Raw genomic sequence first — 230,686 nt, 5'->3', positions numbered from 1 at the left:
TAATTGTTGCAGCTGAAAATAGTCAGTTTTCATATTTAGAAAATCGTTCTACCTTAGGAAATAAGGCAGCAACTGCGAATATTATTGTTGAAGTGATTGCTGAAGCGAATAGCCAAGTTAAATTTGCTGGCGTTGATCAATTAGGTGAACAGACCACTGCCTATATTAATCGTCGTGGCTATTTACTCGATAACGCAAAAATTGACTGGTCAATCGGGTTACTTAATGATGGCAATATTATTGGTGATTTCGATTCTGATTTAATTGGTGCGGGGTCGCATGCTGACGTTAAAGTGGTTGCGATTTCGACGGGTAACCAGATTCAAGGAATCGATACGCGTGTGACGAATTATGGCAAACATTCAATTGGGCAAATTCTGCAACATGGGGTTATTTTATCGCGTTCAACGTTAACGTTTAATGGAATCGGCCATATTATTAAAGGTGCAAAGGGTGCAAATGCGCAACAAGAAAGTCGCGTGCTCATGTTATCCACAAAAGCTCGGGGTGACGCCAATCCTATTTTATTAATTGATGAAAATGACGTTCAAGCGGGGCATGCTGCGAGTGTCGGACGTGTCAATCAGGAACAACTCTATTATCTGATGAGTCGTGGGCTACACAAAGAAGAGGCAGAACGACTTGTTATTCGGGGATTCTTAGGCCCTGTGTTAACGGCAATTCCAGCAGTTGATGTTCGAGCAAGACTCATTGAAACAATAGAAGGGAAACTCATTAATGGCCAAAAATTTGAAAAAGTATCGCAATGATTTTCCTATTTTAAAACAACTTGTAAATGACGAACCGCTGATTTACTTTGATAATGCAGCGACTGTTCAGAAACCACAGATGGTTATTGATGCTATCTCAAAGTATTATGAAAATGATAATGCAAATGTCCATCGTGGTGTGAATACGTTAGCTGAGCGTGCGACTGAACAATTTGAAGCTACACGACAATTAGTGGCTGATTTTATTCAGGCAACAAGTGCATCTGAAATTTTATTTACAAAAGGGACAACTGAAAGCTTGAACTGGGTGGCACGAGGTTTTGCACAAAATCGATTAGAGGCTGGGGATGAAATTCTGATTTCCATTATGGAACATCATAGTAATCTCGTCCCTTGGCAACAAGTGGCTCAAGCAACTGGTGCTAAACTAGTTTATGTTGGCATAACCGATGACGGTCAGATAGACGTTGACGATGCAAAATTAAAAATGACAGCCAAAACGAAAATTGTATCGTTAACGCAGATTTCAAATGTGTTAGGGAGTATTACGCCAATTAAAGAATTAACCGCGATGGCACATGCAGTTGGTGCAATCGTCATTTGTGATGGCGCACAGTCAGTTCCTAATATGCCAATTAATGTACAAGATTTGGATGTTGATTTTTTTGCTTTTTCAGGTCATAAAATGGGCGCCGCAACTGGAATTGGTGTTTTGTATGGAAAAAGAACGTATTTAAATGACATGCAACCCCTTGAATTTGGTGGTGAGATGATTGAACTTGTTGAAGAACAACAGTCAACTTTTAAAGAAATTCCATGGAAATTTGAAGCAGGGACACCTAATATTGAAGGGGTTATCTCTTTGGGTGCAACCATTCATTATTTAAACGAAGTGGGAATGGCGAATATTCATGCACATGAACAGATGCTAGTTAAGGACTTAATGCCTAAATTAAAAGCGATTCCAGGTGTGACGGTTTATGGACCAGCTGATAGTGACAAACGTTCAGGCGTTATTTCCTTTAATTTGGCAGGATTGCATCCACATGATGTTGCGACGGCGCTAGATATGCAAGGAATTGCGGTCCGCGCAGGACATCATTGTGCGCAACCACTTATGAAACGAATGGGTGTTTCATCAACCGTTCGGATCAGTTTTTACCTTTATAATACATTGGCAGAAAATCAGAAATTTATTGAAGCGTTAATCGCCACAAAGGAGTTCTTTAAAAATGGGACTATCTAAATTAGATCATTTATACCGACAAGTTATTTTGGAACATGCAACGCATCCGCATCATCATGGGGCGTTAGTTAATGGGCAGAAAGCGATTGAACTTAGAAATCCAACTTGCGGGGATGTCTTGAAAGTTGAACTCGTGATGGCAGATGATAAAGTTCAAGAAGTGGCTTTTTCGGGGACTGGTTGCACAATTAGTCAGGCGTCCGCAAGTATCATGACAGATGAAATAATTGGTAAATCAAAAGAAGAAATAGAAGAAATGGTAACGACATTTTCAAAAATGGTCACAGGTGAAGCAATTGACGATGCTCTTTTAGGTGAAGCAGCTATTTTAGAAGGTGTTGCACAATTTCCTGCACGGATTAAATGTGCGACATTAGCTTGGAAAGCAGCTTATCAAGCTGTTAATTTAGAAAATTAGAAAGGAGGAATCAGTATGAAAGAATTAGATGTTGGTGGCGAATACGAATACGGATTTAAAGATGATTTTGAACCGATTTATTCAACTGGACGTGGCTTAACGGAAGCAATTGTTCGAGAAATTTCGGCAGTCAAGAATGAACCAGCGTGGATGTTGGATTACCGGCTTCGCGCATTTGCCTTGTATCAAAAGATGCCAATGCCAAGTTTTGGTCCTGATTTATCAAAATTAGATTTGGCTAACATGCGTTATTTTCAACGTGCCAGCGATAATGTCGCTAGAGATTGGGATGATGTCCCAGATAAGATTAAAGAGACATTTGATCGACTTGGTGTACCAGAAGCTGAACGTCAATATTTGGCTGGTTCTTCGGCGCAATATGAGTCAGAAGTAGTTTATCATCATATGCGTGAAGATTTTGAAAAATTGGGTATTATTTTTATGGATACTGATTCTGCCGTTCAAGAATATCCCGAATTAGTGAAACAGTATTTTGGCAAATTAGTGCCTGCTTCTAATAATAAATTTTCGGCTTTAAACTCAGCAATTTGGTCTGGTGGTACTTTTATTTATGTACCTAAAGGTGTGAAGACGGAAGTGCCTATTCAAAGTTATTTTAGAATTAATGCTGAGAATACAGGGCAGTTTGAACGGACCTTGATTATTGTTGATGAAGGCGCAAGTGTGAACTATGTTGAGGGATGTACAGCACCTAATTATTCTGCAGATAGTTTGCATGCTGCTGTGGTTGAAGTCAATGTCATGAAAGATGCATACTGTCGATATACAACGATTCAAAACTGGTCGGATAATGTGTACAGTTTAGAGACGAAACGTGCGAGAGCTTTGGAAAATGCGACAATGGAGTGGGTCGATGGAAACCTTGGCTCAAAAGTCACAATGAAATATCCAAGTATTTATTTGGATGGTCAAGGGGCTCATGGCACAATGTTATCAATTGCGTTTGCTGGCGGGAATATCATTCAAGATACTGGTGCAAAAATGATTCACAATGCGAAAAATACAACTTCTTCGATTGTCTCTAAATCATTATGTAAAGATGGTGGTCGGGTTGATTATCGTGGTTATTTAAAATTTGGCCGACATAGCGATGGCTCATTTGCGCATGTTGAATGTGACACGATTATCATGGATGATCAATCTGCGAGTGATACGATTCCTTTTAATGAAATTTTGAATGGGAATGTTTCAATGGAACATGAAGCAAAAGTGTCTAAAATTTCTGAAGAACAATTATATTATTTGATGAGTCGTGGCATTTCTGAAGCTAAGGCAACAGAAATGATTGTGATGGGATTTGTTGAACCTTTTACGAAGGAATTACCAATGGAATACGCTGTTGAGTTGAACCGTTTGATTGAATATCAGATGGAAGGTAGTGTCGGGTAATCCAATTTTTAGCACCAGAACCGTTTATTTATCAATGTTTCTGGTGCTTTTTTTGGCTCTTTGTCAACTGTTGTTAGATAATATTATGGGCTCTATGTCAAATAGTGTTGATGAAGCAAAAAATGATAAAACTAAAGCTGAAGAATCTTGGTTCTATACTTTTGAGTGTTGATGAGAAATCATCAGCACTATTTTTTCGCAAAAAAAAGAACATAAAGTTCTCACATGATAAAATTAAAAGCGACTAAACTACAATCTTAGGAGTGTGAACTTCATGTCCACTAATAATGATATACGAAATTTACTTGATATCCAAGACAAAAATATTTTATTTTGTGAGAATGCCGTCACGACAGTGACTTACCATCAAAGAAAAATCAAAAAGGTTGATGCTACTTTCACTTATATGCCGAAATGCTGCGAAAGATGTGGCGTTATCAATACTAATTTCACAGTTGTCAAAAATGGAATGAAAACATCTATGATTCTCTTACCACGAATAAGCCATTTTGACACCTATCTTAAATTAAAAAAACAACGTTTCTTCTGTAAGGCTTGTCAGGAAACATTTACCGCAAGGACAACTATCATTGAAACTGGATGTCATCTTCCAACCGCTATTAAACGTTTAGCGCTTCTTTACTTATCAGATATTTCTTCCATCAAGACCATTTCAAAGCGTGTTGGTATTTCTATTTTTAAATACACTTGAAAATCAGTATCAGACAAGACTGGATGCACTTGCCTGAAGTACTCTGTTTTGATGAAGTCCGTCTCACTAGTAACGTTTTAGGTGGTTTAAGTTTCATATATTTAGATGGAAAAAATGGGAAAATCCTTGATATCTTACCAGATCGTAGGCAAACGACCTTAAAATCACATTTTTTCCATTATCCTAAAGAAGTCAGAGATAAAGTGAAGTATATTGTGATTGATATGAACGCCTCTTACGAGACGGTTATTAAAACGGTCTTCCCAAATGCCGCCATCATCTTAGATCGATTTCATATTGTCCAGCTTTTCCAAAAATCCTTATTTAGTACACGTGTGAACGTCTCTAAACAGTTATCTCGTAAAAAAGATGCGCTAGTATTAAAGCGTTATTGGAAAAAATTTAACAAGTATTCCGATAAACTCGATTATAAAAATTACCAACATTTTTGTTTATTTAAAGGACTTTTTACTGAACAAGACTTAATGGAACGATTGTTAGCCTATTCACCTGAACTTTCGGATGCCTATCATATTTATCAAGCTATTATTCGTATCATTAAATACAAAAAGACAGAAGAATTTCTTCCCTTTCTTGAAGAACTAGAAGAAAAAGGAACGCCGAATGATCTTTTTAAAACTTCAGTTCAATCAATAATCAAACACAAGGAACATATACTAAATGCCATTTCTCAGCCATATTCCAACGCAACATCAGAAGGCATAAACAATAAAATCAAAGTTATTAAACGCATATCCTTCGGTTACAGAACCTTCAATTCATTCAGAAACAGAATCTTCATAACGGCATAAAAAAAACCAAAGAATCGTAAGATTCTTCAGCTTTAGTTTTATCATTTTTTTGCTTCATCAACACTATTTGACATAGAGCCTTTAGAGAAATAAAAAAAGTAATCGAAACAGTTAAGGGTGCGATTACTAAATAAAAGGATACTAAATTTTTATTGTTTATTCTATATTTCAACAGATATCGTAGTGTATTTTTTAGGGAGTTCTTTTTCGGCAATAATTATGAGATCTAATATTCTTTGAAGTTCTTCTATTAAATCTTGGCGTTCCGTATTATGAAGAACTAAGTTGATCATTTTTTTAAAGCCACTTACATTTTCAAACGAACGATTATTATCATATCTCATTGTGCCTGTGTGCTTTTCAGAAAAATACATTCTATTGGTTTTGAGAAAATTAGATAAATCAAGGTCTTTTGAAAGTTGATTAAGGAAATTGGGATAAAATTTTTCAATTTCTGAAAATAATAGGAATGATTCGTCCCAATTTATCGGTTCAATTAATAAGAATATTTCAGATAGCTTTTCTTTGTTCTGGTTTAATATACGCATTCCGAGTTCTTTTTGCTTTTTTCCACAAAATTTAATAGTTGCAGCACCGTCATCCCAAAACGAACAATCATTTTCAAAAAGTCTTACTTCTTTATCGTTTTTAAGAAATTCTTCAGTCAAATTCACATTGAGACAAACGTATGGAGGTCTTAAAAATGCTATTTCATCTTTGTGCTTAAATAGCATTGCAGCAATCTCCTTTGGTCTAGCATATGCTAGCAAACTAACTATATAAAAATCGTCAGGTTGTGTATTCCAAAGTCCTTTAAGTTGATTTTCAATATAATCAAGATTAATTTCTAAAATAATTTTTTTAACAAGTTTTTTATCGATTCTACCTAGAGCAGACAGTAGCTCATGTAAGTTTCGCCAATCTCTAGGTTTACTCTCATTAAAAGACGTAACAATATCTTTGTAATCGATTTTTTGAGTTAGTTCTAATAAATTTTTCCGAGTTCGTCTGTTTAATCTCCTCTCTACAAAGAATTCTCTTCCGAAGAATATGTGAAATAAATCAAAAGAATCAATACTTGATAGAGTTTTTGATACAGAATATTTAAAAGATTTAAGCAATTTATCGAGTAACAGAGAAAATAGGTCATCAACTAATATAGGATTAATCCTAGCAATGGAAGAACAGAGAGATTCCACTATCCAAAATTGCTCCACATTAGAAGAATCAATTATATCCATTAATTTTTGTTTTGGTAATGAATGACTAAAATTTTTCAGCCATTTTTTATTCATTCCAATTCCAAGTCTGTTTATAAAGTAACCCAATCCACGAATACTTTCGATATCTAGTGAATTCACTAACTTAAAAAAATGAGCCATATTTAATTCTAATCCGAATTTTTCTTTTTCATAACTACTGAAATTGTACATATTATTTAATAAATTTCCAGCTGCATAAAATGAATCTGAGTCTATATTCTCAATTAAAGGTTTCAAGTTATTTCTTTCAACATTTAATAAATAGCTATAACCGTAATCTTTGTTATATCCATCAATTTTATCTAAAAGGAACAATGAATTTTTCTTACTGTCTAGAGAGGGTTCGTTAAAACAACGCTGAATCAAGTCTACACATAATTTGTCAGAGTATAGGAGATTGCTTATTTCGCAATGACCTCTAGAAGTGAAATTAGACAACCAAACTAATCCGAGTAAGTTAGGCTTCAATTTCAAAATATCATTTTGGACAAACTCAACTAGTTGTTTCACCTCCGCTCCATTAACCGTCTTGCAATATAAAAGGACGATTTCAGATGCCAATTGTAAATGAAGAACTCTTATGCCTTCTTCGTTTTGGATAATACATTCTTCTAATTTTAAGAAATCAAGAGCATCATCTAAAGAAGTTGTTATATCTGGAAATGAAGAAATAGAATTTCTTAACCAGCTATATTCTATGGCTTTATCCAATTGAAGAATTTGCTTAATCGCTATTAAGACAAGAATAAGGTCACTTCGATTGTGTTCTTGAATTAACGAAAAATTTTCTTGTAGTCTTTTCCATCCTTCAGATAGATTGTAGTTGAAAAGCCAAGGGGTTTCTTCTTTTGACGCAAATTCAATTAATCTCTCAAGAGGAGTATCCATATACAAATTGCCAATTGTAATAGAGTAGTAATTGTTTAAAATTGGAATTAGAGTTTCTGAATTTTTTAGGTAGTGTTCTTTAATTGCATCGATAGAGTCTTTTTTTACAATAGTAACAGTTTCCCTAGAGAAACTATCTTGAATTTTTGTGCGAGTAATGATCACTTTACGATGACTATTTACCGAATTGATACATTTTTCGATAAATGATAATGAAAATTGTTGGGCATCATCTATTATGAATAGAGATTGATAGCGATTGGGTTTAAATATTTGAAGAGGAATTTCTTCCTCCTTAAGAGAATTATCTAGTTTGAAAATCTCCCAATTTTTATATTTATAATCATAACCGATTTGATAAGCTGTAATTGATTTACCACATCCTGGTTCTGCTTCGATTAGTACATAATTGGTCTGTTTCAATTTTGAATGAGCAGAGCCAATTTGGGGTAGTCTGGCGCTTGATCCAACATCTGAGGGAAGAAGTCGATAACCAAGTAAGGCTCTCTCCATCCCGTTCTGATTTGAATAATCTATTTGTTGCCAGATATCTTTAGTATTATCAACCAAGTTTTCTACCAGGATGCGAGTGGAATCCATTGCATCCAAGTCTATCTGATTACCAGGAGAAATTCTGAAAAATAAATTTTGATTTTCTTTTGGATCAATTAATTCTTCAACAATTGTTTCATCATTTTCAGAATATCCCAAAATTAAAAAAGTGTAGATATTATCATGCAATAGTTCACTAATAATCTTCTTGTGTTCAACACTCAAATAGCCTGGTTCGTTCGGAAATGTCCATTTTCCATCTAAATTTCTTACGTCACCATGAGGTTTTATTAATTGTAGCTTTTCTCCATTAATTTCAGTTCCATAAAGATTTGTCCAAGAAACTTCAAGAAGATCATCCCAGTTTAAAGAAATAACTAATTTGATAAAGCCTTCATGAATCAATTTGCAGATATTGTTGTGGACATCTGAAGAAGTCTGATTGTGCTTATCTGTAGTAGCTTTAAAATATTTTTTAAAGCTATCAATTGCAGATGGATATTTAATAACATATCGGAATGCTTCTATAAGTTTATCAGTTTTATTACCAATAATATCTCGAGCCCTGATACCTTTGTTTTCTCCAAATTCTTCTTTAATTACTGGATTTTCATCTATAACTCTCCACATTATCATAGGAAATTGTGCATATAGAGGCATTCCAGCTTTTAGCGATGCTCCGGCACCCATAATCAGAACACCATTATGAACTCTTAATGATCCGATTAAATCGTTCATTTCTGGGGTTAGCATGTTACCACTCCTTTAAAAACTAGTAATAATTAAATTATATCAGCCTGTAGAGTTATATACAATGAACGTTACTATTAGAAAGAGATAGATGGAAAACAGAAAGTGGCCACTGTTTATAACGCATCATTGAGCTTCCTGAAAATATTCGAAATATCAGATAATACTTATTGAATATGCTGATTTGTTTGAATCGTATTGAACAGAATATATAAGTATTCATAACGCATGAATTCTTAACTAATTGGTTATTACATAAACATATATGTTAACATGAACTATATAAAAAATAATTGATGAAAGGATAAATGTATGAAGTCAATAATCAACATTAATAACATTCAAGACTATATTTTTAATATAGAAGTTTTAGATAGTAATTATTATAGAGGAGCACATCTAAAGAAATATATTCTCCTGATGAAATAGAAAATTTATTAAATAATGTTGATCGCATATTAAAAAAATTATTTGAAATAATATAGAGTGTTTGTGTGAGTCTGAATTCAGAACTATTTTTCTATAAATAAAGAAGTACAACTAGTAGATATAAATAATATAGAAGATAAGAATTAGTCCTAAAATATAGTTAATACAAGAAACAAACTTTCTCGTTCAAAATCAAATTATCAAAATGAAGGCGAAGTTTCAGCAACAGATGAGCAAATCTATCCATAGTGTGTTTTCCTTTGCCGAATAAGTTTGACATACTGAAGTATCTGAGATACTTTGATATTGTTTTTGAGAAGTAACAGATTGATAGGTTTCAATCCTTTGGACGGACGTTGAAATTCATAATTAAGTTAAAAGGTTTTGAATATAATTAACAAAAGAAGGTTTTTCACTTGAAAGAAATAATTTTAATATTGGTTCCAATATTAGTTGGGTATTTAATAAATAGCAAGTTAGAAAGAGACAAAAGTATGAATGATAAAAAAAGAGAAATTTACGAAGATTTTTTGAACTCAATAACTTTAATTCTTTTTGAAGGTGGTTTAACTTATGTTGAAAGTGTAGATAAAGTTAAGTTAGATATGATTTCTGGTTACGAAAGAATTAAATTATGGGGTTCTGAAGAGGTTATTGTTGCAGTAAATGATTTGTTTGCGAATCAAATTGAAGCTCAAAAAACCCCAGGATCATTAACTCAAGAACAAATGAAAGAACCCTATTATCAAATGATTATGGAAATGAGAAGAGATTTAGGAAAAAAAGATAAATTTAATTTAGATGAAAAAAATATTCAAATAGTAAAGCTTTAGACCCTTCGTGGTCTTTTTATTTTGGCTCTATGTCAAATAGTGTTGATGAAGCAAAAAATGATAAATGAAGTGCAACAAAAAAGTTAGACATTTAATATTATTTAAAAGGCTAAGGTATGACTCCAATAGAATTTGGAAGCATGCCTTTTAATTTACAAGAAATTTGGGTTATATTAAACTAATCTACGTATTATTTGCTAATTGAATTAATTCTTTTAAATCTGGATAAAATTAAATTTTGACCAAGTGATTTGGACAAAATATGGCTTAATTGTTTCACGATTATTTGAGATAATAATTATGAGGTGAGATATATGGATATTAATACACAAATAAAATATGAACGTGAAAAATTAAATTTATCTAGAGAGAAATTTGTAAAGTGTCTATTTGAGAAAACTGGCCTTAAGGTTTCTCAAAAAACTGTGCAGCGATGGGAAAAAGGCGAATCACTCAGTACTATTGAGGTACAATGTTTATCAGAATTATTTGATGTTAAGGCTTCAGATTTAATCGATGTAGATAAAGAACCTATAGCTATTTCTAAAGAGTCCTTATATAATTTTGGGAAAAAGATTTTAGATTATTCAAGTATAGATAATTTCAAAGATTTGATGGAGCTTTTTTATATTACGAATAATGCTAGAGTTCAATTTGTGCCGAGATATGATATTGAGTTGCAAGGGGTAAATAATTTACTTTCTTCCGAAAGTGATGATTTTCAAGCAATAAGGTTTATTAATCATTTTTTTTATTGGTTGGAGGGTTGTAATGAGACTGATACGACTAATAATCTTCATGAATCAATTATGATTCATGAAGATACAGTAGGATCAAGGAGCCGTTATGATCCTAGAACAATACTAGATGCTGAAGAAATGACATTGATTAAAGAAGGAATTATTTCTGAACTTTATTGGTTTACTCATGAAGTATCTGACCATTTGTATGAAAAAGATGAAAATAGAATAATCAATAGTAATTATTTTGTTAAAAATAATATATTTTCTTAGGAGTGATTAAATGAACAGAGGATTAATATTAGGGAATAAAATAAAAGAAGCAAGAAAAAATAAGGGTGTAACTCAGCAAGAGTTAGCTGAAAAGTTAAATATAAATCCACAATATATCAGCAAGTGGGAAAATGGAAAGATGGATTTTGAGATACCAATTACGAAGGAGAGCTGTAATTATCTAGAGATAGATTTTGATAATTTGTTGGATAATCGCCGAATGCATATTGAAAAAAGTGAAAAACTAATATATTTTGGTGAAAATGTATTAGAATTAGTGAATGAAAAGTTACCAAAAGAATTTTACAAAAAATATCGGTTAATAAATAAAGAGCAATATTTATTGTTTCCAACAGTATCTTGTCAATATCTACTAGATGAAATAGATGTAATACTCAAGAAAGAATTGTCTAACTTTGATTTCGAAAAAAATCAAACTTTTGTTAAAAGTATGCTTGGTAGAACCAGAACTAAAATAAACTCTAAAGCAGTAAAAAATATTCGCGAAATATTACGGGAATATATTGAGGAAAATAAAATAAATGATGAGTTAGCAAAATCCGATATTTTGTATAATACAGTTAAAAGTTTTATTACTTTTTGGATATGGGTAAATCAAATGGTGACATACTTATCCAATGATTTAACTGAAAATGGATTAAAGTTGATTACAGAGCCAATTTCTGATGAAGAATTTTTTGCTAATAAGGATTACTTCCCCAAAGAACCAGGAACCTTTTTGTATCGTATATTAATATCTAGAGGATATAAAAGTCTTATTGACTACAACGTAATAGAGACAGATGAGATTAAAAAATTATATGAATATCATCTTAATGATCAGAGAATCAATGAGTATTATCAGATTGCCAAGGAAAAATTTAATTATATTAATAAGGTAAAATTTTATTGAAAGTAATATTTTGGTGGGATGTTAAAATAAGCTTCCGATTCAGAGCTTTTAGCTTTCTTAATTATTTCTATACTTTTCAAAAAATCATTTAAAAAAGATGAAAACTAAGATAGTATGAGAACTTAAATAAATTCAAGTATGTACTATACTATAGGAAAGTAGGCGGTGATTTTATGAGTACTATCGTGACAAATAATAATTTGAAAATTGCACTCGCACAAATGGCTTCAAATGATGGGGATATTGAATTGAATGTCCAAAAAGCCGTTGAGGTTATCATTGCTGCCGCTAAAGAAAAAGCAGCCATCGTTATTTTTCCCGAAGAGTATTTAACTGGATATGCGCCTGAATTGATTAAATCTGATGTCACTCGTTACACGCTTACTGCTAATGATGAACGCTTGAATCCGTTATTAGCAGTTTGCAAACAACAACAGATTGCAGCAGTGATTGGGGCTCCTACCAGAGTGAATGACAAAATTTTTATTTCATCAATTGTCATTGACCAATTTGGGACAGAAAAAATCAGATACAATAAAATAAATCTTGATGAAAATGAAAGAAAAATCTACACTGCTGGATCTAGTCTTGTGATGTTGACATTAGCTGGATGGCAATTAGGGTTAGCAATCTGTTATGATTCCGCTTTTGGAGAACATGCACGATTATTGGCACAGGCTGGATGCCACGCCTATTTGGTTAGTGCGCTATTTACTAAAGGAAATGGCTACGATGAATCTGCAATCCGCTTCGCAGCAAGAGCGCATGATAATACCATGTATACGACAATGACTAATTATTGTGGTTATACTGAATCAAGAGAATCATGTGGGTTAAGTCGCGTGTGGGATCCGAAAGGTAACGTAATTAAAATGGCATCAGTTGAAAAGCAAGAATTATTGTATACAGAGTTTGATGCGGAACGTTTGGCTGAAATAAGGCAAGAAAATCCTGTATTAATTGATTCAAAGAAGTATCAGATAAATGAAATGAAACTAACGACTGTAAAGCTATAATAGCTGACCGACTGTACCTAGAAATTATTTTCCTAGGTACAGTTTTTTTAATTTGGCAGAAACAGCTAATCAATTTCTGAGTAAATGATTATTAAATCTCCACCATAACGTTTATACTAGATTACATATTAAACTAAAAAGGAGATAAAATAATGACTGTAAACAAGCAATTAATTAAAGATGATTTATATGAAGCCGTGAATGGCGAATGGTTGAAAACTGCTAAAATTCCAGATGACAAACCAGCAACGGGTGGTTTTAATGATTTAGCTGATGAGATTGATAAAACATTGATGAGTGATTTTGAAAAAATGGCAGCTGACTCAAGTGAAAAGTCAGCCTTAATGCAAGAATTCTTAAACTACTATGCGTTAGCATCAGATTTTGATCGACGTGCAAAAGAAGGTACGGCACCATTGAAGAAAGTTTTAGAACCTTTGGAAAATTTAGCTACATTAGCTGATTTTGATACTAAATGGGCTGATTTTGTTCGTGCCGGTTATCCTACGCCAATTGGTTTTGATGTTGATGCCGATATGAAAAATGCTCAAATCAATGCGTTATTTGCGGCAGCTCCAGGGTTGATTTTGCCAGATAAAACGTATTATGAAGCAGATAATCAGCAAGCTGCAGGGTTACTTCAAGTTTTCAGTACAATGATGACTAAGTTATTGGTTGCGCTAGATTATAGTGAAGAAGATGCTAAACAGGTTATTGCACAAGCGTTAACTTTTGATCGAAATTTAGTGCCACATGTGAAAAGTGCTGAAGAATCAGCTGATTATAGCAAAGTATATAACCCTCAAACTTTTGAAGAATTTGGCTCACAAAGTAAAAATTTAAATTTAAAAGCTATTGTGAAAAATCTTTTAAATGGCAATGAACCAGAAAAAATAATTGTAGCTGAACCTAAGTATTTAGCGGCGATTGATGAGATTTTAAATGCAGACCACTTTAATGACTTTAAAAGCTGGTTAATTGTTAAAACAGTAGGAAGTCTTAGTTCATTCTTATCAGATGATTTACGTGTTATTTCTGGTGAATATGGACGTGCGTTATCCGGAAGTAAAGCAGCAAAGAAACAACAGAAATTTGCTTATTATTTAGCTATGGGAACTTATAGTGGCATTGTTGGCGAATATTATGGGCATAAATATTTTGGTGAAGACGCTAAAGCAGACGTCCACCAAATGGTTGAAAAAATGATAGGTGTCTACCAAAATAGGTTGGCTAATAATACGTGGTTAACAAGTGCGACACGAGATAAAGCCATTTTAAAACTAAGTAAATTAGGTATTCAAGTTGGTTATCCAGATAAAATTAACCCATTGTATCAAAAAATGCATGTTGATGCTGATAAAACATTATTAGAAAACGCGATGGCTTTTGACGAATTAGCGACTGAAGATATGTTTAGTAAATGGAACCAACCAGTTGATCGTGATCTCTGGGAGATGAGTGCTGCAACAGTTAACGCTTATTATCATCCATTTAAAAATATTATTGTCTTTCCAGCAGCAATTTTACAAGCACCATTTTATAGTTTAGAACAGAGTAGTAGTGCTAACTATGGTGGAATTGGGGCTGTGATTGCTCATGAAATTTCGCATGCTTTTGATAATAATGGGGCGCTATTCGATGAATATGGTAATTTGAATAATTGGTGGAGTGAAGCTGATTTAGCTCATTTTAAAGGATTATCACAACAAATGATTGCTGAATTTGATGGAACTGAGTACGCTGGTCAAAAAGTTAATGGGACTTTAACGGTTTCTGAAAATATTGCTGATGCAGGTGGACTGAGTTGTGCACTTGAAGCAGCAAAAGCAGAAGATGATGCTGATATTGAAGCATTTTTCATTAATTGGGCGCAAGTCTGGCGCATGAAGGCAGCAATGCAGTACATGCAATTGTTATTATCAATTGATGTCCATGCACCTGCCAAGTTACGGGCTAATATTCAGGTTCAAAATTTAGCTGATTTTTATGACGTCTTTGGTGTTGTTCCAGGCGATGATATGTATAAAGCGCCTGATGAACGCGTTAATATTTGGTAATAAATAGATAAGGCAGTAAAAAGACTCTATCTCAAATAGCGTTGATGAAGCAAAAAATGATAAAATTAAAGCTGAAGAATCATACGATTTAGGTTCTTCACTTGAACACATAAATTTTGCTATTTTCTGCAGAAAAAAATCCAGAATAATAGTAAGAAATAAAGGTTCTATACTTTTGAGTGTTGATGAGAAATCATCGACACTATTTTTTTGCTTTATCAACGCTATTTGACATAGAGCCATTGTTTCTGGACTTTATCTATGATTTTTATTTATGTGCCTTTGATTAAATAATATTCAGATTACTATACCTACTAAAATCCAAAGAAACTTTCCTACTGGATGGTTAGGATTAATTGTTATTCCAAGACCATATACTTTTGGTATAAATAATGGTTGTGGGACATTCTCTGCCTTTGGGTAGAAGGATTTGTACAATATATAGTTAGAAATGGTAAGCGGAATACATATAAGTATGACGCATAGAGCAATAAAATTTTCATTTACTCTGTTCTTTAAAAATAAGCCAGTGAAACAAATTAGAGCAATTAAAACAAAAGAAATAGCGGTAACAATACTTGCAATTCGTTCTTGTTTTCTTCTTTTGATAAGCTTGTAATTATCATCTACTTCTTTCATAAATTGCGTAGCTCCTTTCAATAACTACGATAGACTCCCCCAAAAACGTCTAGCAAGCTTTAGGTGACAATTCATCATTGATTTATAAGACGTCATTCTCAGTAATTTTTTCTTCCAAAACATCAAAATTGTATTCAGAAAGTTCTTTTAAGCCATTCTTATTTTCATCAAAGAAGGCCGTTAAACTTTCAGATAACATTAAGTTAATCACGCGACCAGCTTCAAATTGGACTAAAATAACGGGAATATGAGCTTCAACAGCCATGCCAACTTCAAACATAGTTCCGGAGTCGGGCTCATTACCTTCGTCATCTTTGTAATCAAGGATAGCGACAACAACGTCGGCACGATGAACTTGTCGTGTATCAGCTAGGTAAACAGCACGTTGCCATGGTTTACTGAATTGTTCGTATTGCTCACTTTGATTGTCTTGAGGTAAGTAGATATTATCACTATCAATTGTTTTGTTCTCTTTTAAGGCTGCGACAACCTGAGCAACGCGGTTACGCTGTTTGTCGTCGAAAAAGGGACCTGCTAAATAAACTTTATTCATTAATTTCGTCTCCTGAAAGATGTATTTGTTTTTTTAAGTATAACATGATAGTTAAAAATCGGGCACAAAAAAAGAAGACAACATGTCTTCTTTTGAATGCTTAAACGCCATAAACGAATTGACCCGAATTAAAGTGGTCAGCCGAGATAACGTAGACATCGCCACTATTACGTAACGTAAAGTTAGCTAAATCATTTAATAGGTTATTGGTTGTTTTGCCAGGTTCGGTGTCAACGATTTGACCATCAACAATTAAACCGGGGAAAGTTGCATCTTTATTAATCAACAAAGTTTTAACACGATGTTGTGTTAATAAAGCGAACAAATCAACTGGGCTTGATTCACTTGGATTAAACTCATCGAGTGAACGAGCATGATCTAATAATTTTTCAACGGTTTGATCAATTAAGAGTTGATTTTGGTCTAATAATTCTTTTTCAATTTCTGCAGTTGTCAAAGCGCTAGGTGATTTTTTAATCGTAATTTCTGAGTTAATTGTTTTTAATTTCGTTAATTCACGGAATAGGCTTTGGTTTTTAGGTAAACCAATAAGGAAAAGACGTTTGTAAATTAATTCTGGATGAGCCATTAAAAATTGCTCAATTGCTAAATAGTAATTTTTGTTATCAATCGCTTTTTCTTCATCTTTAGTGTTTAAACCGTGAAGGGCACCTGTAGGACCATGAGTCGTTGTTGTATCTGTTCTTTCAGGACCAAGTGCTGAGATCATATCAATAGGAGCGTCTTTTGGTAAGGCTTGTTTTAACAAGACACCTTCTTTAAATTGGTGTAGCTCGAATGAATCACGATGTAAACTCAAGATTGTTCCTGATAATTTTGTGGCTTGTTGAGCAAGTAATGGTAACGTGTACGCTTCAGGACCAACAATAACTTGGTCAGATTCAATTGCGTGATTCAAATTGAATTTAAAGTAATCAGTTGGTGTTAAATAAAGTGCAATGCTAGGGAATTGACCAATTCTATCAGCAATATCATTGATGAACTGAGTTAATTGCGCTTCAATTGTAACCCAAACTTTTTTATCAATTTCTGCGTGTTCTTCTTTTGCAGTTTTCAAACTAGTTTTGAGTTTCAATTGATTCTTTGCGGCAAAATTAATTCCTGGGTATGTCTTGATAAAGATTGATACAACTGGTCCTTCTTTGATTGTTAGTAATTGTTTCAAATTGTTATGCATTGACATAATGATTCCCCCTTTATATGATTAACCTTAGTATAACATCATAAAATCCTTTATCCAACTGATATGGTTGCGGTTACAATGAAAGGAGCAAAAATGATTAATTTTGAGAGGAATTATGAAAATGTTGAAAAAATGGAAGCCTATATGAAAAATCAGTTTACTTTTTTAGGAATTCGGGCACCAGATCGGCGTGACTTAACAAAAGATATAATGAAAGAATCAAAGGGGTGGTCACTAGATGAGCTTTTAGCACAAATTGTGGCTTACTACGATCGAGAGGAAAGGGAATATCAATATGTTGCAATAGATTTAGCACAAAAAAATGTGAAACGACTCACAATAGATGATATTCAAGTACTTATTGATTTAGTTTCTGTTAAGGCTTGGTGGGATTCAGTTGATAGTTTACGTAAAGTTATTAGTGATTTTGTGCGATTACATTCAGAAACTTTTGATTCTATTAGTCAACAATTTGAAAATCATGACAATTTTTGGATGCGACGGGTTGGCATTACGCTCCAGTTGGGTTATCGGAAAGAAACGCATTTGGATTATTTAACAAAAATGATTTTAAATGATAGGACAACAAATGAATTTTTTGTTCAAAAAGCAATTGGCTGGTCGTTGCGTGAATACGCTAAAACCGATATGAATTGGGTTAAAGATTTTGTTGAAAATCACGAGTTAGCTCCGTTAGCTGTTCGAGAAGGACTTAAACATGTGAAGACAAAATAAAAAGACTGAAGAAATTCAGTCTTTTTATTTGTTAGTTGTCATTGTTAAAAAAGTATCGCCTGCTAAGTCTCTATAGAATGCGACATAGGTTGTTGATTGGTAAGGTAAAACCCAGATTGTACTAATTCCAAAAGTAACGGTAGAAAGTAAGTTCCAACCTAAAAAGCTAAGTTCTAGAACAAATAGGTCGAATTTATGACCTTTCATTAATTTGGCACTTAATTTTAACTTTTGACGTGCGGTTAGTTCTGGATGATTTGGATTTTCTGCCAAGTCCTTATTTATTAAGTACACTTGTGAATAACTATATTTTTTTATAATACCAGGAACCCATAATAGTAATGCCCAAAGGGTTGTGAAAAAATATTTAACGATAGCAGTCCAGATTGTTGATAAGAAAAATTCATTAGAAAAGATTTGGAAACTATCTCTAACGGGTGTTTTTGAAAGTTCTTTTGAATCAAACCAATTTAGAAATGAGTAATTAACGCCAATTAAGATGAATGATGCGGCGAACGTTAGAATTAAATAGATACTAAATGAGGTTGTATAAATGGCCGTTTTTGAGCCTGCTTTTATTGATCCTAGATAAGCATGAAGATAGAAACTATTCGCGATAATTGTTAACACAGATACAATTAAACTAGTTAAAATTGCTGTCTTCCAATGTTCCTTAAATAGTGCTTTTACGCTATTTTTTAATTCACGACGTGTTTTTAATGGTTTATCCATCATGTCATCTCCTGATATTTTTAGATTATGTTCCAATAAAGCGTACAAAAGTTGGACGTAAAAGTCAATTAAATCTGAGTATAGCTATTATTTTACTAAACTGTAGTAAGATAACTATTAGACGCTATATTAAATGAAAGAAGAGATAAGTAATGGCAAATAAAATGAAGGCAATTGCAGCATTTGGTCAGTTTAAGACGGAAGATATAAGAGCTTTACGGAATATCAGAATTGATAAACCGGTGCCTGAAAAACACGATATTCTAGTGGAAATAGCAGGCGTTTCAGTTAATCCGATAGATTATAAATCAAGAATGAGCATTGGTTCTGAAGATAAATCACTTATTTTAGGTTTTGATGCCATTGGGACAGTCTCAGAAATTGGGTCAGAGGTTACTAATTTTGCTGTTGGTGATCAGGTTTTTTACCTTGGTGTGAATAATCGTCCAGGAAGTAATGCGGAATATCAATTAGTTGATGAACGACTTGTTGGGCATGCACCCAATAAAATTTCAAATGCTGAGGCAGTTGCGATGCCGTTAACGGGTGTTACAGCATGGGAAGCTTTATTTGAAAAATTAGACTTTATTCCAGAAAAAAATGCTAATCAAGGACAATCTGTCTTAATTATTAATGGAGCGGGTGGCGTTGGTTCAATTGCCATCCAATTGGCTAAATGGGCAGGCTTAACAGTGATTACGACTGCTTCAAGATCAGAAACGAGTGATTGGGTCAAAAAAATGGGCGCTGACATCATTATTAATCATCGAAAGGATTTAAAAGAACAACTAGCAAAATTAGATATTAACGAAGTTGATGCTATTTTAATTTTACACTCAACGGAACACTATTTTAGTGTAGCAGCGGATTTAATTAAACCACAAGGTATTATTACTTCTATTGTAGGGACAGCAACAGAACTGCCAATTAGTCTTTTAAAGAATAAAAGTAATGATTTTAAATGGTTAACGGTTTTTACAAAAGGGGCTTATTATACGGCAGATATGGGTTCACAAGGGACGATACTCAATCGATTAGCAACACTATTGGATGCGGGAGAGTTAAAATCAACGATGACCAAAACAGTCACAGGACTTAACGCTGACACATTACGAGCAGCTCATAAAACAGTTGAAGCTGACGGTATGATTGGCAAACTTGTCATAACTGGCAAATTTGATGCAGAGGTGTGAGCGATTGGATAAACAAGCAATAAGACAAGTAATTATTCAGAAAATGACTGATTTATCTAAAAATAAGGTATTAGAAAAAGAGGCACAAGAAGCCATTATTATTGATAAAGTCTTGCAGTCAGCTGATTGGCAGTCAGCACATTCAATTGGTGTAACACTGAGTCAACCGATTGAATTTAAGACAACTCAATTATTGGCAGCTGCGCTATCTCAAGGAAAAAAAGTATATGTGCCAAAAACAATGCCTGAAAAGCAATTAGCATTTTTACCATATCTATCTAGTGAACAAGTATTGATAAAAAGTGATTATGGTATTTTGGAACCTGAGTATAATGCTGCGCTTGAAAATAATGAGTTGGATTTAGTGATTGTACCAGGAGTGGGTTTCAATTTGAAAAATCATCAAAGAATTGGATTTGGTGGTGGCTATTACGATCGATTTATTGCCAAATATCAGCCTAAAACAGTGGCACTTTGTCTTGATGTCCAAAATATAACTTCTGAAGAATGGGACATTGATCCATTTGATATCAAAATTGATAAAATTATCACAGTATAAGAAATACTTAACAAAATTTCGTATATTAATGTCATTTACATTAATATACGAATATAGTACAATAGTAATTGCTCGTTAGAGAGATAAACACGAACAAATGCATTTATAAAAAGGAGATTTAAAATGATTAATCGCATTAAATCATATTTTGAAATTGATCAGTTGCATACAACCGTAAAACGTGAGGTTTTGGCTGGGTTTACAACTTTCATTTCAATGGCCTACATATTATTCGTCAATCCTACAGTTTTAAGTGCCTCAGGGATGGACAAGGGAGCAGTCTTTACGGCAACTGCCTTAGCAAGTGCCTTAGGTTGTATCTTAATGGGTGTTTTAGCTAAATATCCAATCGCAACTGCACCAGCATTGGGAATTAATGCTTTCTTTTCATATTCAGTTGTTATCGGTATGGGTATTCCATGGCAAACAGCTTTAGCTGGTGTATTTGTAGCTTCGTTAATTTTCATTTTAATCACAATTTTTAAATTGCGTGAAATGATTATTAATGCGATTCCAAGTAATTTAAAATATGCAATTTCAAGTGGTATTGGTTTGTTTATTGCCTTTATTGGGTTACAAGATGGTGGGTTAATTGTCGCAAATAAATCAACAGTGGTTGGGTTAGGATCATTAACAGTTGGAACAACGTGGCTAACTATTTTTGGCTTAGTCGTTACTGCAATTTTAATGGTGAGACGTGTTCCAGGTGGTATTTTCATCGGGATGTTCGCAACCGTTATTCTTGGATTTGTTACTGATTTAATTAAAGCACCAACAGGAATTGTTTCTGGTGCACCAAGTTTGGCACCTACATTTATGCAAGGTGTTAAGCATATTGGTGACATCAATACCATTCAATTATGGGTGGTTGTTTTAACTTTCTTATTGGTTACTTTCTTTGATACTGCGGGGACTTTAGTTGGTCTAGCACAACAAGCAGGATTCATGAAAGATAACAAAATGCCACGAGTTGGTAAAGCTTTAGTTGCTGATTCAACAGCAATGCTTGCTGGTTCAGTTCTAGGAACATCACCAGTTGGGGCTTACGTTGAATCTTCAGCAGGTATCGCAGTTGGTGGACGTTCAGGGTTAACTTCTGTTACAACAGGTCTCTTATTCATTGTTGGGATATTCTTTTCACCATTATTATCAGTTGTGACGACACAAGTTACTGCACCAGCATTAATTATTGTTGGTGTGTTGATGGCACAATCGTTAACAAAAATTGAATGGTCAAAAATGGAAATTGCAATTCCAGCATTCTTAATCGTCATTGGGATGCCATTAACGTACAGCATCTCTGATGGGATTGCATTGGGCATGATTTTCTATCCAATCACAATGATTGCTGCTGGTCGTCGCAAAGAAGTTCATCCTATTATGTATGGGTTATTCTTCGTATTCTTACTCTTCATGTGGATATTAAATGTTTAAATTAAAATAAATGATTTAGGTTAGACCACTAATCTCCGATAATGAATTGGAGATTAGTGGTCTATTTTTTTTTAAAGTAAGATTATATGAGTTGACTTGGAGTGAACTCAAAGGACTATACTGAGACTAATAAATGTTAAGGGGGTAATAAAATGATGACAGAACATGAAAAATTATTAGCGGGTCAAGAGTATGATTATCGTGATCCAGAGATTCAACAAATGCTTGCTCGAGGAAAAAGTTTAATCAACACGATTAATACAACGATAGATCAAGAACAACGGACAGTGGCTATTAAAGAGTTACTTGGAAAATCAGGTGAGCGTTTAGCGATTAATGGACAGTTTACCGCAAATTATGGGTCACATATTCAAGTTGGTGATGATGTTTTTATTAATGGAAACTGTACATTTCAAGATTCAAATTTGATTACATTGGGTGATCGTGTTGTAATTGCACCTGATACGAAATTATATTGTGGAGCACATTCACTAGATGCAAATAAACGATTTGGTACCCGAGAAGATGGGAGTCATTATTTAATATCCTTTACTAAGCCAATCACAATTGGTAGTGATGTGTGGATTGGTGGCAATGCCACTATTATCGGTGGGGTGCATATTGGTAATAATGTCATCGTTGGTGCAGGTGCGGTAGTGACTAAGGATGTTCCTGATAATACGGTTGTTGGTGGTGTACCAGCAAAAATGATTAAAATGTTAGCACCATTGGGTTAGAAAATAGTTAAATAATCAAAATTAAGTACTATAAAGTGGTTTTCATAGTGCTTAATGTACAATGTAAAGTAGAAAAGGGGCTTTAATAATGGAATATGTTACGTTAAATGATGGAAATAAAATGCCTGTTATGGGTTTTGGTGTTTATCAGATTACTGATTTAAAAGTAGCTGAACAATCTGTAGTAGATGCGATTCAAGCGGGTTATCAATTAATTGATACTGCACAGGCTTATGGTAATGAAGAAGCTGTTGGTGCAGGGATTAAGCGTTCTGGGGCTAAACGAGAAGATCTTTTTATTACAACTAAATTATGGATTAGCAATTTTGGTTATGAAAAAGCTAAAGCATCGTTAGATGAAAGTTTACGTAAACTTAAGTTAGACTACGTTGATTTAGTTTTATTACATCAACCATATGCGGATACTTACGGTGCTTGGCGAGCACTAGAAGAGGCTCAAAAAGAGGGCAAAGTTAAATCGATTGGTGTTTCTAATTTTTATAATGATCAATTAACTGACTTAGCTGTGTTTAATAATGTTAAACCAGCAGTTAATCAAATTGAATTAAATCCTTTCTTTCAGGAAAAAGAATCAGTAGATTATATGCGCAGCTATAATGTACAGGCAGAAGCATGGGCGCCATTTGCTGAAGGCCGTAATGGCTTATTCACCAATCAAATTTTGCAAGAAATTGCGAATAAGTATCAGAAAAATGTGGGTCAAGTTGTACTACGTTGGTTAACGCAACAAAAAATAGTTGCATTGGCAAAATCAGTTCATAAGGAAAGAATTGTTGATAATTTGGCTATTTTTGACTTTAAATTGACTGATGCTGAAATGAAAATGATTAACGATATGGATACTAATACAAGTCAATTTTTTGATCATCGAGATCCCGAAACAATTAAAAGTTTAAGTGGACATATCGCTTAAGATAATAATTAAAGAAAAGCTAATTAGAAACCAAATTTGGTTTTTAACTAGCTTTTTATTTTACGTTTAAATTTTAAACTAAATTATTTATCCAAGCAGATTTATAGCATATGAATTGATTAAGGGTGTCATAACCTTACTTTTTAGGGGGTTATTAAGATTTTTTTGACTTTTAACTAGCTTAAAGAACTGATAAATAACGGTCTTTATTTATTAGTTAAGCTTATTTTAAGGTTAATCATTAAATTATGTATAAAATAGTAAAAGTAAATGACAAAATTGGTACGAACATGGTATTATTAAGATTAAGGATTTAGACGAGTAAAAAATATAACACAAAGAGGAATGGATATATGATGACAAACAAGAAGATACACATCGGATTACTTTTTGGTGGTAATTCATCAGAACATGACGTGTCAAAACGTTCAGCACATAATATTTATGATGCAATGGATAAAAATAAATATGAAGTTAGTTTATTCATGTTTACAAAGACAGGTGTATTACTTGGCGATGCTGCTTCACGTCGTATCTTTGACGGCGAACCAGAAGCACAAGTGGTTGCTGACGTTTTACCAACGATTGATTTCACAAACCCATTAGCTAACATTATGAGTTTAACTGAAGTGAAAGATATTGATTTATTCTACCCAGTTATCCATGGTAACATGGGTGAAGATGGCACAATCCAAGGGCTATTCAAACTTTTAGATAAGCCTTACATTGGTAGTGATGTTCGATCATCAGCAATTTCATTTGATAAAGATTTAACGAAAAAAATGTTAACGTTAAACAATATCAGAAATACAAAGTACTTAGTTGTTAAAGCAAATAACCGTGCCGAAATGACTTATGCACATATTAGTAAAGAACTTGGGGATGTTGTGTTTATTAAACCAGCTAACCAAGGTTCATCAGTGGGTATTCATAAAGCGCATAATGAAAAAGAATTTATTGAAGGCTTAGAAGATGCCTTTTTATATGACACAAAGATTTTAGTTGAAGAATCAATTGAAAATCCCGACGAAATTGAATGCTCAATTCTTGGGAATACTGATTTAAAGGCTTCAAAATTAGGTGCCGTTATTGTACCTAAATCTGATGTATTTTACGATTATAATAATAAGTTCGTTGATGCTTCAGGTGTCGAATTTGAAATGCCAGTAGAATTACCAGACGAATTAACAAAAGAAATCCAGGACATGTCATTACGTGCTTTCGAAGCATTGGGTTGTCGTGGTTTAGCACGAATTGATTTCTTAGTTAAAGATGGTATTCCATATCTTGGTGAACTAAACACATTACCAGGCTTCACAAATATTTCACTTTATCCACAATTGTGGGAAGTATCAGGTATTGGTTATTCAGAATTGATTGATCAATTAATTCAATTAGCATTTGATGAACATGCTGCTGTTAAAGAATTGCATTATGATTTTACTGAACTACCTGAAATCTAAATCTAAAATGAAGAAGATTACTAGTCTGGGAACAGCGCTAGTAATCTTTTTTAGTTAAATGAAACAGGAGGAGAGCGTATGGAAAGATGTCCATGGGCACAATCTGGCAATCAACTGATGCAAGATTATCATGATAAAGAGTGGGGGAAACCACTCTTTGGTGATCAACAATTATTTGGATTATTAAGTTTGGAATTAATGCAGGCAGGTTTGAGTTGGCAAACCGTGTTAAATAAGCGTGATGCTTTTAACGCTGCCTTTGAAAACTTTTCAATTCAGAAGGTGAGTCAGTTTGATGACAGTAAAGTTGCTGAGCTAATGGTAAATTCAAGTATTATTCGTAACCAACGTAAAATTTTAGCAATTATTACGAATGCACAAGTCATTGTTAAAATGAATCAAGCTGGGCAATCATTTGATGCATTTTTATGGCAATTTGTGGCTAATAAACCAATCAATAATCTTTGGGGACATGCAGAAGAAGTTCCGGCAGAAACAGATTTATCAAAGCAGTTATCTAAGGCATTAAAAAAGTTGGGATTTAAGTTTGTTGGTCCAAAAATTGTTTATTCCTTGATGCAAAGTATGGGGATGGTAGATGACCACATCATTTCATGTGAATTTAAGACAAAATAAAAAGAAATTAACCTGAGTTGGTTAATTTCTTTTTTTGTTATTTAAGATTACTTTTAAGTGCAGGTACATTATTTAAATCAGTTCTAACAACTAAGACATCACATTCTGCTACTCGAGTGACATATTCTGTAACGGAACCAATTAATAAACGTTCAACGGCATTTAAGCCAGTAGCGCCGATTACGATTAAGTCAATATCTAAATTAATGGGCACGTTTTTTGCAATAATTACTTTTGGAGAACCATATTCAATGGCATAATCAACATTTTTAAGACCAGCTTTTTTGGCTTGTTCAATATATTTATTCAATGTTTCTTTTGCTGTATCACTAACTTGTTCAACCATTGACGTATCAAAACTTGAGATATTTTGGAATGCTCGAGTATCGATGACGTGTAAAAGATGAAGTGTAGAATCTTCGCCATTTCTTAAAGCTACTTGTACAGCCTTTTCAAAGGCTAATTTTGCTTCATCCGAACCATCTACAGGGACTAAAATATTTTTATATTGTTGTAACATGGTCATCCACCTCTTTCTTTTGTATACTTCTATTTTACGACAAATTTAGTGAAAATAGAAGTAAAAACGGTTACAAATCTAGCTTAATGCATAAAAAAAGATAAAATAATGGTTAAAGCGCCAACGGTAAGACAAGCTAGAGCGACTAGTAGACCACAGAATATTGGAATGAAAATTAAGACTGAAACTAACCCGATTAAACTTTCAATGCTGATAATTAAACCAAAAATGAGTAATATAGATCTTAAAATACTATTTGTTTCGGGTTTAAATATCATAAAATTTTTGTTGCGATGTGAGAATAGGTAATAGCCAATGGTTAAAAGTAAGACTGAAAGAATGGCTAAAAGTATCCGAATTAACATAAAAAAACTCCCTTATTATTAGCATAAAAAAAAGCCTGAACAAACAGAGTTTGCTCAGACCATCAAAGCCAAAAGCTTTGGAAAATCCGCGTAGTGCCGTTAATCATCTTCGTGAGTTGAGCCCGCAATGAAGCAGGTGGCATCGACTGTACTAACTTCTAACTACCAAGTGAAATGGCTTGAAATCAGCTAGCCTATTAAGTTAACGCCTAGATATAATTATTTGTTCGGTCAACATTCTAATAAGATAACGCGTACACTTCAGAACTTCATCCTTAATATAGCACAGACTTTTAGAACGTGCAACATTTTTGATGTAAGCGTCAACAGATTATTTTTTTACTGGATGTAATTTGCGATATTGTTCTTTAAGCGCTTGTTCATAGCGACCATTTGATTTTGGTTCATAGTAATTAGCCTCTTTTAATTTATCTGGCAGATACTGTTGTTTAACCCAGTCATTAGGGTAGTCATGAGGAAATTTATAACCAATACCATGGCCTAAATCTTCGGCACCTTTATAGTGGGCATCTTTTAAATGAGCAGGAATATCGCCAAAACCACCTTTTTCAATATCAGCGATTGCATTGTTGATAGCAACATTAGCTGAGTTTGATTTGGGTGAAAGGCAAAGGTCAATGACCGCATTTGATAACGGAATTTTAGCTTCCGGAAAGCCGATTTTTTCAGCAGCTTGTACGGCAGTTACGGTTCTTGCGCAGGCAGCAGGGCTGCTTAACCCAATATCTTCGTAAGCCATCGTAATTAAACGTCTAGCAATTGTAGGTAAATCACCAGCGAGAATTAAGCGACCTAAGTAGTGGAGAGCGGCATTAACATCTGAACCTCTGACTGACTTTTGAAAAGCGGAAATAACATCATAATGTGCGTTACCATCTTTATCATGTGTTAGCGCTTTTTTCTGCAGACATTCTTCTATGATTGTTAACGTTAGAGTAATGAGACCTGAAGCATCAGGTGGTGTGGATTTGGCAGCTAACTCCAGTGCATTTAGGGAACTGCGTAAATCCCCATTAGTTGCCCGAGCTAAATGTAATCGGGCATTGCCTTCTAGGTTAATGTTAAGGTTGCCAAGTCCAATTTCTTTATTGGCTAAGGCACGATCCAATGCAATTTCAATTTCTTTTTCATCTAAAGGTTTCACTTCAAAAATCTGTGTTCGACTTCTAATAGCCGGACTGATAGTAATATATGGATTTTCAGTGGTTGCACCAATTAAAATAATTCGACCGTTTTCTAAATGTGGCAATAGGAAATCTTGCTTTGGTTTTGTTAATCGATGAATTTCATCTAAAAGTAAAATGACAGTCCCACTCATTTTTGCTTCTTCAGCAACAATTTCAAGATCTTTTTTAGAATCGGTTGCCGCATTTAATTTGCGAAATGCATATTGCGTTGATCCGGCAATAGCACTAGCAATACTCGTTTTTCCAGTGCCAGGTGGGCCGTATAAAATCATAGAAGAAAGTAGTTTTGCGTCGACCATTCGTTTAATGATTTTACCTGGTCCGACGAGGTGTTGTTGACCAACAACTTCTTCAATTTTTGTTGGTCGCATTCTAAAGGCAAGTGGTTGTAACATAAATGGCTCCTTTCGCGTTGTTTACTAAAGAATAGTATAGCATATTGCTCTTAATTAATTGTGGGAAGGCAACCGTAAATATGAGAGGTTAACTGGAATATTTGGTATACTATAATAGAAAAGTGAGAACTGTTAAGCATTGAGTCGAGTTAGTAGAAAGTGTAGTAAGAAAGGGTGTTTCAAAGTTACTTGGCTATACCAATAGTGGTGTTTAGAACGGGAAATTATTGGCATTTTATGAATCTCGTTAGTTCAAATAATAAAAAACTTGAATCAGCACTTTTATGATAGGTGCTGATTCAAGTTATATTAGTCAAATAAATTTTCAAAAAATGATTTTTTCTTTGCTGGAGCGTCACTTTTAATAATGGGATATTTGTCATTAATAGCAACAACTGATTCGTTGATTGCCGTTTTTTCAGTTGCGATAACTAATCCCATAATTTCAGCGCCAACAGGATTTTCACTATTCGATGTCAATGTGAAATTAACATTATGCTTATGGAGTAACGTAATGTAAGGTGCTAATGCTTTTTGATCAATCATGCCATTAATTAGGGCATGATAATCAGGATGTGCAACGAGTTCTTGTTCAAAACCAGCCATATTGTTGGCCGCAGTTACTTCATCAATTGTCATTGTTAAGCTAACCCGTTCTCTAAAGGTACCTAAGTATTTTCTTTGTTCATCGGGGTGAAGTTGCGGCGTTCCGTAAAGTCCGGATTGAAGATGTGGATCTAAATCATTTTCAGCCATTTTAAAGTACCACCTTTCAGTAAGTTATGTTTTTAGCATACCATGTTTGGATCAAAAGGAGAGAGTGAAATGTTTATTAAAGATGATTTTTTAGTTTTTAACGATCAAACGTTGGATGGTCGGTTAGAAAAAATTCGAACAATTATTGATCCTAAGTTTGAAATAGTGGGATCTGAGTTGTTACCATTTTTAGAAGAGCAATTGGGTGTGGAACTTTATTTGCATATTGCAAAACATGCCCGAAGGTCGAAAAATCCGCCACCTGATACTTGGATGGCATTTAGTGAAAATAAACGTGGGTATAAAATGATGCCACATTTTGAGATAGGTTTCTGGAATGATCGATTATTTATTTGGCTGTCTGCATTAGCGGATATTAAGGATAAGAGTTTGTACGAAAAGGGAATCAACGAATCAATTCCGGCAATCCAAAAACTAGAAGAGACATTTTTGTGGTCAGTAGACCATACGAATAAAGAAACAATCACCTTAGCGAGAAGGATAACGCAAGAAGATAGTCAAAAATGGGGCAAGGTAAAAACTAAAGAATTATTGATTGGTCAAAATTTAACCACTGAAAATAAGTTTTTCACTTTAGATGAATGTAAACAACTTGATTATTTGAAAGAGACTTTGATACCGTTAATTGAAATTTATAAAATTTGGACAAAAAAAACATCTCATTAAAAATGAGATGTTTTTTAGTTTGAAATTATAATTTGTTGTAGTATTCAACGATAAGTGATTCATCGATGTCTGCTTCAAGTTCTTCACGTTCTGGTAAACGAGTTAATGAACCCTCTAATTTATCAGCATCAAATTGTACAAATTGGGGACGACCAACTAATGCGTCCATTGCGTCTTTAACAATTTGTAAACTCTTTGATTTTTCACGTAATGAAATTACTTGACCAATTTCAACAGCGTATGAAGGAATATCAACGCGGTTGCCATCAACAGTAATATGACCATGGTTTACCAATTGACGAGCTTGACGACGAGTAGAAGCCAAACCTAAACGATAAACAACATTGTCTAAACGACCTTCAAGTAAGATCATGAAGTTAACACCATGTTTACCTTCGCGAATTGTACCAGCTTTAATGAACAAGTTAGCAAATTGACGTTCTGATAAACCGTACATCATACGGAGCTTTTGTTTTTCTCGTAATTGTAAACCATATTCTGATAATTTACGGCGATTGTTTTGACCATGATCACCGGGTGCATAAGGACGACGAGCTAATTCTTTACCAGTACCTGTTAAAGAAAGACCTAATCGACGTGAAACTTTCCAACTTGGGCCAGTATAACGTGACATATATAAATTCCTCCAATATTTGTTTTGGAGTAAAATAATCCTTTGTGAACTTAGTATTCGTGCAGTTTGTTTTGCAATGTTCACCTTTGCAGCTGAAAGGGTACTAATTGAACCAAGAAACTTGGGCAACAAACTGTTGACGAGCTTACCGTTCACCGCTGCATTATTTTACACAAGACTTATCATACTGTCTTTGAAGGTCAATGTCAATCAGTTTTCATGTTTGTTTGCAGACTAAGTTAATGTGTATTAATTAAGATTTATTTCAATATATTATACAAAAGCTAGTGAAGGCTTTAAAAGTCTATGATATAATGATTAGAAGCATAAAATTTGAATGTTGGTATTGAATATAAATTTTAGTAAGCTAAAGGCGGGATTAGGGTATGACACAGATTTTTGTTGGAATAATAGTAGTAGCCATTATTATCTATGCAACGGCGTTTTTTCTTCAGAAACGCAATGAAAAAAAATTCGAAATATTTCGTGGCCAAGTAGAAGCCGATTCTCATTCTGAAGTTGAAAAACAACTTCAATTGACGGAAAATTTGGGTCTAACAGGCGAGAGCCTTAAAACCTTTTCAGCGTTACAATCAGATTTTAAAGAAGTTCAAGAGTCAAAATTACCTAAAATTACAATGCAAATTGATGAAGCTTATGAAGCAAATTCTAAATATCAATTTCTTTCTAACCGTCAATTAACGGCAGAGATTGATGTTAAGTTGATGTCCATTGATAAAACGTATGACGGTATCAATAAGGCATTAACCTCTTTGAAACAAAGCGATGAAAGTAACCATCAAGCCGTTGATACACTCGAAAAAAAATATCAAGATTTACGTAAAACCTTGTTGTCAAAAAACTTTTCTTATGGACCTAGTATTGATAAGTTAGAAGATAAATTGACAGGTCTTGAAGATGATTTTGATCGTTTTTCAACATTAACTAGTGCTGGAGACCATGATACAGCAGAAAAAGTTTTAAGTAAGTTAAGAGAAGATACGACATCTTTGGAAAAAATTCTTGATGAGATTCCACCTTTATATAAGAGTTTAAAAAATGAGTTTCCTGGGCAGCTTGCTGAATTACAATCAGGCTACATGAAATTAACGGATGAAAATTACAACTTTCCAGTTGGAGATGATATTCCCAAACAAATTGCCGAAATTCAAACACGCGTTGATAAAGCATTAGGTGAATTGGAAGTTTTGGAAGTTGCGTCAACAACGGTTGAAGTTAATAATATGGCAAATCAAATTGATTATTTATATGATGTTATGGAAAAAGAATTGAAGGCAAAAGATAAAGTTGAACAGCAAGAAAAAGGGTATCGTAAATTTATCGATCATGCTGAAAAACAAAGCCAAATGCTTTTAGTTGAGCTTGATAGACTAGGTCAAAATTATGAATTAAGTCATAATGAATTGGAAGATGCACAAAAATTAAATCAACAGATTAAAGATATTAATGTACAATATGAGACTGACCAAACTGCTATTGCTTCAGATGAGGCAGTTTATAGTGAGATTGCTGATCGTCTTGAACAAAATTCTAAAGCATTAGAAAAAATTGAATTGACACAACGAGAAATTAATAGCAGTATCCAAGATTTACGTAGTGACGAAAAGAAAGCCAGTGCAACCATTCAAAGATTTGATATTGAGTTACATCAACTCAAACGACAAGTTGAACAGGTTAATCTACCGGGATTACCAAACAGTTATTTAGACTTTTTCTATGTTGTTAGTGATGAGATTGAAGAAGTAGAATCAGCAATCGGTAAGTTGAAAATTAATATGGGTGAAATTGCCAAACAAATTATCGATATCGAAGCGGATCTTGAAAGTTTGCAAGATAAGACACATGATTTAATTGATAGTGCGTCATTATCTGAGAATTTAATGCAATATGCGAATCGATTCAAAAATTCAAATGAAGAAATAGTCATCGCATTTGAAAAGTCAAAAAGTTTGTTTAACACTGATTTTAATTATGCAGCTAGTTTAGAAACAATTGCTACTGCATTAGACAAAGTTGAACCTGGATCATATAAGAAAATAGAAAAACAATATTATGACAGTATGGAAGATAGCTTTGAAACTGAATAACAGCCATTAAGTGGGGACTAAGACAAAAATATTTGTTCAGTCCTCATTTTTATATTTCAGAAAGAAACACCAGGGATGAATAAATAGTGTCAATCTGATACGAAGTATATTATAATGAGAAAAGTATTTTTCAGAAAAGAAGGTAGCTAATGATTTATTTTGATAATAGTGCGACAACAAAAATCGCACCAGAAGTTTTAGACACATACAATAAAGTGAGTGAAAAAGTATGGGGTAACCCATCTAGTTTGAATAATTTAGGTGAAGTTGCCTATAATTTATTGGAACAATCACGACAACAAATTGCGAGTCTGTTAAATGTATTTGAAGATGAAATCTTATTCACTGGTAGTGGAACTGAAGGCGACAATTGGGTAATTAAAGGAACTGCTATGGCTAAAATGGCTCATGGTAAGCATTTGATTACGACGACTGTTGAACATCCAGCTGTAATGAATACAATGGCTCAATTGGAACAACTTGGTTTTGAAGTTACTTACTTGCCAGTTGATGATGAAGGTCGCATTAATGTTGATGATTTAAAAGCAGCTTTGAGATCTGATACTATTTTGGTTTCAGTTATGGCAGTTAATAATGAAATTGGAACAGTCCAGCCTTTAGTTGAAATTGGAGATGCATTAAAAGATTATCCAACGGTTCATTTTCACGTTGATGCGGTTCAGGCTATCGGTAAGGGTGTTCAAGCGGCTTTTATGAGCGATAGAGTTGATTTTGTGACATTTTCAGGGCATAAATTCCATGCACCACGTGGTGTTGGATTTATTTATAGTAAGCGAGGCCGCCATATTGAACCACTGCTTACAGGTGGCGGACAGGAACATAACTTGCGTAGTGGGACTGAAAATGTTCCTGCAATTGCCGGGATGGCAAGAGCTTTACGCTTGTTATTAAAAGATGAAACTGAAATGGTTGCAAAACAAAAAGCTGTTAAAAAGCTGGTTTTTGATCATATTAGTGACTTTAGAAAGATTACAACTTTTTCTAAAATTCAGTCAGATTTTGCGCCGCATATATTATGTTTCGCAATTGAAGGCGTTCGTGGCGAGTCAATTGTTCATGCATTTGAGAGTGAAGGTATTTATATCTCGACGACGAGTGCTTGCTCATCAAAGAAAAATCAAGCATCTGGGACTTTGTTGGCAATGCATGTTCCAGAAGCACTTGCTAAATCAGCTGTTCGAATTAGTTTTGATGAAAATAATACATTAGAAGAAGCAGAAGAATTTAATCGCGTTTTTGATATTTTATATCACAAATTTGAAAAAATTAATTCTTAATAACGAAAGGATGTCGACATGCAATATACAGAAATAATGGTCCGTTACGGTGAATTATCAACAAAAGGAAAAAACAAGAGGAATTTTATTGATCGTTTAGGCACTAACGTAAACAATAGTTTACATGATTTTGATAAATTAGTTGTTAAAGCCAACCGCGATCGTATGCATATCAATTTAAATGGTGATGATAGCGAGTTAGTGATGCAACGCTTATCACAAGTTTTTGGTATTCAAAATTTCTCACCTGCAATTCGGGTTGAACAAGATTTAGATTTAGTTAAAGAAACTGCGGTAGCAATGGTAAGTGAACAATTTGTTGAAGGCACAACATTTAAAGTTAATACACGCCGTTCAGATCATGACTTTGAATTAGATACTAATGAAATGAATGATGAATTAGGTGGTTGGATTTTGGATCACGTACCTGGTATTACGGTTAAAATGAAACAACCAGATATTATTTTGCGTGTTGAAGTTCGGGCAAATGGGATTTTCTTATCATCTGAAACACGTCTCGGTGCTGGTGGTTTGCCTGTTGGGACTGCTGGTAAAGGGATGCTGATGTTGTCAGGTGGGATTGATTCACCAGTTGCTGGCTATCTTGGTATGAAACGTGGCGTTTCAATGGAAATGGTCCATTTCTTCAGTCCACCATATACAAGTGAACAAGCTTTAGCTAAGGCTAAAGAATTAACGGTTAAATTGACACCTTATGTTGGCACAATTCAGTTCATTGAAGTACCATTTACTGAAATTCAAGAACAAATTAAGCATGACGTGCCAGCACCATACTTGATGACAATTACCCGTCGTTTCATGTTACGTTTGACAGAAAAAATTGCTGAGATGCGTAATGGATTAGCCATCTTTAATGGTGAATCATTAGGTCAAGTGGCTTCTCAAACACTTGAAAGTATGGTCGCAATTAACGATGTCACAACAATGCCAATTATTCGTCCAGTAGTTTCAATGGATAAAAATGAAATTATTGATGTTGCTAAGAAAATTGATACGTTTAACCTTTCAATTAAACCATTTGAAGATTGTTGTACTATTTTTGCCCCACCAGCACCTAAAACAAAACCTCGTTTAGATCGTTCAAGAGAATTTGAAGCACGTTTGGACATTGATGGTTTGATGGAACGTGCACTAGCAGGCATTAAAGTTAGCAAGATTCATATTGGTGACGAATACTTGAATGAAAATAGTGATTTATTTGCAGAATTGTTATAGACCCTTTAAAGATTAGAAATTTTTCTAATCTTTTTTTGTCCAATCAAATAAGTCGCTTCTTGATTGATAATTGCGTAGAATAAGGATAAATAAAGAAAGGGTGGTCAATTATGAAAGTAACTCGTCATGGTAATGAAATGGATACAGTTGGTGAAGCACCTAAAGTAGGCGCTATTTTTCCTACGGTTGTTGCATATGATGAAAATGATCAAGCAGTAACGTTGCCTAAGAAAAATGGTAAGAAATTGTTATTAAGTGTTGTTCCAAGTATTAATACACGTGTTTGTAGTATAGAAACAAAACGATTTAATATGGAAGCGGATCATTTTAAAGATATTGAATTTATCACAGTTTCTGATGATTCAAAAGAAGATCAAAAGAATTGGTGTGCAGCTGAGGGTATCACTAATTTACAATTACTGCATGCTGACAAAGGTGATTTTGCCAAAGTTACGGGATTAGATGTGCCTGAATTTGGCCACATGGCACGAATGGTTTTTATTTTGGATGAAACTGGACAGGTAATTTATGAAGAACTCGTCACAGAAATTTCAGATGAACCAGATTATGCGACTTTACTTAAAGAATTAAAAAAATAAGATATTGACGATTTTCAGAATAAACGCTAGAATATGACTACAGACGAAGAACGGGAACACCAGTCATTTCAGAGATAAAATGCTAGGCTGAAACATTTTAATCAGACACTATGGTGGTAGCTCGGGAGTTGTTATTCTGAAACAAAGTAGGAATAACCGGACATTATTGGTTCGTTAAAAAAGTAATTAAGAGGGGTTAAAACCCAATTTAGGTGGTACCACGGCACTGTCGTCCTAAAACAGAAATGTTTTTTGCTGACGGTGTTTTTTTATGCCTAAAAATAAAATTAATGAATGAAAAGGAGAACTCATGACAAAAGAAGTTGAATTATCAACAAAATATGATCCAAGTCAGGTTGAACCTGGTCGTTATGAAGAATGGTTGAAAAAAGATTTATTTAAACCTAATGCTAACCCAGAAGCCAAGCCTTACTCTATCGTTATCCCACCGCCTAATGTTACTGGTAAATTGCATTTAGGTCATGCATGGGATACAACATTACAAGATATTTTAATCAGACAAAAAAGAATGCAAGGTTTTGATACCCTCTGGTTACCAGGGATGGATCATGCAGGAATTGCCACACAAGCCAAAGTTGAAGCGAAGTTAGCCGAACAAGGTGTGACGCGTTATGATTTAGGCCGTGAAAAATTTGTCCAACAGGTTTGGGATTGGAAAGATGAATATGCTGATGTTATCCACAAACAGTGGGCAAAAATGGGCTTATCTCTCGATTATAGTCGTGAACGTTTTACGTTAGATGATGGGTTGTCAGATGCTGTTAAAAAAGTCTTTGTTAAGTTATACAACAAAGGATTAATTTACCGTGGCGAATACATTATCAACTGGGATCCTAAGGCAAGAACAGCTTTATCAGATATTGAAGTTATTCATCAAGATGATGAGGGCGCCTTTTATCATGTTAAATACCCCTTTGCTGATGGTTCTGGCTTTATTGAAATTGCAACAACACGTCCGGAAACAATGATGGGTGATGTTGCGGTTGCGGTTCATCCTGATGATGAGCGTTACAAAGATATCGTTGGTAAAAAAGTTATTTTACCGCTTGTTAACAAGGAAATTCCGATTATCACAGATCATTATGTTGATATGGGATTTGGAACAGGGATGGTTAAAATTACACCAGCCCATGATCCTAATGATTTTGAGGTAGGTAATCGTCATAACTTGCCTCGTATCAACACAATGAACGAAGATGCAACGATGAACGAAAATGCTGGCAAATATGTGGGTATGGATCGTTTTGAAGCACGTAAAGCAATCGTTAAAGATCTTGAAGCTGAAGACTTAATGATTAAGATTGATCCAATTACACATAGTGTTGGACATTCTGAAAGAACTGGGGTTCAAGTTGAAGCCCGATTATCAACACAATGGTTCGTTAAAATGAAACCACTTGCTGAAGAAGCTTTAAAATTCCAACAAGGGGAAGATAAAGTTGGATTCGTACCAGAACGATTTGAAAATACCTTTACACAATGGATGGAAAATGTTCATGATTGGGTTATTTCACGTCAATTATGGTGGGGTCATCAAATCCCAGCTTGGTACCATAAAGAAACTGGTGAGATGTACGTTGGTGAAGTTGCACCAACGGATATAGAAAACTGGGAACAAGATAATGATGTGCTAGATACCTGGTTCTCAAGTGCGCTATGGCCATTTTCAACGATGGGTTGGCCAAATACGGATGCACCAGATTTCAAACGTTATTTCCCAACAAATACACTTGTTACAGGCTATGATATTATTTTCTTCTGGGTATCACGTATGATTTTCCAAAGCTTAGAATTTACCGATGAACGTCCATTTGAACATGTGCTTATTCATGGGTTAATCCGTGATGAAAATGGTCGTAAAATGAGTAAATCACTTGGTAACGGAATTGATCCCATGGATGTGATTGAAAAATATGGTGCTGATGCGCTTCGTTGGTTCTTATCTAATGGATCTGCACCAGGCCAAGATGTTCGTTTTAGTTATACTAAAATGGACGCCTCTTGGAACTTTATCAATAAAATTTGGAATGCCAGCCGTTTTGTTATTATGAATTTAGATGGTGTTGATAAGATTGAATTACCAGCTAAATCAGAATGGCAACTAGTGGATAAGTGGATATTAAGTCGCTTGAACACAACGGTTTCTGAAGTCACACGTTTATTTGATACATTTGAATTCGGTGAAGCCGGTCGTGCTTTATACAACTTTATTTGGAATGATTTCTGTGATTGGTATATTGAAATGAGTAAAGAAAATCTTAATGGTGAAGATCAAGCTATTAAGCAAAATACACAACAAATTTTGGCTTATGTGTTAGACCAAACATTGAAATTACTTCACCCAATTGTGCCATTCGTGACTGAAGAACTTTGGTTAACAATGCCGCATGAAGGGGAATCAATTGTTGTGGCAGATTACCCAGTTGTGCATCCAGAGTTTGAAGATGAACAATCAGTGACTGATATGAATAATTTAATTGAATTAATTCGTGCCGTTAGAAATAATCGTGCAGAAGTAAATGCACCTATGTCTAGTGCGGTTGATTTATTGATTAAAACAACGGATGCTAAAACGAAAGTTATTTTTGAGGATAATCAAGAATTTATTCAACGATTCTGTCATCCTAAAGAACTTCAAATCAGCCCAGATGTTGTTGCACCTAAATTAGCAATGACGTCTGTTATCACAGGGGCAGAAGTTTACATGCCACTTGCTGAGTTGATTGATTTGAATGATGAAATTGCCCGTCTTGAAAAAGAAGTTAAAAAACTCGATGGTGAAGTTATGCGCGGAACTAAAAAATTAGGCAATGAAAAATTTGTTGCCAGCGCACCTGAAGCTGTTGTAACAAAAGAAAAAGAAAAATTAGCTGACTACCAAATTAAGTTAGCAGCAACTAAGGAAAGAATTTCTGATTTAAAAGCAGAAGCCTAACCTAACAAAATAGAAGTATTTCGGGTACAATAGACCTGAGATACTTCTATTTTTGTAGAAAGCGGGATGGGGAATTGATTACAACTTATGAGGAAACAATCGCATTTATTCACGGTCGAACACAGTTTAAAAAAAGTCCATCTTTGAGTCGGATGCGATCATTTATGCAACGCTTGGGTAATCCACAAAATCAGATTGACATGATTCATGTTGCTGGAACGAATGGTAAGGGATCGACAGTTGCCTTCTTACGTGAGCTACTAATAGCGCAAGGATTGACGGTTGGAACATATACTTCGCCTTTTATTGTGAAATTTAATGAACGGATTTCATTAAATGGACAAATGATAGATGATGATGCGCTGTTGAGTTTAGTAAACATTGTAAAACCAATCGTTGATGAGATGGACGTTGAGCTAGCTGAGCATGAGGGTGGGCCAACTGAGTTTGAAATTATTACTGCAATGATGTTTGTTTACTTTGGTGGCGTAAATCCAGTAGATATTGTAGTTGTTGAAACTGGGCTAGGTGGCAAGTACGATTCAACCAATATTATTGACCCACTGGTTTCTGTAATTACAACAATTGGCTTAGATCATATGAAAATTTTGGGTGACACGATTGAAAAAATAGCACAACAAAAAGCAGGTATTATTAAGACTAAGCGTCCCATTATTGTCGGTAAAGTAACGGATGAGGTTTTTAAGGTTATTGCTACCGAAGCCGAATTGAAAAATAGTCCTATCATTCGTTTAGGGACAGATTTTGAAGTTAAATCTGAAGGACCCAAATCGTCGTGGGAAGAAATTTTAACGTATACATCCAATGAAATGCACATTAAACAGTTATCCATACCATTATTAGGAGAATTCCAAGATGAAAATGCAGCAACTGCTATTGCTGCTTTTGAGCAAGTTGCTAATATTCAGGGCTGGTCAATTAGTGTGAAATCAATTAGGCAAGGAATTAGTGCGACAACGTGGCCAGGTCGTTTTGAAAAAGTGAATGATGAGCCATTAGTTGTTTTAGATGGCGCACATAATAGTGCAGCAATAGATAGGATTTCGCAGTTACTCCGAACACATTTTCAAGATAAAGAAATAACGATTATTTTTGCGGTACTTGCTGATAAACAAGGTGAACAGATGCTTGAAAAGTTAGCAGCGTTACCGAATGTACACATTATAGTGACACAGTTTGCTGGCCCACGACAAGTGACAAGAATGGCTGATTTTAAAATAAATCAATTTAAAAATGTCTCCTTTCAAGATAGTTGGAAGGAAGCATTAGTTCAGAGCGTTGGCACAATGTCAGTTGATGATTTGTTGCTTGTGACAGGTTCACTTTATTTTATTTCAGAAGTCCGCGGCTATTTTGTGTCAGAATAATTTAAATGAGTGAATTTCTCGTATTTAGTTAAAAATAGGAGGAATTGTGATGTCACTTATTTCTAATTGTCCAAGCGAGTATTTATTAGAACAAATTCAAAAGTATCAATGTGATCATTTAACAGATAAAGAATTGTTGACAGTTATTTTTGGCTTATTGTTAACCAAATCTGCAGATATTGAAAAACGAATTGACTATTTTACATCAAGGTATCAATCTTTGAGTCAACTAAAAAAATGTTGTTTAACAGATTACCAGTTATTAATGGGTGAAAAAAATCAGACCTCAGCTTTACAGTTACAAGCCATTGTGGCATTTGGTAAGCGAATTAATCGTGAATCACATTTTATTTGTGGTCAAATTTGTTCTAGTCAGGATGCTGGCGAAAAAATGGTTGCTGAACTAGGTGGATTGAACCAAGAGTTTTTAATTGGCCTGTTTCTGGATACTAAGAATCAAATAGTAAAACAGGAAACGTTATTTATCGGCACTTTAAATTCGGCAACAGTGCATCCAAGAGATATTTTTGCAGTTGCTTTAAAGTATGGTGCGGCCAAAATTATATTGGTTCACAATCATCCGAGTGGACATGTGACGCCATCTAAGAATGATATTGTATTCTCTAAAAGGGTTGAAAAATGTGGTATTTTGATGGGTATTGAACTTTTGGATCATATTATTTCGGGTAACACTAACTATCTCAGTATGAAAGAAGAGGGCGTCCTTTAGGGGTGCTCTCTTGTTCTATGAAAATAGATATGATAAACTTAATAACGTTGCGGGTTTAGGAGTAGGCAACACGCAATGATGCAATTAATTTAAGATAATCTTAATGAAATTTAGTAAGTATTGAATGAAATGTAACTTTTAATTATGATATAATATGGAAACTATGAATAAAAGCGCCTAAAAGGCTGACGATGAAGGGAAGAAAGACTGTGTTTGGATTTGGAACAAAGAATATAGGAATTGATTTAGGAACAGCTAATACAATCGTGTACGTTGAAGGAAAAGGAATTGTTTTACGTGAGCCTTCAGTCGTCGCTAAAAATGTTAAAACGGATGAAATTGTTTCTGTTGGAGAAGATGCTCGTGCAATGATCGGCCGTACACCAAGTAGCATTGTGGCTATTCGCCCAATGAAAGACGGTGTAATTGCTGATTATGACACAACAGTCGCTATGATGAAATATTACATTCAAAAAGCTTTAGGTAAATCATCAGGTAAACCTTACGTAATGGTTTGTGTCCCTAGTGGTGTGACAGAAGTTGAAAAACGTGCTGTTATTGATGCAACTCGAGTTGCAGGTGCACGTGATGCTTATGTTATTGAAGAACCATTTGCTGCTGCAGTTGGTGCTGGGTTACCAGTTATGGATCCAACGGGTAACATGGTTGTCGATATCGGTGGTGGTACAACAGATGTTGCAACAATTTCATTAGGTGGGATTGTTTCAAGTCGCTCTATTAGAATGGCCGGCGATAAATTAGATGAGTCAATTGTGTCATACATTCGTCAAAACTTTAATTTATTGATTGGTGAAAGAACAGCTGAACAATTAAAAATAGACGTGGCATCTGCCTCAGTTAAAGAAGCAGATAAGATTGAAGATACAACGATTAGGGGTCGTGATTTAATTACGGGTCTTCCTAAAACGGTAACAGTTAAGGCAACAGATATTGCAGTTGCGATTCAAGAATCAATCGTTGAAATTATCACAGCAATCAAGGAAACATTAGAAGAAACGTCTCCAGAAATCGCTGCTGATGTGATTGATCACGGTATCGTATTAACGGGTGGTGGTGCCTTATTGAAGAACTTATCAGAAGTTATCGCTGAAGTGACAAAAGTGCCCGTATTTATCGCTAATGATCCACTTGACTGTGTTGCAATTGGAACCGGTGAATCATTAAAAAGTATTGATGTCATGAAGAAGAAATAGTTCTAAAAATCACATAGATTAAAAATAAAGAGGTTGGAGTTAATTCATCCAGCCTCTTAATTTTTTAGTTAATTATAAGGCAAATGGAGGATAGCGAACATGCAGAAATTTTTTTCAAATAGAAGACTAATCATCATTTTAATTGCCATTATTGTGAGTCTTAGTTTAATTTCATTTTCAATTTCCGTTAGAAATAAAAAATCAACACCACCGCTAATTCAAGAATTTGGCAATGATGTTGTTGGTCTATTTGATAGAGCAGTTAGTTACCCTGCAAAAGGCTTAAAAGGGTCAGTTGTTGGCATATCTGATCTTTTGAATACATACCAAGAAAATCAAAAATTAAAAAAACAAGTTGATGAATTGACACAGGTTAAGGTGCAATCAGATACGGTTAGAAATGAAAATGCACAATTAAAAAAAGAGTTGAAGTTGACTAGTACGTTGACTGATTACACATCAATTAACGCCTCTGTCTTAACCCGATTACCTTCTGGTTGGTTGAACCAACTTGTTATCAGCAAAGGTAGTGCATCAGGCGTTAAGAAGAATGCGCCAGTAATGGCTGGTTCTGGCTTGATAGGTCGTGTTACTGAAGTCAATAAAACGAATAGTAAGGTTGAGTTGATATCAACCACGAATGATTCTGTGGATAGATTCGCGGTACAAGTAACCAACTCAAGTGGTGCGATTGTTAATGGGTTAATTACTGGCTATGATAAAACAGATAGTCTTTTAACTATGGGGCAAATTACGTCTAAAAAAGCCTTGAAAAAGGGTGATGCAGTTGTCACATCTGGTCTTGGCGGGACAACACCAAAGGGGTTAAATATTGGTGTTGTTTCTAAAATTGAAAAAGGCGATTATGGGCTTGCATCAAAAATTTATATCAAGCCAGCAGCTGATTTGAGTGATTTAACTGTTGTGACAGTTGCTCAGACGTTAGATTAAAGGTGATGGATAGATGATAAATAAAAATAAACAGTACATTTTCCCTGTAGGACTTATTATTTCCTTTTTCTTGGATGGGACGATACAGTTTGCTTTTTCAGCACAATTGGAATCGCAAACAACAATTATGGTTAGTCATTTACTCTTGTTGTGGTTAATAATGGGGGTATTTTACTCAGATAATAAGCATCTAGAGTTATGGGCATTTGGTATTGGATGGGCATTTGACAGTTATTACGCGGGTATTCTAGGAATCTATATGATTCTTTTACCCTTAATTGTTTATTTAACTAAAATTGCATATCAATATTTTGAACCCTCATTCATTGTTTTATTACTCATTTATTTTATTGATTTAACGGTTTTAGAAGTCTCATATTATAGTATCAATGAAATGATTGGATTTGCGAATGAGTCGGTAACAACGTTTATTAGTACTTCGTTTGGACCAACTTTAGCATTCAATCTGGTACTATTTGTTATTTTGTACTATCCAATATCGAAATTAATGAACTCAGGTAATCGATACAATTAAGATTCAGGGGTGAACATAGATGCAGAGTGTTATTTTAAAAGGATATAAAGATGGTTATGAAATCATTCTTAAACAGGATTTTGGTTTCGATAAGATTTTGGGTGAACTTAGAGAATTATTTGATAATTTGAATGCTGAAAAGAAAAATACTGACGATACGATTATTTCGTTTGATATTAAAACTGAAAATCGATTGTTTACGGCAGAAGAAAAGCAAAGAATTGAAAAAATTATTTCTGAGTATCATAACTTTAAAGTACACAAAATCGAATCTAAAGTAATGACTATAGAAGATGCTAACATTTTGAAAGAAAATGAGAACGTTCATCTTTGTTATCGAACTATTCGGAGTGGTCAAATTGTTGATTTAAAAGGTGATGTGCTCTTTTTAGGTAAATTACATCAAGGTGGTCAATTGCGAGCTGCTGGTAATATTTTTGTTATGGGCGAAGTTCAAGGTATCATTCATGCTGGATTTGAAAATAATACAGACAGTATTATTGTGGGTGATGTTTCAGCTGCTTCCCAAGTTAGAATTGGTGAATTAGTGGATATTATAGATGATGAAAAGGTGACAAATAGTCAGGATACGGTAATCTATGTGAATGATTTACATATTATTGATTACGGTACTCGGAATGAATTAAAGTCACTTCGACCAAAATTATTTAATCATGCGGGAGGATATTAGAGATGGGAAAAGCGATTGTTGTAACATCTGGTAAGGGTGGCGTTGGTAAAACAACGTCATCTGCGAATATTGGAACTGCATTAGCACTTCTTGAAAAAAAAGTTGTTTTAATGGATTTGGATATTGGATTACGGAATTTAGACGTTGTCTTAGGCCTTGATAACCGTATCTTATTTGATATTGTAGATGTGGCTGAAGGCCGGGCCCGATTACATCAGGCTTTAATTAAGGATAAGAGATTCAATGAATATTTATACTTATTACCTGCAGCACAAAATACTGATAAGTCAGCTTTAGTTCCTGAACAGGTAAAAGCAATTGTTGACGAATTAAAAAAAGAATTTGACTATGTGATTATTGATTGTCCTGCTGGGATTGAACAAGGCTTTATGAATGCTGTTGCTGGAGCAGATATGGCTATTATTGTAACAACGCCTGAAATTTCTGCGGTTCGGGATGCAGATCGTGTTGTTGGTCTGTTAGAACAAAATCCATTACTTGAACAACCCAAATTAATTATTAATCGTATTCGTCGTCAGATGATGCAAGATGGTCAAGCAATGGATGTTGATGAAATTACGCGTCATTTGTCAATTGATTTATTAGGAATTATTGTGGATGATGATGCGGTTATTAGTACGTCTAACCATGGTGAACCAATTGTCTTAGATTCTAAAAATCCAGCTGGATTAGGCTATCGCAATATCGCACGTCGCCTACTCGGTGAAACAGTCCCATTAATGACGATAAAACAGCCACAAAAAGGTTTCTGGAAAAAAGTAGGATCATGGTTTAAAAAAGACTAGCCTCTTGACACGGTTAATGTTTGTGTGCTAAGTTGTTATCAATTAAGAAAAACGTTGAACAGAAGATTAAGACTTGAGTAAACTTTTAAAGAGAGTATCGTTTGCTGGGAAGATACAGTTTTCAAGTCTGAAACACATCTGCGAGTTGATTTCCTCAACTAGTTAACTAGGGAAGTTCGGGATAAGCCCGTTATAGCTGTAGTTTAATAAACTCGTTGAGATTAGATTCGTGAGAATTTAGTGAAGCTTGAGGTGGTACCGCGACTTGTCGCCCTCTATAGTCAATTTTGACTATAGAGTTTTTTTAGTTACTTTTATTAATCTACATAAGTTATTTTTCGTGAGAAAAATATAAATTTGAGGTGGCACCACGGTTATCGTCCTCTTGAGTCAATTTGACTTGAGAGGATTTTTTTATTTAATTAAAAGGAGATTATTCAATGACTTATATATTAGAAATTTTACCTTCATTATTAGATGGTGCTAAATTAACGTTGGAAATATTTTTTTGGACGATTATTGGTTCAATTCCGCTTGGTTTAATTGTTGGGTTAGGTTTGATTTCAAAAATAAAACCAATTAAATATTTTTTGAATTTTTATGTTTGGTTAATGCGAGGAACGCCATTATTACTACAATTAATTTTTGTCTTTTACGGGTTGCCTACGTTACAACAATTTCATATTCATATCGTATTTGGTCGATATGACGCTGCATTATTCGCATTTATTTTAAATTATGGTGCTTACTTCGCTGAAATTTTCAGAGGGGGATTGCAATCAATTCCTAAGGGACAATATGAGAGTGCAAAAGTTCTACGTCTCTCATATTGGCAAACAATTCGCACAATTGTGGTTCCACAAGTCTTTAAAATTGTTTTACCATCAATTGGGAATGAAATTATTAATTTAGTGAAAGATTCGAGTTTGGTTTATGTTATTGGACTAGGTGATTTATTGAGAGCGGGGAATGTTGCGACAAGTCGAGATGTGACACTTGTACCGTTACTTATGGTTGGAGCAATCTATCTGTTATTAACAGCTATCTTCACACTTATCTTAAAGAAAATTGAAAAACATTATAGTTATTACAAATAAGGAGTGATTCTATGCTAGAACTAAAAAATCTGACAAAGTATTATGGAAAACGATTGATTTTAGATGATATTAATTTAACAGTTAACGATGGCGAAATTGTGAGTATCGTTGGGCCATCTGGTGGTGGTAAAACGACATTATTACGATGTATTAGTGGGTTAGAATCAATCGATTCTGGAGAAATTTTGATTGATGCGTCACCATTTGATCCGTACCGTAATAATACTAATGAAAGTGTTATAGGGGTTGTTTTCCAAGAATTTCAACTGTTTCCGCATCTTTCAGTGCTAGATAATATAACATTAGCACCGAAAATGGTTTTAAAGACTCATAAGGTGCAAGCTGAAGAAGAGGCACAAAAATTATTGGATCGTTTGTCACTAGGAAACAAGGGACAACTGTATCCTTATCAACTTTCAGGTGGACAGAAACAACGAGTTGCCATTGCACGCGCATTAGCAATGAAACCCAAAATTCTATGTTATGATGAGCCAACTTCGGCACTAGATCCAGCGCTACGCCAAGAAGTAGAAGATATGATATTATCATTGAAAGCTGATGGGATGACTCAGATTGTGGTTACACATGATGTGCCATTTGCTGAAAATATTGCGGATAAATTGTTAAAAGTAAAACCGCTTGAAGATTAGAGGATAACAAATGACTCAATTAATGAAAAAAATTATTTTTCTTATGCTATTCATGTTACTCTTTGTGGGATTAGCAGGATGTAGTAAAGCTGGAACAAAAAATAATAACCAAACAATGAATACAACTGATAGTTGGAAAGCAATTCAAAAAAAAGGGACTGTCGTTATTGGAATTGATGACAGCTTTGTGCCGATGACCTTTAGACAAAAAGATGGCAAATTAGTGGGATATGATGTTGATTTAGCTAAAAAAGTCTTTAAAAAATATGGACTCAAAGTTGATTTTCAAACGATTGATTGGTCTATGAAAGAAACTGAACTAAAAAATGGCACAATTGATTTAATCTGGAATGGGTACACAAAAACGACGGCACGTGCTAAAACGGTTGCGTTTAGTCGAACTTATTTAACTAATAAACAAGTATTAGTGACAAAAAAAGCCAGCAAAATTACGTCATTTGCTAAAATGCAGCATAAAATATTGGGTGTTCAAAGTGGATCTGCTGGATTTGATAGTTTAAATTTGCATCCGCGTATTTTAAAAGATACAATTCAAAATAAGGAACCTGTTCAATATGATTCATTTGATAATGCATTTATTGATTTGAACGCTGACCGTATTCAAGGCCTTTTAATTGATGATGTTTACGCGAGCTATTTTATTAAACATCAAGCAGACTCAGATGCATATAACGTGATTGATGGCAAATTCAAAACTGAAGATTTTGCTGTTGGTATGAGAAAATCGGATAAAACAATGCGATTAAAGATTAATGCAGCAATCACTGACCTACAAAAAAGGGGTCAACTAGAAAAAATAAATCAAAAATGGTTTGGTAAGAACACAACTGTTCAGAATAATTAATTTCGGAGGAACCAGATGACATATGTAAATATTGCCGTATTACTTGTTTTTGTATTGAACTCACTAGCTGCAATCGTGACCGTTTTTAGAGAAAAACGGGATATTGCTGCAACCTGGGCATGGCTACTGGTATTGACAATTATTCCTATCTTCGGCTTTTTAATTTATCTTTTTGTGGGAAAGAAAATTTCTAAAGAAAAGATATTTGATATTAAAACCCAAGGTCATATGGGTGTTGATCAGTTAGTCGATAGGCAAAAGCAAGAATGGGCTAGAGGAGAACTAACCACGAGTGGTAAATTTACCGATGATGTGAATGAAATTATGCACATGTTTTTAGAAATAGATAAATCGATTTTAACAAAAAAGAATGATGTTCGATTATTGACTAATGGTCATGATAAATTTGAAGCATTATTTAAAGATATTCGTGAAGCTAAACATCATATTCATGTTGAATATTACACCATTGAAGATGGTCGCATCGGGAATGAATTGTTAACATTACTTGAGGCTAAAGTTAGTGAAGGCCTTGAGGTTAGAGTTATTTATGATGCACTAGGGTCAAAAGGGACAACGAAAAAGTTTTTCAAACATTTTGAAGAACTAGGTGGGAAAGCAGAAGCCTTTTTTGGGTCGCGTTTTTCATTTTCAGATTTTCGATTGAACTTCAGAGATCATAGGAAAATTGTTGTCATCGACGGTAAGATTGGGTATATCGGTGGTTTTAATGTTGGTGATCAGTACTTAGGCGAGAGTGAAAAGTTTGGCAATTGGCGTGATACACATATGCGTATTTTTGGAAGCTCAGTTAACTCAATGCAAAGTCGATTCATTATGGATTGGAATGCAACTGCAAGAAACGACCAAATTAATTATCGCTCAATTTATTTTCCTAAAACGGAATCTAAGGGTAAAGTGAATATACAAATTGTATCCAGTGGACCTGATTCGGAAATTGAACAAATTAAAAAAGGTTATATTAAGTTAATTAATTCAGCTAAAAAATATATTTATATTCAAACACCATATTTAATTCCGGATGATTCCGTTATGGAAGCATTGGACATTGCCGTATCGTCTGGTGTTCAGGTTAGAATTATGGTGCCTTCGATGCCAGATCATGCATTTGTTTATCGTGCGACACAATATTATGCGAAAGATTTAACAAATATAGGCGCGGAAATATACCAATATAATAATGGGTTTTTGCATGCAAAAACAGTTGTAATTGATGATATGGTTGCTTCTGTAGGCTCGGCCAATTTTGATTTTAGAAGTTTTAAATTAAATTTTGAAGCTAATGCATTTATTTACGATGCAGATGTCGCTATTTTACTTAAAAATATTTTTGAAATTGATATGGAACAAAGTGATCTCTTGACGAAGAAGTATTTCAATGATCAATCTTATTGGTTGAAGTTTAAACAACAGTTTTCAAGACTACTTTCACCTATTTTATAATAATGAAAACGTTTGACATTTGTGGAGTTGTATGTGATATTATTAATTGGAGACCAACACAAAGGGGAGCCAGATATTTGGCTGAGAGTGAAGAAATTCAGACCCTTGGAACCTGTTTGTTAATGCAAACGTAGGAATTGTGTGTAGAAGATTAACACCTTCTTTGTGCTTGGTTTACTAAGTCAAAGGAGGTTTTTTTGTTGGAAAGAAAAAGATTATTAATTTTGCTAGAAGGGGTCATTATGGCCGCTTTAGCAATGGCACTGTCGTTTGTACCTAATCCACCGAACATTGATATTGCACTGGGTATTTTACCTATTGTGGTGTACAGTTTAAGGCGTGGTTTGAAAATGGGGTTAATCATTGGATTATTATATGGGACTTTACCTATTTTAATCGGAACAGCTTATGTTTTAACACCCGTTCAGGCTATTTTAGAATATCCTGTTGCTAATTTTGTGTTAGGATTTGCTGGATTGTTCTCAACTCGCTTTTTGGGTCAATTACGGGCAAAAAATATGCGAGGTGCGTTACAAGCACTAACTTGTGCCATTTTACTGGCTGTCTTTTTAAAATATTTTGCTCATTTCGTGGCGGGCATTATTTTTTGGTCAAAATATGTACAGTGGGGATTGTCACCAGTTGTGTATTCAGTCGTTATTAATGGTGGAAGTATGATCGTTAACATGATTATTGCGATGTTAATTCTTAGTGTTATGCTTAAAAAAAGTCCAGGAATTTTTCTTGATAAATAATGATTAAAGTGAAAGACGGATACTATTATCCGTCTTTTTTTATACAATAAATGACTTGTTAACCGTAAATTTTAGACAAAAAAATTCACGACATATTTCAGCCGTGAATTTTCAATCATTTTCATCTTATTAAGCAATTGACATAACTGCGGTTAAAACAACGCCACCGACTGTTACGAGAATCATTAACCACACGACAACCATCGTGATTTTTTGGAACGTAGATTTCTGTTTTTTCATGATTTACACAACCTCTCAAATCTAATAGTGTAACTATAACTTTTTTGATAGTCATATGTCAACTTAAAAATAGTCGTTTTTCTTTAAATAATAAGCGGTTAATAGGCAGATAATAAGGGTTATTAACTGTAACCACCAGAATGAAAATGAAATGTTTGCACCAGGAAGTTTAACGTTCATACCATACATCCCACCCATAATGGTTGGAATCGTTAATATAATTGTCATAGATGTTAAAACCTTCATAACAATATTCAGATTATTTGAGATAACAGATGACACCATTTCACCATAATTATCTAAAATTTTAGTTTGAATACTTGTCATGGTTTCAGCTTGTTGATTTTCAATTAGGACATCTGTAAGTAAATCATCCGTGGCTTTTTGTTTGAAATGTTCGTTTGAATCAGCCATTGATTTTAGGACGGGATTATTTTTTGTAAGTGCTGCGTCAAAATAAACTAAACTTTTTTGCATGGACATCATTTGATAATATTGTTCATTTTTGGTTGCTTTAGCAAGTGTTTTTTCGAGATTTTCAGTTTCTTGAATGATGTTATTCAGTGCAAATACAAAGTTTTGTGATAAATACCAAAGTAACTTTAAAGTGAATTGATCAGATGTCGTTGTTTTAATTTTGTGAATGGGACTATCTGAAATAAACTCATTGATAAAGTCGGGAACACTATTTGATATCGTAATGATAGCATCATCTGCTAAAACGATTGAAAAGGGAAATGTTTGATATTCTAAGTAGCCTAATGAATTTCGAACACGATGGGGATATTGCATTAGGACTAAGTCGGGAACGACGTTTTGAGATAATCCTTCAGTTCTTGAATTTTCTTGATCATCTAAAACCGCAGTGACATAATCTCTGGGCATGGCATGTTCGCTAACAAGTTCATCGATTTCGGCGTCAGAAGGGTTAGTGACATTAATCCAGCAAAGTTTGCTATATTCTTTTATTTTTTCAATTTTTCCTGATTCAGTTGATTTGTAATATTCTATCAATTATAAAGACTCCTTTATTCGTGATTCCAGTACTCAGTATATCAAATTTTTAAAGCTTTCGTTAATTCAGACATCTAGTTGTTAAGATTACCCCAAATACGCTATAATGAAAAGCATAACGATAACCTAAATTGAAATATATTGTAGAAACATCTATAATATAAGACATTGATTTTATGAAAATGAGGGATGAATATATGTGTGGATTTGCAGGCGTATTAAGTGACAGACATAAAAATACAGACAAAGATTATGACAAAATTGTTCATAATATGACAAAAATGATTGTCCATCGTGGACCTGATGATTCAGGCTATTTTAGTGACGATGATATTACAATGGGCTTTAGACGATTAAGTATTATTGATATAGAAGGTGGACACCAACCCCTTTCATATGAAAATGAACGTTATTGGTTAACATTCAATGGTGAAATCTATAATTATATTGAATTACGTGAAGCCTTAATTGCTGATGGCTATGAATTTAAAACAGATTCTGATTCAGAAGTTATTCTTGGTATGTATGCTAAATATGGGGCAGAAGCGGTTAAACAATTCCGTGGAATGTTTGGATTTGTTATTTGGGATACACAAGAAAAAACGCTTTTTGCAGCGCGTGATCAATTTGGAATTAAACCATTTTATTATGCGACAGCTGATGATAGCTTCTATTATGGTTCTGAAAGTAAAGCTATTTACAAAGTATTAAAAAATAAGACATTTGATAAAGATGCGCTTCAAGATTATATGACCTTTCAATTTGTACCAGAACCAGAAACGTTAACTAAAGAAATTGATATGTTACAACCAGGCCACTATTTAACTAAAAAAATGGGCGAAAAACCAGTTGTAACACAATACTTTTCTGCTGAATTTCATCCAGTAGTTCGGCCAGAAGAAACGTATATTAAACGGATTAAAGACGTTTTAATTGATTCTGTTGAAAAACATATGCGTGCTGATGTGCCAGTTGGGTCATTTTTATCAGGTGGGATTGATTCATCTATTATTGTTGCCATTGCTAAAGAATTGAATCCAAATTTGGAAACTATTTCAGTTGGATTTGAACGTGAAGGTTATAGTGAATTGGATGTTGCACAAGAAACTGCCGAGAAATTAGACGTTGCTAACTTTAGTTCTGTTATTACGCCTGAAGCGTTTATGAAGGCCTTTCCACATTTCATCTGGAATATGGATGATCCCTTGGCTGATCCGGCTGCTGTGCCTCAATATTTCCTTGCCAAAGAAGCTAGAACACGTGTGAAGGTTGCTTTGACAGGTGAAGGTGCCGATGAATTATTTGGTGGGTATACAATTTATCATGAACCAGAATCATTAAAAGGGTTTAAATATACAAAACCAATTAATGGTGCGTTGAACAAAATTGCCCAAATGATGCCCAAAGGAATGCGTGGACAAAGTTTCCTTCTTCGTGGGACAACACCAATGGAAGATCGCTATGTGGGTAATGCGTTTATCTTTAATGAAAAAGAAAAACAAGCCTTCTTTAAAGATTACAATAAAAGCCATCCTTTCCAAAGTATTACTGGCCAATATTATGATGCATCAAAAGATTACAATAAAATTGATCAAATGCAATTTATTGATATGCATACTTGGTTAAATGGTGATTTATTGCATAATGCTGATCGAACAACGATGGCACATAGTATTGAATTAAGAACGCCATTTTTGGATAAAGAAGTTTTTGCAGTTGCTTCAGAAGTACCTGCAGATTTAAGAATTGCACATGGTACAACGAAATATATTTTGCGTAAAGCGGCTGAAGGAATTGTTCCTGATCACGTTTTAAATCGTAAAAAATTGGGCTTCCCTGTGCCAATTCGTTTCTGGTTAAAAGAAGAAATGTATGATTGGGCTAAACAAATCATCAATGATTCTCAAACAGATGAATTTTTTAATAAACAATATTTCTTAGATTTATTGGATGAACATCGTGATGGCGTTCGAGATAACTCTAGAAAAATATGGACTGTTTTAACGTTTATGGTCTGGCATCGAATTTACGTTGAAAGTGATATGTTAGTAGATAGCGAAACAATGACAGAGAAAGCTAAATAATAAATAGTGGGAGTTCAAAATAATGACAATTATGGTTCAGAAATTTGGTGGCACCTCGGTTCAAGATGACGAGTCAAGGCGTGCTGCCTTGAAACACGTAAAGTATGCAGTCGATAAAGGGTACCAAGTAATTGTCGTTGTTTCTGCAATTGGGCGTCAAGGGGCTCCTTATGCAACCGATTCATTATTAGGACTTGTCGATGGCGAACAATCGTTACTTTCAAATAGAGAGCTTGATATGATTGTTTCTGTTGGTGAAACTATTTCTGCTGCAGTTTTTTCTGAATTGTTGAATAAAGAAGGTATTAAAGCAGCTGCTTTGACTGGACAAGATGCTGGTGTTGAGACAAATGATGACTTCCAGAATGCTAAAGTGATTAATATCAATACTGATTTAATTGATGCTGCATTCAACGATGCTGATGTTTTAGTTGTAACCGGATTTCAAGGGGCTACGAGCCAAGGTCAAACGACGACAATCGGACGTGGTGGAAGTGATACAACGGCAGCCTTACTTGGAGCAGCGTTAAATGCTGAACGTGTTGATATCTTTACTGACGTTTCAGGGATGATGACGGCTGATCCTAGATTAGTTTCAAAAGCTAAATTTCTTAAAACCGTTAGTTATGAAGAAGTGGCCAATATGGCTCATGAAGGCGCAAAGGTTATCCATCCGCGTGCCGTAGAAATTGCCCAACAAGCTCACGTGCCTGTTCGAATTCGGTCAACTTGGCAAGGGCCTGAAGAAATGGGAACGCTTGTTACGGATCGTAATTTAGGCGTTAAACATTACCGAAGTGTAACCGGAATTGCTCATGTAACGGGGTTAACACAATTTACGATTGAAACAGCTAACCATACTGCTAAAGATGTTTTCAATTTAATGGCAGATAATAATTTGAGTGTTGATTTCATTAATATCTCACCTGGTAAAGTTGTTTTTAATTTATTTAGTGATGATGAAACAAAAGCAAAACAATTATTAGCAGATGCTAAAATGTCTGTTTCAATCCTTAATAATTGTGCAAAAGTGTCAATCGTAGGTGCTGGTATGACAGGGACTCCTGGTGTCACATCAAAAATTGTGACAGTATTAGATGAACATCATATTAATATTCTTCAAACGACTGATAGTTATACGACAATTTGGATTTTGGTTCAACAAGACGATTTGAAAACTGCCGTTAATGCGTTACATGACGTCTTTTTAAACACGATCTAAAGGAGTACTTTATGAAACTCTTAACTTTTTTTGGAACTTGGTATGGGTCAATTATTTTAGTCGTTAGTTACCTTTTAATTTTATTGTTACTTAAACGTATCTTACGAAAGTATTGGCCTAAAAGGCTAAAAATTGTTGACTTCTTACCACCACTACTTCTCTTGTTAACACATCTGTTATCAGTACAAGAATATAATTTATCACTTGTACCATTTGTCATACTGGCTTGGTGTCTAATTGGTATTGCTAGTGCATTGATGTTTGCGTATCGAGATGGGGAATTGATTTATGCCAAATTTTTCACAGTTATCTGGAAAATCACTGACATTTATATGATTCTTTGGTATCTTATTGTGTTAACAATGATTTTAATTTAATATTACTTGCCCCACCTTAATTATTTTAAATAAGATGTTTAAATCACTTAACCTAAAAGGGTTGAGTGATTTTTTTTATCTATAATACTTTGAAAATATAATGTTTTGAAATTAGGTGGTGGAATGTGGGGCATTGTGGTAAAATTTAAATAGTTACTACGAAGGGGGGCGTGCACAATGTTTATGGGTGAATTTAAACACACATTGGATGCCAAAGGCAGATTAATTATTCCAGCTAAGTTCCGTGAGGAATTAGGTGAAAAGTTTGTTGTTACGCGTGGTATGGATGGTTGTTTGTTTGGATACACACAAGCTGAGTGGACGCTCCTAGAAGAAAAAATAAAAGCACTTCCTTTAACAAAAAAAGATGCCCGTGCTTTTGTGAGATTTTTGTATTCAGCAGCAACAGAATGCGAGTTCGATAAACAAGGTCGGATTAATATTCCCGTTCCTTTGAGGACCCATGCTAATTTAGAAAAGAAATGTGTCTTAGTTGGGGTTTCAAATCGCTTTGAAATATGGAGTGAGGAACGTTGGGCTAGTTTCTCAGAAAATGCAGCAGAAAACTTGGATGAAATTGCAGAAAATATGATTGATTTTGGTTTTTAAATAATGGTATGAAAGGAGACAAAAACTATGACGGCATTTGAACATGAAACGGTTCTCTTAAATGAAGCAGTTGATGGATTGGCAATCAATCCTGATGGTGTGTATGTTGATTGTACTTTGGGCGGTGGCGGACATAGTGCTTTAATATTGTCTCAACTAAGTCTGAACGGGCACTTATACGCCTTTGATCAGGATCAAACAGCTATTACATATAATGAAGAACATTTAAAAAAATACATAGAAAATGGGCAAGTTACGTTTATTAAACGTAACTTTAAAGACTTAAAGGTTGCCTTGTTAGAGCTTGGTGTGACAGAAGTTGATGGGGTGCTCTATGATTTGGGCGTATCATCACCACAGTTTGATGTGGCAGAACGAGGGTTTAGTTACCAACATGATGCACCGTTAGACATGCGCATGGATTTGAGTGCAGAATTAACTGCCAAAGAAATTGTAAATAATTGGACTTATCAAGAATTAATTAGAATATTTTTTAGATATGGTGAAGAAAAATTTGCCAAATCAATTGCTCGTCAGATTGAAAGTGCTAGAGAAACTGAAGAAATTGTGACGACTAGTCAATTAGTTGAATTAATCAAACGAGGAATTCCAGCTCGCGCAAGAAGAACAGGTGGGCATCCAGCAAAAAAAGTTTTCCAAGCTATTCGAATTGCAGTTAACGATGAATTAGGGGTTTTAGAAGATTCATTAGAACAAGCCATTGATTTGATTGATGTCACGGGGCAAGTTAGTGTCATTACATTTCAATCGTTAGAAGATAGATTGGTTAAAACCATGTTCAAAGAACGAACGAGCCTTCCAGAGTTACCACCAGGTTTACCGGTAATTCCAGATAATATTCAACCAGATTATGCATTAGTTAATAGAAAACCAATTTTACCATCAGAACTAGAGTTGCAGAACAACAGACGTGCACACTCGGCAAAATTAAGAATTATAAAACGACTGAAATAATGATTAATAAAGGGGTTACATCGCATGGCACAAAATAGTACAGCAAGACCAATACCAACAACGCCGTCAAAAAAGTATAGAGAAAGCCCAAGACAGCAACCAATACATAAAACACAAGCTGGAACACAGCGTGTGGCACTTTCTAAAATTGAAAAATCATTATTTGGTTTGATTGGTGTTATTTCTTTGATACTGATGATTACGCTAGTTTCAGCACAGGTAAAATTATCGAATAGTAGTCAGTTTTTACAAAATATCAATAGTGAAATAACAGCTATTCAAACTAAAAGTTCTGATTTAACACAAGAAGTGAACGAACTTGCTAGTAACAATCGACTAAATGGTATCGCAGATAAGAATGGTCTTAACTTAAGCGAGAGTAGAATAAGGAATGTAACGAAATGAATAATCAAAAACAACGAATGATAAATAACATGAAAAAGAAACGTAGAAACAGGCAAAGGTTTGGTGTGTTACTGATCCTGACTATTTTAGCGATTCTTTTGATGTTTATCATTCGTTTTTCTTATATTGTGATTGGTGGGAAAGTTTCAAATGTTAATTTAAGCAGTCAGACGCAACTACTTTATGAAAATAGTCGGATTGATAAGGCAAGTAGAGGGACCATTTATGATGATTCTAATCAGCCCATTGCCGAAGATACAACAAATTATTCTGTCTATGCGGTTCTTTCAAAAAAATATGTTGGTGCGAACAATAAAGCTTTGTATGTTACTGATAAGAATGAAGCTGCAAAAGTTATTAGTGATGCTATTGGGATGAAAGAAACTAAAGTTTACGATATTTTGAATGCGAAAAAGGGGATTTATCAAGTTGAATTTGGGAACGCTGGTAAAAACTTATCATTAGAAACAAAAAATAAAATAGAAGCAGCTGGATTAAGTGGTATTTATTTCACTAAAACGCAGGCAAGATTATATCCTAACGGTGTATTTGCCTCTCATTTAATTGGTGTGACAAAAAGTACATCAAAAAAAGGTAACGCAACATTATCTGGTGTGATGGGCTTAGAATCAGCATTTAACAAGCAGTTGAGTGGAACAGATGGCTTGAAAAAGGTTCAAAAAGATAGTTATGGCTATCAATTACCGAATGCAAAGACAAAAACTAAACAAGTTAAAAATGGAAATAATATTTATACAACAATTGATACTAAGCTACAAACCTATCTTGAAACAACTTTGACACAGGTTCAAAAAAGTTATCAACCAAAATCAATGAACGTTGTGATTATGAATGCTAAAAATGGGAAAATATTAGCAGCCTCTCAACGACCTACATTTAATGCGGATACCAAAAGTGGTATTTCAAAAATGTGGCGTGATTCATTAATTGAAGATAGCTATGAACCTGGGTCAACAATGAAAGTCTTTACGATGGCCGCTGCGATTGAGAATGGCGCATATAATGAAAATGCACTGTATAAATCTGGTGTTTTAAAAGTAGGGACTAAAACAGTTCCTGATTGGAACACATCAGGTTGGGGCTTGATCACATATCGAGAAGGTTTCGCTCGTTCAAGTAATGTTGGTATGGCTAAGTTAGAACAAGCAATGGGTCCTACAGCATGGCTTAAATATATTAAAAAATTTGGTTTTCTCAAAAGTACTAACTTTGGGTTACCAAATGAAGCAAGAGGAAGCATTGAATTCCAATATCCAATTGAACAAGCTGATACAGCGTTTGGACAAGGGATTAATGTAACAACGATGCAGATGATGCAAGGTTTTACGGCTTTTGCAAACAATGGTAAAATGGTGAAACCAACACTTGTGAATAAGATTGTTGATCCTAATACAGGGAAAACAACTTATAAATCTAAAAAAACGGATTTGGGACAAGTGATAAAAAAATCGACGTCTAAAGAAGTTTTAAGCATGATGCAAGATGTCGTCTATAAAGATTATGGAACGGGTAATGCCTTCAAACTGGATGGCTATAGAATTGCTGCCAAAACAGGGACAGCGCAAGTTGCCAATTCTGATGCCACAGGTTACCTAACTGGTGATGCAAATTATGTCTTTTCAGTTGTAGGGATGGCGCCGGCTAAGAATCCTAAATATATCATGTATGTGACAATGAAACAGCCACAGAATATGCAAGGGACAACGGGCAATGCAATTTTGGCACAAATTTTCAATCCATTGATGAAACGAACATTGGAAGAGGATAGTTCGACAGCTAAAGCATCATCTAAAACAAATGTAACAGTTTCAGACGTCAAGGGTAATAAGACGTCTTCAGCCAAATCAACATTGAATGAACAAAATTTAGATGTGGCAGTTATTGGAAATGGTAGAACAGTAGCCAAACAATATCCAGCTGCTGGTTCCACGGTATTATCAGGACGTAAAGTACTACTATTAACCGACGGTGAGAGAGTGATGCCTGAATTAACGGGTTGGTCGAAGAGTGATGCCGTTAATGCCGCAGAATTAATGGGCTTAAAATTAAAAACAACGGGTAGTGGCTATGTATCATCTCAAAGTATTAAAGCTAATACAGTTGTGAAAAAATCAGCAACAGTTAAACTAACGTTAAAATAAAAAGGTGAATGGTAGATATGAAAGCAGATAAATTAATTCAAAGTTTAAAATTTAAGCAAGTATCGATGGCGATTGATCCAAAATTAGAGATTAAATTACTCACTCAGGATACAAGAGAAGTTGTTGAAGATAGTATCTTCGTTGCTGTAGAGGGCTATACGGTTGATGGTCATAATTTTGTCAGTCAAGCAGTTGAAAAGGGCGCGAAAATCATTATTGCCCGTAAACCAATTGATGTATCGGTTCCCGTGGTTTATGTGCAGGATACAAACCGTGCAATGGCAATTCTTGCTGATGTTTTTTATGGTGTTCCAAGTCAACAGATGAGAATGATTGGTGTTACCGGCACAAACGGTAAGACAACGGTCACTCATTTGATTGAACAAATTTATCGTGATTTAAACCAAAAAACGGGATTAATTGGGACAATGTATCGCAAAATAAATGACACAATTTATCCTTCGAATAATACAACACCTGATGTGATTACACTGCAACGGACTTTGGCAAAAATGAAACAAGAAGAAGTTGAGACGGTTGCAATGGAAGTTTCGTCACATGCATTGGTATTGGGACGTGTATGGGGCATTGATTTTGATATTGCTGTTTTTACTAATTTAACGCAGGATCATTTGGATTTTCATAAAACTATGGATAACTATGCGCATGCCAAAAGTATGTTATTCGCTCAGTTAGGTAACCATTACACAGCTTCTGGTGATGCAAAAGTAGCTGTTTTAAACTTTGATGACCCAGTTGCGCGAACATTTACGCAATTTACGTCTGCTCAGATTTTGTCATATGGGATTGAAAATGATGAAGCGATGATTCAAGCAAAAAATATTGAAATTAAAAGTCATGGAACTGAATTTGATTTGGTTCTTTTTGGCAAAGTGACTCATGTGACCATGCAATTAATCGGTTTGTTTAATGTGTATAATATGCTTGCTGCATTTAGTGCTGCCTATGCTGCAGGATTAAATGAAACACAAATTATTAAATCACTTGAAAAAGTGACAGGCGTTAAAGGCCGTTTCCAATTAGTTCCTTCTAAAACGGGTGTTAGTGTTATTGTTGATTATGCACATACACCAGATGGTTTATTAAATGTTTTAGAAACCATTCAAGACTTTGCTCAAAACAAAATTTATTGTATTGTTGGTTGCGGTGGTGATCGTGACAAGAACAAACGACCTAAAATGGCAAAAATTGCTGCAGATCATAGTGATTATCCCGTATTTACAATGGATAATCCCAGAACTGAAGATCCTAAACAGATTATGGCTGATATGTTGACGGGGATTCCAGAAAATCGTGCGACTGTTATAATGGACCGACATGAGGCAATTGCTGAAACAATCAAGAAAGCACAACCAGGTGATGTTGTTTTAATTGCCGGTAAAGGTCATGAAGATTATCAAATTCTTGGTCGAGAAAAAGTTCATTTTGACGATGTTGAAGAAGCAACGAAAGCACTAAATAAAAAATAACAATTAAGTGAGGATAAGACAATGACAAAACCAGAAATGATCATTCCATTGGTGAGTGGCTTTGCATTAACATTTATGTTTATGCCATTATTTATTGGCTACTTTAGAATGCGCAAACAAGGCCAAATGATTAGAGAAGAAGGACCAAAATGGCATGAAAAAAAGTCGGGGACACCGACTATGGGTGGCTTTGTCTTTAATATTGCCATTATTATTACAGCCATATGGACATCATTATGGGCTCATGCCATGACGCCATCAACAATGATTATGGTTTTCATCTTGTTTTTATATGCTGTACTAGGATTTTGGGATGATAGTATTAAATTATTCAAACGACAAAATGAAGGCTTAAAAGCTTGGCAAAAATTGTTAGGGCAAATCATTGGTGGCATCATTTTAACAGCTGTTTATATGCATGAAAAGTTACCTCTTTCAATTAATATTTGGGGATTCGGTGAAGTCTCAATTGGGATTCTCTATGCCATTTTTATTATTATTTGGTTAGTTGGTTTTTCTAATGCTGTTAATTTAACTGATGGCATTGATGGCTTAGTTTCCGGACAAGCAATTATTGCTTTCGGTGCATACGCTGTTATTGCACAAGCCCAGCATCAAGAAGATGTCCTTATTTTTTGTTTATCAGTCATTGGTGCTTTAATTGCGTTTATTTGGTTTAATCATAAACCGGCTAAAGTATTCATGGGAGACATGGGCTCGTTAGCATTAGGTGGCGCATTAGCGACTGTCTCAATTTTATTACATCAAGAATTATCGCTGATTTTTATTGGTATTATTTTCGTTTGCGAAACGGCAAGTGTTATTTTACAAGTGGCTTCGTTCAAATTAACCGGTAAACGTATCTTTAAAATGAGTCCAATTCATCATCACTTTGAAATGAGTGGTTGGAATGAATGGAAGATTGATATTGTCTTTTGGACGATTGGTTTAATTGCTGCAATTTTGACGTTAATAGTTATTTTATAAAGGGAGATTTAATTGGAATGAAGAAAATTACGAATTATCAAAATAAAAAAGTTCTAGTTGTCGGTTTAGCAAAGAGTGGGTTGAATGCTGCAAAATTATTAAAAGATTTAGGCGCATTCGTGACTGTGAACGATCATAAGAAGATTGATGACAATCCTGAAGCAAAGGAACTTTTAGCTGAAGGTATCAAAGTGATTACTGGTGGTCATCCACTCTCTTTACTAGATGAGGATTTTGAGTTAGTCGTAAAAAACCCTGGCATTCCATATACAAATCCATTGATTGCTAAAGCAATGGAAAAAGGATTACCCATCATTACGGAGCCAGAACTTGCTTACGAAATTTCAGAGGCACCAATGATTGGTGTTACGGGAACAAACGGTAAAACAACGACTACGACTTTAATCTCATTGATGTTGAATCAAGAGAGAAAACAAGGGCAGGCGTTCATGGCTGGTAATATTGGTATTCCATCTGTTTCTGTGGCAAGAAAAGCAACTAAAAATGATATTATTGTGACAGAATTATCGAGCTTTCAATTATGTGGTATTGATCAGTTAAAGCCTGAGATTGCAGTTATTACTAATATTTATGAAGCACATACTGATTATCATCAAACGCGTGAAAACTATGTGAAAGCAAAAATGAGAATAACAGAAAATCAAGATTCAGATGATTTTCTTGTTGTTAACTGGGATTTGGAAGAACTTCATGAACTTGTTAAAGCAAGCCGTGCCCAAATTGTACCGTTTTCTAGATTAGACAAAATTGAAACAGGTGCTTACGTAAAGGACGACAATATTTATTATCAAGACGAATTAATTATGAAAACAGCTGATATTAATATTCCTGGTGAGCACAATATTGAAAATGCACTTGCAGCTATTACGGTTGTTAAAATTAAAGGTGTAACAAATTCGGCTATTAAAGAAGTTCTATCAACATTTACGGGTGTGCGTCACCGGACACAGTTTGTTAGTGTCTGGCATAATCGTAAATTTTATAATGATTCAAAGGCAACCAACATTGAAGCAACTGAGATGGCTGTTAAAGGTTTTTCACAACCAATTATTTTGTTGGCTGGTGGGTTAGATCGTGGATTTACATTTGAAAAATTAGTTCCTGTTCTTAAAGAACATGTGAAGGCAATGATTGTTTTCGGTGAAACTGCTGATTTAATGAGAAGTGCAGGTGAAGCTGCGGGGATTACCGAAATTAAGCAAGTGACTGATGTTGTTGCGGCTGTACCGGAAGCTTATAAATTAAGCGCTGACAATGATATTATTTTGTTGTCACCGGCAGCAGCTAGTTGGGATCAATATCCATCATTTGAAGTACGTGGTGATGAGTATATCGATGCAGTTGAAAAACTAATGCAAGAAAAGGATAACTAAAATGAAAATTATTGTTTCTGGTGGTGGAACAGGTGGGCATATTTACCCAGCCTTAGCCTTGATTGAAGCGTTAAAATTAAAAGATCCAACGGCTGAATTTTTATATATTGGGACTGAAAAAGGGCTTGAGAGTCGTATTGTTCCGGATAATGGTATTCCATTTAAAACCATTAAAATTCAGGGCTTTAAGCGATCATTATCGATGGAAAATATTAAAACGATTCAATTATTTCTAAAGAGTGTAAAAGACGCAAAAAAAATGATCAAAGATTTTGAACCAGATATCGTTATCGGGACAGGTGGGTACGTGTGTGGTGCAGTTGTCTATGCTGCTGCTAGAATGCATATTCCAACGGTTGTTCATGAACAAAATAGTGTTGCAGGCGTTACAAATAAATTTTTGAGTTACTTTGTTGATAAAGTAGCCATCTCATTTGAATCTGTTGCAGATCAATTTCCAAAGAAAAAAGTTGTTTTCACCGGGAATCCTCGTGCACAACAAGTGGTAAATGAGAAGAAAATTGAAGCATTATCTGAGTATGGATTAGTAGATGATGTTCCAACAATGTTAGTTTTTGGTGGTTCAAGAGGGGCTGCGAAAATTAATCAAGCGATGGTTGATGCAATTCCAGAATTGAATCAAAAACCTTATCAAGTATTATTTGTGACGGGTAATGTTCATTACGATAAAATTATGACTGAGTTAAATGGTGTGGCATTAAATAAAAATATTATTATTAAACCTTACTTGAATAATATGCCTAATTTATTAAGCAATATTTCTGTTATTTTAGGTCGTGCGGGTGCGACAAGTATAGCTGAAATTACGGCACTTGGGTTACCTTCTATTTTGGTACCTAGCCCTTATGTCACGAATGATCATCAAACGAAAAATGCGATGAGTTTGGTTAATGATCATGCAGCAAAACTCATTACTGAAGATACTTTAACGGGTTCGAAATTAATTGAAGTTGCCGATGAATTGATGCTTAACGATGACGTTAGAATGCAGATGTCTGCTAATTCACGCAAAATGGGTGTACCAGATGCTGCTGATAAATTAATTGCGGTAATGGTAGATTTAATTAAAGCAAAAAAATAATCTAGGAGGCCAAAAAAGATGTCAAAAAATAAATTTTTTAAAAGTCGAAAAACTGAATTGACACCTTGGGAGGCCTTACAAGGTAAAAAAGAAAGTAAAAGTAAACGTTTTGATTTTTTTGGTAATCCCAAAACAATTAGTGACCGCTTACCAAAATTAAAAAAATACCAGCACCATGCGCTTTATCAAAAAATGACCATTATTATTGGGTCATTTTTAGTGATTGGGCTGATTGCATTGTATTTTGTGTCGCCGTTAAGCAAAGTACGAACAATAGGTATTTCGGGTGAAAAAACGGTATCGAAACAACAAGTTGAAAATGCGAGTCAATTACATGTTAATGATCCGTTGTCGCATGCATTATTTAATAATAAATCGACTTTAAAGGCGATAAAAAGTGACTTACCACAAGTGAAATCGTTAACAGTTAGTCGCAAAAAGTGGAATGATATCAAGCTTTCAATTACTGAATATGATCTTGCGGGGTACATTGCTAAAGACAAAAAATATTATCAATTATTTTTGAATGGTGCAATTGGGAGTCGAGTATTTGCACAACCTACAGGTAATTATCCAACCTATTCAAAGTTTAATCAGACCGATTTATTGCAAAAAATGGTCAAACAATATCGAAAAGTGCCAGCAAAAATTAGAAATGGTATTTCAGAAATTGATTACAATCCATCAAAAGTGAATAATCAAAGAATTTACATCTACATGAATGATGGCAATAAAGTCATAGCAAATATTGGTGATTTTGCAAATAAAATGGCCTTTTATCCAAGTATTTCCTCAAAATTGAAGAAAAAAAATGTCATTGATTTGGAAGTTGGCGCATATTCTTATCCAGATAATAAGAAAAGTTAACGAAACTGATGTAGACGTTGTTATATCCTTTCTAAATGCGGTCTTACTGTGGTAAAATATGAGTACTATATCTTATAAAAAATAATATTAAAATTATACTGTAAGGGAGGTTCTTTTTCAAATGAGTGAAGCAGGTATATATGTTGGGTTGGATATTGGAACAACATCAATTAAAGTTATCGTGTCTGAATATGTTAACGGCCAGTTGAATGTAATTGGTATCGGTAATGAACGTTCAGCAGGCTTAAATAGAGGCATTATAGTCGATATTGATAAAGCAGTTGTTTCAGTCCAAAAAGCGATTAAACAAGCTGAAGAAAAAGCAAATATTCAAATTAGTGAAGTACATGTTGGCATTCCTGCTAATTTATTACAAATTATTCCTTGTAACGGTATGATTGCCGTTTCAGATGAATCAAAAGAAATTACAAATGAAGACGTTATAAATGTTGCCAGTGCAGCATTAGTTCAAAATTTACCACCTGAAAGAGATATGATCGATATCATTGCCGATGAATTCGTTGTTGATGGTTTTGATGGCATTAAAGATCCACGCGGTATGATTGGTGTCAGATTAGAAATGCATGGGTCCGTTTATACAGGGCCTAAAACGATTATTCATAATTTGAAAAAATGTGTTGAAAACGCTGGATTAACAATTAGAGAAACAATCGTAAATCCATTGGCACTTGCATCAGTTGCGATGTCAGATGGTGAAAGAGATTTTGGTACCGTACTTATTGATCTTGGTGGGGGTCAAACGACTGCTTCTGTGATTCACGATCATAAGTTGAAATTTACATATGTAGATCAAGAAGGTGGCGATTTTGTCACGAAAGATATTTCTGTGGTCCTTAATACCTCTGTCGAAAATGCTGAAAAATTGAAACGTAATTATGGCTTTGCCAATTCTGAATTAGCTTCAGAAGAGGATGTTTTTCCAGTTGATGTTGTTGGTCAAAGTGAACCAATTAATATCTCTGAAAAATATTTATCGGAGATTATTGAAGCAAGAATTTCTCAAATTTTGAGTAAAATAAAAAATTCATTGGATGCTATCAAGGCATTGGATTTACCGGGCGGTGTTATTCTGACTGGTGGTCTTGCAGCTTTACCAGGCATTGCAGAACTTGCATCTGAGATTTTACAAGTTCAAGTCAAAACCTATGTTCCTGACCAAATGGGACTACGATATCCTTCGTTTGCTCAAGCTTTAGGCTTGATTAATTATGCGGTTGGGCAAGATGAAGTCACATTGTTAACAAAGAGTGCAATGGGACTTGATATTGATCAAGCAAATTATAATGTTGTCGAACCAGACAGTGACAAATTTAAAAAGCAAGAAGCAAAAAGTAAAGTTAAAAAAACTAGAAAACCAAAAACATCGGGGGATACCTTAGAATCAGTTAAAAACTTTTTTAATGGGTTCTTCGATTAAACAGGAGGAAGTAAGTAATGGAATTTTCTTTGGACTCAAGTGAAGATAAAGGCGCAGTAATCAAAGTAATTGGTGTCGGTGGCGCTGGTGGTAATGCTGTTAATCGCATGATTGACGAAAACGTTTCAGGTGTTGAATTTATTGCATTGAATACTGATGTTCAGGCATTAGAAAGTTCAAAAGCAGAAGTTAAAATTCAATTAGGACCTAAATTAACTCGTGGTTTAGGAGCTGGTGCAACGCCAGATATTGGAAGTAAAGCTGCACAAGAAAGTGAAGAAGCAATCACTGAAGCAATTGACGGCGCAGATATGATCTTTGTTACTGCTGGAATGGGTGGTGGTACCGGTACCGGTGCTGCTCCTGTTGTCGCTAAGATTGCTAAAGATCAAGGCATTTTAACAGTGGGTATCGTAACACGTCCATTTACATTTGAAGGACCAAAACGTAGTCGTTTTGCTGCTGAGGGAATTGCCAATCTTCGAGATCAAGTCGATACATTAGTTGTTATTGCTAACAACCGTTTACTTGAAATTATTGACAAGAAGACACCAATGCTTGAAGCATTCCAAGAAACAGATAATGTTTTACGTCAAGGTGTTCAAGGTATTTCTGAATTAATTACATCACCTGGTTTAATTAACTTGGATTTTGCCGATGTTAAAACAGTGATGGCTGATCAAGGGACTGCATTGATGGGAATTGGTTCTGCTACTGGTGAAAATAGAACTGCTGAAGCAACGAAAAAAGCAATTTCTTCACCATTATTAGAAGTTTCAATTGATGGAGCAAAACAAGTGTTATTAAATATTACTGGTGGTGCTGACATGAGTCTTTTTGAAGCGCAAGAAGCTTCTGAAATCATTTCACAAGCAGCATCTGATGAAATTAATATTATTTTTGGAACATCAATCAATGAAGATTTAGGCGATGAAATTGTTGTAACAGTGATTGCAACTGGTATTGATGATGTTAAAGAAGAAAAAAAAGCAACCGTTCATACACGAACATTACCAAGAACTGATGCGCCTAAAGCAACACCAACTGAAAAACAAGAAGATCGTTTTGATGATTGGGATATTATGCATTCATCAAGTAAACCTGAAGAAAAGAAATCAACAGAGTTTGACAATGTTGAAAAGCCAAGCTTTGATGTCTTTAAAAATGATATCAGTAATGATGAAGAATCAGCCGGTAATGATGACAGTTTAAGTACACCACCATTTTTCAGAAGACGTCGTAAAGATTAAGTAAATTGAATCAGTGGGGAGGGTACAGTTATTATGGCTTTTGAAAAAATTGGTCGTTTTTTTGGACTAGCAGAAGATGATGATGATTTTGAAAATGATGGTTATCAAGCTGAAGAGTCTATGCAGACTTCGTCATTGAATAAAAGTAATAAGGTTGTTTCAATCAATGGTAAGCATAGCCAGCCACAAAAAATTAATTTATTTGAACCTAGAATTTATTCTGACGTTAAAGATATGGCAACGCATTTGTTACAAAATCAAGCAATTGTTGTCAATTTTCAAAAGATGGATGATGTTCAATCTAAACGAATTGTTGATTTTTTGTCTGGAACCGTCTTTGCTGTTAATGGAACAATTCAAAGAATTGGAGATAATATTTTTCTCTGTACGCCGAACTCATTTATTGTTGAAGGAAACATGGCGGATAATATTTTTGAAACATTCGAATAAAAGAAAAATCGAGGTGTATCTATGATTGAATTAATTCTACTTCTGGCTAGGGTCATTAGATGGGCGTTCAATGCTTATGAGCTGGCACTCTTTGTTTATGTTTTAATGTCATGGTTTCCGGGTGCGTATAATACACCAGTTGGTCATTTCTTAAGTAGAATTTGTCAGCCTTATCTTGCATTTTTTGATCGCTTTATTCCGGCAATTGGTGGTATTAGTTTTTCACCAATTATCGCGATTATTGCATTAGGTTTTATTCAAAATGGTATTATGGGACTTTTAAATACGTTGATTTCTCCTTTAATTGGAGGGTAGTAATATGAATGACATCATTTACCAACATTTTAGAGCTGATGAAAAAGACATTATTGATACATTGTCGGATTATATTGAACAAGCCAAATCAGAATATAGAGCTGTTTTAACACATTTTTTAAATCCTAGAGAAGCTCATATAGCAACTTATCTATTAGGTCAAAATGATGAAATTAGTATGAAATTGTTTGGTGGTACCGAAAATGCTGAGCGACAAAGATTGCTTTTTTATCCAGCATATTTTGATGTTCAGGATAGTGATTTTGATTTACAACTCATTGAAATCAAATATCCAGTCAAATTTGCGACGCTGAAGCATGGTCAAATTTTGGGTACATTGGCTAATGCAGGATTGGATAGAGAAGTTATTGGAGATATTTTAACGGATGGCCAGCAATGGCAGGTTGTTGTTGAGAAAAAAATGGCAGATTATTTGATAAATCAAATTGATCGCATTGGTAAAATTAAAGTGTCTCTTGAAGAAATTCATTTTTCTCAAATCGTTACTGTCATAGATGAATGGCAATCACAATCCGAATTGGTTGCATCATTGCGAATTGATTCAGTTATTTCAGCTGTTTATAATATGTCACGACAAAATGCTAAAAACTTAGTTAATTCTGAAAAAGTGAGTTTGAATTGGCAAGTTATTGATAAGCCTGATTATGAATTGGCAGAGTTTGATGTTCTATCAATTCGTGGATTCGGTCGAATTAAATTAGATTTCATTGCAGGTAAGACTAGAAAAGATAAATATAAATTAGAGTTATCAGTATTAAAAAAATAAATTTTGAAGGACGTGCAAAATGACTTTAAGTCCATTAGATATTCACAATAAGGAATTTAACGTAAAATTAAGAGGTTATGATCAAGATCAAGTTAATGATTTTCTTGACAAAATTATTAAAGATTACGAACTAACTTTGAAAGAAAACGAAAATTTAACTGATGAAGTTAAAACGAGTAATGAAAAATTGGAATACTTTAATGATTTGAAAGATTCATTAAACCAATCAATTATTGTTGCCCAAGAAGCTGCAGACCGTGTTAAGATTAATGCTAAACGTGAATCTGAAATTATTAACAAAGAATCACAAAAACAAGGTCATGATATTATTGATGAAGCCAACGAAAAGGCTAAACATATTATTGATATGGCTTCAGAAAAAGCTAAAAAATTAGCTGTTGAAACGGATGACTTGAAGAAACAAGCACGTATCTTCCGTCAACGTCTCAAAGTTATGATGGAATCACAATTAGAAGTTGTTAAAAGTTCTGATTGGGATGAAATTTTAAAACAAGGCGAAACAAGTACGTATTCTGAAATTCAAGACGTTTTAAAACGTGAAGAAGATAAAGAAAAACGTGAAGCCAAAAAAATTAAAGAAACAGTTAATAATGATGATGTCGTTGTTACTGAAATTATTGCTGAATCAGATGACAATAAAATTTCTGAAAAAAATGATCAAGATACAATGGTTATCTTCCCAGATAACAACTAGATTTGAGAACAATAATTATATGATATATTCTTAGCGAATCGATGATAGTGTAAGATCGATAATCACTGTTATATAATTTATCCTCTCAATGAGTTAAATTAAACTGAAATAATAAGTAAGTTTAATCGGATTCATCTCCGTTACCACGATGGTTGAGTAAAATAGGGCTTCTATGAAGTCGTATTTCTAAATTTGGGTGGTAACACGAAGACTTCGTCCCTTGTAACGGAGTCTTTTTTTGTATAATGAAATAAAATAACTTTTAAAAGGAGTTCATACTATGAAAATGAAAGAAACCTTAAACTTAGGTAAAACAGAATTTCCAATGCGTGGAAACTTGCCCGTTAAAGAGGTTGAACGACAAGAGGCATGGAATGATGATAATGTTTATGAATTACGCCAAAAATTGAATGAGAACAAACCAAGCTTTGTTTTACATGATGGTCCTCCATATGCTAATGGAAATATTCATATGGGACATGCTTTGAATAAAATTACAAAAGATATCATTGTTCGCTCAAAATCAATGATGGGATTCAGAGCACCTTATGTTCCTGGTTGGGATACTCATGGGCTACCAATCGAACAACAATTGGTTAAACAGGGTGTCGATCGTAAAAAAATGTCAAAAGCTGCATTTCGTGAACTTTGTGAAAAATATGCTTTAGAACAAGTTAATTTACAACGTGAAGACTTTAAACGTTTAGGAGTAGCAGCTGAATGGGACAACCCATACATGACGTTACAACCTGAATTTGAAGCTGAAGAAGTCAGAATGTTTGGTGAAATGGCTCAAAAAGGCTATATCTATAAAGGTAAAAAACCAATTTATTGGTCACCATCATCAGAATCAGCCTTGGCTGAAGCAGAAATCGAATATCAAGATATTAAATCACCATCAATGTATATTACATTTGATGTCGTTGATGGCAAAGATATTTTAGATACTGATACAAAAATGATTATCTGGACAACCACACCATGGACAATCCCAGCTAATTATGGTGTCGCTGTACATCCTGATTATAAATATATTCAAATTGATGCAGATGGCACAAAATATGTTGTTGCTGAAGAACGTTTGAGTGTTTTAAAAGAAGAATTTGATTGGGAAAATGTTGCTGTCTTAAAAGAATTTTCTGGTCGCGATATGGAATACATGACAGTTCAACATCCATTATATGACCGGACATCATTAGTTATTCTTGGGTACCATGTTACGTTAGATTCTGGTACTGGTCTTGTGCATACAGCTCCAGGACATGGTGAAGATGATTTTATTGCTGGACAAAAATATAAATTACCTGTTGTGTCTGTTTTGGATGAAAAAGGTGTTATGAATGAAGAGGCTCCTGGGTTTGAAGGTATCTTCTATGACAAAGCTAATCCATTAGTGACAGACCAATTGAAAGAAAATGGTCATTTACTTAAATTATCATTCTTTACGCATAGTTATCCACATGATTGGCGTACAAAGAAACCAGTTGTTTTCCGTGCAACAGCACAATGGTTTGCATCTGTTGAAATGTTCCGTGATGATATTTTAAAAGAAATTGATAAAGTTGATTTCAAAAATGAATGGGGTAAAGTCCGTCTTTACAACATGATTAGAGATCGTGGCGATTGGGTAATCTCACGTCAACGTGCTTGGGGTGTCCCATTACCTATCTTCTATGCAGAAGATGGCACACCTATTATTACACCAGAAACGATTGAACATGTGGCACAATTATTTGAAGAGCATGGATCAAATATCTGGTTCAAGCATGATGCTAAAGCATTACTTCCTGAAGGATTTACAAGTGAACATAGTCCTAACGGTGGTTTCACCAAGGAAGAAGATATTATGGATGTTTGGTTTGATTCAGGATCTTCACATCGAGGTGTGTTAGGAAAACGTGATAACTTAACGTATCCTGCAGATTTATATATGGAAGGTTCAGATCAATATCGTGGTTGGTTCAATTCAAGTATTATTACATCTGTTGCAACCAATGAAATTGCACCATACAAACAATTGATGTCACAAGGTTTTGTACTTGATGATAAAGGTCATAAGATGAGTAAATCACTTGGTAACATTATTTTACCAAGCAAAGTTATCAAACAATCAGGGGCTGAAATTATCCGTTTATGGACAGCATCTGCAGATACATCTTCAGATGTCGCTGTTTCAATGGACATTTTAAAACAAGTTTCTGAAACATATCGTAAGATTAGAAATACATTTAAATTCATCTTGGCTAATACAACTGATTTCGAACCAAGTAAAAATGCCGTTGCGTTTGATGATTTAGCATCTGCAGATAAATATATGTTAATTAAATTAAATGCCTTTTCAAAAGAAGTTTTAGATAATTATGCAGAATATGATTTCTTAGCAATCTATAAAAAAGTCATTACATTTATTTCAAATGAACTATCAGCTTTCTATTTGGATATTGCAAAAGATATTGTCTATATCGAAGCTGAAGATAGTTTTGAAAGACGTTCAATGCAAACAGTTCTTTATCAGATTGTGATGACAATGGCTAAGTTGTTAACACCTATCTTGCCACATACAACTGAAGAAGTTTGGGACTATTTGAAAGAACCAGAAGACTATGTTCAATTAAGTGAAATGCCAGAAGTGTCACATTTTGATGGTGAAATTAAAATTGTTGAAAATTGGCAAGCCTTTATGAAGATTCGTTCATATGTCTTAAAATCTTTAGAGGATGCGCGTGATGCGAAGTTAATTGGTAAATCATTCGAAGCAAAGGTTAGTTTATATGTGACTGATTCTGACAAAGCATTACTTGATGCACTTGATACAGATGTTCGTCAACAATTGATTGTGTCTGCTTTGGATATTCTATCATTTGATGATGCACCAGAGGATGCTACTAAATTTGATGGCTTAGCTGTTAAAGTTGAAGTTGCAACTGGGGAAGTTTGTCAAAGATGTCGTATGGTTAAAACAGATGTTGGTGAGGATCCTGAATTACCAACACTTTGTCATCGTTGTACAACAATTGTTAAAGCAAGTTATCCAGAAGCAGTTACAGAAGGTTTTGAAAATTAAATAAGTCAAAAGGGGAATAACGTCAAGTTATTCTTTTTTTTGAGCTAAAATGATTACAAATTTTAAAATATAGGGTAATATATAGGCTATACAATGACAGTGAGAGCAGGTGTTTAATGTGCAATTAATAAAAGTACATGGATCAGAAAATGATTTTTTTCTTTTAGATCAAACGAAATTAGAGAACCCTTTATCTGATGAAGCATTAAAAAATTTAGCCATTAAAATGTGTGACCGAAATTCTGGTCTACATGGTGGTTCAGATGGTATTTTAGTTGTTAATAAATCAGCGCATATTGATGTTTTAGGCCAAATGAGAGTGATTAATGCTGACGGGACAGAAGCAAGCATGTGTGGGAATGGCTTGAGAACGGTTGGCCGTTATTTAGAAAATCAATTTGGAAAAACAGAATTTAAAGTTGAGACGATGCACGCTGATTTAAAGGTTAAGAAAGCACCAAATTTGAAGTCAGACGTCGCTGCGTACAATGTGGAAATTTCACCCGTTAGTTTTGCGGCAGAAACATTACCACTATTTTTGAACCGAGAAACGTTGATTAATGAAATTGTGCCTGAATTTTCAAAGACGTTAAAATTTTCAGCTGTTTCGGTGCCTAATCCACATTTAATTACGTTTGTTGATCATGAAACATTGGAAGGCCCAGAACTTGGAAGAATTGCCACTTATTTAAATGGTGAGAATCCTTATTTCCCTGATGGCGTCAATGTCAGTTTTGTTGAAAAATTAACGAGTAATTCTATTTTTGTTAGAACCTATGAACGTGGGGTTGGTTTCACAAATGCTTGTGGGACAGCCATGTCTGCTTCAAGTTTAATGTTTGTGTTATTGAGTCATGACCAAGTGCCTTTTGAAACTGAAATAAAGGTTAAAAATCCTGGTGGAATGGTTAAAACGATTGTGCATCAAACGGAGCAAGGCAATTATTGGATGTCTCTAATTGGGAACGCAACTAATGTTGCCAATGTGACGGTTGATTTAGATGCTGCCATGACTGGTGATTTTTCTAATGCAGAATGGGTTCCAACGAATGAACAAGATGCTTATTTAGATTTTATCGCAAGTATCGTATAATTTAATTAGGATAAGGGGCATAAATGACTGTCTTTTATCCTTTTTTTAATTTAAAATAAAAGGAAACGCTTGGGGAAAATGAATGAAAAAATGGCTTATCGGAATTTGTATGGCACTTTTAATAATTGGTCTTGTGATTTTTGGAATCAGTTACTATTTGTTTAATTATGCTGAAACACCGACCACTAAGGGATTTATTAAGCCTGAACCAATCAGTGCCGAGGTGAAGAAAGAAAATGCATGGTTAAAACAAGTTAAAAAGCTAAATTGGAAAATCACGTCCAAAGATCATTTAACACTTAAAGCAATTTATGTGCCAGCGGACAAAAAAACGGAAAAAACGGTCTTTGTGGCACATGGCTTCATGAGCAATAAAGAGGGAATGGTCCGATTTATCCATTTTTATCATGATCTGGGATATAACGTTATCGCGCCAGATGCTAGGGCACACGGTCAAAGCCAAGGTAAGTATATTGGTTACGGCTGGTTAGAAAGAAAAGATAATTTACAGTGGCTTAACAAAGTGGTTGATTATCAAGGTAAAAATGCAAAAATCACTTTATTTGGGATTAGTATGGGTGGCGCTACGGTCATGATGTTGAGTGGCGAGAAGAAGTTACCAACACAAGTGAAGGCCATTATTGAAGATTGTGGCTATACAAGTGTGGCTGATGAGCTGACTTATCAATTAAAACAGATGTATCATTTGCCTAAAATTCCAATTATTCCAGTTGCTAGTCTCATCTCTAAAGTAAAGGCCGGTTACTCATTTTATGAAGCAAGTTCAATTAAGCAATTACACAAGAATAAATTACCAGTGCTATTTATTCATGGTGCTGCGGATACTTTTGTGCCAACTGAGATGGTTTACAAAAATTTTGCGGCAACAAAAGGACCTAAAGAAATATTTGTTGTACCAGGTGCAAAACATGGTGCTTCATTTACCAAAGATAATGTTGGGTATCAAAAGAAAGTAACCCATTTTTTAAAGCAATATTTTAACTAAATAAAGTAAGATGACGAGGTAATTAAATGAATTTAGAAGAAAAAGTTTTAGCTGAATATTCAATTTTTAAAGGCCATGTCATAGAAGTTGTCAATGAAACAGTTGTGTTACCTAATGGTGAACAATCGCATAGAGAAATCGTGCATCATCATGGCGCTATTGGTGTGCTGGCGGTAACGGATGAAGACAAGATTGTTTTAGTTAATCAATGGCGAGCACCCATTAGAAAAGCATCCTTAGAAATTCCAGCTGGTAAAATTGATAGTGCTGATCATGACTTAATTGAGACAGCGACACGTGAACTTAATGAAGAAACCCGCTATAAAGCAAAACAGTTAACTAAAATTTATGGATTCCATTCTGCATTAGGCTTTGCTGATGAGTATTTAACGTTATTTTACGCAACTGGTTTGGAACCTGTGGAGACTGAATTACCGCAAGATACTGATGAATTTTTAAATTTGATTGAGTTGACGTTTGATGAGGTTCAGTTTAAGATTAAATCTGGTGAAATCACAGATGTTAAAACTATTTTAGCGGTTGCCCATTGGGAAATCGAACGATTAAAAGGTGAGAGACATGGATGATGAAACAAAATTATCAAGAAGCGAGTACCAAAGATTACAAGAATTAGAGAATGAGCCTGAATCTCGTCAGAAAGAACGACAACGGGTTGAAAAACAGGATCAGGATGAGCATCCTACAAGAAGCTCTTTCACAGAACAACCCAATGAAACACCTAAAAAGAATCGGTTAAATCGCGCTTTGAATTGGACCATTGGTATTCTAGTAGTCGCAATTGTGATTGTGTTTTTAATTTTATTCTTTTTACCCTAATATAAAACGGAGGTTATGAATAATGATATATGGTATTTTATGCGCAATGGAAGAAGAAATTATTTCACTTAGGAGTCATTTAGAAAATCGAACAGATAAAGAAATTGGTGGGATTGCTTTTTATACTGGCCAAATTAACAAAAATGACGTTGTTTTGGTGAGATCAGGTATTGGTAAGGTTCAAGCAGGAATGACAACTGCACTTTTAATTGCCGAATTCGGTGTAACCGCAGTGATTAATTCTGGTTCAGCTGGTGGGATTGGACAAGGCCTTAAGATTAGTGACGTTGTTTTAGCGACGGAGGTTGCTTATCACGACGTTGATGCAACTGCATTCGGATACGAAATTGGCCAGTTACCACAGCAACCAACTAAGTTCTTGGCAGATACAAGTTTAAATGCTGCCATTCAAAAAGCAGCGCAAGATAATGATTTGGTTATCAAACCAGGTCTTATTGTGTCAGGGGATCAATTTATTGCTAGTCAGAAGCAAACAGATGTCATCCTTAATCATTTCCCAGATGCGCTTTGCAGTGAAATGGAAAGTGCAGCAGTTGGTCAGGCAGCCCATCAATTTGGCGTGCCATTTGCCATTGTGAGAGCCATGTCAGATGTTGCTGACCAAGAAGCTGGTCAAACATTTGACGAGTTTATTATTGAAGCTGGCCAAAAATCAGCTCAAATGATTTTATCCCTATTAAATTAAAGGAGACCAAAGAAAATTAATGTCAGGAATATACTTAGATAACGCAGCAACTACACCAATGGCTAGTGAAGTCATTGAAGTCATGACAGATGTTATGAAGAATACTTTTGGAAATGCCTCAAGTCCTCACCAATTTGGACGTTCGGCACGAATGGTGCTTGACGATAGTCGACAAGTTATTGCTGACAGTATTCATGCCAAGGACTCAGAAATTATTTTTACAAGTGGTGGAACTGAGAGTGATAATACGGCTATTATGCAGACCGCAATTCAAAGAAAATCACTTGGAAAGCATTTAATTACGACAGCAGTAGAACATCAGGCTATTTTAAAATCGATGCAGTATTTAGAATCCATTGGCTTTGAAGTTACTTATCTACCAGTTAATGAAGATGGTGTTATTAATATGGAAGATTTTAAAAATGCTTTAAGGGATGATACGATTTTAGTGTCAATTATGATGGGAAATAATGAAACGGGGAGTCACATGCCGATTCATGAAATTGGTGAGATTTTGAAAGATCATCAAGCTTGGTTCCATACGGATGCGGTTCAAGCATATGGTCTATTGGATATCGATGTTAATGCAGATCATATCGATCTGTTATCAACGTCAGCGCATAAATTGAATGGTCCGAAGTTTTTGGGTTTCTTATATAAACGAGAATCAGTCTTTTTCCCATCATTTGTTAAAGGTGGAGAGCAAGAAGATAAAAGACGTGCGGGGACAGAAAATGTACCAGCCATCGCAGGTTTCGCTAAAGCAGTGTCATTGGTTTCTAATGATGAGAAAAAAGCACGTCAAGTGAAATATCAGGGATTTAAGCAACAAATTATTGCGGGCTTGCATGCTAATCAGATTGATTTTGAAATTAATGGGTTACTTTCGGATGATAACTTACAACATGTCTTTAATATCTGGATTAAAGGCGTTCAAACCGAAGTCCTACAAACCCGTTTGGATTTGGCTGGTGTTGCCGTCTCTGGTGGTTCTGCATGTACTGCGGGTAATTTGGAACCTTCTCATGTGTTAATAGCCATGTATGGTGAAAAAAGCCCACGAGTGGCTGAATCTATCCGCTTGAGCTTCGGAAAAGACAATACGGCTGAAGAAATTGATCTGTTTGTCAGTCAACTTACTAGAATCGTTAATCGGTTAAAAAAATAGGAGGTCGTTCATTATGGCATTTGAAAAAAGCGTTCAACTTTTGGGAGACACAGCAACTTATGAGTTAAGTCTTAATGTAAAAAAATACACATTAAGAGATTTAGGGTTTGCAGAAACTAAAGCAGGCAATTTTCAATTGGAGAGATCTTTAGATCCTAATTCACCTTTTAATCAAGGAATTAAAGTTAAAATTATTGTTGATAAATCTTTAAGTGGGTTCAAAATGTCAACGACAACAGCGAACGGACTTAAAGCAGTTAATATTTTTAAAGATGAAGATAAAAAATCTGAAACTGAACAATTTAATTATGTGATTGGACAGTTGATTGATCGGGATGTCTTGAAGAAAAACTAACCGCATTATTAATAATTAATAGAATCAATAATTAAAAAGCCTACTCATTTTTTGATTAAAATGAGTAGGCTTTTTTTGTAATCTAAGGAAAAACGTTTACAGTACGAATTAATTCGTATATAATAATTTTAACGAGGAGGGGATTTAACCATGAGTAAGATAATGTTATTGTTGCCAAATGGGTTTGAAGCAATTGAAGCTGGTGTTTTTACCGATGTGATGGGCTGGAATATGATGGAGGGAGACCATTCAACTGAGCTTGTGACAGTGGGCTTGCATCCAATTGTAAAAAGTACATGGAATATGCAAGTAAAACCTGAATACCAGTTGCATGAAATTGAGTTAGATACATTTGATGCGCTGGTTATTCCCGGTGGTTTTGAGGAATCTCATTTTTATGACGATGTTTTTAGAGACGAGATTACTAAGACCATTAATTATTTTAGTGAACATAATAAAATAATAACGACTGTTACTGTTTGTTATGGCGATTTATCGTTTGAACGGGCCAACATCCTTAAAGGTAAAACAATCACATCCTATATTTATCCAACTAGTTTAGGTTTTAAGCAATTGAGTGGTTTCAGAGACAGTCTGCCGCAATACAACGTTATCAAACAGACAAAGGGAAAAGTTATTGCGTCTGTTAATCCTGGAACAGCTTTTAAGGCTGCTTTTTTGTTACTTGAAAAATTAACAACTTATGAAAATGCAAAATACATCAAAAATATAATGGGATTTAGTGCGTAAAATATTAGTTAAGGCTCAGAATTATGTCAAGGCGTTGTTGTATCTTAAATGTTGTGACCTGATAGTTATTATATTTGAAAATTTATGAGTTAGATAAAAATGAATTATAACTGAACTTTTAACATTATTGCTTTACCCAAAATTTTAGCCGAATTATCAAGAATAATTGGATCAAAGGCAGGATTATCAGATAGTAAATTTAAAGTATCTTTTTGGTATTTAGCTCGTTTTAAAATGATTTTTGAATCAGAATTAACTAATATAGCGGCAATCTCACCATCTTCAATGGTTGATTGCATATGTATTAATATGACACTATTCATTGGAATAGTTGGTGCCATAGATTCATCATCAGCTTTTAAATAGAATAAATTGTCTGTAGGAATCGATTCAGCGGTTTCGCTAATATAATTGGATATATTTGTATCTGAAATAATTGGGCCATTAAAAGGGCCTTGATTAATGACAGGAATGCGAATAATATTCAATGTATCATTTTTGATGTTTGCGAAACGTGGATCAATAAAAGATTTTGGAACATTGAAAAAGTCAGCGATTTTTTGAATATTACCGGGTGTTGGTGTAGAAGTACCTTTAACATACCCCGTTAAGGTACTTTTTGGTATTTTTGTAGAATTGGAAATATCTATTTGTTTTTTATTTTTTTTAGATAATAGATTATTGATATTATTAGAAATAATCTGTCGTGTTTCAATCTCTCGTGGCGTTAATTCACCTCTTGCCATAGGACATCTCCTTCTTGCTTTCTTTGTTCTTGTTATTATAACCTACTTAATTCGAACTTTTCAATAAATGGTTGATTGATGATGAATTACGATTTAATACATATATTAGTGCGTTGCTAATTTAATGGAGGAAATGAAATGTTTCAAATGACTCTAGGTGACTTACGCAGACATATAGGTTGTACAGTTGAAGAATTATCGGAAATTTTAGATATAGATGCAACATTATTAGTGAATTATGAAAAAGATAGTTCAAATATTCCAATGAATTTATTAATTAAAATAGAAAAACTATATGGAATTTCAGCAGATTATGTATTTTTAGGTAAAGAGGTAGATTTTAAAGTAAGTCAGAATAAAATAAAAAATTAATAGATGCAATAAATGAATCAACCTTTTACGACACGCTAGGCTTGTATTAGTTCAGATTATTGGTATAATAGTATTTACTGAAATAGTGCGACCTTCAAATCGTAGATTTTTTCAGAATCTAATTGAAATGATGGTGATAGTATGCCAGATAATAGTAAAACTCGTGTCGTTGTTGGGATGAGTGGTGGTGTCGATTCGTCAGTTGTGGCTTATTTATTAAAGCAACAAGGTTATGATGTTGTCGGTGTCTTCATGAAAAACTGGGACGATACGGATGAAATGGGTGTCTGTACGGCAACGGAAGATTACAAAGATGTTGCTAAAGTAGCCAACAAAATCGGAATTCCTTATTATTCCGTTAATTTTGAAAAGGAATATTGGGACCGTGTCTTCACTTATTTCTTGGACGAATATAAAAAGGGTCGGACACCGAACCCTGATGTGATGTGTAACAAAGAAATTAAGTTCAAAGCATTCTTTGACTATGCAATGGAACTTGACGCTGATTACATCGCAATGGGACATTATGCACAAGTTGAGCAAGATGCTGACGGGATTATGCATATGTTGCGTGGCGATGATAGCAACAAGGACCAAACTTATTTCTTAAGCCAATTATCACAAGAACAAATTCAAAAAGTAATGTTCCCAATTGGAAACATTGAAAAACCAGAAGTGAGACGAATTGCTGAAGAAGCGGGTCTTTCAACTGCAAAGAAGAAAGATTCAACCGGTATTTGTTTCATCGGCGAACGTAACTTTACGAAGTTCCTTGGCGAATATTTACCTGCACAACCAGGTAACATGATGACAGTTGACGGTGTCAAAATGGGCGAGCACTACGGCCTAATGAACTACACTATTGGTCAACGTAAAGGTCTTGGTATTGGTGGTACAGGTGAAGGTAACGATCCTTGGTTCGTTGTTGGGAAAGATTTAGCAACGAATACATTGATGGTGGGTCAAGGCTACCATAATGATTTGCTTTACGCAGATTATCTTGAAGCTTCAGAGTTAAGTTTCATTTCACCCATTGATCGTTTTGGTAATGATTTCCATATCACTGCTAAATTCAGATATCGTCAGACAGATGTCGGCGTAACCGTTCATTTAAATGACGCGCATACAGAAGCGACCGTTACTTTTGACGCTCCAGTACGTGCCATTACACCTGGACAAGCTGTTGTCTTCTATGACGGTGCAGAATGCTTAGGTAGTGGTATTATTGATGCTGCATTTAAAAGTTCAAATGAAGGTTCAAAACAATTACAATACGTTTAAAATTAATGAAGGCACCAACAAAACAAATGTTTTGTTGGTGCCTTTTTATTTTTGTGGCATAATATAATAGAGATGAAAAACGAAGGGGTCTATTGACTGATGGTTAAACTATATTTTATTCGACATGGTAAAACAGAATGGAATCTTGAAGGCAGATATCAAGGTGCAAATGGTGATTCACCATTATTGAAGCAAAGTTATACTGAAATTCAACAACTGATTACCGCGCTTAAAACAACGCAATTTGCTGCGATATATTCAAGTCCCATCAAACGGGCCAAAGATACCGCAGATTTGCTTAATGCTGGACTGAATCAAGGATTAAGCGTCGTTTTAGATGCACATTTAGAAGAATTTCATTTAGGCAAGATGGAAGGGATGGCGTTTACTGATGTGGCGGTCAAATACCCAGCAGAGCTTGATGCCTTCCGTAACCACCCAGATAAATATGATCCTAAAAATATTAATGGTGAAACTTTTGAAACTTTATTAGCACGAATGGTGCCAACCATTAAAAAAATTGTGGCACAAAATAATGTGGATGCGAATATCTTGATTGTGAGTCATGGAGCTGCGCTTGGGGCCTTGATTCAAACCTTATTAGGGGTTCCTTTAAAAGACTTACGTAAACATGGTGGTTTATCGAATACGAGCACCACTATTTTAGAAACTAAAAATGGCACTGATTTTAACTTAATTAAATGGAATGATACGAGCTATTTAGACAGAGAGCGCGACGAAAGTGATGTCGTTTAAGGAGTAACGAATGAGTAAGAGAGCAGAAAAAGAAGCAGAATCAAAACAGTTAATTCATCAATTGGTTGAAAAGGTTGAACAAGAGCCAGATAATCAACAGGCCTATTACGAACTAGGCAGTTATTTAACAAAATTAAAAGATTACCCTCAGGCCGAAGAATTGTATAAAAAAGCACTCTCACATTTTGATGGGCAAAGTGATTTATTGCAATACGGCCTTGGTAATGTCTTTTATGAGGCGGAGCTTTATCCTGAAGCCATTCAATCGTTCCAAAAAATAACAAATCAAGCAATGAAAGAAAACGCCTTTTTAATGCTTGCTCAATCATATATGGCGCAAGAACAGTATCAACAGGCTTTGGCGTTCGCTATTACGGCGCAAGAAATAACTCCTAAAAATCCGGATACCAATGAATTAATTGGGGATATTTTCTTGGCATTAGGTCAATTTGAAAATGCGGCACGCTACTACGATTTAGTGCTTGAAGTAGATGCGCATCAGGCAAAAGCTAACTTTCAACGAGGTCTTGCCAATATGGTTTTAGGCCTTGAATTTGAGCCCTATTTTGAACTTGCTAAAGCCTCAGATCAAGCCTATTTTGCTGCCCAAAAACAACGCTTAAGTGAAATAGAAGCCTTTATAAAATTACGTGATAAATAAAAAGGATGTGAAAGAATGGTTGTTCAGAAACTAAGTTTATTTAATGATGGTTCTCAAAACGATGATACTCAAGCTTATTTAGTTGGGAAAGTTGCAACCATTTTTTTTCAAAGCCAAGATAGTTTTTACAAAGTGATTTTAATTCACAGTGTTGAAAGTAATTTGGAATGGCCGGAAGATGAGGTGGTTGTTACTGGGAATTTTGCTGATATTAAGGAAGAAGCTATTTATCGTTTTTATGGTCAACAAGTGGAACATCCTAAATATGGAAAGCAATTTCAAGCTAGTAATTATCAAAACGAAACGCCGACTTCAAAAATGGGGCTCATCACTTATTTATCTGGTGCGGAATTTAAGGGAATCGGTAAAAAAACGGCGGAAGCAATTGTTGACAAGTTAGGGACACAAACGATTGATAAAATATTAGCAGACGATACGGTGCTCGATTCATTAGAGCTATCGAATAAGCAGAAAACAACCCTCTTAGAAACCGTTCGAGTGAATAATGGGATGGAACAAATTATTATTGGCTTAAATGGTTTTGGATTTGGGAGCCAACTAGCTGCAACCATTTATCAAACGTATAAAGAAAAAACGTTGGATATTATTCAAGAGAATCCCTATCAATTGGTTAATGATATTGAAAATATTGGTTTTAAAAAAGCAGATCAAATTGCTGAAGAATTAGGCTTTGCGGCTGACTCATCTGGGCGCATCCAAGCCGGTATTTTACAAAGTATTAATGATTTATGTCAACAAGATGGTGATACTTATGCAACGGCAGAGCCATTGCTGACGGCTTCTTTACAATTATTGGAGAGTAGTCGACGCGTTCGAATTGAACCAGAAGCTATTTCAAAAGAACTCATTAATTTAGCTAAGTCTGGGCTGGTTGTGGGTGATGAGCAACGAATTTATCTGAAAAACTTATACCATGCAGAATATCAAATTGCTGAACATTTAAAAAGACTGTTGTCATCAGGTAAAGAAAAAGCTGGTTTAGCAGAAAAAGACCTTGATAAAGCAATTCGTAAAATTGAGAAAAAGCTTGATATGAATTATGGGGCATCACAGATTGATGCCATTAAAGCTGCGATGCAAGCGCAAGTATTTTTGTTAACAGGTGGGCCCGGAACAGGGAAAACGACTGTTATTAACGGTATTGTTGAATTGTTCGCTGAATTAAATGACTTTTCTCTTGATATTAATAGTTATGGTGAAGGACAAACATTCCCAATTCTTTTAGCTGCGCCGACTGGTCGAGCTGCAAAAAGAATGACTGAGACAACGGGCTTGCCAGCCAGTACAATTCATAGACTTTTAGGTTTAACGGGTAGAGAATCAACTAATGACGTTGAAACGAGAGATTTAGAGGGTGGGTTATTAATTATTGATGAAATGTCGATGGTTGATACCTACTTACTGAATACGTTACTGAATGCAATACCTACAGATATGAAAGTTATTTTGGTGGGGGATAAGGATCAATTACCTTCAGTTGGACCTGGACAAACCTTTTATGATTTATTAAAAAGTGATTATCTTGAACGAAAAGAATTAACGGATATTTACCGTCAAGGTGACGGTTCATCCATTATTTCACTTGCGCATTCAATTAAAAAGGGTGAATTACCCGCTGATTTTACGCAAAATCAAAAGGATCGTTCATTTTTCGCAAGTCGTGAATACCAAGTTGAATCCATTATTAAACAGGTGGTCGAGCGAGCTAAGTCGAAAGGGTTTACGTCAAGTGATATTCAAGTTTTAGCACCGATGTATCGTGGTGCTGCAGGTATCAATCGCTTGAATGAGATGTTACAGGATATTATGAATCCACTGGAAAATAGTCGACAAAAAGAAGTTCTTTTTAGAGATCAAAAATTTAGAATTGGCGATAAAGTATTGCATCTGGTTAATAGTCCTGAGAATAACGTTTTTAATGGTGATATTGGAAAAATTGTTGGGATTACATTGGCGAAAGATAGCGAGGATAAGGTTGATGAACTCGTTATTGCGTTTGACCAAACCGAAGTGACCTACAGACGAAATGAATGGCAGAAGATTACGTTGGCTTATTGTACATCCATTCATAAGTCGCAGGGTAGTGAGTTTAAAATGGTGATTTTACCGATGGTTTCGCAATATAAACGCATGCTTAAACGTAATTTACTTTATACTGCCATTACACGGGCTAGTGAGTTGTTAATTTTACTTGGCGAAGAGCGATCATTTGAAGAGTGTGTGGAGAATGAATCAGCTAACCGAAAAACCACGTTATTATTACGCATTGAACAGATTTTTGATGGTGATATCAAAAAAGTGGTTGAGGTGACTGAGTCTACGCAAGCAGAAAAAACGACTACTAAAGTGGAAAAAGTCGTTCAGCCTATGCCAGATGTCATTGAAAAATTTGTTTTAACGAAGACTAATATTATGGATGGTTCAATCGATCCCATGATTGGGATGGAAAATGTGCACCCATAGAAAAAAGCTTAATTATCTCATTAGAGGTAATTAAGCTTTTTTAGGCAATCCAGAATGGATACGATGAGACCGTATAGGTGATTTCAAAGAAACGTGTGCCTAAATCTTCACCATCAATTTGACCATATTCTAAAGAGTTGACGGTAAGTTTTATTTTATCCGATGTAAAGTGATGAACCCCTTTTTGGGTCACATGTCTACCAGAAAACATTAAAATAGCTAGATAGAGTAATTTAAGGGTCCTCGATTTTTCTATGATAATTAAATCTAAATTATTTTTAGCGGGATCCGCCATTGGTAAGATTGGAACGCCACCACCAAAGTAGGGGTGATTGGATGTTGTTAAAAGAAACGCATTTTGATAGAATTTTCGCTGACCATTAACGTGAACGGTCACCGGAAATGAGCCTTGTTTTGATAGGGTGCTCAACAAGGCACTTAAGTAGGTAAGCGAGCCTAAATGGAGCTTATTTAATATTTTTTTTGAGCTTGATTGGTTTGCGATGCTAACAATTTGGGCATCAAAGCCGATGCCAACATTATTAACAAAGTATTTCTTTTCATGACGTGAAAATTCTTGTAGCACGCCAAGATTTAATAACTTAGGCGAAGTTGTCTTTAATATTTGTTCAAGTGCCACTAGTGGTGACTTAGGAATGCCAACGCCTCGAGCAAAATCGTTTCCAGATCCGGCGGGAATATAAGCAATAGGGATATCAAATGTGTCAGCGTTTTTAACGCCGTTAATACATTCATTTAAGGTACCATCGCCGCCAATGACTAGTATAATATGAGTATTATTTATTTCAGGCTGATAGTGTCTGGCATAATTTTCCGTTAAAAGGGAAGCATGACCAGTATATTTTGTTAAATGCGCATTAAAATTGATTTGTTGTGTTACTAAAACTTTTTTGATGGATTGCCAAACTGATTTAGCATGACCGCTTCCAGCAGATTCGTTGACAACAATAAAATACTGATGCATGAGCTTCCCTCCTTAATGAGACACTAAACAAGTATAACTAAAATCTATAAAAATTTAAAGACAAAATTGCGTTAACGCCAGTTTAATTTTGTGATTGCACAAAAAAAGGACAACATTCTGAAATAAATGTTGTCCTTTTTCGTTAAACAATCACTAACATTGGTAAAATCATTGGTTTACGTTCAGTTTGTTCATATAAGAATTTTTGTAAGTCATCAACAATTGCATCATTGATCATGGCTTCCGTAATTTTATCGTTTTTCAATAAGCGACTCATGACACGGAATAAGCGACGGCGACCTTGGTTAATTAATTCGCCAGATTCACGCATGTAGACAAATCCTCGTGATAATAAATCAGGTCCTGCTTGAATTTCATGTTTCTTCATGTCAATTGTTGCCACGACTACGACAAGACCTTCTTCAGAAAGAACTTGTCGATCATTTAACACAGTGCTACCAATATCGCCGATACCTGAACCATCAACATAGATATCGTCAGCTTCAAAGTGACCAGCAATTCTAGCAGAATCACTCGTTAAAGCTAAAACATCACCATTTTCCATGATGAAGCTGTTTTCTCTTGGCACACCAATTTGTTCAGCTAAGCCCGTGTGAATTTTAAGCATTCGATATTCACCATGGACAGGGACGAAGTACTTAGGTTTCATCAAGCTAAGCATTAATTTTTGTTCTTCTTGGCCACCATGACCAGAAGTATGGATGTTATTTATTTTACCATGAATAACCGTTGCACCAGCTTCTGAAAGTTCGTTGATAACGTGGTTAACACTAATTGTGTTACCAGGAATTGGTGAACTTGAGAAGACAACGGTATCGCCAGGTTGAATGGAAACTTGGCGATGAGTTCCGTTAGCGATACGGCTAAGTGCAGCCATTGGTTCGCCTTGTGAACCAGTACATAGAATCAAAATTTCGTTTGCAGGCAATGAGTTGATATCGCGTGCATCGATTAAAGCGTCATCTGGAATGTTTAAATAGCCCAATTCACGACCGTTGACAATTGCAGCTTCCATACTACGTCCGAAGACGGCAATTTTACGACCTTTGGCAACGGCAGCTTCAGCAGCTTGTTGAACTCGAGAAATATTTGATGCAAAAGTAGCGAATATAATCCGACCTTCACCTTTTTCAAAAATTCGACGAATTGATTTCCCAACAAATCTTTCTGATTTTGTGAAATTAGGAATTTCAGCATTTGTACTATCAGATAGTAAACAGAGGACACCATCAGCACCAAGTTGGGCCATTCTTTGAAGGTTAGGCGGCTGATTAGTAACAGGTGTCAGATCAAATTTGTAGTCCCCAGTGACTACAATGTTACCGGACGGCGTTTTGATTGCAACACCTAAGGTATCTGGAATTGAATGAGTTGTTCTAAAGAAAGACACACTTGTTTTTCTGAATTTAAGAACAGTATCTTCATCAATTTCATGCATTTCTGTTGTGGCAAGTAACCCATGTTCTTCTAATTTTCCTTTGATTAATGCGGAAGCCAAGGGGCCAGCATAAATCGGTACGTTAATTTGTTTTAATAAGTAAGGGATACCACCAATATGATCTTCATGACCATGGGTGATAACTAATGCTTTAATTTTTTGTTGATTGGCAACTAGGTATTGAAAATCAGGAATAACGTAATCAATTCCTAATAATTCATCCTCCGGAAACTTAATGCCCGCATCGACGATAATGATTTCATCTTGAAATTGAACACCATACATGTTTTTACCAATTTCACCTAAACCACCGACTGCGAAAACACCAGTTTCGTTATTTTTAACATTTATCTTTTTCATTCAGAAAACTCCGTCATTTTGAAAGCCGGATTTTCCTTTTCGTATGCTAAAGCTTTTTCTGATAATGTTTCGATGAATTCAATGTTATGTGTTGTTTGGTGACCAACAATACTTTGAGCTTCAATTTCAGAACCTGCTTCAAGGAAAAGTGACTTTGTTTCTTCTCTTTGTGGATTTCTATCTTGTGTTTCTTGATAATAAACTTTAAAAATCATGTGTAAAACTCCTTTAAATTAATTGATATCATTTTGCTTAAAATGATTTGGAATGAAAATTAGAAACCGAACTGGGGGTTGTTTGCACAACATATAATTTATATTTTATCATATATTATTATTTAAGTATAGAATTGTAAGACCTCAATGGGCTTATAAAGGATAAATTTTAATAGACATGGTATAATTATAGAAAATTATGGCATAAGAAAGCGTGGTATTTCATATGTGGATGATAGTGAAGATAATTATTGTAATCGTTCTAATTGTTAGTATCATTCTTAATTATGGTCGATTAAAGAGAAATAGACGGATTACTGTTTTTAAAAATGAAAGCAAAAACATAACTGATGCTGCGGTTAAATTTGCTTTGAATCATCTTCAGGAGAATGGGTATGGGATTGATTCAGGGCTTTTAAAAGTGACGGAAATTGTTTCAAAAGTTTGGGGCAAAAAAGTTATGGTATTTGAGTATCAATTTAAAATGAAGGATCCTTCAAAAAAAGAGATTGAAAAAATAAGAAAAAACTTTTTGGATTTATTTGAAGAATTTGAAAAAATGACTTTTGTTAAAAAAAATGCGGAGGCTAAAACGGCGTTTGAAGTGACAGATCTCTGGTATCTAGAGGGTATCTTACATTTAGACGTTGCTTACTTAGCTAATGAAGAAACCATTTTGTACACTAAAGATTTAAAGAAAGTATAGTTTGTTTTAAGGCAAATAAAAAAGTTCCCTCAATTTATTGAAGGAACTTTTTTTCAATGATTATTCAAGCATGACAGCGTCATCTGGTATTGCAAAAGGTTTGTCATCATTAATATGATCAAAGAATAGGATACCATTTAAATGATCGATTTCATGTTGAACAACGATTGCTTCATAATTTTTTAAGCGAATCTTGTGCTTAGTACCTTCGAGATCGAAATAACGAAGGGTGATTCGATCGGCTCTGGGAACGTAACCAGGGACGTCTCGATCAACTGACAAACAGCCTTCACCTTCTGAAAGTGCAGCAACTTGAACTGATTGACTTAAAATAGTTGGATTGATTAAGACTTGTTTAAGTGTGGGTTCTTCACCTTCTGGTCCAGGGATTAGAACAGCAGTCATTCGTTTAGAGATGGCTAATTGTGGTGCAGCTAGACCAACACCGGCACGTAGATGGTATTTTTTAGCTATTTCTTCATCTTGGCTATTTTCTAGAAATTCCATTAAATCATGTGCTAATTGTTTATCATCATCTGAAAGCGGAAAAGTCATTTCGCTTGAGCGAGCTCGTAAAATGGGATTGCCTTCACGAATGATGTTTTTCATTGTAATTTTAATCAAAATAATACCTCCAAATTAATATTCTACCGTATATTGTAGCATAAAATAATCATACTGTGGGGTTTTGAAAATTGGTGGCATGTTTCATTCTTTTAGTTTTTACAAGATTGCTGTAAAATGAATCTTAAATAATAAAATAAATTAATTTTAAGTCTAGTGCTTTAATGAGTTATAGATTAAAATGAGAAAAATACGTTAGCAAATAAGAGGAGTTTAACCTATGAATAATAAAATTAGTTACCCATTAGAGTCACATTGGACTACCGAGGATATCATTTCTGTTAGTGAATTCTATAAAGCAATAGAATTAGCAAATTCCACAGGTGTTGATCGCGAAGAATTACTTTATAACTATCGCGAGTTCAAAAAAATTGTTCCGTCTAAAATGGAAGAAAAACAGTTAGGCAGAGCTTACGAAGATGAATCAGGGTTTAGTATCTACCGGACAATCAAATTTGCAAGGGAAAGTACAAGAGATATAATTAAAATTAATCAACTAAGGAGCTGAAAGATTTGAACATTGATGAAGTTAATCGTCAAGTTAAAAGTTGGCTAAAGGAAGCACGTGAAAATATTATTTTAGCATTCGGAGATCCATTGTCTGTCGAGACAAAAAGTAGTCGAGTGGATCTTGTCACGAATATGGATAAGCAAACCGAAAAATTTTTAGTCAGTAAAATTAGAGCATTTGATCCAAAAGCAAAAATTCTTGGTGAAGAGGGATTTGGGGATGATGTCACAAATCTAGAGGGGAACGTTTGGATTGTTGATCCTATCGATGGCACAATGAATTTTGTTAAACAGAAGGATCATTTTGCAATTATGATTGGTATTTATGAAAATGGTATTGGAAAATTGGGATTTATCATGGACGTTATGAATAACGTTTTGTATTCGGGTGGCCCAGATACCGGTGTTTTTGCAAATGAAAACAAACTTGAAAAACCTGAAAATACATCGCTTAAGGATGGCTTATTAGGTTGCAGTTCACCAATGTTAATGATGGATTACAAACACCTACAAACAATCGTTAAGCACAGTTCTGGTGCTAGAGTATACGGTAGTGCAGGGATTGAGTTCGTTCATATTTTACGTGGACAAGAAATTGGGTACGTTTCTCACTTGAAACCATGGGATTTTGCGGCTGGTAAAATATTGGCAGAAACTCTTGGTATCACGGTGAAAACAATTGACGGTACAGAGCTTGATATGTTACAATCAGCAGATGTATTAATAGCAACGGAAAACGCACAAGAGGACATTTTAAAACTGCTCAATAGTTTTTAGTAGAATCGCGTTGTGGCTGTGACTAACAAGTCGCAGTTTTTTTATGCGATTTATTTATGAAAAAGTATGAAAACTTTTAGTAAGTGTGTTAATTGTCTGCTATAATAGTGAACTGTAGTTATTATTCGTAAAAATATTAAGGCTCCAACGAAAGGAAGAACAAACTTGAAAACAAGAGATGACATTCGTAACATCGCGATTATCGCCCATGTCGATCACGGTAAGACGACTTTAGTTAATGAATTATTAAAACAATCAGATACATTGGACGGCCATTCAGAAATTAGTGACCGTGCTATGGATACAAATGATATTGAAAAAGAACGTGGTATTACTATTTTATCAAAAAATACTGCTGTTAGAGTTGGCGACAAACAAATTAACATTTTGGATACACCTGGACATGCCGATTTCGGTGGTGAAGTAGAACGTATCATGAAAATGGTTGATGGTGTTTTACTTGTCGTTGATGCTTTTGAAGGAACAATGCCACAAACACGTTTTGTTTTGAAAAAAGCTTTAGAACAACAATTAGTACCTATTGTTGTTATCAACAAAATTGATCGTATGGGCGCTCGTCCACAAGAAGTTGTTGATGAAGTTCTTGATTTGTTTATTGAGTTGGGCGCTGATGAATCACAACTTGATTTCCCTGTTATCTATGCTAGTGCTTATAACGGTACATCAAGTATGGATCCAGATATTGAAACACAAAAACATTCTATGGATGATGTTTTCAAAACAATCATCGATACAATTCCTGCACCAATTGATAACAGTGACGAACCATTACAATTCCAAGTGTCAATGTTGGATTATAATGAATATGTTGGTCGTGTTGGTATTGGCCGTGTATTCCGTGGCAAAATCGCTGTTGGTGATCAAGTTTCTGTTATTAAACTTGATGGCTCAGTTCAAAATTTCCGTGTTTCAAAACTTTTCGGTTTCTTCGGTTTAGACCGTGTTGAGATTGAAGAAGCTAAAGCCGGTGATTTGATTGCTGTTTCAGGGATGGATGACATCTTCGTTGGTGAAACTGTAACACCAACTGATCATCAAGATGCTTTACCATTATTGCGTATTGATCCACCTACACTTCAAATGACATTCAGAACGAATGATTCACCATTTGTTGGACAAGATGGTAAAAACATTACTGCTCGTAAGATGGAAGATCGTCTTAAATTACAATTGCATACTGATGTTTCATTGAAAATTGAAGATACAGATTCTCCTGATGCTTGGGTTGTTTCAGGTCGTGGAGAATTACATTTATCAATCTTAATCGAAACGTTACGTCGTGAAGATTTTGAAATTCAAGTATCACGTCCAGAAGTTATTTATCGTGAATTTGATGGTAAGATGCAAGAACCTTTTGAAAGTGTCCAAATTGATACACCTGATGAATATTCTGGTGGTGTTATCGATACAATGGCTCAACGTAAGGGTGAAATGATTAACATGGAGACTGGTAATAACGGTCAAACACGTTTAACATTCTCAGCTCCTACACGTGGTTTAATTGGATATGATTCACAATTCCTTTCAATGACTCGTGGATATGGTATCTTGAACCATACTTTCTCTGAATACAAACCTGTTATCCGCAACTGGGAACCTGGTCGTCGTAATGGCGCATTAGTTTCAATCAATTCCGGAAAAGCAACAACATATTCAATTATGAGTATTGAAGAACGTGGAACGATTTATGTAACACCAACTACTGATATTTATGAAGGAATGGTCGTTGGTCAAAGTAGCCGTGAACGTGATATTTCTGTAAATATTACTAAAGGTAAAGCTATGAGTAATGTTCGTTCTGCTAATAAAGATCAAACAGCTTCAATTAAGAAACCAACTATTCTTACACTTGAAGAATCATTGGAATTCTTGAACACCGATGAATTATTGGAAATCACACCAAATAATCTTCGTTTACGTAAACGTATTTTGAATACAAATATGCGTGAAAAAGCTCAAAAACAACATAAAACAGATTCTAAAAAAGCATAATTAAAAAAAGAGTTAAAAATGATTAAGTTCATTTTTAACTCTTTTTTTAATTTATGATAAGCGGTAGTATGGTATACTATTAAAAGTTACGAGAGGAGAAAACCGATGAAAAACAACATTTCTAAAGAAGATGTGATGACTGTTTTACAAGAAGATGCAGATAAAATAAAAAATCTTGTCAATAAACAACGAGACACGCTGTGTTTATTAAGTTGTCCTGCATTTGAAGAAGTGATTGACACGCAATTATTCGGTTTTTCTCGTGAAGTAGATTTTGTAGTAAAGTGTGAGCTCATTGAAGAGAAAACGGGTAAGAAACTGATCAAGGATCTTGAGTCAGTTTTAAATGGGCACTTTAATGCTAAATTTGAAAAAATGAAGAAATAAGTTGGATTGAAAATGCAAATTTTAAAAAGAATGGTACAAAAATTACAATATCTTGATTATTTTATTTTTATTCCTTATATTATATTATCGGGAATTGGTGTAGTAATGGTTTATTCGGCTAGTTCATATAAAGTTCAAATGGCTGGTGGTGATCCAACAACCTATTTAAAAAAGCAGTTACTTTTTGCTATCTTGGGTTTATTAGTTGCCTTATTTGTGTATGCAATGAAACTTAATTTTTTTAAGAGTTCCGGATTTATAATGTTATTTGGTCTGGTATCCATTAGTGCCCTTTTATACGTAGTGGTTAGTGGTAAAACGGTTAATGGTGCGGCAGGATGGATTAATCTGGGTCTTTTTAACGTTCAACCTGCAGAAATAAGTAAGATTTTTTTGGTCTTATTTATGTCTCAACAAGTTGCTTTTCGTGAAAACAAAGAATTAAGTTACGACAATAGATATAAACGCCGTATGATGTATGGACTCACAGTGGGATTACCTTTATTTCTAATTTTAATTGAACCAGATGTTGGTGGATTTATGATTAATCTTAGTGTGGTTATCCTTATTATTTTGGCGAGTGGGTACTCAATTGGGATTACGTCACTGATTTCCGTTGGAGGGATGGGTGGCTTAGTCCTGCTGTTATCGAAATTAAAATCTGTTTCGCCTAATGCTGGTGGTCCGTTAGCTTATATGGCTAGCCGTTTCGAGTCTTTTAGTGATCCATTTAAATATAAGCAATCTAGTGGGCAACAGTTAGTAAATTCATATTATGCGCTCAGTAATGGTGGGATTTTTGGTGTTGGACTAGGGAATAGTATTCAAAAGCGAGGGTACTTACCCGAAGCTTATACTGATTTCATTTTATCAATTACGGGTGAAGAACTGGGTTTAGTGATGGTAATTTTCATCTTACTATTATTTTTCGGGATGATTGGCCGAATTATTTTTATTGGGTCTAAAAGCAAGGACACCTTCCATACACTTTGTTGTTACGGAATTGCGATGTTTATGACAGTACAAACGGTTTTCAATGTGGGTGGTGTAACAGGGATGCTGCCTATCACGGGTGTAACATTCCCATTTCTTAGTTATGGTGGCTCAAGTATGCTTATTCTTAGTTTCTGTATTGGATTGGTTTTAAGCATATCAGCTTTAAGAAAAAAAGAATTATTAAATAGTAAATAAAAAGGAGGTCGCAGTTAAATGCCTGATGAAGAAAATGATATCAAATTAGTTATTCAAAAAAGACAAGGTGTTATTGTCTTTTTATATCATATGAAACAAATTAAGCAGTTAAAACGATTTGGCATTATTCAGTATATTTCAAAGAAAATGAAATATGTTGTGATATATATGAATCAAGAAGACCTTCCCGAGACAGTCAAAAAAATTCAAAATTTGAAATTCGTTAAAAAAACAGAAGTCTCTCATCGTCCTGATATTGATATGGATTTTGGATCACGGATGGGTGAAAAAGCATTTAAGTTAACGGATGAAGATCAAGAAAAATTTAAAAATAAAAGTGAGTAAAAAATTATGCGAATAATTGCTGGTGAATATGGTGGCAGAAAATTAAAAGCGGTCCCAGGTATGGCAACGAGACCCACAACCGATAAAGTTAAGGAATCAATGTTTAATATTATTGGTCCTTATTTTGATGGCGGTAAATCGCTAGATTTATTTGCAGGGAGTGGTGGCTTAAGTATTGAGGCAGTTTCTCGAGGAATTGAGCATGCTGTTTTAATTGATAGACAATATCAAGCAATCAAAACAATTAATGACAATATTGCGGTTACAAAAGAAGACGATAAATTTACCGTGTATAAACAAGATGCCGATAAGGCTATTGGCCTTTTAAAAGGTAAAGAATCTTTTGATGTCGTTTTTTTAGATCCACCTTACAAGACGCAAGAAATTATTGATACGATTCAAAAGTTAGAAAATAATGCGTTATTAAATGAACGTGCTTTAATTATTTGTGAAACAGATCAATATGCTAAGTTACCTGATGATATTTCTGGCTTTAATTTATTTAGAAGACAAGATTATGGTATTACTCAGGTAACCATTTATCAAAAGGAGAACTAAAATGAATGCCGTTTTTCCAGGAAGTTTCGATCCATTAACTAATGGACATTTAGATATTATCATTCGTTCAAGTCAGATTTTTGATAAGGTGATTGTCGCAGTAATGACAAATACCAGTAAAAAAGCTATGTTTACAGCTAGTGAAAAGGTAGATTTAATTAGTGAGTCTGTTTTTAAATTACCTAATGTGGAAGTAGTTGCTGTTGAGTCTGACTTAACGATTAATTTAATGCATGATTTATCTGCAAAAATAATTATTCGTAGTGCCAGAAATACGGCAGATTTTGAATATGAAAAAGATATTGCATTGATGAATAAAGAATTAGATAACACAGTTGAAACGATATTAATGTTAGCAAGTCCTAAATTTGCGCATGTTTCATCAAGTTTAATGAAAGAAATTTTTAAGTTTGATGGTGATATTACAAAGATGGTACCTGAACATGTTAAAACAGCTATGATTGAAAAACGTCATGAAAAATAAGTCTTTTTGGGCACGATATAAACGCTGGATTTTTACTTATTTGGGCATAGCTATCTTTATAATTTTGCTGTCAGTGCCATTGCCATATTATATTGAATCGCCTGGTACGGCGGAATCAGTTGGTAGTCACTTAGTTGTGAATAACAAAAAAGATCATAAAAAGGGCGATTTCTTACTGACAACGGTTTATGTTCAAAAGGCCAGGCCTTTGACACTTTTATATAGTCGGTTGTTTGGTAAGTATAATGAGATTTTGAAGCAAGAAGATGTGACTGGTGGCAGTTCAAATGAAGCGTATAATATGCTTCAAAAATATTATATGATAGACTCAATTAATCAGGCTAAGTTTGTTGCTTTTAAGGCGGCTAACGAAAAAGTGTCCTTAAAATTTCAAGGTGTTTATGTTATGTCAGTGTTGACTAAATCTAATTTCTACCATGATCTTAAGCCTGGGGATGTCATCACTGCTATTGATGGCAAGCAGTTTGCTAGTGAAAAAGGGTTTATCACTTATATTAAATCTAAAAAAGAGTTGGCAAAAACGACTGTTACATTTAGGCGTGATGGTGTTTTAAAAAAGGTTACGAAGAAATTAATACCGTTGGATAAAGGTAAGACACCTGGTTTAGGAATCACTTTAATCAATAAAACGGATGTCAAAACGAGCATACCGGTTAAGGCGAATGTAGTATCGTTAGGTGGTCCTTCTGGTGGATTAATGTTTACGTTACAAATTTATTCGCAGTTAACGAAAACTGATATTCGACATAATCGGACAATTGCTGGAACTGGAACGATGTCTGCTGATGGCGAAGTTGGTGATATTGGTGGCATTGATAAAAAAATTGTTGCTGCTGATAAAGAACACGCCAAACTCTTTTTCGCACCTGATAATAAGCTTTCTAAAGCAGAGCTCAAAAATGACCCAGATGCTTTAAATAATTATGAATTAGCAAAGAAAACGGCCAAGCAAATTGGCACAAAAATGAAAGTTATTCCTGTTAAAACTTTTGATGATGCACGGCATTATTTAGAAAAAACAAAATAAAACGAATCTCAGTCCAATGAGATTCGTTTTTTTGCGTATTTAAGAGGTGAAAGGGGTGAAAAAAATGGATAAAATAAAAAATAGTTGAATTGAACATCGAAAAATGATCCTTATTTGTGCGTTAGCTGTCATTTTGTTAGGTATTTATTTGTTAGTGACGCAACATAAAAGTAGTGTCACTAATGATATGACGCTGGCTAATGTGGATAGTGTGGCGTCTAGTTCGAAAAAGACCGTTTCAAGTCACTCGGAGCCTGCAAATGTTGGTAAGATTGTTGTTGATATTAAGGGAAATGTAAAAAAACCGGGTATTTATACAATGAAAACGGGGATGAGAATTAGTCAGGGGATTGATTTAGCTGAGGGATTTTTATCTAGTGCGGACCAGAAACAGATTAATTTAGCTCAAAAAGTGACGGACGAGATGGTAATTTATGTTCCGGCAAAAGGAGAAATAAAAGCAACTGTAGCGTCGAATAGCAATGTACAGCCGTCTTCTGTTGGAGGGATAGAATCCAGTTCAGATACAGACACTAAGGAAAAGCCGGCTAGTGATTCAACGGTTAATTTAAATACCGCAACAAAAGAACAACTGCAAGAATTGACAGGAATTGGACCAAAAAAAGCAGAACAAATCTTACAATATAGAGAAGAACATCAATCGTTTAAAACAACGGATGAAATAAAAGAAGTTGGCGGTATTGGTGACAAAACGTTTGAAAGTCTTAAAGACTCATTAGCAGTCTAACTTTTTTTAGAGACCTATTTTTGATATACTATAAAAAAATGAAAGAAGGAAATGCATAAAATGTCTGATAATAGAATTCCTTGGGATCAATACTTCATGACACAAGCAGCATTACTATCATTAAGAAGTACATGTGAAAGACTATCTGTTGGCGCAATACTTGTCAGAGATAAGCGTATCATTGCGGGTGGCTATAATGGTGCTGTTTCAGGCGATGTACATTGTATAGATGAAGGCTGTTATCTTGTTGATGGTCATTGTGTGCGCACGATTCATGCAGAAATGAATGCCATTTTACAGTGTGCAAAATTTGGTTCAGTAACAGATAATTCAGAAATCTATGTAACAGATTTTCCTTGTTTACAGTGTACAAAAATGCTCCTTCAGGCCGGTATTAAGAAAATACATTATTTACGTAATTACCATAATGATGATTACGCTATTTCATTATTAGAAAGAAATAATGTTCGTTTTGAACAGGTAAAAGTTGATAAAAATTATATTGAAGAAATTGTTCTGAATAAAATCTTTTCCGAATAAAATCAATTGAAGCAGTTGATCTCTTTTTTGTGACAGTCCTTGTCGGAATAAGCAGTCTATGGGTGATAACATTTAGTCTTATTTGGCTTATATTTGCTAGTATTATTTGTATCCGAATGATTGCCTTAAAACGACCCATAACGCTTTATATGTGTGTTATTTGTATGCTGATTTTTGGTATTTATTTTTACGTTAATGCGAAAGAAGTTCGGCAACAGGTTTTAGTTGAAAAAGAAGTCAGCCAGGTCATGATAAAAATTTATCCTGATGATTATTCAATTAATGGAGATTTGGTCAGCTTTGAAGGCCAGATAATTTCTGATTCTCAAAAAGTTCATGGCTTTTATAGCTGTAAGTCACAAGATGAGCTTGATAAAATTAAGCAAAATAAACAAACGCAACTTATTAATAGTGACATTAAAATTCAGGCGATGAAGTCAGCAACAAACGAAAATGAATTTGATTATCAAAGTTTTATGCGAACAAAATCTATTTATAATAATGTCACAGTTGTAAAGATTAACAGTCAAATAAAAGATCAGAAAAAATTTTCAATTGCGACTGGATTGAACAAATTGCATGAAATACGTGCGAACTTAAAAAGTTATTTTGATTCGTTATCGCATCCGTTAGATAAGTTTTTAAATGCCTTGATAATTGGCGAAAAAACACAGGACTTCAACCAAGAATTAGCGTCAATAAGGCAATTAGGGTTAATTCATCTATTTTGTTTATCAGGTTTGCATGTGTATTATTTTGTCATGCTAATAGGGATGTTAGGAAATTGGCTATTCATTCCACGAGAAACCATGAATCGTGGCTTACTTTTCTTATTGCCGTGTTATTTAGTTATCGCAGGAGAATCAAGTAGTTTACGACGTGCAATTTTTATGTGTATGGTTCAAATTGTTTGTGAATTAATGGGTAAGCCGGTCCAAGGGATTGTCGTTTGGTGTCTTGCTTTACTACTTGGGTTATTGATTGAACCACAGTTGCTAGCTACATTTGGTGGACAACTTAGTTATTTAATGTCGCTGTTATTAATTTTCATGGGAAATAAAAGTAATCTTGAATCAGGTGTTTGGTTAAATTTATTTAGTTTACCTTTTGTTTTGTTCAATGTTTACCAGTGGCATGTTTTATCGGTTGTGCTCAGTATCTTTATTATCCCTATTTTTGAGTTTTTAATTCTGCCAATTGTGATTCTTGGTGGGCTAATTGGGCACCATTTTCCATATGCAACTGATGTCATAAATCACATATTAAGTGCGTTTATTGGTTTTTGTGATCAATTGGCGCGTTTACCGTTGACAATAACCTTTGGTAAACCGAATTTATATATGTGTGCTTTGCTTTTAGTTTGTTCTCTTGGCTGTTTTCTACGTCAGTCGAGTATGAGACGTTGGATAATGCTTATTAGCTTATATATAGGGATATTTTTATGGATTCACTTTCCAATTCGACAAGAAGTTGTCTTTTTTGATATTGGACAAGGGGATTCCACCTTAATAAGAAAACCATTTAATAGACAAATTACATTGGTAGATACTGGTGGGAAAGTGCATTTTAAAATGGATGATTGGCGAACTAGAAAAGAGTATCAAACTTCTGGTGAGCGGGTTATTGCTAATTATTTACTCAGTAAAGGTATTACCCATTTAGATTGTTTATATTTAACACATCAAGATGCGGATCATATCGGTAATTTCCCTTCCATTTTAACCAAAATTACGGTTGATAAGATGATTGTTCCGTCTGGAATGGAGCAATTACCACAATTTATTAAAAAAATTCAGTCGACTCGGCCACCTAAGGTATTGATACCTATGACGGATGCAAGTAAAAAATATGATTCCAGTTTAATGGTGTTGCATCCGTTTGCTGCTGGTGCAGGAAAAAATGAGGATTCACTTGTTTTGCTAGGGTCAATTGGAAAACGCAATTATCTGATTACTGGTGATTTGGATCGAGCAGGTGAAAAAAAGGTTATTCAAAAATATCCTAATTTGCACGTGTCTATTCTTAAAACAGGGCATCATGGGAGTAAGACAGCAACTGATCCATTATTCGTTGCTCATATTAAACCAGATTTAGCTGTGATTTCTGCTGGAAAGAATAATAGATATGGCCATCCGCATAAAGAAACACTGGATACTTTAAAAAAATATCGGGTGCCATTTGTTAGTACAGCAGAGCATGGTATGATAAAAATTAGTCAGTTTCAGAATTCTAAAGAAAAAATTGAAGTTTTTAACAATGAAAAGAGTTGATAAATATGAATTCACAAACAATTATTTCATCATTATCCCTTGAAAATGTGAAACCGATAAACCTCGTATTGGGAAATGAAACTTATTTGATGGAAGATGTAAAAAAAGCATTTACTGATTTGATACCTGAAGAAGAGAGAACGATGAATTTGGGTAAGTATGATATGGAAGAAGTTCCTTTGGCTAAAGCATTAGATGATGCGATGTCTGTTCCTTTTTTTGGTGATAAGCGCCTTATTTTTATTCAAAATCCTATTTTTCTCACATCAGATACTAAAAAAAGTAAAATTGAACATGATATTAATGGATTTTTGGATTATTTAGCTCATCCAGAGCCAACTAGTATTTTGGTTATATTGGCACCCTATAAGGAATTAGATGGGCGTAAAAAAATTAATAAAGTCCTTAAAAAGTCTAGTTTAATGATTGACAATCAACCTTTGAATGAGCATGCAACGCGTCAATTTATTGTTCAAGAAATGGCGAATAAGTCTTTTGAAATAGATAAAGATGCGTTAGATTTATTTTTAGAAAGAACAAATGCAAAATTATCAACGATTATGAATGAGTTACCCAAATTATTTTTGTATAATTTTGAGACACATCGAATTACGTTGTCATCTGTTGAAAGTTTAATTTCAAAAACTTTAGAACAAAATATATTTGATTTAGTAGATGTTGTTATTGCAAATAATATTGAAAAGTCGGTAACTTTATATCATGATTTAATTTTGCAGAATGAAGCACCTATTAAAATAAATGCGATATTACTCGGACAATTTAGATTATTATTGCAAGTAAAAGTGTTACAAGATAAAGGCTATTCGCAAGGGGATTTAGCTAGTGTTTTAAAAGTACATCCTTATCGGATTAAATTAGCACTTCAAAAAGTAAAAAAATTTAAGCGAAATGATTTACGAAAAATTTATTTAGCGTTAGTTAACTTAGAAAAAACAATGAAAACGACGCAACAGGATCAAGAAGGGTTATTTTCATTATTTATGCTTCAAATTAATCGAGTTAATGCATAAGACAAAAAAAGTCCTAGTAGACTATTCATCTACTAGGACTTTTTTGAAAACTTATTTAGCGTAACGAGCAGCCATACGAGACTTATCACGAGCAGCTTTGTTTTCTTTGATCAAACCTTTAGAATGTGCTTTGTCGATTGCAGTAATAGCAGCTTTGTATAAAGCATCTACGTTATCGGCACCAGCAGTCTTAGCTTGTTCAAATTTCTTTACAGCAGTACGCATTGTGCTTAATTGAGCAGCATTTTTAACGTTTGCTTTTTCATTCGTTTTTACACGTTTAATTGCAGATTGAATAATTGGCATTTAAGTCACCTCCACTTATCATGATCACCTTATTGGTTCTCAACAAATATTTCAACAACCATTATTATACCTAACCAAATTAGTTAATGCAATGAAAACTTGTAAAGGATTTTTACTTGATAGTAATCGGTAACGATTGAAAGTAACAAAAAGCTTGCATTATGCTATAAATTTTAGTAAAGTTAGGTTTGTTCCAATTAACCTTTAACTGAGTTTGTTGACGTCTCACCGACGACTTACTCGGTTTTAGGCATTTAGATTCAGAAAGGTGGGAAACACTAATGGCAATTACAAACGAAAAGAAAACAGAAATTATGAAAGAATATGCTCGTCAAGAAGGCGATACAGGTTCTGCTGAAGTACAAATCGCTGTACTTACTGCAGATATCGTCGAATTGAATGCACATATTGGCGTTCATAAGAAAGATTTCGCTTCACAACGTGGTTTGATGAAGAAAATCGGACATCGTCGTAACCTTTTAGCATATTTACGTAACAAAGATATTCAACGTTACCGTGAATTGATCCAACGCTTAGGTCTTCGTCGTTAAAACTAAAAGCAAAACTCTTAATAGGAGTTTTGCTTTTTTTATTTTAAAAATTAAGATAAGTCTAGTAGAAGTGAGCTAAATGTAAAACGTTCATAAATTTTATGGTATAATTAAGATTCAAATAAAGAAAAAGAAGGTTTTTTTCAATGGACGGATATAGAGTTGCAGTAGTCGGCGCTACAGGCGCCGTTGGAACAAGAATGATTCAAATGCTTGAGGAAACGAGTTTACCCATCATTAGCATCAAATATTTGGCATCTAAACGTTCTGCAGGAAAAGTATTAAAATTTAAAGAAGATCAGGCTGTTATCGTAGAAGAAACAACACCTGATTCTTTTGAGAACGTTGATTTGGCTTTATTTTCTGCTGGTGGTGGCGTATCGAAAAAATTTGCCCCAGAGGCCATTAAACGTGGTGCAGTTGTTGTAGATAATACGAGTGCATTTAGAATGGATCCAGATGTACCATTGGTAGTTCCTGAAGTTAATGAGCAAGCCCTTTATGAACATAAAGGTTTAATTGCTAATCCTAATTGTTCAACAATTCAAATGGTGGTTGCGCTAGAGCCAATCCGTAAAGCTTATGGCTTGAAAAAAGTTGTTGTTACAACGATGCAAGCCGTTAGTGGGGCTGGAAACTTAGCTATCCAAGAATTAAAAGATGAAGCGCAAGCTTACCTCAATGGTGAAGAAATGGAAGCCAATATTTTACCGGCTTCTGGCGATAAAAAGCATTATCCAATTGCTTTTAATCCGCTACCTCAAATTGATGTTTTTGAAGAGACTGACGGCTATACACATGAAGAATGGAAAATGATTCATGAAACAAAGAAGATTATGTCTGACCAAGCTATCCAAGTAACGGCAACTTGTGTCCGTGTACCAGTTGTTGTCAGTCATTCAGAGTCTGTTTGGTTTGAAATTGAGAGTCATGATGCATCTGTTAAACAACTTCAAAATGTTCTTTCAGATGCGCCTGGTGTTATCTTACAAGATGATCCAAAACATCAAATATACCCACAAGCAATCAACGCTACGGGTAAAAAAGAAACATTTGTTGGCCGAGTTAGAGCAGATTTGGAACAAGATAATGCATTCCAATTATGGGTTGTTTCAGATAACTTATTAAAAGGTGCTGCTTGGAATTCAGTTCAAATTGCTGAAAAATTACATGAATTAAATTTATTAAGAGTTCCAAAATAATAACGAAAGGAGTGAGTTAATCTGATGTTTGAAAATGTAGATATTATGACTGCAATGGTAACGCCATTCAATGATCAGAACCAAGTGGACGAAGAGCGCTTAGAAAAATTAATTGAACATTTAATTTTGACGGGTTCAAAAGGTATCTTGGTAAATGGGACTACTGGTGAGTCGCCAACATTAAAGGATGCTGAAAAGCTTAATTTAATTAAAAAAACGGTTGCTTTTGTTAACGGTAGAGTGCCTATCATGGCAGGGACTGGATCAAATAATACGATGGAAACAATTGATTTCACAAATGAAGTTGCTAGTATTTCTGGTGTTGATGCGGCTTTAGTTGTCGTGCCATATTATAATAAGCCTAATCAAAAAGGGATGATTGCGCATTTTGAAGCAATTGCAAATGAAACGAAGTTACCTATCTTTATTTATAATATTCCAGGTCGTACCGGTGTTACTATGACGGTTGAGACTATTGTGAAATTGTCTGCCAATCCGCATATCATTGGTATTAAAGACTGTACTGGTAGTGAAAACTTGAGTAATATTGTTGACCAAACGCCAGATGAGTTTCTTGTTTATACGGGTGAAGATACTGACAGTCTAAGCGCCAAAGTGATTGGGGCAAATGGGGTTATCTCCGTTGCAAGTCATATTTTTGGTACTGAAATGACAAACATGTATCAAGCGGTATTAGACGGGAACATTAAACTTGCGGGGAATATCCAAAGAGAGTTGACGCCAAAAATGGCTGCCCTTTTTGCTTTTCCATCGCCTGGTCCAGCCAAAGCTGCTTTAAATAATCAAGGTATTTTAGTCGGCGGGTGTCGATTACCAATCCAAGCATTAACTGAAAATGAAACAAAGCAACTAATAGAAACATTAAAAATATAAAATACGTAAGAGGTGAAGTAATGAGTAAAGTTAAAATAATTCCACTTGGTGGCGTTCGAGAAAATGGTAAAAATATGTACGTTGTTGAAGTGGACGAAGATTTATTTATTTTTGATTCTGGGTTAATGTATCCAGAAAATGGCTTATTGGGTATTGATATTGTGATTCCTGATTTTAGTTATTTAAGAGAAAATAAAGATCGCATTGTTGGTGTTTTCTTAACACATGGACATGCGGATGCAATTGGTGCCTTGGCCTATTTCGTGAGTGAATTTGATGTGCCTGTTTTTGGATCAGAGCTAACGATTGCTCTAGCAAAACTTAATATTGAAAGTGACCCTAAAGCAAGTAAGTTTAACGACTTCCATGTGGTTGATGATCAAACTGAAATTGATTTTGGTAAAACAACGATTTCGTTTTTTAAAACAACGCATTCAATTCCTGAATCATTGGGAATTGTTTTGGGTACTGATGAAGGACAAATTGTGTACACTGGGGACTTTAAGTTTGATCAAGCTGCAGTACCAGCTTATCAAACAGATTTTGGCCGTTTAGCCGAAATTGGTAAAAATGGGGTTTTGGCATTGTTGAGTGACTCAGCTAATGCTGAAAATCCATTTCCAACAGTTAATGAAAGTGCAATAGACGAATATATCAATGAAACTTTTGAATATCAAAAAGGACGGATTATCGTCGCCTGCGTTGCATCGAATATATTACGCGTACAACAAATTTTAAATGCCGCTAATGAAAGTCATCGTAAAGTCATCTTAACTGGCCATGATGTCGAAAAAATCGTTAAAACGGCTATGAATTTGAACAAATTGATTTTACCTGATGAAAACGTGATTGTTCCGATGAGCGATATCAGTAAATATGATGATGATCAACTCATTATATTGGAAACAGGTAAGATGGGCGAACCCCTAAAATCATTACAACGAATGGCTTTGAACCAACATTCAGCTATTAACATTCATGAAGGAGATCTTGTCTTTATTACGACAACAACGTCAAAAGCAATGGAAACGAATGTTGCCAAGACAAAAGATCTTATCTATCGTGCTGGAGCTGATGTAAAAGCTATTTCTGATGAGTTAAATTCATCAGGACATGCTGGGCAAAATGATTTACAATTAATGATTAATTTAATGCAACCAAAATATTTGGTACCTATTCAAGGTGAATACCGGTTACTTGCAGCACATGCTGATTTGGCACATGTTTTAGGGATGCCATATGATCATATTTTCATTACTGGTAAAGGTGACGTTTTAAGTTACTCAGATGGTAAAATGAATTTAGGATCACAAGTTGAAGCAGGTAATACCATGATTGATGGGATTGGTGTTGGCGATATTGGTAACATTGTCTTGAGAGATCGTAAAATTCTTTCTGAAGATGGTATTTTTATTGCAGTTGTGACAATTGACCGCAAAAAGAAAAAAATTATCAATAAACCTAAAATTACATCGAGAGGTTTTGTTTATACAAAAACAAGTCTTGATTTAATTGAAAAAAGTGCTGAAATTGTTTCAGAGACAGTACAAGATAATTTAAATAATAAAGAATTTGACTGGGGACACTTGAAACAAGATGTTCGTGAAAAAATGAGTCATTTTCTATATGAACAGACAAAAAGACGTCCAGTTATTTTGCCTGTAATTATGGAAATTAATCAATATCACAGAAAACCAGCTCAACCTAAAGAAGTTAAAACAAGTGATGCAAAAAGTAGTGAAAAATAATCAAAAAGGGATAACACAAATGTTGTTATCTCTTTTTTTAGAAATAAATAGAGGATATTATGGCAGAAATCATTCCGTTTCCCGACCAAGAAAAACAAAATTATCAGTTGGCAAAAAAAGCGATAGAAGATAAAGATTACCAGTTAGCTACACAACTTTTTACAAAAAATTATGCGGGTCATCGGAGTTTTAAAACAAATAAATTGTTAGTGAATGCGTTAATTTTAGATGCTCAATTTGAGGAGGCATTAACGATTGCTGATGAATTTTACAGTGATTACTTAAAACGAGGGGATCAATTTGCTGTTTATTTAACTGTTTTATTGAAAAATAATAAATTTATTCGAGCTTGGCAATTAGTTAAGTCACAATCTTTTGCAATGCCAATCGTTGAAAGTGCTGAAAATGATTATCGTGAAAAGTTTGATAAGCAACTGCGACAAAATGAGCGACAATTCTCACATTTAGGAGCCGTTGATTTCTTTGGGCAGCAGCAAATTGTGCAGAGTGGATTAGAATTACCTAAAAAAGAATTTTTAACTGCTTGTCAAAATATATTTATGGATAAAGACGTGCATCCAATTATCAAATCAAGTTTGTTACAAGAAGTTCAAAGTATCCCTAATACTTTTGGTGCAATAGATTATTTGTGGATTGATGGGATACAGAAAAAAATTGAAATGAAAAATTTGATCGCAAATGAAAATGAACCTGTTCTTCGGAAAATTAATCAATTAACTAAAAATGAAGATGGCTCTATTGACGTCCAATTAAATAAATCATTGAATCATATGTTAAATTTAAAATTAGGGATGATGTATCCTTTCGCAGATAAATTTGCGGGTGTCGAAGAAGAGTGGATTGAGCTAGTAAAGAGCGAACTAGGCATTGCATCTACTTTTAAAAGGACTGATGATTTAAAAAATATGATTGAATTGAATCAACTCCTTTCAAAGGAATTAACTGAAATAATGAATTAATAATAGGTAAGGCTAGCCGTTTTTAATAATCTATGATATTCTAATAAAGAATCCAAAAATTCTGCTTAGATTAGTTGTATGAGTGTAGATTTAACCAGGTTATTTTAAGACGAGATAAAAAGTTTCAGTATTCTTTAAATAGGTATTTACAAAACTCTAAACAGTCTATATAATATTTTAAGGATTCTTCTTTAATTAAATAACATTGTATTTTGTTATTTAATGGGGAAGTAGTATAATAAAAACAAAGAATCATCAGGGTTAGATTTTCTAAAACTGTTTTATTCTTACAAAAACATTAGGAGGCTCTTATTCATGGCAAAAGAACATTACGAACGAACAAAACCCCATGTTAATATTGGTACTATCGGACATGTCGATCACGGAAAGACAACTTTAACAGCTGCAATCAGTAAAGTATTATCAGACAAAGGTTTCGGTGAAGCAGCAGATTTCGCTTCAATCGATGCCGCTCCTGAAGAACGTGAACGTGGTATTACTATCAATACTGCCCATGTTGAATACGAAACAGCTGCACGTCATTACGCACATATCGATGCTCCAGGACATGCTGATTACGTTAAAAACATGATCACTGGTGCTGCACAAATGGATGGTGCTATCTTAGTTGTTGCTGCAACTGATGGCCCTATGCCTCAAACACGTGAACATATCTTACTTGCTCGCCAAGTTGGTGTTGATTACCTTATCGTGTTCTTGAACAAAACTGATTTGGTTGATGATGAAGAATTATTAGACCTTGTAGAAATGGAAGTTCGTGAATTATTAAGCGAATATGATTTCCCAGGCGATGATATTCCTGTTATCCGTGGTTCAGCTCTTAAAGCCCTTGAAGGCGATCCAGAAGCTGTAAAACAAGTTGAATTGTTAATGGATACTGTTGATTCATACATTCCAACACCAGTTCGTCCTACAGACCAACCATTCTTGATGCCAGTTGAAGATGTATTTACAATTACTGGTCGTGGTACTGTTGCTTCAGGTCGTATTGACCGTGGTACAGTTAAAGTCGGAGACGATATTGAAATTGTTGGTTTACATGATGATGTTCTTAAAACAACAGTTACAGGTATCGAAATGTTCCGTAAGACACTTGACGAAGGTGAAGCCGGCGATAACGTTGGTGCTTTACTCCGTGGTATCGATCGCGAACAAATTGAACGTGGACAAGTTCTTGCCCAACCTGGTTCAATCAAAACTCATAAATTATTCAAAGGCGAAGTTTATATCCTTTCTAAGGAAGAAGGTGGACGTCATACTCCATTCTTCTCAAACTACCGTCCTCAATTCTTCTTCCATACAACTGATGTTACTGGTGTTATTGAATTGCCAGAAGGCGTAGAAATGGTTATGCCTGGTGATAACGTTACATTTACAGTTTCATTAATCGCCCCAGTTGCTATTGAAAAAGGTCTTAAATTTACTGTTCGTGAAGGTGGCCGTACTGTTGGTGCCGGAGTTGTTTCAGAAATTGACGATTAATTTTTAATTAAATTAAAAATAAGAAATTCGGAAAGCTTTTGCTTTCTGAATTTTTTTTTATAATCATTTACAATCTAGTAATGATACGGTAAAATAGACAAGTATATAAATAGTACGAATATAAAATTTTTGTTCTATCGGAGGGAAAACAATGTCAGCAAAATTTGAAAAAACAGGTAAAAACAATGGAGAAATCACATTCGAAATTGAAACTGATAAAATTAAAGAAGGATTAGAAAAAGCTTTCTTGAAAGTTAAGAAAGATTTAACTGTTCCTGGATTCCGTAAAGGAAAAGTGTCACGTCAAGTATTTAACAGAATGTATGGTGAAGAATCATTATACGAAGATGCTTTAAATATCTTATTGCCTGAAGCATACGAAAAGGCACTTGAAGAAGTTAAAGTATCACCAGTTGATCAACCTGATATTAACATTGACAGCTTAGAAAAAGATTCTACATGGGTACTTAAAGCTAAAGTGACACTTCAACCAGAAGTTGAATTAGGTGACTACAAAGGCTTGACTGTACCTAAACAATCACGTCGAGTAACAAAAAAAGACGTTGAAGATAACTTAGAAGCAAAACGTCAACAACAAGCAGAACTTGTGCTTAAAGAAGACGAAGCAGCTGTTTCTGGCGATACGGTTATTATTGACTTTGAAGGTAAAGTTGATGGTGTTGCATTTGATGGTGGTAAATCAGAAAATTATACTCTTGAATTAGGTTCAAACTCATTTATTCCTGGATTTGAAGACCAATTAGTTGGGCATAAAGCAGGAGAAGATGTTGACGTAACTGTTACATTCCCTGAAGATTACCAAGCAGAAGACTTACGCGGTAAAGAAGCAATATTCGCTGTTAAAGTTCATGAAGTCAAAGGCAAAGAACTTCCAGAAATGGATGATGAATTTGCTAAAGATATTGATGAAGAAGTTAGCACACTTGAAGAATTACAAGCAAAAACAAAAGATCAAATTAAAGAAGCAAAAGAAGCTACAGCAAAAGAAGCCATTCAAGATGCTGCAATCGAATTAGCAGTTGATAATGCTAAAGTAGATGAAATTCCTAACTCAATGATTGAAGAAGATGTTCATCGTCAAATGGATCAATACCTTGCAAACATGCAACAACAAGGAATTGATACAAAGATGTACTTCCAATTGACAGGAACATCTGAAGATGACTTACACAAACAATTTGAAGAAGGCGCAGAACGTCGCGTTAAAACAAACCTTGTGTTAGAAGCTATCGTTGCTGCTGAAAAAGTTGAACCTTCAGACGAAGAAGTTTCAGCTGAAATTTCAAACTTAGCAGAACAATATGGGATGGAAGAAGATGCAGTTCGTTCTGCTCTTTCAGACGATATGGTTAAACATGATATTGCTATCAAAAAAGTTGTTGATGAATTAGCTGATTCAGCAGTTGAAGAAGCAAAAATGAAAAAATAATCACTTAATCGATTGTTCTGATTAGTTGATTTAAAAGAATGAGATTGAAGCGAGTTTTTGGCTTCAATCTTTTTTGTTAAATACATCTAAAAGCAAATGTTCGCGAAATATCGCTAAATTTGATAGAATGTATATATTAAAATAAAAGAAATTGAAAAATATGAGGTGGTAAAATGTTCGAAAATACTGAAGAAGGCGGACCCGTAAATTGCTCCTTTTGCGGTAAGTCACAAGATCAAGTTATGAAAATTGTCGCTGGACCAGGCGTATATATTTGTAACGAATGTGTGGATTTATGTAAAGAAATCATTGATGAAGAATTTAGAGAACAAATGGATTCTGAACCATTACTTGTTTTAAAACCACAAGCTATCATGAATAAACTTAACAACTATGTGATTGGACAAGAACAATCTAAAAAAACATTGTCAGTAGCTGTTTATAATCATTACAAACGAGTTAATCATATGCTTGATGTTGAAGAAAATAGTGATGATGAAACAGAGTTACAAAAAAGTAATATTTGTTTAGTTGGTCCTACAGGATCAGGTAAAACATATTTGGCTCAAAGTTTAGCTAAAATCTTAAATGTCCCATTTGCAATTGCAGATGCGACAACTTTAACTGAAGCTGGATACGTTGGTGAAGATGTTGAAAATATTCTTTTGAAATTATTGCAAAGTGCAGATTACGATGTTGCAAAAGCTGAAAAAGGAATTATTTATATTGATGAAATTGATAAGATTGCTAAGAAAAGTGAAAATGTTTCAATTACGCGAGATGTTTCAGGTGAGGGTGTTCAACAAGCTCTTTTGAAAATTCTTGAAGGTACAATTGCAAGTGTTCCGCCTCAAGGTGGCCGTAAACATCCACAACAAGAATTAATTCAAATAGATACTAAAAATATTTTATTTATTGTTGGTGGTGCATTTGCCGGAATTGAAACAATGGTAAAAAATCGTTTAGGCGATAAAACAATTGGGTTCGGTGCTGAAGTTAGCTCTGCTGAAACGGTTGATGAAGACAATAGTATTATGCAACAAATTATTCCAGAAGATTTATTGAAATTTGGCCTAATCCCTGAATTTGTTGGTCGTTTACCAATTATGACTGCTTTAGAGGAATTAAAAGAAGAAGATTTGGTTCGAATTTTAACAGAGCCTAAAAATGCTTTGGTTAAACAATATACGAAACTTGTCGAGTTAGATGGTGTAACGCTTGAGTTTGAACCTGAGGCATTATCACGCGTTGCTGAACTTGCTATTAAACGAGACACCGGTGCACGTGGATTACGTTCAATCATTGAAGAAACAATGCGTGATGTGATGTTTGATATTCCAAGTCATGAAGACATTACTCGCGTCATTATTACTAAGGCAACGGTTGATCAAACACAAGGACCTGTAATAATTAAAGGTAACGAGAAGGCAGCATCTTAAATCGGGAAATTAAGTGAAGGTATATTTATTTGGATGTTCAAAAAAAGTGAGTACACCCTCAAAAAAAGATATAGCTGTGAACGTTAAGTGTAGTATAATGAATTTTAGGTTAATAATTTTAATAAATAATAAAGGGTGGACGTCATGAACAAAATATTAAAAAAGGCAATTTTATTTGGATTTTCTGGGGCATTATTGGGTGGACTTGGATTATTCAACAAATCTGTTGAAGCTAAGGCTCCTGCAAATAATATTGGATATAGTGTTCAAAGTATTCAATCTGACAAGCAAGTTAAAGCAAGCTTGAAACAATCTTACTTTGATATGCAATTGGATGCTAAAGAAAAGGAAACAATTTCAGTTAAGATTTTTAATTCTTCAAATAAGGCATTAAAAATTCGTAACGCTGTTTACACAGCTTCTACGAATGATAATGGTCAACTTGAATATACTAAAAAATTAGCTAAGAAAAATATTGATAAATCAATGAAATATCCTTTAGCATCACTTACTAAGCTAGATTCAGGTAGTGTAGTGACTGTTCCTGCTAAGGGGAGTAAAGTTGTTAAGGCAACAATTACAATGCCTAAAAACAGCTTTAATGGTGTTCTTTTAGGTAGTTGGTACTTTGAAAAAGTTGATAATTCAGCTAAGACGAGTAGCAAGGCAAAAGGAATTTCAATTTCAAATGCTTATTCATATGCAATCGGAATTAAAATTTTAGAAAAGAAAACGGTTGAACCAAATATGAACTTACTATCAGTTAAAGCTGGTATGAGAAATTATCGTAAAGGGGTATTTCCTGTATTCCAAAATGATACAGCCGTTATTATTCCTAAGTTAACAATCAAATCTGAAATTACGAAAAAAGGTTCTTCAAAAGTTTTGAAGAAGACAACATTAAAGAACTTATCAATGGCACCAAATTCACATTTTAATTTTCCAATGCTTTATGATAAAGGTCAATTAGAAGCTGGAGATTATACATTAAAAGCTGTAGCAACAAGTGGTAAGCATACTTGGAGATTCGATAAGAACTTTACTATTACAAATGACGATGCTAGCAAGTATAATAAAAAAGCCATTGCTGATCCTAAAAAACCAACAAATCCATTATGGTATGTTGCTTTAGGTCTTGGTCTTGCAATCTTAGTCATCTTAATCTTCTTCCTTATTAAAAGATACGTTGATAAGAAAAAAGCTGATAAGTAGATTTCTAATATTATTATTTATTTTATTTTTCAACATGTTTGTGACGGCTAAGATGGTGTCTGCGGACATTTTGTATGGGTATAGTACACTACCCACTACGGTTAACTCACATGTTGAAGAAGGTGAGTCAGGGTACCATATTTATTCTGATAGTAATAATATGAAATCGCCTTATTTACAAATTGTTGCTACAGATGGGTTAACGCCATCTTGGCAGTTAAGAGGTAGACTAAAAGCTAAGTCAAATGATATTGTACATGTTGATTTATTTTGTCCAGAATTACAGGCAGGATTAAAGAATATACCAGAGACTTACGGCAATTTAATTTCTGGGGATTCGATTAATTTATCGACAAACGCAAAAGATAGTAGCGGGGAATATTTATTTTATTGGCCCAATACGTTAGTTCAGATTTTAACTACTGATGTAGTCGCACATGCTGAAATGCAAATGGTCTGGATTATTCAAATGGCAGCAACAAAATAAAAGCTTTACAACTTCGGATATTTTGGTTCGATGTTGTAAAGCTTTTTTTGATTCAGATTAAGTTACATGAACACATTTTTATATGGTAAAATAGTTTGAGTATTGAAAGGAAGGTGTTTAATATGGATGTTCATAATGTTGAACTAGTTATGAGTGCCGTTGCACCAGCGCAGTATCCAACAGATGGGATGCCTGAGATTGCATTGTCAGGGCGTTCTAATGTTGGAAAATCATCATTAATAAATACGTTAATTAATCGTAAAAGTTATGCGAGAACCTCAAGTCAACCGGGGAAAACGCAAACGTTGAACTTTTATAACGTTGAACAAAAATTATTTTTCGTGGATGTTCCAGGATATGGATACGCGAAGGTATCAAAAACAGAACGTGCAAAATGGGGTCAAATGATTGAAACTTATTTGGCAGAACGCACAACGTTGAGAGGCGTTATCTCGTTAGTTGACGCACGACATGAACCAACGAAATTGGATGTTCAAATGGTTGATTTTCTTCATTATTATGATATTCCAGTATTGGTTGTTGCAACAAAAAGTGATAAAATTTCTCGTGGTAAATGGAATCAACACGAAAGTGTCATTCGTCGCGCGTTGTCTTTAACTCCTGAGGATGATTTTGTTTTATTCTCGGCTCAAGATAAATCTGGAAAAGAAGAAGTTTGGCAGTGGATTGAAAAGCATGCAAACTTAGGAGAAGAAAATGGAATTTAATGACTATCAAGAAGCAGCAAATCGAACACTATATGGAACTGAACAAGTTTTAACTAATTGTGCTTTGGGTGTCGCAGCTGAAGGCGGACAATTAGTGGATTTGATTAAGGACTACACTTTTAAAGGTCGAGAATTAGATAAGGTTAAATTAACTAAGGAAATGGGCGATGTTCTTTGGTACTTATCGCAAATTGCTGAATGGGCCGATATTGAATTTGATGATGTTGCAAAAGATAATATTTTAAAATTAAATAAAAGATATCCAGACGGATTCAAAAAATAAAAAAATTCCGATAAGTTGATTGCTTATCGGAATTTTTTTATTTTTTCGTTTTCGAATCTTTGGTATCAGATTCAGGTTTTTCTTCTGTTTTTGAAGATTTTAGGTCAACTTTGGCAGGTTCTTTAGGATCAATTGCAAATTTATCAAATAAACTTTCTAAATTGTCTTGTCGTTGGATTTTTAAACTCATAATGGTAACCTCCTTATGTAAATATAGGATAACAGTTTATTAAAATGAATACAAGATAGCTAATTGCTGCATAAAAAGCGCTTCAATCAATATTATTATGCATAAAACAGATTATTTAATACAGTTTATTGCATAAATAATCTTTATAGCATATAATCAATTTATTCACTAATAAGAGAAATTGAAAAAGGAGCGTAAGATTGTGCAAATAAATAAAAAATGGCTTATAAGTATTCTCATTACATTTTTCATGATGTTAGTTGGTATGAATCAAGTAAATGCTGCAACAGACACATCATTACAGGATGTTAAGGATAAGGGAACATTAGTACTTGGAACGAGTCCAGATTATCCACCTTATGAATTTCAAACAACAGTTAATGGTAATGATAAGATTGTTGGATTTGATATTTCAATAGCAAAAAAAATTGCTAAAGATATTGGCGTTAAGTTGGTCATCAAAAAAATGGATTTTGATTCATTACTGGTTGGTTTAGAAACGCATAAAATCGATATGGTTATTTCAGGTATGAATCCATCAGATGCTCGTAAAAAAAGTATTGATTTTTCAAATATTTATTATAATGGGAAACAAATGATGCTGGTTAACAAAGCTGATAAAGCAAAATACAAAACATTGAATGATTTTTCTAATCTATCGGTGGGTGCTCAAACTGGTTCACTTCAATATACAATGAGTAAGGCGCAAATCAAAAATGTAACGATTAAAGGCCTAGCTAAAGTTACAGATTTAATTTTAGCACTTAAAAGTGGCAAAGTAGCAGGGGTTACAATGGAAGAACCAACTGCTAAAGCCTACGCTCAAAATGATAGCTCATTAGCAGTAGTTAACCCAGGATTCGTCTCAGCACCAGATGCAAAAGGTGCTGCAGCTGGATTTGCTAAAAATTCACCTACGCTGGTAGCGGCCGCAAACAAATCAATTAAAGAAATTAAAAAGAAAAATTTAATTAATAAAACTTATTTACCAGAAGCAAGTCAGTATTTAACAAAAAATACGTCAAACAATACAATGATTCATTACTGGAAATATTTTGCAAAAGGAGTTGGCTATACGTTACTAATAACGGCCATTTCAGTTTTTGTGGGTGTTATATTAGGAACGTTGTTGGCACTTATGCGTTTAGGTAAAAATAAGGTTATCAAACTTATTGCCGTCTCATATATTGAATTTGTGCGTGGGACACCGTTAATGATTCAAGTTATGTTCGTCTACTTTGGTATTGGGATGCTTGTCAATATTCCGGCATTGCTTGCAGGAATCATAGCTGTGTCGCTTAATTCAGGTGCTTATATCGCTGAAGTGATTCGTTCGGGAATAGCTTCTATTGATGAAGGTCAAATGGAAGCAGCAAGAAGTTTGGGACTCTCACAGAAAGAGACTTATCAATCAGTTATTATTCCACAAGCGGTGAAAAATATTTGGCCAGCCTTGGGAAATGAATTTATTACTTTAATCAAAGAAAGTTCAATTGTATCGATTATCGGTGTGACCGATTTAATTTACCAAATGAAGATGGTTCAATCAGCTACTTATAAAGGAATTGCACCGATTTTTGTTGCAATGTTACTCTATTTTATTTTAACGTTTAGCTTATCTAAATTATTAAATTACTTTGAAGGGAAGATGAAACATGTCTAAGATTATTGAAGTAAATAAATTAATGAAATCTTTTGGAAAAAATACTGTTTTAAAAGATATTTCTGAGTCAGTTGATAAAGGGCAGGTTATTTGTGTTATTGGACCGTCTGGATCCGGTAAAAGTACATTTTTACGTTGTTTAAACTTACTTGAAGTGCCAACCTCAGGAAATGTTCTTTTTGAAGGTAAAGATTTGACGAGTCTAAATGAAAAAGACTTAAATCAATTAAGAGAAAAAATGGGTATGGTTTTCCAAGGCTTTAATTTATTTCCAAATATGAATGTGATTGAGAATGTTAAATTAGCCCCCATGAAAGTTAAGAGTCTTTCAGATGAAGAAGCAACCAAAATTGCTACCAATTTGTTGGACAAGGTTGGTTTGGCGGATAAAGCGTTGCAATATCCTGATAGCTTATCCGGTGGTCAAAAACAACGTGTTGCGATTGCTAGAGCATTGGCGATGGATCCAGAAGTGTTATTATTTGATGAACCAACATCAGCTTTAGATCCAGAAATGGTTGGGGAAGTCCTTAAGGTGATGAAAACATTAGCTAGCGATGGCATGACAATGGTTGTCGTTACTCATGAAATGGGCTTTGCTAGAGAAGTAGCCGATCAAATTTGGTTTATGGATCAAGGCTATATTCAAGAAAAGGGCCGTCCAGAAGATGTTTTTGATCATCCAACCTCAGAACGTGCTCAAGACTTTTTATCAAAAATATTATAATAAATAGATTTCAGGTAGACGCCTCGTTTACTTGGAATCTATTTTCTTTATTCAAACAGTTGTTCGGGGTATAATTAATTAGTATTTATTATTGTAAAGAAGGTGCGTTGATTGGCTTCAGAGCATATTGAAAATAAGTTAGCATTATTGCCGGCGTTACCGGGATGCTATATTATGAAAAATTTAAATAGTCAGATTATTTATGTTGGTAAAGCAAAAAATTTGAAAAATCGTGTACGGTCTTATTTTAAAAGTGCACACGAAGGTAAAACAGCCAAATTAGTTTCGCAAATTGTTGATTTTGAAACGATTATTACGTCAACGGATAAAGAAGCATTTCTGTTAGAAATTACGTTAATTCAAAAGCATCAGCCTTATTACAACATCAAATTAAAAAAGGGTACCGGCTACCCCTATATTAAGATTACAAACGAAAAAGATCCCATGATGCAAATTGTCAGTCAAGTCAATAAAGATGGTGGGTTTTATTTTGGTCCTTATCCCAATGTGTATGCAGCACAGGAAACATTACAGTTTTTACAGAAAGTTTATCCCTTGAGAAGATGTAATGGATTTCAGAAACGTCCGTGTTTGTATTATCATATGGGGCAATGTTTGGGTGCTTGTTTTAAAGAAGTGCCACATGAAAAATATGAGGCACAAATTAAAAAGATTAAATCATTCCTGAATGGCAATGTAACAGTGGCCAAACAAAGACTCAAAAAAGAAATGGTTAACGCAGCGGATGAATTATCATTTGAACGTGCTGCCGAATTACGTGACCAAATTCATTTTATTGAGGTGACGGTTGAGAAACAAAAAATTATTTCCAATGATCATACACCACGTGATTTATTTAACTTTTATCTTGATAAAGGGTGGTTATCAATTCAAGTCTTCTTTATCAGACAAGCACGATTAATGAAACGAGAAAAAAGACTTTTTCCAATTGTGACAACACCTGAAGAAGAAATGGCAACGTTCATTCTTCAATTTTACAATCGGAAAAATAATGTATTACCTAAAGAAATTCTTGTTCCAGCAGGTATTGACACAGCTGTCTTATCTGATATTTTACAAGTTCCAATTCGGACACCACAGCGTGGTCAAAAAAGTGAACTTCTAAAATTAGCGAAGAAAAATGCACGACTCGTGCTGGAAGAAAAATTTAGATTATTAGAATTAGATGGACGCAAAACAGTTGGAGCTATGAAAGAAATTACTGATGCTATGGGAATTCCAGAGGGACATCGCATTGAATCCTTTGATCATTCACATATCCAAGGAACCGATTTAGTTTCAGCGATGGTTAGTTTTATTGATGGTAAGCCTGAGAAGAGCGAGTATCGTAAATATAAGCTAAATACGGTCGATCATGCGGATGAAGCGGCAAGTACTCGTGAAGTTATTCGTCGACGTTATACGCGTCTTTTGAAAGAAGGTAAGCCCATGCCTGATTTGATTTTAATGGATGGTGCTGAAATTCAAATTGAGGCTGCGAAAGATATATTAATTAATGAGTTAAATCTGATGATTCCTGTGGCAGGGATGGTTAAAAATGATCAACATAAGACATCTGATTTAATGTTTGGTGAGGCTGATCAAAGATTGTCGTTAGATCCAAAGAGTGAGGGATTTTATCTTTTGCAAAGAATTCAAGATGAAGTCCATCGATTTGCGATTACCTTTCATCGTCAGGTTCATTCAAAACATTCATTGAGTTCACGCTTGGATTCAATTCAAGGAGTTGGCCCCAAAACGAGAATTAAATTATTGAAAGAATTTGGTTCGATGAAACATATTAAAGAGGCTTCAATGGAAGACTTACAAGGCTTAGGAATTTCGAAAACAGTTGCACAAACGATAAAATTATCTTTATAGACTAATAAAAGGACTTATTCGATATCAGCAATTGATACCGAATAAGTCCTTTTGGTTTTCAGATAAAAAAAGAAGCCTCACCAGTTTCAACTGATAACGCTTCGAGATTGAACAAATTATTTTTTATTTTCTTTTGCAACGGGACGCCAGATACCAAGGATAATTCCTGCAATTGCGGCACCAATTAAAACAGAAAGTAAGTAGAATGTTTTATTTGTTGCTAAGGCAATTACCCAAAGACCACCATGAGGTGCAGGAACGGAAACGTTCCAGAATTGACTCAACCCACCACCAATTGCGGCACCGATGACACTAGATGTAATGACATGTAGTGGATCTGATGCGGCGTAAGGGATGGCACCTTCAGTAATGAATGAAATACCAAGAATATAGTTAGATAAACCAGCTTTTCTTTCGTCTTCAGAAAATTTATTTTTCCAGAATGTTGATGCAATAGCAATTGCAAGAGGTGGAATCATACCACCGACCATAACAGCAGCCATCATTTTACCATCACCAGTTGAAGTGAAGACACCAATTGAGAATGTGTAGGCAGCTTTATTAAATGGACCACCCATATCGATAGCCATCATAGCGGCTAGGATTGTTCCGATTAGCACGGCATTAGCTGTTCCCATGTGTGTTAAGAAATCTGATAAGACATGGTTAATTTGTGCGAAGACAGGATTAATCATGAAGAACATGATAGCACCGACAATCAGTAGAGATAAGATTGGATAAATTAAGATAGGCTTCATACCATCTAATGATTTAGGTAAGTTTTTAAAGAGTTTTTTAAGACCAACAACAACGTAACCAGCAATGAAACCAGCAGCTAAACCACCTAAGAAACCAGAAACGGATTCAGTTTTAATGACATTTGCAGCAGCAAAGTTAGCCATGTAGCCACCAACAATACCAGGCATAAGAGCAGGTCGGTCACCAATACTCATAGCAATAAATCCAGCTAAGATAGGAACTAAGAATGCAAAAGCATAGTTACCAATGCCATTTAAGAAGACAAAGGCTTGTGATTTTGAACCACCGGGAACATATTGTTCAACGATGAATGAAAGAGCCATTAAGATACCACCACCAACAACGAATGGGAGCATATGTGAGACACCGTTCATTAAGTTCTTGTAAATTTCATTCCAAACGCTACCTGAAGTTTCTGTCTCAGTTTCGGCAGCATCAGTTCCCTTAGCGTGATAGATAGGGGCTTTGCCACTCACTGCACTGTTGATTAGTTCTTCTGGCTTTTTAATACCGTCAGTAACCGGACGATTAATTAATGGTTTGCCATCAAATCGATCCATGGCAACTTTTTTATCGGCGGCAACAATGACACCAGCTGCACGACTGATTTCTTCGTCGGTTAAAAGATGCTTAATACCTTCGGAGCCATTTGTTTCAACTTTAATATCAACGCCCATTTCTTCGGCTTGTTTAATCAAAGCAGCTTCGGCCATGTAAGTATGTGCAATACCAGTAGGGCAGGCAGTGACTGCGACAACGTAGGGATTACCTGAAGGTTTAGCATCATTATTTTTAGCAGCTAATTGTGCGGCAACTTCTTTAGCTTCTTTTTCGTTTTCAGCAGCAGTGAAGGCAGCTTGTACTTCATCAGGAGTGGTAACTGTTTTGAGTTTAGCAACTAAATCAGGGTTAATTAATAAACTAGATAAAGCAGCTAGCGCTTGAAGATGAGCATTATTTGCGCCTTCAGGAGCTGCAATCATAAAGAATAAGAACGTAGGTTGACCATCAAGTGATTCATAATCAAGACCAGCTTTGCTTTTAGCAAATAAAACAGTTGCGCGTTTAACCGCTTTGTTTTTTGCATGTGGCATGGCAATTCCTTCACCAATACCTGTTGTTGATTGTGCTTCACGTTTTAAAATATCTTGTTTGTAAAGCGCCTCATCATCAATAATGCCGGCTTCAAAATATTTGTGAACCATTTCATCGATGGCTTCGGCTTTCGTTGTTGCTTGAAGATCCATGATCATGACATCTTTAAGTAATAATTCATTTAAGTCCATAGTGTAAAACTCCTTTTAAAAGTTATATTTTTTCAATTTTTATTTGTGGTAAAATTTCATTGATTTTGTCAATAGTTGCAATATCTTCAGAAAATGCGGTTGCAGAACCACAGGCAAGTCCGTATTTAAAACTTTCAACAGGGTCACTGGTTTTTGCGAAGGTACCCGTAAAGCCGGCAATCATTGAGTCACCAGCACCGACTGAATTAATAACGGTCCCTTTAGGTGCATTACTCTTATAGACAGCGTCTTTTGTGATTAATAAACCACCATCACCAGCCATTGAGATTAAAACATGTTGTGCACCTAATTCTAATAGTTTCTGGCCATATTTAACGATGTCACTGATACTATTTAAAGTAACGTCAAATAATTCAGCTAATTCATGATGATTGGGTTTGACGACAAGAGGCTTTTCACCAATTGTTTTTAATAATGCCTCGCCAGTTGTATCAATGACAAATTGGGCGCCTTTAGAACGAATGACTTTAATTAAGTTATAATAAAAATCTTGAGATAGGCTAGGGACCAAGCTCCCAGCCAAAATGACTGTATCATTTGACGTTAAAGTGTTAAATTGGCTAGTGAAATTTTTAATTTCATCATCTGAAATTTGAGGGCCTTTGCCATTGATTTCAGTTTCTTGTTCAGATTTAATTTTGATATTAATTCTTGAATCAGCTTTGATTTTTGTAAATTGAGTATCAAGATGATTGGCTTGTAAAGCTGAATTGATAAACTCACCTGTGAAGCCACCAATGAATCCAAGAGCCTTATTTGGTTGAGATAATTCATTTAGAATTCGTGACACGTTAATGCCTTTACCACCTGGTAATTTGGTATCGTAATCCATTCGATTGACTTCGCCAAGCGTTAATTGATTTAATTGGACGATGTAATCGATAGAAGGATTGATTGTTACTGTATAAATCATTTAGAGGGCCTCCTGAATAGTTGTTTGTTTTTTATAGTCGTCAATATCATTGATTGGTAATTTATCGGTAATGATGATGGCGTGATTAAGATCTGCTACTTTAACAAATGAAACTTGATTAAATTTAGAGCTATCAGCTAAAACATAAGTCTGTCGTCCTTGATTCATTGCAGCCACTTTTACTGCAGCCTCTTCAGAATCTGGTGTACTAAACCCAAAATCAAGATTAATTGAATTCATACCAAGAAAAACTAAATTAAATTGAAGGTTTTTGACCGTTTCAATACTGCCAGAACCAACAATAGCCTTTGTATTTGCTTTAACTTGCCCACCAATTACGATGGTTTTAACATTGTATTCGGCAAGTGAGAGTGCATGATTCACACCGTTTGTGACAACAGTTAAATCGTCAATTTGGTTCAAGTAGGGAATCATTGCAAAGGTTGTGCTGCCAGCATCAAGGAAAATGACATTATTTGGCTGAATTAATTTTACGGCTGTTTTAGCAATTTCAGTTTTATTTGATATATTTAATGTAGATTTATCTTCTAAATTTGCTTCCACTTTTAATAATCGGTTACTTTGTGCGCCACCATGGACTCTAAGTAATTCGCCATCAGTTTCAAGTTGCTGTAAATCACGGCGAACAGTTGATTCTGAGACGTTTAAACGATGACAAATATCTTGTAATTTAACGTAACCATGTTTGTCAATTTCAGATCTGATAAATTGGTATCTTTCAATTGTAAGCACTTTCTCAACTCCTTATAAATGAAAATAACACATAAAACATTCAAAATCAACAAAAATCAGTCAAAAACAGTTAAAAAGTTTAGTTATGAGAAATTGGCTTGAATTTATGAAAGAGTTAAGTAAATGCATAGACAAATGACCTTTTCTTCTTTAAAATAGTAAGTTAGTAGTTAAACGGAAAGAAAAGGTGATTCTATGTTTATAGATCAAGTAACAATTGAAGTAAAAGCTGGTAAGGGTGGAGACGGAATGGTTGCATTTCGTCGAGAAAAATATGTACCTATGGGTGGCCCAGCCGGTGGCGATGGTGGCCGTGGTGGTAGCATTGTCTTTGAAGTAGATGAAGGCTTAAGAACCTTAATGGATTTCAGATATAGTAAGCATTTCAGAGCAGAATCTGGTGAAAAAGGAATGATTAAAGGGATGCATGGACATGGTGCACCTGATAAAAGAGTTCAAGTACCAGAAGGAACAACCATTAAAGATGCTGAAACTGGCGTAGTTATTGCTGATCTCGTACATAAAGGGGATTATGCTGTCATTGCTAAGGGTGGCCGTGGTGGCCGTGGTAACATCAGATTTGCTAGCCCTAAGAATCCAGCTCCAGAAATTTCTGAAAATGGTGAACCAGGAGTTGAACGTAAAATTCAACTTGAATTAAAAGTTTTAGCTGATGTTGGTTTAGTTGGATTTCCTTCTGTTGGTAAATCAACACTGCTTTCAGTTGTCACAAGTGCAAAACCTAAGATTGCTGATTATCATTTTACAACGTTATCTCCTAATTTAGGGATGGTTCGTTTAGATAATAATCGTGACTTTGTTATTGCCGATTTACCTGGTTTAATTGAAGGTGCTTCAGTAGGTGTTGGTTTAGGGATTCAGTTCCTACGCCATATTGAACGGACTCGTGTTATCCTTCATTTAGTTGATATGAACCCTGAAGAAGGTCGCGATCCATTTGATGACTATCTTAAGATTAATAAAGAATTGGAAAACTATGATCCTGAATTACTTGAACGTCCTCAATTGATTGTTGCAAGTAAAATGGATATGCCAGGCGCTACTGAACAATTAGTAGAATTTAAAAAACAATTAGCAGAGGATTCTATACTAGAAGAAGTACCTCGTGTCTTTTCAACGTCTTCTATTACACGTGAAGGTCTTAAGACATTAATGAATGTGGCTGGTGATTTATTGGAAGAAACACCAATGTTCCCAACATTAAACATGAAAGAACAAGAAGCACAACAAAAAATCTATGACTTTGAAAAAGAACAAGAAAAATCAGCGCCTGATTTTGTTATTAATAGGGATGAAGATTTAACTTGGGTTCTTTCTGGTGAAAAATTAGAACGTTTGTATCAAATGACGAACATGGATCGAGACGAAAGTTTAATGCGCTTTGCACGTCAACTTCGTGGTATGGGTGTTGATGATGCCTTACGTGAACGTGGTGCTAAAAGTGGCGATATTGTAAGAATTGATAAATTCTCATTTGAATTTGTTGAGTAATTTTAAAATAGTTAATAGTTTTAGTTCATTTATAAAAGTTTCATTAGTATAAGTAAGAGGAGAACGGGACAGGATGGAGAAGAAGCAAAGATTAAAAAAAGCTAGATATATTACTGGCTTTGATGGCGTTAGGACATTAGCTGTTATTGGGGTTATCCTTTATCATCTTGTGCCGTCTAGTTTACAAGGTGGTTACCTAGGGGTTCCAATATTTTTTGTCGTATCAGGCTACCTAATTACTGATTTACTTAATCAAGAATGGCAACAGAATCACAAAATTGATATTCTTGGATTTTATATTCGAAGAATTCGACGACTTTACCCAGCGTTACTAACAATGCTAGTAACAACAATTACGTATATTACGTTATTTCAAAGAGATTTATTAAAAAATGTCAGAGAAATTTTTGCCTCAAATTTATTGTATGTTTACAATTGGTTTCAGGTTATTCACAAAGAATCATATTTTGATCATTTTGGAACGCCATCACCTTTTACACATCTTTGGTCACTTTCAATTGAAGGGCAATACTATTTTTTCTGGCCCATTATTGTTGTGCTATTGATTATCTTCCTGAAACGGAAAGAACGCATTTTTAATCTTATTTTTATACTTGCGTTCATTTCTGCTTTACTAATGGCTTTTTTATACAAAACAGGATCTGATCCAAGTCGTGTTTATTATGGTACGGATACAAGAATGTTTTCAATTTTGTTGGGTTCAAGTCTTTCATTCATTTGGCCAAGTAGTTCTTTGAAAAAAGAAATTTCGAATAAAGGTCGTCTTTTTTTGGATGTGGTGGGTAGTGTATCGCTTTTAACAATTATTTTGTTATTTTTCACTATGTCTGATCAGAGCTCACTTGTTTACCGTGGTGGGATGTTCTTCTTTTCAGTGTTAGTTGTGATTTTTGTTGCAACTGTTGCGCATCCAGGAAATGATATGAATAGGGTTATGACTAATCCACTTTTTACTTGGATTGGTAAAAGAAGTTACGGGATTTACTTATATCAATTTCCAATAATGGTGTTTTATGAGTCGAAGATTCAAAGTATTGGCGCACATCCATGGTTGAATGCGCTAGTTGAAATAGCCATGATTTTAGTAGTCAGTGATTTATCATACCGATTCTTGGAAAGACCATTGCAAAGGTTTGACTATAAGCAAACTTTCACAATTATTAAGACCGTTTTTACAAACAGTGTTAAAATTAGTCGTCAAAAAGTGGCGGTTATTGTGGGAGCGTTGATTATTATTATTGCGTTTTTCGGAATGATTGTTGGTCCAAGTTTACCAGTGACTGGATCAAATGATTTAAAAGCTAATATTAGTAAAAATGCGAAATCAGCTGAGAAGAAGAATGCTGACGCTTTAAAAAAGACGAGTTCTTCTACTTCTAAAAAATCTAGTTCAGAAAAAATAAAATCAAGTCAAAAAAGTTCAGTGGAAAAACAGAGTCAAACGGCACTAACAGATGCTGAAACAGAAAAAGCTGCAGGTGTATATGCAACAGCTATTGGTGATTCAGTGTTAGCAGATGGTGAAAATATTTTACAAGACGATTTTCCACATATGTATGTTGATGCAAAAGTTGGTCGTCAGGTATATACGGCTTCAGGTGATATCAAATTGCTTGCTAATCAGGGGAAATTGCAAGATAACGTCATTATTGGGCTAGGAACTAACAGTCCATTTACAACAGATCAATTTGACGCTATTATGAGTGCAGTTGGATCAGCAAGACAAGTGTACTGGATTAATGTGCATGTCCCAACCAAACGTTGGGAAGGTACTGTTAATAGCATGTTAGAATTACAAAAGAAAAAATATTCAAATCTTCATGTGATTGATTGGCATTCTTATAGTAAAAATCATACAGAATGGTTTTATGATGACAACGTTCATCCGAATCCTAATGGTTCCAAATACTATGCGACTTATATCGCGCGCGAGTTAATTAAGAATAGATAGCATTTAAAATACCGTTAAACCATTTTGCTTTGGTTTAACGGTATTTTAAGTTTTAAGCTAAAAAAAGTTTATCATGGTCTATCCTGTAACCTAAAATTAAATGTGATTCTTCGTTAATGGTTCGGATAATTATTTTTTTAGGACGAGATTCTGAATCAGATTGATAAAGTAAGTCTAGAAGTAAAATTGGGTTGTTTGAGCGGGTTGCTTTTAAAATAAAAGATTCTGATGTACTAATTACTTCAGAAATAGGGTAAAATATACTATCAGTAGTGTAATATAATTTTAAATTTTTATTTAAGTCACTAGTTGCTAATTCTAAATCAATCATACGCATCATATTCACCAACCTTTAATGGATTAATAATGTTATTATGCATTTTTTTAAATGAAAATGAAAGGATATAAGATAAATATGCCAAGAGGATTAATTATTGAAGATGATAAAAATATTTCTGATAATATTGTCGAAACAACGAAAATTATGACATTAGAACAAGCTTTTGATGGCGAAGAAGGGCTATTTAAAGCGTCACAAAACATTTATGATATTATCATTTTAGATTTAATGCTTCCCAAAATATCAGGATTCGAAGTGTTAAGAAAAATTAGAGCGCTTAAAATTGATACAGCTGTGTTAATTTTGTCAGCAAAAGATAGCGCAGCTGATAAAATTGATGGATTTAACTTTGGAGCAGATGATTATCTAGCTAAACCATTTAATTTAAGCGAATTACAAATGCGAATAAGAGCGCTTTTAAAACGGACTATGAAATTTGAAGTAGATAGTGAATTAAGATATAAGGATATGGTTTTATCAGATAATAGAACTATTTTTTCTGGTAATCAAACGATAAATTTACCTGGTAAAGAGTATGAATTTTTAACGTACCTATTGGAAAATAAAAATACTATTTTAACAAAAGAGCAAATTTTTGATCGTGTGTGGGGATTTACATCAGATACGAGCATTACGGTTGTAGAAGTTTATATGAGTAATTTAAGGAAAAAGTTGAAGATGGTTGGTTATGAAAAAATGATTCGCACAATTAGAAACGTTGGCTATTTAGTTGAGTCTGATGAAAAATAAGACAAATAGAAATACAAGAACAAAATTATTTCTGGTCTACCTTCTCAGCTTTAGTTTCATTTTTGTGACACTTGGACTGATCGTGTATAATTCGTTCAATGATGCGTTAACAATTAATGTTGATACATCAATTAAAAAGCAAATTAAGCGAATAAAATATTCAAAATATGATATTATTTCAACGCTTGATGATAGTCCGCTTTTGAAACAAGCCCCAGATTTTAAAGTTTATCAAATTTTGTGGTCAAAAGATGGCGAAATAACGAATAAAAATGCAATGGGTACGAGATACCCAGTGTTTAGTAAAATTACATTTAATAAATCTGATTTAAATAAGTTTAAAACAATTAAACAAAAAAAAGGACCAACGTTTAGATCTTATTTAATGAAGATACCAGATTCGGCTGTTACAAAATGGCATAAAGCTCAATATATTCAAATTATTGAAAATATTGAAATTAATCAAAACTCATTGACCAGTTTTAGAAATATTTTATTAGTGTCATTGCTGATTTTTGGTATGTTGTCAATTGCATTGAGTTTTATGCTATCATCGATTAGTATTAAACCAATGATCAGTGCATGGAATAAGCAAAGAGAGTTTATAGATAATGCGGCGCATGAACTGAGGACACCGTTAACAATAATACAAAATAAATTAGAATATCTATTAACAAAACCTAATGCAAAAATTATTGATGAAAGTGAATCGATAGCGACTTCATTGAGTGAAATTCGTCGCTTGAATAATCTAACCAAAGATTTGTTGTTACTAGCAAATTCAGATTCTAATGCTAATGTGCTTCACTTTAAGAAGGTGCCTGCTAGGGCGTACTTTGAAGATATTATTCAGCCTTATGCGGATATTGCTTTGAGTCAAGATAAAAAATTTAATTTTCAAATAAAGATTTCAAATCAGTATATTTATCTGGATGAGGATCGAATTCATCAATTAATTGTCATATTACTTGATAATGCATTGAAATATACAGTTGCATGTAATGAAATTGCGTTTATTGTCGTTGATTCAAACAAACAATTGGTCATTCAAGTCATTAATGATGGTGAAAATATCAGTGATGCGCATAAAAAAATAATTTTCCAACGTTTTTATAGGGAAGAAAAATCTAGAAACCGTAAAACAGGTGGTAACGGATTAGGATTATCAATTGCTAAATGGATTGTCGATGAACATAAGGGTAAAATTGAAGTAATGAATAAGATACCTAAGGGTGTTATTTTTGAAGTTACATTACCAATGAAATTAAATGAATAATTAAGGACAGGTTAACAATATGGAATTAGAATTTTTAGGTACCGGAGCAGGTGCGCCTGCAAAAAATAGAAATGTGACTAGTATTGCGTTAAAATTATTAGATGAACGTAATAGTGTGTGGTTATTTGATGCGGGTGAAGCAACGCAACATCAAATTTTACAAACAACAATAAAACCTCGTAAAATCGAGAAAATCTTTATCACACATTTACATGGTGATCATATTTTTGGATTGCCAGGACTTCTGAGTAGTCGTTCATTTCAAGGTGGTAATGGACCACTGACCATTTACGGTCCTAAGGGTATTAAAAATTTTGTAAGGACTAGTTTACAAGTTTCTGAAACAAAATTGTCATATACAATTAACTTTGTAGAACTCGATAAACCTGGATTGATTTTTGAAGATGACACGTTTAAAGTTTATTTTGACTATTTAGATCATCGAATTTTAAGTGTTGGTTATCGAATCATTGAACATGATTACGCGGGTGAATTACAAATAAATAAACTTAAAGAATTGAGCGTTCCTTCTGGTCCTATCTATGGTGAACTGAAAGCAGGAAAAGTAGTCCAATTAGAAAATGGAACAAAATTGGATGGACATGATTTTTTAGGCGAAACAAAAAAAGGGCGTATTGTCGCAATATTGGGTGATACAAGGAAAACAAAAAATAGTTATACGTTAGCTAATAATGCAGATGTATTGGTGCATGAGAGTACGTTCGAAAAATCTGAATCCAGAATGGCTAGAAATTATTATCATACAACTAGTGCTCAGGCTGCGGAAATTGCAAAAAAATCAAATGTGAAACTATTGTTGTTAACACATATTTCTGCACGATACGTTGGTAAAATGGCGATTAGTCTACAAAATGAGGCAAGAAGTATCTTTAAAAATACAACGGTAGTTAGAGATTTTGATATCATAAATATACCGTTTTCTCAAAAGGAAAAAGCAGATGATTAGTCAATATAAAGAGTTAAGGGATTTACGAAATCGAATTGTTTTAATTAGTGGTGGCTCAAGTGGATTGGGTAAAGAAATGGCATATGAGGTGGCTAGAAAAGGTGCAGTAGTAATTATTTGTGCTAGGCAAATGGACAAGTTATTAGAAGTTAAAGAAACTTGCCAACGTCTATCGGGACGTCTAGCTTATGCAATGACGTGCGATGTATCTGATCCACTTCAAATTGAACAAATGGTTAAGAAAATTGAATCTTCAATTGGGCCGATTGATGTGCTTATTAATAATGCGGGATTTGGATTAATGGAAAATGTATTAACCTTTGATATGGATATTGCTGAAAAAATGTTTAGGGTGAATCTTTTGGGGTTAATGTATATGACACAAAATGTGGCGTTGCATATGGCTGATAGGAAATGTGGTGTTATTGTTAACATTGCTTCGATTGCAAGTAAAATTGCGACACCTAAATCAGCTGTTTATTCGGCAACGAAATTTGGTGTTCTGGGATATTCAAATGCATTGAGATTAGAATTAAAGCCATTAGGAATAAAAGTTATGACAGTCAATCCAGGACCAATTGCGACAAATTTCTTTAAAATTGCTGATAAAAAAGGTGATTATCTAAAAAATATTGGGTCTATAATGTTAAAACCTAACAATGTTGCCCAAATTATTGTGAAGAATATTGGAACAAATAGGCGTGAAATTAATTTACCCTATTATATGGAAATAGCTAGTTTAGGCTATACCTTGTTTCCTAAAGTGGGCGATTTTTTAGCAGGGACTATATTTAACAAAAAATAGTGGGGGAAAGTCATGAAAAAGCAGTGGCGTACAATCATTGTGCTATTAATTATGATAGTAATTGCACTTTTTTCAATTTTGAATGTAAAAGAAGTTTCAATTAATTTTTGGTTTGCTCAAGTTAGAATGCCAATGATACTGATTTTGTTATTCTCAATTTTTGCAGGAGCATTATTAATCGGTATTTTAACAACAAGTACAACAATGATGTTAAAAAAAGAAAATAAAGAATTAAGTCAGCAATTGAATGAACGTAATACCGATTTTGATGAATCAGTGGCGAATGCAACTGATAAAATTCAATCAAAAAATAGAAAAGAAGTTCAATTACTGCAGAATGAGATTAAAATGCTAAAAGCAGAAAATCAAAATCGAAAATAAAGTTGAGGTTTAATATGATTGAATCAAAGTATAATTGGAAATTATTGGATTTAGGGGACGAGACCATTCCTAATGACGTATTTGAAAATATCCAATTGGATCGCTCATTGATTTCATTATTGTGGAGTCGTGGATTTACATCTGAGAAAGCTATTACTGATTTTTTAAGTGCAGGTGCAGAAAATATACATGACCCAATGCTTATGCATGATATGGATAAAGGAATTGAGCGCATCCAACAAGCGATAGTTGAAAATCAAAAAATTACGGTCTATGGTGATTATGATGCTGATGGGTTAACTAGTACATCAATAATGTTTGAGGTACTTAGTGATATGGGTGCGGACGTGGAAACGTATATCCCTAATCGGTTCATAGACGGATATGGTCCTAATATTGATGCGTATAAAAAAATTATTGATAATGGGACAGCTTTGATCATTACTGTTGATAATGGTGTTTCTGGAAATCAGGCAATCGAGTTTGCTCAATCACAAGGTGTTGATGTTATTGTGACTGATCATCATGAATTACCAGAAGTTTTGCCTAATGCTTACGCCATTATTCATCCTAGACATCCTGAAGGTCATTATCCATTTGGTGATTTGTCAGGTGCTGGTGTGGCATTTAAAGTTGCGAGTGCGTTAACAGGTGAACTTTCTGAAGAGTTATTAGATTTAGTTGCGATTGGAACAATAGCAGATTTAGTATCGTTGACAGATGAAAATCGAGCAATTGCAAGTTTCGGGTTGAAGGTGTTACAGCAAACACTACGGCCAGGGTTAATTTCCTTAATGGAGGTTGCTAGTCTAAAACAAGAAACGGTGGATGAAAAGGATATTGGCTTTGGTATTGCCCCACGTTTGAACGCAATTGGTCGATTGGGTGATGCAAACATTGGTGTGGAACTACTAACAACCTTAGATGATGAGCGAGCAAAAGAATTAGCAACTTTTGTTCAGTCCGAAAATGTTCGTCGTCAAAAAATTGTCGCTGATATTTCGGAGTTGGCCTTACAACAAGCAGAAACTGATGTTAACCAATATAAAAAAACGTTAGTTATTTCAGGAGAAAATTGGCATGAAGGTGTTTTAGGTATTGTTGCAAGCCGTGTTGTTGAAGCTACGGGAAAGCCAACCATTGTTTTGAATCAAGATACTAGTAAGGGACAATTAAAAGGTTCCGGTCGAAGTATCCAAATGTTTCATTTGTTTAATGCAATTAATAAACATAAAGAATTAACATCACATTTTGGTGGGCATCATATGGCAGTTGGACTAACGATACCTATTGAAAATTTAGAACAATTTAGTTTGGTATTAGAAAATGAGGCAGATATTCAAAATATACAACTGAATGTTAAACCAGATAAAGTGATTACGAGCGTTTTAGACGTGGATTGGTTGACGGCAGATTTCTATAAGAATATTGAAAAACTAAAACCATTTGGTATGGGCAATGAAAAGCCTGTTTTTGAAATTAACTATAAATCAATACAAAAGGTTAAAGCAATTGGAAAAACAGGCGCTCATTTGAAATTTGAAATTGCTGGTGAAAAGGAACAAATTTCCGGAATATCATTTTCAAATGGGAAATATGTAAATGATATCCAGAATGCTTCAGATAAAATTAAAGTTATTGGTGAAATTGAAGAAAATGTTTGGCTGAATAAAACTAGTTTACAATTGATGGTTCAGGATATTAAATCTGACGGGTTAACAATTATTGATGAACGAACTGATCATATAAGCGAGAACCTGTTTCAAAATGAAGGACTATTTATTTTTTGGAATTCAAAAAATTATAAACGATTAGAACGGTTTGCATCAAATAAACAGATTTTTAAACAAGCTGATCAAATTCACAGTGCAGAAGATTTTGATAATCAAAAAACAGTTATATTTGTGGATTGCCCAATTTCTTTGGAGAAGATGTCTGCAATATTACATTTTTCGAATATTCAGAAAATAATTATGGTATTTTTAAAGACAGATAGTGCCTATTTAGACGGTATGCCCTCTAGAGAACAGTATGCGAGTCTTTATAAATTCGCGATGAGTCATAAAAATGTCGATATTAATAATCAACTAATTGTTTTATCTAATTTTTTAAAAATAAAGAAAACTTTATTAATATTCATGATTAAGGTGTTTTTAGAGTTAGAATTTGTTAAAATAAAAGATGGTTTAATGACTGGACAAAAAGTAACGAATAAAATGGATATTAAGAATACTTCTGCATATCAGCTAAGAAATGAGCGAATGTTAGCTGAAGAACAGCTAGTCTACTCGAAAGAAAATGATCTGAAAAAGTGGATACTTGCTCAAATGAATGTAGAAGATTAAAGGAGCGTTTATTAGATGGTATTAGATTTAACGAAGTATATTGCTGCAATTCCAGATTACCCAGAAAAAGGTGTTGTTTTTCGTGATATTTCACCTTTAATGGCTGATGGTGCGGCATACCGTGAAGCAACAAATAAAATTGTTGACTATGCTAAGAGTAAAAATGTTGAGATGATTGTTGGACCTGAAGCTAGGGGCTTTATTGTTGGATGTCCAGTTGCCTATGATTTGGGTATTGGATTTGCTCCAGCTAGAAAAAAAGGCAAGTTACCTCGTGAAACGGTTGAAGCTAAGTATGCTTTGGAGTATGGAGAATCTGCACTTTATATGCATAAAGATGCTGTAAAACCGGGTCAAAGAGTATTGGTTACTGATGATTTATTAGCAACTGGAGGTACGATAGCAGCAACAATTGAGTTAGTTGAAAAATTAGGTGGTATTGTTGTAGGAACTGCTTTCTTTATTGAATTAGATGATTTAAAAGGTCGTCAAAAAATAAAAGATTACGATATATTTAGTCTGATGAACTATTAGATTAGTAATTTGATAAAAGAGTGTTTCAATTATGAAATACTCTTTTTATATATTCTCTTGTGACTAAATTAAATCAGATGACTAAAATTTGAAATATATATTTATATACTAAGGGGTATTTGATATGATTGCACAAACATTTTATTTAATCATTTTAATTATTTGGATGGTTATGATTGGTTTGACTGCTTGGGAAAAGGGTCCAACTAATTTTTTGAAATATATATTTACTACTGCAAAGATTCCGAGTCAAAATAGATTCCAACGCTCTTTTTTATCATTTTTGGTTGTTCAAGAAAAAGAGCAAAAATCTTATTTTTATGCGCTAAGTTTTTTAATGTGTACAATACTTGGATTAATGTTCTGGCCGGAGTTGATAATTTTAAGATTAATAACCTTTAGTGCTGCTTCATTGCTATTTTGTTATAGTTTTTTTTCTTATTTAAAATTATTTCCTAAGCAAACAAAAATTTGGCAAATTGAGTCCTATTTATTATTGCTTATTACTACTTTTATTTTTTATTTAATTAATTATATGAATCTAATTACACCACTGACTGAAGAAACGGTTATTTTTACATTTGCATTAGGTATTATTATTATTACATTTAGTTCATTTTATTTATTGAAGTTACTTTCATATATTGTGCAAAATAATTTTGCACATACTGTTCAAGTTATTGCCGAATTTGCTTTAAATATTTTTTACGAAGGGTTGCTTGTTGGGACCTCTTTAATAGGTGTTCTGGGCGGTGAAACGAAAGTTACTGAGTTTATTGCAAAATTACCAAGTACCCATATCGGTGATCATTTGGTGGCACTTTCATACTATGGCTTAAGTGATTTCTTTGGAGATCCCATTAATACCATTCAAAATGTGCAATCATACCCAACTATTATTTTGTATATACATTTATTGAGTTTGTTATTCGGTGCAAGTTATACATGGATATTCCTTGCTAACTTGATAAGCATTGATAATAATTAAATGTGTTTTGCAATTATATTAAAAAGTTGATATACTAAACAAAGTTGTTTTGGAGAGTTGGCAGAGTGGTAATGCACCGGACTCGAAATCCGGCGAACGCTGTAATGGCGCGCGCAGGTTCAAATCCTGTACTCTCCTTAGAATAGTAAATAAGAACAAAATTAAAAAATAGGAATGCCTGTATAAAGGCATTCCTATTTTTTGTTTACTCAAAAAGGTACTAAAAAGCATTAAAAGGTTAAAAGACTTTGCACACATTTTGCACACTCTTGAATATTAGGCTTTATTTATTTTTAGATTTTCGGATTCATTTATCTTATTTAAGACATCTTCAATTTCATTATCTCCACGAATTTTATATTCATCAATTAAATATGAATAGACTTTACTTGTTGTTTCTTTTGAGAATACTCATATGTTAAATATAATTCTTGTATTTTAAGGTCGAAGTAGTCAGATAAGAGACGGGTACTAGTTACTTCATACATTTTATTATGTTTCAATACGTTTTTCAATACCGTTCTAGGTTGGAGTATGTAACTTTATTAATTGCTGATTCACATTCGTTGTTAAATCCTCGTAAAATCGTTTTGTTATTCATTTTTCTACCTTTAGCTTTACTATTATCTACAGTCCAATTACCGATACGGCTCGTTTATCTTTGATCATCATCTTCTGTTCGCGCCTGAGTTCAGTTAACTTTTCTTTGTAACCTAGAGCAGTTGCAAAGTCATAATGTGGTTCGTATATTCCAAAATCTTGCATTGCTAAATTATCTTCAAGTAATCCCAAAGTTTTTTTGAGGTTATCAATATCTATATTACCCGTTGATTAAAAGCAAAAATGGCTGAAAGTATTACTAATACTAATGCTGGTAAAACGAGTAAGCTTAAAGAAAAACCGAACATAACATACCCGATTATTCCAAGAATGTGACCAATAATTGAAATATTATTTTTGACTGATTGAATAAGACCAATAATATTTAAAGCAAGACTAATGGATATAAAGATACAGATGATAAAAAATGTAATAATGACTAGAAAACTTAAACTGCTATCATTATTTTTAAACTCGTCCACAAGAATTGAGAGCATGATAGGCCAAGAACTTGCCATTAAAATAGCACCGAAAATATTAGAAATACCTGCAATTGTATTAATTTTTAATTTCATTATATTATTCTCTTTAGTCAGCTTTTAACGTGAATCAGTCTATTGCACGTTAATTGAATGCAAGCAGCCGAAATTACACCTGTTTGAAGTATTTATACGCTCTTTTGTATATTATTAATAATAGGTAATGCATAGCGTGATTGCAATTACTTTTTGTATTTAGGACTAAAAGTATTGTGTATTACATATCGTCTTAGAAGTATTAGCACATTAAAATACAACACATTCTGTTTAGGACATAGAAAAATTCACATATCAATTAAGATGTTAATAATGAGATGATGTTATTTTTTTCTTATGAAAAATTGTCAAATCTTGCCATTAAATAGGACATCAAGTACAATAATGGCAAGATTATAAATGGAAGTTGGCTGAGTAATGAAAATTGGAATTGATCGCATTAATTTTTTTACATCGGATAAGTATGTTGACATGGCTGAATTGGCTGAGGCTAGGGATGTGGATCCTAATAAGTATTTAATCGGGATTGGTCAGTCGAAAATGGCGGTTATTCCACCAACTCAAGATGTTGTAACGATGGGTGCGAATGCTGCAGATTTATTGATAGATGATGAAAACAGAGATAAAATTGATTTTGTTATTTTTGCAACAGAATCTGGTGTTGATAATTCTAAATCGACAGCAGCCTATGTTTCTGGTTTATTAGGATTAAATCATGTAAGGGCAGTTGAAATTAAGCAAGCTTGTTATGGTGCAACGGCTGCGATTCAATTGGCAAAGGGACATGTGGCTCTTCATCCAGATAGTCAAGTACTAGTTATTGGTGCGGATATTGCAAGATATGGGTTAAATACTTCTGGAGAGCCTACACAAGGTGGTGGTGCCGTTGCAATGATGATTACGGCGGATCCAGCGCTATTAACATTAGATGCAGACAGTGGGTTTGTAACGGAAAATGTTATGGATTTTTGGCGTCCTTTAAATCATAGTGAAGCACTTGTAGATGGCAAAGAATCACAGAATGTTTATTTGGATTTTTTTAATCAAACATGGAATGAATATAAAAATAAAACTGGATTAACAATAAATGATTTTAAAGCAATACTTTATCACTTGCCATATACAAAACTTGGCATTAAAGGATTAAGAGAGGTGCTTCCAGAAGCAAGTGAAATTAAAAAAACTGAATTAACACATGAATTTGAAGCGGCTAAAAAAGATAACAATCAGGTTGGAAATTTATATACAGGATCATTATATTTAAGCTTTATTTCTTTACTTGAAAATAGTGATGATTTAGAAATCGGTGATAGAATTGGATTTTATAGTTATGGTTCTGGCGCGGTTGGTGAATTTTTTTCTGGTAAATTGGCTGCTAATTTTAAAAGTCACTTGCCTCAAACAAATTTGGAATCACGAGTTAAAGTATCTGTTGCGTTGTACGAAAAGACCTATCAAAGTCAATTAAAAAATGATGGTGCGGATATTGATTTAGATTATGCTAATGATCAAGCTAAATTTATTTTAATTGGTAGTAGCAATATGCAGAGACAATACCGAATACAATAAAAATATTAACCGATTTAACCCCTAAGTTGAGACTAACTTGGGGGTGCTTTTTATGGCTGATGAATTGAATAAAAAATAAATAAGACAATCAATTACCACTCAAAGTTGAGTAGCAGTTGATTGCCTTGTAAGCCATTATTAAAAATGACGATAGAGTCCAATTACTTTACCTAAAATAGAGACCTTATCTAAGATAATAGGTGCCATCGTATCATTTTCAGGTTGGAGTCGGAAATAATTGTCTTCTTTGAAGAATCTTTTACAGGTCGCTTCATCGAATTCATTCATAGCGATAACAATTTCGCCATTTTCAGCATTTGACTGTTTTCTGACGATGACCTGATCGCCGTTTAGAATACCAATATTAATCATACTTTCTCCACGAATTGTTAGCATGAATAGGTCATCTGAAGAATTAAAGTCAGGTGGTAAGGGGAAATAATCAGTCACTTGTTCAACTGCTAAGATAGGAACACCAGCGGTAACAGTACCTACCATTGGAATTAAATTTTCATGACTATTAACACCAATTGCATCTAAACCAAGTGGTGTAAGTTCGATGGCTCTAGGTTTAGTAGGGTCTTTAGTTAGTAATCCTTTTTTTTCAAGTCGAGCAATGTGTCCATGAACCGTGGAAGTTGAAGATAAAGAAACAGCTTCACCAATTTCTCTAACAGTTGGCGGATAGCCTTTTGTATCCACTCGTTCATGAATAAAGCGCAAGACCGCAAGTTGCTTGCTGTCAGATGCTTTTGTCATTTCGTACACCTCATCATCATTATTTATTACTTTAATAGTAGCATATGAAAGTATCTGTTGCAAACAAACGTTCGGTTAATTCAAATGATTGTTTTTTATGATATTATCGGGTATGCTTATGAGTGAAATTTTAAGGAGTGATAGTAAATGAGTCCAGAAGATTTAACACCAAGAATAAATGAATTAGCTGCAAAAAGTAAAACTGCTGAAGGATTAACAAAATCTGAAGAAGCTGAAAGAAAAGAATTACGTGAAACCTATCTGGCATTATTTAGAGAGGGTTTTAGAAGCCGGGTTGAAATGATGCAGGTTTATGATAAATCAGGTAAAGAAGTAACCCCAGATAAAGTAAAAAAAGTGCAACGTGACAAAGGCTTACGAGACGATTAGTAAAATAGTTCACACTTTAGGTAGAATTACCTTTTCTTTTATGTCAAGATTGTGTAGAATTAATGATTGAAGTGAATTGAAAGGGGTCTTGAATTATGTCAATAGGAATGACGATTTTAATCGCCGTTATTGCGTTAGCAGTTGGACTTATCGGAGGATTTTTCGGTGCTCGTAAGTATATGGAAACATATTTACAAAAGAACCCACCAATCAATGAAGATATGTTAAGAATGATGATGGTCCAAATGGGCCAAAAGCCTTCTGAAAAGAAATTACATCAAATGATGTCATCAATGAACGCACAAGCAAAAAATAGCTCACAAAAAAAATAAGTTAATATTTTATGAACAGGCAAGGGTTTTCTTTGCTTGTTTTTTTTTCACGAAAAGGGGGCACCAGAATGAATATTTTTAGAAAACTTGGATGGTTTTTTAAACAAGAAAAAAAATCATATAGTATTGCAGTATTTTTCTTGATTTTAGTGGCAATTTTCCAAATTGTGCCACCTAAGATTATTGGAAATATTGTTGATAGCATGAGCGAAAAAGAATTAACAGTAAGCAAACTTGCTATTTGGATTGGCATTCTAATTTTTGTTGCAGTGGGTCAATACTTGTTTAGGTTTGTTTGGCGAAGAAATATTTGGGGGAGTGCTGCTCGCCTTGAAAAAATTTTACGAACTAGATTATTTAGACATTTTATGCAAATGGATCAATCGTTTTTTCAACAGAATCGCACTGGCGATTTAATGGCACATGCCACAAATGATTTAACGGCTATTCAACAAGTTGCGGGTGCTGGAATATTAACCTTTGCTGATTCAATTATTACAGGTGGAACGACTATCATAGCGATGATTTTTTTAATTGATTGGCGATTAACCATTTTGGCAATTATTCCACTACCTTTGTTAGCAGTTATGGCTAGATATTTAGGTACCAAAATCCACACGGCATTTTCTACCTCACAAGCGGCATTTTCAACATTGAATAACAAAACGCAAGAGAGTGTTAGTGGCATTAAAGTTATTAAGACACTTGGACAAGAACAAGAAGACATTGCTGATTTTGAAGAAAAAGTTCAAGAAACAATCAAAATTAATAGAAGAGTTAACTTTTTAGATGCGTTATTTGATCCTATAACAAGTTTAATTATTGGGTTATCATATGTTTTTACTATTATTTTGGGTGGTTATTATGTAACTAATAATGTTATTTCAATTGGACAACTCATTTCATTTATCAGTTATATCGCGTTACTTGTTTGGCCAATGTTTGCTATTGGGCGACTATTTAATATTATCGAACGTGGTAATGCTAGTTATGATCGCGTACAAATGTTACTTAATCAAAAAAGCGGCATTATTGATAATAAAAAAGGGTTAACTAAATCACCAGCAGGACCTTTTGATTTCAGTATTCAGCATTTTAATTATCCAGATGATGATCGTGAAAGTTTACATGATGTTAGTTTTCATATTGGTTCTGGGCAAACGCTTGGGATTGTTGGTAAAACTGGTGCTGGTAAGTCAACAATTATGAAATTAATACTGCGTAAATTTGATGCATATAATGGTATTATTACGGTTAATGATTCAGATATTAAAGAATACGCATTAGATACATATCTCAAGTCAATTGGGTATGTTCCGCAAGAAAGTTTCTTATTTTCAACGTCTATTTTTGATAATATTCGATTTGCAAATATGGATTTAACAAAAGAAGAAGTTGAAAATGCTGCATTTGATGCGGATTTGGCTAGCGATATTATGGAACTACCTCAAAAGTATGAAACAGAGGTTGGTGAGCAAGGAATATCATTATCTGGTGGTCAAAAACAACGTTTAGCTATTGCTCGTGCGTTAGTTATTGATCCAGAATTGTTAATTTTAGATGATGCACTTTCTGCTGTTGATGCTAGAACGGAATCAGTTATTTTGAATAGATTAAAAAGTAAACGTCAAAATAAAACAACTATTATTTCTGCGAGTCGTATGAGTAGTGTTATGGATGCAGACGAAATTATAGTCATTGATGGTGGAACAATAGTTGAGCGAGGTAAACATGATAGCTTAATGGCATCAAAAGGTTGGTATTATCAAATGACAACTAAACAACAACTTGAAAGTAAGCTAGATGGAGGTGATTTTGATGAGTGAGCAATCTAAGTCAAGTTGGCAAAAAGAATTGAGTAGTAAGGAACAAAGAACGGTTATCAAAAGATTATTGCCCTATACAAAAGAGTTTAAAGCAGATTTTTTAATTGCTATTTTATTTGCTGCAATCTTGAGTGGCATTAATATACTTTTACCATTACTCTTACAATATTATATGGATCATTATCTGCAATCAAAATCAACACCGTTAAATATCATGTTTTTATTTGCGGGACTTTATTTCATGGGTGTTATTTTAAAAGCAGTCACACAGTTTATTCAAACGTATTTGTACTCAATGGGTGCAGAAAAAACATTGGAAAAAATTCGTGTGATTCTTTTTAAGAAAATTCATACATTAGGTATGAGATATTTTGATCAAACACCGGCTGGAGCCGTCGTTTCTAGGGTGACTAACGATACAATGACTTTAGCAGATTTTTGGACGTTATTCATGACGTTAATTGTGGGGGTGTTTTCACTTGTTTCTGCTTTTGTGGCAATGTACATTGCCAAACCACAAATTGCATTAGTGACATTGATTTTTATTCCTATTTTATTAATAACAACTTGGTATTATCAGCGTTTTAGTTCAAAAGTATATCGACAAATGCGAGAATATTTGAGTCGATTGAACACAAAATTGAACGAATCAATTGTTGGTATTAGTGTCATTCAGCAATTTCGTCAAGAGAAAAGAATTGAAAGCGAATTTGAAGACACGAATGACCTTTATTTGAAAAAAAGGTTTGAAATGATTCGGACTAATTCGTTATTATTATCACCAATTATTAGTTTATTTTATGCATTGGCAGTTGTGATTACGTTGGGATTGTTTGGTATCAATAGTCTGGATCATTTTGTTGAGGCAGGAATGGTGTATGCATTTTTGACGTATTTACAAAATTTCTTTAATCCTATGACTAATTTGATGGATTATTTGACAACATTTCAAGACGGTATTGTTGCGGGGAGTCGAATCATTAGCGTTTTAGACGATTCAACGACGGAACCACAGCAAGCACCTGAAGAAGGTGCAACCATTATGAATGGTAAAATTGAATTTAAAAATGTTACTTTTTCATATGATGATGAAAATACTGTTTTAAAAAATATTTCATTTGTAGTTCAGCCTGGTGAAACGTTGGCATTTGTGGGCCATACGGGTAGTGGTAAAAGCTCAACTATTAATGTATTGATGAGATTTTATGACTTCCAAGAAGGTCAAATTTTAATTGATGATGTGGATATTAAAAAATATTCATCTGAAGAACTTCGTAAGAAAATGGGATTGGTATTGCAAGATTCATTCTTATTTTATGGAAACGTTGCGTCTAATATTAGAATGTTTAATGAAACTGTAACTGATGAACAGATTGAAAAGGCCGCTAAATTTGTCCATGCTGATCAGTTTATTGATAAATTACCACAGAAGTACCAAACAAGAGTTGTTGAACGTGGCGCAACTTATTCTGCTGGTGAGAAACAGTTAATTTCATTTGCGAGAACAATTGTGACTAATCCTAAAATTTTAATTTTGGATGAAGCTACAGCAAACATTGATACTGAAACAGAACAACTTATCCAAGCTGGCTTGAAACAAATGAGACAAAATAGAACGACATTGGTTATTGCTCATAGATTATCTACTATTGTTGATGCCAATCAAATATTAGTTTTAGACAAAGGTGAAATTGTCGAACGAGGAACACATGACGAATTGATTGACTTAAAAGGTAAATATTTTGATATGTATCATTTGCAGAATGGTTCGGAAGATTAACTTGAATTAAACTAGTACAGAATTAGGCGTAAGCTTTCAAAAAAATAAAAATACCGCTTGGAAATCATCATGATTTTCAAGCGGTATTTTTATTTTTTATGAGGATCAACGTATTTAAAGTCAGGATTAATATCGTTATCTAGCTTTTTAAATGAACTTGTTAATTGAGTATCTATTTGTGCTTGAACCTCATCAGTTAACTTTGTTTTTTTATCTAGATAGATGGGATCGCCAAATGCAACGGTAATTCTTTTTCTACTGAAAAGCTGTTTAAAGGTTAATGGACCTTGATAAACTGCGGGAACTAAAGGGACTTTTGCCATACGAGCAATTAAGAGCGAGCCACCTTTTAATTCTTCAGAATGGCGAGTTCCTGATGGGAACATGATTAGGGACAATTCGCCTTTTTTTAAAAATTTAACAGGGATTTTAATGGTTGATGGGCCAGGATTTTCACGATCAACGGGAAAAGCATTGGCATGAATTAAGATATAGCGTAAAATTGGATTTACAAAGAGTTCTTTTTTTGCCATAAATGAAAATTTCTTAGGACTAGCGGCTAAGGCAAAGTAAATAGGGTCAAACCAAGTCCGATGCGGACCTACTAAAATATATGATCCTTCGGGAAGATTTTCTTTATTAATATAATGAGCATTTCCGTTGATTAAAAAGGTAATAATTCTTACAATAAATCGTGCAAATGAATAGAACATGTCGCAACAATCCTTTCAAATTTAAACTTTAGTATGTTAAGTATGACTAATTAAATTCAAAGTTGCAAGTTTAAGTCAAATTTATAGAAAGCGGGGTGACAATGAATGGTCTCACTCAATGAGAATGAACGGATTGATCAATTGTATTCAAATCAGATTCAAATTATTCAGAGTCCAGATGTTTTTTCTTTTTCGCTAGATGCTGTTTTGTTGGCTCATTTTGCGGAAGTTTCAAGAAAAGAGTCAGCTAGAATTGTTGATTTATGCGCTGGAAATGGTGCAGTTGGTCTCTTTATTAGTCAAAAAACAAAAGGTCAAATCTATCAAATTGAACTACAAGAGCGATTGGCGGATATGGCTAAGCGAAGTATTGAATTAAATCATCTGGAAAATCAGGTACAGGTTAAGCAATTAGATTTAATTAAAACGTTTGATTATCTAAAAAAGGATTCCGTTGACACCGTCCTTTGTAATCCGCCCTATTTTCCGAATACCCCTGAATCTTCACGGAATCCTAACCCATACTTGGCTATTGCAAGACATGAGATTACGACTGATTTAGATGAAATTTTAGAGATTACTAGTGGCCTGTTAAAAATGAAAGGAAAAACTTTTTTTGTTCATCGTCCTGATCGCTTGCCTGAAATTTTGAGTAAGATGGTTAATCATCGATTAGCGCCTAAAAGAATTCAATTTGTTCATCCGAAAGAGGATAAAGAAGCAAATATGGTTTTAATTGAAGCTATTAAAGATGGAAATGCGGCTGGAATAAGAATTATGCCGCCAATTGTTGTTTATGATAATGATAATGACTATACGCAAACTGTTCGGGAGATTGTCTATGGTAGTTGATAAACACTATTATTTCTATGTTCTATTATGTGCCGATAATACATTATATGGAGGATTCACTACGGATCCTGAAAAAAGACTTGCCACTCATAATGCAGGCAAAGGAGCCAAGTATACTAAGCTACCCAGTAGACGTCCTTTAAAGATGATTTATCAAGAAGTTTTTGCGACAAAATCAGAAGCGTTGAAGAAAGAATATGCCTTTAAACACCAACCAAGAAGTAAAAAAATCGCTTATTTAAGAGAACAATCAGTTGAAATCTGAAATAATATAAAAAAGAGATTTCAAATGATATAATTAACAGATAAATTTATATAGAGGAGTTACAATATTATGAAAATTATTGCTTATGGCATTCGAGACGATGAATTACCTTATGTTCAAGAATGGGAAAAGAATAATCACATTGAAATAAAGACTGTATCTGAATTATTAGATGAAGAAACGGTCGAATTAGCGACAAATTACGATGTAATAGTTGCTTATCAACAAAAGGATTATACAGCTGGGTTGATTAAAAAAATACATGACTTGGCTATCAATTACTTGTCAATTCGTAATACTGGTGTTGATAATGTTGATGGGGATGCCGTTAACAAGTACGGTTTAATCGTGACAAATGTGCCATCATATTCACCAAGTGCAGTCGCGGAACTTTCTGTTGCTAAATTACTTGAATTATTTAGGAAGACCCCACAGTTTAATCATAAAATGCAAAATAATGATTTTACCTGGGAGCCCGATATTTCTAAGGAAATTCGTACGCAAACGATTGGTGTAATTGGAACAGGAAGAATTGGACAAACGGCTATTCGAATTTTTAAAGCTTTTGGTGCAAAAATAATTGGGTATGATATTTATCAAAATCCTGCTTTAAAAGAAGAAGGGATTTATGTTGATTCTTTAGATGAGTTATACGCAAAATCAACGGTGATCACCATTCATAGTCCAGCAACTGAAGATAATTATCATTTGTTAGATGATGCTGCCTTTAATAAAATGCAAAACGGTGTGCATATTTTGAATATGGCTAGAGGAACGTTAATTGATACGGATGCTTTGATAAGAGCATTGGATTCAGGAAAAGTGGCGGGAGCTGCTTTAGATACACTTGAAAATGAAACTGATTATTTCAATGAAAAATTAACGACGTCGCAAGTGAATGGAACTTTTAAAAACTTATTACAACGTGAAAATGTTTTGATAACGCCACATACTGCGTTTTACACGGAACCTGCCGTTAGAAATATGGTAATTGGTGCGCTAGATGCAAGTAAAGATTTAATAGAGACAGGTCATTCAGATAAAGAAGTGACGTTCAAATAAACTGATTTAGAAAATGGAGGATTCAGCTGATGAAATTAATCGCATTTGGTATGAGAAAAGATGAAGTCGGATTTGGTAAGCAATGGGCCGCTGATAATCAGGTTGAGGTCGAAATTACTGAAGCGTTATTGACCACTGAAACGGTTCAACAAGCAAACGGATTTGACGGTATTATTGCTTTACAAACAATTCCTTATGATGAAAACTTATTTTCCGAAATGCAGAAAATGGGGATTAAGATTCTTTCTGTTCGAAATGTTGGCGTTGATAATATTGATTTAGTTGCTGCTAAAAAATACGGTATTACGGTGACAAATGTGCCAGCTTATTCGCCTAACGCGATTGCTGAATTTTCCGTGACGCAATTGATGCAGCTTTTAAGAAGGACGCCTGAATTCAATTTGAAGCGTCAAAATCAGGATTATCGCTGGGCCCCTAATATTTCAAGAGAGTTGAGAAGCTTGACAGTTGGTGTAATTGGGACTGGTCGTATTGGCCGAGTTGCAATGGCTATTTATAAGGGTTTTGGTGCAAAGGTAATTGCGTATGACGTCTATCCTAATGCTGAATTAAAAAAGACGGGTGTCTATGTTGATACGCTAGATGAATTATTTAAACAAGCAGACGTTATTACACTGCATACACCAGCGACAAAAGAGAATGAACATATGCTTAACCATGACTCTTTTGCAAAAATGAAACAAGGCGTTTTGATTGTGAATACAGCTCGAGGAACGCTGATTAATACTGAAGATTTGATTGAAGCATTGAAATCGGGTCAAGTTGGTGGGGCAGCATTGGATACTTATGAATTTGAGAATCCAATTTTTAATCACAATTTAGACGGCTTAGACATTGAGGATCCATTGTTCAATGAACTGTTGAGCATGATAAACGTTATTTTAACGCCACATATTGCTTTTTATACTGAAACGGCCGTTAAAAACATGGTTGAAATTGCTTTGAATAGTGCACAGCAATTTCTGACAACAGGAACTGCGGATACTGAAGTTAAATAATTTAAATTAAGACTTGCGTTCTAATTTGAGATTTTGTATACTTAAAGACGATATTAAAACATCAATTCACACCTTGTGGGATGTGACTGAGGGTGCTCGGGAGAGTCTTAGCACAGTTGAACACTTGGGAGGAAAATAAAACTTTTACTCGGAGGCACTACATCATGGCTGTTATTAGTATGAAACAATTGCTCGAAGCCGGTGTTCATTTTGGACATCAAACACGTCGCTGGAATCCAAAGATGAAACCATACATCTTTACTGAAAGAAATGGTATTTATATCATTGATTTGCAAAAAACAGTTAAATTAGTTGATGCTGCTTACGCATCAATGAAAAAAGCTGCTGAAGATGATGGCGTTATTCTTTTCGTTGGGACAAAGAAACAAGCACAAGATGCTATCGAAGAAGAAGCAACACGTGCAGGTCAATACTTTGTTAACCATCGTTGGTTAGGTGGAACTTTAACTAACTGGAACACAATCCAAAAACGTATCAAACGTCTTAAAGAAATTAAAAAAATGTCCGAAGATGGCACATTTGATGTTCTTCCTAAAAAAGAAGTTTCTTTATTAATCAAACGTAGAGATCGTCTTGAAAAATTCTTGGGTGGTATTGAAGATATGCCTCGTATCCCCGATGTATTATTCATTGTTGATCCTCGTAAAGAACGTATCGCTGTTAAGGAAGCTCAAAAATTGAACATCCCTATCATCGCTATGGTTGATACAAATAGTGATCCTGATGAAATTGATGTTAAAATTCCTTCAAATGATGATGCAATTCGTGCCGTACGTTTGATTACTGCAAAAATGGCTGATGCTATTATTGAAACTAATCAAGGTAAAGAAGAAGTGAACGAAGCTTCTTTCAAAAAAGCTGACGAAAAAGTAGATTCAATCGAAGATATTGTTGAAGCTGTTGAAGGCGGAAACAATAAAAAAGATGCTGAATAGTAAATAAATTAGGCTGTCTCAAAATTAGGTACTGTAATGGCCCTTTCTTTTGAGGCAGTTTTTTTAGATATTAAGAGATTAAATAAAATAAATGATGTAATAAGGAGGCCATACAAATGGCAAACATTTCTGCTTCTCAAGTTAAAGAATTACGTGATACAACTGGTGTTGGTATGATGGACGCAAAAAAAGCACTCGTTGAAGTTGACGGGGATATGCAAAAAGCAATTGATTTTCTTCGTGAAAAAGGTATGGCTAAAGCTGCTAAAAAGAGTGACCGTGTTGCAGCTGAAGGTTTATCTGATGTTCAATTTTCTGGTAACTTCGCAGCTATCATTGAAGTTAACGCAGAAACTGATTTCGTTGCTCAAAATGAACAATTCAAAACACTTGTTAAATTAATTGCTACTAAGATTGCTGAAGAACATCCTGAAGATGTTGAAGAAGCACTTACAATTAAAACAGAACGTGGCACAATCAGTGATGATATCATTGAAGCAACACAAGTTATTGGTGAAAAAATTACGTTACGTCGTTTTGAACTAATTGAAAAAGCTGATAATGAGAGCTTTGGCTCATACTCACATATGGGTGGTTCAATTTCAACACTTGTTGTCGTAACGGATGCTGATGAATCAACTGCTAAAGACGTTGCTATGCACGTTGCAGCTATCAATCCTAAGTATGTATCTCGCGAACAAGTACCTGCTGAAGAATTGGCACATGAAAAAGATGTTCTTTCTAAAGAAGCTGCTAACGAAGGTAAACCAGCTAACATTATTGAAAAAATGGTTGAAGGCCGTTTAAACAAATATTTAGCTGAGATTAGTTTGGATGATCAAGATTTTGTTAAAGATCCTGATATGACAGTTGCTAAGTATGTTGCTTCAAAGGGTGGAAAAGTTAAATCATTTATCCGTTATGAAGTTGGAGAAGGTCTTGAAAAGAAAGAAAATAACTTTGTTGATGAAGTTATGGGTCAAATTAAATAATTCTTTCAATTTAAAAGTTTGTGCTTAACGGCACAAACTTTTTTTATAAATTTATTTTGACATAAATTGAATTATTAATTGTGTTTAAGATATGGTAAAATAAAGGTAAATAGATTGTAGGAGGAACAGTGAATGTCAGATGTTAAGTATCGACGCGTCATGTTGAAGTTAAGTGGCGAAGCGTTAGCCGGAGAACAAGGATTCGGTATTAATCCACCTGTAATTCGAAAAGTTGCTGAAGAATTAAAAGAAGTTCAAGAAATGGGTGTTGAAGTTGCCATCGTTGTTGGTGGTGGTAATATGTGGCGAGGCGAGGCTGGTGCCGCAATGGGTATGGAACGTGCTCAGGCAGATTACATAGGCATGTTAGGGACAGTTATGAATGCATTGGCATTACAAGATAATCTTGAATCTGTGGGTGTGCCTACTCGTGTTCAAACGGCTATCGAAATGCGTCAAATTGCTGAACCTTATATTCGTCGTAAAGCTGTTCGTCATCTTGAAAAAGGGCGTATTGTCATTTTTGCTGCTGGGACAGGGTCACCTTACTTTTCAACGGATACAACATCAGCATTAAGAGCTGCAGAAATCAATGCGGATGTTATTTTAATGGCAAAAAATGGTGTAGATGGTGTTTATTCAGCTGATCCTCAAAAAGATGAATCAGCAACAAAATTTGAAGAATTAACACATTTAGATATTATTAATAAGAACTTGCAAGTTATGGATACAACTGCAAGTACATTATCAATGGATAATGATATTCCATTGGTTGTCTTTAACTTAAATGAACCAGGAAATATAAAAAAAGTTGTTCTTGGCGAAGCCATTGGAACAACCGTTAGGGGAAAATAAATGAAAATTACAGAACCTATTTTAATTGACGCTCAGGATAAAATGTCAAAAGCAGAAGTTTCACTTCAAAAAAATCTTGGTAATATTCGAGCTGGTCGTGCCAATGCTAGCTTGTTGAATAACGTCATGGTTGATTATTACGGTGCACCAACACCAATTAATCAAGTATCGCAAATCTCAGTTCCCGAAGCACGTGTTCTTTTAATTACACCATTCGATAAAAGCGCGTTGAAGGATATTGAACATGGCTTATTAGTTGCTGATTTAGGAATTAGTCCTTCAAATGATGGATCAGCAATTCGTTTAGTTATTCCTCAATTGACAGAAGAACGTCGTAAAGAATTAGCTAAGGATGTTAAAGCTGAAGCTGAAAATGCTAAAGTTATTATCCGTAATATCAGACGTGACGCAGTTGATGCCTTGAAAAAAGCTGAAAAAAATGGCGATTTAACTGAAGATGATTTACGAGATTTAGAAAAACAAGCTCAAGATGTAACGAATGCATCAATTAAAAATATTGATGGTATTCAAGCAGATAAAGAAAAAGAAATTTTAGCAGTTTAAATAAATAGGTTTATTTTAAGACAGGCATCGTTTTGTGCCTGTTTTTTTGCTACAATAGAAGGTGCAACTATTCTTGGAGGTACAATATGGGCTTTAGTCTTAAAAAAAATAAAATTAATGAAATAATACAACTTGATCCAGATAGAATTCCTAATCACGTTGCTATCATAATGGATGGCAACGGACGCTGGGCTAAAAAACGTCATTTACCCAGAATTGCGGGGCATAAGACAGGAATGGATACTGTTAAAACAATTACAATGGCCGCAAGTGATTTAGGCGTTAAAGTGTTGACACTTTATGCATTTTCTACTGAAAATTGGAAACGTCCTGAGACAGAGGTTAATTACTTAATGAGTTTACCAGGTACTTTTTTTGATAAATTTGTACCTGAATTAATTGAAAAAAATGTCAAAGTAAATGTAATTGGGTATATTGATCAATTACCAAATGAAACTCAAATTGCCGTTCAAAATGCGGTTGAAGATACCAAAAATAGTACAGGAATGGTTCTCAACTTTGCACTAAATTATGGTGGACGTGCAGAAATTGTAACGGCTATGCAAAAAATTGCAGCGGATGCAGTTGAAGGTAAGCTTAATGCAGCAGACATCACAGATGCAACAATTGATCAATACTTGATGACTGCTAATTTGGCACCTTATAATGACCCGGAATTATTAATCAGAACGAGTGGTGAAGAAAGAATTTCTAATTTCTTATTATGGCAAATTGCCTATAGTGAATTGGTTTTTACTGACACATTATGGCCTGATTTTTCTGAGGCGTCATTAAAAAAAGCAATATTAGATTATCAAAAAAGAGATCGTCGCTTCGGTGGCATAAAAGAATAGGAGAATTTTCATGAGACAGCGTGTAATTACAGCAATCGTAGCACTGTGTATTTTTATCCCATTGATTATTATTGGAGGATTACCAATGCAGATATTTACCCTAATTTTAGGGTGTATCGGTATTTCAGAAGTATTTGTGATGAAGAAAAAATTATTAGTATCACCTGAGGCAACCCTTGGTCTTTTAATGACATTAACGGTGATTGCACCGGATAAGTGGTTTTCATTTTTACCAGGTCATATTTCATCTGTAAATGTATTCTATTTTCTTGTCACACTTCTGTTGATGTATATGGTTGCTTCAAAAAATCGTTTTTCATTTGATGATGCGGGTGTTTTTGTTTTAAGCGCTTTATACGTTGGAATGGGATTTCATTATTTTATTGCCGCAAGAGGTAATAACTTTAGTGGGTTAATGACGTTAGCCTATATCTTAATTGTTATTTGGACAACAGATACAGGTGCTTACTCGTTTGGCCGTAAATTTGGTAAAAATAAATTAGCACCACATATTAGTCCCAATAAAACATGGGAAGGCTCAATTGGCGGAACGCTCATGGCAACATTATTAGGAAGTGTTTTTGTCTACTTTTTCCCACAAAATCATTCATTTCCAATGATGATTATAATTACGTTGATCCTTTCAGTATTTGGACAATGTGGTGATTTAGTTGAATCTGCCTTTAAACGTTTTTATGGCGTTAAGGATTCTGGCAGAATTTTACCTGGACATGGCGGTATTTTAGATCGATTTGATAGTTTAATTTTTGTTTGGCCAATTATGCATTTATTTGGTTTAATGTAATAAATTAAAGGGGGAGGATTCACATGATTAAAACGATTATCACATTTATTATTGTTTTTGGTATTTTAGTTGTGATTCATGAATTTGGTCATTATTATTTTGCAAAACGTGCTGGCATTTTAGTTCGTGAATTTTCAATCGGTATGGGGCCAAAATTACTGTCATTTCATCGAGGTAGTACAACGTATACATTAAGAATTTTACCTCTTGGTGGATACGTGCGGATGGCAGGCATTGCGGATGACGAGGATGACGATTTAAAACCTGGTATGCCGATGAGTTTAATATTAAATGAGAATAATAAGGTTGCCAAAATTAATACAAGTAAGAAAATAACTTTATACAACGGTATTCCAATTGAATACTTGGATAGTGATTTACAAAAAGAACTCTGGATTACAGGATATGAGAACGGTAACGAAGATGAAGTAAAAAAATATACTGTTGATCATGATGCCTTAATTATTGAAAAAGATGGGACAGAGGTTCAAATTGCCCCTGAAGATGTCCAATTTCAATCAGCGACACTTTGGAATCGAATGTTAACGAATTTCGCTGGACCAATGAATAACTTTTTATTAGCAATTGTTGCCTTTATGTTATTAGCTTTTATGCAAGGTGGCGTGGCAACTAATTCAAATCAAATTGGGACAATTCAACAAGGATCTGTTGCACAAAAGTCAGGATTAAAAGCTAACGATAAAATTATAGCTGTTGCTGGCAAAAAAACGACAAACTGGACTGAATTGACTTCAGCTATTAGCAGTCGACCGGATAAAAAAACAGATTTAAAAGTAATGAGAAATGGTCAAACCAAATCTATCGTAATTACACCAAAATCAAGTAAAAGTGATTCAAAAAAGACCGGACGAATTGGAATTACAGTTAAAATGAATCACTCATTTATAAATAAAATCACCTATGGTTTTACGCAAGCGTGGAATGTTGTTGCCAGTATTGTTGCTGTATTAATAGGAATGTTTACTAAAGGCGTTAGTTTAAACGATTTTGGTGGACCGGTTGCTATTTATGCGGTAACATCTGATGCAGCGAGTTATGGGTTGACAAGTGTTATTTCATTACTTGCATTTTTATCAATTAACTTAGGAATTGTAAATCTATTGCCAATTCCTGCTTTGGACGGTGGTAAGTTGGTATTGAATATTATCGAAGGAATTCGTGGTAAACCAATTTCACCTGAAAAAGAAGGTATTATTACGTTAGTCGGATTTGCGTTTTTAATGATTTTAATGGTACTAGTTACGTGGAACGATATTCAACGATATTTCTTTTAAATGAAAAAGGAGAATAAGAATAGCTATGAAACAATCACAATTATTAATACCAACAATGAAGGAAGTTCCAAATGATGCTGAGGCGATTAGTCACCAAATGATGTTACGTGCCGGATATATTCGACAAGTTTCTGCCGGAATGTACAGCTATTTACCATTGGCTTACGCCGTTATTAGAAAAATTGAAACTATTATTCGTGAAGAAATGGAAGCAGCCGGGGCAGTTGAAATGCTTGTTCCTGCTATTATTCCTGCTGAATTATGGCAACAAACAGGTCGCTATGAAACTTATGGCGATACCTTGTTTAAATTAAAAGATCGTCATGATAGAGATTTTATATTAGGTCCTACTCATGAAGAAACATTTACAGCTTTAATTCGTGATGAAATTAAATCATATAAAAAATTACCACTTACAATGTATCAAATTCAACAAAAATATCGTGATGAAAATAGACCTCGTTTTGGTATTTTAAGAGGCCGCGAATTCTTGATGAAGGATGCTTATTCATTCCATGCGGATGAAGAAAGTTTAAATGATACTTATCAAAAAATGAATCGAGCTTATCAAAATATTTTTGAGCGTTGTGGGCTTAATTTTAGAAGTATTATTGGTGATGCAGGGGCAATGGGTGGTAATGATTCAAAAGAATTTATGGCAATTTCTGATATTGGTGAAGATACGATTGTTTATTCTGACAAGAGTGATTACGCTGCCAACTTGGAAATGGCGAAAAGTTTGAAGACATATAAAAATTCACATGAAGCCATTAAAGAAATTGAAAAAATTGAAACACCTAATGTAAAAACAATTGATGAACTAGCAACATTCATCGAAACGGCCAGTGATAATTTGATAAAATCATTATTATTTATTGCTGATGAAAAACCAGTTATGGTTTTAATGCGTGGGAATGATCTATTAAATGAAATTAAATTAAAAAATGCATTGAGTGCTGACTTTTTACGTATGGCAAAAGAATCAGATGTTGCTGACGTATTAGGTGCTGAATTTGGTTCACTTGGACCTGTCGGCGTTTCAGAAGATGTCATGATTATTGCTGATGAAGGTATTAAAGGCATGATTAATGTGGCAGTCGGTGCTAATACAACAGGCTTCCATTTTTTGAATGCTAATATTGATCGTGATTATCGTGTGGACGAATTCACAGATTTACGTTTGGCTCAAGAAGGTGAAGTGTCACCTGAAGGCGAAGGCGAGTTGAAATTCACTAAGGGAATTGAGATTGGTCATATTTTCAAAATTGGCACACGTTATTCTGAAGCATTAGGTGCTAATATTTTAGATAATAATGGTCGCGAAAAACCAGTTATCTTAGGTTGTTATGGAATTGGCGTTAGTCGATTACTTGCTGCTATTGCTGAACAACAAGCGGATGAAAATGGATTAGTATGGCCTAGAAGTATTGCGCCTTACGATGTGCATGTTATTCCAATTAATGCTAAAAATGATGAACAAATGGCTTTAGCCAATGAAATTGATAAAAAAATGACTGAAAATGGTTATAAAGTATTGGTTGATGACCGTAAAGAACGAGCAGGCGTTAAGTTTGCTGATTCAGATTTAATTGGGTTACCCGTTCGAATTACGGTTGGTAAAAAGGCAGCTGATGGTATCGTTGAAGTGAAATTACGCCGAAATGGTGAAACCATTGAAGTGACGAAAGATGAATTAGAAAGTTCTATTTCAATTTTACTTAAAGAAGAAAATCAAAACTAGTTAAAGAGGATTGAGTTCAAAATAAAATTTTGACTCAATCTCTTTTTCATTTTTAGAAAAGGAGTTAATCATTTGTCGCTTAATAATAAAGAATTATTCAATAAACTATTAGAACAGATTCATTTTCAGTCCAGTCAAGAAAATAATGAAATTCTGAAGTTAATCGAAATTTCGACTGTTACTGTTCATGAGAAATCTAAACAATGGGAATTTAAATTAATAACACCTGAAATTCTACCATTTTCACTGTTTAAGGATTTAGAAGATCAAATTGCGATGACGTTTAAAACGATTGCAAAAACAAAATTAACAGTTCAAGTTGAGCAACCGCAATTAACGAACCAATTGCTTGGTGATTATTGGGCGTGGACGGTTCAAAATAGTGAAGCTAATTCTTCATTAGTTCAGGAACTTTTCCACGGTAATGTGCCTTATCTTGATGATAATCGTGTGATGTTAATGGCTGAAAATGAAATTGTTAAAACCTTTTTAACTGGTCAAGCACTTGGACCAATTGAGGCTGCATACCAAATGGTCGGATTTCCACAGATGACGATTAACACGTTATTGGATGAATCAAAATCACAAGAAAAAATAGAAGAAATTAAACAGCGAAAAGAAGCACAAGATGCCATAATGATGCAAAAGGCAACTCAAACGATTCAGAAGCAAAATGAGAAGAAAAAAGCTGATTCTCAAACGACGATTAGTGGTCCTGTTCAAATGGGTAAAAAAATTAGTACCAAAGAACCTGCAAAACGAATGGTTGAAATTGTTGAGGAAGAACGTTCAGTTATTATTGAAGGTTATATTTTCTCTAAAGAAATTCGAATACTTAAATCTGAACGTCAATTGATGATTATTAAAATGACGGATTATAGTTCATCTATGACAGTTAAAAAGTTTTCTCGTAACGAAGAAGATGAAGCGATGTTTGCCGCTATTCAAGAAAAAGAATGGGTTCGGGTTCGTGGTGCAGTGCAAGAAGATAACTTCATGCGAGATTTGGTTGTGAATGCTTATGATATTAACCAGGTTGATCATCAAAGTCGTCAAGAAACAGCTCCAGATGATGAACGACGAGTTGAATTGCATTTACACTCAAATATGAGTCAAATGGACGCGACAAATTCAATTACAGATTACGTCGAACAGGCTAGCAAATGGGGACAAAAAGCTATTGCAATTACGGATCATTCTGGATTACAAAGTTTTCCTGAAGCACATTCAGCTGGTAAAAAAAATAAGGTTAAAATTTTATATGGCGTTGAGGCAAACGTTGTTGATGATGGTATTCCGATTGCATTTAATGATAAAGATGTGAATTTAGAAGAAGCAACTTATGTGACATTTGATACGGAAACAACGGGTTTGTCTGCTCGATTTGATAAAGTCATTGAATTAGCTGCCGTTAAGATGAATAAAGGTAATGTCATTGAAGAATTTGATGAATTTATTGATCCAGGTCATCCATTATCTGAAACGACCACTAACCTAACGTCAATTACGGACGAAATGGTTCATGGGTCAAAATCTGAAGAAGAAGTTTTTAAACTATTTAGAGAATTTTCAGAAGATAGTATCTTAGTTGCTCATAATGCTAGTTTTGATATTGGTTTTATGAATACTGGATATGAACGTTACGGGATGGAACCCATGCAAAATCCAATTATTGATACGTTAACATTGGCAAGATTTTTACATCCGGAATTAAAAGGCTTTAGATTAAATACGCTTGCTAAAAAGTTTAATGTTAATTTGGAACACCATCATCGTGCCATTTATGATGCTGAAACGACAGGTCTCTTATGTCATCTATTTCTGAAAGATGCTAAAGAACGATTTGATATTGAATCGCATATTCAATTAAATGACCATATGGGAGAACACGGTGCTTATAAACAAGCGCGACCATTTCATGTTACGTTGCTTGCAACAACCCAAGCTGGTCTTAAAAATATGTTTAAATTAGTATCAACTTCTATGATTGATTACTTTTATCGGATGCCGCGGATTCCTCGAAGCGAGTTGAACAAATATCGCGAAGGGATTATTGTTGGTTCGGCGTGTGATTCAGGTGAAGTATTTACAGCCATGATGCAAAAAGGGATGGAAGAGGCTAAGGAAAAGGCGAAGTTCTATGATTATTTAGAAATTCAGCCTAAAGCCTTGTATGAGCCCTTAATTCATCAAGAATTAATTAAAGATAATCAAAATTTAGAAGAAATTTTACAAAATATGGTTGATTTAGGGCACGAAATGGATAAACCTGTTGTTGCAACTGGAGATGTTCATTATTTGAACCCTGAAGATGGTATTTATCGTAAAATCTTGATTAATTCAATGGGTGGTGCCAATCCGCTTAATCGTTCTATTTTACCTGATGCACATTTTAGAACAACAGGCGAAATGTTAGATGGCTTTCAATTTTTGGGTGCAGATGTTGCTAAAGAAATTGTGGTAACCAATACGAATTTAATTGCTGATATGATTGCTGATGATATTTCACCAGTTAAAGATCGATTATACGCACCGAAAATTGATGGTTCTGAAGAAGAAATAAAGCAGTTGACGTATACCCGTGCTCATGCACTTTATGGGGAAGAACTACCTGATACAGTTGTTAAACGGATCGATAAAGAACTGACAAGTATTATTGACAACGAATTCTCAGTTATTTATTTGATTTCGCAAAAATTGGTTCATAAATCTAATAAAGATGGTTATTTGGTGGGGTCCCGTGGATCTGTTGGATCAAGTTTTGTTGCAACTATGACTGGGATAACAGAAATTAATCCATTACCACCTCATTATCGTTGCCCAAATTGTAAGTATTCACATTTTTATGAAAAGGGTGAATATGGATCTGGTTTTGATTTACCAGACCAAGACTGCCCTAAATGTGGGACACCTTTGGATAAAGATGGGCATGATATTCCATTTGAAACTTTCCTTGGCTTTTACGGGGATAAAGTTCCCGATATAGATTTAAATTTTTCGGGTGATTATCAAGCAATCGCCCATAATTATACGAAAGTTCTTTTTGGTGAAGACTATGTTTTCCGGGCAGGAACTATTGGAACTGTCGCAGATAAGACAGCTTATGGTTACGTTAAAGGCTATGAGCGTGATACTGGTGCAACGTTCAGAAATGCTGAAATTGATCGATTAGCTAAAGGATCAACTGGGGTTAAACGGACGACTGGGCAACATCCTGGTGGTATTTTAGTTGTGCCAAATTATATGGATGTTTATGACTTTTCGCCTATTCAGTATCCGGCTGATGATTCAACTTCAGAATGGAAGACGACTCATTTTGATTTCCATTCTATTCATGATAATATTTTGAAATTGGATATTCTTGGTCATGATGATCCTACTATGATTAGAATGTTACAAGATTTATCAGGTGTTGACCCAAAAACAATCCCTACGGACGATAAAGGGGTTATGCAGATATTCCAAGGTCCTGAAGTACTTGGTGTGACTAGCGACGAGATTTTCTCAAAAACGGGTACATTAGGCATTCCAGAATTTGGAACGAGATTCGTTCGAGGAATGTTAGAGGAAACAAAGCCTAAAACGTTTGCTGAATTACTAAAAATTTCTGGTTTATCACATGGGACAGATGTGTGGTTGGGCAATGCCGAAGAACTGATTTCCAATGGGACGATTACGATGCCTGAGGTTATTGGTTGTCGTGATGATATCATGATGGGACTCATTCACATGGGTATGGAAGCAGGTAGTGCTTTCAACATTATGGAAGGTGTTCGAAAAGGAAAAGGTATTTCTGACGATTATCAAACTGAAATGAAAGAAGCAAAAATTCCTGATTGGTATATTGGCGCTTGTCTGAAAATCAAGTATATGTTCCCTAAAGCACATGCTGCAGCCTACATTTTAATGGCATTGCGGATTGCTTATTATAAAGTTTATTTTCCAATGTTATATTACTGTGCTTATTTCAGTGTGAGAGCCGATGATTTTGATTTAGTTGCAATGTCACACGGTAAAGATGCTGTGAAAAAGGCAATGAAAGAAATTACTGATAAAGGGATGGAAGCATCAACAAAAGAGAAAAACTTGTTGACTGTTCTTGAATTGGGAAATGAAATGCTTGAACGTGGATTTGAATTTGAAATGATTGATCTAGATAAGTCAGATGACTCAAACTGGTTAATCGAAGGTAATAAATTAATTGCGCCGTTTAGAGCCGTACCAGGTCTTGGTAATAATGTTGCTAAGCAGATTATTGCTGCTCGTGAAGAGCGTCCATTTTTATCTAAAGAAGATTTAGCTAAACGTGGTAAAGTGTCTAAATCTTTAATTGAGTATATGACGGAAAACAACGTCTTGAAGGCATTGCCAGATGAAAATCAATTATCCATTTTTGATGATGTCTTTTTTTAAAGGGATTTGATAAAAGTGATAACTAGGCAGTTTGTTGATGTTTTCATAAAATTATGCTATATTAAAGAAAGTATTTTGATATCTTGTTTGAGTGAGCAGCGATGCTCACTCTTTTTATTGGAAAAATGTAAGGAGGGTAACGTGTGAGTACTGTTATAGAGACTGTCACAGAGCTAGTTCAGCCAATTGTTGATGAACAAAACATTGAATTGGTTGACATTGAATTTGTTAAAGAAGGCCCAAGTTGGTTTTTAAGAGTTTACATTGATAAACCTGAAGGCATTAAAATTGAAGAATGTGCCGCTGTCAGCGATATTTTAAGTGAAAAATTAGATGAGATTAATCCTGATCCAATTCCACAGGCCTACTTTTTAGAGGTTTCATCACCTGGTGCTGAAAGACCTTTGAAAAAAGAAAAAGATTATGAAAGAGCCGTGAATGAATACGTCAACGTGTCATTATATGAACCCATTAATGGTGCTAAGATTTTTCAAGGGACATTAAAAGAATTAACGTCAGATGAATTAACTATTGTTTATATGGATAAAACGCGTAAGAGAACGCTTGTTATTCCTCGTAAAAAAATTGCTAAGGCACGTTTAGCTATCAAATTTTAAACAGTCTTTTATAAAGGAGCAAATTAAAGATGAGTAAAGAACTATTAAGTGCACTAACGGTGCTGGAAGAAGAAAAAGGTATCAAAAAAGAAGTTATTATTGATGCTATTGAAGCAGCCCTTGTTTCAGCATACAAACGTCATTATAATCAAGCACAAAATGTCGAAGTAGAATTTGATTCAAAAAAAGGTAATATTTCAGTTTATGCTGTCAAAGAAGTTGTTGAAGAAGTCTTTGATTCACGTCTTGAAGTGAGTTTGAAAGATGCTTTAGAAATTAACAAAGCTTACGAAATCGGCGATTCTATTCGCTTTGAAGTAACGCCTAAAGATTTCGGCCGAATTGCTGCACAAACTGCTAAACAAGTAATTATGCAACGTGTTCGTGAAGCTGAACGTAGTATTGTTTATGATCAGTATATTCAATATGAAAACGAAATTGTTAGTGGTGAAGTAGAACGCCATGATAATCGTTACATTTATGTAAACTTGGGTAAAGTAGAAGCAGTTTTAGCTAAAATTGACCAAATTCCTGGTGAAAGCTTTAATCCACATGATCGAATAAAAGTTTATATTACAAAAGTTGAGAATGCTGCTAAAGGCCCTCAAGTCTTTGTTAGTCGTTCACATCCTGATTTGTTAAAACGATTATTTGAACAAGAAGTTCCTGAAATTTATGATGGAACAGTTGAGATTGTGTCAATCGCTCGTGAAGCTGGTGACCGTGCTAAAGTTGCTGTTCGTTCAAATAACCCAGATATTGATGCTGTGGGGACTTGTGTTGGGCCTAAAGGTCAACGTGTTCAAACAATCGTTAATGAATTAAAAGGCGAAAATATGGATATTGTTGAATGGAATGAAGATCCTGCAAAATACATTGCAAACGCATTGAACCCTGCAGAAGTTGTTAATGTTATATTTAATCCTGAAAATGACCATGCTTGTACAGTTGTTGTGCCAGATCACCAATTATCATTAGCAATTGGCAAAAAAGGTCAAAATGCCAGATTAGCTGCAAAATTAACGACGTTTAAAATTGATATTAAATCTGAATCTGATATGGTTAATAGTAGTGAAGCAGAACCAGTTTCTGAAACAAACGAATAAGCCGACCAAAAATTGATCGGTAATTGATTTGGAGGCAATTTAGAAATGATTAATCGTAAAATTCCAATGCGAAAAGATATTGTTACAGGTGAAATGAAGCCTAAAAAAGAACTTGTTCGTGTTGTAAAAAATAAAGAAAATGAAGTATCGTTAGATCCAACTGGTAAAAAGCCAGGACGTGGTGCTTATATTTTTCTTGATGTAGATGTGGCAAAAAAAGCAAAAAAAGAAAGAACGTTTAATAAAGCGTTCGGTATTAAAATTGACGAGTCGTTTTATGAAGAGCTTGTCGAATATGTTGATCACCAAGTAGCTAGACGAGAATTATTTAAAGATGAAAAATAGTCAAAAATTCTTACAAATGCTGGGCTTGACCAGACGCGCAGGTATGCTGGTAACTGGTGAAGGATTAGTATTGAATGCAGTCAGAAAAAATAATGCCAAGTTGGTAATTCTTTCTGAAGATTGTGGACAAGCGACTTTAAAAAAAGTAACAGATAAGTGTAACAGTTATAATGTGAAATTATATGTTGGCTTTTCAAAAGCCATTTTAAGCGAAGCCGTTGGACAACAGCGCACGGTTTATGCTATTACCGATAAAGGTTTTAGCAGAAGGATGTGTGACTTAATGGATATATAGAAGGAGCATGCAAATATGGGAAAAAAAAGAATTTATGAATTAGCTAAAGAGCTAGATTTAAATACAAAAGATATTATTGATTTCGCAACGACTAAGGGTTTTGATGTGAAAAATCATATGTCAACTATTGGGGACAATGAAGAACGTCAAATTCGTGATAACTTTAAAAAGGGTGCAGCAAAGAAACCTGTTACAAAAGTTGCCCCTAAAGCAGCAACAAGTAAACCAGTTGTAAAAAAAGCAGTACAACCAGCAGCAAAGACGACAAGTCACAAGCCTGCTGCTCAAAAAACAACACAAGCAACATCAAAACCAGCAGCAAAGACAACTAATGCTGCACCAAGAACAACAAGTGATAAACCTGCAAATCGTCCTCAAAATAGTACGCAATCAAGTGCTAGAACAGCTAATAACGGTAACGCTAATCAGCAAGGACGTTCGAGATTTAATAATAATAACCGTTATGGGAATAATCCTTATAACAAACGTAACAGAAATAAGAAAAATCGTCGTTCAACGACACCAAAACCACCAGTATCACCTAGAAAAGATAAACCATTACCAGAAATCTTATTCTATAATGATGCAACAAATGTGGCTGAAATCGCTAAAAAAATTCATCGTGAACCAGCAGAAATCATTAAAAAATTATTCATGCTAGGTGTTATGGTTAACCAAAATCAAACACTTGATACAGATACAATTGAAATTTTAGCATCTGAATATGGAATCAAGTCAGAAGCTAAGGTTGATGTTGATGTTGCTGATATTGATAAATTGTTTGATGCAGAAATTAGTAACGAAGATAATCTTGTTTCAAGACCACCAGTTGTTACAATCATGGGTCACGTTGATCATGGTAAGACTACTTTACTTGATAAATTACGTCATACACATGTTACTGATGGTGAAGCCGGTGGTATTACACAACATATTGGTGCTTATCAAGTAAGACATGATAATAAAACAATTACATTCTTGGATACACCAGGACATGCTGCATTTACGAATATGCGTGCTCGTGGTGCTGATATTACTGATATTACAGTTTTAGTTGTTGCTGCTGATGATGGGGTTATGCCTCAAACAATCGAAGCCATTAATCATTCTAAAGCTGCCAATGTTCCTATTATTGTTGCAGTTAATAAAATTGATAAACCTGGTGCAAATCCTGCCCATGTTACAGAACAATTAGCTGAATATGAATTAATTCCTGAAAGTTGGGGTGGTGACACTATCTTCGTCGAAATTTCAGCGAAGACCGGTGAAAACCTTGATGAATTGTTAGAAATGATTTTACTTGAAGCTGAAGTTCTTGAATTGAAAGCAAATCCAAAACAAAAAGGGATTGGTTCTGTAATCGAAGCTCGTCTTGATAAAGGCCGTGGTACAGTTGCTTCATTACTTGTTCAACAAGGGACTTTAAAAGTTGGAGATCCAATCGTTGTTGGTAATAGTTTTGGACGTGTCCGTACTATGACAAATGATAAAGGTCGTCAAGTCAATAAAGCTAAACCCGCTACGCCAGTTGAAGTTACTGGTTTGAATGATGTTCCAGGTGCTGGTGATCGTTTCGTTGTCTTTGATGACGAAAAGACAGCTCGTGCAGCTGGTGAAGAACGTGCTAAACGTGCTTTAACAAAAGAACGTGGAAATGTGACACATGTGACACTTGATAATTTGTTTGATTCACTTAAAGAAGGCGAATTGAAAGAAGTTACTGTTATTATCAAGGCAGATGTTCAAGGTTCAGTTGAAGCTCTTGCAGGTAGTTTGAAGAAAATTGATGTTGAAGGCGTTCGCGTTGACATTATTCATCAAGCTGCTGGTGCAATTACTGAAAGTGATGTGACTTTAGCAGAGGCAAGTAATGCAATTATTATTGGGTTCAATGTTCGCCCAACACCTCAAGCTAAAATTCAAGCACAAGCTGATGAAGTTGATATTCGCTTACATCGTGTTATCTATAACGCGATTGAAGAAATTGAAACTGCAATGAAAGGGATGCTTGAACCCGTTTACGAAGAAAAAATTACAGGTCAAGTTGAAATTCGTGAAACATACAAAGTTACAAAAGTTGGTACAATCGGTGGTGCTTATGTCACTGAAGGTTACATCGAAAGAGATAGTGGCGTTCGTTTAATTCGTGACGGAATTGTGATTTATGAAGGTAAATTAGCAAGTTTGAAACGCTTTAAAGATGACGTTAAGATGGTTAAACAAGGTTTCGAATGTGGTGTCATGATTGAAAAATACAATGACATTAAAGAAGGCGACCAAATTGAAGCCTACGTTATGGAAGAAGTTCCAGTTAAATAATTCATAACAACTATTAGGAGGATATGAAATGACACAACATTATCGTGTGGGTCGTTTATCACAAGAAATTCAAAAAGAAGTTAATGACATTCTTTTAAAACGAGTGAGAGATCCTCGTGTTGAAGGTGTTACAATTACGGGTGTAAATGTGACTGGTGATTTACAACAGGCGACAATTTACTACAGTATTTTGTCAAATATGGCATCAGATGCACAAAAAACACAACGTGGTTTAGAAAAAGCTTCTGGATTAATCCGTGGTGAACTTGGATCAAGACTGTCAATTTACAAAACACCAGAATTAGCTTTTGTGAGAGACGAGTCAGTACAATATGGTGACAAAATTGATCAATTGCTTAAGAAAATAGATTCTGAATATTAATTTAGAAAGTCTGACAATGTTGGTTATTCAACATTGTCAGACTTTTTATTTTGAATTTCACACATATAATAACGTATTTAGTTAGCTATTTTGTAAAAATTTTAGGTTCTTCGTCAACTGTTGTTGGTGAATGATATTATGAAGGTTCTAATCACTTAGTGATTAGGCCTTTTTTTGTATGAATCTTAAGGGTATAAAATATTCTGATGCGAAATCTATAAAAGTTTCTAAAACCAAAACTAACGCGTTTAATGACCTTTATTTTATTATTTGTGCCTTCTAAAGGACCGTTAGAATAATGATGATTAAAGGTATTTTTAATTTCAAAATGGTGAAGAAACAACGTTTCAATACTTTTAGTCATTTCTTCGGAACAACCTTCGGTGTTTTTAATTGCTGAATCATAGGACTTCCAATCTTTTAGGTGAAGGGCTGATCTAATTTGGTTCATGAGTTCATATGCCTTTTTCAATTCTGGATTTAAACTTAGTAAATGGTCAATGATATCAATTTCTGTTGTTAAGTATGGAAAGTAGGTCCATTTTTTAAAATTCTTGTAATCCAGATTTTCAGCCGGTTTTAATAGGAGCTTCCAGTAACGTTTTAGGGCCTTATAGTCTTGTGATGATGTTGGCAGTTCTTTCATAAGTTTGATTCTAGTTTTGGTGAATCCACGATTCACTGAATTGATAATATGAAATTTATCGATAATAACAATCGCATTAGGAAAGATTTCTTTGGCTAGTTTAGGATAGGTATAATTCATATCAGTCACAATAATCTTCACGTTTTTTCTAGCTGTAGCTGAATAACGATAAAAATAGCGTTGTATTTGGTAGAGTCGTCGACAAGATAAAAAATCGATTAATTCATGATTACTAGCATCCATAAATTCAAAACTCATGGCATCTGTAGCAGATTTAGTACTCTTGACTTCGTCAAGGAGTAGAACATTGGGTAAAAATTTATAATTAGGTTTAAAATCCCGTTCAGAGGCCATGAGAATACGACCTACAAAGGAATCAGAAGTCGAAATTTCATCAGCAATGTGAGTTAAAGAAACGGGTTCTGTCAATTTAGTTAAACAGAGTTTTCTAGAAGTATTGGAAATCGTACAGTTCTTAGGGACTGCACTAGTTTGAGCTAAAAAGTATGATTGACACTCGTTACATTTAAAATATCTGCGTTTGAGAGACAAAATAATATTTTTTCCTAATACCTTAGGATAACGAATGGTTGTTTGACGCCAACCATACTTAATTATCTGACCTTCGTGCTTAATACCGCAGTTGGGACAAGCCTTCGGCTGGTAATCGAGAATACCGTTAAACCTGGTGACACCATCATTAGATGTCTCATAATCAATAATCATTAGATTATTGTCTTCTATTCCAAGCCAAAATTTAGTATGATTAGACATGCGGAGATTCCTTCTTTCTTATTAATTCATCTGTGGTGGTTGAACGATAATGGATTTGGATAAACCGTACCCAAAAGTCTTATGGCTTTTGGGTCTTTTTTTGTCATTATACAAAAAAACTGTTATTAGTAATAGAATTAATTTCTATTACCAACAACAGATATTGTAGACCCAAATTTTAATAGTGTATTGTTTACAATATCCTAGTTTTGATGATTATGCTATACTATTAAAAGTATATTAACGGAGGTAGGACAATGGACGGAATTATTCCACTATTTAAAGAACGAGGTATGACTAGTCACGATTGTGTTTTCAAATGCCGTGGTATTTTTCAAACAAAAAAAGTGGGCCATTCGGGCACTTTAGATCCAAACGTTGATGGTGTTTTACCAATTTGTATTGGTAAGGCAACAAAAACAGTAAACTATTTGATGAATTCTGGTAAAGTGTATACGGGTGAAATTACGCTTGGGTTTTCCACGGAAACTGAGGATTTAGATGGTGAAACAATCGAAGAAAAAGATATTCTTGAACCATTTACCGCTGCTGAGATTGATGCTGTTATGGGTCAAATGACTGGGACAATGATTCAAATTCCACCAATGTTTTCAGCTATTAAAGTTAATGGGCGTCGATTGTATGATTATGCGCGTAAAGGTGAAACAGTTGAGCGTCCGGAACGAGAAATTACGGTTACATCGTTTACGCAAACAAAGCCTGCAGAATATGATGCTGAAATTAAAAGACAAAAAATTTATTTTGAAGTTGCATGTGGTAAAGGAACTTATGTGAGAACGTTAGCAGTTGATCTTGGGAAAAAATTAGGTGTACCTGCTGTTATGTCTGATTTAACTAGATTAGAAAGTGGCGGTTTTAAAATTGATAAGGCCTTCACATTGGCGCAATTAAATGAAGCCAAAGACAACGGAATGTTAGAATCATTATTGTATCCAATTGATGCTGCTTTAACAGCATTTAAAAAGTATGAATTAACTGATGAACAATGGGCAATTGTTCGAAATGGTGGGTTTTTATCGGTTAATTCGTTTAATAATGAATCAATAGTTGCGTTAGTTTATGAAAATAAAATTAGATGTTTGTATAAATTGAATAATGAAAATCATCGTTATCAATCTGAAACAATGTTTGATTTAGGATAAAGGAAGTTAGTGTGACATGAAAGTTATTTATTTAACTGAGCCATATAATCCCACAGAAATTGACAGTGATGCTATTTCACTTGCCATGGGTTTTTTTGACGGTGTCCATTTAGGACATCAAAAAGTGATACAAACAGCTAAGAAAAAAGCTGATGAAAAGAATATTAAACTTGCGGTGATGACTTTTGATAAACATCCGTCGGTTCAATTCCAAAAAACACCTGAACAAAGTATTAAATATTTAACGTCTATGGAAAAGAAAATTACATTAATGGAAAAATTGGGCGTTGATATTTTTTATGTCCTGACATTGAATGATAATTTGGCAAATTTAGCGCCACAAGCGTTTGTTGACAAGTATATGATTGCTTTACATGCAAAAATTGTCGTTGCTGGATTTGATTATACTTATGGTAAAAAAGATATCGCAAATATGGCTGTATTATCGTCATATGCCCAACAAAAATTTGAAATTGTAACTGTGCCAGAACTAACAGCTGGTAATCAAAAGATAAGTTCAACTAGAATAAGGGCTGCAATTGATGCCGGACAAATGAACAGTGTTAATGAGTTACTTGGCTATGAATATGAGACGATTGGTGAAGTTGTTCATGGCGAAGCTAGGGGTAGAGAACTTGGCTTTCCAACGTTAAATTTGGCATTTAATAAACATATTCGAATTCCGGGACCTGGCATCTATGTGACAGAAGTTCAAGTAGATGATATTTGGTATCGAGGAATGGCGTCTATTGGTTATAATGTGACGTTCGGTCAGGGCCGTGAATTAACGGTTGAAATTAATTTATTTGATTTTAATGAAATGATTTATGGTAAAATTGTCACGGTTAAATGGTTAGCATATTTAAGAAGTGAAGTTAAATTTGATGGTATTGATGGCTTAATTGCACAATTAAATCAAGATAAAAAAAATACGAATGCTTATTTTAATTAACATGAATAAGCACTAATGACTGACTAAGTGGCGTCCATTTAGTTAGTCATTTTTCTTTTAAAAAAAATGAGTGCATTCCTTGACAATAATCCAAACATTTAGTATATTAATAGTTGTGTTAGCACTCAATAGTGTTAAGTGCTAAAAAGAGGTGATTGACCATGCTAACAGAAAGACAGATGTTAGTGTTAGAAGCAATTGTCAGAGTTTACACAGAGGTTGGTCAACCAGTTGGTTCTAAATCGGTTGTTGATTTTTTACCAATGCATGTTAGTTCAGCAACAATCAGAAATGAAATGGTGGCTTTGGAGAATAAAGGGCTTATTAAAAAAACGCATTCTTCTTCTGGTCGGATTCCGTCATTTCTGGGATATCGATATTATGTTGATCATATTGTTAAACCTGGGGTCGTGCCAGCAGCAGAATTAGTAAATATTCAGAATTCTCTTGGTGTTCACTTTCAAAAGATTGATGAAATTTTTGCGGAATCGACTAAGATTCTTTCAGATTTAACAAATTATACGGCGATTTCATTACGGCCTGAAACAGCGGAAAGCCGACTTGAAGGTTTCCGGTTGGTTCCATTAGGTAACCATCAAATTATGGCTATTCTTGTGATGAGTAGTGGTGTCGTTGAAAATCAAACATTTGGTATTCCTAGTTCAATCAATAGCTCCGATTTAGAGGCTGTTACGAGGTTGTTGAATGATCAATTAATTGGATTGCCTTTAGCTGAGGTATCAAAAAAGTTAAGGACAAGTATTCCAGTGATGTTGATCAATTATATGCGTCAACCTGATGGCATTTTAGATGTTTTAGGTAATATTTTGAAGCAAGCCACGCGTGAACAAGTTTTTGTTGGTGGCAAATCTAATATATTGGATTTTGCGGCTGATAGTAACGTGGATGAATTGAAATCACTATACGATTTAGTCGATACATCGAATAATAAGAATATTGGCGAGTTAATTGGGAGTCAAGGTAAACCCATTCAAATCAAGATTGGTGAAGAACTAACAAATCAATTACTTGATAACTATAGCCTTATATCAGCTAGTTATGATGTGAGTGACCATGGTCAGGGTGTTATCGCATTATTGGGACCAGCAAACATGCCATATTCGAAAATGATTGGATTGCTAGATGCGTTTAGTGATGAACTTGCAAAAAAATTATTAGATTATTATCAACGATTTGATAAATAAGAAAAGGGGTGTTGTGTGTGGTTAAAAATAACAAAGAAGATTTAGTTGAAGAAGACGTTGCACAAGAACAACATCAGTCAAATGAAACAACTAATCAAAATGATAAAAAAAGTTCTGTTACTGATAAAGTAAAAGAAAAATTTAGTAAAAAACCTTCTGATGCAGATAAGTTAGCTGAATTACAAGTTAGTTTGGATGCAATGGAGGATAAATATCTACGAGCAGAAGCCGAAATGGCAAACATGAACACGCGTTTCAAGAAAGAACAGGAACAACTCTTGAAATATAGCGGGCAATCATTAGCTAAGGATGTCTTACCCGTTATCGATAACTTAGAAAGAGCATTGGCTATTGAGGTTGATACTGAAAATAGTGAACAGCTTAAAAAGGGTATCGAATTAGTTTACAAAGATGCGCAAAAAGCATTAACTAATAATGGTGTTATAGAAATCGAAACGACTGATGTGATGTTTGATCCAACTGTTCATCAAGCTGTTCAAACAGTGCCTGCTTCTGATGATCAGAAAGCAGATACAATTGTTCAAGTCCTTCAAAAGGGATACAAATTAAAAGATAGAGTGTTACGTCCAGCAATGGTCGTTGTCGCTCAATAATATAAGAAGAGGTAGAGAAAATTATGGCAAAAATTATTGGAATTGATTTAGGAACAACTAACTCAGCTGTTGCTGTTTTGGAAGGTAAAGAAGCAAAAATTATTACAAACCCAGAAGGAAATCGGACAACACCATCTGTTGTTTCATTTAAAGATGGCGAAACTCAAGTTGGTGAAGTTGCTAAACGTCAAGCAATTACAAACCCTGATACTGTGGCATCAATTAAACGTCACATGGGTGAAGAAGGTTACAAAGTTGATATTCAAGGTAAATCATATACACCTCAAGAAGTTTCAGCAATGATCTTACAATACATCAAAGAATATTCTGAATCATACTTGGGTGAATCAGTAACCAAAGCTGTTATTACAGTTCCTGCTTACTTTAATGATTCACAACGTCAAGCTACAAAAGATGCTGGTAAAATTGCTGGTTTAGAAGTTGAACGTATTGTTAACGAACCAACTGCTGCAGCTTTGGCATACGGTCTTGAAAATACTGAAAAAGATGAAAAAATCCTTGTTTTTGATTTAGGTGGTGGTACATTTGATGTTTCTATCCTTGAATTAGGCGACGGTGTCTTTGAAGTATTATCAACAAATGGTGATACTCATCTTGGTGGCGATGATTTTGATCAAAAAATCATGGACTGGTTAGTTGAAAACTTTAAAAAAGAAAATGGCATTGATTTATCAAAAGATAAAATGGCAATGCAACGTCTTAAAGATGCTGCTGAAAAAGCTAAAAAAGATGTCTCTGGGATTACTAGTGCACAAATTAGCTTACCATTTATTACAGCCGGTGCTGCTGGACCTTTACATTTAGAAGCAACATTATCACGTGCACAATTTGATAATCTTACACAAGATTTAGTTGAACGTACACGTATTCCAGTTCAAAATGCTTTAAAAGATGCTGGTTTAACAAATGCTGATATTGATCAAGTTATCTTAGTTGGTGGTTCAACACGTATCCCAGCTGTTCAAGCATTAGTTGAAAAAGAAACAGATCACAAACCTAACCAATCAGTTAACCCTGATGAAGCTGTTGCACTTGGTGCTGCAATTCAAGGTGGTGTCATTACTGGTGATGTTAAGGATGTTGTTTTACTTGATGTAACACCACTTTCATTGGGTATCGAAACAATGGGTAGTGTCTTCACTAAGTTAATTGACCGTAACACGACAATTCCAACAAGTAAGTCACAAACATTCTCTACAGCTGCTGATAATCAACCAGCCGTTGATATCCATGTGTTACAAGGTGAACGTCCAATGGCTACTGATAACAAGACCTTGGGTCGTTTCCAATTAAACGATATTCCTGCTGCTCCTCGTGGAATCCCTCAAATCGAAGTTAAATTCGATATTGATAAAAATGGTATTGTTAATGTTTCTGCTAAAGATTTAGGCACAAACAAAGAACAAAAGATTACAATCAAGAGTTCAGGCGGTCTTGCAGAAGACGAAATTGAACGCATGGTTAATGAAGCTAAAGAAAATGAAGAAGCTGATAAAGCACGTAAAGAAGAAGTTGACTTGAAGAATGAAGTTGACCAATTATTATTCTCAGTTGATAAAACTTTAGAAGAATTAAAAGGTAAAGTAACTGAAGAAGAAATTAAATCTGCTGAAGATGCTCGTGATGCTTTGAAGAAAGCTCAAGAAGATAACAACGTTGAAGATATGAAAGTTAAGAAAGACGAATTAAATAAAATCGTTCAAGACTTAACGGTTAAATTATATCAACAAGCACAAGATGCTCAAGGTGAAGCCGGTGCTGAAGGCGCAGCTAAAGATCCTAAAGATGAAACAGTTGATGGCGACTTCGAAGAAGTTAACCCTGAAGACAAAAAATAATCTTTACTAAATTTTGAGTGTGATAGAAAGTCAAAGGCCTTTGGGACTTTGGCTTTTTATTTCATGTTAAGCATGGTATTCTATTTAGAGCAATAAAAACCAAAAAGGTTATTCGGAGGTACGGGAATGGCAGAGAACAGAGATCCATATGATGTACTTGGTGTGACTAAAGATTCATCACCTGAAGAAATAAAAAAAGCGTACCGTAAGTTATCTAAAAAATATCATCCAGATATTAACAAGGATGCTGGTGCAGAAGATAAATTTAAAGAAATTACTGAAGCTTATGAGACAGTTGGTGATCCGCAAAAGAAAGCTGAATATGATCAATATGGTTCAGCTGGCGCTCAAGGTGGTGGCTACCGAGGATTTGGTGGTCAAGGACAACAAGGTGGATTTGGCGGCGGTGGATTTGAAGATATTTTCAGTTCATTCTTTGGCGGTGGTGCTTCTCAGGATCCAACTGCGCCACGTGCAGGTCGCGATTTACAATATGAAATGACATTAACCTTTATGGAAGGTGTCTTTGGTAAGGAATCAACAATTAAATACAACCGTAAAAGCCTTTGTATTACTTGTGGCGGGTCTGGGGCAAAACCTGGAACTTCTCCAATTACGTGTCGTAAATGTGGTGGCCGAGGAACTATTCAAGTTGAACGTCGTACACCACTTGGCAATATGATGACTGAACAAGAATGTGATGTTTGTCATGGTACTGGTAAGGAAATTGAAGAAAAATGTGAGACATGTCATGGTTCAGGTCATACTGATGAAAGACATGAAGTTAAAGTAACTGTTCCTGCAGGTGTTGAAGATGGTCAACAAATGCGCTTACAAGGACAAGGTGAGGCCGGTGAAAATAACGGACCTTATGGAGACTTGTACATTATCTTTAGAGTACAAGCTAGTGGTAAGTTTGATCGTGAAGGTTCTGAGATTTATATCGATGTCCCAATTAGCTTTGTCCAAGCTGCATTGGGTGACGAAGTAACTGTCGAAACCGTTCATGGTGATGTTAAAATGAAAATTCCTGCTGGAACTCAGACAGGGACAACATTTAGATTACGTGATAAGGGTGCGCCTAAATTACACGGTAAAGGTAATGGTGATCAACAAGTTACCGTTAATATTGAAACACCTCGCAATCTTAAAAAAGAACAAAAAGAAGCTTTAAAAGAATTTGCTACAGCCAGTGGTAAAAATGTTGTTGGCGAAGGCAATTTATTCGATAAGCTAAAAGATCAATTTAAAGGTAAAAAATAACCAAATAAAAGATAGAATCGTCTTGCCGGATGAGTCTATCTTTTTTTGTATACGAACTACAATTGTGTTTAGCAGAGTTGATTGTTATAATCAAAAGAGATAGAAACAAGAAAGTAGGACGCTATTAATGGATTTTGAAGAAATGCAAGAGAGACAAAAACACATTCGTAATTTTTCGATTGTGGCACATATTGATCATGGAAAATCAACACTTGCGGATCGTATCCTTGAGTTGACTGATACAGTGACTAAGCGTGAAATGAAAAACCAATTATTGGACTCAATGGATCTTGAACGAGAACGTGGTATTACCATTAAATTAAATGCGGTTGAATTACATTATCTTGCTAAAGATGGTGAAACATATATCTTCCATTTAATTGATACACCAGGACATGTTGATTTTACTTATGAAGTTTCAAGAAGTTTGGCCGCTTGTGAGGGAGCTGTGCTTGTCGTAGATGCTGCTCAGGGCGTTGAAGCGCAAACGCTTGCTAATGTTTATTTGGCAATTGATGACGAACTTGAAATTTTGCCAGTTATTAATAAAATTGATTTGCCATCTGCTAATATTGAGATGGTTAAACAAGAAATTGAAGATATTATCGGGTTAGATGCTTCTGATGCTGTTTTGGCGAGTGCTAAAAAAGGAATTGGTATTGAAGAGATGCTTGAACAGATTGTGACAAAAGTTCCTGCACCAAGTGGTGACTTAAAGAAACCATTAAAAGCATTAATTTTTGATTCAATTTATGATAGTTATCGTGGTGTTGTGCTAAGTGTTCGATTGGTTGATGGTGTTGTTAAGCCAGGCGATACAATCGAATTAATGAATAGTAAGAAAAAATATGAAGTCACAGAAGTGGGTGTGATGTCACCCAAAGCGGTTGATCGTGATTTCTTAATGGCTGGAGACGTTGGTTATATTACTGCTGCAATTAAAGATATTCGAGATACACGAGTTGGCGATACGGTGACATTGGCAGATAATCCGGCAGCTGAAGCGTTAGAGGGTTATAGAGCTATTAATCCAATGGTTTACTGTGGATTATATCCCGTTGATAATTCAAAATATAATGAATTGCGTGAAGCACTTGAAAGATTACAATTAAATGATGCAGCTTTACAATTTGAACCAGAGACGTCGCAAGCTTTAGGTTTTGGGTTCCGTTGTGGATTCTTAGGGTTATTACACATGGACGTTGTCCAAGAACGTTTAGAGCGTGAATCTGGCTTAGATTTGATTACAACAGCACCATCTGTTATTTACCATGTTGATTTAACGGATGGTGAGAAGTTGATTGTTTCTAATCCTTCTGAAATGCCAGAGCCATCATCAATTAAGCAAATTAATGAACCTTATGTTAAAGCAAGTATTATGGTGCCTAATGAATATGTTGGTGCAGTTATGGAACTTTGTCAGAAAAAACGTGGTGTCTTTGACACGATGGATTATTTAGATGAATTCCGTGTAAATATTATTTATCACATGCCTTTATCAGAAATTATTTTTGATTTCTTTGATAAATTAAAATCAAATACACGTGGATATGCCTCTCTTGATTATGAAGAAGAAGGCTATCGTCCTAGTGATTTGATTAAAGTTGATATCTTGTTGAATGGTGAAGCCGTTGATGCATTGAGCTTTATCGTTCATCGAGACTTCTCTTTTGAACGCGGAAAAGGAATTGTCAACAAATTACGGACGTTAATTCCACGTCAAATGTTTGAAATTCCGGTCCAAGCGGCAGCTGGTCAAAAAATTATTGCAAGAACAAATATTAAAGCATACCGTAAAGATGTTACAGCGAAGTTGTATGGTGGGGATCGAACACGTCGTATGAAGCTTTTGGAAAAACAAAAAGCGGGTAAGAAACGAATGAAACAAGTTGGTAATGTTGAAATTCCTCAAGAGGCGTTTATGGCTGTCTTGAAGATTGATGAAGAAGAGGAATCTAAGAAAAAATAAAGGTGTAAAAATAAAATAGGTATCATTTTAGCATTATAGTCAATTTGGATGGGCTATTGAGAAAATCAAATGAGGGAAACTATAATGGAAAATGATAAAAGTTGGACTTGGTATCATGAGCAATGGGGAACGCCGACTTATGATGATACTAAATTATTTCAGTTATTGATAATAGGCATTTTTCAGGTAGGTTTAAATTGGAAAATGATTGCGGGCAAAAAAGATGTTTTTGCAAAATATTTTTATAATTATGATATCAGTAAAGTTGCAGCAACTTTACCTGATGAAATTGAAAAAATGTTAATGGATACAAATATGATTAGAAATGAACGTAAAATTAAAGCGACTATTAATGATGCTCAAGCAATCTTATCTATTCAAAAGGAGTATGGTAGCTTTTCAAATTATTTATGGAAATTTGTTGATAACAAACCTTTAATTAATGATTACACTGAGCATGATGAGGTACCAACAAGTACTGAACTATCTAAATTAATTGCTGTAGATATGAAAAAGTATGGATTTACATTTGTTGGGCCAATTGTGATTTATATGTTTATGAAAGCCAGCGGTATGATTAAAGATAATGTATTAAATAAGTAAAAACGGCAACCAGATTATAAGTAAAATGGCTCTTCGTCAACTATTGTTGGTGAATAATATTATGAAGGTTCTAATCACTTAGTGATTAGGCTTTTTTTTGCTATATATCAAATAGTGTCGATGACTTCTCATCAACACTCAAAAGTATAGAACCGAATGTTTCTACTAGGATTTTTTATTGTATTCTAGTAAAGTGAACAGTTATGAATGAAATTAGAACATCTGATAGCATTGTTCTGTGCATCTAAGTGTATAAAAATAGTTTGTAAGATGGATTAAGAAAAGTAATGCATGTATTGCAGTATTATAGTATGTGTATAGAAATAGAGAGGAGGAAAAAAAACTAATTGAAAAAGAATTTTATTTAGAAGTAGAGATGCTAGATTTAGATGAAGTATCCGTAATTTCAGAAATAACGGCTAGTAGTGGTTCAACAAGCTGTTCCGCATCATCAACATTTGGTTCATGCTAATGTTTGGATGATTAGCGAAGGAAATAGAAATTTCTATTATTGTTGAAGGTACATAAGGAAGTATTAGTTTGTATCAATCTTGATAATAATCAATAATATCAAGAGTATATTCAGAAAAATTACTCCGATAAAAGCTATTATGAAGTGACTGAACTGTTTGGATTTAACGGTGGAATACATAAAAATAAAAAAGAGAATAGATATGTCAAGGATCAAGGATGAAACCAATGTTTATTGATATGACTGTACCAATCTTACTAAAGCATTTCATTAACGAAATCAAAAAATGAGAATAGCCATGAACCATTATTCTATATTGAAGAAGTTCTTCCAAAATTTAAAAATGATCTTAAAGAATATGTTGTTGAATAATACTATTGTTAACTAGGGGGTTGAATCATGCAGAATTATAATGTAAGAGTAGAAAAGTTGGAAAAGAGTTACGGAAAAAAGAAAATTTTAAAAGGAATTGATTTTACTGCTGAAAAGGGAGAAATTATTGGTGTAATAGGAAAAAACGGTGCAGGTAAATCAACATTTTTAGAGATTTTAATGACAATCAAGGATTTCGATGATGGTAAGGTAATAGTATTTGGAGAAAATTTGAAAGAAATTAATCAGGCCAAATTAAGAAAAATTAAAAATAATATCTCTGCAGTCTTACAACCAACACAATTTTATAAAAAATTAAAGGTGAAAGAATTACTTGATCTTTTTAGGTCTTATTATGGAGGAAAAGTTAACATAAATGAAATTATTGAAGAATTTGAATTAGGAGAACAGTTAAATACTTTCTTTGATAATTTATCTGGAGGTTGGAAACAGCGAGTTAGTTTGGCTATTGCTTTTTTATCAAAACCTAGCTTGATTATTTTAGATGAGCCTACAACAGGTTTAGATCCCTATATGCGCAATCTTCTATGGGAAAATATTACAAATTATATAAAGAAGAATGATAGTACTATTATTTTGTCAACTCATTATATGGATGAAATAGAGATGTATTGTGATAAAGTATTATTTCTTAATAATGGTGTGAACGAAGTATTTGATACACCAGAAAATATCTTAAAATCTGGTCACAAATCAATCAATAGTTTTTATCTTGATAAAATAACGAAATAGGAGAAATGGTATGTTATTGACACAAATCAAATATGACTTAAAGATGTTTTTTAGAGAATTATTTTATCTAGTATTTACAGTAGTGGTGCCGCCTGTAACTTATATTCTAATGGGGCAGATGTTTAGCGATGCAACGTATGACGGAGGAATGAACTATGTACAGATGTATACGCCATCATTTATTGTGCTAATTAGTTTTTCTGTAGTATTTTTTGCATTTGGATTTGATCAAGTGATGAATCGAGCTGCAGGTATTGAAAAAAGGATTTTTATTACTCCTATAACGGATAAAGTTTTACTATTGTCGAGTATTGCAAAATCTTTTATTATAGCTAGCGCGGGATTCTTTCTTATTACAATAATTGGTATTTTCTTCTATAATTTACAGCTTTCAATAGTAAATTTCTTGGTTTCCTATTTCAGCCTGCTAGTAGTTAACGTGTTCATGTTGGTGTACTCACATGCAATTTATTCAAACTTCAAAGAAGTGAAAACGGCATTAGTCATTTCTATCATCTTATTTCAAATTGTTATGTTTACCGGAGGTTTTTCAGTACCAGTGGAGAGTTTACCAAATTTTGTTAGGTATGTTTCATATGCAAATCCAATTTATCATTTAAACAAAGTATATGTTTCAATTTGGAATCAGACGTTTCAATTTAATCAGGATACAGTAGTGTCTATTGCGTATGCAATGACTCTTCTTGCTATTTCTTTAGTTATTATCAAATTAAATAATAAAAAGGAGTAATTGAAAATGATTATAAAAGCACGTAAAAATAGTATGTATTACTATGATAAACTGTTCTCAAAATTTTCTATAGCCAGTAGAAAATTTATAGTATAATAGCACTACCAAACAGTAAATGAGGGGTTCTATTGAATATAGTCTTAGTTATACAAGTTTTATTTTATTGTGTTTTTGCAGGTATATTATTGGAAAAGGAATTCTACAGTACGCGGAATTTAATAGTAGGAATAATTTTTAGTGTAGTTATGGTTTTTATGTATAGATATATAGATATTTTTGGTTCAGTATTGTTATTCTCTTTTAACATGGTTATGTTTAAACAAATTTATACTAAATGGATAGATGCTTTATATTCTGCGTCCGTAATAATGATCTGTATGACTTTAGGTGATCATCTAACAAGTTTTATTATGGAAAAAATTTTAAAATTTGATAGTATATTTTCACATGATCCTGAGACCTTCCAAAATTTATTATTACATCAAGTTATTGCAATCCTCATTGGTTTCTCATTGATAGTTGTATGGAAAAGAACAATCACTAAAATTATTGATCATGAAACAGATAATTTACAGTTAAAGAAAATTATAACCTTTATTAGTTTTTTTACCTGTATAATTTATTTTGCTATGATTGTATATGTTCGACTAGAGGGCAGTAGTAGCTCATTAGTGATGATAAACACATTGTACTTGTCTATTTATTTTCTGTTGTTTATTGTAAGTTTATTATTTTTGATAGCAGCATTCCGGAAAAGGGTTGAAATGAAAGAAAAAGAGGTTGAGTTGAATAGTATGAAGTCATATACAGATCAACTGGAAAAAAACTATACTGATATGCGACGCTTCCGCCATGACTATATTAATATTTTATCATCAATGTCAGAATATATTGTTAATCGTGACATTGATTCATTAGAAAATTATTTTAATAACAATATTATGCGTGTTAGTCAAGAAATTAAGATTAATGATTTTAAATTGCGAGATCTCTCTAATATTAAGATTCCTGAGTTGAAAAGTTTGATTTCATCAAAGGTATTAACTGCACAAGAACAGGAATTAGATATTACATTTGAATGTACTAATGCAATTTATCATGTAAATATGGATAGTGTATCGCTTTGTCGATGTGTTGGTATTCTATTAGATAATGCGATAGAGGCCGCAACTGAGAGTTCAAATACTGAAGTCCGAGTAGGGATTATTGTATTCGAACAGTCAGTATCATTTATTGTGTGGAATACGTTTAGAGACGAAGGGCACAAGCTTTTCAAATATTTTGAAAAAGGTTTCTCAACAAAAGGAAACAACCGTGGACTAGGTTTGAGCAATTTAAAGGAAATTCTAAAGAATGAAAGAAATGTTCAATTAGATACCCATATCGAACGTGGGCAATTTAAACAAGAAATAAAAATAATAAAGTGAGGGACTATAATGCTTGATATTTTTGTTTGTGAAGATCAAAAAGAGCAACGAGAAAAGATAGTTAAATATATAACTAACTATATTATGATTGAAAATTTAGATATGCGACTAGCTCTTGCAACTGCTAATCCAGAAGAAGTATTAGCATACTTAGAGGAAAGTGATAAAGAAGGCTTATATTTATTAGATATTGATTTGAAACATAAAATGAATGGAATTAACCTTGGAGCTGAAATTAGAAAAAAAGATCCAACAGGAGATATTGTGTTTATAACAACACATTCTGAAATGACTTATTTGAATTTTATTTATAAGGTAGCTGCCATGGATTTTATTTTTAAAGATAATTTTGCTGAAGTACAATCAAGGATTGTCAGTTGTTTACAAGTAGTTAATGAAAGAAAACAAACAAAAAATAAAGGTACGAATAGAAAATTTGTTCAAAAAATTGATGATAAAATTATCAGTGTTGACTACAATGAAATTATGTTTTTTGAATCTTCTAGGTTGCATAAAATAGTTCTTCATATGGATAATAGGCAGGTGGAGTTTTATGGAAAGTTAAAAGAGATAGAAAAAGAACATGGATTTTTTATTCGTTGTCATAATTCTTTTGTAGTAAATATTAATAACATTCAAGAAGTTGATTTTAAGAAAAAAGAAATTTTATTAAAAAATGGAGAGATTTGTTACGGATCTGCAAGAATGATTAAAACGCTACAAAAAGAGTTAGAATCAATTTGAATATAGTTTGATGTAGAAATTGAGGATAATATAGCTCGCAAAAGTCTCTTAAAACGCTATTTTTATAGTTATTTAAGCAAGTCAAAATATATCAAAAGTGTTTATTTAGATGGATAATACGTAATTTATTTTATAAAATATAACGCTAAAAATTCTGATTTCTTACGGGCATACCGGTATTTTTGAAATGGAAACGTTTGACTGTATAATTTTTGGTGTGGGTGAAGAAATTCACTCATGCTTTTTTTTATAAAAAAATAGAAATATGTGTCGCGTGCAAATAATTGCATCTGAACGGTACTTGATTTAAAAGATAAAAATATTACTTTTACAGAAGAATTTTGTATTGAGAAAGATATAAATGGTTTGGGAAGCAAAATCTATCCAGCTGTAATTAACACATCTGATTACTATTGTAGTGTTATAAATAAGTTATTTTCTATTATTGAACATAAATACTGTGTCGATTCTCCCAATGGTAAATAAGTAATATCAGTAGTTAATCATTTTATAGATTCGCTAACGTGCCAATTGAAAACTACTAAATTTTCATATAATCTGTAAGGATTAACAGAACGTTTGAACCGTTTGTTTAGTTAAATTAAAAAGCACCTCAAGTTAAGATTAATCATACCAATCTTAACTCATGAAATGCTTTTTTATATTGTATTATAGACTCAGTGCCAAAATCTGGTTGCCGGTTTTTTATGATGAAAAGGCTTCGTTATTTTGTATATAGACCATTTCATCATAAGAAATTTGTTCCCTCAACAGATTAGCCGTCGTAGGATTAATCAAATTTTGTTCCAATTGAAGTTGAACAAAATTATATTCTAATTGAAATGCGCTTATAAAGATATTATTTTGTAAAACAAGTTGAGTTTCAGTTGCGGACGATCGTCGGTGACGGATTGACAAAAATTGTCTAACCATTGTAACGGTCATTGAATTTTCACTTGTTGTAACAGAGGTTAGATAAGTAATCGCCGCTTGGTAACCAGATGCCTCCATTAAATTAAATTCTGCTCTAGTATTCTCTCCGGATGTCCCATAATAGTTCTTAAATGCCTTTTTTTGTTCCTCAGTAATTTGAGAAAGTATCTTTTTACGTTTCTTAATCGTATGACTTTTAAAAAAACGAAGGAAATAAAAAAATAAATGCATGATTAAATTTTTAAGTGAAAACCCACGTGTTGATTGATAGGTTGTTTCTAGGTATTTTTCGTACCAAATCCCCATTTTTTCAGAAACTTGGCCGCTGACTAATAGTTCATGTAGCACATTTTCTTCAATTTCTTGCGTTTTTTCTATTAATTCAAAAAATTTACTTCTTTCAGGTCGTTTTAAAAAGTTTTGTTGATTGTATAGTGTTTCAATGACTGTTTGTCGTTCTGGACTGGGCAGATTCGTAACATTAAGCTGTTCAACTGTGTAGACAACCATTTGAGAACGAATTTGACCAATATTTTCTAAAATAGTAATTTCGTTCTTTTTCGGAATGAGATGGGGTAATAGAAAGGTTGGAACCAACATGCTAATTAAAATGACGAGTGCAGATATAAAAATGATTTCATTTCTCATTGGGAATACAGACCCTGAATTTGTCGTTAAAGGTAATGAATATGCCATTGATAGTGTAATTGTTCCATGAATACCACTTAATGCAAAGGTAAAATCATCTTTTAATGAAGGCGTTTTTAATAAGAAATGAGACCAGAGAAGACGCATTAACGTCATAATAAAGTAAATGCCGATACTAATGGCAAATAAAATTAATGCATTGGATCCTGAGTTTTTTAATAAATCTGATGTAACAGTTGGTAATGTTAATCCTAAAACGACGAACACGAAACCATTCAAAGCATCTGTCAGCACTTTCCAAAGACTACTTGATACAAATTGTAATTTAGTCGAAGATAAACGTAGACGATCTTTTTGAACGCCATGAATTAAACCTGCAGCAACAACGGCTAGAATACCGGAACAACCTAGTTCTTCAGATACGAAATAAATTAGAAAAGGTGTGATGAGTTCGATAGGAATCATCACAGCCGTATCTTCAATATGCCAGCTTAGTAAGGTTAATCTTATTCTAACAAACACTAGCCCTAGTAATGCACCAATAAAAAGGCCACCAAAAAAAGATAGGCTAAAGGCACTTAAACCTTCATTTATAGAAAATGTGCCAGAACTGAAGGCAGTTAATGCCAAACTAAGACCAACAATACCAGACGCATCATTAAATAATGATTCATTTTCTAATATATTCATTGTAGATTCAGGAATCGGTAAATTTTTTGTTACTGAAGAAACCGCAACTGTATCCGTTGGAGTAACAATTGCTGCTAATGCAAATGCTAAGGTGAGCGAAAGAGCTGGGAGAATAGTGTGGGCTAAAAACCCAGTGACAATAATGGTTGCACCAACTAAAACAATTGCCAATGAAAGTGTGACTAAAATATTTTTAGCTAATGAGCGTCTAGATGTATTTTGAGCTTCATTAAAAATAAGTGGTGCGACAATTAGTATAAAAAATAGTTCTGGCTTTAATTCAAAATGTTGAAAATTTGGCAATAAAGATAAACCTAATCCAATACCAATCTGATAAAATGCTTGGGGAACTTTGGGAAACTTGATGGCAATCACATTTGCGATAACCACGCCACTAAGCAATAATAATATAGCAAATAGAGAATCCATAACTAAACCTCCGATGACTTCTTTTAGAATGGTCTCTATTTTAACACATGTCAGAATTTAACAACATAATAAAAAAGCTAAATTATTTTATATAATTTAGCTTTTACTTATTTATACGAATAAATTAATAATCATAACGCCAGCGAGTCCTGAAACGGAAACCACTGTTTCCAAGACTGTCCATGTGGCCAATGTTTCTTTAACGGTTAAATCAAAATATTCTTTGATCATCCAGAAACCTGCATCATTAACGTGAGAAGCAATTAAACTACCAGAACCAATGGCAATAACCATCAACGCTGGATCAACGCCCGTACCTGACATTAAACCACTAACTAGGCCAGCCGCTGTTAAAGCAGCAACCGTTGCGGATCCGAGAGAAACTCTTAGAAGGGCTGCGATTAACCAACCTAACAATAGGGGTGATAATGAAGAAGATTCAAACATCTTTGATATGACATCTGCGACACCACCATCAACAAGAACTTGTTTAAATGCGCCACCACCACCGATAATTAAAAGTAACATTGCGATTTGTTTAACAGCAACCTCAAGGGATGACATAATTTCTTTGACAGGGATTTTACGTGCGATACCCATCGAATAAATGGCAAATAAAAGTGAGAGAAGCATAGCAACACCAGGAGAGCCAATGAACATGAAAAATGAATCTACTGAGTTGGGATTTTTCGGTGTGATTCCTTTATTAACAATCATATCGTAGAACGTTGAGATAGCCATGATAACAACAGGAAATAATGATGTTAACGTACTGATTGCAAAACTAGGAGTTTCTTCAAGTTTGAATTCTTTTTGGGTACCTAGTGCACTTAAATTTCCTTTTTGCTTAAATGCTGAAGGAATATATTTTTTGGCAACCATAGCGAAAAGGGGGCCTGCAATTAACGTCACAGGAACCGCTAATATTAATCCGTAAATAAGAACCATCCCTACATTAGCATTTAATGCTGCTGCAATTGCTGTTGGTGCAGGATGTGGTGGTAAAAAGCCATGGGTAACTGAGAGTGCAGCTGCCATAGGAATGCCAAGATACAAGACAGAGATCCCTAATTCAGTTGCGATGGCAAAAACGATTGGAATTAATAGAACAATACCAACTTCGAAAAAGAGGGCAATACCAATAATGAATGATGCTAAAACAACTGCTAATTGAATCCATTTTCGACCAAATCGATTAATTAATGTTGTAGCAATTCGGTAAGCACCACCTGAATCAGCAACTAGTTTCCCAAGCATAGCACCGAAACCAAAAACTAAGGATAAATGACCTAATTGACTGCCGATACCATTTTCAATAGAAGCTGTGATTTTATCTAATGGCATCCCTAAGCTGATGGCAACAACAAACGATGTGATAATTAATGAAACAAAAGTATTTAGTTTAAATTTAATAATTAGTAAAAGTAAAAAAAGAATCCCGATAAATACAATTAAAAGTGGCATAATAACTTTCCTCCGATAATGCTAGATTTGATGGTAATGTTTTCGTTGGAAATCAGCAATATTTTTATATTCAGAACTTAATGATCGACTTAATCGAATAAAGATAGGCAACAGTTCACGATATACTTCAAAATTTTCTTTTTGTGGTTTATGAACATGCATTGAGCCAATCATATTTTCAACGGCAGATAAATCAGCAATTAAATGTAAACTTTGCATGCCTAAGACAGCTGCACCAAGACAAGAGCTTTCGAAACTCTCAGGAATTGTGACTTCTTGTTCAAAAATATCAGCTAATAATTGACGCCATAACGAAGACCGAGCGAAGCCACCAGTTGCTTGGATTCTTGTAGGACTCCCAGCAACTTCTTCTAATGCTAGCATAACCATATCTAAATTGAAGACGATTCCTTCAAGAACAGCACGAGCCATGTGGGCACGTGTGTGTTGGCGTGTTAAGCCAAAGAAAGAACCTCTAGCATCTGCATCCCAAAGTGGTGCTCGTTCACCACCAAGGTAGGGATGGAAAAGTAAGCCATCTGAACCAGCAGGTACTTTTTCTGCAATCTGAGTAATAACCTCATAGGGATCAATTTGCATTTGTTCAGCTGTAATTTTTTCAGGCGTAAATATTTCGTCTCTAAGCCAACGGAAGACGATACCACCATTATTAACGGGTCCACCAATGACCCATTTATTTTTGGTAAGAGCATAACAGAATAATCTGCCTTTGGAATCTGTTACAGGATGATCAATAACCATTCTGACAGCACCACTTGTACCGATGGTAACAGCTGCAACACCTGGATCAATCGCATTAACACCAAGATTTGAGAGTACACCATCACTTGCACCAACAATAAAGGGAACATCACGTTGAATACCAGTTGCTTTAGCAAATTGTTCATTCAATCCCGAGAGTTGATAGGTTGTTTCAACTAGTTCTGGTAATTGATCAGGGGTAACGCCAGCAACAGATAAGGCTTGTTCATCCCAATCTAAATTAAAGATATTAAATAATCCAGTTGCGGATGCCAATGAATGATCAATCACAAGACGATCGAACAATTGGTATAAAATATAATCTTTAATTCCGACAAAATAGGCCGCTTGATTAAATAAATCTGGTTTTTCATTCTTTAACCAAATTAATTTTGATAAGGGTGACATCGGGTGAATAGGCGTTCCAGTCTTAAGGTAGAGCTCATGGCCAATGCCTGATTCGTTTAAATCGTCACTCCATTTACTAGCTCTATTATCAGCCCAAGTGATTGAACGAGTTAAGAGGTTATGATTTTTATCGAGTAGTATTAAACTGTGCATGGCAGCAGAAAAAGAAACCCCTTTTAAATCAGTAGGATTTAAGTTTGCTTTTGTATTAACTTGAGCAATTGCTTTGGTTACGGCAGCATAAATTTCTTTAGGATCTTGTTCAGCCATACCGTTTTCTTCTTGGTAGAGTGGGTAACCAATATTAGCATACGCAATCACTGTTCCTTTAAGATCGTATAAAACTGCTTTTGTACTTGTTGTTCCAATATCAACACCAATTATATGTGGCATAATAAACTCCTTAAATAAATATTATTGTGGATAATAGTTCTGATAAATAATCTTAGTTAGCGTTTACATTATCTTCTTTAAAAGACTTTAAAGCAATTATTTTCCCTTATTTAAAAGTGAATAAGAATAGATAGAATGCTAAGCCAATTAATAAGATTGAAAAAATAAGTGCTAAAAAATTTTGCCGACGGTTACTAAGGTGTAATAATAAATTTAAACATGCCAAAATAATAATGTAGCCGCCAAATAGTATAAAAAAGGTAAATGTATCTGTAATAGGGTTCAAACAGATGAGTGAAAATAAGCCTAGGATTAACAACCAATTTCGACTATTTTTCTCCCAGGATAATGAACCAAAAAATAATGATGTATATGAAAATTGGCGATGGTTAGTTTTCATCGTTATAGAAATATAAATAATGGTTGTAAGGATGAACCAGATAAAAATAATGACTGGACCCAGATATAACATAAGTGAACCTCATTGAATTTAATTTTCTGAGAATAATGTTGATAATCTTGTCATGAATGTTGATAAAAATCTTTTGGTTTCAACGGCTACGGCAACATTTGTAGTGGCCTTGCTTGAATCTAATCGTGTTTCATCACCAATTGTTCGACCATTGAAAGGTGGTTTTGTATCAACTTTCATATTAATTGGTAGAGCAGTAATGAGAGAGGGATCGATTGCAACGGCTACGGCAAGGGGATCATGTAGGGCACAGCCGTCTAAATTTGTTTTTAAGTTTGCATAAGCTTCAATATAATAGTCAACAATATCTGCAAAGGCACGACCTGATGGCGTGTTAAGTTCACGCCATTGTTGTGTCTCTTTTTTTGTTAAAAGTGTTTTAAGTGTGACATCAAGACCTACCATTGTAAGTGGCAATTTGCTTTGGAAAACGGCATTAGCAGCTTCAGGATCTTGATTAATATTTGCTTCGGCAACAGCGGTTACATTTCCAGGGATAGTAAGTGCGCCACCCATTAAAACAACCTTACCAATTAATTTTTCAATTTCGGGTGCTTTCTTGATGGCCAATGATAAATTAGTTAGTGGGCCAGTAGGGACGATAATTAAATCTGACTGAAATTTTTTTGCAGAATTAATCATAAAATCAATACCTGACTCTGAAGCATATGACTGATTTGATGATGGGATGGTTACGTCGCCTATACCATTCATACCATGAATTTCTTGACTAATTTGCATAGTATCGAAAGATTCGGTTGTAATTGAATGCTTCTCACCAAGATAAACAGGGATGTTAGCGCGTCCTAATAACGAAAGTAGGTCCAAACTATTTTGGACACCCTCTAACATTTGTAAGTTACCGTATGAGCCGACAATACCTATTAAATCAATTTCATCACTTGCAAGTGCATAAGCAATAGCCATAGCATCATCAATACCAGTATCTAAATCCAAAATCATTTTCTTTCTTCCCATAAAATAAAACCTCCCCAATATTTTGATACCTTTAGTTTACCAAAAAAATCAATAAATTGTTATCGTTTACCTCTATAATTAATGCATGAATGGGTACAATGCTTTATAATAAACAATAAAGAACGAAACAATATTTAGCGCATTTAAAATTAATTTAAATATGGGGTGACGATATGGCACAAGAGACATTGTTTGATTACTTAAAGAAAGAATTACCAAGTATTGACTTTGATGGTGATATTGTGTTGGATTGGCAGAAAAAAGAGCATACGTTTACGGTGGATTTGACATTTTATGCTGAAAATAAATCGCAACAAGCAATCCTTGATATTGAGGGTGTTAACTCGGAATTACCAATTATTTCATTTGGAGACGCAATATTATTATATGATGAGGAACGCTTTGATCCAAAGGAAGTTGAAAGTGATTATCTAACAACGTTACCATTCCAAGGAAAATCTGGCTGGGAACGTTCAGAGGGGTCAGCTTTTATTAACTATTTACAGATTGTGCTAGATAATGGGCAAAGCGATTTATTAGACTTTTTGAATGATGATGACGCTAATTTCTTTGAATTAGATTGGTCAACTAGTGATTTTGAAAAAATTCAAAAAGCGCAAAGTACACAAAAAAGTATGCGTTTAGTCTATCCAAAATTTTAGGAGGATTTCAATTTGAAGTGGACAGAATTAAGTGTCTTAACGAGTAGTGAGGCTGTAGAAGCAGTTTCAAATATTTTAATTGAAAGTGGCGCTGAGGGTGTCCAAATTGATGACTCAAAGGATTTTGAAAAATTAAGACAGGATGAATCAGCTAGTTATGATTTTGAATCAGTTGAGCACCAGGTTGAAGGAGCCAAAATTTCTGCGTTCTTCCCTGAAACTATTTTTATGCCTGAAATAGTACCGACTATCCAAAGTCGTGTTAATCGGTTAGTTGATTTTGGCCTTAATCCTGGTAAAGGTGTGATTGAGTTAACTGAAGTTGATGATCAAGGTTGGGGTCTAGAATGGCAACAATATTACCATCCAGTTAGAGTGACTCGTTTCTTAACAATTGTGCCAAGTTGGGAGAACTATCAAACCGTTCAATCTGATGAAAAAGTGATTCGTCTAGATCCTGGAAAAGCGTTTGGGACAGGAACCCATCCAACTACGCGATTAGCGCTAACAGCGTTAGAACAAGTGATTCGCGGAAATGAATCTATGATTGATGTTGGAACAGGTTCAGGTGTTTTAAGCATTGCTGCCAAATACTTAGGCGTCGGTCATATTGATGCCTATGATTTAGATGATATTGCAGTAGATGCTGCGATTTTAAATTTTAATTTAAATCCAATTGCGGATGATATTCATGTCGCAGCTAACGATTTATTGAATGGCATCGATAAGAAAGTTGATTTAATTGTAGCAAATATTTTATCTGAAATTATTGTTCCTTTGATTCCACAAGCAGAAAAAAGCTTAAATCCAGGCGGTTATTTTGTGACGTCTGGAATCATCGCAGATAAAGTTAACTTAATTAAGACATCCTTATTAGATGGTGGATTTGAAATACAACAAGTTTTAAATCAGGGTGATTGGTTCTCAATTATTGCAGTTAAAAAGGATTTGGAAGGTTAGGTAGCAAGGATGCAAAGATATTTTTTAAAATCTGATGAGTTAATTTTAACAGATGAAGATTTTCATCATGCCATTAAAGTAATGCGTTTAGCAGTTGGTGATCAAGTGGAGCTAGTCAAGCAATCACGGGAAGTTGTCGTTGCAAAATTAGTACAAGTTACAGATGATTCTGCTAGTTTTGATTATCAAAAAACAGTAGAAACACGAGTTGAATTACCAATTAACGTGACAATTGCATCAGCTCTTTCAAAGAAAGATAAAGCCGATTGGATTGTTCAAAAGGGAACTGAAATGGGTGCAGATAATTTTGTATTTTTTAATAGTGATTTTTCTGTTGCTAAATGGGACCCTAAAAAGCAGGTTAAAAAAATTGAGCGATTGCAAAAAATTGCTAAAGGTGCTGCAGAACAATCCCATCGAACAATGATTCCAACGGTATCATATGCCAATAAGATTGAACAGGTGCTTCAGCAATCGTATGATATTCAGATTGTTGCCTATGAAGAGTCAGCTAAGCAGGGTGAAGTTAGTCAATTAAAAAAATCATTTGATTCGATTCAACCTGGTCAAAAGATGATTGCACTATTTGGTTCAGAAGGTGGTATTTCTGAAGCAGAAATCGATAAAATGTCTGTTGCTGGTTATAAAAAAGTAGGGTTAGGACCTAGAATTTTACGTGCTGAAACGGCGCCATTATACCTGTTAGCGAGTCTTTCCTTTTTTAGTGAATTAAGTTAAAATAAAAACAGAAGAAAACGAAATGAGGAAATTTTTTTGAAAAAAGTATGGAGTATGACTTCTGGATGGTATTTAGCTGTTAGTGTTGCTATTGGAATTGTAGTTCCAATGATATTGACTTTGGCAAATGCGAATGATGTCGTGAAAATTGGTGTCTCTTTATTTGTCGTAAATGTGATTTTTTCTATGATTATTGGTGTGATAGTTGGCATGAATAGTCATGGATTAATTTTTAACTTTTATTTTCCAATTATTTTTGCGATTGGGGTCTTATGTCACTTATTTCAAGGCGTGACGATTTATTTTGCCATTATTTATCTTTGCTTATCATTATTAACATGGGGAATTTCAAAAAATTAATACGAAAGTTTTATAAATACAGGAGTACGCAGACTGCACTATGTAATCGCGTACTTTTATTTTATACAAAAAGAGGTGCTTAGGTATGACAAAAGAAGAAATGTGGAGTGCCAGAGACGTCTTGGAAATCGTCGAAAGCTATATGAATGAAGAACATGTTAAGTTTGTACAAAAGGCATGTGATTTTGCTACGTATGTTCATAAGAATCAATATCGTAAATCTGGTGAGCCCTACATTATGCATCCGATACAAGTTGCTGGTATTCTTGCAGAATTAAAAATGGATCCTGAGACGGTAAGTGCAGGATTTTTACATGATGTTGTTGAAGATACACCGGTAACCTTAGGGGATGTTGGTGAACTTTTTGGCAAAGATGTTGAGGTTATTGTCGATGGTGTTACTAAATTGGGACAAATTCAATATAAATCTCATCAAGAACAGTTAGCTGAAAATCACCGTAAATTACTTTTAGCCATGTCTAAAGATTTACGTGTTATTATTGTGAAATTAGCTGATAGATTGCATAATATGCGTACATTAAAGCATTTACGTCCAGATAAGCAACGTCGAATTGCGAATGAAACGTTGGAAATTTATGCACCATTAGCAGATCGTTTGGGTATTAGCACCATTAAATGGGAATTAGAAGATAGTGCATTACGTTATTTGAATCCACAACAATACTATCGGATTGTCCATTTGATGAATTCTAAACGTGAAGAACGTGAAGAATATATTTCGGGTGCGATTGAAGAAATTAAAGTTTCTATTAGTGATTTGAAAGTGTCAAGTGAGATTTACGGACGGCCAAAACATTTATATTCTGTTTATAAAAAGATGAAAGATCAGCACAAACAATTTTCTCAAATTTATGATCTTTTGGCTGTCCGAGTAATTGTTGGTTCGATTAAGGATTGTTATGCCGTTCTGGGGGCAATCCATTCAAGATGGAAGCCAATGCCAGGTCGATTTAAAGATTATATTGCAATTCCTAAGGCTAATTTGTATCAATCTTTGCATACAACAGTTGTTGGGCCGGAAGGTCGGCCCTTTGAAGTTCAAATTAGAACAAAAGAAATGCATGAAATAGCTGAGTTTGGTGTTGCAGCACATTGGGCTTATAAAGAAGGCGTAAAAGAAAAAGTTCAACAAGATGATGCCGGTTCAAAATTAAATTGGTTTAAAGAAATTATTGAATTACAAGATGAAACGGATGATGCTTCCGACTTTATGGAAAGTGTTAAAGGTGATATTTTCGGTGACCGTGTTTACGTCTTTACACCCAAAGGCGATGTTTTTGAACTGCCTAAGGGCGCTGGTCCACTTGATATGGCTTATAGTATTCATACTGAAATTGGTCATCATACAACAGGCGCAAAAGTGAATGGAAAAATTGTCCCACTAGATTATCAAGTGAAAAATGGCGATATTGTTGATATTTTAACAAGTAAAAGTTCGATGGGACCAAGTCGTGATTGGGTTAATTTGGTGCATACAAATAAAGCACGTAACAAAATTAAACGTTTCTTTAAACTACAAGATCGTGTTGCTAATGTGTCAAAAGGCGAAGAATTATTGACAAATCAATTAATTGATTTAGGATTTGATCCCAAAAAAGTGATTACAAAAGAAAATATGAAACGCCTTTTGGATAAGAAACAATTAACTGAAGCAGATGACTTGTATGCCGCAATTGGATTTGGCGAAATTGCAACGCTTGGGACTGCTAATACATTAACTGAAGATATTCGTTCTAAGGAAGAAGAAGTTCGACAAGTTAATGAACAAAAGGCAATTCTTGAAGATCATAAAGCAATTAAAAAACCTGAAACTGCTGATAAGGACCATAAAAGTAGTCATGATGGTGGTATTGTGATTGATGGTGTTGATAATTTGCTCGTTCGATTAAGTCATTGTTGTAATCCAATTCCAGGAGATGATGTGATTGGTTATATTACTAAAGGTCGCGGCGTCTCAGTTCATCGAGTTGAATGTCCTAATGTTGCAAAATCTGAAGAATCTGGGGAACGTATTATTAATGTTAAATGGGATACGCTCATGGATGATAAAGGTATTTATCAATCAGATTTAGAAATTCAAGGTTATAACCGTTCTGGCCTTTTAAATGATATTTTACAATCATTGAATAATACAACTAAACAATTAAGTTCAGTGAATGGGCGAGTTGATAATAATAAAATTGCTACGATGGATGTTTCAGTTGGTGTGAAAGATATTGTTCAGTTAGAAAGAATTATGGAAACTTTGAAAAGTGTAGAAGATGTTTATGCAGTTAAAAGGAAGATTCATTAATTTTTTAATGGAGGGTTAAAATTGAAAGTGATTGTTCAACGTGTCAAAAGTGCCAGTGTGTCGATAGATAATCAGACGTTTAATCGTATTAATGCTGGATACCTGTTATTGGTTGGCTTTAAAACGGGTGATACGTCAGATGAAATAGACTATATGGTTAAAAAAATTTCTAATTCTAGATTATTTGAAGATGATGAAGGTAAAATGAATTTAAGTATTCAAGAAGTTAAGGGAGAGATTCTTTCAATTTCACAATTTACTTTGTATGCATCAACGAAAAAAGGTAATCGCCCTAGTTTTACGATGGCTGAAGAACCTGATTCAGCTAAAAAGCATTATGAAGAATTTAATCAAAAGTTAGCCGCAATAGTAGCTGTTGTTAAACCAGGACAATTTGGCGCAGATATGGCTATTGAGTTGATAAATGATGGACCTGTAACCATTATTTATGATTCTGAACAAAAATAAAAGATGTATTAGAGGTTATTCTAATGCATCTTTTTGATATAACAAAATTTGGAGGATTATAGATGATAAACAATTATTTTTGGGATTTTGATGGCACTCTTTTTGATACTTATCCAGGAATGGTCAGGGCTTTTCAAGGAGCGCTTCACTGGCAACATGTGGAAGCCACTAAATCAGATATTTATCAACTTATGCGAGAAAAATCTGTTCGACAAGCCATTCAATTTTATCACGATACTCATACTAATCTAGATATCATACAATTGAAAAAGACGTATGACGATTTGGAAAGACAAGAGCAAACAAATGCAAAACTATTTCCGGGAGCTAAAGAAGTTTGTGAATGGGTTATTCGTAATAATGGTCATAATTTTTTGCTCACTCATCGTGACCAGAGTGCGATTGAGATGCTTAGAGAAAATCAAATTTTAAATTTATTTTCAGATTTTGTGACTTCAAATCAAAAATTTCCAAGAAAACCTAATCCAGCATCACTTAATTACCTTGTAGCGAAAAATGACATTAATCTTCAAACGGCGGCAATGATTGGTGACCGTGAGTTAGATATAGCAGCCGGTCATCGGGCAGGTATGAAAGGTTATTTGTTTGATTTTGACCAAATGATTTCAACAATCGAGAAACCAGATAAACGTATTTTAAACTTGACTGATTTAATTGAAAAATAAGACGACAACTAAAAAGTTATCGTCTTATTTATTTTTGAAATAATTATTTAAGCCTTGCACGATTGATTGAGCAGTTTTTTTCTGAAATTGATTACTTTGAATTAATTTGAAATCATATTTTGTATTAATATAACCTAATTCTAACAAAACAGATGGTTGTGTATTGTCTCTTAAAACAAGAAAATCTCCGAATTCTGACCCACGGTTATAGAGACCAGTATTGTCTAATTCGTCGTTCAATGCTTCTGCAAGTGGTAAATCGGTTGTTTGATTATAGTAGTAACTGGTTAGGCCACTTGCCTCATTGTCATTAGGAGATGAATCAAAATGGAAACTAATAAAGGCATCTGCGTGATTTGTTTCAGCAAGTTTTGCTCGGGGTGTTAAGCCGACGTATGAATCAGAGTCTCGGGTCAAAATGACGTTAGCTCCTTTTTTCTTAAGGAGAGCAGCTACTTTTTTTGCAATTTGGAGTGTATATACTTTTTCTTGTTTATTTTTAATTGAAAGGGCACCTGAATCATTGCCACCATGTCCGGGGTCTAAGACGATTGTTGCTTCAGATAATTTAGTTACCTGGGCATTTTTCTTAGAGAGAAGCCAATTGGCAACCCAACCTTTTTTATTATTTGGTAATGCGATGTAGGCCCAATTATTTTTTTTTCGAATAATTGAAATGCGGTCACCTTTTTTTAAGGTATTCGTAACTTTATAGGAAGTACTTGGACCAGTACGTACATTAATGTTGTTTGATTCAACAACCGTTTGATTTAAGTAAGTGATTGTTTTTATTATGCCTAAGCCTAAGGTACAAAAAATGATGATGAATAAAATAATTCTTGGCCAGTTTGCGTTTACGCCGTGTTTTCTTCTTGTTGCCATCATGTACTCCTTTGCTTACAAAATTGAGTCAAGATGTATTATACCAAATATTTGACTAATAGTAAGAATCAATTTTAAAAAAATATTGAAAGATAAGCTGTACTTGACTTTAGGGTTGTATTCGGGTAACTTTAAAGTTAATAAAATATTAAAGCCGATGAAAAAGAAATTAAGCTGGTTAAAATGGACAGAGAGTGAATGATTTGCTGAAATATTCACCATTTTAATTAGCTGAAAGACACTTTTGAGGTGCGTATGTTGAAAACATATGTCGTTTAAAGTTGCGTTAAGCTATTAGTAAAAAATTAAGGTGGTACCGTGCAAAAGCACCCTTGTCGAGTTGTTTAGATGAGGGTGCTTTTTGTATGCGATGACCCCAAATAGGAGGATTTATAATGAAATTTCAACGTCCCAAAGGAACAGCGGATATTATTCCAGCTGAATCAAAAAAATGGCAATATGTAGAAGAAACGGCTAGAAAAGTCTTTTCAAGTTACCAATATGATGAAATTAGAACACCCCTTTTTGAGCACTTTGAGGTTTTTTCAAGAACTTCAGGTGATACGTCCGATATTGTAACAAAAGAAATGTACGATTTTAAAGATAAAGGAGATCGTCATATTACGTTGCGTCCAGAGGGGACAGCAGGGGTTGTTAGAGCGTATGTTGAAAACAAACTTTATGGTCCGGAAATACAAAAACCATTCAAAACTTACTATATTGGACCGATGTTCCGTTATGAAAGACCACAATCTGGTCGTTTACGTCAATTTCACCAAATTGGTGTTGAGGCTTTTGGTGTCGATAATCCAACACTTGATGTTGAAGTTATGGCAATGGCAATTGATTTATTATCAAAATTTGGGTTAACAAATCTTAAATTAGCCATTAATACCTTGGGTGATAACGATAGTCGTGATAATTATCGTGATGCATTGGTTGCTTATTTACGTCCCTTTACAGATCAATTAAGTGATGATTCAAAAGCACGTTTAGAAAAAAATCCCTTACGTGTTTTAGATAGTAAAGATAAAGGGGATCAAGAAATTGTTAAAGAGGCACCTTCAATTCTTGATTATTTAAGTGAAGAATCACAGAAACATTTTAATCAGGTTAAAACGTTACTCGATGCTTTGAAAATTCCATATGAAGTTGATTCAACCATGGTTCGTGGACTCGATTACTACAATCATACTATTTTTGAAATTATGTCTGACTCTAAAGCCTTTGGTGGTAAATTTACAACTATCTGTGCTGGTGGTCGTTATAATGGTCTTGTTGAGCAATTAGGTGGACCTGAAACACCAGGAATTGGTTTTGGATTAGGTATTGAAAGGTTATTATTGTTACTTGAAGCCGAGGATGCAAAATTACCTGTTGAACAAGATTTAGATGTCTATGTTGTTGGTATTGGTGACGAAACAAATACTGAAACGTTAAAACTTGTTCAATCAATGCGTAAAGCTGGTTATTCAATTGAACGAGACTACTTAAATCGTAAGCCAAAAGGCCAATTTAAATCGGCTAATCGGATGAATGCTCATTTTGTTATGACTTTGGGTGAAAGTGAACTAGAAACACAAACTTTAAATTTTAAAAATATGAAAACGAGTCAAGAAGTTACAGTAAAATTAAGTGATGTCTATACTGATTTTTCAAAAGTGTATGAAGAAGCATTAAAATTAGAAATGGAGGCTGATGGAGAATGAAAAGAACAACATATAATGGCCTAGTTGATGAAACATTTATTGGTCAAACAGTTACATTAAAAGGTTGGGTACAAAAACGACGTGATTTAGGTAATTTAATTTTTATTGATTTACGTGATCGTGAAGGTATTGTCCAATTAGTCTTTAGTCAAGAATTTGATTCAGAAGCTTTAAAAATTGCTGAAGAACTACGTAATGAATTTGTAATTGAAATTGAAGGCCAAGTTACTGCACGAACAGATAAAGCCATTAACCCAAGAATGAAAACGGGTAAAGTTGAAATTGAAGTTCATCATGCAGTTATTTTGAATAAAGCAAAAACACCTCCATTTGAAATACAAGATGATATTAATGTCGCAGATGATACAAGATTAAAATACCGTTACTTAGATTTACGTCGTCCTGAAATGCAAAAATCATTGATGATTCGTAGCCGGATTACACAATCTGTGCATAGCTATTTAGATGATCAAAAATTTATCGATATTGAAACACCTTATTTAACCAAATCAACACCTGAAGGAGCTCGTGATTATCTTGTACCTTCACGTGTTTATCCTGGACATTTTTACGCCTTACCACAATCACCACAGTTATTTAAACAATTATTAATGAATGCCGGATTCGATCGATATTACCAAATTGCGCGTTGTTTTAGGGATGAAGATTTACGTGGTGACCGTCAACCAGAATTCACGCAAATCGATTTGGAAACATCATTTATGTCTGCTGAAGAAATTCAAGATTTAACTGAAGGGTTATTAAAACGAGTAATGAAAGATACGTTGGATATTGATCTTGAATTACCATTGCAACGTATGACTTGGAATGAATCAATGGCAAGATATGGTTCTGAAAAACCAGATATTCGATTTGAAATGGAATTAAAAGATATGTCTACCGCAGTTAAAGATATTGATTTTAAAGTTTTCACGAGTACTTTAGAAAATGGTGGACTTGTTAATGCAATCGCAGTTCCTGGTGGTGCTGATAAGTATTCACGTAAAGCAATTGATGCTAAAACAGCTTATATTGAACGTTTTGGTGCTAAAGGTTTAGCTTGGGTTAAAGTGATTGAAGAAGGATTTAGTGGTCCAGTTGCTAGATTTTTAAATGATCATGCAGATATTATTAAAGAAGCTGCTGGGGCAAATGTTGGTGATTTAATTTTATTTGTTGCTGATAAAGCAAGTGTCGTTCGTGCATCGTTAGGTTACTTACGTAACGAAATTGCTAAAGAAATGGATATGATTGACAGTAATCGTTTTGCTTTTCTCTGGGTTGTTGATTGGCCATTATTTGAATATAGTGAAGACTTTGACAAATACATCGCCGCACATCATCCTTTTACAATGCCAAATGAAGAAGATGTCCATTTACTTGATGAAAATCCGCATGAAGCACATGCGCAAAGTTATGATATTATTTTAAATGGTTACGAACTAGGTGGTGGCTCAATTCGTATCCATAAACGTGATATTCAAGAAAAAATGTTTAAAGCATTAGGGTTTACTAAAGAAAGTGCTGAAGAACAATTTGGTTTCTTCTTAGATGCACTTGATTATGGATTTCCACCTCATGGTGGCTTAGCAATCGGATTAGATAGATTCGCTATGTTATTAGCTAAAAAAGACAATATCCGTGAAGTTATTGCATTCCCTAAAAATTCTAAAGCATCAGAACCATTAACAAATGCGCCTAGTTTAGTCGCAAATAAACAATTAGATGAGTTATCATTAAAAATTAATAATAATGATTTGAAATAAAAGGTTTAAAGATTAATGATTAAAGTCATTAATCTTTTTTTTAGGCAAAAAAATATCAATTTTAAGTTGTTTGGGCTATGCTTAGCACAATAAAAAGGAGAGGATAATAATGAGTGAAAAGGCAATTTTTTCCGGTGGCTGTTTTTGGTGTATGGTTCAGCCATTTGAAGAACAAGCGGGAATTTTAAATGTTGTGTCCGGATATACCGGAGGGCATACTAAAAATCCAACATATGAGGACGTTGTTTCTGAAACAACGGGACATACAGAAGCTGTTGAGATAACATTTGATCCTAAAATTATTGATTATGCTCAATTAGTTGCTATTTATTGGCGCCAAACGGATCCAACTGATGCGATGGGTCAATTTCAAGATAGGGGTGAGTCCTATCGCCCAGTTATCTATACTTTGGGTAGTGAGCAGAAGAAAATTGCAGAAATATCAAGGCAAGCATTGATAGACAGTCATCTTTTTAAAGAACCAATTGTCACAAAGATTGAAGATGCGGGTCCATTTTATGTTGCAGAAGAGTATCATCAAGAATTTTATAAAAAGAATCCAAGAAGATTTGCTATGGAAGAAAACGGTGGACGTCAACAATTTAAACAAGCAATATGGCAAGATAAATAAATGATAAGGGTCTTTTCAAATGAATTTTGAAAAGACCCTTATTCTATATATTAAGATTTGATTGGTAATTGAATGTCTGACGGTATCTGGACGTAATGAATGGTATAATACTCATAAATTGTCAAAATGAATGTGAGGTTTTTTGATCATGGATGATCTGCAACAAATTTGGAAAAGGCATTCATATGCAGCTAAGGCGTCAACGGCATTTATTTATGCGATATTAGTTTCCATTGCGATGAATTTTTTTTGGACGCCTGGTAAAATATATGCTTCTGGTATTACAGGGTTAGCACAGCTAATAGCAACATTACTTAGTCGATATGCCCCTTTTCAAATATCGACAGCGTTATTACTGTTTTTATTAAATATGCCAATGTTCGTTTTGGCTTGGAATAAAATTGGGCATCGTTTTACTGTATTTACTTTTTTAGCGGTTGTTTTTTCAAGTATTATGATTAAGTCAATCAGTTCAGTAACTTTAACGACTGATCCTATTATTTGTGCCATATTTGGGGGAGCTGTTAATGGATTTGGGACTGGATTAGCGCTTAGAAATGGTATTTCAACAGGTGGCTTAGATATTATTGGATTGACAATTAAAAAGAAAACAGGTAAAAGTATTGGAACGATAAATATTATTTTTAACGCTTTTATTGTTTTAGCTGCTGGCTTTGTTTACGGTTGGCCATTTGCTTTTTATTCAGCTTTGGGGCTGTTTGTGAACGCTAGGGTTATGGATATGGTTTATACAAGACAACAAAAAATGCAGGTTATGATTGTGACAAGTCGTCCTAAAAGTGTCATTGATTCTATTCAAAATCATATGCGCCGTGGTATCACGATTGTTAATGATGTTGAGGGTGCCTACCATCATGATGATAAGACACTTTTAATTACTGTTATTTCAAGATATGAACAAAATGAATTACATGATGCAATGGAAGAATCAGATCCAGTTGCATTTGTAAGTATTTCAGAAAATGTTCAAATTTGGGGTCGCTTTTATGAGCAATCGTTATAAATTAAAAATTAAAGGATTAATGAGTTATGCAAATTAAAAAAACAATCTACTTACTTCTTATTCGAATTATCTCACTCATTAATTTCTCTAAAAAAAGCGCTAATGTTGCTTATTTAATGAGTTTTGGAGGGAATAATCATTTTATTCAACAATTAAATCAAAGGTGTCTAGATAATAATCAGCACTTAATTGTTTATTATCAGCCAGCTATGGCGTCGGAAGTTAAAAATAGTCAAAGATTGGGGATTGAAACAAAGTTATTTGTTGAAAATCTTTCTTTTATTTTTAAATTGATGCCTTTAATTGCTAAAAGTGAGTTAATTTTTGTTGATAATTATTTTGCTTTTTTAGCAAAAATGTATACTAAAAAAACAACTAAAATTATCCAACTTTGGCATGCAAATGGTGCAATTAAGTCATTTGGGTGGGATGAACCCAAGACAGCTAGGCGCTCATCTACAGATAAAAAACGGTTTCAAGCGGTTTACAATAAATTTGATAATTTTATTGTAGCATCGGCTAAAATGGGTTCAGTCTTTATTAAAAGTTATGATATTGCTCCTGATAAAGTCTTAGAACTTGGTTATCCTGCTTCAGATAAATTTCAAGATAGTCAGTGGCAAGACAAAACCATGAAAAAAATTTTTGCTCGTTATCCAGATTTAGTTAATAAAAAGATTATTTTATATGCACCAACGTATCGAGAGGATACAAATGGTAATGTTATATTAGAAATACCCGATGATTTTTCTAATATTCAAGATTTATTGAATGATGATACTAAGCTAATCATCAAGCTACACCCACACTTGAAAGACAAAGAAATAGAGCTGAAAGAGCGCTTATCTAAAGACATTATCTGGGCAGATGAGTATTCAACTGGTGAATTATTGGCTATTACAAACTGTTTAATAACTGACTATTCATCTGTTGTTTTTGATTTTAGTTTGTTACCTAACGCTGAACAAGTGTTATTTTATTGTTTTGATTATCAGATATATGCAGATAGTATTGGGATTCAATCAGACTTTTATGACTGGGCACCAGGGATAATTGTGCAAACGATGGATGAACTAGTCAGGACTTATAAAAAAGGCCAAAATAGTGATAGACAATTAGCGACATTTAATTTATTATGGAATACAGCTAACGATGGCTATGCGACGAAGCGTGTTTTAGATTACTACATTTAATTAATTAAGGAGCGTTAACACAGTGAAAAAAGTTATTTCAATTATAAGAGAACAATTTGAAAATTTACCAATTATTTTCCGAGTTTCAAAATATGAAGATCGAGCAACCTATCAAAGTCATTATTTGGGAATTGCTTGGGAGTTTTTAAACCCAATGATTCAAATTGGTATTTACTATCTTGTTTTCGGTGTGGCATTACATGCTGGACAACAAATTGATGGGGTTAATTACTTTGCTTGGATGATGATTGGTATTTCACCATGGTTATTTATGAATGCAAGTGTGCTTGGGATGTCTCGTAGTGTTTACGAGAAGGTCGGGTTAGTTGCTAAAATGAAGTTTCCAGTTAGTGTGCTACCAACAATTCGAATGATTAGTCAAATGACCGCATATTGGGTTATGTTTGGATTTAGTCTGATTGTTTTACTAATATCAGGTGTTACACCAACGTTGTATTGGTTACAGTATATTTATTACTTTATCTGTATGATTGCCTTTTTATTTGCTTTCGGGATTTTCAATTCAACTATTTCTATTTTAGCTCGTGACTACTATATTGCACTTCAATCAATTATGAGAGTGTTATTTTACATGTCAGGTATTTTGTTCAATTTAAATTCTGGGAGTTTTCCCAAGATTTTTGTTAGAATTCTAGAAATCAATCCGTTTAATTATTTGGTTGCAGGATTTAGACAAAGTTTCTTGAGTGAAGGCTGGTTCTTTAATAACCCCACTCAAATGTTACTGTTTTGGGTCATTACATTGATGTTCCTCTTAGTAGGATCGCATTTACATTATAAATTTAGAGCGCATTTCGTTGATTTAATTTAAAAACAAAAGATTTAGAAAACTTTCCGTAAGGTGGGTTTTCTAAATCTTTTTTTATAATCAATGGTATACTTATCAGTAACTTTAAAAGACGAAAAGGGGTAATGAATGATGTTGATAGGATCACATGTTGGGATGAAGGGGAAAGATATGTTGCTAGGGTCTGCTGAAGAGGCTGCAAGCAATGGGGCAAGTACGTTTATGATTTATACGGGAGCACCTCAAAATACAAGACGAAAAGATATTTCTGAGATGAATATCCCCAAAGGTCAGGCCTTTATGGCAGAACATGGGTTAAGTGATATTGTTGTTCATGCCCCTTATATTATTAATTTAGGCAATACTATTAAACCTGAGAATTTTTCTTTTGCAATTGATTTTTTAAAAGCTGAAATTGATCGTGCAGAAGCACTTGGCGCTACGCAAATGACGCTTCATCCTGGTGCACATGTTGGTGCCGGGGATGATGCAGCCATTAAGCATATTGCCGAAGGATTAAATGAAGTATTGACGCCTAACCAAAAGATTCAAATAGCTATTGAAACAATGGCGGGTAAGGGAACAGAAGTTGGACGAACATTTGAACAAATTGCACAAATTATTGATGGTGTGAAACTGAATGATAAATTATCTGTTACATTTGATACTTGTCATACAAGCGATGCGGGTTATGCGATTAAAACTGATTTTGAATCTGTAATTCAAGAGTTCGATGATGTTATTGGGATTGATCGTTTAAAAGTTTTTCACATTAATGATTCAAAAAATGTTCAAGGTAGTCATAAAGATAGACATGCCAACATTGGTTTTGGCGAAATTGGATTTGAAGCTTTAAATAGCATTGTACATGATGACCGATTTAATGATGTCCCCAAAATTTTAGAGACTCCATACGTTGGATTAGATAAAAAAACGCAAAAATCACCTTATCAAAAAGAAATAGCAATGTTTAAAGAAAAGACGTTTAATCCCAATTTATTAACTGAACTTGGTTTAAATTAACAAAAAAACTCCGAAAAATTTATTTCGGAGTTTTTATTAATTACTTAAACTTTCAGTTATTAACGTAGCTGTTTCTTCAATAGATCTATCAGCAACATCAATAACGAGACATTTAATTCTTTTGTAGAGATCAGTGATAAGTTCGGTTTCGGTATTTAAAGTAGCAGATGTATTTTTCAGTCCAATAATTTTCTGAGAATCAATTTTAAAAAGTTCTTTAGGAATCTGAGTATCTACGGTTAATGGGAAGTTAGCAACTTTATAATTTTGCATAGCTAAAAATAGTGATAAGGCCGTTTTTGACGTTTTTGGAGCACCCAAAATAATGATATCTGCTTTGGATAGTCCAGTTACATCAGCTGTTTGATCATATCTAACAGCAAATTCAATAGCTTCTATTTTATCGAAATAGCTTTGGTTTAAGTTATGATTACCACCAGGAATTCGAATAGGATCAAAACCAGATTTTTTTTGAATAACAGCAATTGAGTTTGAAATACCGTCAATGGCTGAAAGGTTGTGTTCAAGACTGAATTGAGTTACATAATCGCTTAAATCTGGGTCAACAAAGGTGTGAACAATAACTGCGTCATCACGCTGAGCAGATTTTAAAAGACCACTTAACAGTGACAGTGTACGAGTAAATGGGTGTCTTTGAAACTCAAAATCAATATCTGGAAACTGTGCCGTAAACGCATTAGCTAGTGTTAAGCCTGTATTACCAATTGAATCCGAAATAATATAAAGAATAATTTTTTGCATGGTTAATCCCCCTAGATGTGCCATTAATTTGTATGATTGAATTATACAAATTAATGATACAAAATACAATTGATAACGTTATCTTAAATATTTTATAAAAGATTTATTGACGGCGATTGAGACTTTAGTTATAATGAATAAGGACAGTTTGACGATGCAACTTAATGCATAAAAAGACGGTTACATTCAAGCTCGGAGGGAGGGATATCTATGTCAAAGACAGTCGTACGTAAAAACGAATCTCTCGATGATGCTCTTCGTCGCTTTAAACGTTCCGTTTCTAAAACAGGTACATTACAAGAATACCGTAAACGCGAATTCTATGAAAAGCCAAGTGTGAAACGTAAGAAGAAATCCGAAGCAGCAAGAAAGCGTAAAACAACTAAGAAACGCTTCTAGTCTAGGGAGGAATCACGTTGAGTCTATTAGAAACACTTAATAACGATTTAAAACAAGCGATGAAAGCAAAAGACAAACAAACTTTAAGCACTGTAAGAATGCTTAAAGCAGCTGTTACAAACGAAGAAATTAAAGTGGGTCATGAATTGTCAACTGACGATGAAACTGTTTTATTAGCTCGTGAGTTAAAACAACGTAAAGAATCTTATGCAGAATTCAAAAGTGCTGGTCGAGATGATCTTTTAGAAAGTCTTGATATGGAAATTACAATTGTCGAAAAATATTTACCTGAGCAATTATCAGCTGACGAAATTACTAATATTGTGAAAGAAGTTATTTCACAAGTTGGTGCAACTTCAAAGGCCGATTTTGGTAAAGTCATGGGTGCGGTTATTCCTAAACTTAAGGGACGTGCTGATGGCAAGGTTATTAGTGAGACAGTTAAATCATTATTAAACTAGCAAAAAGAACTACAATTCTATTGAATTGTAGTTCTTTTTTTGTTTTAAATGAATCAAAATATAAAGAAATACAGATTTACTTTAGTTAGTTTCAGAAATATGCTATTATTTGAGTTAGGTAACTTTAGGACATATAAAACGAATTTAAAGAGGGCTATTATGGATTTAGAAATTTTTGACCACACTGAAGCAGAACCAGAAAAAAATATTACATTAATTAAAGAAATTCTTGATTTTGCGGGTAAAAAAATAGACTTACCTGATGATACTGAAATGTCAGTGACCTTAATGAATAATGAAGAAATTCATAAAATTAACCGAGATTATCGGAATGTTGATAGACCAACTGATGTTATCAGTTTTGCAATTGAAGAAGATGGTGATGATATGCCAATTATTTTTCCTGATGATGAAGATATGGATATGCCAGAAATAGCAAAGAATATTGGTGATATCATGATTTCAACTGAAAAAGTGGCTGAACAAGCAATTGATTATGGTCATTCTTATGAACGTGAACTTGGTTTTTTAACAGTGCATGGTTTCTTACATCTAAATGGTTATGATCACATGGAACCTGAAGATGAAAAAGAAATGTTTGGCTTACAAACTGAAATATTAGATGCTTATGGCCTTAAACGATAAGCGCCAGGTTAAAAAAAATCGAACATTTTTGTCATCATTAGGACATTCATTAGATGGCCTTGTTACGGTTTTTAAAGAAGAACGAAATATGAAAAAGCATGTGGCAATGATGATTTTAGTCTCGATTTGCGCAGCGATTTTTCAAATTTCTGAAACAGAGTGGTTGTGGTTGGCTTTAAGTATTAGTATGGTCATTATTAATGAAGTCTGGAACACCGTTATTGAAAATCTAGTTGATTTGACAACTGGAAATAAATATAATGAAATTGCAAAAAAAGTGAAAGATATGTCAGCAGCAGCTGTCTTACTTTCTGCGCTATTTGCGATGATTGTTGGATGTCTCATTTTTATCCCACAACTGTTGGCATTGGTGTTTGGTTAGTCAATTATAAGAGAAGATACTTAAATAAGAGGAGAATTAATTAATGCAAAATAAAAAATTTCATTCAGGATTTGTTGCCATTTTAGGACGTCCTAATGTTGGTAAATCAACATTTTTAAATAATGTTATGGGTCAAAAAATTGCAATTATGAGTGATAAGGCACAAACAACTAGAAACAAAATTCAAGGTATCTATACAACTGATGATGCACAAATTGTCTTTATTGATACACCTGGTGTTCATAAACCAAAAAGTCGTTTAGGCGATTTTATGGTTAAATCGGCACTTTCAACACTTGGAGAAGTTGATGCAATCTTATTTATGGTTAATGCAACAGAAAAACGTGGTCCTGGAGATAATTTTATCATTGATCGCTTAAAGGATACTAAAAAACCAATTTACTTGGTTATTAATAAAATTGATCAAATTCATCCCGATGAAATATTAGCTATTGTGGAGACTTATCGTGAATCATTAGATTATAAAGAAGTTTTCCCAATTTCAGCGCTTAAAGGAAATAATGTTAATGAGCTAGTTGATTCATTAATGAGTGAACTACCTGAAGGTCCCCAATTTTATCCTGAAGATCAAATTACAGATCATCCAGAACGATTTGTTATGGGTGAATTAATTCGTGAAAAAGTTTTACAATTAACAAGAGAAGAAGTCCCTCATTCAGTTGCTGTATTAGTTGAAGACATAAAAAAAGAAGACGAAGAAAAATTGCATATTTCTGCAACAATCATCGTTGAACGTTCAACTCAAAAAGGGATTATCATTGGTAAAGGTGGTAAAATGCTAAAGGATATCGGAGTTAAAGCTAGAAAAGATATCGAAACAATGCTTGGAGATCGCGTTTATTTGGAACTTTGGGTTAAAGTTCAAAAAAATTGGCGTGATAAACAAACCGATTTGAAAGCATTCGGTTATCGTGAAGACGACTATTAAAAGTAATATAATGATCGGAACAAAGTTAATATTTGTTCCGATTTTTATTTAGTTATGGAAGGGGGAATGTGGTATCGTTCAGAATAATGCAGATTTTGAAGGAATTTTACTTTATCGTAAAGAATATAAGGAACGTGATTTATTGGTTAAATTCTTAACTGATCGATATGGTAAAAAAATGTTTTTTATCAAAGGTGCAAGAAAACGTGGTTTTAAATTGGCGTCTGCTTTATTGCCGTTTACAATTGGGACCTATAGCGGTAATTTAAATGATAATGGGCTTTCATTTATCAATGCGGCTAAAGAATTTGAACAATTTCAAACTATCTCACAAGATATTGTCAGCAATGCCTATGCAACTTATATCTTTAGTTTGATCGATGCTGCATTTAAAGATAACGACCCCATTCCAGTTTGGTTTCAAAAGGTCGCAACGGCCATTCGATTGATTGATGAAGAGTTTGATGCAGAAATTATAACAAATATTATTGAAATCCAGTTATTAACGGTTTTTGGGGTGCAACCACAGCTGCAAGGATGTACTGTTGGTGGTGAAACTCAAGGGGAATTTGACTATTCAGAATCTTACGGTGGGTTACTTTGTTCTAAACATTGGTACCTTGATAATAATCGATTACATGCCACTCAAAAAACAATTTATTATTTAAGACAATTTTCTGTTGTGAATCTCGATAAATTAAATTCAATTAAGGTTGCTGAGCCTACAAAAAAAGAATTACGGCGAATTATTGATGTTATTTATGATAATAGTGTTGGATTAAATTTAAAAAGTAAAAAATTTATTGATGGGATGGACTCATGGCCTGTTTCATTAAAGAAAAAGACTGAAATATAATTGACAAATAATGATTTCTAAACTATGATTATAGAGAAATAAATAGCGGGATTATGATGAAAAAAGGTAAGAATAATTATTAAAGCGAACTTAGGATTGGTGTGAGCTAAGTGATTAATTATTGTTATTGGCGTTTTCGGAGTCCTTTGTTAATGAAGCTGCTGGTTACTTTAACCAGAAGTAGGGTGGAACCGCGATATTAAAATCGTCCCTATGTGGTCTATAAGACTGCATAGGTTTTTTTGTGTCTAAAACTAAGGAGGAATATCATGTCAAAAAAGTTAGCTGTTCAAGATATTATTATGACATTACAAAAATTTTGGGCTGATCAGGGTTGTATGCTCATGGAAGCATACGATACGGAAAAAGGGGCAGGAACTATGAGTCCTTATACATTCTTGCGCGCAATTGGACCAGAACCATGGAATGCTGCCTACGTTGAACCTTCAAGACGTCCTGCAGATGGTCGTTATGGTGAAAATCCTAACCGATTATATCAACATCATCAATTTCAAGTTGTGATGAAACCTTCTCCTGCAAATATTCAAGACTTATATTTAGATAGTTTGCGTGCCTTAGGTATTGATCCTGCTGAACATGATATCCGCTTTGTTGAAGATAACTGGGAAAATCCATCAATGGGCTGTGCTGGTGTTGGTTGGGAAGTTTGGCTTGATGGTATGGAAGTGACCCAATTTACTTACTTCCAACAAGTTGGTGGACTAGAAGTTCATCCAGTGACTAGTGAAGTGACATATGGGTTAGAACGTCTTTCTTCATATATTCAAGATGTTGAGAGTGTCTATGATCTTGAATGGGCTGACGGTGTTATGTACGGTGATATTTTCAAGGAACCTGAGTACGAAAATTCTAAATATTCATTCGAAGAAAGTAATCAAGAAATGTTATTTAATTTATTTGATGTCTATGAAACTGAAGCTAAAAAGCAAATTACGAATGGCTTAGTCCATCCAGCCTATGATTATGTTTTAAAATGTAGTCACACCTTTAATTTATTGGATGCTCGTGGTGCCGTTTCAGTGACGGAACGTGCTGGCTATTTAGCAAGAATTAGAAATATGGCAAAATCAATTGCTAAGGTCTTTGTTCAAGAACGAAAGAAACTGGGTTATCCCTTATTAAAAGACGAAAAACTTCGTGCAAAGTTATTAAAGGAGGACAAATAAGATGACACATTCCTTTTTATTAGAAATTGGGTTAGAAGAGATACCTGCCCATGTTGTTACACCAAGTCAGAATCAATTAGCTAAACGTGTGAGTGATTTTTTGACGGAACAACGTTTATCGTTTGGTGAAGTGAAAGCTTTCTCAACGCCTAGACGACTCGCAATTGAAGTGACTGATTTAGCTGATAAACAAGAAGATATTCAAGAAGAAGCTAAAGGCCCTGCAAAGAAGATTGCATTAGATGATGAAGGTAATTGGTCAAATGCTGCTAAAGGATTTGTTCGTGGGCAAGGGGTTACAACCGATGAAATCACCTTCAAAGAATTAAAGGGTGTCGAATATGTTTATGTGAATAAATTTATTGCTGGGAAATTAGCTAAAGATATTTTAAGTCAAATTAAAAATGTAATCGAAGCAATGACTTTTCCAACTATGATGCACTGGGCAAATTATGATTTTAAATATGTCCGTCCAATTCGTTGGCTAGTTGCGTTACTTGATGATGAGGTTGTTCCATTTAGTATTTTAAATATTGAATCTGGTCGTCAAACGCAAGGACATCGATTCTTAGGTGAAGCCGTTGATCTTGCATCAGCAACTGAATATGTTGAAAAATTAGAAGAACAATATGTCATTGTTGACTCTAATAGACGAAAAGAAATGATTAGAACGCAAATTGCTGCGCTTGAAAATAATCAAGACTGGCATATCATTGTAGATGAAGATCTTTTGGAAGAAGTTAACAATTTAGTTGAATTTCCAACTGTATTTTCTGGTCATTTTGATGAGAAATACTTGGATATTCCGGATGTTGTTTTAATGACTTCAATGAAAGACCATCAAAGATTCTTTTATGTTCGCGGTCAAAATGATGAAATCTTACCCATGTTTGTCTCAGTTCGTAACGGGACAGAAGCTAATATTGCCAATGTAGAAGCAGGTAATGAAAAAGTTCTTACAGCACGCCTGGAAGATGCAGCATTTTTCTATCAAGAAGATCAGAAACAAACGATTAATGATTATGTGGAACGACTAAAAAGTGTCACTTTCCATGATAAAATCGGATCGATGTATGAAAAAATGGCACGTGTGCAATTAATGGCACAAATTATTGGTAAACGTGTTGGTTTAAATGATCATGAACTAGCGCTCTTACAACGAGCAAGTGAGATTTATAAATTTGATTTAGTTACAGGTATGGTTGGTGAATTTTCAGAACTTCAAGGAATTATGGGTGAGAAATATGCCTTATTGATGGGCGAAGAACCAGCTGTTGCGCAAGCAATTTCTGAACATTATATGCCAATTAGTGCTGATGGTGCCTTACCTAAATCAAAAATTGGGGCAGTTTTGGCTATCGCTGATAAATTAGATAGTATATCAAGTTTCTTCTCAGTGGGATTAATTCCAACCGGCTCAAACGATCCCTATGCACTGCGTCGTCAAGCATTCGGTGTTGTTAGAATTGTTGAAGCTCGTCAATGGCGTTTTTCACCACTTGAAGTATTAAATGATATTAAAGCATTAGCAACACTTCATCCAGAATTATTCACGAAGATGTCTGTCGGTGAAAATGATTCAGACGTTCTGAGCTTTATTAACGATCGGATGAAGCAATGGTTCTCAAATCAAAAAGTGAGCTACGATATTATTGAAAGTGTCGTTGAAAGCGCTGGTGCAGATTTATTAACAATGGCAGAAGCTGCAGTTGCTCTTGAAACTCATAAAAAAGATAGTGATTTTAAGGAAACCATTGAAGCTATTAACCGTGTGTTGAAGTTATCAGATAAAAATAATGCAACTGATTTAGCAATTGAGCAAACCTTATTTGACAATACTGCTGAAAAAGAACTGTTTGAACGTGTTGATACAATACAAAGTCGTTTGGCAGACTTAACACCCGAAGAATTATATAATACATTAAATGATATTCGACCATTAATTGAAAATTATTTTGATCAAACAATGGTTATGGTAGATGATGTAAAAGTCAAAAAGAACCGTTTGAATCAATTGAGTTTAATTGCTAAAATGAGTTCAAAATTAGGTGATTTGAATAAATTAAATATTAAATAATAGAGAGGTAGGAACTTATCTGAGAGGATAACTCCTATTTTTTGTTTGGTAAAAGAATAGGAATAGGCATATTTGACAAAAGTGTCTATTAGTCAGAGCTAATTGTTGTATTTATGTCAAATCAATGCTACTATTATGAGTGCTCAAAAAAGATGTCTAACTTCGTATTGTTAGTTTTGGAGGTGAATAGCTGGAATGAGAATACCCGAAAATGTCATTGAACATGTTCGAACAAGTGTGAATATTACTGATGTGATTAGTCAGTATGTCGGATTAAAAAAATCTGGTAATAATTTTATGGGTTTGTGTCCGTTCCATGAGGAAAAAACACCTTCATTTTCTGTAAGCGAAGAGAAACAAATCTTCCATTGTTTTAGTTGTGGACGAGGTGGGAATGTTTTCAAATTTTTAACCGAATTAGATGGTCTTAGTTTTCCAGAGTCGGTTAATAAAGTTGCAGAATTTGCTGGCATAGAAATGGATAGTAAATATGCGCAATCACAATTAGCTGAAACGCAGGAATCAACGGAAAATCGGCAATTAAAACAAATTCATGACGATGCGACTAAGTTATATCAACATATCTTAATGAATACAGAAATGGGTCAAAAAGCGTTAGATTATTTGCATCATCGAGGGATGACTGATGAAGACATTGCAACTTTTCAAATTGGATTTGCACCTGAAAAATCAGTTTTACAGGCTTTTTTAGATGAAAAGAAAATAGAGTATCAATTGTTACGACAATCTGGTCTATTTATTGAAAATCAAGAAGGAAAGTTGCGTGAACGATTTATTAACCGTGTCATGTTTCCAATTAGAAATCAAAATGGTCAGGTTGTTGCTTTTTCAGGTCGATTACTTGAGAAAAATAAAGAATTACCTAAATATTTAAATAGTCCTGAGACGCCCATTTTTAATAAACGAGATATTTTATTTAATTATGATTTGGCAAAAAAAGAAATTCGGACGGAAGGTAATGTTGTTCTGTTCGAAGGATTCATGGATGTTCTAGCAGCCTATCGTTCTGGTGTTAAAAATGGGGTTGCCTCTATGGGAACAAGTCTGACAAATGAACAAATTTATTTGTTGGAACGGTCAACATCACAATTAAACATTTGTTATGATGGGGATGAGCCAGGTCAAAATGCAACTAATCGTGCTTTAGATTTGTTGGCAAATCAAACAAAAATGAAGGTTGGCGTGCTGGTTATTCCTGATGGCATGGATCCAGATGAATTTGTTGCAAAAAATGGTAAAGATAAGTTTCTTGAGTTAGCTCACTCTGCTCGAGAAACAGCAATTTCGTTCAAAATGAATTTTTTGAAACGAAATCGAAATTTAAAAAATGAAAGTGAGCAAATTGACTATATTGAACAGGTTTTACAAGTTTTAACAACCATTAAAACGCCTTTTGAACAAGACATTTATATTAATCAGTTGGCTGATGATTTTAAAATTGATAAAGCAATTCTAAGACAACAACTTGTTGACTTAGTCGCTGTTCAGTCAAGAGTGCCGCAACAACAGATGAGTCAGCCTTCGAGAGTTCGGACAGATGAGCCACCTGTTGAACAACACCAAGATATCATGCGTGATGAAAAAATGGGTCGTGTGGAACGAGCTGAACGCTTATTATTGTATCGTGTACTGCATGACCATACTGCTTGGCTAAAGATTCGAGCAATTGATGGGTTTAGTTTTGTACATGATGGTTACCAGTTGATATATACGTTAGCTGAAGGCTATTTCGAAGGACATGAACAATATGAAATTGCTAGTTTCTTAGATTACTTACCAGAAGAACCTTTGAAACGCTTTGTCATGCAAATTGAACTTATGACAGTTGCGGATAACGCTTCAGAGGATGAACTTAACGATTGTGTATCAGTTATTATGAATGATTCTCCTGTTGAACGCGCTATTAGTCAAGTTCGTTCGGACCTTGCAGAGGCCAATCGGTTGGGTAATAAAGAAATGACTAATGAACTATCATTTAAATTAATTGCTTTGTATCAAAAACAACAAGTACCACGAACATCCATCTAAGGGAGGAATTATTAATGGTAAAAAAAGTAGAAAAAGTTGAAGAAGCAGAGTTTGATGAAAAAGGGTTTAAAAAAGCACAAACGAAGTTAATCAAAGCATACAAAGTTAAAAAAGAAATTAAGTATGACGATTTAACGAATGAACTAGCAACCCCATTTCATTTAGATGCTACTCGTATGGATAAATTACTTCAAAAAGTTGAAGATGCTGGTATTGCTGTTGTTGATGAAGAGGGAAACCCAAGTGAACATAGTTTAAAAGCTGCTGAAAAAGTGACTAAGAAAGCCTTAAAAGATACCTCTGCACCAACTGGTATTAAGATTAATGATCCCGTTAGAATGTATTTGAAAGAAATTGGTCGTGTTAACCTTTTAAAAGCAGAGGAAGAAGTTGCCTTAGCTTTAAAAATTGAAGAAGGCGATGAAGAGGCTAAACAAAAATTAGCAGAAGCTAATTTACGTTTAGTAGTTTCGATTGCTAAACGCTATGTTGGACGTGGAATGCAATTTCTTGATTTAATCCAAGAAGGTAACATGGGATTAATGAAGGCTGTTGAAAAATTTGATTACCGTAAAGGGTTCAAGTTCTCAACGTATGCAACATGGTGGATTAGACAAGCAATTACGCGTGCTATTGCTGATCAAGCCCGGACCATTCGAATTCCAGTTCATATGGTTGAAACAATTAATAAATTAATTCGAATTCAACGCCAATTATTGCAAGAGCTTGTTCGTGAACCTATTCCTGAAGAAATCGGTGCTGAAATGGACATGCCTGCTATGCCCGCTGAAAAAGTTCGTGAAATTTTAAAAATTGCTCAAGAACCTGTTTCATTAGAAACACCTATTGGTGAAGAAGATGATTCTCATTTGGGTGATTTTATTGAAGATCAAGATGCAACAAGTCCAGCTGACCATGCTGCTTATGAGCTCTTGAAGGAACAATTAGAAAATGTGCTTGATACATTAACTGATCGTGAAGAAAATGTCTTACGTTTGCGATTTGGTCTTGATGATGGTCGCACAAGAACGCTTGAAGAAGTTGGTAAAGTCTTTGGTGTGACGCGTGAACGTATTCGTCAAATTGAAGCTAAAGCATTACGTAAATTACGTCATCCTTCTCGTTCAAAACAATTAAAAGATTTCTTAGAATAAACAATTGAGAGCACAGTATAAAACGAAATTTGTTTTATACTGTGCTCTTTTTAGTTATAATAAGAAAGGATAATATGGAAAGAAGAGGATCAATATATGGATGCACGACATTTGTCAGATCGATTAGTTCGAGTTGCAAAATTTGTTCCAAAAAATGCAAGATTAGCTGATATTGGCTCAGATCATGCTTATTTACCTGCTTATTTAGCCATTAATAAAATAATTTCATATGCAGTTGCTGGTGAAGTTGCTAAAGGCCCCTATGAAAATGCCGTAACAGAAATTAATAAAGAGCGGCTAGATCATATGATTATGCCAAGATTGGCGAATGGGTTAAAGGCAATTAAACCAAGTGATAATATCGATACGATTACAATTGCAGGGATGGGTGGCCCTTTAATTAAAACGATTTTCACCGCTGATTTAGAAAAATTAATGGGTGTACGGCGATTAATTATTCAACCTAATGTTGGACAAGCATTAATACGTGAATGGTTAATGAATAATTCGTATCAAATTATCGATGAGGATATTGTTGAAGATGATCATCATGTCTATGAGATTATTGTGGCCGAAAAAGTTAGTGATAAAATAACCTATTCTGCATTAGATTTGAAATATGGGCCAAAATTAAGAATGGACCAAAGTGATGTGTTTAAAATGAAATGGCAAAAGCAAATGAAAAAGAAACGGGAAGTTTTAAAACATTTTGCAGCTGCTACTGAAGTTCCCTTGGCTAAAAAAGATGTTTTAGAGTCTGAAATAAAAGAAATTGAGGAGATGCTTAAATGACCAAAATACTTGATTTAATTAATCGGTTTGAAGCATTTGCTCCCAAAAGTATGGCTGAAACAGGTGATCCAGTTGGTCTGCAGTTGGGGAATTTGAACAATGATGTTACTAAGGTGATGACAACGTTAGATGTCCGTCCAGAAGTTGTTCAAGAAGCGATTGATAATAAGGTTGATTTAATTTTTGCGCATCATCCATTAATGTTTAGACCAGCTAAAAATTTGGACACCACAAATCCTCAAAATAAAATGTATGCAGACTTGTTGCGCCATAATATAACTGTTTATGCAGCGCATACTAATTTGGATAATGTTTCTGGTGGCATGAATGATTGGTTGGCAGAACAATTGGGATTACAAGAAACGGTACCATTGGTACATACAAATAGTGCGGGTTATGGGATGGGGCGTGTCGGAAAATTAGCTGAGCCAATGACGGTGGCTGAGTTTTCTGACTACTGTAAGCAACAATTTCATTTAAGCGGCTTACGAATTATTTCGAATGATTTAGCACAATCAGTTCAACGGATTGCTGTCCTAGGAGGTGATGGTGGTAAATTCTATCATGAAGCCATTAAAAATCAAGCAGATGTCTATGTGACAGGCGATATTTATTACCATACAGCTCATGATATGTTGGCTGAAGGCCTAACAGCTATCGATCCAGGACATCATATTGAAAGTATCTGTAAAGGCCAACTTAAATGGTTATTTGAAGAATGGAATGTAGAAAATAAATGGCAAATTGAAATAATTGCATCAGCCCTTAATACAGATCCATTTCAGTTTATTTCAGTTCAAAATTAGAGTATGATTAGAGATATTAAATAAACTATTAGGAGATAAGCTGCTATGACAAAATATGAAGAATTAATTCCACGTTTTATTAAGTATGTAAAAACGGAAACGCGCTCTGATGAAAATTCAAAAACGACTCCTTCAACTCAAACTCAGGTTGATTTTGCAAAAGAATTAAAAAAGGAACTTTTGGAAATTGGATTAGCTGATGCACGTATTTCTGAAAAAAGTGGGTACGTTTTAGCAACGCTACCAAGTAATTTAGAAAATGGTGAAGAAGTTAAAGCGGTTGGATTTATTTCACATATGGATACAGCTGCATTTACGGCAGAAGGTGTTAAGCCACAATTCGTTGAAAATTATGATGGTGAATCTGATATTAATCTTGATGATGAAGGTAAATTTAAATTAACCGTTAAAGAATTTCCAAATTTAAAGAATTATAAAGGGAACACATTGATTACAACAGATGGGTCAACATTATTAGGTTCTGATGATAAATCTGGTGTAGCTGAAATTATAACAGCTGTAGCTTACTTAGTAGCGCATCCTGAAGTTAAGCATGGTGATATCAAAGTTGGTATTGGACCTGATGAAGAAATTGGTGTTGGGGCTGATAAATTTGACGTAAAAGATTTCGGAGCCGACTTAGCTTATACGGTTGATGGTGGACCATTAGGCGAGCTAGAATATGAAACGTTTAATGCTGCTCAAGCAGTTATTTCAATTCAAGGTAAAGAAGTGCATCCAGCGACCGCTAAAGGTGTTTTAATTAATGCCATTAAACTTGCTAACCAATTTGATGCTTTGTTACCACAAGATGAAGTACCTGAAAAAACGGAAGGACGAGAGGGATTTTATCATTTAGTTTCTCTAGATGGAACCGTTGATGAAGCAAAAATGGTTTATATTATTCGTGATCATGACCGTCAAAAATTTGAAGATCGTAAGAAATTTATGTTGTCAATTGCTGATAAAATGAATGCAGGTTTTGATACCGAACGTGTGACAATTGATATGGCTGATCAATACTATAATATGCGTGAAGTGATTGAGAAGGACATGACTGTTGTGAATGTTGCTAAACAAGTCATGGAAAACTTATCAATTAAACCAGATATTTATCCGGTACGTGGTGGGACTGATGGCTCTAAAATTTCATTTATGGGACTACCAACGCCAAACTTGTTTGCTGGTGCAGAAAATATGCATGCACGATTTGAGTTTGTTTCCATTGAAACAATGGAAAAAGCAACGGATGTTGTGCTAGAAATTATCAAATTAGTGTCTGAAGAAACCAAATAATAAATTTTAAGACAAATAAAAAAAGATAAACTAATTTAGTTTATCTTTTTTTATTTGTCAGATTTAGGATCTTTGATAATGGCGTAAAGACAGTTCACAGCAATTAAGCCAGTGACTGCGAATACAATACCGATTAATAAAACTGGTGCAAATGTTGTACCAGTTAGTGAACTTACGATATAACCGATTACTTCACCAAAAATGAAGCCCCAAAAAAGAATTGTTAATTGTTTCATCATAGAACAACACCTCACATTCAAAGATAAGTTTAGCACAAATAATTATTTTTGCAAAAGCTTTTTGACGTCTATTGGGTATTGGTAAAAAGTTTTGTATAATAGCATTAATAGATACTTGAGAGGGGGTTAATTATGTTTGTTCCATTAAAGGTTAAAAGTTCATTTAGTTTACTACAAAGTACAACCAAGATTAATGATCTGGTGCAAAATGCTAAGAGTAAAGGGTATAGCGCACTTGCTTTAACGGATAATAATACATTGTACGGTGCGATTGATTTTTATAATGCTTGTCGAAAAGCTGGAATCAAACCAATCATCGGACTGACATTAGATATTTCCGGTTTAGTTGAAACTGAACATGAATATGAATTAACTTTTATTGCAAAAAATAAACAGGGTTACCAGAATTTAATGCAACTATCAACGTTAAAGATGACATTAAGCGAGGGGTCATTAACATGGGATAAATTAGTAAACTATTTAGATGGATTATTCATGCTATCTCCCAGTGAAAAAAGTGAATTTAGTTATTTAATTCAACAAAGTCAGATTTCTGATGCTAAAGAATTATTAACCAAATACCAAAATTTAATTGGCTCAGAAAATGTCCGGGTGGGGCTATCTCACTTGATGGATACGATTACGGCACAGTCTATTAAAGCTTTAGTAAGTGACTTTGATATGCGAGTTATCGCTTTAGATGAAGTGACTTATTTGGAACCTGAAAACCAATTTGATGTGGAGGTTCTTCAGGCAATTAATGATGGCGCAACGATTTCAGCTGATAGAATTGCAGAACAGCCGTTGGGCGTGTATTCGTTAAGAAATCCCGAAGAAATAACAAAAGAATATCAAGAATTATCAATGGTAGAGGCTATCCAAGAAACACAAAATGTAGCCGACGAAACGGCACTAGAATTAACATTTTCACAACCCAAATTGCCCGAGTATCCATTGCCAGATAATGAGACGGCACATAGTTATTTAAGAAAACTTTGCATTTCTGGATTGCATTCACGATTTCCAAATGGTGTCTCTGAAGAATATAAGCAAAGATTGAATCTCGAACTGAGCGTGATTCAAAAAATGGGATTTGAAGATTATTTTTTAATTGTTTGGGATATTATGAATTATGCCCATTCACAACAGATTATTACTGGTCCTGGACGAGGGTCATCAGCTGGTTCACTGACGGCCTATACATTGACTATTACAGATGTCGATCCAATTGAATATAACTTGTTATTTGAGCGTTTTTTAAATTCAAAACGTGTTCAAATGCCGGATATTGATTTAGATATACCAGATGATAAACGGGGGATGATTCTGGATTACTTACATCAGAAATATGGTCATTATCATATGGCTCAAATTATTACCTTCGGGACAATGGCGGCTAAGCAAGCTTTAAGGGATGTTGGCCGCGTATTTGGTATTTCGCCTTTTGAAATGAAAGCTTGGAGTGAAGCAATTCCTAGTGTTTTGAAAATTACATTGACGGATGCATTGACGCAATCACAAAAGTTACGTAATTTAGTGAATGATAGTCCTAAAAATAAAGGTATTTTTACCGTTGCGCAACATATTGAAGGCATTCCGAGACATTATTCGACGCATGCTGCGGGAGTCGTCCTGAGTCAAATTGATTTACGTGAAGTTGCTCCGTTGCAAAATGGGAGTGATGATATCTTACTGACGCAGTATTCTAAAGATTTAGTTGAAAATGTTGGGTTATTAAAAATTGATATTTTAGGGTTACGTAATTTAAATATTTTGGACCAAGCCGTAACCCAAGTTAAAAAAAATTATCAAGCCGATTTTAATCCAGCCCTCGTTAATTTAGAGGACGAGAAAACGTTAGCTCTTTTTAGAGCAGGTGATACGTCTGGCGTTTTTCAATTTGAATCAAGTGGTATTAAAAATGTTTTGAAAAAATTGCAACCAACCTCTTTCGAGGATGTTGCTGCGGTCAATGCATTGTATCGACCGGGCCCCATGGAGAATATTGATACATTTATTGCCCGGAAGCATGGCCTTGAGAAAATAACATTTCCGGATGATAGCTTGAAACAAATTCTTGAACCTACTTATGGGGTATTAGTGTATCAGGAACAAGTCATGCAAGTTGCATCAAAAATGGGTAATTTCACGTTGGGTGAAGCCGACTTGCTTCGTCGAGCAATGAGTAAAAAGAAAAAAGTAATTATTGATGAAATGCGAACACAGTTTATTAATGGGGCACAGGATAACGGCATTCAAGAGAATGTGGCTAAGACGGTTTATAGTTATATTGAACAATTTGCTAATTATGGATTTAATCGGTCACATGCCGTTGCCTACAGTAAGATTGCATTTCAGTTGGCCTATATCAAGGCGAATTTTTCGGCCGCATTTTTTGAAGCCATTTTAAATTCTGTGGGTAACAATCCACAAAAGATAAAAGATTATTTGGTAGAAGCTAAGCAGTATCATGTAACCATTAAATTACCTGATATAAACGTGAGTGAATTTGGCTTTAGTTTGAAGAAAAATGTTGTCTTATTTGGGTTAAGTAGTGTAAAAGGACTTAGAAAAGATTTTATTGAACATATTATTACATTACGACAAGAAGCACCTTTTACAGATTTTCAAGCTTTCTTACATCGCATAGATAAGAAGTATTTGAATGAGGCTAATATATCAGCGCTCATTTATTCCGGTTGCTTTGATCATTTTGAATATAATCGTGCTGAGTTAATTAGTGCTTTACCAGAATTAATTAGTAGTATTGATTTAAGTGGGAATAATACTAATTTGTTTGAATTATTAACCCCTAAGATTGTGAGACAATCAAATTTTCCATTAATGTTTCGTTTAGAAAAAGAAGCTCAATATTTGGGGGCTTACCTGTCAGGGCATCCTGTTGAAAAATATCGTAAACAATTAAGTCAAAGTAACTTACAAAAAATTTCAGAGATATCTGAAAAAAAACGTGTCACTATTTTGGTTAACCTTACGAGAGTTAAAGTTATTCGAACAAAAAAAGGGCAACAAATGGCTTTTGTGAATGGCTCTGATGAAACAAGTGAGATTGATTTAACGCTATTTCCTGATTTATTTCGACAAAAGGAATTTTTGCTTGAAAAGAATAAAATTGTTGTTGTGTCAGGGGATGTTGAAACAAGCAGAGGATTACAAGTTATTGTTAAAAAAATAGATTTAGTAGATGACTATATTAAACAAGCGACACACAAAAAATGGTTTTTAAAAATTGCTAAAACAACAACTAATGAAAAAATTGAAGAATTAATGCAACTAATGAAAATGCGTTTGGGGCAGACACCAGTTATTTTGTACTATGAAAAAGACAATCGTAAAATTAGTTTGGATAGAACTTATTGGTTAAGGGATGACGAAGAAACGCATACAGCGCTTACAAGTATGTTGGGTTCTGAAAATGTTGTCATTAAGTAATTTATTCTTGAAAATACTGGAAAGTATTTTCACATTTAACAAGACAACTTTTCTGAAAAGTGTTAATATAGTGAGTGAAATATGTACTTAAATTACTTATTGAGGTGAAGAAATGAAACGCATTGGTATTTTAACAAGTGGTGGAGATGCGCCAGGTATGAACGCTTCAGTTCGTGCCGTTGCACGTCGTGTAATAGGTGAAGGATTAGAAGCATACGGTATTAATTATGGTTTTGCTGGCTTAGTTGCTGGGGACATTCATAAAATTGAATACGCTGACGTTGATGATGTTATTCAACGTGGTGGGACAATGTTATACTCAGCTCGTTATCCTGAATTTGCAACTGCTGAAGGACAATTAAAAGGTATCGAACAACTTAAAAAATTCGGTATTGATGCTTTAGTTGTTATCGGTGGGGATGGTTCATATCATGGTGCTCTAGCACTCACAAAACGTGGATTTAACGCTGTTGGTATCCCAGGAACAATTGATAATGATATTCCTGATACAGATTTCACAGTTGGATTTGATACAGCTGTTAACACAGCTCTTGATGCAATTGATCGTATTCGCGATACTGCTCGTTCACATCAACGGACATTTATCGTTGAAGTAATGGGTAGAAATGCTGGAGATATTGCTTTATGGGCTGGTATTGCTGGTGGTGCTGACGTTATTGTTATTCCTGAAAAAGGGTATAACATGCAAGAAATTGCAGATAAACTTAACAGTAATCGTGAGCATGGCAAGGATTCAGGAATTATCGTTTTAGCTGAAGGTGTCATGGGTGCTAGCGCTTTTGCTGCCGAATTAGACACATATGGTAATTTCGAAACACGTGTGACTATTTTGGGCCATACACAACGTGGTGGTGTACCAACTGCCAAAGATCGTGTCTTAGCAAGTCGTTTTGGTGATTATGCTGTTCAGCTTCTTATGGAAGGTAAGGGCGGTTTAGCTATTGGTATCAAAGACAACAAATTAGTTGCCGAAGATATTATTGCAACGCTTGAAGAACATAAACATCATACAGATTTAAGCCTTTTAGACTTAAACGCACGACTATCAACACCAAGATAATATAAGACTGTTATTGTTCTTTATAAATAATAAGTAAACTAAGAGGAGATCATAATAATGAAAAAAACTAAAATCGTAAGTACACTTGGTCCAGCCAGTTCAGACCTTGACACAATTGTTAAGTTAATTGAAGCCGGTGCTAATGTTTTCCGTTTCAACTTTTCTCATGGTGACCATGAAGAACATTTAGGTCGTATGACATTAGTTCATGAAGCAGAAAAAATTACTGGTAAAATGGTTGGTATCATGCTTGATACTAAAGGTGCAGAAATCCGTACTACTGTTCAAAAAGAAGGTAAAATTAGCTTTGAAATTAACGATGTTGTTCGTATTTCAATGGATGATTCTCTTGAAGGAACACATGAAAAGATTGCTGTTACTTACCCAGGTTTGATTGAAGATGTTCATGTTGGAGGCCATGTATTATTTGATGATGGTCTTATCGATATGAGAATTGATGAAATCGATACAGCTGCTAACGAATTAGTAACAACTGTTATGAATGCCGGTCGTTTAGGTTCACGTAAAGGTGTTAACGCTCCTGGTGTATCAATTAACTTACCTGGTATTACTGAAAAAGATTCAGATGATATTCGTTTTGGTTTAGATCACAAAATTGATTTCATCGCTGCAAGTTTTGTACGTAAACCAGCTGATGTTTTAGATATCCGTGCTTTACTTGAAGAAAAAGGGATGGAACATGTTCAAATCTTCCCTAAAATTGAATCACAAGAAGGTATCGATAATATTGATGCCATCATGGAAGTTTCTGAAGGTTTAATGGTTGCCCGTGGTGATATGGGTGTTGAAATTCCTGCTGAAAATGTTCCTTTAGTTCAAAAAGACTTAATTAAAAAATGTAACGCTTTGGGCAAACCAGTTATTACTGCTACTCAAATGCTTGATTCAATGCAAGAAAACCCACGTCCTACACGTGCTGAAGCTTCTGATGTTGCTAATGCCGTATTTGATGGAACAGATGCAACAATGCTTTCAGGTGAAAGTGCTAATGGTGACTACCCTGTAGAATCAGTTGCAACAATGGCTCGTATTGATGAAAAAACTGAAAATGCATTACGTGCACATGGTTCATTTGTTTTAAATGAATTTAGCAAAAATGATGTTACTGAAACTATTGGTCGTGCTGTTGCTGAAACAGCTGATAGCTTAGGTATTAAAACAATCATCGCTGCTACAAAATCTGGTCAAACTGCACGTATGATTTCTAAATACCGTCCTGATTCAGATATTTTAGCTATTACATTTGACGAACAAACACGTCATGGTTTATCAGTTAACTGGGGTGTTCACCCAATTATCGCTGAAAAACCAGCATCAACAGATGCATTGTTTAGCTTAGCAACTGAAAAAGCTAAAGAATTAGGTTTTGCTAAAAAAGGCGACCTTATCTTGATTACTGCTGGTCTTCCAGTTGGTGAAAAAGGAACAACAAACAGTTTGAAAGTTCAATTAGTAGACTAATTACATGGAGATTCAAGCAATTGGATCAAAATTAGTTAGCGGTCAAGGTATTGGTGATGCAATAATTATTGGTAAAACAGTGATTGTAAGTTCTGCAGTTGATGCCAGTCAAAAAATTGTTGAGAGTTCTGTTTTAGTCGCGAAAACGATTAATGAAGATTACTTACCAGCAATTGAGAGAGCAAGTGCTTTAATCGTTGAAGATGGTGGTCTCGTTTCGTATGCAGCAATTATGGGTGTATCTATTGGTATTCCTGTTATTGTTGGTGCAAAAAATGCGACCCAATTAATCACGAATGAAGAAATTGTGACAATTGATTCGCGGCATGGTGTTGTTTACTATGGTGCGTTAAACATTAGTTAAATTTTAAACTGGAAAAAGTGGTTAGACTTAAAGTCTAATCGCTTTTTTTATTACACGATATTTCTATTCAAGTGGCTATTAAACCTAATATCAGGTAAAATATAAGTATATGATAATTTTACAAGCGCGGATAAGTTAGATATAAAATAAATAATGTTGTTTTTTGAAATGGAGAAATAAATGAGCTCAATAATGGGACAAGTAGTAACTGCAATGGTAACTGATGAGAATGATACAGAGTTTTTAGTACAAAAAGATGGTATGACAATGCATTTATTAAAAGACGAAAAAAATAGTCAATTAACAAATGGGTCGATGGTCAAAGGATTTGTTTATGAGAACGAAGGCCATGATTTAAGTTTATCAACAACGATTCCTAGAGCTGGTATTGATCAATATGCTTTTGGTGACGTTGTCAAAGTCAGAAGAGATTTAGGTGTTTTCGTTGATATTGGGTTACCAGATAAAGATGTAGTCGTATCGTTAGATGATTTACCAGAAATGCGATCACTTTGGCCAAAGGCTGGGGATCGCTTAATGGTCGGACTTAAAATTGATTCTAAGGATCGTATTTGGGGTGATGTTGCGGATGAAGAGATGTTCCGTGAAATTGCTAAAAAACCTGATGATTCATTAAAAAATCAAAATATGACATTTACAGTTATTCGTTTAAAGATGATTGGGACATTTGTTATTACTGATGATGACTATCTAGGATTTATTCATCCATCTGAACGTTTTAATGAACCTCGATTAGGGCAAGTGTTAGATGGCCGAGTAATCGGGATTAGAACGGATGGGACAATTAACTTATCTATTAAGCCACGCGCGTATGAAGCAATTAGTGACGATGCAGCAATGTTAGTTGCTGCATTAAGCCATAATGATGAACAAAAATTGCCCTTTACTGATAAGAGTAATCCAGACGATATTAAAGAATATTTTGGTATTAGTAAAGGCCAATTTAAAAGAGCAGTTGGTCATTTATTAAAGGGACGTTATGTTAAACAAGAAGATGGCGAACTTATTTTAATAAAAATGCCTGAGGAACTTGAAAATAAGGCTGAGGAATCAGTTGACGATATAGATAATTAATAGATAGCGAGGGATTCTGGTGGATAAGGCACAACAAATTAAATTAATTGAAAATAAAATTCACCAGTCTAACTTTAAATTGACACCTCAGCGTCAGGCTATTATATCTGTTATTTTTGAACATTCGAATGAACATCTTAGCCCAGAAGAAATTTTTGTTTTGGTTAAAAAAGTATCATCTGAGATTGGATTAGCAACAGTCTATCGAACGTTAGATGTATTGGTCGAATTAAATATCATTGATAAAATAGCTTTTGAAGATGGTATGGCTAGATATGATTTAACAATAAATGATAAACAACATTTTCATCATCATCTCTTGTGTACGCAATGTGGTTCAATTGAAGAAATTCATGAAGATTTATTAGAGGATGTTGAAAGATTGGTTACGCAACAATTTCATTTTTTAGTGACGGATCATAGGTTAACTTTTCATGGAATCTGTATGAATTGTCAGAGAAAATCAAAAGAATAAACCACGGATTTGACATAACTATTATCAATTTCTAAGATTCGAATGATAATAGATGCCGTAAAAATGTCGTGTATAGAGGAGAACGCTAATGCTTATTAAGTATAAGAATGATTATGAAAAAATTGCGATGGGCTTGTTGTCATTCATTCCTGATTTGAAAGATGTTACTAGAATTAATTCGGCAATTAGCGGTTATCAAGATTCAGATACTCGTGTCTTATATCTTTGGAAAAATGCAGATGGTAATTTCACGGGCATAGTGGGTATTGAAAATGATGGTAATGTTGTGGTAGTGCGTGCTATTTCATTGAGTCCAGATGAAAGACATAAAAAAGTTAGTTTTTTAATTTTAGACGCTGTTTTAGCGCTATATCCTGATAAGAAAATTATGGGCACAATTGATACAACAAAATTAATTGAAAAATGGGAAATACAAAAAAATGAGCCAAAATATTGAAGCAATTAGTGATGTCACACTTAAGTTAGCTTCATTCGAAGGGCCACTTGATTTGTTGTTACATTTAATTAAGGATTCTGAGATGGATATTTATGATATTCAAATTTCGGAAATAACAGATTATTATTTATCAATTATTAATCATGCTGAAAAGATGTCTTTAGAGGTGATTGGTCAATATTTAGTAATGGCATCAACTTTAATGAAAATTAAAAGTCAAATGTTATTACCAGTTGAGGTTTCCGAGATAGAAGAAACACAAATTGATCCGAGAACTGACTTGGTTAAGCAATTAATTGATTATCAAATTTTTAAAGATGCAGCTGGTGAGTTGGGTGTCAAAGCAAGTAATCGAGCAAATTATTTTTCTAAAGAACAGAGTCGTGTTCCTAAAAATGATTTTGTTAATCAGCAACTTGATATTCCTGGCTTGGATTTAGAATCACTTCAGAATGCTTTTAAAAGGGTCCTTATGAAACAAGTTAATCAGCAGCCAGTTGAAAAGAAAATTAAGGTACAACAATTTTCACTTACTGATAAAATCTTAGAAATTGAACGAATTGTGACAAATTCGATTGGTAGATTAACATTTGATGATCTTTTCGAAGATTCAATGAGGGTTGATGAAATTGTTATTACTTTTTTGGCGATATTAGAGCTTTCAAAACTGAATCAGATTGAATTAAAACAGGTTAATAGTCATGAGAATATTCAAATTTTAAAAATTGAACCATAGGTTTGTATTAGGGAGGTATGAAAGTGAGTCATTTAGCAAATATTGAAGGACTTTTATTTGTAAGTGGGGATCAAGGCATATCTTTATCAGAAATAGCCAGATTGACTGGTTTAATGAAATCAGCAGTTAAAGAGCAACTCGAAAAATTAGCGACTAAATATATAAATGATGTCGATTCTGGATTAGAATTAATTCAATATAATGATTTTTATCAATTAGTGACAAAAAAAGATTTGGCTAATTTAATCAAAGATTATTTTGATAATCCTAATTCAAGGAGACTTTCTGCTGCAGCACTAGAAACGCTAGCTATTATTGCTTATAAGCAACCTGTGACACGACTTATAGTTGATGATATTCGAGGCGTTCAGAGTTCGGGATCGTTGCAAAAGTTGGTTGCCCTAAATTTAGTTAGTGAAGGTGGGCGTCTTGATGTACCAGGGAGACCTATTTTATATAAAACAACAATACAATTTCTAAACTATTTTGGATTGACAAGCCTTAAAGAACTTCCAGACATTGATGAAAATCAGAAGTTTAATGTGGAAGTGGGTCAGCTGTTTTGGGATAGTTTTAACGAAAAATTACAAGAAAATGAGGAATAATATGGCAGAGGCAGAAAGATTACAAAAAGTTATGGCACAAGCCGGTGTTGCATCGAGAAGACAATCTGAAAAAATGATTTCGGAAGGTCACGTCAAAGTAAATGGTAAAGTTGCAGATGAGTTAGGTATCAAGGTGACAAGTGAAGATAAAATTGAAGTTGATGGGATTCGCCTGAATGAAGAGCCATTAGTATATTATTTGTTCTATAAACCAAGAGGGGTTATCTCAGCGGTTAAAGATGATAAGGATCGTAAGGTTGTGACAGATTATTTTCCAGGTGTAAGAGAAAGAATTTATCCTGTTGGCCGATTGGACTATGATACTTCTGGATTATTGTTAATGACAAATGATGGTGAATTAGCTAATAAAATGACTCATCCAAAATATAAAATAGATAAGACTTATGTTGCAAAAGTGAATGGTATTCCATCAAATGATGATTTAAAAGCTTTACGTCAAGGCATTGTTATTGATGGTAAAAAAACGGCACCCGCTCACTCAAAAATTATTTCTGCAGATAAAAATAAGCAAAAAGCAATCATTTCTTTAACAATTCATGAAGGTCGAAATCATCAAGTTAAGAATATGTTAGCAGAGGTTGGTCATCCCGTTGAAAAATTAAAACGTGAAACTTACGGTTTCTTAGATTTATATGGCTTAACTTCAAGTCAATATCGTGAACTATCTGAAGAAGAGGTTCATGCATTGAAGAGTATCGCTGATCGTAAATAGTTGTAACTCATTTTTGCATATGTTATATTCAATAACGTAATAAAATATTTGGTTCGTCTTCAGGGGCAGGGTGTAATTCCCGACCGGCGGTTATAGTCCGCGACCCACATGATATATGTGGCTGGACTGGTGAAATTCCAGTATCGACAGTTAAAGTCTGGATAAAGAAGATAGGGCTTATTTGAGTAAGTAATTTCAAATGAACTCTGTTAATCTTTGTTGATTAATAGTGTTCATTTTTTTATTTATTTAAAAGGTTCTTCATTGAAGATGGCCTTCCAGGGGGTTCTCTAGCATGAAACAATCATCAATTTTTAGAGTTGTGATTACAGCATTTTTGGCTGCAATTTCGTATGTATTAATGTTTTTTTCTTTTCCGGTAATTCCATTAATTCCGTATTTAAAAATCGATTTTAGTGATTTACCTATTTTAATTGGATTTTTTATTTTAGGTCCTTTAGGTGGTACGATGGTTGCCGTGGTTCGTTCATTATTATATCTTGTTTCAACTGGAACGGATATTGCTAGTTTGATAGGTGTTGGAACTAATTTTTTGGCATCAATGGCAGTTTCTTTTCCAACCTATTATATTCTTAAGGGGCGTAACAGCGCTAAACCGACAATTGGTAAGAGTATTCTGGCTATCTTGATAAGTACGCTGGTTTTAACCGCTGCGTTGTCTATCGCGAATTATTTCGTGATTTTACCAGTGTATTTAAATGTTATTGGTATGAATATAGGCATGTCAGTATCTAAATACGTAATTCTTGGGATTGTTCCTTTTAACATCATAAAAGGTATTTTAGTCGTTGGGTTATTTAGTATTTTATATCGCAGAATGTATGAATGGGTTCAGGTAAATAATAAAAAATATAAATAAGTATAGTATAATAATGAGGAAGAATTCTTAAAGGATTCTTCCTCATTTTGGTTTAAAAGGGTGGAAATTTATGATTGAAGATTATCTTTTACAGATGTTTCAAAAAGAACGTCGACGATCTAACGTGATTTATAGCATCATCATAGGTCGTAATACAGTCTCCAACATATATTGGGGTATGCGTTACGGATTATTAGGTTATTTTGGTATGGCACCTCGATTTTCAAATGAACGATTTCGAGTAGGTCTGTCTAAATTACAACAAAATCACTTTCTTGAAGAAAGTGATGGGCAGGTCTGTTTAACAGTACAAGGCGTAAATCGACAAAAAAAATTAAAACGAGAGTTATATCAAATTAAATTTCCTGAATTAATGAGTCGATATAAATTTAAAGAATGGGCAGAAACTTGTATTTTAGCCATTCAAGTTGTGTCTGAACTTAGTTTTGCTAATCGACATTATTATCCAATAGTGACATCTGAATTAACTAAATTTAATATTAAAAAATGGCTTTCAAAGAATGACAAAAAAAAGTTAGCTGAGCAAGTTAATTCAGAATTACATTTATTTATTCAGAAAATCGATGTGAATGCTGAATTAATTTTTATGAATAAATTAATAGGACACCAACTTAATGGATTAACTGATCAACAATTGGCGATTGAGTTGGAGCTTTCAGAAATAGAGATTCAATTAATTTATCGAGATACAATGAATTTTTTTGCGAGTTGGGTTGAACAACAGAAACAAAGTGTATTTAAAGAGTTGGTACAACTGGTTCGTAAAACGGGAATTATTTCTGAAAGTGCAAAAGATACGATGAGATTAGTTGATATGGGGTTATCTATTGATGATATTGCTAGAAGAAGAAATTTAAAAAAAAGTACAATTAATGAGCATTTGCTTGAACTAGCGATGCTTAGCGATGTATTTCCGTTCGATATTTTTTTAACTAAAAAAATAAGTGATGATTTAACCGAGGTAATGGGGAAAAATATTGATCGATTACCTTTTCAAAAAATACAAAATCAGTTACCTGATATGACTTTTTTTAATTATCGTTTGTATCAAATTTATAGGAGCAAAACAGAATGACCAAAATTAACTTAAAAGAAAAATTAACTGAATATTTTGGATTTGATTCGTTTATGATGGGTCAGGAAGAAACAATTGAAACAATTCTCTCTGGGCAAGATACATTATCAATATTGCCTACGGGGACTGGAAAATCATTATGTTATCAATTAGCGGGGTATCTTATGAATGGAACAACGGTTATTGTCTCGCCGTTATTATCGTTAATTCAGGATCAAGTTAGTCAATTTAATTTTCGCGGTAATGAGACGGCTATTGGCCTAACATCGCTATTGAGTTATTCTGAAAAAAAATATGTGTTAAAAAATATTCAATCTTATAAGTTTGTGTATTTATCTCCTGAAATGTTAAGTCAAACTGAGGTTATAAATGTGCTTAAAAAGATTGATGTTTCTTTGTTCGTCGTGGATGAAGCGCATTGTATTTCAACTTGGGGACCCGATTTTAGACCTGATTATTTAAATTTGAATCATGCGATTACTGAACTTGGTTCACCTCGCGTATTAGCGCTGACAGCCACGGCTACCCCACAAATTCAAGATGATATTGTGGGACAATTAAAAATAGCAAATCGGCATTTTTATAAAGTTATTAAGTCGGTTAATCGAGATAATATTTTTTTAAGTGTCATAAAAGTGGCTAATGAGCTTGAAAAAAATGAGCAATTAATACAGTTATTAAATAAAATCGAGGGTGTTGGTATTGTTTATTTTTCAAGTAAGAAGAAAGCTAATGAAATATCTGACTTGATCAATAAACAAACTGGATTAAAATCAGAACCTTATCATGCAGATTTGACAGATATGGCGAGATATACGGTACAGCAACAGTTTATGACGAATCAAATTGATGTTATTTGTGCGACAAGTGCTTTTGGTATGGGCATCAATAAAAAGGATATTAGATATGTCATCCATTATCATATGCCTGCTGATTTTGAAAGCTACGTTCAGGAGTTTGGTCGAGCCGGCCGAGATGGTCAGCAAAGTATAGCAATTATTTTTTCACAGGCTAATGATCTGTTCTTGCAAAGAGGGTTGATTGATTTAACAATTCCAGATACTGATTTTATTAGAACTTATTTTAAAAAACATAAAGAATTAGTAGGCCTTGGGGAAGAAAAAGGTAAACTGTTGGATTATTATTATGAAAATCACGATTCAGTTGAAAAAGTTCAATTGCTTTTTAAACAAAGAAAAATGGAAAAAGAACTAGGATTGCAAGATATGGTAACGTTTATTGATTCTAGCCAATGTCGAAAGCAACAAATTTTGAAGCATTTTGGAGAATCAAAAGTAGTGGCACACAATGAAGCGTGTTGCTCAATCATTTTTAATGAGTCTATCCTTCAGCAAATTGGATTAGAAAAAAAGAACGATAAAATTGATAATAAACGACTAATTCAAGCAACAGATACGATTATTTCTAAATTGTTTCAATTATCTTGAGAATAATTTGGATTGTTATGGTAAAATAATGATAATTGTTTTTAGGAGGATTGAAAATTGAGTGATAAAAAAGATAATTCAGAGAAAAAGCCTTGGGAAAAGTCGTTTGAAGATGATAGAGACGATGATGGGAATTATTCTCGATCAGCAAATAGGCGCAAAAGTAAGAATAGTTCGTTATTAACTACGGGGTTATTAGTTGTTTTTGTTGCTATTATTATCGGAACAATTGGGTTTTATATTGTTGAAAGTAATAAAGTTTATCAACCATCAGATGCAACAACTAGTGAGCGTTCTTCAAGCAAGAAGACAGTAACTAAGACGGATAATGTAACAAGTTCCAAATCTAAGTCTAAATCTAATTCCAAAGCTAAATCAGAATCGAAAGCCAAAGTAAGTTCTGAATCAAAGGCTAAGGCTAGCTCAGAATCAAGAGCAAAGGTAAAAGCTGAATCAAAAGCAAAGGAAGAATCGAAAGCTAAAGCAATTTCTGAATCTGCATCTAGTTCTGAATCTGCATCTAGTACAAGTTCAGCAAGTTCTTCAAGCACATCTTCAAAATCATATGTGACTGTTGAAGCAGGACAAGGGTTATATCGTGTTGCGGTAAACAATGGTTTAAGTGTAAGTGGCCTTTTGCAATTGAATCCTGGCTTAACTGCTGATTCAGCAATTACTGCAGGACAAAAATTAAGAGTTAAATAATAGATATGGATTGATTAAATATCAATCCATATTTTTATGGAGGAATTAGCCAGATGAAAAATAATATTCAAGTTGCAATCGATGGCCCAGCATCAGCAGGGAAAAGTACTGTTGCTAAATTGGTTGCCAAAAAATTAAACTATGTCTATTGTGATACAGGGGCAATGTATCGAGCAATCACTTTCGAAGCGATGGCAAAGAAGATTGCGCTTGATAATGATGATAGATTAGTTCGTTTATTAAAAGAGACAACAATCACTTTTAAACCAGCTGATCCGGAACAATTGGTTTTTATAAATGATCAAGATATTACACAAGCTATTCGCCAACCTGAGGTGACAAATAATGTTTCAACAGTTGCTGCGCAAGAAGGTGTCCGGCAAGAACTGGTGAAAAGGCAACAAGAAATCGCTGAAAATGGTTCTATCGTTATGGATGGCCGTGATATTGGGACAACTGTCTTACCAAATGCTGAAGTTAAGATTTTTTTAATTGCTAGTGTTAAAGAGCGAGCACTTCGTCGATTTAAAGAAAATCAAGTTAAAGGTATTGATACAACACTTGATGTCCTAGAATTTGAAATAGCTGAACGAGATCGAAAAGACTCTACTCGTGAAATTTCGCCACTTGTTCAAGCTAAAGATGCTATACTTGTAGATACAACTTCAATGGATATTGAGGCTGTTGTACAAAAAATAATGGAAATAATCAACAAATAATGAAATAAAATATGAAAGTTGAGTATTAGCACTAGTAATTACTCTTCATTTCAGCTAAAATAATA

Annotated in this window: 220 protein-coding genes, 1 tRNA gene, 1 pseudogene, 2 riboswitches and 2 other annotated features (1 of these 226 running past the window's edge); of the genes and pseudogenes, 187 read left to right on the top strand and 35 right to left on the bottom strand. The window is 34.3% G+C overall.

The window, feature by feature from the left end:
- The 6 genes from sufD to ACVPPR_RS05745 all read left to right on the top strand — a co-directional run.
- A protein-coding gene (gene sufD, locus ACVPPR_RS05770) for a Fe-S cluster assembly protein SufD (RefSeq protein ID WP_462303867.1) crosses the window boundary here: on the top strand, window positions 1-770 show its 3' portion. 523 nt of this gene lie to the left of the window's left edge; only the last 770 of its 1,293 coding nucleotides appear in the window; its start codon lies off the left edge, out of view; the stop codon is at window positions 768-770.
- The gene (locus ACVPPR_RS05765; protein WP_462303866.1) at window positions 739-1,977 is read left to right on the top strand and encodes an aminotransferase class V-fold PLP-dependent enzyme; all 1,239 of its coding nucleotides are present in this window, start codon (window positions 739-741) and stop codon (window positions 1,975-1,977) included. The genes sufD and ACVPPR_RS05765 overlap by 32 nt, the downstream gene beginning before the upstream one ends.
- Entirely contained in the window at window positions 1,964-2,395 is a 432-nt protein-coding gene (gene sufU, locus ACVPPR_RS05760; RefSeq protein WP_462297377.1) for a Fe-S cluster assembly sulfur transfer protein SufU, read from the top strand. Before ACVPPR_RS05765 ends, sufU begins: the two co-directional genes overlap by 14 nt.
- A gap of 15 nt (window positions 2,396-2,410) precedes the next feature.
- Complete coding sequence (gene sufB, locus ACVPPR_RS05755; RefSeq protein WP_462303865.1) at window positions 2,411-3,805, top strand: Fe-S cluster assembly protein SufB; 1,395 nt, start codon at window positions 2,411-2,413, stop codon at window positions 3,803-3,805.
- Between the two features lie 274 nt (window positions 3,806-4,079).
- The gene (locus ACVPPR_RS05750) at window positions 4,080-4,517 is read left to right on the top strand and encodes a transposase family protein (protein ID WP_462303864.1); all 438 of its coding nucleotides are present in this window, start codon (window positions 4,080-4,082) and stop codon (window positions 4,515-4,517) included.
- Window positions 4,514-5,329: an ISL3 family transposase gene (locus tag ACVPPR_RS05745; RefSeq protein ID WP_462303863.1), complete on the top strand. Its 816-nt coding sequence runs from the start codon at window positions 4,514-4,516 to the stop codon at window positions 5,327-5,329. Before ACVPPR_RS05750 ends, ACVPPR_RS05745 begins: the two co-directional genes overlap by 4 nt.
- A 161-nt stretch (window positions 5,330-5,490) precedes the next feature.
- Here ACVPPR_RS05745 and ACVPPR_RS05740 read toward each other — a convergent pair whose 3' ends face one another.
- The gene (locus ACVPPR_RS05740) at window positions 5,491-8,784 is read right to left on the bottom strand and encodes an nSTAND3 domain-containing NTPase (RefSeq protein ID WP_462303862.1); all 3,294 of its coding nucleotides are present in this window, start codon (window positions 8,782-8,784) and stop codon (window positions 5,491-5,493) included.
- A gap of 842 nt (window positions 8,785-9,626) precedes the next feature.
- On the opposite strand from ACVPPR_RS05740, the gene ACVPPR_RS05735 reads away from it, so the two are divergent.
- The 5 genes from ACVPPR_RS05735 (at window position 9,627) to ACVPPR_RS05715 (ending at window position 15,042) form a co-directional block, all read left to right on the top strand.
- Window positions 9,627-10,043, top strand: a complete 417-nt coding sequence (locus ACVPPR_RS05735; RefSeq protein ID WP_462303861.1) for a hypothetical protein — start codon at window positions 9,627-9,629, stop codon at window positions 10,041-10,043.
- Between the two features lie 314 nt (window positions 10,044-10,357).
- Complete coding sequence (locus tag ACVPPR_RS05730) at window positions 10,358-11,056, top strand: helix-turn-helix domain-containing protein (protein ID WP_462303860.1); 699 nt, start codon at window positions 10,358-10,360, stop codon at window positions 11,054-11,056.
- 10 nt (window positions 11,057-11,066) lie between these two features.
- On the top strand, window positions 11,067-11,969 hold the full coding sequence (locus tag ACVPPR_RS05725) for a helix-turn-helix domain-containing protein (RefSeq protein WP_462303859.1): 903 nt from the start codon (window positions 11,067-11,069) through the stop codon (window positions 11,967-11,969).
- 173 nt (window positions 11,970-12,142) lie between these two features.
- Window positions 12,143-12,985, top strand: coding sequence for a carbon-nitrogen hydrolase family protein (locus ACVPPR_RS05720; RefSeq protein WP_462303858.1), 843 nt, complete (start codon window positions 12,143-12,145; stop codon window positions 12,983-12,985).
- A 152-nt stretch (window positions 12,986-13,137) separates the two neighbouring features.
- On the top strand, window positions 13,138-15,042 hold the full coding sequence (locus ACVPPR_RS05715; RefSeq protein WP_462303857.1) for a M13 family metallopeptidase: 1,905 nt from the start codon (window positions 13,138-13,140) through the stop codon (window positions 15,040-15,042).
- A 297-nt stretch (window positions 15,043-15,339) separates the two neighbouring features.
- Here the strand turns inward: ACVPPR_RS05715 and ACVPPR_RS05710 are convergent, their stop codons facing one another.
- The 3 genes from ACVPPR_RS05710 to ACVPPR_RS05700 all read right to left on the bottom strand — a co-directional run bounded on the left by ACVPPR_RS05710 (window position 15,340) and on the right by ACVPPR_RS05700 (window position 17,438).
- Window positions 15,340-15,681, bottom strand: a complete 342-nt coding sequence (locus ACVPPR_RS05710; RefSeq protein ID WP_462303856.1) for a hypothetical protein — start codon at window positions 15,679-15,681, stop codon at window positions 15,340-15,342.
- A gap of 82 nt (window positions 15,682-15,763) precedes the next feature.
- A complete protein-coding gene (locus ACVPPR_RS05705; protein ID WP_462303855.1) occupies window positions 15,764-16,234 on the bottom strand; it encodes a nucleoside 2-deoxyribosyltransferase in 471 nt (156 codons plus the stop codon).
- 100 nt (window positions 16,235-16,334) lie between these two features.
- Window positions 16,335-17,438 (bottom strand): baeRF6 domain-containing protein, encoded by a 1,104-nt coding sequence (locus tag ACVPPR_RS05700; protein ID WP_462297386.1) that lies wholly within the window; start codon window positions 17,436-17,438, stop codon window positions 16,335-16,337.
- Between the two features lie 93 nt (window positions 17,439-17,531).
- On the opposite strand from ACVPPR_RS05700, the gene ACVPPR_RS05695 reads away from it, so the two are divergent.
- The gene (locus tag ACVPPR_RS05695; protein ID WP_462303854.1) at window positions 17,532-18,173 is read left to right on the top strand and encodes a DNA alkylation repair protein; all 642 of its coding nucleotides are present in this window, start codon (window positions 17,532-17,534) and stop codon (window positions 18,171-18,173) included.
- A gap of 24 nt (window positions 18,174-18,197) precedes the next feature.
- On the opposite strand, the gene ACVPPR_RS05690 is transcribed toward ACVPPR_RS05695, so the two are convergent.
- The gene (locus ACVPPR_RS05690) at window positions 18,198-18,905 is read right to left on the bottom strand and encodes a DUF975 family protein (protein ID WP_462303853.1); all 708 of its coding nucleotides are present in this window, start codon (window positions 18,903-18,905) and stop codon (window positions 18,198-18,200) included.
- Window positions 18,906-19,057: 152 nt separating this feature from the next.
- On the opposite strand from ACVPPR_RS05690, the gene ACVPPR_RS05685 reads away from it, so the two are divergent.
- The 7 genes from ACVPPR_RS05685 to ACVPPR_RS05655 all read left to right on the top strand — a co-directional run bounded on the left by ACVPPR_RS05685 (window position 19,058) and on the right by ACVPPR_RS05655 (window position 25,861).
- Window positions 19,058-20,098, top strand: a complete 1,041-nt coding sequence (locus ACVPPR_RS05685) for a zinc-binding alcohol dehydrogenase family protein (RefSeq protein WP_462303852.1) — start codon at window positions 19,058-19,060, stop codon at window positions 20,096-20,098.
- A gap of 4 nt (window positions 20,099-20,102) precedes the next feature.
- Complete coding sequence (locus ACVPPR_RS05680; RefSeq protein WP_462303851.1) at window positions 20,103-20,657, top strand: 5-formyltetrahydrofolate cyclo-ligase; 555 nt, start codon at window positions 20,103-20,105, stop codon at window positions 20,655-20,657.
- A 123-nt stretch (window positions 20,658-20,780) separates the two neighbouring features.
- Window positions 20,781-22,091 carry an NCS2 family permease gene (locus tag ACVPPR_RS05675; protein WP_462297391.1) on the top strand — a complete coding sequence of 437 codons (1,311 nt, stop codon included), beginning with the start codon at window positions 20,781-20,783 and terminating at the stop codon, window positions 22,089-22,091.
- A 152-nt stretch (window positions 22,092-22,243) separates the two neighbouring features.
- Window positions 22,244-22,828, top strand: coding sequence for a sugar O-acetyltransferase (locus ACVPPR_RS05670; RefSeq protein ID WP_462303850.1), 585 nt, complete (start codon window positions 22,244-22,246; stop codon window positions 22,826-22,828).
- An 88-nt stretch (window positions 22,829-22,916) separates the two neighbouring features.
- Window positions 22,917-23,762, top strand: coding sequence for an aldo/keto reductase (locus ACVPPR_RS05665; protein WP_462303849.1), 846 nt, complete (start codon window positions 22,917-22,919; stop codon window positions 23,760-23,762).
- 356 nt (window positions 23,763-24,118) lie between these two features.
- The gene (locus ACVPPR_RS05660; RefSeq protein WP_462297480.1) at window positions 24,119-25,225 is read left to right on the top strand and encodes a D-alanine--D-alanine ligase family protein; all 1,107 of its coding nucleotides are present in this window, start codon (window positions 24,119-24,121) and stop codon (window positions 25,223-25,225) included.
- Window positions 25,226-25,303: 78 nt separating this feature from the next.
- On the top strand, window positions 25,304-25,861 hold the full coding sequence (locus ACVPPR_RS05655) for a DNA-3-methyladenine glycosylase I (protein ID WP_462303848.1): 558 nt from the start codon (window positions 25,304-25,306) through the stop codon (window positions 25,859-25,861).
- A 37-nt stretch (window positions 25,862-25,898) separates the two neighbouring features.
- Here ACVPPR_RS05655 and ACVPPR_RS05650 read toward each other — a convergent pair whose 3' ends face one another.
- From ACVPPR_RS05650 to ACVPPR_RS05640, 3 genes are all read right to left on the bottom strand, one after another.
- Entirely contained in the window at window positions 25,899-26,381 is a 483-nt protein-coding gene (locus ACVPPR_RS05650) for a universal stress protein (RefSeq protein WP_462297395.1), read from the bottom strand.
- A 696-nt stretch (window positions 26,382-27,077) separates the two neighbouring features.
- Window positions 27,078-28,349: a replication-associated recombination protein A gene (locus ACVPPR_RS05645; RefSeq protein ID WP_462303847.1), complete on the bottom strand. Its 1,272-nt coding sequence runs from the start codon at window positions 28,347-28,349 to the stop codon at window positions 27,078-27,080.
- A 309-nt stretch (window positions 28,350-28,658) separates the two neighbouring features.
- A complete protein-coding gene (locus tag ACVPPR_RS05640) occupies window positions 28,659-29,105 on the bottom strand; it encodes a YueI family protein (RefSeq protein ID WP_462303846.1) in 447 nt (148 codons plus the stop codon).
- A 69-nt stretch (window positions 29,106-29,174) separates the two neighbouring features.
- On the opposite strand from ACVPPR_RS05640, the gene ACVPPR_RS05635 reads away from it, so the two are divergent.
- Window positions 29,175-29,792: a DUF1054 family protein gene (locus tag ACVPPR_RS05635; RefSeq protein ID WP_462303845.1), complete on the top strand. Its 618-nt coding sequence runs from the start codon at window positions 29,175-29,177 to the stop codon at window positions 29,790-29,792.
- Window positions 29,793-29,817: 25 nt separating this feature from the next.
- Here the strand turns inward: ACVPPR_RS05635 and rpsD are convergent, their stop codons facing one another.
- Window positions 29,818-30,426 (bottom strand): 30S ribosomal protein S4, encoded by a 609-nt coding sequence (gene rpsD / locus ACVPPR_RS05630; RefSeq protein WP_462297400.1) that lies wholly within the window; start codon window positions 30,424-30,426, stop codon window positions 29,818-29,820.
- A 386-nt stretch (window positions 30,427-30,812) separates the two neighbouring features.
- Between rpsD and ezrA the strand changes: the two genes are divergently transcribed.
- The 17 genes from ezrA to thiT all read left to right on the top strand — a co-directional run bounded on the left by ezrA (window position 30,813) and on the right by thiT (window position 49,769).
- Window positions 30,813-32,534, top strand: a complete 1,722-nt coding sequence (gene ezrA / locus ACVPPR_RS05625; protein ID WP_462303844.1) for a septation ring formation regulator EzrA — start codon at window positions 30,813-30,815, stop codon at window positions 32,532-32,534.
- Between the two features lie 149 nt (window positions 32,535-32,683).
- Window positions 32,684-33,832 (top strand): cysteine desulfurase family protein, encoded by a 1,149-nt coding sequence (locus tag ACVPPR_RS05620; RefSeq protein WP_462303843.1) that lies wholly within the window; start codon window positions 32,684-32,686, stop codon window positions 33,830-33,832.
- Window positions 33,833-33,850: 18 nt separating this feature from the next.
- Window positions 33,851-35,068 (top strand): tRNA uracil 4-sulfurtransferase ThiI, encoded by a 1,218-nt coding sequence (gene thiI, locus ACVPPR_RS05615; protein WP_462297403.1) that lies wholly within the window; start codon window positions 33,851-33,853, stop codon window positions 35,066-35,068.
- A 110-nt stretch (window positions 35,069-35,178) separates the two neighbouring features.
- Window positions 35,179-35,667, top strand: coding sequence for a thiol peroxidase (gene tpx / locus ACVPPR_RS05610; RefSeq protein ID WP_462303842.1), 489 nt, complete (start codon window positions 35,179-35,181; stop codon window positions 35,665-35,667).
- Window positions 35,668-35,977: 310 nt separating this feature from the next.
- Window positions 35,978-38,623 carry a valine--tRNA ligase gene (locus ACVPPR_RS05605; protein ID WP_462303841.1) on the top strand — a complete coding sequence of 882 codons (2,646 nt, stop codon included), beginning with the start codon at window positions 35,978-35,980 and terminating at the stop codon, window positions 38,621-38,623.
- 74 nt (window positions 38,624-38,697) lie between these two features.
- Window positions 38,698-40,011, top strand: coding sequence for a bifunctional folylpolyglutamate synthase/dihydrofolate synthase (locus ACVPPR_RS05600; RefSeq protein WP_462303840.1), 1,314 nt, complete (start codon window positions 38,698-38,700; stop codon window positions 40,009-40,011).
- 49 nt (window positions 40,012-40,060) lie between these two features.
- Window positions 40,061-40,741 (top strand): RadC family protein, encoded by a 681-nt coding sequence (gene radC / locus ACVPPR_RS05595; protein WP_462303839.1) that lies wholly within the window; start codon window positions 40,061-40,063, stop codon window positions 40,739-40,741.
- Window positions 40,742-40,950: 209 nt separating this feature from the next.
- Window positions 40,951-41,955: a rod shape-determining protein gene (locus ACVPPR_RS05590; RefSeq protein WP_462297481.1), complete on the top strand. Its 1,005-nt coding sequence runs from the start codon at window positions 40,951-40,953 to the stop codon at window positions 41,953-41,955.
- A 99-nt stretch (window positions 41,956-42,054) separates the two neighbouring features.
- Entirely contained in the window at window positions 42,055-42,906 is an 852-nt protein-coding gene (mreC, locus tag ACVPPR_RS05585) for a rod shape-determining protein MreC (protein ID WP_462297408.1), read from the top strand.
- Between the two features lie 13 nt (window positions 42,907-42,919).
- Entirely contained in the window at window positions 42,920-43,441 is a 522-nt protein-coding gene (gene mreD, locus ACVPPR_RS05580) for a rod shape-determining protein MreD (protein ID WP_462297409.1), read from the top strand.
- A gap of 19 nt (window positions 43,442-43,460) precedes the next feature.
- On the top strand, window positions 43,461-44,132 hold the full coding sequence (locus tag ACVPPR_RS05575) for a septum site-determining protein MinC (RefSeq protein ID WP_462297410.1): 672 nt from the start codon (window positions 43,461-43,463) through the stop codon (window positions 44,130-44,132).
- 2 nt (window positions 44,133-44,134) lie between these two features.
- A complete protein-coding gene (gene minD / locus ACVPPR_RS05570; RefSeq protein ID WP_462297411.1) occupies window positions 44,135-44,938 on the top strand; it encodes a septum site-determining protein MinD in 804 nt (267 codons plus the stop codon).
- Between the two features lie 45 nt (window positions 44,939-44,983).
- Window positions 44,984-45,217: a binding site (T-box leader), on the top strand.
- A gap of 161 nt (window positions 45,218-45,378) precedes the next feature.
- Window positions 45,379-46,035 carry an amino acid ABC transporter permease gene (locus ACVPPR_RS05565; RefSeq protein WP_462297412.1) on the top strand — a complete coding sequence of 219 codons (657 nt, stop codon included), beginning with the start codon at window positions 45,379-45,381 and terminating at the stop codon, window positions 46,033-46,035.
- An 11-nt stretch (window positions 46,036-46,046) separates the two neighbouring features.
- The gene (locus tag ACVPPR_RS05560; protein WP_462297413.1) at window positions 46,047-46,685 is read left to right on the top strand and encodes an amino acid ABC transporter ATP-binding protein; all 639 of its coding nucleotides are present in this window, start codon (window positions 46,047-46,049) and stop codon (window positions 46,683-46,685) included.
- A 22-nt stretch (window positions 46,686-46,707) separates the two neighbouring features.
- Entirely contained in the window at window positions 46,708-47,550 is an 843-nt protein-coding gene (locus ACVPPR_RS05555) for an amino acid ABC transporter substrate-binding protein (RefSeq protein ID WP_462304809.1), read from the top strand.
- A 15-nt stretch (window positions 47,551-47,565) separates the two neighbouring features.
- Window positions 47,566-49,014 (top strand): cardiolipin synthase, encoded by a 1,449-nt coding sequence (cls, locus tag ACVPPR_RS05550; protein ID WP_462297414.1) that lies wholly within the window; start codon window positions 47,566-47,568, stop codon window positions 49,012-49,014.
- A gap of 52 nt (window positions 49,015-49,066) precedes the next feature.
- Window positions 49,067-49,168, top strand: a riboswitch (TPP riboswitch).
- 46 nt (window positions 49,169-49,214) lie between these two features.
- Window positions 49,215-49,769 (top strand): energy-coupled thiamine transporter ThiT, encoded by a 555-nt coding sequence (gene thiT, locus ACVPPR_RS05545; RefSeq protein ID WP_462297415.1) that lies wholly within the window; start codon window positions 49,215-49,217, stop codon window positions 49,767-49,769.
- 129 nt (window positions 49,770-49,898) lie between these two features.
- Here the strand turns inward: thiT and ACVPPR_RS05540 are convergent, their stop codons facing one another.
- Together ACVPPR_RS05540 and ACVPPR_RS05535 are read right to left on the bottom strand one after the other, a co-directional pair.
- Entirely contained in the window at window positions 49,899-50,009 is a 111-nt protein-coding gene (locus ACVPPR_RS05540) for a DUF4044 domain-containing protein (protein WP_462297416.1), read from the bottom strand.
- Between the two features lie 63 nt (window positions 50,010-50,072).
- The gene (locus ACVPPR_RS05535) at window positions 50,073-51,023 is read right to left on the bottom strand and encodes a magnesium transporter CorA family protein (RefSeq protein WP_462297417.1); all 951 of its coding nucleotides are present in this window, start codon (window positions 51,021-51,023) and stop codon (window positions 50,073-50,075) included.
- Between the two features lie 197 nt (window positions 51,024-51,220).
- Between ACVPPR_RS05535 and asnB the strand changes: the two genes are divergently transcribed.
- The 27 genes from asnB (at window position 51,221) to ACVPPR_RS05400 (ending at window position 78,631) form a co-directional block, all read left to right on the top strand.
- The gene (gene asnB, locus ACVPPR_RS05530) at window positions 51,221-53,107 is read left to right on the top strand and encodes an asparagine synthase (glutamine-hydrolyzing) (RefSeq protein ID WP_462304808.1); all 1,887 of its coding nucleotides are present in this window, start codon (window positions 51,221-51,223) and stop codon (window positions 53,105-53,107) included.
- Window positions 53,108-53,129: 22 nt separating this feature from the next.
- Entirely contained in the window at window positions 53,130-54,329 is a 1,200-nt protein-coding gene (gene dapG / locus ACVPPR_RS05525; RefSeq protein WP_462303838.1) for an aspartate kinase, read from the top strand.
- Between the two features lie 11 nt (window positions 54,330-54,340).
- Window positions 54,341-54,706 carry a DUF3397 family protein gene (locus tag ACVPPR_RS05520; protein WP_462297419.1) on the top strand — a complete coding sequence of 122 codons (366 nt, stop codon included), beginning with the start codon at window positions 54,341-54,343 and terminating at the stop codon, window positions 54,704-54,706.
- A 177-nt stretch (window positions 54,707-54,883) separates the two neighbouring features.
- A complete protein-coding gene (gene mraZ, locus ACVPPR_RS05515; protein ID WP_462303837.1) occupies window positions 54,884-55,315 on the top strand; it encodes a division/cell wall cluster transcriptional repressor MraZ in 432 nt (143 codons plus the stop codon).
- 27 nt (window positions 55,316-55,342) lie between these two features.
- Complete coding sequence (gene rsmH, locus ACVPPR_RS05510; RefSeq protein WP_462297421.1) at window positions 55,343-56,290, top strand: 16S rRNA (cytosine(1402)-N(4))-methyltransferase RsmH; 948 nt, start codon at window positions 55,343-55,345, stop codon at window positions 56,288-56,290.
- A 24-nt stretch (window positions 56,291-56,314) separates the two neighbouring features.
- Complete coding sequence (gene ftsL / locus ACVPPR_RS05505; RefSeq protein ID WP_462303836.1) at window positions 56,315-56,695, top strand: cell division protein FtsL; 381 nt, start codon at window positions 56,315-56,317, stop codon at window positions 56,693-56,695.
- Window positions 56,692-58,857 carry a penicillin-binding transpeptidase domain-containing protein gene (locus tag ACVPPR_RS05500; protein ID WP_462303835.1) on the top strand — a complete coding sequence of 722 codons (2,166 nt, stop codon included), beginning with the start codon at window positions 56,692-56,694 and terminating at the stop codon, window positions 58,855-58,857. Before ftsL ends, ACVPPR_RS05500 begins: the two co-directional genes overlap by 4 nt.
- A gap of 17 nt (window positions 58,858-58,874) precedes the next feature.
- Entirely contained in the window at window positions 58,875-60,347 is a 1,473-nt protein-coding gene (locus tag ACVPPR_RS05495; RefSeq protein ID WP_462297424.1) for a UDP-N-acetylmuramoyl-L-alanyl-D-glutamate--2,6-diaminopimelate ligase, read from the top strand.
- 21 nt (window positions 60,348-60,368) lie between these two features.
- A complete protein-coding gene (gene mraY, locus ACVPPR_RS05490) occupies window positions 60,369-61,334 on the top strand; it encodes a phospho-N-acetylmuramoyl-pentapeptide-transferase (protein ID WP_462297425.1) in 966 nt (321 codons plus the stop codon).
- A gap of 17 nt (window positions 61,335-61,351) precedes the next feature.
- Entirely contained in the window at window positions 61,352-62,728 is a 1,377-nt protein-coding gene (gene murD, locus ACVPPR_RS05485; RefSeq protein WP_462297426.1) for a UDP-N-acetylmuramoyl-L-alanine--D-glutamate ligase, read from the top strand.
- 1 nt (window position 62,729) lies between these two features.
- Entirely contained in the window at window positions 62,730-63,830 is a 1,101-nt protein-coding gene (murG, locus tag ACVPPR_RS05480; RefSeq protein ID WP_462303834.1) for an undecaprenyldiphospho-muramoylpentapeptide beta-N-acetylglucosaminyltransferase, read from the top strand.
- 18 nt (window positions 63,831-63,848) lie between these two features.
- Window positions 63,849-64,697 (top strand): cell division protein FtsQ/DivIB, encoded by an 849-nt coding sequence (locus ACVPPR_RS05475; RefSeq protein ID WP_462303833.1) that lies wholly within the window; start codon window positions 63,849-63,851, stop codon window positions 64,695-64,697.
- Window positions 64,698-64,818: 121 nt separating this feature from the next.
- The gene (ftsA, locus tag ACVPPR_RS05470; protein ID WP_462297429.1) at window positions 64,819-66,135 is read left to right on the top strand and encodes a cell division protein FtsA; all 1,317 of its coding nucleotides are present in this window, start codon (window positions 64,819-64,821) and stop codon (window positions 66,133-66,135) included.
- 17 nt (window positions 66,136-66,152) lie between these two features.
- Window positions 66,153-67,385 (top strand): cell division protein FtsZ, encoded by a 1,233-nt coding sequence (gene ftsZ, locus ACVPPR_RS05465; RefSeq protein WP_462297430.1) that lies wholly within the window; start codon window positions 66,153-66,155, stop codon window positions 67,383-67,385.
- A gap of 33 nt (window positions 67,386-67,418) precedes the next feature.
- Complete coding sequence (locus ACVPPR_RS05460) at window positions 67,419-67,835, top strand: cell division protein SepF (RefSeq protein ID WP_462297431.1); 417 nt, start codon at window positions 67,419-67,421, stop codon at window positions 67,833-67,835.
- Window positions 67,836-67,856: 21 nt separating this feature from the next.
- A complete protein-coding gene (locus ACVPPR_RS05455) occupies window positions 67,857-68,150 on the top strand; it encodes a YggT family protein (RefSeq protein WP_462297432.1) in 294 nt (97 codons plus the stop codon).
- Between the two features lie 4 nt (window positions 68,151-68,154).
- Window positions 68,155-68,937 carry a YlmH family RNA-binding protein gene (locus tag ACVPPR_RS05450; RefSeq protein WP_462297433.1) on the top strand — a complete coding sequence of 261 codons (783 nt, stop codon included), beginning with the start codon at window positions 68,155-68,157 and terminating at the stop codon, window positions 68,935-68,937.
- Between the two features lie 19 nt (window positions 68,938-68,956).
- Window positions 68,957-69,652, top strand: coding sequence for a DivIVA domain-containing protein (locus ACVPPR_RS05445; protein ID WP_462303832.1), 696 nt, complete (start codon window positions 68,957-68,959; stop codon window positions 69,650-69,652).
- Window positions 69,653-69,932: 280 nt separating this feature from the next.
- Entirely contained in the window at window positions 69,933-72,716 is a 2,784-nt protein-coding gene (ileS, locus tag ACVPPR_RS05440) for an isoleucine--tRNA ligase (protein WP_462303831.1), read from the top strand.
- Window positions 72,717-72,834: 118 nt separating this feature from the next.
- Entirely contained in the window at window positions 72,835-73,809 is a 975-nt protein-coding gene (dapF, locus tag ACVPPR_RS05435) for a diaminopimelate epimerase (protein WP_462303830.1), read from the top strand.
- An 82-nt stretch (window positions 73,810-73,891) separates the two neighbouring features.
- Window positions 73,892-74,815 carry an alpha/beta fold hydrolase gene (locus tag ACVPPR_RS05430; RefSeq protein ID WP_462303829.1) on the top strand — a complete coding sequence of 308 codons (924 nt, stop codon included), beginning with the start codon at window positions 73,892-73,894 and terminating at the stop codon, window positions 74,813-74,815.
- Between the two features lie 26 nt (window positions 74,816-74,841).
- Complete coding sequence (locus ACVPPR_RS05425; RefSeq protein WP_462303828.1) at window positions 74,842-75,402, top strand: NUDIX domain-containing protein; 561 nt, start codon at window positions 74,842-74,844, stop codon at window positions 75,400-75,402.
- The gene (locus ACVPPR_RS05420; RefSeq protein WP_462303827.1) at window positions 75,395-75,652 is read left to right on the top strand and encodes a hypothetical protein; all 258 of its coding nucleotides are present in this window, start codon (window positions 75,395-75,397) and stop codon (window positions 75,650-75,652) included. The genes ACVPPR_RS05425 and ACVPPR_RS05420 overlap by 8 nt, the downstream gene beginning before the upstream one ends.
- A 22-nt stretch (window positions 75,653-75,674) precedes the next feature.
- A complete protein-coding gene (locus ACVPPR_RS05415) occupies window positions 75,675-76,358 on the top strand; it encodes a 5'-methylthioadenosine/adenosylhomocysteine nucleosidase (RefSeq protein WP_462303826.1) in 684 nt (227 codons plus the stop codon).
- Between the two features lie 19 nt (window positions 76,359-76,377).
- Window positions 76,378-77,526, top strand: a complete 1,149-nt coding sequence (locus ACVPPR_RS05410) for a cysteine desulfurase family protein (RefSeq protein ID WP_462303825.1) — start codon at window positions 76,378-76,380, stop codon at window positions 77,524-77,526.
- Window positions 77,527-77,539: 13 nt separating this feature from the next.
- Window positions 77,540-77,881 (top strand): DUF1831 domain-containing protein, encoded by a 342-nt coding sequence (locus ACVPPR_RS05405; protein ID WP_462297442.1) that lies wholly within the window; start codon window positions 77,540-77,542, stop codon window positions 77,879-77,881.
- A gap of 150 nt (window positions 77,882-78,031) precedes the next feature.
- The gene (locus tag ACVPPR_RS05400; protein ID WP_462303824.1) at window positions 78,032-78,631 is read left to right on the top strand and encodes a DJ-1/PfpI family protein; all 600 of its coding nucleotides are present in this window, start codon (window positions 78,032-78,034) and stop codon (window positions 78,629-78,631) included.
- A gap of 104 nt (window positions 78,632-78,735) precedes the next feature.
- On the opposite strand, the gene ACVPPR_RS05395 is transcribed toward ACVPPR_RS05400, so the two are convergent.
- Entirely contained in the window at window positions 78,736-79,377 is a 642-nt protein-coding gene (locus tag ACVPPR_RS05395; RefSeq protein ID WP_462303823.1) for an XRE family transcriptional regulator, read from the bottom strand.
- A 138-nt stretch (window positions 79,378-79,515) separates the two neighbouring features.
- Between ACVPPR_RS05395 and ACVPPR_RS05390 the strand changes: the two genes are divergently transcribed.
- The 5 genes from ACVPPR_RS05390 to recD2 all read left to right on the top strand — a co-directional run bounded on the left by ACVPPR_RS05390 (window position 79,516) and on the right by recD2 (window position 84,931).
- Entirely contained in the window at window positions 79,516-79,749 is a 234-nt protein-coding gene (locus ACVPPR_RS05390; protein WP_462297445.1) for a helix-turn-helix domain-containing protein, read from the top strand.
- A 141-nt stretch (window positions 79,750-79,890) separates the two neighbouring features.
- On the top strand, window positions 79,891-81,030 hold the full coding sequence (gene mnmA, locus ACVPPR_RS05385) for a tRNA 2-thiouridine(34) synthase MnmA (RefSeq protein WP_462303822.1): 1,140 nt from the start codon (window positions 79,891-79,893) through the stop codon (window positions 81,028-81,030).
- Window positions 81,031-81,129: 99 nt separating this feature from the next.
- On the top strand, window positions 81,130-81,786 hold the full coding sequence (locus tag ACVPPR_RS05380; RefSeq protein ID WP_462303821.1) for a histidine phosphatase family protein: 657 nt from the start codon (window positions 81,130-81,132) through the stop codon (window positions 81,784-81,786).
- A gap of 10 nt (window positions 81,787-81,796) precedes the next feature.
- Window positions 81,797-82,447, top strand: a complete 651-nt coding sequence (locus ACVPPR_RS05375) for a tetratricopeptide repeat protein (RefSeq protein ID WP_462303820.1) — start codon at window positions 81,797-81,799, stop codon at window positions 82,445-82,447.
- Between the two features lie 15 nt (window positions 82,448-82,462).
- Entirely contained in the window at window positions 82,463-84,931 is a 2,469-nt protein-coding gene (recD2, locus tag ACVPPR_RS05370; protein WP_462303819.1) for an SF1B family DNA helicase RecD2, read from the top strand.
- 40 nt (window positions 84,932-84,971) lie between these two features.
- Here the strand turns inward: recD2 and ACVPPR_RS05365 are convergent, their stop codons facing one another.
- The 3 genes from ACVPPR_RS05365 to ACVPPR_RS05355 all read right to left on the bottom strand — a co-directional run bounded on the left by ACVPPR_RS05365 (window position 84,972) and on the right by ACVPPR_RS05355 (window position 87,950).
- Window positions 84,972-85,916 (bottom strand): diacylglycerol/lipid kinase family protein, encoded by a 945-nt coding sequence (locus ACVPPR_RS05365; protein WP_462297450.1) that lies wholly within the window; start codon window positions 85,914-85,916, stop codon window positions 84,972-84,974.
- Between the two features lie 142 nt (window positions 85,917-86,058).
- Window positions 86,059-87,735: a ribonuclease J1 gene (rnjA, locus tag ACVPPR_RS05360; RefSeq protein ID WP_462297451.1), complete on the bottom strand. Its 1,677-nt coding sequence runs from the start codon at window positions 87,733-87,735 to the stop codon at window positions 86,059-86,061.
- Window positions 87,732-87,950 (bottom strand): DNA-directed RNA polymerase subunit epsilon, encoded by a 219-nt coding sequence (locus ACVPPR_RS05355; RefSeq protein WP_462297452.1) that lies wholly within the window; start codon window positions 87,948-87,950, stop codon window positions 87,732-87,734. The genes rnjA and ACVPPR_RS05355 overlap by 4 nt, the downstream gene beginning before the upstream one ends.
- A 232-nt stretch (window positions 87,951-88,182) precedes the next feature.
- Here ACVPPR_RS05355 and ACVPPR_RS05350 point away from each other — a divergent pair, with 232 nt between their 5' ends.
- Complete coding sequence (locus ACVPPR_RS05350; RefSeq protein WP_462297453.1) at window positions 88,183-88,656, top strand: hypothetical protein; 474 nt, start codon at window positions 88,183-88,185, stop codon at window positions 88,654-88,656.
- Window positions 88,657-88,716: 60 nt separating this feature from the next.
- Here the strand turns inward: ACVPPR_RS05350 and def are convergent, their stop codons facing one another.
- Entirely contained in the window at window positions 88,717-89,265 is a 549-nt protein-coding gene (def, locus tag ACVPPR_RS05345) for a peptide deformylase (RefSeq protein ID WP_462304807.1), read from the bottom strand.
- Window positions 89,266-89,500: 235 nt separating this feature from the next.
- Between def and ACVPPR_RS05340 the strand changes: the two genes are divergently transcribed.
- The 13 genes from ACVPPR_RS05340 (at window position 89,501) to holA (ending at window position 101,182) form a co-directional block, all read left to right on the top strand.
- Window positions 89,501-89,788 carry a UPF0223 family protein gene (locus ACVPPR_RS05340; RefSeq protein WP_462297454.1) on the top strand — a complete coding sequence of 96 codons (288 nt, stop codon included), beginning with the start codon at window positions 89,501-89,503 and terminating at the stop codon, window positions 89,786-89,788.
- Between the two features lie 5 nt (window positions 89,789-89,793).
- Window positions 89,794-90,567 (top strand): inositol monophosphatase family protein, encoded by a 774-nt coding sequence (locus ACVPPR_RS05335; protein ID WP_462303818.1) that lies wholly within the window; start codon window positions 89,794-89,796, stop codon window positions 90,565-90,567.
- A gap of 165 nt (window positions 90,568-90,732) precedes the next feature.
- Complete coding sequence (typA, locus tag ACVPPR_RS05330; protein ID WP_462297456.1) at window positions 90,733-92,580, top strand: translational GTPase TypA; 1,848 nt, start codon at window positions 90,733-90,735, stop codon at window positions 92,578-92,580.
- A gap of 105 nt (window positions 92,581-92,685) precedes the next feature.
- Window positions 92,686-92,967, top strand: coding sequence for a DUF1507 family protein (locus ACVPPR_RS05325; protein WP_462297457.1), 282 nt, complete (start codon window positions 92,686-92,688; stop codon window positions 92,965-92,967).
- Window positions 92,968-92,979: 12 nt separating this feature from the next.
- A complete protein-coding gene (locus tag ACVPPR_RS05320; protein ID WP_462297458.1) occupies window positions 92,980-94,158 on the top strand; it encodes an FtsW/RodA/SpoVE family cell cycle protein in 1,179 nt (392 codons plus the stop codon).
- 18 nt (window positions 94,159-94,176) lie between these two features.
- Window positions 94,177-94,503, top strand: a complete 327-nt coding sequence (locus tag ACVPPR_RS05315; RefSeq protein WP_462303817.1) for a YlbG family protein — start codon at window positions 94,177-94,179, stop codon at window positions 94,501-94,503.
- Window positions 94,504-94,509: 6 nt separating this feature from the next.
- Window positions 94,510-95,061 carry a 16S rRNA (guanine(966)-N(2))-methyltransferase RsmD gene (gene rsmD / locus ACVPPR_RS05310; RefSeq protein ID WP_462297460.1) on the top strand — a complete coding sequence of 184 codons (552 nt, stop codon included), beginning with the start codon at window positions 94,510-94,512 and terminating at the stop codon, window positions 95,059-95,061.
- 1 nt (window position 95,062) lies between these two features.
- Entirely contained in the window at window positions 95,063-95,545 is a 483-nt protein-coding gene (gene coaD, locus ACVPPR_RS05305; protein ID WP_462297461.1) for a pantetheine-phosphate adenylyltransferase, read from the top strand.
- The gene (locus ACVPPR_RS05300) at window positions 95,535-96,593 is read left to right on the top strand and encodes a SepM family pheromone-processing serine protease (RefSeq protein ID WP_462303816.1); all 1,059 of its coding nucleotides are present in this window, start codon (window positions 95,535-95,537) and stop codon (window positions 96,591-96,593) included. Before coaD ends, ACVPPR_RS05300 begins: the two co-directional genes overlap by 11 nt.
- 103 nt (window positions 96,594-96,696) lie before the next feature.
- Window positions 96,697-97,341 (top strand): helix-hairpin-helix domain-containing protein, encoded by a 645-nt coding sequence (locus tag ACVPPR_RS05295; RefSeq protein ID WP_462303815.1) that lies wholly within the window; start codon window positions 96,697-96,699, stop codon window positions 97,339-97,341.
- A gap of 60 nt (window positions 97,342-97,401) precedes the next feature.
- Window positions 97,402-97,881: a ComE operon protein 2 gene (locus ACVPPR_RS05290; protein ID WP_462297464.1), complete on the top strand. Its 480-nt coding sequence runs from the start codon at window positions 97,402-97,404 to the stop codon at window positions 97,879-97,881.
- A gap of 116 nt (window positions 97,882-97,997) precedes the next feature.
- The gene (locus ACVPPR_RS05285) at window positions 97,998-100,151 is read left to right on the top strand and encodes a DNA internalization-related competence protein ComEC/Rec2 (RefSeq protein ID WP_462303814.1); all 2,154 of its coding nucleotides are present in this window, start codon (window positions 97,998-98,000) and stop codon (window positions 100,149-100,151) included.
- 5 nt (window positions 100,152-100,156) lie between these two features.
- Window positions 100,157-101,182 carry a DNA polymerase III subunit delta gene (holA, locus tag ACVPPR_RS05280; protein WP_462303813.1) on the top strand — a complete coding sequence of 342 codons (1,026 nt, stop codon included), beginning with the start codon at window positions 100,157-100,159 and terminating at the stop codon, window positions 101,180-101,182.
- 51 nt (window positions 101,183-101,233) lie between these two features.
- Here the strand turns inward: holA and rpsT are convergent, their stop codons facing one another.
- Window positions 101,234-101,488: a 30S ribosomal protein S20 gene (gene rpsT / locus ACVPPR_RS05275; RefSeq protein ID WP_409022404.1), complete on the bottom strand. Its 255-nt coding sequence runs from the start codon at window positions 101,486-101,488 to the stop codon at window positions 101,234-101,236.
- 281 nt (window positions 101,489-101,769) lie between these two features.
- Between rpsT and rpsO the strand changes: the two genes are divergently transcribed.
- From rpsO to ACVPPR_RS05215, 12 genes are all read left to right on the top strand, one after another.
- A complete protein-coding gene (gene rpsO / locus ACVPPR_RS05270; protein WP_462297468.1) occupies window positions 101,770-102,039 on the top strand; it encodes a 30S ribosomal protein S15 in 270 nt (89 codons plus the stop codon).
- A gap of 146 nt (window positions 102,040-102,185) precedes the next feature.
- Window positions 102,186-103,241 (top strand): aspartate-semialdehyde dehydrogenase, encoded by a 1,056-nt coding sequence (locus ACVPPR_RS05265; RefSeq protein ID WP_462303812.1) that lies wholly within the window; start codon window positions 102,186-102,188, stop codon window positions 103,239-103,241.
- Window positions 103,242-103,262: 21 nt separating this feature from the next.
- Window positions 103,263-104,135 (top strand): 4-hydroxy-tetrahydrodipicolinate synthase, encoded by an 873-nt coding sequence (gene dapA, locus ACVPPR_RS05260; RefSeq protein WP_462304806.1) that lies wholly within the window; start codon window positions 103,263-103,265, stop codon window positions 104,133-104,135.
- 20 nt (window positions 104,136-104,155) lie between these two features.
- Window positions 104,156-105,883, top strand: coding sequence for a ribonuclease J (locus tag ACVPPR_RS05255; RefSeq protein WP_462297470.1), 1,728 nt, complete (start codon window positions 104,156-104,158; stop codon window positions 105,881-105,883).
- 59 nt (window positions 105,884-105,942) lie between these two features.
- Window positions 105,943-106,863 (top strand): hypothetical protein, encoded by a 921-nt coding sequence (locus tag ACVPPR_RS05250; RefSeq protein ID WP_462303811.1) that lies wholly within the window; start codon window positions 105,943-105,945, stop codon window positions 106,861-106,863.
- A gap of 315 nt (window positions 106,864-107,178) precedes the next feature.
- Window positions 107,179-108,366 (top strand): elongation factor Tu, encoded by a 1,188-nt coding sequence (gene tuf, locus ACVPPR_RS05245; protein ID WP_462297472.1) that lies wholly within the window; start codon window positions 107,179-107,181, stop codon window positions 108,364-108,366.
- 151 nt (window positions 108,367-108,517) lie between these two features.
- Complete coding sequence (gene tig, locus ACVPPR_RS05240; RefSeq protein ID WP_462297473.1) at window positions 108,518-109,816, top strand: trigger factor; 1,299 nt, start codon at window positions 108,518-108,520, stop codon at window positions 109,814-109,816.
- A 173-nt stretch (window positions 109,817-109,989) separates the two neighbouring features.
- Window positions 109,990-111,255 carry an ATP-dependent Clp protease ATP-binding subunit ClpX gene (gene clpX / locus ACVPPR_RS05235; RefSeq protein WP_462297474.1) on the top strand — a complete coding sequence of 422 codons (1,266 nt, stop codon included), beginning with the start codon at window positions 109,990-109,992 and terminating at the stop codon, window positions 111,253-111,255.
- 144 nt (window positions 111,256-111,399) lie between these two features.
- On the top strand, window positions 111,400-112,467 hold the full coding sequence (locus ACVPPR_RS05230) for a DUF916 and DUF3324 domain-containing protein (protein ID WP_462297475.1): 1,068 nt from the start codon (window positions 111,400-111,402) through the stop codon (window positions 112,465-112,467).
- A gap of 34 nt (window positions 112,468-112,501) precedes the next feature.
- Window positions 112,502-112,954 carry a hypothetical protein gene (locus tag ACVPPR_RS05225; protein ID WP_462297476.1) on the top strand — a complete coding sequence of 151 codons (453 nt, stop codon included), beginning with the start codon at window positions 112,502-112,504 and terminating at the stop codon, window positions 112,952-112,954.
- 122 nt (window positions 112,955-113,076) lie between these two features.
- Entirely contained in the window at window positions 113,077-113,682 is a 606-nt protein-coding gene (gene yihA / locus ACVPPR_RS05220; RefSeq protein ID WP_462296871.1) for a ribosome biogenesis GTP-binding protein YihA/YsxC, read from the top strand.
- Window positions 113,672-113,965 carry a nucleoside triphosphate pyrophosphohydrolase family protein gene (locus ACVPPR_RS05215; RefSeq protein ID WP_462296872.1) on the top strand — a complete coding sequence of 98 codons (294 nt, stop codon included), beginning with the start codon at window positions 113,672-113,674 and terminating at the stop codon, window positions 113,963-113,965. The genes yihA and ACVPPR_RS05215 overlap by 11 nt, the downstream gene beginning before the upstream one ends.
- A gap of 37 nt (window positions 113,966-114,002) precedes the next feature.
- On the opposite strand, the gene ACVPPR_RS05210 is transcribed toward ACVPPR_RS05215, so the two are convergent.
- On the bottom strand, window positions 114,003-114,155 hold the full coding sequence (locus ACVPPR_RS05210; protein WP_462296873.1) for an SPJ_0845 family protein: 153 nt from the start codon (window positions 114,153-114,155) through the stop codon (window positions 114,003-114,005).
- A 250-nt stretch (window positions 114,156-114,405) separates the two neighbouring features.
- On the opposite strand from ACVPPR_RS05210, the gene ACVPPR_RS05205 reads away from it, so the two are divergent.
- From ACVPPR_RS05205 to uvrC, 3 genes are all read left to right on the top strand, one after another.
- Window positions 114,406-115,818, top strand: coding sequence for an ABC transporter substrate-binding protein/permease (locus ACVPPR_RS05205; RefSeq protein WP_462304805.1), 1,413 nt, complete (start codon window positions 114,406-114,408; stop codon window positions 115,816-115,818).
- Window positions 115,811-116,545: an amino acid ABC transporter ATP-binding protein gene (locus tag ACVPPR_RS05200; RefSeq protein ID WP_462296874.1), complete on the top strand. Its 735-nt coding sequence runs from the start codon at window positions 115,811-115,813 to the stop codon at window positions 116,543-116,545. The genes ACVPPR_RS05205 and ACVPPR_RS05200 overlap by 8 nt, the downstream gene beginning before the upstream one ends.
- A 111-nt stretch (window positions 116,546-116,656) precedes the next feature.
- Window positions 116,657-118,426 carry an excinuclease ABC subunit UvrC gene (gene uvrC / locus ACVPPR_RS05195; RefSeq protein WP_462296875.1) on the top strand — a complete coding sequence of 590 codons (1,770 nt, stop codon included), beginning with the start codon at window positions 116,657-116,659 and terminating at the stop codon, window positions 118,424-118,426.
- A gap of 116 nt (window positions 118,427-118,542) precedes the next feature.
- Here the strand turns inward: uvrC and ACVPPR_RS05190 are convergent, their stop codons facing one another.
- The 3 genes from ACVPPR_RS05190 to ACVPPR_RS05180 are packed head-to-tail and all read right to left on the bottom strand — an operon-like array spanning window position 118,543 to window position 122,158.
- On the bottom strand, window positions 118,543-120,471 hold the full coding sequence (locus tag ACVPPR_RS05190) for a PTS fructose transporter subunit IIABC (protein WP_462296876.1): 1,929 nt from the start codon (window positions 120,469-120,471) through the stop codon (window positions 118,543-118,545).
- Between the two features lie 22 nt (window positions 120,472-120,493).
- Window positions 120,494-121,405, bottom strand: coding sequence for a 1-phosphofructokinase (gene pfkB, locus ACVPPR_RS05185; protein WP_462303810.1), 912 nt, complete (start codon window positions 121,403-121,405; stop codon window positions 120,494-120,496).
- Window positions 121,406-122,158 carry a DeoR/GlpR family DNA-binding transcription regulator gene (locus ACVPPR_RS05180; protein ID WP_462303809.1) on the bottom strand — a complete coding sequence of 251 codons (753 nt, stop codon included), beginning with the start codon at window positions 122,156-122,158 and terminating at the stop codon, window positions 121,406-121,408.
- Window positions 122,159-122,353: 195 nt separating this feature from the next.
- Here ACVPPR_RS05180 and obgE point away from each other — a divergent pair, with 195 nt between their 5' ends.
- The gene (gene obgE / locus ACVPPR_RS05175; protein ID WP_462303808.1) at window positions 122,354-123,670 is read left to right on the top strand and encodes a GTPase ObgE; all 1,317 of its coding nucleotides are present in this window, start codon (window positions 122,354-122,356) and stop codon (window positions 123,668-123,670) included.
- 73 nt (window positions 123,671-123,743) lie between these two features.
- Window positions 123,744-125,642 carry an acyltransferase family protein gene (locus tag ACVPPR_RS05170; RefSeq protein ID WP_462303807.1) on the top strand — a complete coding sequence of 633 codons (1,899 nt, stop codon included), beginning with the start codon at window positions 123,744-123,746 and terminating at the stop codon, window positions 125,640-125,642.
- Between the two features lie 52 nt (window positions 125,643-125,694).
- Here the strand turns inward: ACVPPR_RS05170 and ACVPPR_RS05165 are convergent, their stop codons facing one another.
- Entirely contained in the window at window positions 125,695-125,982 is a 288-nt protein-coding gene (locus ACVPPR_RS05165) for a hypothetical protein (protein WP_462303806.1), read from the bottom strand.
- A gap of 48 nt (window positions 125,983-126,030) precedes the next feature.
- Between ACVPPR_RS05165 and ACVPPR_RS05160 the strand changes: the two genes are divergently transcribed.
- The 9 genes from ACVPPR_RS05160 to ACVPPR_RS05120 all read left to right on the top strand — a co-directional run bounded on the left by ACVPPR_RS05160 (window position 126,031) and on the right by ACVPPR_RS05120 (window position 134,166).
- Window positions 126,031-126,732 carry a response regulator transcription factor gene (locus tag ACVPPR_RS05160; protein WP_462296882.1) on the top strand — a complete coding sequence of 234 codons (702 nt, stop codon included), beginning with the start codon at window positions 126,031-126,033 and terminating at the stop codon, window positions 126,730-126,732.
- A complete protein-coding gene (locus ACVPPR_RS05155) occupies window positions 126,722-128,008 on the top strand; it encodes a sensor histidine kinase (RefSeq protein ID WP_462296883.1) in 1,287 nt (428 codons plus the stop codon). Before ACVPPR_RS05160 ends, ACVPPR_RS05155 begins: the two co-directional genes overlap by 11 nt.
- A 19-nt stretch (window positions 128,009-128,027) precedes the next feature.
- Window positions 128,028-128,975 carry a ribonuclease Z gene (gene rnz / locus ACVPPR_RS05150; RefSeq protein ID WP_462303805.1) on the top strand — a complete coding sequence of 316 codons (948 nt, stop codon included), beginning with the start codon at window positions 128,028-128,030 and terminating at the stop codon, window positions 128,973-128,975.
- Window positions 128,971-129,780 carry an SDR family NAD(P)-dependent oxidoreductase gene (locus ACVPPR_RS05145; protein WP_462304804.1) on the top strand — a complete coding sequence of 270 codons (810 nt, stop codon included), beginning with the start codon at window positions 128,971-128,973 and terminating at the stop codon, window positions 129,778-129,780. Before rnz ends, ACVPPR_RS05145 begins: the two co-directional genes overlap by 5 nt.
- 12 nt (window positions 129,781-129,792) lie before the next feature.
- A complete protein-coding gene (locus ACVPPR_RS05140) occupies window positions 129,793-130,161 on the top strand; it encodes a LapA family protein (protein ID WP_462296885.1) in 369 nt (122 codons plus the stop codon).
- A gap of 14 nt (window positions 130,162-130,175) precedes the next feature.
- Window positions 130,176-132,506: a single-stranded-DNA-specific exonuclease RecJ gene (recJ, locus tag ACVPPR_RS05135; protein WP_462303804.1), complete on the top strand. Its 2,331-nt coding sequence runs from the start codon at window positions 130,176-130,178 to the stop codon at window positions 132,504-132,506.
- Between the two features lie 15 nt (window positions 132,507-132,521).
- Window positions 132,522-133,040, top strand: a complete 519-nt coding sequence (locus tag ACVPPR_RS05130) for an adenine phosphoribosyltransferase (protein ID WP_462296887.1) — start codon at window positions 132,522-132,524, stop codon at window positions 133,038-133,040.
- A 124-nt stretch (window positions 133,041-133,164) separates the two neighbouring features.
- Entirely contained in the window at window positions 133,165-134,028 is an 864-nt protein-coding gene (locus tag ACVPPR_RS05125; RefSeq protein WP_462303803.1) for a hypothetical protein, read from the top strand.
- Between the two features lie 51 nt (window positions 134,029-134,079).
- Window positions 134,080-134,166, top strand: a tRNA-Ser gene (locus ACVPPR_RS05120).
- 373 nt (window positions 134,167-134,539) lie between these two features.
- Here ACVPPR_RS05120 and ACVPPR_RS05115 read toward each other — a convergent pair.
- The 3 genes from ACVPPR_RS05115 to ACVPPR_RS05105 are packed head-to-tail and all read right to left on the bottom strand — an operon-like array spanning window position 134,540 to window position 135,203.
- Window positions 134,540-134,629, bottom strand: a complete 90-nt coding sequence (locus tag ACVPPR_RS05115) for a DUF4041 domain-containing protein (protein WP_462303802.1) — start codon at window positions 134,627-134,629, stop codon at window positions 134,540-134,542.
- A gap of 26 nt (window positions 134,630-134,655) precedes the next feature.
- Window positions 134,656-134,820 (bottom strand): hypothetical protein, encoded by a 165-nt coding sequence (locus tag ACVPPR_RS05110; protein ID WP_462296894.1) that lies wholly within the window; start codon window positions 134,818-134,820, stop codon window positions 134,656-134,658.
- A gap of 23 nt (window positions 134,821-134,843) precedes the next feature.
- Complete coding sequence (locus ACVPPR_RS05105) at window positions 134,844-135,203, bottom strand: transporter (RefSeq protein ID WP_462296895.1); 360 nt, start codon at window positions 135,201-135,203, stop codon at window positions 134,844-134,846.
- Window positions 135,204-135,581: 378 nt separating this feature from the next.
- Between ACVPPR_RS05105 and ACVPPR_RS05100 the strand changes: the two genes are divergently transcribed.
- Window positions 135,582-136,733 (top strand): hydroxymethylglutaryl-CoA synthase, encoded by a 1,152-nt coding sequence (locus ACVPPR_RS05100; RefSeq protein ID WP_462303801.1) that lies wholly within the window; start codon window positions 135,582-135,584, stop codon window positions 136,731-136,733.
- Between the two features lie 138 nt (window positions 136,734-136,871).
- Here ACVPPR_RS05100 and lexA read toward each other — a convergent pair whose 3' ends face one another.
- Window positions 136,872-137,492, bottom strand: a complete 621-nt coding sequence (gene lexA, locus ACVPPR_RS05095) for a transcriptional repressor LexA (protein WP_462296897.1) — start codon at window positions 137,490-137,492, stop codon at window positions 136,872-136,874.
- Between the two features lie 147 nt (window positions 137,493-137,639).
- Between lexA and ACVPPR_RS05090 the strand changes: the two genes are divergently transcribed.
- The 4 genes from ACVPPR_RS05090 to ACVPPR_RS05075 all read left to right on the top strand — a co-directional run bounded on the left by ACVPPR_RS05090 (window position 137,640) and on the right by ACVPPR_RS05075 (window position 141,820).
- Complete coding sequence (locus ACVPPR_RS05090) at window positions 137,640-137,882, top strand: DUF896 domain-containing protein (RefSeq protein ID WP_462303800.1); 243 nt, start codon at window positions 137,640-137,642, stop codon at window positions 137,880-137,882.
- 95 nt (window positions 137,883-137,977) lie between these two features.
- Complete coding sequence (locus ACVPPR_RS05085; RefSeq protein WP_462303799.1) at window positions 137,978-138,214, top strand: YneF family protein; 237 nt, start codon at window positions 137,978-137,980, stop codon at window positions 138,212-138,214.
- Window positions 138,215-138,282: 68 nt separating this feature from the next.
- Window positions 138,283-140,040, top strand: a complete 1,758-nt coding sequence (locus tag ACVPPR_RS05080; RefSeq protein WP_462303798.1) for an ABC transporter ATP-binding protein — start codon at window positions 138,283-138,285, stop codon at window positions 140,038-140,040.
- Window positions 140,033-141,820 carry an ABC transporter ATP-binding protein gene (locus ACVPPR_RS05075; protein WP_462303797.1) on the top strand — a complete coding sequence of 596 codons (1,788 nt, stop codon included), beginning with the start codon at window positions 140,033-140,035 and terminating at the stop codon, window positions 141,818-141,820. The genes ACVPPR_RS05080 and ACVPPR_RS05075 overlap by 8 nt, the downstream gene beginning before the upstream one ends.
- An 89-nt stretch (window positions 141,821-141,909) precedes the next feature.
- Here the strand turns inward: ACVPPR_RS05075 and ACVPPR_RS05070 are convergent, their stop codons facing one another.
- Window positions 141,910-142,533: a lysophospholipid acyltransferase family protein gene (locus tag ACVPPR_RS05070; protein WP_462296902.1), complete on the bottom strand. Its 624-nt coding sequence runs from the start codon at window positions 142,531-142,533 to the stop codon at window positions 141,910-141,912.
- Window positions 142,534-142,638: 105 nt separating this feature from the next.
- On the opposite strand from ACVPPR_RS05070, the gene ACVPPR_RS05065 reads away from it, so the two are divergent.
- The 19 genes from ACVPPR_RS05065 (at window position 142,639) to rbfA (ending at window position 163,270) form a co-directional block, all read left to right on the top strand.
- Window positions 142,639-143,385, top strand: a complete 747-nt coding sequence (locus ACVPPR_RS05065) for a tRNA1(Val) (adenine(37)-N6)-methyltransferase (protein WP_462303796.1) — start codon at window positions 142,639-142,641, stop codon at window positions 143,383-143,385.
- The gene (locus ACVPPR_RS05060; RefSeq protein WP_462296904.1) at window positions 143,375-143,650 is read left to right on the top strand and encodes a GIY-YIG nuclease family protein; all 276 of its coding nucleotides are present in this window, start codon (window positions 143,375-143,377) and stop codon (window positions 143,648-143,650) included. Before ACVPPR_RS05065 ends, ACVPPR_RS05060 begins: the two co-directional genes overlap by 11 nt.
- Before the next feature lie 69 nt (window positions 143,651-143,719).
- Window positions 143,720-144,712: a D-2-hydroxyacid dehydrogenase gene (locus tag ACVPPR_RS05055; RefSeq protein WP_462303795.1), complete on the top strand. Its 993-nt coding sequence runs from the start codon at window positions 143,720-143,722 to the stop codon at window positions 144,710-144,712.
- A gap of 29 nt (window positions 144,713-144,741) precedes the next feature.
- Window positions 144,742-145,731: a D-2-hydroxyacid dehydrogenase gene (locus ACVPPR_RS05050; protein ID WP_462303794.1), complete on the top strand. Its 990-nt coding sequence runs from the start codon at window positions 144,742-144,744 to the stop codon at window positions 145,729-145,731.
- Window positions 145,732-145,895: 164 nt separating this feature from the next.
- Entirely contained in the window at window positions 145,896-146,687 is a 792-nt protein-coding gene (gene rpsB, locus ACVPPR_RS05045) for a 30S ribosomal protein S2 (RefSeq protein WP_462296907.1), read from the top strand.
- A gap of 116 nt (window positions 146,688-146,803) precedes the next feature.
- Window positions 146,804-147,679, top strand: a complete 876-nt coding sequence (gene tsf, locus ACVPPR_RS05040) for a translation elongation factor Ts (protein WP_462303793.1) — start codon at window positions 146,804-146,806, stop codon at window positions 147,677-147,679.
- Window positions 147,680-147,811: 132 nt separating this feature from the next.
- Window positions 147,812-148,534, top strand: a complete 723-nt coding sequence (gene pyrH / locus ACVPPR_RS05035; RefSeq protein ID WP_462296909.1) for a UMP kinase — start codon at window positions 147,812-147,814, stop codon at window positions 148,532-148,534.
- A complete protein-coding gene (gene frr / locus ACVPPR_RS05030; protein ID WP_462296910.1) occupies window positions 148,535-149,098 on the top strand; it encodes a ribosome recycling factor in 564 nt (187 codons plus the stop codon).
- A gap of 86 nt (window positions 149,099-149,184) precedes the next feature.
- Window positions 149,185-149,952 carry an isoprenyl transferase gene (locus ACVPPR_RS05025; RefSeq protein ID WP_462296911.1) on the top strand — a complete coding sequence of 256 codons (768 nt, stop codon included), beginning with the start codon at window positions 149,185-149,187 and terminating at the stop codon, window positions 149,950-149,952.
- A 10-nt stretch (window positions 149,953-149,962) separates the two neighbouring features.
- The gene (locus ACVPPR_RS05020) at window positions 149,963-150,757 is read left to right on the top strand and encodes a phosphatidate cytidylyltransferase (protein ID WP_462296912.1); all 795 of its coding nucleotides are present in this window, start codon (window positions 149,963-149,965) and stop codon (window positions 150,755-150,757) included.
- A gap of 23 nt (window positions 150,758-150,780) precedes the next feature.
- On the top strand, window positions 150,781-152,052 hold the full coding sequence (rseP, locus tag ACVPPR_RS05015; RefSeq protein WP_462303792.1) for an RIP metalloprotease RseP: 1,272 nt from the start codon (window positions 150,781-150,783) through the stop codon (window positions 152,050-152,052).
- A gap of 25 nt (window positions 152,053-152,077) precedes the next feature.
- On the top strand, window positions 152,078-153,793 hold the full coding sequence (locus ACVPPR_RS05010; RefSeq protein WP_462303791.1) for a proline--tRNA ligase: 1,716 nt from the start codon (window positions 152,078-152,080) through the stop codon (window positions 153,791-153,793).
- A gap of 72 nt (window positions 153,794-153,865) precedes the next feature.
- Window positions 153,866-158,206 (top strand): PolC-type DNA polymerase III, encoded by a 4,341-nt coding sequence (locus ACVPPR_RS05005; RefSeq protein ID WP_462303790.1) that lies wholly within the window; start codon window positions 153,866-153,868, stop codon window positions 158,204-158,206.
- A 143-nt stretch (window positions 158,207-158,349) separates the two neighbouring features.
- The gene (rimP, locus tag ACVPPR_RS05000; RefSeq protein ID WP_462296916.1) at window positions 158,350-158,823 is read left to right on the top strand and encodes a ribosome maturation factor RimP; all 474 of its coding nucleotides are present in this window, start codon (window positions 158,350-158,352) and stop codon (window positions 158,821-158,823) included.
- Window positions 158,824-158,852: 29 nt separating this feature from the next.
- A complete protein-coding gene (gene nusA, locus ACVPPR_RS04995) occupies window positions 158,853-159,929 on the top strand; it encodes a transcription termination factor NusA (protein WP_462296917.1) in 1,077 nt (358 codons plus the stop codon).
- A gap of 45 nt (window positions 159,930-159,974) precedes the next feature.
- The gene (gene rnpM / locus ACVPPR_RS04990; protein WP_462296918.1) at window positions 159,975-160,274 is read left to right on the top strand and encodes an RNase P modulator RnpM; all 300 of its coding nucleotides are present in this window, start codon (window positions 159,975-159,977) and stop codon (window positions 160,272-160,274) included.
- Window positions 160,264-160,569 carry a L7Ae/L30e/S12e/Gadd45 family ribosomal protein gene (locus ACVPPR_RS04985; protein WP_462296919.1) on the top strand — a complete coding sequence of 102 codons (306 nt, stop codon included), beginning with the start codon at window positions 160,264-160,266 and terminating at the stop codon, window positions 160,567-160,569. Before rnpM ends, ACVPPR_RS04985 begins: the two co-directional genes overlap by 11 nt.
- A gap of 15 nt (window positions 160,570-160,584) precedes the next feature.
- Window positions 160,585-162,888 carry a translation initiation factor IF-2 gene (infB, locus tag ACVPPR_RS04980; protein WP_462303789.1) on the top strand — a complete coding sequence of 768 codons (2,304 nt, stop codon included), beginning with the start codon at window positions 160,585-160,587 and terminating at the stop codon, window positions 162,886-162,888.
- Between the two features lie 28 nt (window positions 162,889-162,916).
- Window positions 162,917-163,270 (top strand): 30S ribosome-binding factor RbfA, encoded by a 354-nt coding sequence (rbfA, locus tag ACVPPR_RS04975; protein ID WP_057973617.1) that lies wholly within the window; start codon window positions 162,917-162,919, stop codon window positions 163,268-163,270.
- A 151-nt stretch (window positions 163,271-163,421) separates the two neighbouring features.
- Here rbfA and ACVPPR_RS04970 read toward each other — a convergent pair whose 3' ends face one another.
- On the bottom strand, window positions 163,422-164,690 hold the full coding sequence (locus tag ACVPPR_RS04970; RefSeq protein ID WP_462296923.1) for an ISL3 family transposase: 1,269 nt from the start codon (window positions 164,688-164,690) through the stop codon (window positions 163,422-163,424).
- Window positions 164,691-164,947: 257 nt separating this feature from the next.
- Between ACVPPR_RS04970 and truB the strand changes: the two genes are divergently transcribed.
- The 13 genes from truB (at window position 164,948) to ACVPPR_RS04905 (ending at window position 178,837) form a co-directional block, all read left to right on the top strand.
- Window positions 164,948-165,853 (top strand): tRNA pseudouridine(55) synthase TruB, encoded by a 906-nt coding sequence (gene truB / locus ACVPPR_RS04965; protein ID WP_462303788.1) that lies wholly within the window; start codon window positions 164,948-164,950, stop codon window positions 165,851-165,853.
- 16 nt (window positions 165,854-165,869) lie between these two features.
- Window positions 165,870-166,805 (top strand): riboflavin biosynthesis protein RibF, encoded by a 936-nt coding sequence (gene ribF, locus ACVPPR_RS04960; protein ID WP_462303787.1) that lies wholly within the window; start codon window positions 165,870-165,872, stop codon window positions 166,803-166,805.
- A gap of 161 nt (window positions 166,806-166,966) precedes the next feature.
- On the top strand, window positions 166,967-168,010 hold the full coding sequence (hrcA, locus tag ACVPPR_RS04955; protein WP_462296819.1) for a heat-inducible transcriptional repressor HrcA: 1,044 nt from the start codon (window positions 166,967-166,969) through the stop codon (window positions 168,008-168,010).
- Window positions 168,011-168,027: 17 nt separating this feature from the next.
- Window positions 168,028-168,624: a nucleotide exchange factor GrpE gene (gene grpE / locus ACVPPR_RS04950; RefSeq protein WP_462303786.1), complete on the top strand. Its 597-nt coding sequence runs from the start codon at window positions 168,028-168,030 to the stop codon at window positions 168,622-168,624.
- A 23-nt stretch (window positions 168,625-168,647) separates the two neighbouring features.
- Window positions 168,648-170,483, top strand: a complete 1,836-nt coding sequence (gene dnaK, locus ACVPPR_RS04945; protein WP_462303785.1) for a molecular chaperone DnaK — start codon at window positions 168,648-168,650, stop codon at window positions 170,481-170,483.
- Between the two features lie 126 nt (window positions 170,484-170,609).
- Window positions 170,610-171,746, top strand: coding sequence for a molecular chaperone DnaJ (gene dnaJ, locus ACVPPR_RS04940; protein WP_462296822.1), 1,137 nt, complete (start codon window positions 170,610-170,612; stop codon window positions 171,744-171,746).
- Window positions 171,747-171,873: 127 nt separating this feature from the next.
- Window positions 171,874-173,715, top strand: coding sequence for a translation elongation factor 4 (lepA, locus tag ACVPPR_RS04935; protein WP_462296823.1), 1,842 nt, complete (start codon window positions 171,874-171,876; stop codon window positions 173,713-173,715).
- Window positions 173,716-173,799: 84 nt separating this feature from the next.
- On the top strand, window positions 173,800-174,318 hold the full coding sequence (locus tag ACVPPR_RS04930; protein ID WP_462296824.1) for a DNA-3-methyladenine glycosylase I: 519 nt from the start codon (window positions 173,800-173,802) through the stop codon (window positions 174,316-174,318).
- A 313-nt stretch (window positions 174,319-174,631) separates the two neighbouring features.
- Window positions 174,632-174,790: a thiazolylpeptide-type bacteriocin gene (locus tag ACVPPR_RS04925; RefSeq protein ID WP_462303784.1), complete on the top strand. Its 159-nt coding sequence runs from the start codon at window positions 174,632-174,634 to the stop codon at window positions 174,788-174,790.
- Window positions 174,791-175,189: 399 nt separating this feature from the next.
- Window positions 175,190-175,915: an ABC transporter ATP-binding protein gene (locus ACVPPR_RS04920; protein WP_462303783.1), complete on the top strand. Its 726-nt coding sequence runs from the start codon at window positions 175,190-175,192 to the stop codon at window positions 175,913-175,915.
- A 10-nt stretch (window positions 175,916-175,925) separates the two neighbouring features.
- A complete protein-coding gene (locus tag ACVPPR_RS04915) occupies window positions 175,926-176,666 on the top strand; it encodes an ABC transporter permease (RefSeq protein ID WP_462303782.1) in 741 nt (246 codons plus the stop codon).
- Window positions 176,667-176,977: 311 nt separating this feature from the next.
- Window positions 176,978-178,093 carry a sensor histidine kinase gene (locus tag ACVPPR_RS04910; protein WP_462303781.1) on the top strand — a complete coding sequence of 372 codons (1,116 nt, stop codon included), beginning with the start codon at window positions 176,978-176,980 and terminating at the stop codon, window positions 178,091-178,093.
- Window positions 178,094-178,102: 9 nt separating this feature from the next.
- A complete protein-coding gene (locus ACVPPR_RS04905) occupies window positions 178,103-178,837 on the top strand; it encodes a LytR/AlgR family response regulator transcription factor (protein ID WP_462303780.1) in 735 nt (244 codons plus the stop codon).
- 705 nt (window positions 178,838-179,542) lie between these two features.
- On the opposite strand, the gene ACVPPR_RS04900 is transcribed toward ACVPPR_RS04905, so the two are convergent.
- The 4 genes from ACVPPR_RS04900 to ACVPPR_RS04885 form a co-directional block, all read right to left on the bottom strand.
- On the bottom strand, window positions 179,543-181,537 hold the full coding sequence (locus ACVPPR_RS04900) for a cation:proton antiporter (protein ID WP_462303779.1): 1,995 nt from the start codon (window positions 181,535-181,537) through the stop codon (window positions 179,543-179,545).
- Between the two features lie 111 nt (window positions 181,538-181,648).
- A complete protein-coding gene (locus ACVPPR_RS04895; RefSeq protein ID WP_462296860.1) occupies window positions 181,649-183,001 on the bottom strand; it encodes a gluconate:H+ symporter in 1,353 nt (450 codons plus the stop codon).
- 21 nt (window positions 183,002-183,022) lie between these two features.
- On the bottom strand, window positions 183,023-184,564 hold the full coding sequence (gntK, locus tag ACVPPR_RS04890) for a gluconokinase (protein ID WP_462303778.1): 1,542 nt from the start codon (window positions 184,562-184,564) through the stop codon (window positions 183,023-183,025).
- Window positions 184,565-185,054: 490 nt separating this feature from the next.
- Window positions 185,055-186,014, bottom strand: coding sequence for a nucleoside hydrolase (locus ACVPPR_RS04885; protein ID WP_462303777.1), 960 nt, complete (start codon window positions 186,012-186,014; stop codon window positions 185,055-185,057).
- Between the two features lie 173 nt (window positions 186,015-186,187).
- On the opposite strand from ACVPPR_RS04885, the gene ACVPPR_RS04880 reads away from it, so the two are divergent.
- The 7 genes from ACVPPR_RS04880 to ACVPPR_RS04850 all read left to right on the top strand — a co-directional run bounded on the left by ACVPPR_RS04880 (window position 186,188) and on the right by ACVPPR_RS04850 (window position 192,202).
- Window positions 186,188-186,676: a DUF3013 family protein gene (locus tag ACVPPR_RS04880; protein ID WP_462296857.1), complete on the top strand. Its 489-nt coding sequence runs from the start codon at window positions 186,188-186,190 to the stop codon at window positions 186,674-186,676.
- A gap of 12 nt (window positions 186,677-186,688) precedes the next feature.
- Complete coding sequence (gene prmA / locus ACVPPR_RS04875; RefSeq protein WP_462303776.1) at window positions 186,689-187,636, top strand: 50S ribosomal protein L11 methyltransferase; 948 nt, start codon at window positions 186,689-186,691, stop codon at window positions 187,634-187,636.
- 9 nt (window positions 187,637-187,645) lie between these two features.
- A complete protein-coding gene (locus ACVPPR_RS04870; protein ID WP_462303775.1) occupies window positions 187,646-188,374 on the top strand; it encodes a 16S rRNA (uracil(1498)-N(3))-methyltransferase in 729 nt (242 codons plus the stop codon).
- A gap of 36 nt (window positions 188,375-188,410) precedes the next feature.
- Window positions 188,411-188,734 (top strand): hypothetical protein, encoded by a 324-nt coding sequence (locus ACVPPR_RS04865; protein ID WP_462296854.1) that lies wholly within the window; start codon window positions 188,411-188,413, stop codon window positions 188,732-188,734.
- A gap of 85 nt (window positions 188,735-188,819) precedes the next feature.
- Window positions 188,820-191,048 carry a RelA/SpoT family protein gene (locus ACVPPR_RS04860; RefSeq protein ID WP_462296853.1) on the top strand — a complete coding sequence of 743 codons (2,229 nt, stop codon included), beginning with the start codon at window positions 188,820-188,822 and terminating at the stop codon, window positions 191,046-191,048.
- Between the two features lie 21 nt (window positions 191,049-191,069).
- A complete protein-coding gene (dtd, locus tag ACVPPR_RS04855) occupies window positions 191,070-191,516 on the top strand; it encodes a D-aminoacyl-tRNA deacylase (protein WP_462296852.1) in 447 nt (148 codons plus the stop codon).
- Between the two features lie 62 nt (window positions 191,517-191,578).
- The gene (locus ACVPPR_RS04850; protein WP_462303774.1) at window positions 191,579-192,202 is read left to right on the top strand and encodes an HAD-IA family hydrolase; all 624 of its coding nucleotides are present in this window, start codon (window positions 191,579-191,581) and stop codon (window positions 192,200-192,202) included.
- Window positions 192,203-192,226: 24 nt separating this feature from the next.
- Here ACVPPR_RS04850 and ACVPPR_RS04845 read toward each other — a convergent pair whose 3' ends face one another.
- The gene (locus tag ACVPPR_RS04845) at window positions 192,227-193,084 is read right to left on the bottom strand and encodes an N-acetylmuramoyl-L-alanine amidase (RefSeq protein WP_462296850.1); all 858 of its coding nucleotides are present in this window, start codon (window positions 193,082-193,084) and stop codon (window positions 192,227-192,229) included.
- 148 nt (window positions 193,085-193,232) lie between these two features.
- Window positions 193,233-193,421, top strand: a binding site (T-box leader).
- Window positions 193,422-193,479: 58 nt separating this feature from the next.
- Here ACVPPR_RS04845 and hisS point away from each other — a divergent pair.
- From hisS to ACVPPR_RS04810, 7 genes are all read left to right on the top strand, one after another.
- Window positions 193,480-194,793, top strand: a complete 1,314-nt coding sequence (hisS, locus tag ACVPPR_RS04840; protein ID WP_462296849.1) for a histidine--tRNA ligase — start codon at window positions 193,480-193,482, stop codon at window positions 194,791-194,793.
- The gene (gene aspS / locus ACVPPR_RS04835) at window positions 194,790-196,559 is read left to right on the top strand and encodes an aspartate--tRNA ligase (RefSeq protein ID WP_462303773.1); all 1,770 of its coding nucleotides are present in this window, start codon (window positions 194,790-194,792) and stop codon (window positions 196,557-196,559) included. Before hisS ends, aspS begins: the two co-directional genes overlap by 4 nt.
- Window positions 196,560-196,665: 106 nt before the next feature.
- Entirely contained in the window at window positions 196,666-197,190 is a 525-nt protein-coding gene (gene msrA / locus ACVPPR_RS04830) for a peptide-methionine (S)-S-oxide reductase MsrA (protein ID WP_462296864.1), read from the top strand.
- A 148-nt stretch (window positions 197,191-197,338) separates the two neighbouring features.
- The gene (locus ACVPPR_RS04825; RefSeq protein ID WP_462296847.1) at window positions 197,339-198,214 is read left to right on the top strand and encodes a YitT family protein; all 876 of its coding nucleotides are present in this window, start codon (window positions 197,339-197,341) and stop codon (window positions 198,212-198,214) included.
- A 26-nt stretch (window positions 198,215-198,240) separates the two neighbouring features.
- Window positions 198,241-199,407: a CDP-glycerol glycerophosphotransferase family protein gene (locus ACVPPR_RS04820; RefSeq protein ID WP_462303772.1), complete on the top strand. Its 1,167-nt coding sequence runs from the start codon at window positions 198,241-198,243 to the stop codon at window positions 199,405-199,407.
- 22 nt (window positions 199,408-199,429) lie between these two features.
- Window positions 199,430-200,239 carry an ABC transporter permease gene (locus tag ACVPPR_RS04815; RefSeq protein ID WP_462296845.1) on the top strand — a complete coding sequence of 270 codons (810 nt, stop codon included), beginning with the start codon at window positions 199,430-199,432 and terminating at the stop codon, window positions 200,237-200,239.
- A gap of 108 nt (window positions 200,240-200,347) precedes the next feature.
- Window positions 200,348-201,238 carry a deoxyribonuclease IV gene (locus tag ACVPPR_RS04810; protein ID WP_462304803.1) on the top strand — a complete coding sequence of 297 codons (891 nt, stop codon included), beginning with the start codon at window positions 200,348-200,350 and terminating at the stop codon, window positions 201,236-201,238.
- Window positions 201,239-201,274: 36 nt separating this feature from the next.
- Here ACVPPR_RS04810 and ACVPPR_RS04805 read toward each other — a convergent pair whose 3' ends face one another.
- Entirely contained in the window at window positions 201,275-202,000 is a 726-nt protein-coding gene (locus tag ACVPPR_RS04805) for a kinase/pyrophosphorylase (protein WP_462303771.1), read from the bottom strand.
- Window positions 202,001-202,210: 210 nt separating this feature from the next.
- Here ACVPPR_RS04805 and rpsU point away from each other — a divergent pair, with 210 nt between their 5' ends.
- The 13 genes from rpsU to pepT all read left to right on the top strand — a co-directional run bounded on the left by rpsU (window position 202,211) and on the right by pepT (window position 215,053).
- Entirely contained in the window at window positions 202,211-202,399 is a 189-nt protein-coding gene (gene rpsU, locus ACVPPR_RS04800; protein WP_057973588.1) for a 30S ribosomal protein S21, read from the top strand.
- Window positions 202,400-202,416: 17 nt separating this feature from the next.
- Window positions 202,417-202,860 carry a GatB/YqeY domain-containing protein gene (locus tag ACVPPR_RS04795; RefSeq protein WP_462303770.1) on the top strand — a complete coding sequence of 148 codons (444 nt, stop codon included), beginning with the start codon at window positions 202,417-202,419 and terminating at the stop codon, window positions 202,858-202,860.
- Between the two features lie 159 nt (window positions 202,861-203,019).
- Window positions 203,020-203,505, top strand: coding sequence for an rRNA maturation RNase YbeY (gene ybeY / locus ACVPPR_RS04790; protein WP_462296842.1), 486 nt, complete (start codon window positions 203,020-203,022; stop codon window positions 203,503-203,505).
- On the top strand, window positions 203,483-203,887 hold the full coding sequence (locus ACVPPR_RS04785; RefSeq protein WP_462303769.1) for a diacylglycerol kinase family protein: 405 nt from the start codon (window positions 203,483-203,485) through the stop codon (window positions 203,885-203,887). Before ybeY ends, ACVPPR_RS04785 begins: the two co-directional genes overlap by 23 nt.
- A gap of 43 nt (window positions 203,888-203,930) precedes the next feature.
- Window positions 203,931-204,836: a GTPase Era gene (era, locus tag ACVPPR_RS04780; protein WP_462296840.1), complete on the top strand. Its 906-nt coding sequence runs from the start codon at window positions 203,931-203,933 to the stop codon at window positions 204,834-204,836.
- A gap of 73 nt (window positions 204,837-204,909) precedes the next feature.
- Window positions 204,910-205,692 (top strand): DNA repair protein RecO, encoded by a 783-nt coding sequence (gene recO, locus ACVPPR_RS04775; protein ID WP_462304802.1) that lies wholly within the window; start codon window positions 204,910-204,912, stop codon window positions 205,690-205,692.
- A 269-nt stretch (window positions 205,693-205,961) separates the two neighbouring features.
- A complete protein-coding gene (glyQ, locus tag ACVPPR_RS04770) occupies window positions 205,962-206,879 on the top strand; it encodes a glycine--tRNA ligase subunit alpha (RefSeq protein ID WP_462296839.1) in 918 nt (305 codons plus the stop codon).
- A gap of 1 nt (window position 206,880) precedes the next feature.
- A complete protein-coding gene (gene glyS, locus ACVPPR_RS04765; RefSeq protein ID WP_462303768.1) occupies window positions 206,881-208,956 on the top strand; it encodes a glycine--tRNA ligase subunit beta in 2,076 nt (691 codons plus the stop codon).
- 195 nt (window positions 208,957-209,151) lie between these two features.
- The gene (dnaG, locus tag ACVPPR_RS04760; protein WP_462303767.1) at window positions 209,152-211,005 is read left to right on the top strand and encodes a DNA primase; all 1,854 of its coding nucleotides are present in this window, start codon (window positions 209,152-209,154) and stop codon (window positions 211,003-211,005) included.
- 14 nt (window positions 211,006-211,019) lie between these two features.
- Entirely contained in the window at window positions 211,020-212,159 is a 1,140-nt protein-coding gene (rpoD, locus tag ACVPPR_RS04755; RefSeq protein ID WP_462296836.1) for an RNA polymerase sigma factor RpoD, read from the top strand.
- A gap of 96 nt (window positions 212,160-212,255) precedes the next feature.
- A complete protein-coding gene (locus ACVPPR_RS04750; RefSeq protein ID WP_462303766.1) occupies window positions 212,256-212,951 on the top strand; it encodes a tRNA (adenine(22)-N(1))-methyltransferase in 696 nt (231 codons plus the stop codon).
- Window positions 212,948-213,757 carry a Nif3-like dinuclear metal center hexameric protein gene (locus ACVPPR_RS04745; protein ID WP_462303765.1) on the top strand — a complete coding sequence of 270 codons (810 nt, stop codon included), beginning with the start codon at window positions 212,948-212,950 and terminating at the stop codon, window positions 213,755-213,757. The genes ACVPPR_RS04750 and ACVPPR_RS04745 overlap by 4 nt, the downstream gene beginning before the upstream one ends.
- Before the next feature lie 45 nt (window positions 213,758-213,802).
- A complete protein-coding gene (gene pepT, locus ACVPPR_RS04740) occupies window positions 213,803-215,053 on the top strand; it encodes a peptidase T (protein WP_462303764.1) in 1,251 nt (416 codons plus the stop codon).
- 50 nt (window positions 215,054-215,103) lie between these two features.
- On the opposite strand, the gene ACVPPR_RS04735 is transcribed toward pepT, so the two are convergent.
- Window positions 215,104-215,292: a YjzD family protein gene (locus ACVPPR_RS04735; RefSeq protein ID WP_462296832.1), complete on the bottom strand. Its 189-nt coding sequence runs from the start codon at window positions 215,290-215,292 to the stop codon at window positions 215,104-215,106.
- Between the two features lie 132 nt (window positions 215,293-215,424).
- On the opposite strand from ACVPPR_RS04735, the gene dnaE reads away from it, so the two are divergent.
- The 14 genes and pseudogenes from dnaE (at window position 215,425) to cmk (ending at window position 230,621) form a co-directional block, all read left to right on the top strand.
- Window positions 215,425-218,745, top strand: a complete 3,321-nt coding sequence (dnaE, locus tag ACVPPR_RS04730; protein ID WP_462303763.1) for a DNA polymerase III subunit alpha — start codon at window positions 215,425-215,427, stop codon at window positions 218,743-218,745.
- 112 nt (window positions 218,746-218,857) lie between these two features.
- A complete protein-coding gene (pfkA, locus tag ACVPPR_RS04725) occupies window positions 218,858-219,826 on the top strand; it encodes a 6-phosphofructokinase (protein ID WP_462296830.1) in 969 nt (322 codons plus the stop codon).
- Window positions 219,827-219,883: 57 nt separating this feature from the next.
- Window positions 219,884-221,672: pseudogene (gene pyk, locus ACVPPR_RS04720) on the top strand (pyruvate kinase).
- Between the two features lie 180 nt (window positions 221,673-221,852).
- Complete coding sequence (locus tag ACVPPR_RS04715) at window positions 221,853-222,767, top strand: CvfB family protein (RefSeq protein WP_462303762.1); 915 nt, start codon at window positions 221,853-221,855, stop codon at window positions 222,765-222,767.
- Between the two features lie 13 nt (window positions 222,768-222,780).
- Window positions 222,781-223,242 (top strand): Fur family transcriptional regulator, encoded by a 462-nt coding sequence (locus tag ACVPPR_RS04710; RefSeq protein ID WP_462297042.1) that lies wholly within the window; start codon window positions 222,781-222,783, stop codon window positions 223,240-223,242.
- 88 nt (window positions 223,243-223,330) lie between these two features.
- Window positions 223,331-223,699 (top strand): N-acetyltransferase, encoded by a 369-nt coding sequence (locus tag ACVPPR_RS04705; RefSeq protein ID WP_462296966.1) that lies wholly within the window; start codon window positions 223,331-223,333, stop codon window positions 223,697-223,699.
- Entirely contained in the window at window positions 223,683-224,435 is a 753-nt protein-coding gene (locus tag ACVPPR_RS04700; protein WP_462303761.1) for a segregation and condensation protein A, read from the top strand. The genes ACVPPR_RS04705 and ACVPPR_RS04700 overlap by 17 nt, the downstream gene beginning before the upstream one ends.
- A 17-nt stretch (window positions 224,436-224,452) precedes the next feature.
- Entirely contained in the window at window positions 224,453-225,040 is a 588-nt protein-coding gene (gene scpB, locus ACVPPR_RS04695; RefSeq protein ID WP_462303760.1) for an SMC-Scp complex subunit ScpB, read from the top strand.
- Window position 225,041: 1 nt separating this feature from the next.
- Complete coding sequence (locus ACVPPR_RS04690; RefSeq protein WP_462296969.1) at window positions 225,042-225,773, top strand: pseudouridine synthase; 732 nt, start codon at window positions 225,042-225,044, stop codon at window positions 225,771-225,773.
- A gap of 51 nt (window positions 225,774-225,824) precedes the next feature.
- Window positions 225,825-225,949, top strand: a riboswitch (FMN riboswitch).
- A 119-nt stretch (window positions 225,950-226,068) separates the two neighbouring features.
- Window positions 226,069-226,653, top strand: a complete 585-nt coding sequence (locus tag ACVPPR_RS04685) for an ECF transporter S component (protein WP_462296970.1) — start codon at window positions 226,069-226,071, stop codon at window positions 226,651-226,653.
- Between the two features lie 70 nt (window positions 226,654-226,723).
- Entirely contained in the window at window positions 226,724-227,749 is a 1,026-nt protein-coding gene (locus tag ACVPPR_RS04680; RefSeq protein WP_462303759.1) for a helix-turn-helix domain-containing protein, read from the top strand.
- Complete coding sequence (locus ACVPPR_RS04675) at window positions 227,746-229,197, top strand: RecQ family ATP-dependent DNA helicase (protein ID WP_462303758.1); 1,452 nt, start codon at window positions 227,746-227,748, stop codon at window positions 229,195-229,197. The genes ACVPPR_RS04680 and ACVPPR_RS04675 overlap by 4 nt, the downstream gene beginning before the upstream one ends.
- A 57-nt stretch (window positions 229,198-229,254) precedes the next feature.
- Window positions 229,255-229,902: a LysM peptidoglycan-binding domain-containing protein gene (locus tag ACVPPR_RS04670; protein ID WP_462303757.1), complete on the top strand. Its 648-nt coding sequence runs from the start codon at window positions 229,255-229,257 to the stop codon at window positions 229,900-229,902.
- A 53-nt stretch (window positions 229,903-229,955) separates the two neighbouring features.
- Window positions 229,956-230,621 (top strand): (d)CMP kinase, encoded by a 666-nt coding sequence (gene cmk / locus ACVPPR_RS04665; protein WP_462303756.1) that lies wholly within the window; start codon window positions 229,956-229,958, stop codon window positions 230,619-230,621.
- The last annotated feature ends 65 nt before the right edge of the window (window positions 230,622-230,686 follow it).

This window comes from Dellaglioa sp. L3N, assembly GCF_054941095.1.
Note: the sequence above shows the minus strand (reverse complement) of the source record. Positions and strands in the feature narration are given on the sequence as shown.

Coding starts and splice junctions, on each gene's coding strand:
- ACVPPR_RS05765 (WP_462303866.1), top strand. CDS start 739: ATGGCCAAAAATTTGAAAAAGTATCGCAATGATTTTCCTATTTTAAAA.
- sufU (WP_462297377.1), top strand. CDS start 1,964: ATGGGACTATCTAAATTAGATCATTTATACCGACAAGTTATTTTGGAA.
- sufB (WP_462303865.1), top strand. CDS start 2,411: ATGAAAGAATTAGATGTTGGTGGCGAATACGAATACGGATTTAAAGAT.
- ACVPPR_RS05750 (WP_462303864.1), top strand. CDS start 4,080: ATGTCCACTAATAATGATATACGAAATTTACTTGATATCCAAGACAAA.
- ACVPPR_RS05740 (WP_462303862.1), bottom strand. CDS start 8,784: ATGCTAACCCCAGAAATGAACGATTTAATCGGATCATTAAGAGTTCAT.
- ACVPPR_RS05730 (WP_462303860.1), top strand. CDS start 10,358: ATGGATATTAATACACAAATAAAATATGAACGTGAAAAATTAAATTTA.
- ACVPPR_RS05725 (WP_462303859.1), top strand. CDS start 11,067: ATGAACAGAGGATTAATATTAGGGAATAAAATAAAAGAAGCAAGAAAA.
- ACVPPR_RS05720 (WP_462303858.1), top strand. CDS start 12,143: ATGAGTACTATCGTGACAAATAATAATTTGAAAATTGCACTCGCACAA.
- ACVPPR_RS05715 (WP_462303857.1), top strand. CDS start 13,138: ATGACTGTAAACAAGCAATTAATTAAAGATGATTTATATGAAGCCGTG.
- ACVPPR_RS05710 (WP_462303856.1), bottom strand. CDS start 15,681: ATGAAAGAAGTAGATGATAATTACAAGCTTATCAAAAGAAGAAAACAA.
- ACVPPR_RS05705 (WP_462303855.1), bottom strand. CDS start 16,234: ATGAATAAAGTTTATTTAGCAGGTCCCTTTTTCGACGACAAACAGCGT.
- ACVPPR_RS05700 (WP_462297386.1), bottom strand. CDS start 17,438: ATGTCAATGCATAACAATTTGAAACAATTACTAACAATCAAAGAAGGA.
- ACVPPR_RS05695 (WP_462303854.1), top strand. CDS start 17,532: ATGATTAATTTTGAGAGGAATTATGAAAATGTTGAAAAAATGGAAGCC.
- ACVPPR_RS05690 (WP_462303853.1), bottom strand. CDS start 18,905: ATGGATAAACCATTAAAAACACGTCGTGAATTAAAAAATAGCGTAAAA.
- ACVPPR_RS05685 (WP_462303852.1), top strand. CDS start 19,058: ATGGCAAATAAAATGAAGGCAATTGCAGCATTTGGTCAGTTTAAGACG.
- ACVPPR_RS05675 (WP_462297391.1), top strand. CDS start 20,781: ATGATTAATCGCATTAAATCATATTTTGAAATTGATCAGTTGCATACA.
- ACVPPR_RS05670 (WP_462303850.1), top strand. CDS start 22,244: ATGATGACAGAACATGAAAAATTATTAGCGGGTCAAGAGTATGATTAT.
- ACVPPR_RS05665 (WP_462303849.1), top strand. CDS start 22,917: ATGGAATATGTTACGTTAAATGATGGAAATAAAATGCCTGTTATGGGT.
- ACVPPR_RS05660 (WP_462297480.1), top strand. CDS start 24,119: ATGACAAACAAGAAGATACACATCGGATTACTTTTTGGTGGTAATTCA.
- ACVPPR_RS05655 (WP_462303848.1), top strand. CDS start 25,304: ATGGAAAGATGTCCATGGGCACAATCTGGCAATCAACTGATGCAAGAT.
- ACVPPR_RS05650 (WP_462297395.1), bottom strand. CDS start 26,381: ATGTTACAACAATATAAAAATATTTTAGTCCCTGTAGATGGTTCGGAT.
- ACVPPR_RS05645 (WP_462303847.1), bottom strand. CDS start 28,349: ATGTTACAACCACTTGCCTTTAGAATGCGACCAACAAAAATTGAAGAA.
- ACVPPR_RS05640 (WP_462303846.1), bottom strand. CDS start 29,105: ATGGCTGAAAATGATTTAGATCCACATCTTCAATCCGGACTTTACGGA.
- ACVPPR_RS05635 (WP_462303845.1), top strand. CDS start 29,175: ATGTTTATTAAAGATGATTTTTTAGTTTTTAACGATCAAACGTTGGAT.
- rpsD (WP_462297400.1), bottom strand. CDS start 30,426: ATGTCACGTTATACTGGCCCAAGTTGGAAAGTTTCACGTCGATTAGGT.
- ezrA (WP_462303844.1), top strand. CDS start 30,813: ATGACACAGATTTTTGTTGGAATAATAGTAGTAGCCATTATTATCTAT.
- ACVPPR_RS05620 (WP_462303843.1), top strand. CDS start 32,684: ATGATTTATTTTGATAATAGTGCGACAACAAAAATCGCACCAGAAGTT.
- thiI (WP_462297403.1), top strand. CDS start 33,851: ATGCAATATACAGAAATAATGGTCCGTTACGGTGAATTATCAACAAAA.
- tpx (WP_462303842.1), top strand. CDS start 35,179: ATGAAAGTAACTCGTCATGGTAATGAAATGGATACAGTTGGTGAAGCA.
- ACVPPR_RS05605 (WP_462303841.1), top strand. CDS start 35,978: ATGACAAAAGAAGTTGAATTATCAACAAAATATGATCCAAGTCAGGTT.
- radC (WP_462303839.1), top strand. CDS start 40,061: ATGTCACTTATTTCTAATTGTCCAAGCGAGTATTTATTAGAACAAATT.
- mreC (WP_462297408.1), top strand. CDS start 42,055: ATGCAGAAATTTTTTTCAAATAGAAGACTAATCATCATTTTAATTGCC.
- mreD (WP_462297409.1), top strand. CDS start 42,920: ATGATAAATAAAAATAAACAGTACATTTTCCCTGTAGGACTTATTATT.
- ACVPPR_RS05575 (WP_462297410.1), top strand. CDS start 43,461: ATGCAGAGTGTTATTTTAAAAGGATATAAAGATGGTTATGAAATCATT.
- minD (WP_462297411.1), top strand. CDS start 44,135: ATGGGAAAAGCGATTGTTGTAACATCTGGTAAGGGTGGCGTTGGTAAA.
- ACVPPR_RS05565 (WP_462297412.1), top strand. CDS start 45,379: ATGACTTATATATTAGAAATTTTACCTTCATTATTAGATGGTGCTAAA.
- ACVPPR_RS05560 (WP_462297413.1), top strand. CDS start 46,047: ATGCTAGAACTAAAAAATCTGACAAAGTATTATGGAAAACGATTGATT.
- ACVPPR_RS05555 (WP_462304809.1), top strand. CDS start 46,708: ATGAAAAAAATTATTTTTCTTATGCTATTCATGTTACTCTTTGTGGGA.
- cls (WP_462297414.1), top strand. CDS start 47,566: ATGACATATGTAAATATTGCCGTATTACTTGTTTTTGTATTGAACTCA.
- ACVPPR_RS05540 (WP_462297416.1), bottom strand. CDS start 50,009: ATGAAAAAACAGAAATCTACGTTCCAAAAAATCACGATGGTTGTCGTG.
- asnB (WP_462304808.1), top strand. CDS start 51,221: ATGTGTGGATTTGCAGGCGTATTAAGTGACAGACATAAAAATACAGAC.
- dapG (WP_462303838.1), top strand. CDS start 53,130: ATGACAATTATGGTTCAGAAATTTGGTGGCACCTCGGTTCAAGATGAC.
- ACVPPR_RS05520 (WP_462297419.1), top strand. CDS start 54,341: ATGAAACTCTTAACTTTTTTTGGAACTTGGTATGGGTCAATTATTTTA.
- mraZ (WP_462303837.1), top strand. CDS start 54,884: ATGTTTATGGGTGAATTTAAACACACATTGGATGCCAAAGGCAGATTA.
- rsmH (WP_462297421.1), top strand. CDS start 55,343: ATGACGGCATTTGAACATGAAACGGTTCTCTTAAATGAAGCAGTTGAT.
- ftsL (WP_462303836.1), top strand. CDS start 56,315: ATGGCACAAAATAGTACAGCAAGACCAATACCAACAACGCCGTCAAAA.
- ACVPPR_RS05500 (WP_462303835.1), top strand. CDS start 56,692: ATGAATAATCAAAAACAACGAATGATAAATAACATGAAAAAGAAACGT.
- ACVPPR_RS05495 (WP_462297424.1), top strand. CDS start 58,875: ATGAAAGCAGATAAATTAATTCAAAGTTTAAAATTTAAGCAAGTATCG.
- mraY (WP_462297425.1), top strand. CDS start 60,369: ATGACAAAACCAGAAATGATCATTCCATTGGTGAGTGGCTTTGCATTA.
- murD (WP_462297426.1), top strand. CDS start 61,352: ATGAAGAAAATTACGAATTATCAAAATAAAAAAGTTCTAGTTGTCGGT.
- murG (WP_462303834.1), top strand. CDS start 62,730: ATGAAAATTATTGTTTCTGGTGGTGGAACAGGTGGGCATATTTACCCA.
- ACVPPR_RS05475 (WP_462303833.1), top strand. CDS start 63,849: ATGTCAAAAAATAAATTTTTTAAAAGTCGAAAAACTGAATTGACACCT.
- ftsA (WP_462297429.1), top strand. CDS start 64,819: ATGAGTGAAGCAGGTATATATGTTGGGTTGGATATTGGAACAACATCA.
- ftsZ (WP_462297430.1), top strand. CDS start 66,153: ATGGAATTTTCTTTGGACTCAAGTGAAGATAAAGGCGCAGTAATCAAA.
- ACVPPR_RS05460 (WP_462297431.1), top strand. CDS start 67,419: ATGGCTTTTGAAAAAATTGGTCGTTTTTTTGGACTAGCAGAAGATGAT.
- ACVPPR_RS05455 (WP_462297432.1), top strand. CDS start 67,857: ATGATTGAATTAATTCTACTTCTGGCTAGGGTCATTAGATGGGCGTTC.
- ACVPPR_RS05450 (WP_462297433.1), top strand. CDS start 68,155: ATGAATGACATCATTTACCAACATTTTAGAGCTGATGAAAAAGACATT.
- ACVPPR_RS05445 (WP_462303832.1), top strand. CDS start 68,957: ATGACTTTAAGTCCATTAGATATTCACAATAAGGAATTTAACGTAAAA.
- ileS (WP_462303831.1), top strand. CDS start 69,933: ATGAAAATGAAAGAAACCTTAAACTTAGGTAAAACAGAATTTCCAATG.
- ACVPPR_RS05430 (WP_462303829.1), top strand. CDS start 73,892: ATGAAAAAATGGCTTATCGGAATTTGTATGGCACTTTTAATAATTGGT.
- ACVPPR_RS05425 (WP_462303828.1), top strand. CDS start 74,842: ATGAATTTAGAAGAAAAAGTTTTAGCTGAATATTCAATTTTTAAAGGC.
- ACVPPR_RS05420 (WP_462303827.1), top strand. CDS start 75,395: ATGGATGATGAAACAAAATTATCAAGAAGCGAGTACCAAAGATTACAA.
- ACVPPR_RS05415 (WP_462303826.1), top strand. CDS start 75,675: ATGATATATGGTATTTTATGCGCAATGGAAGAAGAAATTATTTCACTT.
- ACVPPR_RS05410 (WP_462303825.1), top strand. CDS start 76,378: ATGTCAGGAATATACTTAGATAACGCAGCAACTACACCAATGGCTAGT.
- ACVPPR_RS05405 (WP_462297442.1), top strand. CDS start 77,540: ATGGCATTTGAAAAAAGCGTTCAACTTTTGGGAGACACAGCAACTTAT.
- ACVPPR_RS05400 (WP_462303824.1), top strand. CDS start 78,032: ATGAGTAAGATAATGTTATTGTTGCCAAATGGGTTTGAAGCAATTGAA.
- ACVPPR_RS05395 (WP_462303823.1), bottom strand. CDS start 79,377: ATGGCAAGAGGTGAATTAACGCCACGAGAGATTGAAACACGACAGATT.
- ACVPPR_RS05390 (WP_462297445.1), top strand. CDS start 79,516: ATGTTTCAAATGACTCTAGGTGACTTACGCAGACATATAGGTTGTACA.
- mnmA (WP_462303822.1), top strand. CDS start 79,891: ATGCCAGATAATAGTAAAACTCGTGTCGTTGTTGGGATGAGTGGTGGT.
- ACVPPR_RS05380 (WP_462303821.1), top strand. CDS start 81,130: ATGGTTAAACTATATTTTATTCGACATGGTAAAACAGAATGGAATCTT.
- ACVPPR_RS05375 (WP_462303820.1), top strand. CDS start 81,797: ATGAGTAAGAGAGCAGAAAAAGAAGCAGAATCAAAACAGTTAATTCAT.
- recD2 (WP_462303819.1), top strand. CDS start 82,463: ATGGTTGTTCAGAAACTAAGTTTATTTAATGATGGTTCTCAAAACGAT.
- ACVPPR_RS05365 (WP_462297450.1), bottom strand. CDS start 85,916: ATGCATCAGTATTTTATTGTTGTCAACGAATCTGCTGGAAGCGGTCAT.
- rnjA (WP_462297451.1), bottom strand. CDS start 87,735: ATGAAAAAGATAAATGTTAAAAATAACGAAACTGGTGTTTTCGCAGTC.
- ACVPPR_RS05355 (WP_462297452.1), bottom strand. CDS start 87,950: ATGATTTTTAAAGTTTATTATCAAGAAACACAAGATAGAAATCCACAA.
- ACVPPR_RS05350 (WP_462297453.1), top strand. CDS start 88,183: ATGATAGTGAAGATAATTATTGTAATCGTTCTAATTGTTAGTATCATT.
- def (WP_462304807.1), bottom strand. CDS start 89,265: ATGAAAAACATCATTCGTGAAGGCAATCCCATTTTACGAGCTCGCTCA.
- ACVPPR_RS05340 (WP_462297454.1), top strand. CDS start 89,501: ATGAATAATAAAATTAGTTACCCATTAGAGTCACATTGGACTACCGAG.
- ACVPPR_RS05325 (WP_462297457.1), top strand. CDS start 92,686: ATGAAAAACAACATTTCTAAAGAAGATGTGATGACTGTTTTACAAGAA.
- ACVPPR_RS05320 (WP_462297458.1), top strand. CDS start 92,980: ATGCAAATTTTAAAAAGAATGGTACAAAAATTACAATATCTTGATTAT.
- ACVPPR_RS05315 (WP_462303817.1), top strand. CDS start 94,177: ATGCCTGATGAAGAAAATGATATCAAATTAGTTATTCAAAAAAGACAA.
- rsmD (WP_462297460.1), top strand. CDS start 94,510: ATGCGAATAATTGCTGGTGAATATGGTGGCAGAAAATTAAAAGCGGTC.
- coaD (WP_462297461.1), top strand. CDS start 95,063: ATGAATGCCGTTTTTCCAGGAAGTTTCGATCCATTAACTAATGGACAT.
- ACVPPR_RS05300 (WP_462303816.1), top strand. CDS start 95,535: ATGAAAAATAAGTCTTTTTGGGCACGATATAAACGCTGGATTTTTACT.
- ACVPPR_RS05295 (WP_462303815.1), top strand. CDS start 96,697: ATGATCCTTATTTGTGCGTTAGCTGTCATTTTGTTAGGTATTTATTTG.
- ACVPPR_RS05290 (WP_462297464.1), top strand. CDS start 97,402: ATGTCTGATAATAGAATTCCTTGGGATCAATACTTCATGACACAAGCA.
- ACVPPR_RS05285 (WP_462303814.1), top strand. CDS start 97,998: ATGATTGCCTTAAAACGACCCATAACGCTTTATATGTGTGTTATTTGT.
- holA (WP_462303813.1), top strand. CDS start 100,157: ATGAATTCACAAACAATTATTTCATCATTATCCCTTGAAAATGTGAAA.
- rpsT (WP_409022404.1), bottom strand. CDS start 101,488: ATGCCAATTATTCAATCTGCAATTAAACGTGTAAAAACGAATGAAAAA.
- rpsO (WP_462297468.1), top strand. CDS start 101,770: ATGGCAATTACAAACGAAAAGAAAACAGAAATTATGAAAGAATATGCT.
- ACVPPR_RS05265 (WP_462303812.1), top strand. CDS start 102,186: ATGGACGGATATAGAGTTGCAGTAGTCGGCGCTACAGGCGCCGTTGGA.
- ACVPPR_RS05255 (WP_462297470.1), top strand. CDS start 104,156: ATGAGTAAAGTTAAAATAATTCCACTTGGTGGCGTTCGAGAAAATGGT.
- ACVPPR_RS05250 (WP_462303811.1), top strand. CDS start 105,943: ATGGCAGAAATCATTCCGTTTCCCGACCAAGAAAAACAAAATTATCAG.
- tuf (WP_462297472.1), top strand. CDS start 107,179: ATGGCAAAAGAACATTACGAACGAACAAAACCCCATGTTAATATTGGT.
- tig (WP_462297473.1), top strand. CDS start 108,518: ATGTCAGCAAAATTTGAAAAAACAGGTAAAAACAATGGAGAAATCACA.
- clpX (WP_462297474.1), top strand. CDS start 109,990: ATGTTCGAAAATACTGAAGAAGGCGGACCCGTAAATTGCTCCTTTTGC.
- ACVPPR_RS05230 (WP_462297475.1), top strand. CDS start 111,400: ATGAACAAAATATTAAAAAAGGCAATTTTATTTGGATTTTCTGGGGCA.
- ACVPPR_RS05225 (WP_462297476.1), top strand. CDS start 112,502: ATGTTTGTGACGGCTAAGATGGTGTCTGCGGACATTTTGTATGGGTAT.
- yihA (WP_462296871.1), top strand. CDS start 113,077: ATGGATGTTCATAATGTTGAACTAGTTATGAGTGCCGTTGCACCAGCG.
- ACVPPR_RS05215 (WP_462296872.1), top strand. CDS start 113,672: ATGGAATTTAATGACTATCAAGAAGCAGCAAATCGAACACTATATGGA.
- ACVPPR_RS05210 (WP_462296873.1), bottom strand. CDS start 114,155: ATGAGTTTAAAAATCCAACGACAAGACAATTTAGAAAGTTTATTTGAT.
- ACVPPR_RS05205 (WP_462304805.1), top strand. CDS start 114,406: ATGATGTTAGTTGGTATGAATCAAGTAAATGCTGCAACAGACACATCA.
- ACVPPR_RS05200 (WP_462296874.1), top strand. CDS start 115,811: ATGTCTAAGATTATTGAAGTAAATAAATTAATGAAATCTTTTGGAAAA.
- ACVPPR_RS05190 (WP_462296876.1), bottom strand. CDS start 120,471: ATGGACTTAAATGAATTATTACTTAAAGATGTCATGATCATGGATCTT.
- pfkB (WP_462303810.1), bottom strand. CDS start 121,405: ATGATTTATACAGTAACAATCAATCCTTCTATCGATTACATCGTCCAA.
- obgE (WP_462303808.1), top strand. CDS start 122,354: ATGTTTATAGATCAAGTAACAATTGAAGTAAAAGCTGGTAAGGGTGGA.
- ACVPPR_RS05170 (WP_462303807.1), top strand. CDS start 123,744: ATGGAGAAGAAGCAAAGATTAAAAAAAGCTAGATATATTACTGGCTTT.
- ACVPPR_RS05165 (WP_462303806.1), bottom strand. CDS start 125,982: ATGATGCGTATGATTGATTTAGAATTAGCAACTAGTGACTTAAATAAA.
- ACVPPR_RS05160 (WP_462296882.1), top strand. CDS start 126,031: ATGAAAATGAAAGGATATAAGATAAATATGCCAAGAGGATTAATTATT.
- ACVPPR_RS05155 (WP_462296883.1), top strand. CDS start 126,722: ATGAAAAATAAGACAAATAGAAATACAAGAACAAAATTATTTCTGGTC.
- rnz (WP_462303805.1), top strand. CDS start 128,028: ATGGAATTAGAATTTTTAGGTACCGGAGCAGGTGCGCCTGCAAAAAAT.
- ACVPPR_RS05140 (WP_462296885.1), top strand. CDS start 129,793: ATGAAAAAGCAGTGGCGTACAATCATTGTGCTATTAATTATGATAGTA.
- recJ (WP_462303804.1), top strand. CDS start 130,176: ATGATTGAATCAAAGTATAATTGGAAATTATTGGATTTAGGGGACGAG.
- ACVPPR_RS05130 (WP_462296887.1), top strand. CDS start 132,522: ATGGTATTAGATTTAACGAAGTATATTGCTGCAATTCCAGATTACCCA.
- ACVPPR_RS05125 (WP_462303803.1), top strand. CDS start 133,165: ATGATTGCACAAACATTTTATTTAATCATTTTAATTATTTGGATGGTT.
- ACVPPR_RS05115 (WP_462303802.1), bottom strand. CDS start 134,629: ATGAATAACAAAACGATTTTACGAGGATTTAACAACGAATGTGAATCA.
- ACVPPR_RS05105 (WP_462296895.1), bottom strand. CDS start 135,203: ATGAAATTAAAAATTAATACAATTGCAGGTATTTCTAATATTTTCGGT.
- ACVPPR_RS05100 (WP_462303801.1), top strand. CDS start 135,582: ATGAAAATTGGAATTGATCGCATTAATTTTTTTACATCGGATAAGTAT.
- lexA (WP_462296897.1), bottom strand. CDS start 137,492: ATGACAAAAGCATCTGACAGCAAGCAACTTGCGGTCTTGCGCTTTATT.
- ACVPPR_RS05090 (WP_462303800.1), top strand. CDS start 137,640: ATGAGTCCAGAAGATTTAACACCAAGAATAAATGAATTAGCTGCAAAA.
- ACVPPR_RS05085 (WP_462303799.1), top strand. CDS start 137,978: ATGTCAATAGGAATGACGATTTTAATCGCCGTTATTGCGTTAGCAGTT.
- ACVPPR_RS05080 (WP_462303798.1), top strand. CDS start 138,283: ATGAATATTTTTAGAAAACTTGGATGGTTTTTTAAACAAGAAAAAAAA.
- ACVPPR_RS05075 (WP_462303797.1), top strand. CDS start 140,033: ATGAGTGAGCAATCTAAGTCAAGTTGGCAAAAAGAATTGAGTAGTAAG.
- ACVPPR_RS05070 (WP_462296902.1), bottom strand. CDS start 142,533: ATGTTCTATTCATTTGCACGATTTATTGTAAGAATTATTACCTTTTTA.
- ACVPPR_RS05065 (WP_462303796.1), top strand. CDS start 142,639: ATGGTCTCACTCAATGAGAATGAACGGATTGATCAATTGTATTCAAAT.
- ACVPPR_RS05060 (WP_462296904.1), top strand. CDS start 143,375: ATGGTAGTTGATAAACACTATTATTTCTATGTTCTATTATGTGCCGAT.
- ACVPPR_RS05055 (WP_462303795.1), top strand. CDS start 143,720: ATGAAAATTATTGCTTATGGCATTCGAGACGATGAATTACCTTATGTT.
- ACVPPR_RS05050 (WP_462303794.1), top strand. CDS start 144,742: ATGAAATTAATCGCATTTGGTATGAGAAAAGATGAAGTCGGATTTGGT.
- rpsB (WP_462296907.1), top strand. CDS start 145,896: ATGGCTGTTATTAGTATGAAACAATTGCTCGAAGCCGGTGTTCATTTT.
- tsf (WP_462303793.1), top strand. CDS start 146,804: ATGGCAAACATTTCTGCTTCTCAAGTTAAAGAATTACGTGATACAACT.
- pyrH (WP_462296909.1), top strand. CDS start 147,812: ATGTCAGATGTTAAGTATCGACGCGTCATGTTGAAGTTAAGTGGCGAA.
- frr (WP_462296910.1), top strand. CDS start 148,535: ATGAAAATTACAGAACCTATTTTAATTGACGCTCAGGATAAAATGTCA.
- ACVPPR_RS05025 (WP_462296911.1), top strand. CDS start 149,185: ATGGGCTTTAGTCTTAAAAAAAATAAAATTAATGAAATAATACAACTT.
- ACVPPR_RS05020 (WP_462296912.1), top strand. CDS start 149,963: ATGAGACAGCGTGTAATTACAGCAATCGTAGCACTGTGTATTTTTATC.
- rseP (WP_462303792.1), top strand. CDS start 150,781: ATGATTAAAACGATTATCACATTTATTATTGTTTTTGGTATTTTAGTT.
- ACVPPR_RS05010 (WP_462303791.1), top strand. CDS start 152,078: ATGAAACAATCACAATTATTAATACCAACAATGAAGGAAGTTCCAAAT.
- nusA (WP_462296917.1), top strand. CDS start 158,853: ATGAGTAAAGAACTATTAAGTGCACTAACGGTGCTGGAAGAAGAAAAA.
- rnpM (WP_462296918.1), top strand. CDS start 159,975: ATGATTAATCGTAAAATTCCAATGCGAAAAGATATTGTTACAGGTGAA.
- ACVPPR_RS04985 (WP_462296919.1), top strand. CDS start 160,264: ATGAAAAATAGTCAAAAATTCTTACAAATGCTGGGCTTGACCAGACGC.
- infB (WP_462303789.1), top strand. CDS start 160,585: ATGGGAAAAAAAAGAATTTATGAATTAGCTAAAGAGCTAGATTTAAAT.
- rbfA (WP_057973617.1), top strand. CDS start 162,917: ATGACACAACATTATCGTGTGGGTCGTTTATCACAAGAAATTCAAAAA.
- ACVPPR_RS04970 (WP_462296923.1), bottom strand. CDS start 164,690: ATGTCTAATCATACTAAATTTTGGCTTGGAATAGAAGACAATAATCTA.
- truB (WP_462303788.1), top strand. CDS start 164,948: ATGGACGGAATTATTCCACTATTTAAAGAACGAGGTATGACTAGTCAC.
- ribF (WP_462303787.1), top strand. CDS start 165,870: ATGAAAGTTATTTATTTAACTGAGCCATATAATCCCACAGAAATTGAC.
- hrcA (WP_462296819.1), top strand. CDS start 166,967: ATGCTAACAGAAAGACAGATGTTAGTGTTAGAAGCAATTGTCAGAGTT.
- dnaK (WP_462303785.1), top strand. CDS start 168,648: ATGGCAAAAATTATTGGAATTGATTTAGGAACAACTAACTCAGCTGTT.
- dnaJ (WP_462296822.1), top strand. CDS start 170,610: ATGGCAGAGAACAGAGATCCATATGATGTACTTGGTGTGACTAAAGAT.
- lepA (WP_462296823.1), top strand. CDS start 171,874: ATGGATTTTGAAGAAATGCAAGAGAGACAAAAACACATTCGTAATTTT.
- ACVPPR_RS04930 (WP_462296824.1), top strand. CDS start 173,800: ATGGAAAATGATAAAAGTTGGACTTGGTATCATGAGCAATGGGGAACG.
- ACVPPR_RS04920 (WP_462303783.1), top strand. CDS start 175,190: ATGCAGAATTATAATGTAAGAGTAGAAAAGTTGGAAAAGAGTTACGGA.
- ACVPPR_RS04915 (WP_462303782.1), top strand. CDS start 175,926: ATGTTATTGACACAAATCAAATATGACTTAAAGATGTTTTTTAGAGAA.
- ACVPPR_RS04910 (WP_462303781.1), top strand. CDS start 176,978: ATGTTTAAACAAATTTATACTAAATGGATAGATGCTTTATATTCTGCG.
- ACVPPR_RS04905 (WP_462303780.1), top strand. CDS start 178,103: ATGCTTGATATTTTTGTTTGTGAAGATCAAAAAGAGCAACGAGAAAAG.
- ACVPPR_RS04900 (WP_462303779.1), bottom strand. CDS start 181,537: ATGGATTCTCTATTTGCTATATTATTATTGCTTAGTGGCGTGGTTATC.
- ACVPPR_RS04895 (WP_462296860.1), bottom strand. CDS start 183,001: ATGCCACTTTTAATTGTATTTATCGGGATTCTTTTTTTACTTTTACTA.
- gntK (WP_462303778.1), bottom strand. CDS start 184,564: ATGCCACATATAATTGGTGTTGATATTGGAACAACAAGTACAAAAGCA.
- ACVPPR_RS04885 (WP_462303777.1), bottom strand. CDS start 186,014: ATGGGAAGAAAGAAAATGATTTTGGATTTAGATACTGGTATTGATGAT.
- ACVPPR_RS04880 (WP_462296857.1), top strand. CDS start 186,188: ATGGCACAAGAGACATTGTTTGATTACTTAAAGAAAGAATTACCAAGT.
- ACVPPR_RS04870 (WP_462303775.1), top strand. CDS start 187,646: ATGCAAAGATATTTTTTAAAATCTGATGAGTTAATTTTAACAGATGAA.
- ACVPPR_RS04860 (WP_462296853.1), top strand. CDS start 188,820: ATGACAAAAGAAGAAATGTGGAGTGCCAGAGACGTCTTGGAAATCGTC.
- ACVPPR_RS04850 (WP_462303774.1), top strand. CDS start 191,579: ATGATAAACAATTATTTTTGGGATTTTGATGGCACTCTTTTTGATACT.
- ACVPPR_RS04845 (WP_462296850.1), bottom strand. CDS start 193,084: ATGGCAACAAGAAGAAAACACGGCGTAAACGCAAACTGGCCAAGAATT.
- hisS (WP_462296849.1), top strand. CDS start 193,480: ATGAAATTTCAACGTCCCAAAGGAACAGCGGATATTATTCCAGCTGAA.
- aspS (WP_462303773.1), top strand. CDS start 194,790: ATGAAAAGAACAACATATAATGGCCTAGTTGATGAAACATTTATTGGT.
- ACVPPR_RS04825 (WP_462296847.1), top strand. CDS start 197,339: ATGGATGATCTGCAACAAATTTGGAAAAGGCATTCATATGCAGCTAAG.
- ACVPPR_RS04820 (WP_462303772.1), top strand. CDS start 198,241: ATGCAAATTAAAAAAACAATCTACTTACTTCTTATTCGAATTATCTCA.
- ACVPPR_RS04810 (WP_462304803.1), top strand. CDS start 200,348: ATGTTGATAGGATCACATGTTGGGATGAAGGGGAAAGATATGTTGCTA.
- ACVPPR_RS04805 (WP_462303771.1), bottom strand. CDS start 202,000: ATGCAAAAAATTATTCTTTATATTATTTCGGATTCAATTGGTAATACA.
- rpsU (WP_057973588.1), top strand. CDS start 202,211: ATGTCAAAGACAGTCGTACGTAAAAACGAATCTCTCGATGATGCTCTT.
- ybeY (WP_462296842.1), top strand. CDS start 203,020: ATGGATTTAGAAATTTTTGACCACACTGAAGCAGAACCAGAAAAAAAT.
- ACVPPR_RS04785 (WP_462303769.1), top strand. CDS start 203,483: ATGCTTATGGCCTTAAACGATAAGCGCCAGGTTAAAAAAAATCGAACA.
- era (WP_462296840.1), top strand. CDS start 203,931: ATGCAAAATAAAAAATTTCATTCAGGATTTGTTGCCATTTTAGGACGT.
- glyQ (WP_462296839.1), top strand. CDS start 205,962: ATGTCAAAAAAGTTAGCTGTTCAAGATATTATTATGACATTACAAAAA.
- glyS (WP_462303768.1), top strand. CDS start 206,881: ATGACACATTCCTTTTTATTAGAAATTGGGTTAGAAGAGATACCTGCC.
- dnaG (WP_462303767.1), top strand. CDS start 209,152: ATGAGAATACCCGAAAATGTCATTGAACATGTTCGAACAAGTGTGAAT.
- rpoD (WP_462296836.1), top strand. CDS start 211,020: ATGGTAAAAAAAGTAGAAAAAGTTGAAGAAGCAGAGTTTGATGAAAAA.
- ACVPPR_RS04750 (WP_462303766.1), top strand. CDS start 212,256: ATGGATGCACGACATTTGTCAGATCGATTAGTTCGAGTTGCAAAATTT.
- ACVPPR_RS04745 (WP_462303765.1), top strand. CDS start 212,948: ATGACCAAAATACTTGATTTAATTAATCGGTTTGAAGCATTTGCTCCC.
- pepT (WP_462303764.1), top strand. CDS start 213,803: ATGACAAAATATGAAGAATTAATTCCACGTTTTATTAAGTATGTAAAA.
- ACVPPR_RS04735 (WP_462296832.1), bottom strand. CDS start 215,292: ATGATGAAACAATTAACAATTCTTTTTTGGGGCTTCATTTTTGGTGAA.
- dnaE (WP_462303763.1), top strand. CDS start 215,425: ATGTTTGTTCCATTAAAGGTTAAAAGTTCATTTAGTTTACTACAAAGT.
- pfkA (WP_462296830.1), top strand. CDS start 218,858: ATGAAACGCATTGGTATTTTAACAAGTGGTGGAGATGCGCCAGGTATG.
- ACVPPR_RS04715 (WP_462303762.1), top strand. CDS start 221,853: ATGAGCTCAATAATGGGACAAGTAGTAACTGCAATGGTAACTGATGAG.
- ACVPPR_RS04705 (WP_462296966.1), top strand. CDS start 223,331: ATGCTTATTAAGTATAAGAATGATTATGAAAAAATTGCGATGGGCTTG.
- ACVPPR_RS04700 (WP_462303761.1), top strand. CDS start 223,683: ATGAGCCAAAATATTGAAGCAATTAGTGATGTCACACTTAAGTTAGCT.
- scpB (WP_462303760.1), top strand. CDS start 224,453: ATGAAAGTGAGTCATTTAGCAAATATTGAAGGACTTTTATTTGTAAGT.
- ACVPPR_RS04690 (WP_462296969.1), top strand. CDS start 225,042: ATGGCAGAGGCAGAAAGATTACAAAAAGTTATGGCACAAGCCGGTGTT.
- ACVPPR_RS04685 (WP_462296970.1), top strand. CDS start 226,069: ATGAAACAATCATCAATTTTTAGAGTTGTGATTACAGCATTTTTGGCT.
- ACVPPR_RS04680 (WP_462303759.1), top strand. CDS start 226,724: ATGATTGAAGATTATCTTTTACAGATGTTTCAAAAAGAACGTCGACGA.
- ACVPPR_RS04675 (WP_462303758.1), top strand. CDS start 227,746: ATGACCAAAATTAACTTAAAAGAAAAATTAACTGAATATTTTGGATTT.
- cmk (WP_462303756.1), top strand. CDS start 229,956: ATGAAAAATAATATTCAAGTTGCAATCGATGGCCCAGCATCAGCAGGG.